Origin of the sequence: Rhodococcus sp. 105337 (assembly GCF_012844225.1) — a bacterium.
GTDB lineage: Bacteria > Actinomycetota > Actinomycetes > Mycobacteriales > Mycobacteriaceae > Rhodococcus.
The window spans coordinates 1-226,102 of the sequence record NZ_JABAGQ010000002.1 but is presented as its reverse complement, the minus strand read 5'-3'; the positions used below and the strand labels follow the sequence as shown (position 1 = coordinate 226,102).

Sequence of the window (226,102 nt, the reverse complement as noted above, 5' to 3'; positions counted from 1 at the left end):
CGGTCAGTTCTGGGCGTCGCGGTGGTGGTGCACCACCACATTCCGGCGGATCTCCAGTACCAGGCGTTCCCGCAGTCCCGCGGGCGCATGCTCTCCGCCACACTTGCGGCTCAGCAGGGACTTGATCTTCTCCTCGATGCCGTAGGCCTCGAGGCAGGCACCACAGTCGTCGAGGTGCCCCTGGAGTCTCGCTCGCGCATCTTCGTCACACTCGGAATCCAGCAACAGATACACGTCCGCAATGACCGCAGAGCAGTCCACCCGCTCGAAGTCTGTCGGCTCGCTCACTGCGAGACTCCCTTCCTGTTCTTGCTGTTCTCGCTGTTCCCGGACGGTTCACCCGCGCCCGGTTCCACATCCACTGCCGCATCGACTCCACCGCCGCGATTGAAGCCGCGTTCGCGAGCCACGTCGCCGAGCAGGCCACGCAGTTGCTTGCGGCCGCGGTGCAGGCGCGACATCACCGTCCCGATCGGGGTTCCCATGATCTCGGCGATGTCCTTGTACGGAAATCCCTCGACGTCGGCGTAATACACCGCCATGCGGAAGTCTTCGGGGAGTTCCTGCAACGCCGCCTTGATGTCGTCGTCGGGCAGCGCGTCGAGCGCCTCGACCTCCGCCGAACGGAGCCCCGTCGACGAGTGCTCCGCGGTCGCCGCGAGCTGCCAGTCGGTGATCTCGTCCGTCGGATACTGCGCGGGCTGCCGCTGCCGCTTCCGGTAGGAGTTGATGTAGGTGTTCGTGAGGATGCGGTACAGCCAGGCTTTGATGTTCGTGCCTTCACGGAAGGACGCGAACGCGGAAAACGCCTTGATATACGTCTCCTGGACGAGATCTTCGGCGTCGGCCGGGTTGCGGGTCATCCGCAACGCAGCACCGTAGAGCTGGTCGAGCAGCGGCAGTGCCTCACGCTCGAACCGTTCGGCCAATTGTTCGACAGACTCCTCGACCACACCGATCCCTTCACCGACGTTCTCCGTGAAGGCTACCGGTCCTGCCGTAGCCGGACGGGGCGGGCAAAGGATTGCCAACAGGGTCTCCGATCCTCGAGCAACAGCGGTCGCGCCGGCGGGCACGTCCGAAGGGGTCAACACACCGCATACCGGACTTGTTCCCGACGGGCGGCGACGCGGCGAAGACCGGATCTCGGCACTCGGCCGTCGGGTCTCCTGGCTACCCTTGCGCCGTGACGCTCCACATCCATCGCGCCGATTTCTCCGACCCCCGCCTGGCCGCATTCCTCCAGGCTCATCTGGACGAGCTCGCCCCGACGGCGCCCCCGGAGAGCAGGCACGCCCTGGACCTGTCCGGTCTCCGGCAGCCGGGCGTGCGGCTCTGGGTCGGCGAGTGGGGTGAGGCAATCGCAGCGACAGGTGCCCTCGCCGCACTCGGGCACGAGCACGAAGAGCTCAAGTCGATGCGCACGGACCCTCGCCGGAGAGGACACGGGGTGGGCCGGGAAATCCTGCGCCACCTGCTCGCCGACGCGGTCTCACGCGGTGTCCGGCAAATCTCGCTGGAGACGGGAAGCACGGAGTTCTTCGCTCCGGCGCGGGCACTGTATGCCGGCGCGGGCTTCGTCGTCTGTGGGCCCTTCGGTGATTACCGGGACGATCCCCACAGCGTCTACATGACGTTGACTCTGCCGCTTCGGCCGGTGGCGCCGAGTACGCGTCCTTTGCTTGCGAAGCGTGCGCCGAACCCCGAAGGGTGCGGCGCCCGCTCTCATCCGTCCTGAACGTCCGTCCTGAACGTCCGTCCTGATGTCTCGGTCTCCTCCGTGCGGAAGACCCGGCGTCAGCTGAAGGAGTTTCGTCCCTCGAGTGCCGACGCGACGAGATTGTCCTTGGGAAGGGCGGTGCCCGACGACACGGCGTCGGTCCACATCTCGGTGCTCGCGACCGCGGCGAAGTTGGAGTGGAACAGCGTCATCAGTGTGGTGTGAACCTGCTCGGCAGAAACCTTGCCCGCTGCGTTGGCGAGGTGGATCGCGCCGGTGGCGTCGGAGATGATCTCCGCGACGAGGCCGTGCACTTCGGCTTCTGCGGCAGTGGCCAGATCGCAGTTGTTGGTCATGTAACCGACGATCGTGATGGTGTCGACGTTCTGCTCACGCAGCCACTGCGCCACGTCGGTGTTGCCGAACACCGACCCGTAGTTCTTGGTGACCTGCTTCCAGTGCGGCTTGACCCGGGCGGCCACGTCCGGATGCAGCTGCCAGCCGTGCGACCCTTCCGCGTAGACAGGAGCCTCGGCCGGGAGTGTGTGCTGGACGACGGCGACGGGAAGCCCGGCGGCGTCGGCGTGGTCGAGGACCCGCGTGATGTTCGCAAGGGTCGCCTCGCGCGGAGGATATTGAATCTGCATGGGACCGTCGAAGTACTCGTTCTGCACGTCGACGACGAGCAGCGCGCGGCGGGGGGACGTCATGGTGTTCTCCTTCTCGAGACGACCGAGTGGTCGAGTGTGCGGATGCGCCGAGTTGTTCGATGCGTCCGTGTCGTACCGGGATTGTGCTTGTCAGAGTCCGGGCAGACCGTAGTGATCGGCCATGAGTTCCACTGTTCTGGCCTGGGCCTGCCGGGAGTGGCCCACCAGAACCAGCATCACCTCGTCGACGCCGGTGTGCTCGTGGAGTTGCTCGAGGCGGTGGGCCACGGTCGGCGCTGTGCCGTGCAGCGTGCGGTCCGTCCATTCGTCCAGGATCTGCCGCTCCTGGGCGGTGGCGGGATATGCCTCGACGTCTTCCGGACGAAGCAGGGGGTACGGCTCGCGCCGGAACATCCGCAACATGCCCATCGCGGTGGACGCGGATTGACGCCGGGCCTCCACGGGATCGTCGTCGGCAACGACTCCGACGCTGACCAGACCGTACGGCTCCGCGAGCACGGCGGACGGCCGGAAATGCTTGCGGTACAGCGCCATAGCGGTGACGACATCGGCGCTGCCGAATTGCAAGGCGAAGGCATAGGGCAGCCCTAGCTGCCCTGCCAACTGCGCGGAGTACGGCGAGGAACCCAGGATCCACACGCCGGGCCGGGTCGTGGCTCGGGGTACTTCGTTCTGCTCGGCCTGCCACGGACCGGGTACCGCGTGAACGTCGCGGTAAGGATGTCCCTGCGGAAACTCGTCGTCGAGAAACCCGAGCAGTTCCAGAACCTGCTGAGGAAAGTCGTCGCCGGCGCCACGATGCCGCCGCAGCGCTGCCGCGGTCGCGCCGTCCGTGCCGGGTGCCCGGCCGACGCCGAGATCGATCCGCCCGGGGGCCAGGGTGTCGAGCATGCCGAACTGTTCGGCAATCACCAGGGGCGCATGGTTGGGCAGCATGACCCCGCCCGCACCGAGCCGGATGCGTTCGGTTTCGCCGGTCAATCGCGCCACCATCAATTGGGGTGACGACGTGGCAGCGCCCGGCATCGCGTGGTGTTCGGACATCCAGAAACGTCGGTATCCCCGCCGGTCGGCCAGCTTCGCCAGCGCGATGATCTCCTGGAAGGTCTCCTGAACGGTGCTCCCGACGCCGGTATGTGCGTTGTCGAGCACGGAAAGGGAAAAAGGGGCGGTGCCGGACGTGCGCGGCTCGAGCATGAAGCGATCTCAACTCTCACGGAAACAGTTGCCATTCAACGTGAGGTTCACTGTACGGGGATCTCACGGAAAACCACAACGGTTACCATGAGAGGCATGGTGACGATTCCGCTCCCGCCGGCGCCCGGCGCCGAGACTCACTGGAGTCTGGCGCTGGTCAACAGCACCGTGAGCCTCCCCGGCGGACTCGAGGCAGACGAATTGAGCACGCCGACGGAGGCCACCGGATGGCTGATCGGTCACGGTCTCGCGCCTCGCGACACCGAACTTCTGGCCTACTGCCGGAGCCAACTCGTCGGATTGCGGACGGACCTGCGCACGGTGTTCGCCGCCCATGTGAACGGGAACGCTCCCGATCCGGCGGCACTGGAGGGCATCAACCGAGCACTCACCACCGTGCCCAGCGCGGTCGTCCTCAGGTACGAGGAGAAGACGGGATTACGCCGGACCTCGATCCATCCGACGACTCGGATCGTCGAGCACGCGATGATGCAGATCGCCGAGGACGCCGCCGCGTTGCTGACCGGCGAGAGCGCATCGCTCATATCCCGCTGCGGTGCGACCCCGTGCGATCGCTTCCTGCTGCGCACTCACGCACGCCGGTACTGGTGCTGCACTCGGTGCGGCGACCGGGTGCGGGCCGCGCGAGCCTATGCGCGCCGGTCGCCGCAGCGCGTTGCCACAGAATGAGGGAACGCTGTTGCCTAAGGTGAGCACATGGCATCCACGTCGACCCCCGCCACCACGCTTCTCACCCGCGAGAAGGTGCCCCACGTGGTCCACGAATACCCCCACGACCCTCGGTCCGGCTCTTTCGGATCCGAGGCGGTCGAGGCGCTCGCCGACCGCCTCGGCGTGGTGCCCGCCCAGATCTTCAAGACACTCGTGATCGCCCTGCCGTCCGGCAAGCTGGGCGTCGCCGTCGTCCCCGTCCCGGAGACGCTGTCGCTCAAGGCCGCGTCGGCGGCGCTCGGTGGCGGCAAGGCCACGATGGCCGAGCGCGCCGCCGCGGAACGCGCGACCGGCTACGTACTCGGTGGCATCTCCCCGCTCGGTCAGCGCAAACGCCTCCCGACGGTGATCGACGCGTCGGCGGGCCACTGGGACAAGGTGTTGTGCAGCGCGGGGCGGCGCGGCCTCGAAATCGAACTCGCCCCCGCGGACCTGATCCGCCTGACCGGAGCCGTGGTCGCCCCGGTCGCAGCAGGTCACTGACGGCGCAGCCGCTACAGCAGGTCACTGACGGCGCAGCCGCTACAGCAGCGCCATCTGGTCGCCGGCGCCGTCGTCGGGCACGAGCAGTTCCGGGCCGTTGTTGCGCACGCTGTTGACCTTGTCCGACACCCTGCGGATCCGAATCCGCGCCACGGCGTCTTCGCTCGGCACGATGAGGTCGGGGTGTCCGAGGCTGTCGGGATCGAGCCAGGCATCCCACCGCTCGGGCGGGAGCATCAGGGGCATCCGGTGGTGCATATTGCCCAGTTGCGCAACGGAATCCGCGGTGAGGATCGTGGTGCTCATGAGCGGTGACGCGTCGGGGGTACGCGGATCGCGCCACACCGCCCACAGACCCGCCATGTGGACGCGTGCACCGTCGGCGGGCGCCATGAAATACGGCACCTTGCGGGTCTTGCCGTCCGGCGCCGGTTCCACCTGCCACTCGTACCAGCCGTCCATCGGAACGAGGCACCGTCGGTAACGCAGCGAATGCGCGAACGACGGTTTGGTTGCCACCGACTCGGACCGCGCATTGAACAGCGGAGCGCCCGAAGACACCTCCTTCGCGAACGGAGGCACCAGTCCCCAGCGCATCCGCCGGATACGGCGCCGCGCCGGGCCGTCCGCATCGTCGCGGTCGTGCCGCGCCACCACGGTGAGCACCTGCGTGGTGGGCGCGACGTTGTAGTCGGGCCGCAGTTCCTCGTCGCCCGTCTCGTCGATCGCGTCGAGTTCCATCGCGAGAGTGGCCGGATCGGCCGTCGATGCATACCTGCCGCACATGCCCACGAGTGTGGCAGCGACCGCCGACACGGCACACACCGGTCGCGCGGACGGGTGGGAGTCGATGCCCGGGCGGACGATGGGCGAAGATGGACGGGTGAGCCTGTGGAAAGCACCCCGAGCCGTGTCCCCCGTCGACGCGTCCGTGACGCTGCCTGGATCCAAATCCATCACCAACCGTGCCCTCGTCCTGGCCGCCCTGGCGGTCGGCCCCTCGACGGTCACCGGAGCGCTGCGCAGCCGCGACACCGACCTCATGATCGCTGCGCTGCGATCCCTCGGCGCCGCGATCACCGAGCGCGACGGCGGCACCACCCTGGATGTGACGCCGGGACCCCTGCGAGCCGGCGCGGTGGACTGCGGCCTCGCGGGGACCGTGATGCGCTTCGTTCCGCCGGTGGCTGCCCTGGCCGACGGGGACGTCCGCTTCGACGGGGACGAGCAGGCACGATCCCGGCCGATGGGCACGGTGCTCGACGCACTCCGGGCACTCGGCGCGCACATCGACGGCGACACGCTGCCCTTCACGGTCCACGGTCGCGCCGGCGTGCGCGGCGGGTCCGTCACGATCGATGCGTCCGGGTCGTCGCAGTTCGTGTCCGGTCTGTTGCTCTCCGCCGCGAGGTTCGACGACGGTGTGACCGTGCACCACGACGGCAAGCCCGTCCCGTCCACCCCGCACATCGATATGACGGTCGACATGCTCCGTGACGCGGGCGTGCACGTCGACACCTCGGAGGCGAACACGTGGCGGGTTCTGCCCGGCCCGATCGCCGCCCACGACGTCGTCGTCGAACCGGACCTCTCGAATGCCACCCCGTTTCTCGCCGCCGCCGCGGTCACCGGAGGCACGGTGTCGGTCCCGTGCTGGCCGGAGAAGACCACGCAGGCCGGCGACGCCATCCGGGACATCCTCGAGCGCATGGGAGCGGCTGTGTCGCTGTCGGACGGGACGCTCACGGTGCGAGGGCCGGCCACGCTCACCGGCATCGACATCGACCTGCACGACGTCGGTGAACTGACGCCCACGGTGGCCGCGGTGGCCACGCTGGCATCGACCCCCTCGCGTCTTCGCGGTATCGCACACCTGCGGGGCCACGAGACCGACCGGCTCGCCGCGCTGGCAGCCGAGATCGGCCGGCTCGGCGGCATCGCCACGGAAACCGAGGACGGCCTCCTGATCGAACCGGCCACCCTGACAGGCGGTGTCTGGCACTCCTACGCCGACCACCGGATGGCGACTGCCGGCGCGATCCTCGGTCTCGTCGTCGACGGCGTCGAGGTCGAGGACATCGGCACGACCGCCAAGACCCTCCCCGGATTCGAAGGTCTGTGGGCGGCGATGTTGACGGGAGCACGCTCCTGAGCCGGCGGCAGTACGACGAGTCCGACGTCCGGGTCCGTCCGGGCAAGAGTTCGCGACCGCGTACCAAGGATCGGCCCGCCCACCTCGATGCGGTGGAGGGCATGGTGTTCTCGGTGGACCGTGGGCGCTGGGGGGTCGTCCTGGGTGGCGATCCGCAGCGACCCGTGGTGGCGATGCGCGCACGCGAACTGGGCCGTACACCGATCGTCGTCGGAGACAGGGTGGGGGTGGTCGGCGACCTTTCCGGCCGTCCCGACAGCCTGTCGCGCATCGTGCGGGTCGAGGAACGCACCACCGTGCTCCGCAGGACAGCCGACGACACGGACCCGTTCGAACGGATCGTGGTGGCGAACGCGTCGCAACTGCTCATCGTCGTCGCACTCGCCGATCCGCCGCCGCGCACCGGGCTCGTGGAGCGCGCGCTGGTCGCCGCGTACGCGGGCGGGCTCGCCCCGATGCTGGGGCTGACCAAGAGCGATCTCGCCGACCCGGAGGAATTCGCGTCGCAGTTCGCCGATCTGGACATCCCCGTGCTGGCCGTCGGCCAGGACAACGATCTTTCCGACCTCACCGAGCGTCTCACCGGCCGGGTCACCGCATTGGTCGGCCACTCCGGCGTCGGCAAATCGACCCTCGTCAATCGCCTCGTCCCCGACGCCGACCGCGCCACGGGTGTGGTCTCCGGTGTCGGGAAGGGCCGGCACACGTCGACCCAGTCCGTCGCACTTCCGCTTCCGTCCGGTGGCTGGGTGGTCGACACTCCGGGCATCCGGTCGTTCGGACTCGCGCACATCCAGCCCGACGACGTCGTCGCGGCCTTCACCGATCTCGCCGCGGCGGTCGCCGACTGCCCCCGCGGCTGTACGCATCTCGGGCCGCCCGCCGACCCCGAGTGCGCGCTCGACCGCCTCGAGGGCAAGTCGCTGCGCCGGGCGCAGGCCGTGCGCGAACTGCTCGCCTCGCTGGCGTCCAACGACTCCTGGTGATCGAATGCATCGAACCCCGGCACCAGTTCCGGTGCCGGGGTTCGATCAACGTTCGGGGCGTGCAGCACACGCTCGCGAACTCAGCGCATGCCGAGAATCCTGCGGACGAGACCGCGCTTGCGGGTCGTCTCGATCGTGGTGGCCAGACCGCGCCGGCGTCCGGTGACCGGATCGATCTCCGCCGGGCCACCGAAGCCCCGCTCCGATGCGGTCTCGGGGGCGGCGTCGCGGTCGTCCTTGAGGAACTTGTCGGGTAGCGAGAGCTTCGCGATGGTGCGCCAGGACTTCCAGTACTGCACGGCCAGCGGACCGGTGGTGTACGGCAGGTCGTACTTGTCGCACAACTGCCGCACGCGCACGGCGATCTCCGCGTACCGGTTGGACGGCAGGTCCGGGTAGATGTGGTGCTCGATCTGGTAGCTCAGGTTGCCGGTCATGAAGTCCATGATCTTGCCGCCGGAGATGTTGGCGGACCCGAGCATCTGCCGGAGGTACCACTCGGCGTGCGTCTCGTTCTCGACGTCCTGCTTCGTGAACTTCTCCGCACCGTCCGGGAAGTGCCCGCAGAAGATCACGGCGTTGGTCCACACGTTGCGGACGAAGTTCGCCGTGGCGTTCGCGGTGATCGTGGTCTTCCACGACTTGCCCGTGAGCGCCGGATAGACGACGTAGTCGCGCAGGTCCTGCTTCGCGATCTTCGCGAGCACCTCGGCGCCGTGCTTCTTGGTGATCTCGCGGTCGTCGCGACCCTGGATGACCTTGCCGAGTTCGAGCAACTGGATCGCGATGCCGTACTGGAACAGCGACGCCAGGATCGCGTTGTAGGCGATGTTGCCGAGGTAGAACGGCTTCCAACGCTGGTCGCGGGTGACGCGGAGCAACCCGTAGCCCACATCGTCGTCCATACCCAGGATGTTCGTGAACTTGTGGTGCAGGTGGTTGTGGGTGATCTTCCAGTGCGCCGACGGATCGACGTTGTCCCACTCCCAGTTGGCGGAGTGGACCTCTGGGTCGTTCATCCAGTCCCACTGCCCGTGCATCACGTTGTGCCCGAGCTCCATGTTCTCGATGATCTTCGACAACGAGAGCATTCCGGTGCCCAGCCACCACAGCGAGCGCTTCTTGGAACCGAACAGGACCAGACGTCCACCGACCTCGAGGCCGCGCTGCAACCGGATCGTGTTGCGGACGTATCGGGCGTCGCGCTCACCGCGCGACTCCTCGATATCGCGCCGGATGGCATCGAGCTCGCGGCCGATGGCCTCGACGTCCGCCTCCGTAAGGTGCGCGTATTCCTTGATGTCCGATATCGCCATGGCGGCTACCCTACCGTAGGTTACGGCTCCGTAGGTTAGGCGATTTCGGACGTGTGATCGGAATCACTTACGGGCGGGCGGCGTCGATTACTGCCGATTCCGGCGACGCGCACGTCGCATCGCCACCGTGTGCTCGGCATGCGAGCGCAGCGCGGTGAGCAACCCACGGCGACGTCCCGTGACGGGGTCCTCGGTGAGAGCCGGCAGTGCTGCGGCAGCACGGAGTCGCTCGAACTTACGCTCCGACGACGTCTCCGGCGCATCGTCGGACGTCGCCCGCAGAAGGGTGTCCGGCAACGCCAGTTTGTGGATGGTGCGCAGTGCCAGCATGTACTGCCGTCCGATCGGTCCGGTCGTGTACGGCAGGTCGTACTTGCCGCACAGCGCACGGACCCGGGCCGCGATCTCCCGGTAGCGATTGCTCGGCAGGTCCGGAAAGAGGTGGTGCTCGATCTGGTAGCTGAGGTTGCCGGTCATGAAGTCCATGACCCGGCCACCGGTGATGTTCGCGCTACCGAGCAACTGCCGCAGGTACCACTGACCGCGCGACTCGTCCTCGAACTGCTCGACCGTGAACTTTTCGGCGCCGTCCGGGAAGTGTCCGCAGAAAATCACCAGGTACGCCCAGATATTGCGCACGACATTGGCCGTCAGGTTCGCCGTGAGCGTGCTGCGCCATGCCGGTCCGGTCGCGGCGGGGAACAGCACCAGGTCCTTGAACACCTGGCGGCCGGCCTTCGCCACGAACTCGCGGTCGGGCCCGGACATCCTGGGCCGCGGACCGTCACCGAGTTGTTTCTCCCACGCGATCCGCTGCGCCGTCAGATCGTGCAGCGCGATACCCCACTCGAATGTCAGCGCGAGGACCACGTTCGCGACCGGCTGCAGCAGGTTGATCGGGCGCCACTTCTCGTCGCGGGTCATGCGCAGGATGCCGAATCCGACGTCCTCGTCCATCCCCACGATGTTCGTGTACGTGTGGTGCTCGTAGTTGTGGGCGCGCTTCCAATGAGCGGACGGGCCGGTCTGGTCCCATTCCCACGACGTGGAGTGGATTTCCGGATCGTTCATCCAGTCCCACTGCCCGTGCATCACGTTGTGCCCGAGCTCCATGTTCTCGATGATCTTCGCGAGCGACAACGCGGTCGTGCCGAGCAGCCAGCGTGAGCGCCGCCGCGAGCCGAGCAGCACGATCCGGCCGACGATCTCGAGCGTTCGCTGCAGCCGAATCGTGTTGTGGATGTACCGCGCGTCACGCGGCCCACGCGAATTCTCGACGTCGCGCCGGATGGCATCGAACTCTGTTGCCAAAGCGTCGATATCGGCGTCGGTCAGATGCGCGAACTCGCGGATGTCGGTGATGGCCAAGCGGGTCCCTCTCGTCGTTCATGGTTGTGCCCTCAGGGCATCGATTGTGCGGTCGAGGCCTCAGGCGTCGATGGTGCAGTCGCCTGCCGCAACGGAGATGCAGGTCTGGACTCGCTCGCCCTCTCCATGCTCCTCGCCCGACCGGAGATCTACCACATACCCCTTCTGGAGCGGCACCACACAAGTCTGACAGATTCCCATCCGGCAACCGAAGGGCATGAGCGCTCCTGCGCTCTCCCCCGCCTCGAGAACGGTGGTGGCACCGTCGGCGGTCACCGTCTTGCCGGATTTCGCGAACGTGATCGTTCCCCCGGCTCCGGAGGTATCGGCCCGTGTGACCGCGAAGCGCTCGAGATGCACGCGATCTTCGAGGCCCGCCTTCTCCCAGTGAGCGCTGATATCGGCGAGCATCTGCTGCGGTCCGCACGCCCAGGTCTGACGCTCCCGCCAGTCCGGACATACCTCGTCGAGCTGCGACAGGGCGAATTTGCCCTGTTCACGCGTGTATTGCAGGTGGCAGCGGTAGCGGTCGTGGTTGGCGTCGAACTGCTCGAGTTCGGACCGGAACATCACGTCCTCGGCGGTGGGCGCCGAGTGCACATGCACGACGTCGGCAATGTCGACGCCACGGTCGGCCGCACGCCGATCGAGGGTGCGGAGCATCGACATGATCGGTGTGACGCCGCTGCCGGCCGTCAGGAACAGGATCTTCTCGGGCGGCGGATCAGGAAGAACGAAGTCGCCCTGCGGAGCCGCGAGGCGCACGATTGTGCCTTCCGGCACACCACCGACGAGATGGCTCGACAGGAACCCCTCGGGCATCGCCTTCACCGCGATCGAGATGACCTTGTCGGTGCGGATCGGGGTGGAGGTCAGCGAGTACGACCGCCAATGCCACTTGCCGTCGATGTGCAGGCCGATGCCGATGTACTGACCGGGCGAGTACCCGAAGTCGAAGCCCCAGCCGGGCCTGATGACGATGGTTGCGGAGTCGGGGGTCTCGGAACGGACCTCGACGATGCGCCCACGAAGCTCACGCGCCGACCACAACGGGTTGATCAAGTGCAGATAATCATCGGGCAACAGTGGGGTCGTGAGTCGCGCGACCGCGCCTCGCACCACGTTGGACAGAGATCGCTCACCCGGTGCCACATGGGCCGCGGGCCTTTCGATCCATTCCTTGAAACCCATCGACCGATTCTCCTCACGCTGGAACTACGACCGCGAAGGTTATCAGAGGTTACGGTTCCGTAGGTTACGTGGAGACTCCACTCACAAGCATCCTCGTTCCGAGCGGTCAGAGCAATTCCAGCAGGAACTGCAACTCCTGCGCCGCGTACCACGCCAGTTCGTGATCCTCGGCGTCGCCGAGCACGAACTCGGCCTCCTCGTCGCCCAGATCGGCCGCGTCGACAACCTCCATCGCACGCGCGACGTCCGCTTCCGCGGCCTTCAGATCCACGTGCACGGACGCGACGGCGCTCATCGGGATCGGCCCGGCGAGGCGCACCACGGCGTCGTCGAGATCGGGGCGCGGGGTTGCGCCCTCGACATCCGCGGCGATCACGACACGCCGCGTCCCGAACTCCGGGGTCGCCCCGGTGTCCTCGGCGGCCAGCAGCCGCACCGAGGCACGCGCCGCCTCGGACATGGCCACCTCCGCGAGCTCGTCGTCGTCGCCGGAGGTGTAGGCCTCACGCAAGGTGGGCGTCACCGCGAACGCTGTACGCCCCACCGCGTCGAGCTCGTTCTCGGCCACGAGACGCTGCAGCATCCCGAGCGTCGCCGGTACATAGACACGCGTCACTTCTCACCTACTGGCATCCGACAACTCCTCGAGCGATTCGTGCAGCAGCGACGTCAGCACATGCACGTCGGGCATGGCATCGCGGTCCGCATTCAAACCGTAGTAGATCTTTCCGTCGTACGACGTCAGCGCGACACTCAGGGCCTGATTCTTGAGCAACGGCGAGACCGGATACATCCCGAGCAGTCGTGCCCCTCCCAGATACAGCGGATACTGCGGCCCCGGAGCGTTGGTGATCATGAGATTGAACACGCGCTGCGAGAAACCCGACGCGACGCGCACTCCGACCGCGTGCATGGTCGCCGGCGCGAACCCGGACAGCCGGATCATGGACTGCGCCGCGACCCGCCTGCGCTCCCGCGCGTACGCCTCCCCGGCGTGGGCGATGTGCGACAGCCGCACGACGGCGTTCGGCTCCCCGACCGGGAGGTCTACGAGGAACGACGACACCTCGCCCTGAGGATGCACCGTGGTCGTCCCGTCCGTACCCTCGCCGCCGGCGTCACGCACGTAGACCGACATGGGAACCATCGAGCGGACGACGGTGGCCTCGGTCAGCGGCTCGCCGCGGGAAAGCAGCCAGTACCGCAGTGCCCCGGCGATGACGGCGAGCACCACGTCGTTGACCGTGCAGCCGTATCGGGAACGAATCTTCCGGTACGGCTCGAGGTCGGACTCCACGACAGCGAAACGCCTGCTGCGGGAAATCGACGCGTTCAGCGGCGATTCGGGGGCGGACTGCGCCGCGGTGCGGGCGATACGGCTCACCGCGTCCACGGTTTCGGTGAGCGTGGACGCAAGGTTGCCCACCGCCGACCGCACCGCGGCCACGCCTTCACCGGGCCGCGCGACCAGTTCGGCGAGTGCTCCGACGAGCAACGCCGATTCCGACGGTTCCTGCTCCGGCATCCACAACTCTTCCGGCACCTCGCGCGGAATCGCGTCCCGGTCGAACAGCACCTGGCCGATCTCGAGCGACTGCTCGGCGTCGACCAGCGCCGAATGAGACTTGGTGAACACTGCGCAGCGGTCGCCGGCAAGCCCCTCGACGACGTACATCTCCCACAGCGGGCGGGTCCGGTCGAGGGGTCTCGAGATCAGCCGGGCGACGAGGTCGTGCAACTGATCGTCGGTGCCCGGACGCGGGACCGCGGATCTGCGGACGTGGTACGTGATGTCGAAGTCCCGGTCGTCGATCCACACCGGCCGGGAGAGCCCGAAGGCCACCTCACGCACTTTCTGGCGGTAACGCGGAACCTCCGCGAGCCGCTGCTCGACCAACTCGAGCACCCGGTCGTAGTGAACTCCCCCGTCGGGCGGCTCGAGAATCGCCAGCGAGCCGATGTGCATCGGCGTGTTGCTCGTCTCCAGGTAGTAGTACGACGCGTCCTGCGCCGTCATCCGACTCGTCATTGCCGAACGTCCCCCTCACTTCCGGGTTGCCCGGATCGTCCTGCGGCGATGCCGAAGAGAACAGCCAATTCGGCCATCACGGTGTGGGGACCATCATGGTGGACGCCGACCATCCCCGCAGCCACGGCGCCCCGCACGTTGCCCGCCAGGTCGTCGACGAAGACGCATTCGGAAGGTGCGAGCCCGAGGCGTTCGGCGACGAGCCGGAAGCTCTCGGCATCGGGCTTGGCGACCCCCACATCCCCCGACAGCACCACCTCGTCGACGAAGGTCCCGGCGAGATCCCGCAACCATTGCGCGTGCGGGCCACCGGGATCGTTGCTCAGGATCGCGGTGCGCACCCCGCGGCGGCGCAACTCGGCGACGACCGCCGCGAGTGCCTCGGGGTCCGTATCCGGGCCGGCGAGCACGCCACCGAAGTCGAGCACCAGTCCACGCAGCACGGCCTCACCCTAGATGTTTCGCCGTCATCGCGAAGGGATCATGCCTACGGTGGCGTCACGGCCCCTCACCCCGACCGAAATGTTCACCGGCGTCCACGACAACCAGCAGAGCGTATTCGTGGACGGCTGACGCAAAGTGCACATCGCACCCGGCCGCGTCGCGGTGGCGACATCACCCGGGTCGGCCGCGAGATGTACGGCGAGCGCGGACCCGCCGGATATGTCACGATATCGGCGGTCCGTCCTCTCCCGGACCTCATCGCGCCGCACAGGCGCGATCCCTGCACCGGCCGCCGAGCCGGCGCCGTCCACGCCCGGGAGACATGACATGACGGATCTGCACACCGGCCGCTACGTACGCCGCATCCCTCGCTTCGAGCCGCCACCACAGGAATCGCAGGCTCCCGGGCAGTGCGTCCGGTGCCGGCCCCACGCCGCGCCGCGCGCCACGCCGCACGACGGGCGATCCGGCCGTCCCGCCGGTTCGGCTCGCGCCCCGGTCGCGCACGCCGACGCAGTACCTCGGGTCGATGCCACCGCGCACAGGTTCGCGGAGGTGGCCCTGCGGCTTATCCTCGAGGTCGTCGACGGGCGACGCGCCGTCACCCAGCTCGCGGCGGTACTCGAACCGACGCTCGTCGAGGCGGTCACGGCGTCGCGCACCTCCCCGACCGGGGTTGCGGGAGCCGCGGTGCTGCTCCGGACCCGGGTGCACGCGGTCGACGCGGACACCGCGGAGGTGTTCGGCACCTACGCCCGGGGCGACCGCGTGTACGCGCTGGCGGGACGGATCGCGCGCCGGACGCCGAAGCCGAAGTCGCCTCACCCCTGGACGATCACGACCCTGTGGCTCGGATGAGCCACAGGGTCGTGAAGGAGTTCACCGACGGTCAGTGCCGGCGGCCGGACTTCGCGTCGCGTCGCGCGGCCGCACGACGTTCCTTGCGGGTGCCGGCATGCGCGGCCGGTGCGGCGCCGTCGCCACCACTGCGACGTGCGACGTGCGCACGACCGTCCTCGGCGGGGCCACTGTAGGTGAGACGACGTTCGCCCTCGTCCAGACCCTGTGCGCGCAGCACGGCGGGAGCGGGCGCGGGCGCCGGCTGGGCGGGTGCCCGAGACGGAACGGGCTGCCCGACCGGGGGTGCCGTCCGGGACGCAGCGGCAGCGGACGCCGGTGTCACCGACACCCCGTTGCCCGCGGCAGCCTGCGGCTGCGCCGCTTCGACCTTGAGGTTGAACAGGAAGCCGACCGACTCTTCCTTGAGGCCCTCGAGCATGGCGGTGAACATGTCGAAGCCCTCGCGCTGGTACTCGACGAGCGGGTCGCGCTGCGCCATCGCGCGCAGGCCGATGCCTTCCTTCAGGTAGTCCATCTCGTAGAGGTGCTCACGCCACTTGCGGTCCAGGACCGAGAGCAGGACCCGCCGCTCGAGTTCGCGCATCGCGTTCTCCCCGGCCAGCGCCTGGAGTTCCGCCTCCCGGCGCGCGTACGCGGCACGGGCGTCGTCGAGAAGCGCCTCACGCAGGTCGTTGCGGTCGAGATCCTCGTTCTCCGCGAGCAGCGTCTTGTAGTCGATGCCGACGGGGTAGAGAGTCTTGAGCGCGGTCCACAACTGCTCGAGATCCCAGTCCTCGACGTAACCGTCGGCGGTGGCGCCGTCGACGTAGGCCGAGACCACGTCGGTGAGCATGTGCTGCACCTGGCCCTCGAGATCCTCGCCACGAAGGATGCGGCGACGCTCCTCGTAGATGACGGTGCGCTGCTGGTTCATCACCTCGTCGTACTTGAGGACGTTCTTGCGGATCTCGTAGTTCTGCTGCTCGACCTGGGTCTGCGCGCTCTTGATGGCCTTGGAGACCATCTTCGCCTCGATCGGGACGTCGTCGGGCAGGTTGAGCCGGGTCATGATCGACTCCAGCGCAGCGCCGTTGAAGCGTCGCATCAGCTCGTCGCCGAGCGAGAGGTAGAAGCGCGACTCCCCCGGGTCGCCCTGACGGCCGGAGCGGCCACGCAGCTGATTGTCGATACGGCGCGACTCGTGACGCTCGGTGCCGAGCACATACAGGCCGCCGGCCTCGCGCACCCGGTCCGCGTCTTCCTTGACCTGCCGCTGCACCGCGGGAAGGGTCTCGTCCCACGCGGCCTCGTATTCCTCCGAGGTCTCGACCGGATCGAGTCCCCGCTTGCGCAGCAGGGTGTCGGTGATGATGTCGGGGTTGCCGCCGAGCACGACGTCGGTACCACGACCGGCCATGTTCGTCGCGACGGTGACCGCGCCGGTCCGCCCGGCCTCCGCGATGATCTGCGCTTCCTGCTCGTGGAACTTCGCATTGAGGACGTTGTGGGGAACGCCGCGCTTGGTGAACTGCTTCGACAGGTACTCCGAACGTTCGACGCTCGTGGTACCGATCAGGACCGGCTGGCCCTTCTCGTGGCGCTCGACCACGTCGTCGACGACGGCGGCGAACTTCGCTTCTTCCGTCTTGTAGATCAGGTCGCCCTGGTCCACCCGGACCATCGGACGGTTCGTCGGGATCGGGATGACGCCCAGGTCGTAGATCTGGTGCAGCTCGGCAGCCTCGGTCTCGGCGGTACCGGTCATGCCCGAAAGCTTGTCGTAGAGCCGGAAGTAGTTCTGCAGCGTGATCGTGGCGAGCGTCTGGTTCTCGGCCTTGATCTCGACGTGTTCCTTGGCCTCGATCGACTGGTGCATGCCCTCGTTGTAGCGGCGTCCCGACAGCACGCGGCCCGTGAACTCGTCGACGATGACGACCTCGCCGTTGCGGACGATGTAGTCCTTGTCCTTGGCGTAGAGCTCCTTGGCCTTGATGGCGTTGTTCAGGTAGCTCACGAGCGGCGAATTCGCCGCTTCGTACAGGTTGTCGATACCGAGCTGATCCTCGACGAATTCGACACCGGCCTCGTGCACACCGACCGTGCGCTTACGGATGTCGACCTCGTAGTGGACGTCTTTCTCGAGCAGCGGCGCGATGCGCGCGAACTCGGCGTACCACTTGCTCGACGCGTCGGCGGGGCCCGAGATGATGAGCGGGGTGCGCGCTTCGTCGATGAGGATCGAGTCGACCTCGTCGACGATCGCGTAGTTGTGGCCGCGCTGGACGAGGTCGTCGAGCGAGTGCGTCATGTTGTCGCGCAGGTAGTCGAAGCCGAACTCGTTGTTCGTGCCGTACGTGATGTCGGCGTTGTAGGCCGCACGGCGCTGCGCCGGAGTCATGCCGGACAGGATCACGTCGGTTTCGAGTCCGAGGAACCGGTGCACACGGCCCATCCACTCGGAGTCGCGCTTGGCGAGGTAGTCGTTGACGGTGACGACATGGACGCCGTCTCCCGAGATGGCGTTGAGGTATGCCGGCAACACGCAGGTCAGGGTCTTGCCCTCACCGGTCTTCATCTCGGCGATGTTGCCGAAGTGCAGGGCGGCGCCACCCATGATCTGAACGCCGTAGTGCTTCTGACCGAGGACGCGGAACGACGCCTCCCGGGCGGTCGCGAAGGCCTCGGGAAGCAACTCGTCGAGCGATTCCCCATCCTGGTAGCGGTGACGGAACTCGTCCGTCTTGGCCCGCAGTTCGGCGTCGGTCAGGGCTTCGAACTCCGGGGAGAGGGATTCGACATGCTCGGCGATCTGCTTGAGCCGCTTGACCATGCGACCTTCACCGATCCGGAGCAGCTTCGTCAGCGACAGCACTGGTGTGTTCGTCCTCAATCTCGGGTACCTGCACGGACAAGAAATCCGGCCGAGGCCTTGCGGACCCCGGCCGGATTCCATGGTAGGCGTTCTCCCGGAGTTACTGCGACGGCGTCACGCCGCAGCTGCTCCGGGCACTGCTCAGACGAGCTTGATGAGACCGTAGTCGAAAGCGTGGCGCCGATACACCACGGACGGCTTGTCGGTCTCCTTGTCGTGGAACAGATAGAAGTCGTGACCGACGAGTTCCATCTCGTAGAGGGCGTCGTCGACCGTCATCGGCTCGGCCTTGTGCTCCTTGACGCGGACGATCCTGCCGGGACCTTCGGGTTCCTGCTCCTGGCCGTCGAGCGGCAGATCCGGCGAGATCGCGAGTTCGTCGTCCTGAGCCAGCGCCGCGGTGGCTTCCGCGACGGAGACGGGGGTCTTCTCGCCGTACGACACCTTCCGGCGTTCCTTCGTCCGCCTCAGCCGGGATTCGAGCTTGGCGATCACCGATTCGAATGCCGCGTAGAAACTGTCGCCGGAAGCTTCCGCGCGAACGACCGGTCCCTTGCCTCGCGCCGTGATCTCGACTCGCTGGGCGCTCTTCCTCTGTCGGCGGTTGCGCTCGTGCTGCAACTCGACATCGAAGTGGAAAATCGTCGGATCGAATCGTTCGATTCGAGCAATTTTCTCGGACACGTAGATCCGGAAGTGATCCGGCACCTCTACGTTGCGGCCTTTCACGACGATCTCGGCCTGGGGGCCTTCCGTGGTGGCGTCTGCCTCGGCAACGGAAGCCTGGGTCTTCGAAGGGGTCGTCACAAGTACCTCCCGAGTACGGCCGGTGCCAACTGCGCACCGGCATGTTCGATGAGCGCGATAGCGCCCGCCCGGAACCGGAAGAATGGGCGTTACACCCTTCTACCTGTTCGTTTCCGGGTCTGAGGGCAACGGTAGTCGGTCTGCCGGACGCATGCCATCGTTGCGGTCCAATTCACTTTTTGGACACCCGCCGTTACCACAGCGGCCTCATGCGTGTGCTGTAACGAGCATTCCGACGGGGTCGAAACCGCCCCGGCGCAACACCCGCACGGACTCCGCAGCGGTGGCTCCCGTGGTGACGATGTCGTCCACCACGAGCACCTGCCGCGTCCGCGGAACACCTCCCTCCCGAAGCCGGATCCGGCCGGCGAGGTTGCGGCGGCGCTCGGCGGCGGACAAGCCCACCGAGTCCCGTACGCCCCGGGCCGAGACGAGGAGCGGATGCACGAACAGATGCGGGTCGTGGCTCGCCGCAACCTGCGCCGCGCGCGAGACAGGGTCGCCCCCGCGCGCTCGGGCGGCCCGCGCACGAGTGGGAGCCGGTACGACGGTCGTCGGCCCCGGGGGCAGTTCACCCCATCGGCGCAGGCGTGACACCGCCACCGCCCAGGCGAGTCCGAGGGGGTCGGCGAGATCCCGGCGGCCGCGCTCTTTCGCGGCGACCACCGCGCGCCTCCGAGGGCCGGCGTACGGGCCCAGACTCCACACCGGTACTCCCGGGTCGCCCCGAAGCGGGACCAGCGCCGGTGGATCGTTCAGCACCCGCGCACACGCGCGACACCATGCGGTCCCGCTCGCACCGCACCCACCGCACGCAAGGGGCAGCACGAGGTCGAAGAGGGACGACAGCATTCCGGCAGTGTGACGTCCACCACCGACAGGTTCGAGGGGCTGTGTCAGCCCGGCAACACCGGGATCGCAGTCAGCCCGGCAAGCCCCGGGACCTCGCGCCAATAGCGGTCGTCGGCGGGATCGCGGTTGTTGAGCTGGAACACCGCACGCGAGTCCGCGACGAATTCGGCGGTGGTGGACGCCTCGACGGCGATGACGGGCGGCGTCAGGTTCCGGCTGGGCAGCGCGTCCGTCCGGGACCCGTCGACCGCGATCTGCACGACCGGCATGTCGGACGCCGCACGCGAGACCACGACGGTATCGGGGGTACTCCAGTCGAGCGAGAGCGCCGGCCCTCCGAGGCCGAACCCGATCTCGCGGGGGTTGGTGAGGGAGAATTCGCCGTTCGGCGTCTGCACGACCGTCGCGACATATACGCGTCCGTCGATGATGAGCGCGGCTCGTACCCCGTCCCGCGACAGCCGGAGTTCGGTGATCCGTCCGCCTACCGCCCGGAGGGCGCCCGCCTCGACGCCCACGACGGTGACGCGGCCGGTGCCCGGCTCCCGCACGGCTCTCACCACCGCCATTCCGTTGACCACCGCCCAGACGGAGGTGTCGTCCGGCGACCAGGTCGGGCGCGTGATCGAATTACCGTCGACCGCCGGTTCGGCGACGTCGTCGCCGTACGCGCCGACGATCAGCTGCGTGGCGGGCTCGGGTGCGACGCCCCCGGTCTCCGCGACCGCTGCCACGAGTTCGCCGTCGCGCGAGAGCGCAATCGATTCCAGGTTGGCGGCGGAGCCGAAGAACCCGGGAACCGGGGTGACACCTGTCTCGGCCACCCCCACCAGGCCACCGCGCAGGAGCGCGTGCAGACCGATGGTGGCACTCGAGGTGGCCAGGGGGTTCATGGACGCGACATCGGCGGTCGTCCACCCGTTGGGGAACCGTTCGTCGAGTGGCTGGTGATCCGCCAGCAACACGTACGGACCCGAGATGTCGGCGTTGGCGAGCGTCCAGACCACCTGCGCGGCGAGCAGTTCCCGGTCTTCCTTGCTCATCGCCCCGATGCCCTGGAAGTCGACGCGGATGCCACCGAGCCCGACACCGACCTGCCCGGTGCGCCCGTCGGCCTTGGTGACGGCACCGACCACAGTGACGTCCTCGAGCAGGTTCCGCACGGCAGGTTCCAACGATGCCTTCGGCCCCTCGACGAGCAGGCCGATCAGCTGGGAGGCGGTCTGTTCCGGACTGCCGGTGATCCACCGCGGGTCGGGAACGACCGTCTCGCCCGCCGGTTCGACGAAGTACAGCGAACGTCGCTGATAGCTGTTGAGGAAGCGTGGCCGATCCATGATGACCCCGTCGGGCATCGCGTCGATCCGCCACTCACCGTCGGTCCGCACGAGCGTGAACTTCGCTTCGAATTCGCCGCCGGCCGCCCGGTAGACACCGCCTTCTTCCAGGTAGCCGACGATGTTCGCGCGGACGACGTACGTCGCCCGGTCACTGTTGCGGTTCTCGACGAGAACGTCGACCTTGTCCACGATCGTCGCACTCGCCGCGTCGTCCCAGCGTCCGGACATCTCCGGGGTGAGGAATTGCCGGGCCGCGACGTGCCGGTTCGTGGGTTCGGTGCTGGCCTGCAGGAAATCGCGGAGCAACAGATCCGGTTCGCGGCCGGGGACGGGTGCGCTGACCTCGGTGGTCGCGGGTGCGGGATCGATGGTGCCGATGGCCTGCGGAGACGACGAGTCGGGCAGGGTCGCGCACCCGGAGACGACCAGCGCCGCCACGCACATCACCACGGTGAGCGCGGTACGGATCCGTGCGGCGCGGGTCATGTCGGCGCTCCTTCCGAGGGTGACGGCGTCGAGTTGTCCACCCCACCGGCACCGTCGGCCGAGACCTCCGCGGAGGAACCACCGGCCGGTTCGTGTCCGGGAGACTGCGGCGGTTTGCCCTGCACCGCGTGGACGGCGCCCGGCACCAGGGGGACGGGGCTGCGTCCGACCTTCCGGCCGCGTTCGCGCGGCAACGTCAGCCGGAAGCTCGCGCCCCGGCCCGGTTCGCCCCACGCCTCGAGTTTTCCGTTGTGCAGGTTGGCGTCTTCGACGCTGATCGCGAGGCCGAGACCGGTACCACCGGAACGGCGCACCCGCGACGGGTCGGATCGCCAGAAGCGGTTGAACACCAGCTTCTCCTCACCCGGACGCAGGCCGATGCCCTGGTCGCGGACGACGAACGCCACCGCGTTGTCGTCGGCCCGCAGGCGGAGCAGAATCGGTTTTCCTTCACCGTGGTCGATCGCGTTGGCGAGAAGATTCCGCAGGATCCGTTCGACTCGACGTGGATCGACGTCGGCCTCGACGGGTTCGGAAGGCATGTCGACGATCAACTCCGTCGACGTTTCGCGGGCGAGGTGGCGCACCGTGGACACCGCGGCCCGGGCGCACATGCGGACGTCGAGCCGTTCGGAGGCGAGCTCGGCGACACCCGCGTCGTGGCGGCTGATCTCGAGGAGGTCGCCCAGCAAGCCCTCGAACCGGTCGAGTTCGGCGACGAGGAGTTCGGACGCGCGTTTGAGCGAGGGATCCAGCTCGTCGCTGCCGTCGTGGATCAGATCGGCGGCCATCCGCACCGTGGTGAGCGGGGTACGAAGCTCGTGGCTCACATCGGACGTGAACCGCTTCTGCAGGTTGCCGTACTCCTCGATCTGGGTGATCTGCCGCGACAGGCTCTCGGCCATCTCGTTGAACGACATGGCGAGTCGCGCCATGTCGTCCTCGCCCCGCACCGGCATGCGTTCCTTGAGGCGGCCGTCGGCGAACCGCACCGCGATGCGGGAGGCGGAGCGGATGGGCAGCACCACCTGGCGGGCGACGATCATCGAGATCGCGGCGAGCAGCACGAGCAGGACACCCGCGCCGACCACCAGCGTGCCCCGAACGAGCGCGAGGGTGCGTTCCTCACCGCCGAGGGGGAACACCAGATACAGCTCGAGCGTCGAGATGGCCGAGTCGGTGGGGCTGCCGATGATCAGTACCGGGCCGGTATAGCCGTTGGGGTTCGAGACTGTGGCGAATTGGTATGCGACCTGCCCGTTCTGGACGAAGGCGCGCAGATTCTGCGGGATCTGCTCGGCCGGCCCGCTCGCGGTGGGCGCGCGCGGACCGTCGCCCGGAACGATGAGAACCGGGTCGAACGTGCCGGCGACGCCGGTGTCCTGACCGCCGTCGCTACCGCGGCTGGTCAGGGTCGCGGCGGCGCCGTCGAGCCGGACCGCCAGCGAGCCGGAGTCGTCGGCTCCGGCGAGCTGTCCTTCGACCAGCGCGCGGGAGCGGTCCATCTCCTCGGTCGCGGCGTCGATCTTGACTTCCAGAAGCCGGTCGGTGATCTGGCTGATGAGCACCACGCCGAGCACGAGCATCACGATCAGCGACAGCGTGAGGGTCGAGACGACCACACGTAGCTGGAGCGATCGTCGCCAGGTGTGCGCGAGCCTGCTGCTCATGGCCCGCGACCACCTTACGAGCGGCAGCGTTCTCCGTGCGATCCGCCGCCGCAGAGGTTGACCACGGATCACGGCGGTCCGGCCTTGTAGCCGACCCCCCGCACCGTGAGCACCGCTTCCGGGTTCTCGGGATCCTTCTCGACCTTCGCCCGCAGGCGCTGGACGTGAACGTTCACCAGACGGGTGTCGGCTGCGTGCCGGTAACCCCAGACCTGTTCCAGGAGCACCTCACGGGTGAACACCTGACGCGGCTTGCGCGCGAGCGCCACCAGCAGGTCGAACTCCAGCGGGGTGAGCGAGATCAGTTCGTCGCCGCGGGTGACCTTGTGTGCCGGAACATCGATGGTGATATCGCCGATGGAGAGTACTTCGGCGGGTTCCTGCTCGGTGCGGCGCAACCGGGCGCGCACGCGCGCCACCAGTTCCTTCGGCTTGAAGGGCTTGACCATGTAGTCGTCGGCGCCCGACTCGAGTCCGAGAACCACATCGACGGTGTCGGACTTGGCAGTGAGCATCACGATGGGCACGCCGGAATCGGCGCGGAGCACGCGGCAGACGTCGATGCCGTTCATGCCCGGAAGCATGAGATCGAGCAGGACGAGGTCCGGGCGGATTTCGCGCACGGCACCGAGCGCCTGCGTCCCGTCGCCCACCACGAACGGCTCGAATCCTTCGCCGCGCAGCACGATTGTGAGCATTTCGGCGAGTGCTGCATCGTCGTCGACTACCAGAATCCTCGGCTTCATAAGCTCTATCGTGTCACCCCTTCACCTTCGTGAAGCAGATTTGAGATGCGAACGGCGAGTTGTTGCGTATCGGTCTCGGCGCCCGCCACGATCCACCGTGACATCCAGTGCCGCTGCGCCAAGCCGTCGTACACCTCTCCGGTCCGGTACTGGAGGTCGCCGTCGCGTTCGTACGCGTCGCGTTCCCGCGCGGCGTCCGACTCCGCGCGACTCCTGGCCCGTTCTGCGGCGAGCGCGACAGGGACACGCAGCAGCACTTGCAGATCGGGCACGGGAAGCGCGAAGCGTTCGTATTCGAGGTTCCGGATCCACTCGACCGACGGCCCTGCGGCATCCTCGTGGCGCCGGGCCGCGGTGTACGCCGCGTTGGACGCGACATAGCGGTCGAGAAGCACGATGTCGTTGGCAGCGAGGAGTTTCCGCAGTTCGTCGGCGGCGTCGCGCCGATCGAGTGCCCACAGCAACGCCATCGCTTCGACACTCGACGCGGTGTCGCCGTGCTGTCCCCGCAGCGCCTCGGCGCCCAGATCGGCGTGGATCGATCGGCCGTAGCGGGGAAACGCCAGTGTGGCCACGCGCGCCCCCGCGGCGCGCCACGCCTCGACGAGGCCGGCGGACAATGTCCGCTTTCCGGCCCCGTCGAGACCTTCGACGACAATCAGACCACCCATAACGCTGCGCTTCTCGCCGCCGATCTCGGAATCAGTAGCGGTAGTGCTCGGGCTTGTACGGGCCCTCGACGTCCACGCCGATGTACTCGGCCTGCTCCTTGGTCAGCTTCGTCAGCTTGCCGCCGAGCGCCTCGACGTGGATCTTGGCGACCTTCTCGTCGAGGTGCTTGGGCAGGCGGTAGACCTCGTTGTCGTACTCGTCCGGCTTCGTCCACAGTTCGATCTGCGCGATGACCTGGTTCGCGAACGAGTTGCTCATCACGAACGACGGGTGACCGGTCGCATTGCCGAGATTGAGCAGACGTCCCTCGGACAGCACGATGATCGAATGTCCGTCGGCGAAGGTGAACTCGTCGACCTGCGGCTTGATGTTGATCCGCGTGACGTCGGCGGACCGCTCGAGGCCGGCCATGTCGATCTCGTTGTCGAAGTGACCGATGTTGCCGAGGATCGCCTGGTGCTTCATCGCCTTCATGTGCTCGAAGGTGATGATGTCCTTGTTGCCCGTCGAGGTGATGACGATGTCGGCCTGGCCGATGAAGTCTTCGACCGTCACGACGTCGTAGCCGTCCATGAGGGCCTGCAGCGCGTTGATCGGATCGATCTCGGTGATCGACACACGTGCGCCCTGGCCGCGCAGCGCCTCGGCGCAGCCCTTGCCCACGTCGCCGTAACCGCACACCAGCGCGGTCTTGCCGCCGATGAGCACGTCGGTGCCGCGGTTGATGCCGTCGAGCAGCGAGTGCCGGGTGCCGTACTTGTTGTCGAACTTGCTCTTGGTGACCGAGTCGTTGACGTTGATCGCCGGGAACGTCAGTTCGCCGGCGGCCGCGAGCTGGTAGAGGCGCAGCACACCGGTGGTGGTCTCCTCGGTGACGCCCTGCACCGACGCGGCGATCGCCGACCACTTGCCGGCGTCGGCCTCGAGCGAGTTGCGCAGCAACTGCAGGAACACCTTGTACTCGGCGGAATCGTGCTCTTCGTCGACGGGCGGGACCACGCCGGCCTTCTCGAACTGCGCGCCCTTGAGCACGAGCATCGTGGCGTCGCCACCGTCGTCGAGAATCATGTTGGCGGGTTCACCGGGCCAGGTGAGCATCTGCTCGGCCGCCCACCAGTACTCCTCGAGGGACTCGCCCTTCCATGCGAACACCGGCACACCCTTGGGTTCTTCGGGCGTGCCGTGCGGGCCCACGACGATCGCGGCCGCAGCGTGGTCCTGGGTGGAGAAGATGTTGCACGAGGCCCATCGGACCTGTGCGCCCAGCGACACGAGGGTCTCGATCAGTACCGCGGTCTGCACGGTCATATGCAGCGAGCCCGAGATCCGTGCGCCCTTCAGCGGCTGCACCTCGGCGTATTCGCGACGCAGCGACATCAGTCCCGGCATCTCGTGTTCGGCCAGGCGGATCTCCTTGCGCCCGAATTCGGCGAGGGACAGATCGGCGACCTTGAAATCGAGACCGTTGATCCGGTCGGCGACGAGCGTGGTGTCAGACACGTGCAAATGCCTCTTCCTGTCGGCAGACAATTCTTCGAACAAAGCAGTTGCAACCAGGCTATACAACCTGCGGCGTCACGGTACGGCCGGTACGAACGGGCGGGTCGCGGTCAGCCGGGCACCGCGGCCTTCTCCACGAAGGGAACGAGCAGGTCGGCGAGGTCGGCGGCGACGTCGTTGCCCGAGACCGGCGGCATCGAGATGAAGCTCAGCGCGACCCGCACGATCGCGCGGGCCAGGATGCCGGCGTCGGTGCCGGACGCCGACACCCAGCTGTGCTCGAAGGTGTCGGCGAGCCGGACCGAGCCCCGCTCGAGGATCGGCGCGACATCGGTGGTGATCAGGCGCAGCAGATCGGGTTTGGCCTCGCCGTGGAGCAGCGACCGCACCAGCGGATCGGCCGCCGACGCCGTGAAGAACGACGTGAATCCTCCGACGAGGGCCGCACGCGCGTCGCCGACGTGCGCGTATACCGAGTCGGCCACGGCGTCGACGAATTCGTCGACCAGGCGCAGCGCGTAGCCCTGGGCAAGCCCCTGCCGCGACGAGAACTCCTTGTACAACGTCTGCCGGCTGATTCCCGCGGCGCGCGCGACGTCGCTCATGGTGACGGCCGACCAGTCGCGCTCGAGGAGCAGGTCCCGCATCGCGTCGAGAATCGTCGAGCGCAGGAGCACCCGGCTCGCCTCGTGGAACAGCACCCGCGCGGACGACGCACCGGCGGTGTCACCCGGCGAGGTGGTCACACCGTTGCCGTTCGGCGACACACCCCTGCCGTCGCTGCCGCCGCTACCCGGTTGCGCACTCGCCATGGCCGTGACGCTCTCACGGCTCCGCGTGCGCGTCAAAGCCGAACGAGATGTCCTGTCGACGGCTGTTCACCGCCGGACGATCTCGATCATCTCGAAGTCGGCCTTGGCCGCACCGCAGTCCGGGCACGACCAGTCGTCGTCGATGTCCTCCCAGCGCGTCCCCGGCTCGATCCCCTCGTCGGGCCAGCCGAGCTTCTCGTCGTACTCGAAGCCGCAGACCAGGCAGCGGAACAGCCGGAATTCGGTGCTCATCGCGCATACTCCTCGAAATCGATCTTCTCCCGGACCCCGCAGTCGGGGCAGCACCAGTCGTCGGGAAGGGCATCCCATGCGGTGCCGGCGGGAAATCCTTCGCGCGGGGCACCGAGCGCTTCGTCGTAGACGAAGTCGCACACCGGGCAGCGGTACGCAGTCATCCGAGGATCAGTTCCCTTCCTGTGCAGCGGCGCCGTAGCGGGCGAGGATCGCTTCGCGCTTGCTCGGCTGGATGTTGACCCGCGTGATGTCACCGTCGTAGTGATCGAGCACCCGGGGGTCCATGACCTTGCGCCACAGCGGCGGAATGTAGGCGAGCCCGATCATCGTGGCGTACCCGGCGGGCAGATTCGGCGACATCTCCATGCTCCGCAGCGTCTGGTAGCGGCGGGTGGGGTTGGCGTGATGGTCGCTGTGCCGCTGCAGGTGGTAGAGGAAGATGTTGGTCACGAGGTGATCGCTGTTCCAGCTGTGGGCGGGACTGCACCGTTCGTACCGGCCGTTGGCGGTGCGCTGCCGGAGCAGACCGTAGTGCTCGAGGTAGTTGACCGCTTCGAGCAGCGCGAAGCCGAAGACCGCCTGGATCACCAGATAGGGCGCGATCCCGATCCCGAAGACTGCGATGAGGCCGCCGAAGAGCACAGCCGAGAGTGCCCACGCGCTGAGCACGTCGTTGCGCAGGCTCCACACGGGCTTGCCGAGCCGCTCGAGGCGGGCCCGCTCGAGCCGCCACGCGGAGCGCACGCTGCCGACGACCGTGCGCGGCAGGAACGCCCAGAAGCTCTCGCCGAAGCGAGCGGATGCCGGGTCCTCCGGTGTCGCGACGCGGACGTGGTGTCCCCTGTTGTGCTCGATGTAGAAGTGGCCGTAGAACGATTGTGCGAGGGCGATCCTGGACAGTCGCCGTTCCAGCTCGACCTTCTTGTGGCCCAGTTCGTGCGCGGTGTTGATACCGATACCGGCGACGACACCGACGGAGAGCGCCAGGCCGATCTTCGACGCGATACCGAGGCCGCCGTCGATGCCGAGCCACGACAGGTTGTCGGCCGACCAGAGGTAGCAGGCGAACACGAGGCTGGCGAACTGGAACGGCAGGTAGATGTACGTGCAGTACCGGTAGTAGCGGTCGTTCTCGAGCGCTTCGACGAGTTCGTCCGGCGGGTTCTCACCGTCGGGCCCGACGAACAGGTCGAGCGTCGGGACCATCACGTAGACGAGCAGCGGCCCGATCCACCACAGCGCCGGGGTCACCGCCTGCCAGCCCAGTGCGTTTCCGGCCCAGATGAGCGCGGTGGCAAGGAAGAGCGCGGTGGGCGGGACGAGGCCGAGCAGCCACAGTTTCTTCTTGCGGTCACGCCATTGCACATCCGGCATGTCCAGCGGGCTCGCCGCCGAGTCCGTACTCATGTCTGTCTCCTCGTCACCCGTGTGGGTCACCCGGCCGGACATCCCGACGTCGTGACACACATCACTGTGATCTGGACTATAGGACGGATCGCGTCCGAGGTCTAGACATTCTTGAGGATTTGTAAACTGCCACACGCGCAGCGGGGCGGCAGAGGAGCCCCGTACAGGGAATGCCCGTCACCGCACGGTGACGGATCGACGGTCGTACCGGAAGAACCGTCAGTCGCGAGACAGTGCCGGGAGTTCACCGAGGCGCGCACGGAACACCTGTGCGCCGTCCGCGCGGCCCCGCACGACCGTCTCCGGGTCGGAATGCGACAGCCACACCGAATCACCCGAGTCCAGGTCCACGGTCGTTCCGGCGCACTCGACGCTCACCGCACCATGGGTGCACAGGAGGATCTGCGGGCCGCCGGGAGCGATCACGACTTCGTCGCCCGGTCCGGGTTCGACGCGAGAGAGCGCGAACTCCGGTGCCGGGGTCCGGTACCGCCACTCGAACGGTCCGATCTGCTCGGCATCGAGAATCGGCACCGCTGCAGAACCGAAATCGAGCACCCGCAGCAGTTCCGGCACGTCCACGTGCTTGGGCGTCAGACCGCCGCGCAGGACGTTGTCCGAGTTCGCCATGATCTCGACGCCCATGCCGTGCAGGTAGGCGTGCAGATTGCCGGCTGCCAGGTAGAGCCCCTCACCGGGCTCGAGGGTGATGCGGTTGAGCAACAGCGACGCCAGGACCCCGGCGTCGCCGGGATAGAACTCGGCGAGTTGCAGCGTGGTCCGTACTTCCTCGACAAACTCCCGCCCGTTCTCCGTTCCCGTGAGGTAGCCGACGCACCCGTCGAGCACACGAGGCAGCAAGGCCAGCAGCGCAGTGGGAGGCAGAGTGATCCACGTGGTGAACAGCGCCCGTAAGCCGTCGGAATCCGGTTGCCCGGCAAGCAGCCCCAGATACGGTTCGAGTTCGGGCACGTGCAGGGCCTCGAGCAGCGCAACGGTGCGATGCGCATCACGGAATCCGGCGAGCGCCTCGAACCGCGTCAACGCGACCACCAGTTCGGGTTTGTGGCTGGCGTCCTTGTAGTTGCGGATGGGCGAATCGATCGGCAATCCCAGTGCGTCCTCGCGGGCAAAACCCTCGGCCGCCTGCCGCGCACTCGGATGCGCCTGCAACGACAACGGTTCCTCCGCTGCGAGAAGCTTGAGCAAGAACGGCAGCCGCGTCCCGAACCGCTCGACAGTGTGCGGACCGAGATGCCCGTGCGGGTCGGCATCGAGGACCTCGAGCAGCGAAAGCTTCTCGTCGGTGGGAAGAATCACCCGCGCCGGGTCCGCGGGATGCGCCCCGAGCCACAGTTCGGCTTCCGGGTGGTCGGACGGCACCTTGCGGCCGCACAGCGTCGCGATCGCGGTGCGCGAGCCCCATGCGTACGACCGCACCGCCCCCTCGAGTGAGTGCACTATCGTCCCCCGGCCAGTCTCAGATAGGCCGCCGCCATGTCGATTCGCACCATCAATACCGCAATCTGCTCGAGCACGGGAGGGACCGTGTCGGATTCGAATTCCCCTACCACCGATACCAGCTCGGCGTCGGGGAGCGCAGCACCGCGGCGCTGCGCCGCGAGCCGGTCGGAATCCGTACTGAACACGAAGACGCGTGCCGGCGCGAGCGGGGCCGGACCGTCCAGTTCTTCGTCGTGGAACAAGGGGTCGTAACGCTCGCCGGCGGCCGTGAGGACCTCGATCAGTCGCTCACGAGCGGTCAGGACATCGGGCAGCGCCGCAGCGGACGCGACGACACCCGCGCCCTGGAGCAGCGACTCCGACGCGTGTCGTGCCAGCGCGACAGTCACCGGACGGTCCCCCGCGACGATGACCCGCCGCGACTGCATGCGTACCGCGAGGGATTTCGCCGGATTGTGGAACACCTCGTTCGAGGGGTGATCGCGGAGCGCCTCCTGATCGACCGCGTCCGCGAGCCGGGCGAGATCCACCCGGAGGGCGTCCCCCCGCAGCACGTCGCGCATGACCGCGAGGACGGCGTAGAACACGGCGACGTGCCGTGCCAGCGCGTAGCGAGCCGGCACCTGCACGCGCGGAGCCAGGAGCACCGCCCGTCCGGCTGCGACAGCCCGCACGGGGCCTTCGTCGGGGGCGTCGACGATCACTTCGGCGCTGCGCCTCAGGGCCGCATCGATCGATCGTGCGAGTTGCGGATCGCCGGGATCGTTTCCGGCCACCACCACGACGTCCAGCGCACCCACCCACGGCGGTGTCTCCGGGGCGTACACCAACGGGGCAGCGGCGTGCTCGGCGAACAACGACACGACCAGTTCGGCGGCGCGGCTCGACCGTGCGTCGGTGCCGACGAAGACCACGCTGCGCGGTCGCACATCGGCGAGGCCGTCCAGAAGCCGTTCGTCGACGGCGGTGGCGACCGCACGGATCTGCGCTCCGCCGAGAGCGGCGCTGCGCAGGACGCCGTCGACGTCTGCTGCGATCACTCCGTCCACGTCGTCGAAGTCGAACAGCGGCAAGGGTGCCGTCACGACCGCGTCACCTTCCTTCCGCCCGCCCTGGGGCCCCCACCCCGACGCCGAGCACCTCGATTATTCCCCGCGCGACTACCTACGTCACGCGCGCACAACAGCAAGAATCTCCTCGACCAGGGCATCGACCTCGTCCTGGGTCCGCGCCTCCACGTTGAGCCTGAGCAGCGGTTCGGTGTTCGAGGCGCGCAGATTGAACCACGCATGATCCGGAAGGTCCACGGTGACGCCGTCGAGGCGGTCGACGGACGTGGCGCGGTCGGAGAACGCGGCGATGACGGCCTCGGTGCGGTCGGCCGCATCGGCGACCGTGGAATTGATCTCGCCCGATGCCGCGTACCGGTCGTAGGACGACATGAGGTCGGACAGCGTGCCGTCGTGCGCTGCCAGAGCCGCGAGGACGTGCAGCGCTGCGAGCATGCCGGAGTCGGCGCCCCAGAAGTCGCGGAAGTAGTAGTGCGCGGAGTGCTCGCCGCCGAACACGGCGCCGGTCTCGGCCATCTGCTGCTTGATGAACGAGTGCCCCACCCGGGTGCGTAGCGGAACGCCGCCCTGCTCCAGGACGAGTTCGGGCACGACGCGGGAGGTGATCAGGTTGTGGATGATCGTCGCTCCCGGCTCCTTCGCGAGTTCCCGGTCTGCGACGAGGGCGGTGACCGCCGACGGGGTGACGGGTTCGCCGCGCTCGTCGACGACGAAGCACCGGTCCGCGTCGCCGTCGAAGGCAAGGCCCACGTCGGCGCCGGACTCCACGACGAGCCGCTGCAGGTCCACGAGATTGGCGGGATCGAGGGGGTTGGCCTCGTGGTTGGGGAACGTGCCGTCGAGTTCGAAGTACAGCGGCACCAGATCGATGGGCAGCGGACCGAAGACCGCGGGCACCGTGTGCCCGCCCATTCCGTTGCCCGCGTCGGCCGCAACCTTGAGCGGCCGCATCTGCGACAGATCCACCAGCCCGCGGAGGAACGACGCGTAGTCGGCGAGCACGTCGCGCTCGCTCACGACACCGGGCGTTCCGTCGTACTCGGGGACGCCGTCGACGAGTTCGGCGGAGATGATCGCGAGTCCCGTCTCCTGCCCGACCGGCTTCGCGCCCGCGCGGCACAGCTTGATGCCGTTGTAGGCCGCCGGATTGTGGCTCGCGGTGAACATCGCACCGGGCGCGTCGAGCAACCCGGATGCGAAATACAACTGGTCGGTGGAGGCCAGCCCGATCAGCACGACGTCGAGGCCCTGCGCGGTGACCCCGTCGGCGAATGCCTGCGACAGCTTCGGCGACGACTCACGCATGTCGTGCCCGACGACCACACGGTCGGAGGCGCCTTCACTCCGGATCAGACGCGCGAACGAGGCTCCGACCTCGCGGACGAAGTCCTCGTCGATCTGCTCCCCCACGACACCTCGGACGTCGTACGCCTTGATCACGGCTGACACCGACTCGGCAGATCTCGCCACTTGTTCCGCTCCTGCTACTCGACTCGAGCCGCGCCATCCTTCGTGACACGGCCCGTGGTCAGCCTAGTGCGAAGCCGTCAGGACGTGGGGTCGGGAAGGACCCGCAGATGACCGCGGCGTCCTGTACGCCCCGCGGGAGCGACTGCGACGCGCGGCGAACTCTCCGGTTGCGCAGCGTCGGTTTCACCACGGACACGCTCACCGAGTCCGGCTTCCCGCACGGCCTCGGCCAGCGCTGTCAGGTCGTCCTCGTCCGGCGTACCCGACGAGAAAGCACCCTCGTACCGCACCAGTTCCCACCCCTTGGGGGCGGTGATTCGCGAACCGTGCGTTTCGCACAGGTCCCACGAGTGAGGTTCGGCAACGGTGGCCAGTGGACCGACGACAGCGGTGGAATCCGAGTACACGTAGGTCAGCGTCGCAACAGCTGGGTTCTTGCACCCAGGCCGGCAGCATCGACGCAGTGTTCTCACGGGAGGGAGCGTAGCGCGCCGGAGCCCCCGGGACTATTCGGACACACCGTTTCGAGCCCACGGATTTTTCGTGTCGTAGTGTCCACTACATGGCCCGTGCACGTCGTTCCCGCCCGCTCTCGTCCCGATCCGTGACGCGGCGCGGCCGGGGAATTCGGGGGCCGGTGTTTCCGCACGAACTCCCCGTGTGGAAGTCGAGAGCCGAGAAGTTCGACCTTCTGGTGCTGACGGCGTTCGCCCCCATCGACTCGCGCTGGCACGCGCGCCTCACCAAACTCGACATCGCAGTCGACGAAGTGCCCAAGATCCGTGCTCGCGATCCCGATACGGTCAACTGGCCGGACGAGGTGGTTGCGGACGGACCGGTCCCGCTGTCGCGTCTCGTGCCCGCCGGCATCGATCGCCGAGGTGCCGCCACCCGCGCTCGCATCGTGCTCTTCCGCCGGCCGCTCGAACTCCGCGCGAAAGACCCGGAGGATCTTGCCGATCTGGTCCACGACGTGCTGGTGCACCAGGTCGCCACCTATCTCGGCATCGAACCGGAGGTCGTCGACCCCGGACTCGGAGGATTCGACGAGGAGGAGTGACCTCGGTTCCACCCCGTCGGCGCCGACGAACACGACGGCGACTCGGGAAGACCGACGCAGACAGACGAAAGCCGGGTTGCTCGACCCCCGTCGATCAACCCGGCCTTCGCCACGCGGCTTCCCTGGAATACCGGACCCGGGCCCGAACTCCCCGTACCGGACCCTGCGTCCCGTCAGATGATGCCGCGCTTGAGGCGCCGCCGTTCCCTTTCCGACAGTCCACCCCAGATACCGAACCGCTCGTCGTGAGCGAGGGCGTACTCGAGGCATTCGCCCCGAACTTCACACCCCAGGCAGATGCGCTTGGCCTCCCGTGTGGAACCACCCTTCTCGGGGAAGAATGCTTCCGGGTCGGTCTGCGCACAGAGTGCGCGCTCCTGCCACTGTTCGTCGCCCTCCATGAGGTCGTCGAATCCCGAAACGAGATTCAGGATCGGTGCCCCACTATCCGGCTCGTCACAGACACTCTCGACTGCAGTTCCGATCCGAACGATCTCGAATCCCTCGCGCTCGTCGGCCATAGGTCGCCTCCTCAACTGCAGCGCCGATCTTTGGACCGGGGATCTCCCCCGCGGCCACCCCTCGAACCTTCGTTCGAAAGCGGGTCCCCGCAATCGATCTCGATCCGAAAACTCGGAATGACACGTATGTGATTAGACACGTCGGGCGTGTCGCGGTCAAGCTGTGGGATAACCGTCGCTTACTATCGACGACTTTGCCACTTCCGGTTTCGGACGTCGCTGAACCGGGTACGGCGCGCACCGCCTAGGCTTGCCCCGTGAATGTGACTGTATTGGTCGGGGGTGTCGGTGGGGCGCGTTTTCTCACAGGTCTGCGCCAACTTCTCGGCATCTCGCCCGGCGCCGACACGAATCCGGACGCACCCCACCGGATCACCGCCATCGTCAACGTCGGTGACGACGTGTGGATGCACGGGCTGAGGATCTGCCCCGATCTCGACACCTGCATGTACACCCTCGGCGGCGGAATCGACGAGGAGCGCGGCTGGGGCCGTGTGGACGAAACCTGGAACGCGAAGGAAGAACTCGCCGCGTACGGTGCCGTTCCCGACTGGTTCGGTCTCGGCGACCGCGACATCGCGACCCACCTCATCCGCACCCAGATGCTGCGCACCGGATACCCGCTCTCGGCGGTCACCGAGGCACTGTGCGCCCGGTGGAAGCCCGGCGTCACCCTTCTGCCGGTGTCCGACGACCGCAGCGAAACCCACGTGGTCATCACCGATCCCGCCGACGGCCTCCAGCGCGCGATCCACTTCGAAGAGTGGTGGGTCCGCCACCGCGCTCGGGTCCCGACGCACAGTTTCGCGCATATCGGCGCCGACGAGGCGAAGCCCGCCCCCGGAGTCCTCGACGCCATCGAGAACGCCGACGCGGTAGTGCTGGCACCGTCCAACCCCGTGGTGAGCATCGGTGCGATCCTCGCGATCCCGGGTGTGCGCGGCGCGCTGCGCACGACGAACGCGAAAGTCGTCGGCCTCTCCCCCGTCGTCGGCGGCAAACCGCTGCGCGGCATGGCCGACGCGTGCCTCGACGTCATCGGCGTCGACACCACGGCCGAAGCGGTCGGCCGCTACTACGGCGGCCGCAACGGTACGGGCATCCTCGACGGCTGGCTCGTGCACGACACGGACAGCGCCGACGTTCCGGGCGTGGAGGTCCGCTCCGTCCCCCTGCTCATGACCGACCCCGACGCGACCGCCGATATGGCCCGCGCCGCTCTGGAACTCGCTGGAGTAACCCTGTGATGTCCCCCGACGCCGCGCCCCACGCCTCGGTGCGTGACCACGCCCCCGGCGGGCCCCTCGAAATCCTGCCCGTGCCCGGGCTCCCCGAATTCCGCCCCGGCGACGACCTCGCCGCCGCGATCGCCGCCGCGGCGCCCTGGCTGACGACCGGCGACGTCGTCGTCGTCACGAGCAAGGTGATCTCCAAGGTCGAAGGCCGGATCGTCTCCGCGCCCACCGATCCCGACGCCCGCGATGCCCTGCGGCGCCGCCTGGTCGACCAGGAGGCAGTACGTGTGCTCGCCCGCAAGGGCCGGACCCTCATCACCGAGAACCGGCTGGGCATCGTGCAGGCCGCGTCGGGGATCGACGGCTCCAACGTCGACGGCGCCGAACTCGCGCTCCTGCCCGAAGATCCCGACGCGAGCGCGGCCGCGCTGCGCGACCGTCTCTCCGCGTTGCTCGGCGTCACCGTCGCGGTCGTTGTCACCGACACCATGGGCCGCGCCTGGCGCAACGGCCAGACCGACGCCGCGATCGGTTCCGCCGGTCTGCCGGTACTGCACGAATACGCCGGCTCGCGCGACGCCCAGGGCAACGAACTGCTCGTGACGGCGGTGGCCGTCGCCGACGAGATCGCCGCGGCAGGCGATCTCGTCAAGGGCAAGCTCGGCGGCGTGCCCGTCGCGGTGGTCCGCGGACTCGATCTGCCCGACGACGGATCCGACGCACGCGCACTCATCCGCAGCGGCGACGAGGACCTGTTCTGGCTCGGCACCGCCGAAGCCCTCGAACGCGGACGCCGCGAAGCATTGCTGTTGCGTCGCTCGGTGCGCGAATTCGCCTCGGAACCTGTCGATCCCGAGGATCTTCGCGAAGCCGTCGCGGACGCGCTCACCGCACCCGCGCCTCACCACACTCGCCCGGTGCGATTCGTCTGGGTACGCACCGAGCAGGTCCGGCAACGCCTGCTCGACAGCATGCGTGAGCAGTGGGCCGCCGACCTCGAACGCGACGGTCTCGATCCGGTCGCGATCGAGCGCCGGCTCTCGCGGGGCTCGATCCTCTACGACGCCCCCGAAATCGTCGTCCCCTTCTGGGTTCCGGACGGCGCCCACCACTATCCCGACGCGGAACGCACCGCCGCCGAGGCGACGATGTTCACCGTCGCTGCGGGCGCCGCGGTGCAGGGCCTTCTCGTCGCCCTCGCGACCCGCGGGCTCGGCAGTTGCTGGATCGGTTCGACGATCTTCGCGCCCCAGGTCGTCCGCGACGAACTCGGGCTGCCGGCCGATTGGTCACCGCTCGGGGCTGTCGCCGTGGGATATCCCCTCGACGACCCGTCGCCCCGGGAGCCCGCCGATCCCGGACCCGCCTTCGTGGAGCTGTAGCGATGTCGTCACGTTCCCTGCACTGGTCCGCGGTCGATCGCCTCACCGCGTGGCATCCCGACTCCGCCGACGCGGATTCGTTGCGGCACACGATGCTCGCGTTTCTCGACTCCGCACCGGACGGATGCCTGCGTGCGCACGTGCCCGGGCACATCACCGCGTCGTCGCTGGTAATCGACGCCGACCACCGGAACGTGCTCCTCACACTGCATCCGCGGGTGGGCCGGTGGATCCAGCTCGGGGGGCACTGCGAGGAGTCCGACGAGACCGTGGTCGACGCAGCGCTGCGGGAAGCCACCGAGGAATCCGGGATCGCAGGTCTGACGATCGACCCCGAACTGCTCTCGGCGCACACGCATCCGATCACGTGCTCGCTCGGCGTTCCCACCCGCCACCTGGACCTGCGGTTCCTGGTGACGGCACCCGCCGGCGCCGAACCGGTACGCAGCCACGAGTCGACCGATCTGCGGTGGTGGCCCGTCGACGCACTTCCGCCCGGCGCCGAGCGCGACACGATCGACCACCTCGTGCGGCTCGCGTCCGCGCGACGCTGACGAACTCGCGGGTCAGACCCCGATCGGGGTGAGCGACGGGTACTTCGGCGTCACTCCGTCACCGGAAGAGAGCCCGCGCAGCCGGCGCCCCACCCAGGGGAACAGGAATTCTCGCATCCACCGGCGATCGTCGGCGCGCTGCGCCGTCGGCGTCAGAGGCACCGGCGCGTCGAGCCGGACGAGCGGCAGGCTGTGGGAGACGCCGAGGATATCGAGTACCCGGAGCGCCATGTTGTGATGGCCCGCCGGTGACAGATGCAACCGGTCGGGGTCCCACATCCGGAGATCGCGGTATTCGGAGAAGCGCCAGAAGTCGACGATGGTCGCGTCGTGCCGGTCGGCGATCTCCCGGATCAGTTCGTTGTACACGGCCCAGCGTCCGCGCAGCGCGCCGAACACCGGCGCCCAGCTGCCGTCGTACGCGGTCCACATCAGCACCCGGGCGCCGGTGGCGGCCAGTCGGCCGATCGCTTCGTCGTAATCGGCGGCGAGATCGTCGAAGTGGACCTTGGGCCGCATCAGATTGTTGCCACCGGCGTAGATGGTGACCAGATCGGGCTTCATCGCCACCGCGATGTCGACCTGCTCGTCGATGATCGGACGCAGCAACCGCCCCCGGATCGCGAGATTGGCGTAGGCGAAGTCGTCGCTCGCGAGCGCAAGCTGCTCCGCAACGAGATCGGCCCAGCCGCGTAACCCGTTGGGCCGGGACGCATCCGGGTCGCCTACACCCTCGGTGAACGAATCACCCAATGCCACATAACGTTCGAATCCCACTGAAACCTCTCACACATCCGTGCTGAACCGGATGCCCCCGTCCGGGAGCTGCACCCCCGGCCACACCCGCGCACCGCGCAACAATTCACACCGGGCTCCGATGTCGGCGCCGTCGCCGATCACGCCGTCCCGGATCAACGCCCGTGGACCCACGCGCACACCGAATCCGATGATGGTCCGCTCGATCACCGCCCCGGCCTCGATCCGGGCGCCGTCGAAGATCACCGCACCGTCGAGGCGCGCGCCGGCGCCGATCTCCGCTCCGCGCCCCACGACCGTGCCGCCGATCAGCAGCGCGCCCGGACCGACCGAGGCACTCGGGTGCACCAGCGACTCGCCGCGGGGCCCGTCCAGCGCGGGCGACGGCGCAATTCCACGGACCAGGTCGGCGGAACCGCGCACGAAGTCCTCCGGCGTCCCCATGTCGCGCCAGTAGGCGGCATCGACGTGGCCGTAGACGCGTTTGCCCTCGGTGAGCAAGGTCGGGAAGACCTCCCGCTCGACCGACACCGGCCGGCCCTCCGGGATCTGTTCGATGATCTCCCGCCGAAAGACGTAGCAGCCCGCGTTGATCTGGTCGGTCGGCGGATCCTGTGTCTTCTCGAGGAACGCCGTCACCCGTCCGTCGGCGTCTGTCGGCACGCACCCGAAGGCACGCGGATCGCCGACGCGCACCAGATGCATCGTCACGTCCGCTTCGTTGCGCACGTGGGTGTCGAGCACAGCGCCGAGATCGGTGCCTCCGAGCACGTCGCCGTTGAACACCATCACGTGGTCGCCGCGCAGCTTGGGCAGCACGTTGCGGATACCGCCTCCGGTACCGAGAGGCTCGGTTTCGGTCACGTACTCGATCTCGAGGCCGAAGTCCGAGCCGTCGGCGAAGTGCTCCTCGAAGACCTCTGCCTTGAACGACGTGCCGAGCACCACGTGCTTGATCCCCGCCTCGCGGATCCGTGCAAGAAGGTGGACCAGGAACGGCACCCCGGCGGTCGGCAGCATGGGCTTCGGTGCCGACAACGTCAGCGGTCGCAGCCGCGTGCCCTTGCCGCCCACCAGGATCACCGCATCGGTATGCGATGCTGCAGCACTGGTCATGGTCTCCCCTGTTTCGTGTCGTTGCCGGATTGAACGTCCGGCTCGGCGCTTGCCCTGGCGCGCTCACGCACCGCGGCCGCGACCGCAAGCTTCGATCGCACGAGCAGTCCGCCCCGCAGTGCCCATCTCAGCGGCGCCTGCCACCTGTGCGGATGACGGTCGGCCTGGAACCGGTACGCGCTCTCGTGGTGTGCGGGAAGCATGAGTTCGGGATGTCGCCCGGCGGCGTGGCCCTTGGCGTGGGTCACGTGCGCGGACGGAACGAACACGTTGAGCCACCCGGCGCGGCCCAGCCGGTCGCCCAGGTCGACGTCTTCCATGTACATGAAGTAGCGCGAGTCGAATCCGCCGATGGCGTCGAATGCGGATCGGCGCAGCAGCAGGCACGATCCGGACAGCCAGCCGACGGACCGTTCGCTGATCTCCTCGTTCTCCTGGCGGTACCGCTGGGTCCACGGATTCGCGGGCCACACCGTTCCGAGGAGCGCGTGCCCGGCACCGGATGCGAGGGTCGGGACCGAACGAGCGGACGGGTAGATGCTTCCGTCGGGCTCGTGGATCAGCGGGCCGAGCGAGCCGGCTCGCGGCCACCGGCCGGCCGCCTCGATCAGCGCGTCGAGCGACCCCGGTTCCCATCGCACGTCCGGGTTGGCGACCACCACGAACTCGACCGACGACTCGATCTCGGCAACGGCACGGTTGACCGCGCCGCCGTAACCGATGTTGCCGCCGGTGCGCAGGAGCTCCACGTTCGGATGCGCGACCGCAGCTGCCTCCGGCGTACCGTCGGTCGACCCGTTGTCGGCCATGATCACCCGCGTCGGGCGCTCGGTCGCTCCGGCGAGCGAAGTCAGAAAGTTCTCGAGGTGCTCGCCGGGCGAGTACGTCACCGTCACCACGGCCAGCGTCGAATCCACGCGGGCAACCATAGCGACCCTCTCGGTGTGCGGTGAAACACAGGCTGCGCACTCGCAGGTCATCTGCGCGTGTCCACCGATCCGATGGCCGCGTGCAGCGCGTCTCGCCACGGTCGCAAGGGCGTGAGACCGGCACGTGCCCACCCCCCGCCGTCGAGCACCGAATACGCCGGGCGCGGGGCGGGCCGCACGAACTCGTCGCTCCCGCACGGCTGCACCCGTACCGGATCTGCGCCGACCTCCGCGAACACGGCCTGCGCGAGGTCGAACCAGGTGGCGTCGCCGCCGTTGGTGGCATGCAGCACGCCGCCGGGCAGATCCGTCCGAGCGGCGAGCTCGAGCAGTCCGTCGGCGAGGTCGTGCGAATAGGTCGGCGATCCACGCTGGTCGTCGACGACCCGCACGGTGTCCCGCTCACGCTCGAGCCGCCGCATGGTGGCCACGAAATCCGTGCCGTCTCCCGTGTACACCCATGCGGTGCGCACGACATGCGCCGACGGCAACGTGCCCAGCACCGCGCGCTCGCCGGCCAGTTTCGTCCGTCCGTACGCGGTGCGCGGGCCGGTCGCGGCGTCCGTGCGGTACGGCTCGGTCGCGTCGCCCGCGAACACGTAATCGGTGGAAACGTGGATCAGGTGGGCACCTTTGTCCGCACAGGTCGCGGCGAGCACCCCGGGCCCCGTTCCGTTGACGGCTGCCGCGCGGGCCTCGTCGCTTTCCGCTGCGTCGACCGCGGTGTACGCGGCGCAATTGATCACCACCGCACCCGGCTCGATCGTCGCGGCGGTGGCTACCGGATCGGTGATGTCCATCTCTGTGGAACCGACGCCTCGAACGGGTATCCCGGATGCGGCAGCCCGGGCGAGGAGCGCACGGCCCAGCTGTCCGTGGGAACCGGTGACGAGGAGGGTGGACACGCTGTGAAGTCTGGCACGCCGGAGTGGTGCGTGCCCCTGGAGCACCCGCCCCAGTAGCCTTCAGGGGAAGTCCGGACACCCGACATCAGCCTGCCCAGCAGTGCTCGACACGACAGCAGTGCGCGATACAACAGCAGTGCGCGATACAACAGCAGTGCTCGACACGACAGAAGCGATCCACCCGACAGGAGGACCAGGTGCCGCCAGAGCCGCCCCGCCGCCGTACCGGCGGGCGACGCCCGACGGGCGGCCGCCGCTCTCGCGCGGCAGGAACACCGATCGCCGACGGTCCCGGGTCGGCCGCCGCCACGGGCAGACGACCGCGCCGGCCCCGCCGGAGCGACGATCCCGGTCGCCCCGCGGTCGCCGCGGCACCCCGCGTCTTCACCGGACGGCCCTTGCAGATGATCGCGGCGGTCGCCGCGGCTCTCGCACTCGTGGTCACCGGCATCGCCTGGCAGCGCATCGACTCGCTGCGGTCGTCGCTCGCATCGATCGGCGGTCTCGGCCTCGGCGGCGGGGAGGACGGTGCGGTCGACATTCTGCTGGTCGGCACCGACAGCCGCACCGATGCGCACGGCAACCCGCTGTCGCAGCGCGAACTCGACGCGTTGCGCGCCGGCGAAGAGGTCGCCAACAACACCGACACCATCATCATGATCCGGGTGCCGAACGACGGGCGTTCCGCGACCGCGCTGTCCATCCCGCGCGACACCTACGTCGATGTTCCCGGCATCGGCATGTCGAAGATCAACGCCGCCTACGGCGCAACGAAGGAAACGACACGGCTGGAACTGGTGGAGTCCGGCTCCGACGCCGCCGAGGCAGAGACCGAGTCGACGAAGGCGGGCCGGGAAGCGCTCATCGAGTCCGTGGGCGACCTGACCGGCGTCACCGTCGACCATTACGCCGAAGTCGGCTTGCTGGGCTTCGTGCTGTTGACCGACGCGGTGGGCGGTGTGGAGGTGTGCCTCAACGCTCCCGTCGACGAGCCTCTCTCCGGCGCACGGTTCGATGCCGGACAACAGACGCTCGAAGGCCCCGACGCGCTCAGCTTCGTGCGGCAACGACACGGTCTGCCCCGCGGGGATCTCGATCGGATCGTTCGCCAGCAGGTGTTCATGGCGTCGCTCGCGCAGAAGGTGCTCAGCGCCAAGACCCTGAGCAACCCGTCGAAGGTGAATCAGCTCACGGCAGCTGTGCAGCGGTCGGTCGTGCTCGACTCCGATTGGGACATCATGGATCTGGCGACCCAATTGCAAGGCCTCGCCGGAGGCGACGTGACGTTCTCGACGATCCCCGTGGAGGACATCAACGCGATGACCGACTACGGCGAATCCGTGGTGCAGGTCGACCCCGACGAGGTACGAGACTTCGTGGCGGGTCTGGTCGGACGCACCTCCGACGATCGGGCGCCCGACGACGACAGGACCACGTCCGCCACACCGGCACCGGACATCGAGCCGTCGACAGTGACCGTCGACGTCACGAACGCCGGCGACGTGGCCGGCCTCGCGTCGGTGGTCTCGGCCGAGCTCTCGTCCGAGGGGTACGTCGAGGGCGAGGTGGGCAACTACACCGGCTCGGCGGTCTCGTCGTCGACCGTGTACGGCGCCGACGAGGAGTCCGACGAGACGCGCGCGGTGGCCGCTGCGCTCGGAGGGCTCGACACGGCGACGGATCCGACGCTGCCCGAGGGAACGGTGCGAGTGGTGCTCGCCGGTGACTACAGCGGTCCCGGCACCTCGACCTTCGCCGGTTCGGAGTCGACCACCACCTCGAGTTCGTCCGGCCTGACCCCCGCGGACGGCACCGCCACACCTGCCCCGGCCGCGCCTCCGATCGACGCAGGGTCGGAGGGCCCGCGCTGCGTCAACTGACCGCACCGCCGGCCCCGCACCGCCCGCGATCGACACGCGAACCAACCACCGCCCGACGAACGAGGTAGATGTGACCACACTGACCGACACCCTGCTCGAACCGATCCTCACCACCGATCCGGCGGGTCCGCGGATCACCTGGTACGACGACGCGACCGGAGCCCGGATCGAACTGTCGGCGGTCACGCTGGCCAACTGGGCGGCGAAGACGGCGAACCTTCTGCGTGACGAGTTCGGTGTGCTGCCCGGCGCGCAGGTGGCGGTCCTGCTTCCGGCGCACTGGCAGACTGCCGCTGTGCTTCTCGGCACGTGGTGGGCGGGCGCCGAAGTCGTCCTCGAGCCTTCCGACGACGTGGAAGTGGCTCTCGTGACGCCCGATCGTCTCGCCGACGTCGAACAGGTTCCGGAGGTGGCCGCGCTCTCGCTGGACGCCTTCGGTGCGCCCGTCGCGGATCTGCCGCCCGGTGTCACCGACTACGCGACGAACGTCCGGGTGCACGGCGACCAGTTCCGCTCGGCGGGCGACGGTGGCTCGGTGCTCGACGGGCGCTCCGCCGGCGACGTACTCGCCGCCGCGCGCGACGCCGCACAGAGCGCGGGGATCACCGCCGCGGACCGGGTGCTCTCGTCACGGACCTGGGAGACGCCCGACGCGCTGATCGGCGGCCTGCTCGCCGTGCTGACGGCAGGCGCGTCGCTCGTGCAGGTCTCCCGTCCCGACCCGGCCGCCGAGGAACGGCGCGTCGTGAGCGAGAAGGTCACCGTGCGCCTGGACGGGTGATCTTCCGGTAGCCACCGTCCTCCAGCCCTGCTTCGATCTCGAACCGGTTGCGAGAACCTGGATTTCGGATCTCTTCCCACCAATACCGCACGGCGAACCCGAGACCGTATCGTGCCCACTGATCGGCGTGGACGGCCTCGTGACGCAGCAACCGCCGGGTCGGCTGGGCGCGGGTGAGAAACGCGCCGCCGACTGTCGTCCCTCCGCGCGCGAAGCCGCCCCGCATACCGGCGCACACGTAGATGCCGCACTCGTCGTCGAAGGTCACTGCGGCGCCCCACAACCTGGCCCAGAGCAATGCAGCCACGGTGGCGACACGCGCGGACGGCACACCGCGCGATGCGCGGACCGCTCGGCTCGGAACCCTGCGTTCGGGGGGCACGGTTCCGAGCCTAGCGATCCGGCGCCGCCGTCACGGACGACGGCGGCGCCGCGCAGAGACCGTCAGCCGGTCAGCGCCGCCACGGGGCTGGTCCGGCCCGCGCGGTACGCCGGGATCAGTGAGGCCACCACACCCGCGACACTTCCCGCCACGACGATTGCGACGAGCTGCGCCCACGGGACGGCGCCCGGCGTGACGTAGCCGGCGCCGATCACGGACGCGGTCCCGGCCGTGCCGAGCAGCAGGCCCAGAGCGACCCCGAGCACCGACGCGACGCCGGCGATGATCACGCCTTCCCGCACCAGCAGACTGCGCACCCCGGACCGGGACAGGCCCAGCGCGCGCAGCATCCCGGTCTCGCGACGCCGTTCGATCACGGACAGAGCCATCGTGTTTCCGACGCCGATCAGTGCGATGAGAATCGCGATCGACAGCAGACCCCCGACGACCAGCAACATCGTGTCGAGCACCTTCTCGAGCATCTGGCGGTTCGCCACCGCGCCCACCACCTCGCTGCCGGGTGAGATGTCGGCCGCCACCCGCGCGATGTCGTCCGAGACCGCGACGAGCCGGTCGTCGGTCAGACCGTCGTCCAGCCGCAACCAGACGGTGTCGGCAGTCTCGGAATCGATGGCCTGCAGGTCGGCGAGCGTGATCAGGTCGGGCGCACCGGGGCCCGCCGTCACGACCGTGAGTTCGCGCGACCCGGTGTCGCCACGCACGGTGACCGCCTCGCCCTCACGGACTCCCAGCGTCTCGGCCAGCGCCGGTTCGAGGGCGATCGTTCCCGGCTGCGGCAACCGAACGTCGTCCCGCAGTGTCTGTGCGGCAGAGTCCGGATCCACCCCGGTGACGAAGAATTCGGTCTCCCCGACCCCGACGGTCGTATTCGCGACCGCGGTTCCCGCGCGGAGACCGTCGAGTGCGGTGAACCGGTCCACGGCACCGTCGGATGCGTCCGGAACCGACATCACCGCGACGTCGACGGTAAAGTTCTCGTCGATCAAGGCGGGTGCGCCGGCCTTGAGCGTGCCGATGCCCACCACGATCGTGGAGGTCAGGGTCACGCCGATGAACAGCGCGGTCGCGGTCGACGCGGTACGACGGGGATTGCGGCGGGCATTGCCGGCGGCGAGCGCGGCCACGGGGCCACCGAACCGGGCCAGCACTTGTCCTACCGCCCCCACCAGGGCCGGCACGATCCGGCGGGACGCCAAGATGACGCCGACGAACAGCATCAGCCCACCGGGGCACGCCATCAGGACGTTGCCCACCGCCGCTCCGATCCCGAGCAGTGCCGCACCGCCGGCAATCGCCAGCAGTGCGCACACCCTGCGCACCCACGTGTCCCGCACCGGTTCCGGCTGGGTCTCGAGCGGATGCATCGCAGCCAGTGCGGACACGCGTGTCGCAGCCCTGGCCGGGCCGTTCGCGGCGATCACGGTGACCACGGTGCCCAGGAGCAGACCGAGGCCGATCGCGCCGGGGGTCACCGCGATCGAGGTGAGCGGGATCGGCACGTCCGCGGCGCGGGCGACCGCGACGACCGCGGCAGCGAGACCACATCCGGCGAGCACGCCGAAGACCGCCGAAACGAAGCCGACGATCACGGATTCGGCACGTACGCTGCGTCGCACCTGCGCGGATGTGACGCCCACACAGCGCATGAGCGCGAACTCGCGCGTCCGGGCCGCGAGCAGGACCGCGAAGGTGTTGGAGATGACCAATCCGGCGACCACGACCGCGATGGCAGCGAAACACAGCAGCACGTTGCGGAGTACCCCGATGTCGCCGACATAGCTTCCCGCTACCGCGGTCGCCCGGTCGGCACCTGTGGTGACCTGCGCGCCGGGAACTGCGGCGGCGAGTACGTCGGTGAGCGCGGACCCGCCCCGGCCCGCGACCCTGATCTCCCACTCGGTGTACTCCCCCGCCCAGGCCCGGACCTGCGCGACGTCGCCGAACACGAGGCGCGAATCCAGCGCGAGGGGTGACCCCGCAAGGTCGACCGTACCGACCACCGTGACGTCGCCGGCCGCAGGTTTCCCGTCGATATCGGTGATCGCCAGGGAATCACCGATCGCGTGGCGCGACGACGAGCCCACCGTCACCTCGCCGGGGCCGGACGGCCAGCGCCCGTCGGCGAGTCGCTGCCACCGCAACGACACGTCGCCCGACACCGTCGATGCGGTGCTGTACCCATCGGTTCCGGCGACCTTTATCGGGCCCGTCACATCGAGGGCGGAGGCTTCCACGCCCGGCACAGCCGAGATCGCGGTGAGAACCCCGTCGGGGTCGAGGTCGGAGTCGGACTCGGTGATGACGGCGGCGGCACCGTCGTACTGCGCCGCTGTCGACGTGGTGATCGCGGAGTCGACGGTGCTGCCGAGAACGAGCGTCGCGACGACGAAGGCGACCGCGACGACCACTGCGAGTGCCGACGCGACGTATCGGCCGCGGTGTGCCCGTGCCTGAGCGAGAACGAGATGTCTCATCCGACCGACACCGGGCCCGCGCTCAGATCGCGCATCGTTTCGAGCACGGAATCTGCTGTGGGCTCACGGATTTCGCCGGCGAGCCGGCCGTCCGACAGCAGGACGACCCGGTCGGAATACGATGCGGCGACCGGGTCGTGCGTGACCATGACGACGGTCTGACCGGTTTCGCGCACGCTGGACCGCAGCAGCGAGAGCACCTCGGCGCCGGAGTGCGAGTCGAGGTTGCCGGTGGGTTCGTCGGCGAAGATGACGTCCGGTCGCGCCAGCAGTGCGCGCGCGACCGCGACCCGCTGCTGTTGCCCACCCGACATCTCGTGCGGGAAGTGGTCCAGGCGCTCGGTGAGACCGAGCCGGCCGATCACTTCGTCGAACCACTCGGGGGCCGGACGCGTTCCGGCCAAACGCATCGGCAGCAGCACGTTGTCGCGGGCGGTGAGCACCGGCAGCAGATTGAACGCCTGGAACACGAACCCGATGCGGTCGCGTCGTAATCCGGTCAGGACCGCGTCGGACGCGGAGCTGATGTCGATGTCGCTCCGCCGCGCGTCTCCGTGCAGAACCACGCGGCCCGCGTCGATTCCGTCCAAGCCGGCGAGTGCGTGCATGAGCGTGGATTTTCCGGAGCCGGACGGCCCCATGATCGCGGTGAACCGGCCGCGTTCGAAGGCGACGGTCACCCCGTCGAGGGCGCGCACTTCGGCGTCGCCGCGACCGTAGACACGCACGACGTCGTGCGCCGAACACGCCGGCAGGAAAGAACCAGGTTTTGTCATGGTTCGACCGTAGAAATCCGGCGGCCGAGGCACATCGGAGCGCGGAGCGATCCTCGTGGGGCCGTGTCATCCCACGGTAGGACACATCGCCGTGTCCCGGTCCGACCGTGGGCCTACTCGCCCGCGCCGAGCAGTTCGTCGGGGCGCACCAGACCGGACCGGAACGCGAACAACACCGCCTGCACCCGGTCGCGGGAACCGGTCTTCGCCAGCACCCGGCCCACATGGGTTTTCACGGTCGCCTCCGACAACACGAACCGCTGCGCGATCTCGCCGTTGGTCAGCCCGTGCGCCATCGCCACCAGGACTTCGAGTTCACGCGGCGTCAACTCGGCGGGCACGTCCACCTGCGCGGCGGGCGGATGCGCGGACGCTCCGAGCATCGGTGAAATGTGCCGGAGCAGTCGCCGCGTCGCGCGCGGCGCCATGATCGCGTCTCCCCGGTACACCGTCCGTACCGCGTCGAGCAGATCCTCGGGCGGCGCATCCTTGAGAAGGAATCCGCTGGCTCCGGCGGCAATGGCCTGCACGACATACTCGTCGTTGTCGAAGGTCGTCAGCACCACGACCTTGGGCGCGTCCGGTTCCGCCAGCAGCATCCGGGTCGCGGATATCCCGTCGACCCGCGGCATCTGCACGTCCATCAGGACGACATCGGCGTGCACACGCGCGAGTTCGGCCACGGCCGCTGCTCCGTCGGACGCCTCCGCCACCACGTCGATGTCTGGCTGCGATTCGAGGACCATGCGGAAACCCGCGCGGACGAGTTGCTGGTCGTCGACGAGCGCGACGCGGATCGGAACTTCGGGATCGGACACGTCCGTCAGCCTAGGCAGGGACCGTGACGCGAACACGGTACCCACCGCCGTCTCGCGCGCGCGGCCCCGACACGGCGGTGCCGCCGTGCAACCGTGCCCGCTCGTCGATGCCGGTGAGGCCCTGGCCTCCCGGCCGCGCCTCCACCAGCGCGGCCGCACCCCGCCCGTCGTCGACGGTCTCCACGACGAGGCGGTCCGGGCGCCAGTCCAGGGTCACCTCGGCGTGTGCGCTCGGTCCGGCGTGCTTGAGAACGTTCGTCAGCGACTCCTGCACGATGCGGTACACGGACAGGCCGAGCCCGTCGGAGACCTCGCGGGGCGTTCCGGTCTCGGTGAACGTCACGTCGAGACCGCTGTCGCCCATCCGGTCGATCAGGGCGCCGAGATCGCCGAGGCCGGGTGTCGTGGTGAACTCCCGTGGCGAGTCCTCGCGCAACACCGACAGCAGCGACCGCATATCCGTCAGTGCGCCGCGGCCCGTCTCGGAAATGGTGGCGAGCACCTCCGTGGCTGTCTCCGGGTGCTGCGCGGCGGCATACCGTCCGCCGTCCGCCTGCGCGATGATCGCGGTGAGCGAATGCGCGACGATATCGTGCATCTCCCGCGCGATCCGGGTGCGTTCCTGGGTGGCGGCGAGTTCCGCTTCCTTGAGCCGTTCGAGTTCGAGCAGCCGGTTCCGTTCGGTCAGCGACGTCACCTCCCGCAACCGCAGGCCCCGAACTCGCCCGAACGCCCAGATCCCGCCGAGGAACACGGCGACCAGCACCGCCATGACCGCGACGTCGAACGGTCGGCTGCCCGGCGGGGACAGATACCGCGCCCCGGCACCCGCGCCTCCCGCCACCGCGGCGACGAGAGCGACGTTCGCGGCCCAGCGCGGGGCGTAGGCCGCAAGCGAGTACACCGCGACGGGAACCGCGATCGCGGTCCCGGGCCCGAGTTCCGGCAGGAACGCGAGATGCGCGTACGAGGCGACAGCGACGATTCCGCCCGCGGCCACCGGATACATGCGCCGCCAGACGAGCGGGACGGACAGAGCGAGAGCCACGACGACGACCGCCGGTGAGCTCTCGTCGACGGCAAGCGCAGCGGCCACCGCGAACAACACGATCGGTCCCGCGAGGACGGCGTCGACCGTTCCGACGTGCGCCCGGGACCACCGGTTCCATCGTTCCACCAGCGACGTCGTCTGCACGGCGGCGGTCTGTCAGCCGAGGAGCGTGCGCCGCAGCGCGTCGTCCTTCTCGAGCACCATCTTCTCGAGACCCGCTTGGAACCGCTCCATCTGCTCGCGCAGCGCCGGATCGGACGCGCCGAGGATCCGCGCCGCCAGCAGGCCCGCGTTGCGCGCGCCACCGATGGACACGGTTGCCACGGGCACTCCGGCGGGCATCTGGACGATGGACAGCAGCGAGTCCATGCCGTCGAGATACTTGAGCGGGACCGGCACACCGATCACCGGCAGCGGCGTCGCCGACGCGACCATGCCCGGCAGGTGCGCGGCGCCACCGGCTCCGGCGATGATCACCTTGATTCCCCGGCCCGCCGCGTTCGCGGCATAGTCGAGCATCCGTTGCGGTGTGCGGTGCGCGGAGATGACGCCCACCTCGAAGCGGATTCCGAACTCGGCGAGCGCCTCGGCGGCGGCCTCCATCGTCGGCCAGTCGGAGTCGCTGCCCATGATCAGGCCGACCTGCGCACCCTGCGACACGTCACTCACCGTTGTCTCCCGTGTGTTCGTTCCAACCATCGGTCCAGACCGCGTGCGAGAGCCAGTGCGCCGCGCGTTCGGCGCGCTCCCGCACCGCGGCGACGTATGCGGGGTCGTCGATCGACCCGCTCGGATCGCCGAGCACATTGACGTGCCCGATCTTCCGGTCCTTGCGCTCACCCTTCCCGTACAGGTGCACCCGCGCGTCGGGCATCCGGGCGAACAGGTGGTGCAGGCGCTCGTCCATGCTCATCTCGGGAGCTTCGGCAGCGCCGAGAACGTTCGCCATCACCGTCACCGGGGCGAGCGGAGTCGTGTCGCCGAGCGGGTAGTCGAGCACCGCGCGCAGGTGCTGTTCGAATTGGCCGGTGCGTGCGCCGTCCATACCCCAGTGGCCGGAGTTGTGCGGACGCATCGCGAGTTCGTTGACGATCAACTCGCCGGACCGGGTCTCGAAGAGCTCGACCGCCATGACTCCCACCACGCCCAGTTCACCGGCGATGCGCAGGGCGAGTTGTTCGGCTGCGGCCGCGACGTCGGCGGGGAGGTCCGGTGCGGGCGCGATGACGACGGCGCACTGCCCGTCGCGCTGGACGGTTTCCACCACGGGCCACGATGCGCCCTGCCCGAACGGGGAACGGGCGACCATCGCGGACAGCTCGCGCGTCCACTCGATCTTCTCTTCCGCGAGGAGCGGCACACCGGCGGCGAGTTGCTCGGCGACGACACGCTCGAGTTCGGCGCGGTCGTCGAGGATCCACACGCCGCGCCCGTCGTATCCGCCACGTGCCGCCTTGAGCACGTAGGGCCGGCCCAGGGTGTCGAGTGCGGCGATCGCATCGTCGACGGAGGTGATCTCGGCAAACTTCGGCATGGGTGCGCCGAGGGCGCCGAGCCGGTTCCGCATCGCGATCTTGTCCTGCGCGAAGATCAGTGCCTGGGGCGGCGGCAGGACGTTCACGCCTTCGCGCTGCAGCACCTCGAGGTGCTCGGTGGGCACGCCCTCGTGATCGAAGGTCAGTGCGTGTGCGCCGGTGGCGGCGCGGCGGAGCGCGTCGAGATCGTTGTGGCTCCCCAGCACGACATCCGGGCTGACCTGCGCCGCGGGGTCGTCCGCGCTGCCGGAGAGGACGCGCAGCGTCTGGCCGAGCGCGATTGCGGCCTGGTGGGTCATCCGGGCGAGCTGGCCCCCACCGATCATGGTGACGACCGGCATACCGCCGGTGAGCGCACGTGGGGTGTCGGATCGAGGAGACGAATCGGATCTGCCGGTCACGGGTAACCATGTTGTCACAGGCCGTCGCGGGTGCCTCGCAGCGGTGTCACCGCACGTCGCGGGCATCGTGCGGCGCTCGTGGAAGGGTGTGCGCCGCCCGGCCGTCGCGCACGATACGAACCTGTGGCGTGGCTGATAGTTTCTCGCAAGGTTCGTGAATTCACGCAAACGTTTCGTAGACTTCTCCGAGTGTCATTCGTTGATGAAACCCTGAACAGAGTTCCGCAGCCCCTTCGGGACTTGTTGGTTCGTCATCGCGAGCTCATCAAGTTCGCGATCGTGGGCGGCACCACGTTCGTCATCGACTCCACGATCTTCTACACCCTCAAGCTCACGGTTCTGTCGGAAAAGCCCGTCACGGCCAAGATCATCGCCGGTGTGATCGCGGTGCTCTGCTCGTACGTCCTCAACCGCGAATGGTCCTTCAAGAATCGCGGTGGCCGCGAGCGTGCGCACGAGGCGTTCCTGTTCTTCTTCGTGAGCGGGATCGGGGTGGTCCTGTCCTTCATCCCGCTGTACATCTCGAGTTACGTGTTCAACCTGCGGGTTCCCGAGGTGAGCCTCACGGTCGAGAACATCGCGGACTTCGTCAGCGCGTACATCATCGGCAACCTGCTGCAGATGATGTTCCGTTTCTACTGCTTCCGGCGGTTCGTCTTCCCCGAGGAGATGACCCCCGACAGCGTGCCCGGTGAACTCACCGACGAGCCGCGGAGCTGATCCGATCCAGAGCGCGGCAGGCCGGCCGGATCATCTCGGTTCCCGGAGTCGGCTCTCCGGCACTGCGTGATCTTTGCTCGCACCGAGGAACAACGCGAACAGAGCGGGTCTGCGACGTTGCAGTTCGAGACGCCCGCCGTCCGCTTCGACCAGCGCCCGTGCCAGTGCCAGACCCAGTCCGGTCGAGCCGCCACCGGAGAAGCCGCGGTCGAAGATATGCGGTACCAGGTCGTCGGACACTCCCTCGCCTTCGTCGCTGACCTCGACGCACACCGTCGAATCACCGCGCGTGGCGACGTAGCGCACCGAGACCGTGCACGTTCCGCCACCGTGGACGAGTGCGTTGTCGACGAGCACCGCGACCGCTTCACGCAACCGCGATCCCGTCACCGACGAGCGCAACGACGGATCGCCGCTCAGCACCAGTTCGCGGCCGGCCTCCTGGAACGGGCCCCGCCAATCCGCGATCACGCCGGTGAGGTCGCCCACCACCGAGACCTCGGTGCGGAGTTCGGCGGCGCTGTTACGGGACTGCCGGACCAGATCGGTGATCGCAGCGGTCAGCCGGTCCACCTGTGCCATCGCGGCCTCGGCCTCCTCGACGACCGCCGGGTCGTCGTGGGTGGACAGTTCGTCGAGACGCAGCCGGATCGCCGTCATGCGCGACCGCAACTGGTGGGAGACGTCGCCGACCAGGCCGTGCTCGCGCTGGAGGCGGTTGGAGATCTCGACGGCTGCGGCGTCCAGCACGTCGGACACGCGATCGAGTTCCGGAATTCCGTGCCGCCGCGGGACCGGCCGGAAATCACCTTCGGCCAACCGGGCCGCGCGACGTGCCGCGTCCCGAAGGGGGTCGGCGAGCCGTCGGGCGGTCGCCACCGCTACGAGTGCGCCGACGGCGACGGACAGCAGCACGAGCAATGTCACGGCCGCGAGCACCTGCTGCTGAAGGGTGCGCAGGCTCTCCGACGGAACCTCGATGCGCAGCGAACCCGAAGTGCCCATCGAGAGCGACTCCACGATCGGGGACTCCACGACGGGAGCCCCGATGTCGAGGCGCGCCGCAACGTTCTCCGGGGTGGGGTAGACCACCACGACCCGGCCGTCGGCGGGAACGAGAAGGCGCAGGGAACTGGTGTCGAGGCCGCCGACCACGAGGCCGCCGGTGCCCTCCTGCGCGATGATCTCGTCGGCCATCCGCCCGAGACGGTCCTGTAGGTCGCGCCGTGCGGTGTCCTCCACGAAGAGGTAGGCCGTATAGGCGAGCGGAACACCGAGCAGGAGGGCGACGAGCAGAACGGTGGCCATCACCGCATTGAGGATGCGACTACGCACGTGCGCGGGCCCGCTAGTCGGTATTCAAACGGAAACCGACGCCGCGCACCGTCGCGATGCGTCGTTCACCTGCGGGTCCCTCGTCGCCGATCTTGCGACGCAGCCACGACATATGCATGTCGAGGGTCTTGGACCCCCGGAGATCGGTGTCACCCCAGACCTCTTCGAGGATGATGTCGCGCGAGACCACCTGCCCCGCGTGTTCGAGCAGGACCCTCAGCAATTCGTATTCCTTGTTGGCGAGTGCGACCTCGGACCCGTCGACGAGGACCCGCCGGGCGGCTCGTTCGAGCCGGATCCCCGACACGTCGACGATATCGTCCTGCTCGCCCGAGCCCCGGCGCCGCAGCAATGCGCGGACCCGCGCCATCAGTTCGGCGAGCCGGAACGGCTTGCCGACGTAGTCGTCGGCGCCCGCGTCGAGCCCGACGACGAAGTCGACTTCGTCGGTCCGGGCGGTGAGCATGAGGACGGCCAGCTCGGACCGGTCCGCGCGGATCTGACGGCACACTTCCAGACCGTCCATACCGGGTAGGCCCAGATCGAGGATGAGGAGGTCGTAGTCGCCGGAGAGTGCGCGTTCGAGTGCCACCGGACCGCTGTGTTCGACTGTCACGTCGTAACCCTCGCGGCCGAGCGCGCGCGAAAGCGGTGCCGCGATGGCGTCGTCGTCTTCGGCGAGTAGTACGGCAGTCACGGAATTCAGCGTACGGATCGATGGCCCGGTTGTCGGGATTACCACGCTTTGCGGTGGGTGTCCTCTTCGTGCGGATGCCGCGCGGGGCGGTTTTCCGCCGCCGTGCGGTCGTGCGCGTCGAACGCCTGCTGGTAGAGCAGGGCGTGGACCTGCCGCACCTCGGGAATGTCGTCGAACTCGAGCGGATCGTCGGCAGCCGAGACCACCACGAGGGTTCCGGTGCGGAGCATCCGGTCGACGAGGCCGTGCCGGAACTGGACATTGCTGATCCGGCCCATGGGGATGTCGATTCCCGTGTGCGTGAGGACACCGGTGCGAACCAGCACGCGCCGGTCGGTGACGATGAAATGCGTGCTGAGCCAGCTCACGAGCGGAACGAGGGAGCGCCACACCACGACCGCGAGCCACAGCAGCACGACCGCCACGCTCAGGACGGTCGCTGCGGCACCGTCGAGCCGAGCCGCGACGACGCCCAGCAGGAAGCCGGCGAGCGGCGTCGCGACGAGGAGGATTGCGGCCGGAACGATCAACGCCTTCCAGTGCGGATGACGGTGGAGCAGCAGCTCTTCCCCTGGTGCCAGCGCGTCGTCGGGATATCCCATGGCGCCCACGATGGCACATGCCGGTGACCGACCGCCTCGTCGGCGTGGTTGTCAGGCGGGACGCAGGTGCGTGATGTCCCCCGCGGCCACGGCCACCGTGTCGCCGGCGCCGTCGGGCCGGATCACGAGACGACCCTGGTCGTCCACGTCCACGGCGAGGCCGCGTAGTTCGGTGTCGCCCGGGAGCACCGCCCGTACCTGCTGCCCGATCGTGCCGCAGCGCTCGCGATACGCAGCGGCGGGCCCCGCCGTGTTCCAGCCCGCGCGCGCCCACGCACGGATCCGGTCGGCGAACGCGGCCAGCAGCGTCTCCGCGAGCAGCGTCCGGTCGAGATCGCCGGCGTCCTCGAGCAACAACGACGTGGCGGTCGGAACGGGCAGTTCCTCCGCCGTGAGGGTCACGTTGACCCCGACGCCGACGACGGCCACCGGCTCGGGTGAGGTGGACGCGACCTCCACGAGGATCCCCGCGAGTTTCCGGCCGCCGACCAGCACGTCGTTCGGCCATTTGAGCTGTGCCGGGACCCCCCCGACCGAGCGCACGGCGTCGACGGTGGCGATCCCGGCGATCAGCGGCAGCCACCCGAGGTCGCGCAGGGGGCACCCGGGCAGGCGCAGGAGCACCGAGACGATGACCTGGGCTCCCGGCACACCGTTCCAGGTACGCGAGTGCCGGCCGCGTCCACCGCTCTGGAACTCCGCCAGCAGCGCGCGGCGGTCGGCGCCCGTTCCTGCCACGGCGAGCAGGTCCGCGTTGGTCGAGCCGGTCTCGTCCACGACGTCGAGCCGGGTGTAGAACGCGCCGCTCTCTGCCGAGGTGAGGGCGCTGCGCAGACGAGCCACGTCGAGGGGTGCGCGCAGGGAAGCGAGATCTGGCGTTTTGCGGTTTCCGGCCATGCGCCCAGCCTAGGGTGGGTCGAAATTCCCTACCCGCCGGTAGGTCCAGTTCAATAATTCAACACAACCGGGACCGGCGCGGCACAGGCATGTGACGCTCGCTAAGCTGACTGCCCATGACCACTGTCCAGGAGCCCTCCGCGTCCGAGGCGGCGAGTACGCCCGATATTCACACCACCGCCGGCAAGCTCGCCGACCTGCGCAATCGTCAGGCCACGGCTCAGGCTCCCGTCGGTGAGGCCGCCATCGAGAAGGTGCACGCCAAGGGCAAGCTGACCGCCCGCGAGCGCATCACCGCGTTGCTCGACGAAGGTTCGTTCGTCGAACTCGATGCTCTCGCCCGCCATCGCAGCACGAACTTCGGCCTGGCCGAGAACCGCCCCGTCGGCGACGGTGTCGTCACCGGCTACGGCACGATCGACGGCCGCGACGTCTGCGTCTTCTCTCAGGACGCCACGGTCTTCGGTGGCAGCCTCGGTGAGGTCTACGGCGAGAAGATCGTCAAGGTCATGGATCTCGCGGTCCGCACCGGTCGTCCCCTGGTCGGTATCAACGAAGGTGCCGGCGCGCGCATCCAGGAAGGTGTCGTCTCGCTCGGACTGTACGGCGAGATCTTCCACCGCAACGTGCAGGCCTCCGGCGTCATCCCGCAGATCTCCCTCATCATGGGCCCCGCCGCGGGCGGTCACGTGTACTCCCCCGCGCTGACGGACTTCGTCGTCATGGTCGACAAGACCAGCCAGATGTTCGTCACCGGCCCCGACGTCATCAAGACCGTCACGGGCGAAGACGTCACGATGGAAGACCTCGGCGGCGCACACACCCACATGGTCAAGTCGGGTGTCGCGCACTACGTCGCAGAGGGTGAGCAGGACGCGCTCGACTACGTCCGCGACCTGCTGTCGTACCTGCCGAGCAACAACCAGGCTGCTGCCCCGCGTAGCGCCCCGACCGATCCGATCGACGGCGCGATCGAGGATTCGCTCACCGACGAGGACCTCGAGCTCGACACGATCATCCCCGACTCGGCGAACCAGCCGTACGACATGCACGAGGTCATCCGCCGTCTCCTCGACGACGACGAGTTCCTCGAGGTCCAGGCGGAGCGCGCCCGGAACATCATCATCGGCTTCGGCCGCATCGACGGCCGCAGCGTCGGCATCGTCGCCAACCAGCCGACCCAGTTCGCAGGCTGCCTGGACATCGACGCCTCCGAGAAGGCCGCCCGCTTCGTGCGCACGTGCGACGCCTTCAACGTCCCGATCATCACGCTCGTGGACGTCCCCGGCTTCCTGCCCGGCACCGAGCAGGAGTTCAACGGCATTATTCGCCGCGGCGCGAAACTGCTGTACGCGTACGGCGAGGCGACGGTCGGCAAGATCACCGTCATCACCCGCAAGGCGTACGGCGGCGCGTACGACGTCATGGGCTCCAAGCACATGGGCGCCGACGTCAACCTCGCGTGGCCGACCGCGCAGATCGCCGTGATGGGCGCATCCGGAGCCGTGGGATTCGTCTACCGCAAGCAGCTCAAGGACGCCGCCGCAGCCGGCGAGGACGTCGATGCGTTGCGCCTGCAGTTGCAGAACGAATACGAGGACACCCTCGTCAACCCGTACATCGCGGCCGAGCGCGGATATGTCGACGCGGTCATCCCGCCGTCGCACACTCGCGGGCAGATCGTCTCCGCGCTGCGACTGCTCGAGCGGAAGATGGTTTCGCTCCCGCCGAAGAAGCACGGAAACATTCCCCTGTGACGGTTCGCGACGGAGTGCGTGCGCGTCCCGCCGGTGACACCGGCGGGACGCGGTCGCGCACCCGTCGCCACGACCCGAACGGCGTAGCACGCCGCAGGTGGCGTGCGATGACCTCAACGAGAGGACCCACATGACAGCGACCCAGTTCGCGGCAGCGCACGCGGGTGGCGCGCAGTGACCGCGACGGCAGAGGACAAGATCATCACCGACGCGGAGTTCGACGAAGCGACCGACGCCGCGCTCGGCGAAGCCACCGACGGGCAGGCTCCCGAACCGGCCGGCCGGCAGTCCCCGGCGGAAACGCCGGAGCCTGCCGCAGAACCGGCCGTCGCTCTGCGCATCGTCAAGGGCAACCCCTCCGACGAGGAGGTCGCGGCCCTGGTCTCCGTGCTCGCGGCGGCTGCGGCGTCCGTGGCTCCCGCAGGAGACACCACGCCGGCCGAGACATGGGGCGACCCGACGCGCATGCACCGCCAGCGGGCTCCGTTCTCCCCGTACTCGTACCCGAACCGGCTCTGACGTGCCGCGCTTGGTGCTGGCGTCGGCTTCCCCGGCCCGCCTGTCGGTGCTGCACGCGGCCGGAGTCAAGCCGCTCGTCCACGTCTCCGGTGTGGACGAGGACGCCGTCGTCTCGGCACTCGAGCCCGGTACGGCCCCGGCGGCCGTCGTCACAGCACTCGCTCGCGAGAAAGCCGCTGCGATCCTGCCGGTCCTCGAGGAAAGCGGACTCAAGGACGCGGTGGTCATCGGTTGCGACTCGATGCTCCTCGTCGACGGTGTGCTGCAAGGCAAGCCCGGTACAACCGATGTGGCGCGTGAACGCTGGCACATGATGGCGGGTCGCAGCGCGGAACTGCTCACGGGACACAGCGTGCTGCGGGTCCACGACGGTGAACTCGTTGCCGAGGCATCCGACCACAGCGGCACCGTTGTCCATTTCGGCACCCCGACCGAAGAGGAACTCGAGACCTACCTCGAGAGCGGAGAGCCGCTCGAGGTGGCGGGAGCGTTCACCCTCGACGGTCTCGGCGGCTGGTTCATCGACAGCATCGAAGGCGATCCGTCGTCTGTCGTCGGTATCGGACTGCCCCTCGTGCGCACGCTTCTTGCCCGGGTCGGCATCTCGGTTGCGCAGTTGTGGACCGAGAACGCGGCCATCCCGATCGAGGCTCTCGAAAACTGAGCGAATTTCCGGACCATCCCCATCACCGAATCCGAGGACGGTCATGAACGACATCGCGGGGTCCGCGACCCAAGAAAGCTTCGTCCTGCTGAGCCAGGATCCCTTCTTCGACGTGGTCGTCGATCTGGTGGCCGGGTACCTGGCCTCCGCGTTCGACGATCCGGCGGACCACGAAGTGTCCGGGTGGACGCTGACCTGCCTTCCGTCCGCGGGCAGAACCGCAGACCACCAGCGGCTGTTCACGCTCGCGATCGGCCCGATGGAAGTCCTGCACGTCGAGCGGTACACGGAAGACGGGGAGACCGTCGATTACCGCACGGTGCTCACGACGTCCACTTCCGCGTTGATCCAGCAGACCGGTTCCTCGCTGGACCAGTTGTCGATGCGGTATCCGCTGCTGAAGTTCCACGACTCGGACAACGCCGCCGCGCACGGCGACGCGGTGGTCGTCGACTGGTTTCTCAGCGACGACGGCGCCGACGAACAGTTCTTCGCACTTCCGCTCGACGAGACCACCATCGGCCCTCTGGCCGAGCGTCTGGCCGACCAAGGCGCGGGTCCGTATGAGGAGTATCACAATCGGTGGTTCGCGCAGCACGTCCTCGGCGTCATGACCGAAGAAGCCTGACGTGCCGATCCGGCTGCCCAAGGTGCTCGCCGGCCGGGACGACGCGCCGGCACTCGACGTGCTGGAGCGTTATTTCCGAGTGCCGCTGCGGAAGACCGGCCGGCTCCGGAGCGGCGCGCTCTGGGACGAGTGGGATTCGACCGGCACCCGGCAACGCGACGCCGACGTCTTCACCGCCGACGACCTCGTCGCCGTCACGTTTCTCTCGGTCGAGGTCTCGCCCGACGGCGCCGACATCGTGCTCCGGGAACGCCGCGACGAGTTCGCCGAGTTGCTGGCGGCGATCGGTCCGGACCGCGATCTCGCTGAGGAAGCAGACGAGATGACGCCCCGTTCCCCTGCGTGGCAACTGGAGACGGCGTTGTGGACGGTGCCGAGCATCGGACGCACGGTCGCGTCGAAGCTGATCGCCCGGAAGCGGCCCCGGCTCTACCCGATCTACGATCGCGTCGTGGGCGAGGTGCTCGACACCAAGCAGGCGCATCTCGAGCCGATCCGGCAAGCGTTGCGGCACAACGACGGTGAGCTACAGGCACGCCTCGTCGGGCTGCGGGAGCGGGCCGGATTGCCGGACGCGGTGCCGGCCCTGCGGGTGCTCGATGTGCTCGCGTGGATGCAACTGAAGGCGCCCGTCTCCCACTGAGCGGCGCTCATGCCCCGGCGCCGCCCTCGCGTTCCAGCCGGCGCTTCTCCTGCTCCCTGGCCACGCGGCGTTGCTGTTCTGCGCGTTCGCGGCAGCGCCGGAGGAACTCCTCGTCGGTTTCGGGCTGCTGCCCCGCCTGCCGCCCGGGCCGGTTGTATTCGGGGAACGTCGACGCAGGCCTTTGCGTCCGCGACCGGTCGACCCCGTCCGGCCGTCCGACGAGCAACCACAGCACCGAGCCGACCAGTGGCAGAAGGATCACGACCATCAGCCACAGCGGCTTGGGCAGGTGCCGCACCTCGTGCTCGTCGGCACGGATCAGGTCTATCAGGCACGCCACCCACACGATCATCACGATCAACCCGAAATACGGCATTCCCGCACACCCCTGTATGTCGCCGCCGGCCGCCCCGGATCGGTTCGTCTGTTAAGCACTACCGCGTCTGCTGGTCCCTGCCGTGTCTGCTCGTCACGGCGTCCGCGCGGATATTACGACATATCGACCTTCAGCGAGCGGGCGAGCGACCGTGCCATCGCCTCGGCTTTGATCTTGGCACGGTCGGCATTCGTCCCCGCGAACAGCGCGTCGACGTTCTCGATCCACAACGCGAGCCAGCGCTCGAACCGGGCGGATGTCAGGCCGTGGTGGCCGTGCAGCGCGCGGTGGACGGGGATGAACGCTCCGTCGTAACGCGTGGTGCGGAACAGGATCTGTTCCCAGAAGTCGCCGACGACGACGAGGTGTTCGTCGAGCCCGACGACGGCGAGAACGTCGAATACCGGCGCGAGCAGCGGATCGGCCGTCGCACGCTCGTAGAACCGCCGCACCAGTACGTCGATGTCGGCACGGCAGCCGAGATCGGCGTGGCGGGATCGACTGCGAGTCACGTGCTCGAACGCTACCGCCTAGAATCGACTGCGCACCTGCCACCACTGCCCCAGGAGCTCTTAGTGCCCGTCGCACCCGATAGCAACTCGTCGTTCGCCGCCTACGCGGATCCCGCTCGTCTCGTGTCGACCGAGTGGCTCTCGGCGCACCTCGGGCATCCCGAGATGAAGGTCGTCGAATCCGACGAAGACGTGCTGCTCTACGACGTCGGGCACATTCCGGGCGCCGTGAAGATCGACTGGCATCTCGACCTCAACGATCCGGTGACGCGCGACTACATCGACGGCGAGCAGTTCGCGGCGCTGATGGATCGCAAGGGCATCCGCCGCACCGACACCGTCGTGATCTACGGCGACAAGTCGAACTGGTGGGCCGCCTACGCACTGTGGGTGTTCACGCTCTTCGGTCACGAGGACGTCCGCCTGCTCGACGGTGGCCGCGACGCGTGGATCTCCGAGAACCGCGACACCACCCTCGAAATCCCGTCGGCCACGACGAGCGGCTACCCCGTCGTCGAACGCAACGACACCCCGATCCGCGCATTCAAGGACGACGTCCTCTCCCACCTCGGACGCGTTCCGCTCGTGGATGTCCGGTCGCCGCAGGAGTACACCGGCGAGCGCACCCACATGCCCGACTACCCGGAGGAAGGCGCCCTGCGCGGCGGTCACATCCCCACCGCGGTCTCCATTCCGTGGGCGAAGGCCGCTGCTCCGGACGGACGTTTCCGCTCCCGCGCCGAACTCGACGAGATCTACTCGGGTGTCGACAAGGACGCCGATGTCATCGCGTACTGCCGGATCGGCGAGCGGTCCAGCCACACCTGGTTCGTGCTCACGCACCTGCTCGGTTACCCGCATGTACGCAACTACGACGGTTCGTGGACGGAATGGGGCAACGCGGTGCGCGTGCCGATCGTCCAGGGCGACGAGCCGGGAACAGCGCCGGTCGCATGAGTATTCCCGCACCTCTCGCCGAGATCGTCGACGACTTCGCCGCCGTCGAGGGTCAGGACAAGCTACAGCTCCTGCTCGAGTTCAGCCGGGAACTGCCGCCGCTCCCACCGGAGCTCGAAGAGGCGGCGATGGAGCCTGTGCCCGAGTGCCAGTCGCCGCTGTTCCTCTCCGTCGACGCCGCGGACCCCTCCAGCGTGACACTGCATTTCAGTGCTCCCGCCGAGGCTCCGACCACGCGCGGATTCGCGTCGATCCTGCACCAGGGGCTGGACGGCCTCAGCGCGAAAGAGATCCTCGACGTGCCGGACGACTTCTACTCCGCGCTCGGCTTGGCCGCCGTCGTGAGCCCGTTGAGGTTGCGCGGCATGAGCGCCATGCTGTCGCGCATCAAACGTCACCTCCGCTCCTGAGTCCTGCGGAACCGCGAGTTCGATGCAATTCACCGAGTTGGCCGACTACCCGATCTCGGCGGGGGTCCTGACCGAATGGCTGCCGTGCGCAGAAGACGACGCCTGGCAGCAGGACTCGCGTCCGGCCTCCTACATCCACGAGGCGCACCTGCGGCGTTCGAGTGGCGCCCGTTACGGCGGGGGCCGGGAATCCTGGCTGGGCACCGCTTTCGAGATCGACGGTGAGATCGACACCGAGAAGTTCCGCCGCGCGCTGGAACGGTGGATCGACCGGCACGAGCCGTTGCGCAGCCATACCCGCCTGACCGGATCCGATCGTGCGGAGAGTCCGATCATCCGGCGTACCGCACCCCCGGGCAGGATCTCCCTCCGTTCCATCCGCCACGACCCCAGCGATCCCGACACCATCCGCGATCACCTCCACGGGTTGTTCGACGACTACACGACGCCTCATCTGTGGCCCGCGTACGTCTTCGCGACGCTCGAACGGCTCCCGGGCGACTCGTCCGGGTTCTCCGGCACTGCACCGTGTTTCACGGTTTTCTTCGGAGCCGACCACTCCATCATCGACGGGTATTCGATCGTGTTGGTGGCGCACGAGATCACCGCCCTGTACGAGGAGGAGCGGACGGGCCGCCCCGCCGAACTGTTCCCCGTCGGCAGCTACATCGATTTCGGCGCCGCCGAACGCGACGGTTCCGAGCGACTCGACGACAAGCACGAAGCCGTGCGCATCTGGCAGCACACCCTGAAAGTGTGCGGCGGGCACGCGCCGTCGTTCCCGCTCCCGATCGGCCCTCGCCCGCCGCACACCGTCGCGCAGCAGGGTGCGGTGGAACGCTGGTTCGACGACAAGCAGGCGTCCGTGTTCGCGGCGCGGTGTCAGGACTCGGGCGCGGGTTTCTTCGCGGGCGTACTCGCATGCCTCGGGCAGGCGACCCGAGAATTGGCGGGCGTCGACAATTTCCGTGTCGTCGCGCCCGCCCATACCCGGACGGGCCCGATGTGGGCGGGCGCACTCGGCTGGTTCGTCGGAGTAAGCCCGATCGACCTGGACCTTACGGGCACAACGGATTTCGACACGCTCACCGCCCGCGCCGCGCGCGAATTGCGCCGCACGCGCGCCAGCGCCCGCGTGCCGTTCGACCGCGTCGGCGAACTGCTCGGCGTGCCCATCCGCCCGCGGTTCGTCGTGTCCTACATGGATGTGCGCTTCGTTCCGATGGCCGCCCAGTGGCCGGAGTGGAACGCTCGCGCGCTGCGCAGCCGGAGCTTCGCCCACGACGTCTACATCTGGATCAACCGGACCCCCGAGGGCCTGAACATGTCCGCTCGCTTCCCCGACAATCCGGTCGCGGCCGCCAACGTTCTCCGCTTCCTGCACCGGACACGCGAACTGATGCACGACGTGGTGGCTTCCTCTGCACCGAGCTCCGGAGCCCCTGATCGGGACGTCCCACCTACCGGCGAGTAGCGTTGCACGCTCAGGTGGGCACCGTAATGTGTAGACGCCATCCGGTTACATCGTCTAGCGGATTGGTGCTTAGACTGCCGCTTGACGGAAATAACCTAACGATCGATAGCAGGAGGCTCCGTGCCCAGTCATGCCAGCGCGCAGATCACGAAGGTGCTCGTCGCGAACCGCGGCGAAATCGCTGTGCGGGTCATCCGCGCGGCGAAGGATGCGGGGTACGGCAGTGTCGCTGTCTACGCTGAGCCGGACGCCGATGCACAGTTCGTGAAGCTCGCAGACGAGGCGTTCGCGCTCGGTGGCACCACTTCGGCCGAGTCCTACCTGGTGTTCGACAAGATCCTCGACGCTGCGGCCAAGTCCGGCGCCGACGCGATCCACCCCGGCTACGGCTTCCTGTCGGAGAACGCCGACTTCGCCCAGGCTGTCATCGACGCGGGCCTGATCTGGATCGGCCCCTCCCCGCAGTCCATCCGCGACCTCGGCGACAAGGTCACCGCCCGGCACATCGCCGAGCGCGCGAAGGCCCCGATGGCGGCCGGCACCAAGGACCCCGTCAAGAACGCCGACGAGGTCGTCGAGTTCGCGAAGCAGTACGGCGTGCCCGTTGCGATCAAGGCAGCCTTCGGCGGCGGCGGTCGCGGCATGAAGGTCGCGCAGACCATCGAGGAAATCCCCGAACTGTTCGAGTCGGCTACCCGCGAGGCCATCGCAGCCTTCGGCCGCGGTGAGTGCTTCGTCGAGCAGTACCTCGACAAGGCCCGCCACGTCGAGGCCCAGGTCCTCGCCGATCAGCACGGCAACGTCATCGTCGCCGGCACCCGCGACTGCTCGCTGCAGCGTCGCTTCCAGAAGCTTGTCGAGGAGGCCCCCGCGCCGTTCCTCACCGACGACCAGCGTGCCCGCATCCACGCTTCGGCCAAGGCGATCTGCAAGGAGGCCGGTTACTACGGCGCCGGCACGGTCGAATACCTGGTGCAGGGCGACACCGTCTCCTTCCTCGAGGTCAACACCCGACTGCAGGTCGAGCACCCCGTCACCGAGGAAACCGCAGGCATCGACCTGGTGCGCCAGCAGTTCCGCATCGCCAACGGTGAGGAACTCGAGATCAAGGAAGATCCGACTCCGCGCGGCCACTCCTTCGAGTTCCGCATCAACGGCGAGGACGCCGGCCGTGGCTTCATGCCCGCCCCCGGCCCCATCACCGTCTACCGCGAGCCGACGGGCCCCGGCGTGCGCGTCGACTCCGGTGTCGTCCAGGGCGACGTCATCGGCGGCCAGTTCGACTCGATGCTCGCGAAGCTGATCGTCACCGGCGAGAACCGCGAGCAGGCGCTGCAGCGCGCGGCACGCGCGCTCGCCGAGTTCGAGGTCGACGGTCTGGCCACCGTCATCCCGTTCCACCGCCACATCGTCGAGAACCCCGCGTTCGTCGGCGACGGCGAGAAGTTCGACGTCTACACCAAGTGGATCGAGAACGACTGGGACAACACCATCGAGCCGTTCACCCCGGGTGGTGCGGTCGAGGACGAGGACGAGGTCCTGCCGCGTCAGAACGTCGTCGTCGAGGTCGGCGGACGTCGCGTCGAGGTGTCGCTTCCCGGCCAGTTCTCTCTCGGCAGCGGCGGTGGCGCCCCCGGCGTCGTCCGCAAGAAGCCGAAGGCCCGCAAGCGCGGCGGCGGCCAGGGTGGCAAGGCATCCGGCGACGCGGTCACCGCGCCGATGCAGGGCACCGTGGTCAAGGTTGCCGTGACCGAAGGACAGGAAGTCGCCGAGGGCGACCTCATCGCCGTCCTCGAAGCCATGAAGATGGAGAACCCCGTCACGGCGCACAAGGCCGGCGTCGTCACCGGCCTCACGGTCGAGCCGGGCTCCGCCATCACGCAGGGCACGGTCCTCGCCGAACTCAAGTAGCACCAGCACGTCTCGAGGGGCCCCCACACCGCATCGTCGGTGCGGGGGCCTCCGTCATATGCGCACGTGACCGGTTCCACACCTCGCCGTGGGACTTCGGACCTATCGGCGTGGGGCATTGTGACCTATTCTCTTCGAGACTGTCGGGGTCGTTGTCGCTGTCCAATCCATGCGCGGCACGCAGCCCCTGCATGCCGTGGAGGGGCCCGTGCCGCCCTCCGTCAAGGGGACGTATGTCGCACGAACTCCACCACTTCTCCATGGGAATGTGGCTCTTCGCTCTCGGCTGGTTCGCCTCAGCCGTCGGGTGTTACGCAGGTTTGACCTGCGCCCGCCACGCCACGCGGGTCGCCCGGTCCCGGGCACGCTGGACCTTCCTCGCGAGCGTCGCGATCGGCGGCGTCGGCATCTGGCTGATGCACTTCATCGGAATGATGGGCTTCTCGCTTCCGGGATCGCCGGTCAGGTACGCGTTGGCGCCGACCCTGCTCTCCGTCGCTCTGGCGATCGGCGCGACATGGTTCGGACTGTGGATCCTGCAGGCGGATGTGCGACGGTTGCGGTCGTGGTCGCCGGGTGAACGACTGGCCGTGGGAGGCGTGGTGATGGGCCTCGCGGTCGCGGCCATGCACTACGCCGGAATGTCGGCGGTGCGGGTACAGGGAGAACTCGAACAACAGAGTCCGTACATCGCTGGATCGGTGCTGATCGGGGTGGTCGCCTCACTCACCGCGCTGTGGCTGTCGGGTGCGGCGGAGAGTGCGGCGATGCGCGTCGTGGCGGCGGCCGTCATGGCCTCCGCGGTGGTCGCGCTGCACTACACCGGCATGGCCGGGGTGGCAGTGCACGTGCTGCCGGACGCGCCCGAACCCACCGGGATGACCGTGATGTCGCTGATGTTCCCGGGGTTCATCGCAGGTTTCGTCGTCCTCGGCGCGATCGTGCTGCTGCTGCTGGCGTCACCGAGCCACGATGATCTGCGCGCCGAGGCCGAGATCGCAGCCTGGGATTCGGGCACGCCCCGCACGTCCGATCTCCACTAGTCTGGACCCATGGGCGAGCGTCCCGAAGTACGTATCGGAACGGCCGAACGCGAAGAAGCCGTGCAGCTGCTCGGTGACCACTTCGCGGCCGGCCGGCTCACGCTCGACGAGTTCGACGAGCGTGTGACTCGCGCGACGGAAGCCCGGACCCGCGGCGACCTGGTTCCGCTGTTCCGCGACCTGCCGTCGGCGCCGGCAGCCCTGGTGCCCCCACCAGCCCGCGAGAATCTCTATCTGAACCTCGTGACGCTGGTCCCGCTGGTGCTCGTCGCGCTGCTGATCCTCGTCGCGATCCGGCACCCGATCGCGATTCTCCTCGCGCTCGTCGCCCTCTGGATGCTGGGGCGCAGGGCGTACCGCCTGGTCACGGAATGGCGAGCCTCGGACCGGCCGCCCGGCGGTGCCGACTAACGTTGGCGCCATGCCCCCTTTCGCCTGGCAGCGAGTGCTGCCACTCGTGGTTGCCGTCATCGCGGTCACGGTGATGCTTCTCCTGCCCGGCGACACCACTCCCTCGGGGCCACCGCATTCCGACAAGGTGACCCACGCGCTCATGTTCGCGGTGCTGGCGTACTGCTCCCGCTTCGCGCGCTTCTCCCCCGCGATCACGCTGGTGGGGCTGGCCGCGTACGGAGCTCTCACCGAGGTGTTGCAGGCGACCGTCGCCGTGCGGCGTTCGGGATCGGTCTGGGACTGGTGCGCCGACCTCTTCGGCATCCTTGTCGGCCTCGCCGTCGCCGAGGCGCTCCGCCGCCGCACCCGCGCAGCGCGCGCACGCTGAAACCGTTTGCGGCACCGGCCTGTTCGTCAGGTACCGCCTGCCCGGCGAACGCTCACTCCTGCGGGGCCACGAGGCGGTCGCGCAGAGCCTGCAGCGCGGTGTCGCTGAGACCGAGGCCGGCCGCGAAATACCCTTCGATGCTGCCGTACCGGGTCAGCGCCTCGTCGATTGCGGTTTCGAGGTACTCGCGCCGCACACCGAGAATCGGAACGAGGATGTCCGGGTCACCTCCCCGTTCGGCGAAGCGGGCGAACATCGTGTCGAAAGCGGGCAGCAGCATGTCGTTGGTACGCAGGTACTCGGCGAACACCGCATCCTCGTCGGCGCCGGCGAACAGGAGCAGGGACGCTGCGGCCCACCCCGTCCGGTCCTTCCCCGCGCTGCAGTGGACCAGCGCGGGAACGTCGCCCTGCGCCATACCTTCCGCGACAGCGCGATACGACGCGAGAGCGCTCGGCAACGTCACGAAGTCCCGGTAGCTCCCCCGCAGATATTCGACGGCGCGGCCGTCACCGAACGCCTGGGCGGCCAGTGCGGGATCGGCAACGATGTCGGGAAGTGCTGCCGCGATGGACCCGTTGTTCCGGTCGGCGAGGACGTCGAGGGCGAAGTGCCGGGCGTGCGCCGGAAGCTTGTCCGGACGCAGCTCCTGCTCGGCCGCGGTGCGGAGGTCGAAGACGTTCGCGATGTGCAGCGCCGTGAGTGTGTCGAGATCGGTCTCGGTGACCCGGCTCAGGTCGGTCGAGCGGTACACCACCCCGGTACGAACCACGCCACCGTAGGAACTCGCACACCCGCCGATGTCGCGGAAGTTCGCCAGTGACGGGATCGCGAAGGCGGTGTCCGCAGCGGCCTCGCTGCCCAGTGCATCGGTCATGTCGACAACCTACGGCGTTGCGCTCGGAACCGGAAAGCCCCGCACGGCTCAGGTGTGGCGCCCGAGGACCCGGTCCACGGCGGCGAGCGCCTCGTCGAGTTCGGCTGTCGTGACCGTCAGCGGGGGCCGGAATCGGATACCGCGGGTGCCGGTGCCGATCATGAGGACGTGCTCGTCGCGGTACAGGTCGCGCAGCACCGCGTCGCGCATGTCCGGTGACGGCAGGGTCAGCGCACACATCAGCCCGCGGCCCCTCGGCTCCGTCACCGCAGGACGGCGCGCGGCGAGTTGCTGCACTCCGGCCAGCAGATGCGCCCCACGGGTGCGGGCACGCTCGATCAGTCCGTCCCGTTCGATCACCTCGAGGATGCGGCGGGCACGCACCATGTCGGTGAGATTGCCACCCCAGGTGGAGTTGAGACGAGAGCTCACCGTGAAGACGTTGTCGGGCACTTCGTCGATCCGCCCGCCGGCCATGATCCCGCACACCTGCGTCTTCTTTCCGAATGCCACGAGGTCGGGAGCCACGCCGAACTGCTGATAGGCCCAGGTGGTGCCGGTGAGTCCGACACCGGTCTGCACCTCGTCGAACACGAACAGCGCGTCGTTGGCGCGGCACAGATCCGCCATGGCCCGGAAGAACTCCGGACGGAAGTGGTGGTCGCCGCCCTCCCCTTGGACGGGTTCGGCGATGAAGCACGCGATGTCGTGGGGGCGCTCGGCGAATGCGGCGCGCGCCTGGTCGAGCGCGCGATCCTCCGCCGCGGCGATGTCGCGGCCGTCGCACAGATAGGGCGCGTCGATTCGCGGCCAGTCGAACTTCGGGAAGCGTGCGGTCTTCACCGGATCGGTGTTGGTGAGCGACATCGTGTAGCCGCTCCGCCCGTGGAACGCCTCGGTCAGATGAAGTACCGAGCCTCCGAGGCCGGGGTCGAGTCCGCGGGACTCGTTGAGGCGGCTCTTCCAGTCGAACGCGGCCTTGAGAGCGTTCTCGACGGCGAGCGCACCGCCGTCGACGAAGAACAGGTGCGGCAGGGCCGGGTCCCCGAGGACCCGGGCGAAGGTGTCGACGAACCGGGCCATCGGCACCGTATAGATGTCGGAGTTGCTGGGCTTGTTCGGTGCGACAGTGCAGAACTCCTCTGCGGCACCGGGGTCGTCCGCGAGCGCAGGATGGTTCATGCCCAGCGCCGAGGACGCGAAAAACCCGAACATGTCGAGGTAGACAGTGCCGTCGCGCTGGTCGACCAGTCGTAGGCCGCGTGAGCGTTCGAGGTCGAGGACGAGGTCTGCTCCGTCCGTGAGCAGGTGCTGCCGCAGTACGTCGTGAACGCGGTCGGGAAGGAGGGATCCGTCACTGTCCGGGCGCCGGAGTGCAGTACTCATACCGGGAACGATACGTCAGAACATTCAGTAAAGGGTCTTCATTACAAGAAATTTACCGGCGTTTACCGTCACCGCTCGTAAAATGTTTGGAGAATGACGGTGCTCCGGGTTGCCACGTTCGCGGTCGCACGAATTTGCTGAAGCAGATGTTCGAGCGCGCGCGGCGAGGCGACACGCACGAGGAGGATGTAGCTTTCGTCCCCGGCGACCGAGTGACAGGATTCGATGGCGTCGATATGGCGCAATCGCGCCGGTGCATCGTCCGGCTGAGACGGATCAAGAGGGGTGATGGCGACGAACGCCGAGAGCGCGAGTCCGATCGCCTCGGGATCGATTCTGGCGCTGTACCCGCGAATGATGTCGCGCGACTCGAGGCGTCGTACCCGGGATTGGACGGCGGACACCGACAGGCCCGCCTTGTCGGCAAGCGCGGCCAAGGTGGCCCGCCCGTCGGCTTCCAATTCGCGCAACAGCAATCGATCGATCTCGTCCAGCGCGTCTTTAGGGGATTCCGGCACCCGCGCAGATTATCCGAGCACGAAGGGACCACACCGATGAATGCGACCTCCGACCTCCGCACCCGAGCAGAGGCGGCCCTGAGCCGTTGCGGAGTCGAACTTCCGCAGGACGGTGTCCTCGGCGTCACGAGCCCGGTCGACGGCACCGAACTCGCTCGACTTCCCCTCCACTCGGCCGAAGACGTCGATCTCGCCATTTCGACCGCCGCAAGCGCGTTCGAGCAATGGCGACACGTGCCCGCCCCGGTTCGCGGACAACTCGTCCGACGTCTCGGCGAACTCCTCGTCGAGCACAAGAGCGACCTGGCAGCACTCGTCACACTCGAGGTCGGGAAGATCCCGTCCGAGGCGGCCGGTGAGGTTCAGGAGATGATCGACGTCTGCGACTTCGCCGTCGGGCTGTCCCGCCAGTTGTACGGGCGGACCATGCCGTCCGAACGTCCGGGTCACCGCCTGATGGAGACATGGCATCCCCTCGGTGTGGTCGGTGTCATCTCGGCGTTCAACTTCCCGGTCGCGGTGTGGTCGTGGAACACCGCGATCGCGCTCGTGTGCGGCGACCCGGTGGTGTGGAAGCCGTCCGAGACCACGCCGCTCACCGCGCTCGCGTGTGACGCACTCCTGCGGCGCGCTGCCGCCGATGTGGGCGCGCCCGACGGCCTGCACCACGTGCTTCTCGGCGACTCCCGCGTCGGAGAAACCCTTTCCGACGATCCGCGGATCGCGCTCGTCAGCGCAACCGGGTCCGTGCGGATGGGGCGGGCGGTTGCTCCCCGCGTCGCCGCTCGATTCGGCCGGTGCCTGCTCGAACTCGGAGGCAACAACGCAGCGATCGTCACTCCGTCGGCCGACCTCGACCTCACGGTGCGCGGCGTCGTGTTCGCCGCCGCGGGTACCGCCGGGCAGCGGTGCACGACACTCCGGCGGCTCATCGTGCACCGGTCGATCGCCGACACGCTCGTCGAGCGGCTCGCAACCGCGTATTCCGGCTTGCGCGTGGGAAATCCGTTCGACGAGGGAGTCCTCGTGGGTCCGCTCGTCTCGGAGAAATCGTACGAGGCGATGCGCTCTGCTCTCGATCGCGCCGCTGCCGACGGCGGCGTTGTCGTCGCCGGCGGCGACCGTGTCGACGTGTCCGGGAAGGGGGTCTACGTCTCCCCCGCACTCGTCCGCATGCCGGGCCAGACCGAGGTCGTACGGGAGGAGACGTTCGCACCGATCCTGTACGTCCTCACCTACGACGACCTCGACGAGGCGATCACGCTGAACAACGCAGTCCCCCAGGGGCTGTCGTCGTCGATCTTCACCCTCGACCAACGGGAGGCCGAGCAGTTCCTCTCCCGCTCGGACTGCGGTATCGCGAACGTCAACATCGGTACCTCCGGGGCGGAGATCGGTGGTGCGTTCGGCGGTGAGAAGGAGACCGGCGGCGGCCGCGAATCGGGTTCGGATTCATGGAAGGCGTACATGCGCCGCGCCACCAACACGGTGAACTACTCGAACGAACTCCCGCTTGCCCAGGGTGTCGAATTCGGCTGAGCCCCAACGGCGGATCTCAACCGCGGTCCCGGCCCTTCCGCGGACGGATCCTCAGGAGTTCGGGCACGTCGACGGTCTCGTTTCCGGCCAGCGGGTCGTCCCCTCGGCGGGCGAGCACGCGCGAGACGGTCTCGACACCCGACAGTGCCGTGGCCGCTTCCCGCGCGACCGACTCGTCGTACACCTCGAACCACGGATACCCGCGCTCGGTGTACTCGCGCGCGGTGATCGGCTCGGTCGGCGGCGCTGTTCCCGTCAGGGTTTCCCACTGCACGCTGTTGACCAGCGCAACGTGCGCAGCCGAGCGACGGCCCGTGTCCCATACGCCGCGTTCTTCCACCGGCGTCGCGACGCGCTGGGTGATCGAACCGCCCGCGCCGAGTCCCATGCCGGGCGGCGGAGGCGGCGCGAAGGTCATCATGTGCTGCCGGTCGTCGGTTCGCGCGCGCCGCCGCTCGTACACGTCGGCCCTCATCGGGGACGCGGCGATCCGGATTCCCCCGGTGGCCGGCCCGCGACCGAGTTGTTCCTCGACGGTGTACCCCGCACCCAGCGGCATCGCCACGAACTGGCGGACCAGTCCGCCGTCCACACAGAACCCGTCGAGCCAGGGTTGTTCCGGGACCTCGAAATAGTCCTCGGCATCGAAATCGGGTTCCGGCGTCCAGGGCCCGCCCGTCACCGCGTCGACGTCGCCGGTTCCGACCTTGACGAGAAACGGATAACGAGTGTCGAACTTGATCCAGCAGGCTTCGGACTGCCATACGGGCAGGACGATGTGCTCGTCCAAAACACGTAGAGGAAAGGTGCCCAGGCTCGGTGGCAGCGGGTAGCGCTTCCCGTCGTCCGGCACCCGGACGGTGCGGTGGAACGAGACGGCCAGTTCGGCTTCCCCGTGTACTTCGGGGAACTCGAAGTACAGGGTGTCGCCGTCCACGCTCAATGCCATGCCTGCCCCTCTCGCGGGCCGGGGGTGGCCACGCGAGTCCAGGTTGCCTTCCCGTCAGTGGTTGCGCAACGCGTCCACGAGTTCGTTCTTGCGCATGCTCGAGTAACCGCTCAAGCCGAGTTCTTTCGCCCGCTTCTTCAGGTCGTCGACAGTCCAGTCGTCGTACGACCCGGACTTTCCGCCTCGCTTCCCGACCTTCGACTTGCCCTCGGCAGCGGCAGCGTTGGAGATCCGGGCAGCTTTCTCCTTCGACGCGCCGTCGTCCCGCAACTCTTCGTACATCTTTTCGTTCTTGATCGACGAGTTCGGCATCGTGCTCTCCTTTCGATGTGTGCGGGGTATACCCGTCCGTTCCCACCTACACACGTCCCGGCGCAATGCCCCGACGCGGAGCAACCGTGTGGCGTACGACACATCTTGTGGTAGACCGGGGACCATGTACCCAGGGAACTTCGTCGCGACCACCCCCGACAAGCCGGCCATCATCCGGCCCGCGACGGGCGAATCGCTCACCTACCGGGAACTGGACGAACTCTCTATCCGGCTGGCGAAGCATCTGCGCGCCGCCGGCCTGGCGCCCGGCGACCATCTTGCGTTGATATCCGACAACGACCTGCGCGTCATGGAGGTGTACTGGGCAGCACTGCGTTCCGGCCTGTACATCACCGTGGTCAATCGGCACCTCACTCCCGACGAAGCGGCCTACATCGTCGACGACTGCGACGCGCAAGCCCTGGTCGTCTCGGCACACGCCCTGTCGGCGGTCGATACGTCACCCGGGGCGTACCCGGGAGTGGCCCACCGCCTCGTCTTCGGCGGGTCGCTTCCCGGCTTCGACGACTACGAGGATGCGCTCGCCCGCCACGATCCGTCACCGCTCGACGACCAGCCTCGTGGCCGGGACATGCTGTATTCCTCCGGCACCACCGGGCGGCCGAAGGGAATCGAACCGGCTCTGTCCGTGGGCCAGGTGCAGGACGTCCCCGACCCGTACACCGCGGTGTTCGCGCCCATGTACGGGTTCGACGACACCACGGTCTACCTGTGCCCCGCCCCGCTGTATCACGCTGCGCCGCTCCGGTTCTGCGGCACCGTTCAGTCTGTCGGCGGCACCGTGATCCTGATGGACCGCTTCGACGCCGAAGAAGCGCTCGCCCTGATCGAGAAGTACTCGGTCACGGCCTCCCAGTGGGTGCCGACGATGTTCGTGCGGATGCTGAAACTGCCGGAGGAGACGCGGGCGAGATACGACGTCTCGAGCATGAAGGTCGCGATCCACGCGGCCGCACCGTGCCCACCGGAGATCAAGCGGGCGATGATCGAGTGGTGGGGCCCGGTGATCCACGAGTACTACGCGTCCACCGAAGGTGCGGGCGCGACCTTCATCGACTCCGGGCAGGCGCTCGCGCGGCCCGGGTCCGTGGGGCGCGACGGCGTCATGGGCATCGTCCACATCTGCGACGACGAGGGAAGCGAACTCCCCGCCGGCGCGATCGGGACAGTGTGGTGGGAACGCGACGAACACCCTTTCCGATACCACAACGACCCCGAGAAGACCGCAGCGGCAACACATCCCGACCACCCGACCTGGACGACGAGCGGGGATATCGGGTACCTCGACGACGACCGCTTCCTCTACCTGACCGACCGCGCCGCCTTCATGATCATCTCCGGCGGCGTCAACATCTACCCACAGGAGTCGGAGAACGTCCTCACCCTGCACCCGAAGGTCTACGACGTGGCGGTCATCGGCGTGCCGAACACGGAGATGGGCGAAGAGGTCAAGGCCGTCGTGCAACTCGCAGACGGGGTCACGCCGAGTCCCGAACTCGAGCAGGAACTGCTCGAGTACGTCCGCGACCGCGTGTCGCACTTCAAGGCACCGCGCAGTGTGGACTTCTCCGACGACCTGCCGCGCACACCCACCGGCAAGCTGGTCAAACACAAGTTGCGTGCCCGCTACGTCCCGGCGGCGGGGTGACGAGATGTCCACCGAACAGGAAACCGGACTGCCTGCGATGCCGCTGACCGAACTGGCCGCCGCGTTGCCGCAGGGCGCACTGGTCACCGACCCTGACATCCTCGCCGGATACCGCCACGACCGTGCGCAGGACCCGGACGCGGTTGTGCCCGCCGCCCTGGTGCGCGCCACGTCGACCACGGACGTGCAGGCCACGCTGCGGTGGGCGAACACCCATCGCGTCCCGGTGGTGCCCCGGGGAGCCGGCACGAGTCTGTCGGGCGGATCCGGCGGCATCGCCGGGGGCATCGTGCTGAGCACCGAGAAGATGCGTGCGCTCACGGTGGACACGACCACCCGAACCGCAGTTGCGCAGCCGGGGCTCCTCAATTCCGAGGTCAAGCGGGCAGCGGCCGAGCACGGTCTGTGGTACCCGACGGACCCGTCGTCGTTCGAGATCTGCACGATCGGCGGCAACGCCGCGACCAACGCCGGCGGCCTGTGCTGTGTGAAGTACGGGGTCACGTCCGATTACGTCCTCGGTCTCGAGGTCGTGCTGGCGGACGGTACCGCGGTGCGATTGGGCGGCCCGAGACTCAAGGACGTCGCCGGCCTGTCCTTGACGAAACTGTTCGTCGGCAGCGAAGGCACCCTCGGCGTCATCACGGAGGTGACGTTGCGACTGCTTCCGCCGCAACCACCGGCGTCGACGATGGTCGCCACGTTCGGGTCGGTCCAGGCCGCCGCCGACGCGGTCGTCGCGATCACCGGCATGCTGCGGCCCGCGATGCTCGAATTCATGGACCGGACCACGATCGGAGCGGTGGAGGACATGCTCCGGATGGGTCTGGACCGCTCCACGGAAGCGATGCTCATCGCGCGTTCCGACGTACCGGGCGCGGCCGCGGCCGCGGAGATCACGCTGATGGCGCAGGCATGTCGCGACGCCGTTGCCGACGAGGTGTTCACCACCGACGACGCCGCGGAGGGGGAAGCGTTTGCGGCCGCCCGCCGGATGGCGATCCCCGCGGTGGAGCGCACCGGCAGCCTGCTGCTCGAGGACGTCGGGGTTCCCCTGCCGGCTCTTCCCGCGCTTGTGGAGGGGATCGCCGCGCTCGCGGCGGAGCACGATGTGACGGTCGCGGTCATCGCTCACGCGGGGGACGGCAACACCCATCCCCTGATCGTCTACGACCCCGCCGACGACGAGATGGCCGTGCGAGCACAGGCGGTTTTCGGAAAGATCATGGATCTCGCGATCGAACTGGGCGGCACGATCACCGGGGAGCACGGCGTGGGCCGCTTGAAGAAGGCATGGCTTCCCGACCAGGTCGGCCCTGATGTCATGGCTCTGACCAGGCAAATCAAGAATGCGCTGGACCCTCGGTCGATCCTGAACCCGGGGGTGGTGCTGTGACCCGGACGCAGCCCCCCGGGCGTGGGAACGCGTCGATTCCGGCCTTGCACCCGGATCGGCCCGTGAACGGCCATAATCGTCGCGTGAACATGCCTTCGCCCGACTCCGTCTCCGAACTCCCCCTACGCGACACCAAGTACAGGGAGCTCGCGCGCTACCCCGAATTCGGCATCGTCACAGCATGGTTGCGCGATTACATCCGGTCGAGCGTGCCCAACGCACGGATGAGCGAGCGGGAGTACTGGTCGGTCGCGTGCCTGCCCGACAATTCGGTGTCGCCGACGGGCCGCCGACTCGTGAGCGTGTATGCCGGTGATCTCGAGGTGGCCGGCCTCCACCTCGACACCCCGGGACCGGGTCTGCGGAATGTCCAGGGCTGGATCACAGTGACGCGAGAAGGTCTGGAAGAGGCCTGCGGCGCGTCCCTCGACCGGATCGCTGCAACCTTCCCTGCGCTGAATGTGACGCACAGCGGTGCGATGGCCACGATCGCATGGACGGAAACACCCGAGAGCCGGGAGCAGTTCGACGCCCTGCCGTGGCGGGCGCCGGCCCGTGCCCTCGTCACCGAACTGGTCCGCACCGGGCGCAACCGGTGGGCCGACCTGCACTCGCCTCAGATCGCTCAATTCGCCTTCGAGGACTGAGCCTGTCGGCGGTCGGGTGCACGATAGACAGGTGAGCTCTGTCCTCGACCGATTCTCCGCACCGACCCGTGAATGGTTCGGCGGAGCTTTCGACGCCCCGACTCCCGCTCAGCTCGGTGCGTGGGAGTCGATCTCGTCCGGCGCGCACACCCTGGTCGTGGCACCCACCGGTTCCGGCAAGACGCTCTCCGCGTTCCTGTGGTCGCTCGACCGGCTCGCCGCCACCCCGGCCGACGAGACGGTCGCCCGCGAGCAGCGCACGCGGGTGCTCTACGTCTCGCCGCTCAAAGCTCTCGCGGTCGACGTCGAACGCAACCTGCGATCGCCGCTGGTCGGGATCACCCAGACCGCCAAACGGCTCGGCCTCACCCCACCGGACATCAGCGTCGGGGTCCGCTCCGGCGACACCTCGCAGGCCGACCGGCGCAAGCTCGCCCGCACCCCACCCGACATCCTGATCACCACTCCCGAGTCGCTGTTCCTCATGCTCACCTCGTCGGCGCGGGAGAACCTCGCCGGCGTGGAGACCGTGATCGTGGACGAGGTGCATGCCGTTGCCGGCACCAAACGGGGCAGCCATCTCGCGCTGTCGCTCGAACGGCTCGACCTGCTGCTGCGCGCGCCCGCGCAGCGCATCGGACTGTCCGCGACGGTACGGCCCCACGAGGAGGTCGGCCGGTTCCTCGCCGGTGGCGCGCCGATCCGGATCGTCGCACCCCCGGCGGCCAAGACGTGGGATCTCACGGTCCGGGTCCCGGTGGAGGACATGACGGAACTCGGTGTCGCCGAGCCGGACGAGGACTCTGCGTCGCCCACTCCCCAGGCGGGGTCGATCTGGCCGCACGTCGAGGAACAGATCGTCGACCTCATCACCGCACACAGGTCGACCATCGTGTTCGCGAACTCGCGACGGCTCTCCGAGCGGCTCACCGCCCGGCTCAACGAGATCTACGCCGAACGCACCGGCACCGAGGTCGACCGCGTGGGCAGACCCCCGGCCCAGATCGGGGCGCCCACCGAAGTCACGTACGGCGCCGAACCGGTGCTCGCACGCGCGCACCACGGCTCCGTCAGCAAGGATCAGCGCGCCCTCATCGAGGACGATCTCAAGACCGGGCGCCTGCGGTGCGTGGTGGCCACCTCGAGCCTCGAACTCGGCATCGACATGGGTGCGGTCGACCTGGTCATCCAGGTGGAGGCACCGCCGTCCGTCGCGAGCGGCCTGCAACGGGTGGGCCGCGCCGGGCACCAGGTGGGTGAGACGTCCCGCGGTGTGCTCTTCCCCAAGCACCGCACCGATCTCATCCATTGCGCCGTCACGGTGGAGCGCATGGTCGCCGGGCAGATCGAAGCGTTGCAGGTACCCGCCAATCCCCTCGACGTGCTGGCCCAGCAGACTGTCGCGGCGACCGCGCTCGAACCGCTCGACGTCGACGACTGGTTCGACACCGTGCGGCGCAGCGGATCGTTCGCGTCCCTGTCGCGACCCGTGTTCGAGTCGGTGCTCGACCTCATCGCGGGACGCTATCCGTCCGACGAGTTCGCCGAGCTACGGCCGCGTGTGGTGTGGGACCGCACCGAGGGCACGCTCACCGGGCGCCCGGGCGCGCAGCGACTCGCGGTCACCTCGGGCGGCACCATCCCCGACCGCGGATTGTTCACCGTGTTCATGGTGGGCGAGAAGAACACCCGTGTCGGAGAACTCGACGAGGAGATGGTCTACGAATCGAGGGTCGGCGATGTGTTCGCACTCGGTGCCACCAGTTGGAGGATCGAAGAGATCACGTTCGACCGGGTACTGGTCTCGCCCGCTTACGGTCGTCCCGGCCGCTTGCCGTTCTGGCACGGAGACAGCCAGGGCCGGCCCGCAGAACTCGGAGCCGCTCTGGGCGCGTTCATCCGCGAACTGGGCCACGCCGACGCCGAGGAAGCCGAAAAACGCTGTCGCAACGGCGGACTCGACGAGAACGCGACGACCAACCTGATCGCTCTGCTCACCGAGCAGCGCACCGCGACAGGACAGCTTCCCACCGACCGCACCCTGGTGGTCGAACGGTTCCGCGACGAACTCGGCGACTGGCGACTGGTGCTGCACTCCCCGTTCGGATTGCGGGTACACGCACCGTGGGCACTGGCGGTGGGCGCCCGATTGCTCGAGCGGTACGGCGTCGAATCCCACCCGACGGCCTCCGACGACGGCATCATCGTGCGACTGCCCGACGCCGACGACGCGCCACCGGGGTCGGAGATCTTCGTCTTCGACCCCGAGGACATCGACGAGATCGTCACCGAGCAGGTCGGTGGATCGGCGCTGTTCGCGTCGCGGTTCCGGGAGTGTGCAGCCCGCGCACTGCTGTTGCCGCGCCGCAACCCCGGCAAGCGGGCGCCGTTGTGGCAGCAGCGGCAACGCTCGGCCCAATTGCTCGATGTCGCGCGGCGCTACCCGACCTTTCCGATTCTGCTCGAGACCGTCCGGGAGTGCCTGCAGGACGTCTACGACCTGCCCGCCCTGCACGACCTCCTCGGTCGCGTCGCCCGCCGGCAGATCCGCCTCGTCGAGGTGGAAACGCCCACCGCCTCCCCGTTCGCCTCGTCACTGCTGTTCAACTACGTCGGCGAGTTCCTCTACGAGGGAGACAGCCCGCTCGCCGAGCGCCGCGCGGCCGCGTTGTCGCTCGATTCGACGTTGCTGGCCGAACTGCTCGGTCGCGTGGAGTTGCGCGAACTGCTCGACGCCGACGTCATCGCCGACGCCGAACACGAACTGCAGCGACTGACACCGGAGCGGCGCGCGCGCGATGCCGAGGGTGTCGCCGACCTGTTGCGACTGGTCGGGCCGCTCACCGATGCCGAGTTGCACGAACGCACCACCGACGATCCGACCGAGTGGGTCGCCGACCTCGCCCGCCGGCGACGCGCACTCCGCGTGTCGTACGCGGGTGAACAATGGTGGGCCGCCATCGAAGACGCGTCCCGGTTGCGCGATGCGCTCGGCGTGCCGTTGCCCATCGGGGTGCCCACCGCGTTCGTCGAGCCGGTCGCAGATCCGCTCGGTGATCTCGTGGGCCGGTATGCCCGCACCCACGGTCCGTTCACCGCGGCCGAGGTCGCGGCGCGGTTCGGGCTCGGCACGGCCGTCGTCGACTCCGTGTTGCGGCGGATGGCCGCGGACAGGCGCGTTACGTCGGGGGAATTCCGTCCGGGTGCCACCGGGTCCGAATGGTGCGATTCCGAGGTGCTGCGGCGGCTGCGACGGCGGTCGCTCGCAGCGGCCCGCCAGGATGTCGAACCGGTCAGCACGGCCACGCTCGGCCGGTTCCTTCCCGACTGGCACCATCTCGGGACGGGTGCGGGTGGCAGTGCTCTCTACGGGCTCGACGGCGTTCTCACGGTCGTGGAACAACTCGCCGGGGTTCCGCTTCCGGCAAGCGCACTCGAGCCACTGGTCCTCGCACCCCGGGTGCGCGACTACTCACCGACGATGCTCGACGAACTCACCGCGACAGGTGAGGTGGTGTGGTCGGGCGCCGGGTCGATCTCCGGCAAGGACGGCTGGGTCCTGCTCCACCCCGCCGACCTGGCACCGGTGACCCTCGCGCCCGCCGAGGAACTCGACATGTCCCCGATCCACCACGCGATCCTCGACTCGCTCGCCGGTGGTGGCGCGTTCTTCTTCCGTCAGCTCACCGATGCCGTGTCCGCCCGGGAACCGACCGCCACCGACACGAATGTCGCTGCAGCACTGTGGGACCTGGTCTGGGGCGGATACATCTCGGGAGACACGCTTGCGCCGCTGCGGGCCTTGATCGGCGATACCTCCCGCGCGACGCCCGCGCACCGGACCCCGCGGCGCGCGCCGCGGGCGCGGATGTACCGAGCCCGCCCGGCGATGCCGTCGCGCACCGGCCCGCCCACCGTCGCCGGTCGCTGGTCGTTGCTCCCCGAACGCGAGACCGACGCGACGATCCGTGCACACAGCATCGCGGAACTGTTGCTCGAACGGTACGGAGTCGTCACCCGGGGGGTCGTGGTGAGCGAGGGTGTACCCGGCGGGTTCGCCACGATGTACAAGGTCCTCAGCCGGTTCGAGGAGCGCGGTCGTTGCCGACGTGGGTATTTCGTCGACTCGCTGGGAGGGGCCCAGTTCTCCACACCCGCGGTCGTCGACCGCCTGCGCTCGTTCGCCGACTCGATCGAAGGCCGGCACGACGAAACCGCGGCGATCACCCTCGCAGCCTGCGACCCGGCCAACCCGTACGGCGCCGCACTCCCGTGGCCGAAGTCCTCGGCCCCCGACGACGCACCCCGCCACCGCCCGGGACGCAAGGCCGGTGGCCTGGTGGTTCTCGTCGACGGCGCCCTCGTGCTGTTCATCGAACGCGGTGGCCGCACGATGCTCACCTTCGACGACGATCCGGGACTGCTGCGCAGTGCGTGTGCTTCCCTCGCCGCGACCGTCAAGCGCGGGGGCGTCGACAAGATCGTCGTGGAGAAGGTCGACGGTGCCTCCATCCACGGGCACGCGTTCGCCGACATCCTGGGCGAGTCCGGTTTCTCGGCGACGCCGCGCGGATACCGGTTGAGGTTCTGACGATGCCCGAGGGCGATACGGTCCACCGCGCGGCGCGGCAACTGAACGCCGCTCTGGCGGGGAGAACGCTCACCGAAACCGATTTCCGCGTACCTCGTTTCGCCACAGCGGATTTCACGGGTTGTGTCGTCGACGAGGTGGTGTCGCGGGGCAAGCACATCTTGATCCGGTTACCCGGCCACACGATCCATTCGCATCTGAAGATGGAGGGCGAGTGGCACATCTACCAGCGCGGCGCGCGGTGGCGTAAACCCGGTTTCAAGGCTCGCGTGGTACTGGGTACGGAACAGACGCAGGCCGTCGGGTTCGAACTGGGAATCCTCGAAGTTCTCCCCCGTGACCGGGAAGAGGATGCGGTGGGCCACCTCGGGCCCGATCTGCTCGGAGCCGACTGGGACGCGGCGCGCGCCGCGGAGAATCTGTCGCGCGACCCGCTCCGCCCGATCGGGGTTGCCGTGCTCGATCAGCGGGTCATGGCGGGCGTGGGCAATGTGTACCGGTCCGAATTGTGCTTCCTGCGCGGCGTCGATCCGCGGGAGCCGGTGGGTACGGCAGGTGATCCTCGGGGCTGGGTGGACCTCGCACACCGCATCCTCACCGCGAACCGCGAGCGGGCGGTGCGGGTCACCACGGGTGATCGTCGTCGCGGCCGGAACCTCTGGGTGTACGGGCGGCGCGGCGATCCCTGCCGACGTTGCGGGACACCCATCGAATCCTGGGACCTGGGCACGGCCGCCGAACCGGAGCGGGTGGTGTACCGGTGCCCCCGCTGTCAGCCGGGCGGTACCGGACCGTAAGCCTCTCCGGCATGTTCGAGTAGCGAAACGCACTGTGCCACCAGCATTTCCCGGGACACCGTGACGTCGCCTTCGAGGTAGCCCATGAACATGCTGGTGAACGCTCCGACCAGTCCCACGGCCACCAGGTGCCGATACGCTCGATCCTCGATGCCGGTGAGCCGGCCCTCGACGAGCGCGACGAATGCCGGCGCGAGTTCGAGACCACGGCTGCTGAGCGCGGGCTCGCGCAGCGGGGCCAGGAGCAGCACGCGCCCCTTGGCCGGATCATCGACGGCGAGACCGACGAAGGCCCGCACCGCAGCCTCCGCGACACCCGTCGGCGGCGCCGAGGCAACCGCGGCCGCGAGCGCCTCGCGCGCCTGTTTCGCGACGTGTGCGTACACCTCGCGGACGAAGGTGTCCCGGTCGGTGAAGCTCTCGTAGAAGTACCGCTCGGTGAGTTCGGCCGCGCGGCACACGGCACGGACGTTCGCGATCGCACCGCCGGGCGCGCCGATCAGGTCGGTACCGGCGGTGAGGAGCCGTTCCCTGCGTACCCGTCGGCGTTCTTCGATGCCGACCCCCGCCCAACTGCGGCGCGTGGTGCCCACTGCTGTTTCCCGTCGTTGACTACGTGCCGGACAGATCCTACTCTGACAACATGCGTAGTCAGTATCCCGGCGGTCAGGGCGTCGACGAGCCGGCACCGGACGAGACGACGGCCCGTCCGGCTGCGGCACCGCCCGAGCCTCTCGGCCCCGACTCGCTGACCTGGAAGTACTTCGGCGGATGGCGCGGCATGCTGTTCGGGCCGTGGGCCGGGTCCATGCAGAACATGCATCCCGGCCTCGGTGCCGGAGTCGAGGAACACTCGGAGTTCTTCGACGAGCGCTGGGAGCGCCTCTACCGGTCGCTGTACCCGATCTACGGAGTCGTCTTCGACGGCCCGCGGGCACCGGAGACCGCCGCGCAGGTGCGGGGGTACCACAACACCATCAAGGGCGTCGACAAGAAGGGACGCAAGTACAACGCGCTGGACCCGGGCACGTTCTACTGGGCGCACGCGACGTTCTTCTACAGCCTCATGGTGTCGATCGAGTGGTTCGACGGCCCGCTCACCCTCGAAGAAAAGCATCGCCTCTTCGACGAGCACGTGCAGTGGTATCGCCTCTACGGCATGCCCATGCATTCGGTCCCCGAGTCGTGGGAGGCGTTTCTGGAGTACTGGGATCACATGTGCCGCAACGTGCTCGAAGACAACAAGGCGACCCGCGACGTCCTCGACCTGTCGAACCTCGATCGACCGCCGTTCCTGCGGTGGTTCCCCGAACCGGTCTGGAAAGCGCTGCGTCCGCCGGTCGTCGCCGGGTTCTCCTGGCTCACCGTCGGCCTCTACGACCCCCCGGTGCGCGACCTGCTCGGGTATCGCTGGAGTGCTCGCGACGAGAAGATCCACGCCTTCGTGGGCCGCGCCATCGGTCTGGGCGGCAAGGTCGTGCCGAAGCGCTTCCGCTATCACCCGCGCGCCCGAGCGGGCCTGGATCGCGCCGCCGGCCGCATCGCCCGGGACGCCCCGGTGCTGCACACCCCGGGCCGTAATCTGCCGCCCGTGGACCGCCGCGACTCGCCGGTGCATTACAGCCCGAAAGTCACATCACGGCACCGGCCCGGTGTGACACGCTGACGGGGTGTCCCCCACCCCGGCTCGCGACGCACCACGCCGGTCGGTTGCGTCCCGTCGTGTTCCGCTGTCACGCAATGCGGCGGCAAGCCGGATAAGTGCGTACGTCTACGGCAACGTGCTCGTCCTCGCAGCCCTGGTTCCGATCACGACCACCAGGCAGTACATCGGCATCGCGATCGTGCTGGGCACCGCGCTCTCGACGTTTCTGGCGCATGTGTTCGCGGAGTCGGTCTCGCAGAGCGTGCGGTCGGCGCGCCCACTCACCGGCGCCGAGCGCTGGGTGGAACTCCGCAACTCGGTCCCGATCCTGTCGTCCGCGTCGCTGCCGTGCCTCATTCTTCTCACGGCGTGGCTCGGATGGCTCGAACCTCGTACGGCACAAGTGCTCGCCGAGGTCGCGATTCTGATTCGCATCGGTTCGACGGTGTTCGTCGTCCAACGCCTGCAGGGCCGCCCCGCCGGGACCACGACCGTCTTCGCGGCGGTGGGATTGGCCCTGCTCGCGTCGGTGGTCGTGGTCGTCAAAATCGCACTCACGCACTGACGATCACGGACGTCCGGCGTGGCGGGCCCCTACTCACGTCACCTGGTGATCGGTACCGGCTCCAGGATCTCCCCGCGTGCTTCGGGGGCCGCCACCCGCAGGGCATCGGCCGACTCGTCGTCCGGCTGGGTCTGCGACAGGATTTCGGCTTCCACCCGGGCCCGGTAGATGTCGACCTCGCGATCGACCGTCTCCTCGTCCCACCCCAGGAGCGGTGCGACGAGCCGCGCCACCTGCTCCGCGCAGTGCACCCCGCGGTGGGAGTACTCGATCGCGATCCGGGTGCGCCGCGCCAGGATGTCCTCGAGATGCAGGGCGCCCTCCGCAGCGACCGCGTACACCGCTTCCACCTGAAGGTAACGCGGCGCATCGGTCAGCGGCTCGAGCAATTCGGGCCTGTTTTTCGCGTGCTCGAGGACCTGGTCGATCATCGAGCCGTACCGGTCGAGGAGGTGCTTGACCCGATAGGGATGCAACCCGTATTCCTCGGCGAGGGACATGGTCTGGTTGACCAGCGCGAAGTACCCGTCGGCGCCCACGAGCGGCACCTTGTGCGTGATGGAGGGGGCGATCCGTGTCGGGATGTCCTCGGCGGCGAGATCGACGGCGTCCTCCGCCATCACGCGGTAGGTGGTGTATTTGCCGCCCGCGATGGCGATGAGGCCGGGTGCAACCCGCGCGACCGCGTGTTCGCGCGACAGTTTCGAGGTCTCGTCGCTCTCCCCCGCCAGCAGCGGCCGTAGCCCGGCGTACACCCCGTCGATGTCGTCGTGGGTGAGTGGCACGACGAGCACGCGGTTGACGTGGTCGAGGATGTAGTCGATGTCCGCTTTCGTGGCCGCCGGGTGGGCGAGATCGAGGTTCCAGTCGGTGTCGGTGGTGCCGATGATCCAGTGATTGCCCCACGGGATGACGAACAGCACGGACTTCTCGGTGCGCAGGATGATCGCCGAGTCGCTCACGATGCGATCACGCGGAACGACGATGTGGACGCCTTTCGACGCCCGCACCCGGAATCTGCCCCGCTGGCGGGACAAAGCCTGGATCTCGTCGGTCCACACACCCGTCGCGTTGATGACCGCGCTTCCGCGCACGTCGATGACGGAGCCGTCCTCCGTGTCGCGCACACGGACTCCCGCGACTCCGTCGGCCTCCCGCAGGAATCCGACGACCTGCGTCGACGTCCGGACAACCGCCCCGTAGTGCGCGGCCGTCCTCGCGACCGTCATGGTGTGGCGCGCATCGTCGACCACGGTGTCGTAATACGAGATTCCGCCGGTGAGCGAGGAGCGCTTGAGACCGGGGACCATGCGCAACGCGCCCGCCCTCGTCAGGTGCTTCTGCGCCGGCACCGACTTCGCGCCACCCATCCGGTCGTACAGGAAGATCCCCGCACCGATGTACGGACGTTCCCATACCCGATGGGTAAGCGGAAAAAGGAACTTCAACGGCTTGACCAGGTGCGGAGCGAGGGTGGTCAGCGCAAGTTCACGTTCGCGCAGCGCTTCTCTCACCAGACCGAACTCGAGTTGTTCCAGGTATCGCAAGCCGCCGTGGAACATTTTCGACGACCGGCTCGACGTCCCCGATGCGTAATCGCGGGCCTCCACGAGCGCGACCCGCAGTCCTCGTGTCGCCGCGTCGAGCGCCGCACCGGCTCCGACGACACCCCCGCCGATGACGATGACGTCGAATTGTTCGGTGGCGAGTTGCCGCCATGCGTCGGCGCGCTGTTGCGGTCCGAGGGGTTGCACACCTGGTTGATTCACCGCACCGCTCCCGTGAGTCGCCGACGTATCCCCGACAAGGCTAGTAGTTTCGACCGCGCAGCGCGCAGTAGATGCTGCCCTGAGCCATCCCGTCCGCCCTATCGAGGATCATCCGTGAACCAGTACATCGCCGCGATCGACCAGGGCACCACCTCGAGCCGGTGCATCATCTTCGACCACGACGGCCGTATCGTGTCCGTCGCGCAGAAGGAACACCGGCAGTTCTTTCCGCGCGCCGGCTGGGTGGAGCACGACCCCGAGGAGCTGTGGCTCAACACACGCGAAGTGGCTGCCGTGGCACTGGCCAAGGCGGACGTGCGCAGGCAGGACATCGCCGCGATCGGCATCACGAATCAGCGCGAGACGACGGTCGTCTGGGACCGCACGACAGGCAAGGCGGTCTACAACGCGATCGTCTGGCAGGACACGCGAACCGACCGGCTCGTCGAAGAACTCGCGGATGACGCAGGCGTGGACCGCTACCGCGACGTCACGGGCCTTCCACTCTCGACCTACTTCGCGGGCCCCAAAGTGCGCTGGATACTCGACAACGTCGAGGGTGCCCAGGAGAGGGCAAACGCCGGGGAACTGGTGTTCGGCACCATCGACAGCTGGATCGTATGGAAACTGACGGGCGGTGCCGGTGAAGACGGGCACGGACCGGGAGTCCACATCACCGACGTCACCAACGCCTCCCGCACGATGCTGATGAATCTGGACACTTTGCAGTGGGATCCGGAGATCTGCGCGGATTTCGGGATACCGGTCTCGATGCTTCCCGAGATCCGGAGTTCGTCCGAGGTCTACGGGCACGCCCGCGAACGCGGACCCTACGCGGGCGTCCCCATCGCCGGGATCCTCGGCGACCAGCAGGCCGCGACGTTCGGTCAGGCCTGCCTGTCCCCCGGCGAAGCCAAGAACACCTACGGCACAGGGAACTTCCTGCTCCTCAATACGGGCACGACACCGGTCCGCAGCGAACACGGACTGCTCACCACCGTGTGTTACCGCATCGGGGACCGGCCCGCCGTCTACGCGCTCGAGGGCTCGGTCGCCGTCACGGGGTCGCTCGTCCAATGGCTGCGCGACAACCTGGGGATTCTGCGGTCCGCCGCCGAAGTCGAGCAACTCGCCGCATCCGTGCCGGACAACGGCGGGGCGTACATCGTGCCGGCCTTCTCGGGCTTGTTCGCGCCGCGTTGGCGCCCCGACGCGCGCGGCGTGATCACGGGCCTGACCAGGTTCGTCGACAAACGGCACCTCGCGCGGGCGGCACTCGAAGCCACCGCGTATCAGACCCGGGAGGTCATCGAGGCGATGCACGCCGATTCGGGCGTCGAACTCCACACGTTGAAGGTCGACGGCGGAATGGTCGTGAACGACCTGCTCATGCAGTTCCAGGCCGACATCCTCGGCGTGCCGGTCGTGCGGCCGGTGGTCGCCGAAACCACCGCTCTCGGTGCGGCATACGCGGCGGGACTGGCCGTGGGCTACTGGAACGGTGAGGACGACATCCGGCACAACTGGGAAGCCCAGAAGACGTGGGAGCCGACCATGCGCGCCGACGAGCGCGAACGTCTGTTCGCAGGATGGAACAAGGCGGTCGAGCGCACCTACGACTGGGCCTGACCACACCACGTCCTCGCGTGCGGTCAACCCCGCTCGGCGTCGCGCCAGAACTCGGGGAGTTTCACGGCCAGAAAGTCTTTCGCTTGCATAGGAAGCGAATGCGTGGTGTCGGGCACGATATCGACCGTCGCATCGGGGAGACGGCGGGCGCGCTCGGCGGCAGACCTGCCTCCGGCGAGCGAATCTCGTTCTGCGATAGCGACGTACGTGGGCATCACCAGCGAATTCAGCGCGGCGTCGTTCAAAGGTGACGGGGTCGGAAGTTGCGCCGAGAAGTGTTCCGAAGCGGCGGCGATCATCTTTGACATGTCGTCGTTCGGGTCGAACTCGGCGCCTCCCACCTTTCCGAGTGCGGTGTTGTGCCAGCTCTCGGGCAGGAACGGGACGGTCGAGATCATCGTCCAAGCGAGCATGCGCACCGGGGGGTAGGCAAAGGTGAACACGGGCTCGAGAAGCGTCAACGACCGGACGCGCTCGGGGAACCGGTGAGCGTAGGCCGCCGCGCTCGCGCCGCCGAACGAATGACCGACTACGTGAGCGCCCTCGGGTGCGAGTTCGCCGAGCACCTCGGAAATCCACAGTGCCTGCTGCTCGGTCGAGGACAGCGGAACACTCTGGATCGACAAACCGGCATCGCCGAGCGCGTCGAACGCGAGCACACGGCGGTGAGGCAGGAACGTGCCGAGGTTCTCCGCCCACATCGGAACACCCGAAGACATGCCTGGGATCAGGACGACCGGAACTGCACCATCCGCCCCGCCCGAGAACCATTCGTACACGCGTACCGATCCGAATCGGGTCGCGAGGTCGTGGGTCGCGGTCGGCGGGGGAAGAGCAGACATCGCCCGGTCGTAGGTCTCGACATAGATTTCGCGCCCCTCGGCGTCACGAAAGTGGCCGACGCCCGGAGCGCCGAAGAAGAACTGCCCGATCCCCACCACACCCACTGCGGACAGAACGACAGTCAGCGCCATGCCGGTGCGGCGCAGCCATCGGTGAGGGCCGCGGTCGCGTCCTGGAGCATCCGGCCGGACGTCCGCTCTGTTCGTGCGTTCGCTCATGAGGTATCCCGAGGCCGACGGTTCGAACTTTTACAGTATACGCATATTGTAAAGTTCTCGGTATGCCGAAGGTTGTCGATCACGCTCGACGTCGCAGGGAAATCGTGTGGGCTCTGTGGGCCGTCATTCACGAACGAGGCATCGACGGCGTGACCTTTCGGGCGGTCGCAGCCGAGGCGGGCGTCTCGATCGGCCGAATCCAGCACTACTTCGAGTCGAAAGAACACTTGATCCGGTGCGGTGCGGAGGAAATCGTCGCCGGCGCCGAGCAGTCCTACCGTGACGGCGACTCGCACACCGACCCTCGCGCAGCGCTCGACACCCTCCTGACGCAACCTGTTCCGACGACCGGCCCGTCCCTCATCGGCGCCTCGGTCTGGTACGCGTATCTGGCTCGGGCCGTGAGCGATCCGTGGATCCGGGGCTTCATCACGGACGCCTCACGAGGAACGGTCCGTGAGGCGGAGCGGCTCCTCGGAAGCGCCGGGCTCTCGGCAGAACACGCGCACGCCGCAGCGATGCGGTTGGTTGCTCTCAGCAACGGCGCCACGCAATCGGTACTCGTCGGCGCGATGGAGGCCGACGTCGCGAACCGCCTCATCACCAGGGAGATCGACCGGACGTTCGACGACACCGACGGTCCGATCGCGTCTCGGACCGAGGCGACCGAACGCACCTACGACCGAGCTCACCCCGGTCGATAGTCCTCGGGCACGGGATGCACGACGCGCGTGCGCATCTCGTCTTCGCCGACCACCGCTGGGTCGGTGAGGTAGTACTCACGCACAGGGCCTTCCACGGGCACACCGTCGTCGGCGAGACGCGCGAACAACACGTGATAGGCGACCGGTAACAGCGCCGGCGCGCCCGTGAAGTCCACGCCCGCAAAGACCCCGCCGGGCAGAGTGACGGTCTGCGCCTCGACTGCCTGGTCCAGCCGGGCGCCGCAGCCGATTTCCAGACCCACCCCGAACGAGACCTCGCCGTCGAGCGCGGCGGGGTATCGGCCGACGACTGACGCCGACTCGTCCAGACCATACCGCCGGGCATGCGCGAGCAGGGTGCCGATCGCCTCCGAGGCGGACTCGTCGAGCGTCTCCGCCGCGGCACAGGATTCTCTCCACAACACCGTTGCCGCGTCGATGTGGTGAACGGCAACGGGAAGATCCGCGTCCACCGCGCTCCCCAGAGAATCGACGAGAGCGAACGACCGGGCCGCGCGCGCCGCGTCCCGTTCGATGCGGGCACGCTCGGCCGCGAGCACCTCGCTCCCCTGCGCCGGATCGCTCAGGAACACCCGGATCGCCGCGACCGACACATCCGCACGGCGAAGCAATCCGATCCGCAGCGCCGTCGCCAGTTGTGACGGCGCGTAGAAACGGTAGCCGGTGCCGGGGTCCACGCGGTCCGGGGTGAGCAGCCCCTCGCGGTCGTAATACCGCAGTGCCTTCACCGTCAGTCGTGCGGCGCGCGCGAACTCACCGATGCTCATCCAGCGCGCCTCTGTCATTGCGGCCCGCCGGAGACCGCGGCGCTCTCGGCGAGGTCGCCGGCGTACGGGATCACGGTGATCACGTCCACGAGCAACCCGTCGGGGTCGGTCGTCATGAAGTGCCGCTGCCCGAAATCCTCGTCCCGGAGCGACAACACGATCGGAAGTTCCGCAGCGATCGCCGCGGCGTGCACGCGGTCGACGTCCTCGACCTCGACGGACACGAGCACACCCGCCGGCGCCGCCCGGAATCCCTCGGGGACGGTGTGGTGTCCTCGTTCGACGAGTCCCAGTTGCACGGACTCGCTACCGGGGGCTTGCAACTGCACGTACCACCCGCTGTCGAATACGACGGCGAGGTCGAGCAGTCCGGTGTAGAAGTCGCGGCTGCGGGCCACGTCGGCGGCCGGGACCACGGGAAAGATGCTGTTGATCGTCATACACCCACCCTCGTTCCTCCCCTGAGGGGAGAGTCAAGCCCCGGCGCGCCACGCGGTCTCGCAGCGTCGTGCGGGGTCAGTCCAGGTCGTCGTGACGCATCAGCTGGCGGGCTGCCTCGGTCACCGAGCCGCTGAGCGACGGGTAGACCGCGAACGTCTGCGCCAGGTCCGCCACGCTGAGATTGTTCTGCACCGCGAGTGCGATCGGCAGGATCAACTCGGATGCGGTGGGTGCGACGACCACGCCGCCGATCACGACGCCCGTCGCGGGCCGGCAGAAGATCTTCACGAAACCGCGACGCACTCCCGACATCTTGGCGCGGGGGTTGGTGTTGAGCGGCAGCATGACCGTCCGGGCGGGAACCTCACCGGCGTCGATGGTGGCCTGGCTCACGCCGACCGCCGCGATCTCGGGACGGGTGAACACCGCCGCCGCAACGGTCTTGAGCTTGATCGGGCTCACGCCCTCGCCGAGCGCGTGGTACATCGCGATGCGGCCCTGCATGGCGGCGACCGATGCCAGCGGCAGCAGTCCCGAGCAGTCACCTGCGGCGTAGATCCCGGGAACCGCGGTGCGCGAGACCCGGTCGACGGGCAGGAATCCACCACGGTCGAGTTCGAGCCCGACCTTGTCGAGCCCGAGTCCCTGCGTGTTCGGGACGGAACCGACGGTCATGAGCGCGTGGCTGCCCTCGACGATCCTGCCGTCGGCGAGCAGCACCCGGACACCGTTCTCGGTGCGCTCGACGGCGTCGGCACGGGCGTGCTTGACGAGGGTCACGCCCCGCTCGGCCAGGACGTCTTCGAGTACGAGCGCTGCGTCCTCGTCCTCGTGCGGCAACACGCGGTCGCGGCTCGAGACGAGGGTGACGTGCACCCCGACCTCGGTGTACGCGGATACGAACTCGGCGCCGGTGACACCGGAACCCACGACGACCAGCTCCTCGGGCAGGGTGTCGAGGTCGTACAGCTGGCGCCACGTGAGGATGCGTTCGCCGTCCGGCTCTGCACCCGGCAGGATCCGGGGACTCGCGCCGGTGGCGATCAGGACCACGTCGGCGTCGAACACCTTCTCCTCGCCGGTGTGGAGGTTGGCGCGGACCTTGTGCGCGGCCATACCCGGCTGGCTGTCGATGAGTTCGCCGCGCCCGGAGTACAGCTTCACCCCGGCCGCCTCGAGCTTGGTGCGGATGTCGGACGACTGCGCGCGGGCGAGACTCTTGACGCGGGAGTGCACCTGCGGCAGGGCGACGGTCGCGCCCTCGAGCTCGATGCCCAGGTCCCCGGCACGCCGCATGTCCGTACGTACCCCGGTGGACGCGATGAACGTCTTGGACGGGACGCAGTCGAACAGGACACACGCACCGCCGATTCCGTCCGAATCGATCAGTGACACCGATGCGCCGTATTGTGATGCGACCAGCGCGGCCTCGTATCCCGCGGGGCCGCCGCCGATGATGACAATCCGGGTCATGGTTCTCCTCTGTATCGATTCCGAAGGGTGCCGGGGGACGAGCGCAACGCACGCGGGGGTGTGCGGGCGTCCCCGACAACGCTATGCCACGGGCATGCCCACTCGCATACGGACCTGGCAACACAGGCGACGAGCGCCCCTGATCTTGCGGCGGGCGGCGACCCGTTAGCCTTATGCCGTGCCGATCTACGCCGCCTACGGGTCCAACATGCATCCCGAGCAGATGCTGAAGCGCTGCCCGCACTCCCCGATGGCGGGGACGGGCTGGCTGCACGGGTGGCGGCTGACATTCGCGGGCGCCGATATCGGCTGGGAAGGCGCTCTCGCCACAGTGGTCGAGGATCCGGCGGCGAAGGTCTTCATCGTCCTCTACGACGTCACCGAAGACGACGAGCGCAGCCTCGACAGCTGGGAAGGTGCCGAACTCGGGTTCCATCGCAAGATCCGCGTGCGCGTCGACACCGCCGACGGACCCGTGCTGGCGTGGCTGTATGTGGTCGACGGCTACGAGGGCGGTCTCCCGTCCGCGCGCTACCTGGGTGTGATGGCCGACGCCGCCGAGATCGCCGGAGCGCCCGCCGAGTACGTGCGGGATCTGCGCACTCGTAACAGCCGCAACGTGGGCCCGGGGCGTCCCGACAGCTTCTAGACCCGGCCCCCGGGCGAACTACCCGACGCCCAGCGCCAGATTCGTCATCACCCGGACACCGACGGCAAGGGCTCTCTCGTCGAGATCGAAGCCCGGCTGGTGGATGTCGAGCTGCGGCCCGCTGCCCGACCACACGCCGAGGCGGCCCATCGCGCCCGGCACATGCTCGAGATACCACGAGAAGTCTTCTCCGCCACCGGATTGCGGAGTGTCGGACAACGCGTCCGGTCCGACCGGACGGATCGCGTCCTCGAACATGCGGGCCGACTCCGTGTCGTTGACGACAGGTGGCACGCCACGCAGATAGTTCAGTTGATACCGCACACCCGTCGGTGCCAGGAGTCCGTGCACGATTTCCCGCACCATCGGCTCGAGCAGTTGCCAGGTCGCGTGGTCACCGGTGCGTACGGTGCCGGCGAGCATGCCGGTGCGGGGAATAGCGTTGGGCGCCTTGCCCGCACTGACAGCGCCCCACACCATGACGGTTCCGGTGCGGGGGTCGATGCGCCGGCTCAGCAGTCCCGGCAAGCCGGTGATCACCGCACCCAGCCCGTACACGAGGTCGCCGGTGAGGTGCGGGCGCGAGGTGTGACCGCCCGGAGAGTCCAGGACCAGTTCGACGGTATCTGCCGCGGACGTGATCGCGCCGGTCCGCATCCCGACCTTGCCCGCCTCGAGCCGCGGGTCGCAGTGCAGCGCGAAGATCCGCGACACCCCGTCCAGGCCACCGGCGGCGACCACGTCGAGAGCGCCGCCCGGCATCACTTCCTCGGCGGGCTGGAACACCAGCCGCACACCGACCGGCAACTCGGGCATCGACGCGAGCGCGAGACCCGTACCGAGCAGCACCGTGGTGTGTGCGTCGTGGCCGCAGGCGTGAGAGACACCCGGCACAGTCGACGAAAACGGCAGACCGGTCATCTCCTGGAGCGGCAGCGCGTCCATGTCGGCACGTAGCGCGATACGCGGACCGCCGGTGGGGCCCAGGTCGCAGATGAGGCCTGTTCCGCGAGGCAGCACCTTCGGAGCGAGTCCCGCGGCGGTCAGGTGCCGCGCGACGAACTCCGTGGTGGCGTACTCCTGACGTGCGAGTTCCGGATTGGCATGCAGGTGCCGGCGCCAGGCACTGAGATCTTCGGTGTGCGCGCCGAGCCACTTCTCCACGTACGGATTCATCGGCGCTCGACTCCCTCGAGCAACCGGGCGCGCTGGACGGGATCGGCGGCAGCGCGCGCAGCGGTCGCTGCGAGAGCGCGCGCGCCGTCGAGAACTGCGCGGTCGGCCGAGTCGGTGACGCATGCCGCGGCGAACGCTTCCTGATGCGTCACGGCACCACCGGAGTCCAATCCGATGACCGGATGAATTCCTGGCACCACGTTCGTCACGTTTCCCATGTCGGTGCTGCCCAGCGGGCGCGATCCTTCCTCTTCGGCGGGCAACGGCGCGCGGCCGAGCCCGATGATCTCCTCACGATATGCCTGCACCAGCCACGGGTCGGGTGTGAGCTCCGTGTAGGGCGGCGACACCGTCCTGATCCGGTGTGTGCAGCCCGTCGCGATCGCGCCGGCTGCGAAACAGCCCTCCGCACGCCGGCCGAGGTCGTCGAGCAGTTCGGCCGAGGTCGCGCGCAGGTAGTAGAGAAGCTCGGTGTGGCCGGGCACGATGTTGGGGGCGGCGCCGCCGTAGCCGACGATGCCGTGGATCTGCTGGCCCGGGTGCAGGTGCTGCCGCAGCAGGCCGACGGCGACCTGCGCGACGGTGGCGGCGTCCGCGGCGTTGCGCCCGTGTTCCGGGGCCGCGGAGGCGTGGGCCTCGCGGCCCAGATAATCGACGGCGATGTCGGAGAGTGCGAGCGAGGTCGCACCGGTGATGTCGATCGGTCCGGGATGCACCATCATCGCCGCGCCGACGTCGTCGAATACTCCGCGTTCGAGCATGAGGACCTTGCCGCCACCGGTTTCCTCGGCGGGCGTACCGATCACGCGGACGGTGACGCCGAGTTCGTCCGCGAGCGCGGCCAGACCGATGCCCGCGCCGACCGCGGCCGCAGCAATGATGTTGTGCCCGCACGCGTGTCCGATGCCGGGCAGCGCGTCGTACTCGGCGCAGAACGCGAGCACCAGGTCACCGCTGCCGAACCGGGCATCGAAGGCGGTCGGCAGGTCGGCGATGCCGGTGCGCACCTCGAAACCGCAGCCGCGCAGCACGTCGATGATCTTCGCGGCGCTGCGGTACTCCTCGAAGGCGAGTTCCGGTTCGGCGTGAATCGAATGCGACAGCGCGATCAAGGTGTCTGAAGCAGCCTCGATCGCGCTGTCGGCAAGTGTCGTCACGCTGTCCAGTCTGTCATGCCGGACCGACCCGACGGATCGGGCGGCAGCGTCAGCCGAGCACGAAGTTCGACGCGTCCGTCCGTATCTCGAGAGCAGCGATCAGAGGGGCGTGCAGACCACGCTTGATGGTCGTGAGGTTCTTGCCCCGGGTGCCGGTGAGCGCGGCGGCGCGTTCGACGGCCGCGGCGAGTACCGCGTCACCGTCGACGGTCTGCTCGACGATGCCGGACGCCACGGCGTCGGTGCCCCCGTAACGGCGACCGGTCGTGATGGCCTCCACCGCGGTCTGGATCGGCAGCCGGGACCGCACGAGCGCCGACATCCCCACCGTGAACGGCATGTTCAGCTGCACCTCGGGCAGGCACCAGAATCCCCGGTCCGCTCGCATGACACGGAAATCATGGGCCAGCGCAAGCATGGCTCCGGCACCGAACGCGTGGCCCTGCACGGCAGCGACCGTGGCGGCGGGGAAGGTCAGTATCCGCACGTAGAGGTCGTGCACGGTATCGAGGTACCCGGGCAGTTCCGTCAGGTTCGCGAACACCCAGTCGGTGTCGAGTCCGTTGCTCCAGAACTTGCCCGTCGCTGCGGTGACGAGGGCCGCGGGGCCGTCGTGCGCTTCGACCTCGTCGAGCAGCGCGCCGATCGCCGCGAGCCGATCCGGGTGGAAACGGTTGTCCGTCGCTTCCGCGTCGCGGTCGCCGAGGTGCAGTACGAAGACGTCGCCGTCGCGTTCGAGATAGGGCATGCGAGCCAGGATAACGCCCGTGGTTACTCGCAAGTAACCACGGCCGGGACGTTAGGGTCCGTGTCATGGGACACCCGGACGTCATTCTCGATCCCGCAGCCGAAGCGATCGCTGCCGCCGCCGTCATCGCCGAACGTTCGTCGGTGCCTGCGCACGGCGTCGCCGTCGTCCTGGGCTCGGGGTGGCGCGCGGCCGTCGAGAGGTTCGGCACGCCCGTCGCCACCGTGCCGATGAGCGAACTCCCCGGCTTTGCACCGCCCACCGCAGCCGGACATCCCGGCACCGTGCACTCGGTGCGGGCAGGCGACAACGCGGTTCTCGTTCTGGCGGGCCGCAGCCACGCCTACGAAGGTCACGACCTCACCCGTGTGGTCCATCCCGTCCGCACGGCCGTCGCTGCGGGCGCGCACACCGTGATCCTCACCAACGCCGCCGGCGGTATCGATCCCGATTTCGCGGTAGGTCAGCCGGTTCTGATCTCCGACCACCTCAATCTCACCGGCCGGTCGCCGTTGCGAGGTGCCCAGTTCGTGGACCTCGTCGACGCGTATTCCGCAGATCTACGTGCACTGGCCCGCGAGATCGACCCCAGCCTCGCCGAGGGCGTCTACGCGGGACTGCCCGGCCCCCACTACGAGACGCCCGCGGAGATCCGGATGCTGCGCACCCTCGGCGCGGATCTCGTGGGCATGTCCACCGTGCACGAGACGATCGCCGCGCGCGCCGCCGGTGCGCGGGTGCTCGGCGTCTCCCTCGTCACCAACGCCGCCGCCGGCATCACCGGCGCGCACCTCGACCACGCGGAAGTCCTCGCGGCGGGTCGCGACGCAGCCACCCGGATGGGCGATCTGCTCCGCGACCTGGCAGCGCGGCTGTGACGCTGCGTTTCGGCACCGCCGGGCTGCGCGGCCCGGTGGGCGACGGGCCCGACCGGATGAACGTGCCCGTGGTCGTTCGTGCCACGGCGGGCCTCGCACGCTGGCTCACCGACCGTGGCCACGGCGGCGGCACCGTCGTCGTCGGGCGCGACGCCCGGACCGGCTCGGCGGACTTCTTCGCCGCAGCGGCGGAAGTTCTCGCGGCGGCCGGGTTCGACGTGGTGGCACTGCCCCGCCCGCTTCCCACTCCCGTCACCGCGTTCGCGGTACGCGACCTCGGAGCCGTTGCGGGAGTTCAGATCACGGCGTCGCACAACCCCGCCGGCGACAACGGCTACAAGGTGTATCTCTCGGGCGGCGCACAGTTGGTCGCACCCGCCGACCGCGAGATCGAAGCCGCGATCGATGCAGCACCGGACGCGGCACAGATTCCGCGCACCACCGTCGTCACCTCGGGTGACGAACTTCTCGAGCGGTATCTCGCACGAGTGGCGACGTTGCCGCGCTCATCCCGGCGTGATGTGCGGATCGCCCTGACCCCGCTGCACGGTGTCGGCGGGGAGACCGCCGTCGCTGCGCTGCGCGCCGCGGGGTTCGACGACGTGCATGTCGTCGCGTCCCAGTTCGCCCCCGACCCCGCCTTTCCCACGGTCGCCTTCCCCAACCCCGAGGAGCCCGGTGCGTCCGACGCGCTGCTGGCACTCGCCTCCGCCGTCGGTGCCGACGTGGCCCTCGCCCTCGATCCCGACGCCGACCGCTGTGCGGTCGGAGTACCCACCGCGGACGGGTGGCGGATGCTGCGCGGTGACGAGACCGGGGTGCTGCTCGGCGAGCGCATCCTGGGCTCGGCGCCGCCCGACCCGCTCGTCGCCACGACCATCGTGTCCTCGACGCTGCTGGGCAAGCTCGCCGCGGCGCGCGGCGCCCGGTTCGCCCAGACCCTGACCGGCTTCAAGTGGCTCGCCCGCGCCGGAGACGGATTGGTCTACGCATACGAGGAGGCGATCGGTCACTGCGTCGACCCCGACGCGGTGCGCGACAAGGACGGCATCGCCACCGCCGTCGTGGTCGCGGACTTCGTTGCGGCTCTGAAAGCGTCGGGGCGCACGCTTCTCGATACCCTCGACGACCTGTACCGCGAGTTCGGTATCCACGTGGGCGACCAGGTCTCGCTGCGCGTCGACGATCTGAGCCGCATCGACGAGATCATGGCGCATCTGAGGTCGTCGCCACCGCGCACGCTCGCGGGCGAGGCGGTGACGGTCACCGACCTGGCTGCGGCCGACGGACCGCTGAACACCGACGCTCTCGTGTTCGAGGGCCCGACCGTGCGCGTGGTGGTGCGGCCGTCCGGCACCGAACCGAAGCTGAAGTTCTACCTCGAGGTCGTCACCGACATCGACCGCTCCACCGCGGAGACAACTCTCGGAGCCCTCCGCGAGTGGGCCTCCGCGCTCGGCGACTCGGTGCTCTGACCGACCGGCTCGGGATGCGACTTCCCCGGACTACCGGGGACCGTACTGGCGATCTCCGGCATCGCCGAGACCCGGCACGATGTACTTGTTGTCGTTGAGACCCTCGTCGACCGACGCGGTCACCAGGCGGACCGGATGACCGGACGCTGCCAGCGCCTCGACCCCCTGCGGTGCCGCGACGACACACACCGCGGTGATGTCGGTGGCGCCGCGCGCCACGAGCAGGTCGAGGGTGTGCACCATCGAACCTCCCGTCGCGAGCATCGGATCGAGCACGAACACGGGCAACCCGGACAGGTTCTCGGGCAGCGACTCGAGATACGGCACCGGCTCGAAGGTTTTCTCGTCGCGGGCGAGACCCACGAATCCCACCCGAGCCTGAGGGATCAGGGCGTGGGCCTGGTCGACCATGCCGAGTCCGGCGCGCAGGACGGGGACGAGCAACGGCGGCTGTTGCAACCGCACGCCCTCGGTGACCGCCACCGGCGACTTGACCTCGAACTTCTCGACCGGCGCGTCGCGCACCGCCTCGTAGACGAGCATCTGGGTGAGCCGGCTCAACGCGTCTCGGAATGCAGCGTTGTCGCTGCGTTCGTCGCGAAGAATGGTGAGGAGAGAAGCAGCGAGCGGGTGGTCGACAACGAGCATGTCCATGCAGAAAAGGATAGAGCGCTCACGACACGTGCAGGTACGAGGGAACCGGACCCGTCCGCTATGCGTCGAACCCCGATGAGGAATGTCCACCTCGCGCCGCACTCGACGTGACGGTGGACACCGCAATCGACCACGGGGGGACGAGTGTCGGAAGAACTCGACAGGGACCGGCAATTCGGCGGCGGACCGCACGAAGGAACCGTGGTGGCGGTCCGCGCCGACACCGCGACGATCGCGGCGTTCGGGCACCGGGCTGCCGCACTGGCCGAACGCATGCACAGTGCGGCAGCACACACCCGGGACGGTGACCCCGCCCTGCTCGGTCCGGTGCTCGGCCCCGTGGGTGCGACGTTCTTCGCCGCGCTCGTTGCGACGCACGACGCCCACGGACGCGACCTCGATCGCCTCGGCGGCGCCCTCGCCGGGATGAGTGCGGCAGCAACGGCGTCGGCGGCGGCATACGAGCGTTCGGTCGACGCGGTGGCGCGTCGACTGCTGGCCGTGCAGGACGACGCGTGATCGCGGCCGTCGGCGGCGACCTGCTGACAGCGCCCCTGAGGGAGTTGCTCGACGCCTTCGGTTCCGCTTCTGCCCCGGCACCGGATCCGGGCGCCCTCCTACGGGTAGGAGCACAACTCGCGGAGGAGGTTCATGCGGCCGGGCGGGACGCCGTCGCCGAGCTTGCGTGGGCGTGGACAGGGCCCGCCGCGGAGAATGCCGTCGCCGGCGCCGAACGGGTGGTGTCCGATGTCCTGGTGGCCGCCGACCGTGGACTCGGCATCGCGGCCGTCGCGCTGGAGGCGACGGTCACCGTCGCGACCGGCACCGCCGAACTCCAACGGCTCGTCGACTCGTTCCTCGCGTTCGCGAATCGGGCGGCACCCGTGGCGGGTCTGCCGCACGGTCAGCTGATGCTGCTCACCGTCGCGGTCGAGCACATCGCCGAGGGTCTGCGGGTGCTCACCCGGGTCGTGTCGACCCTCGCGGATCTCACCGACCGGCTGACCGCGCTGCTCCCCGAGCACACCCCGGTGGACGCGCCGTCCGCGGCCGACCCCGCCGCGCACGCGATGGTGGGAAGCCGATCCGGGGACACCGGAACCGAGGTGGTCCTTCCCGACGGCAGCGTCAGCACCGCCCCCAATGCCGCCGCGGCGACGGCCGTCCGCCGCGCGCTCGAGCAGCAGGGCACGCCGTACCTGTGGGGCGGCACGTCGCCCGGCAGCGGACTGGACTGCAGCGGTTTGACGCAGTACGCCTACGCCGAAGCGGGCGTGGAGATCCCACGCTTGGCGCAGGAGCAGGACGTCGGGCAACGCGTCGATCCGGGATCGGTCCTGCCGGGCGACCTCGCGGTCTGGGACGGGCACGTCGCGATGGTGGTCGGCAACGGAATGATGGTGGAAGCAGGCGATCCCGTCGCGGTCACCCCGATCCGCACCGGCAACGGCGGCATGGCGTTCCAGGGGTTCTACCGGCCGACGACTGCGTGAACGGTGTACGCCGGCCGACCGGAATCGTCCGGGCCGGGAACCACCCGGGCAGTCCCTGCGTCCAACCGGATATGGATCTCACGACTCCCGTTCCGCCGACCGCCCCGATCACCGCGATCGCCCACAATCGCGCGGGCACGATCTCGGTGCGGACCACCGACGACGGCCTCCCGGTCGAGCTGCGCATCGATCCCCGCGAACTTCGCTACGGCGCGGGTGCGCTCGCCGACGAGATCCTCGCCCTGAATCGCGTCGCCGCACAGGAAGCCGCGACGCTCCGTCACCGAGAACTGCACGAACAGGGCGTCCCACGCGAAGTGCTCGACCGGATGCGGCATTTTTCGTACGGCGACGCGCGGGCCGCCCACCGGTCGTGACCGAGCCGGAAGCCGCACGCCCGAATCCGACGAGAACAAGGGGGACCACCGATGAGTGAACAGCAGGTGACGGCGATCGTCGATCGCGTCCGCACGAAACTCGACGCTCTCGAGAGCACCTTGGAAGGGATACACGGCATCCGGGCGACCGCGCAGAGTCCGGACGGCCGGATCGCCGCGCGCGTCGACGGGACGGGCGCCCTCGCGGATCTTCGGCTGGAGGAAGCAGCATGCCGCATGGACGCGCGAGAGCTCGCGGCATCGATCCTCACGACAGTCCATGCGGCGGCCGAGGCAGCCGCCGCACAGCGGGTCGCACTCGTCGACGACCTTCGGGGTGCGCTTCGATGACGTGCTGCTTGCCACCCCGGCTATATTCTCGGCGGCGACATGGCTAGGCTTCGCGCCATGGCTGGAGACATCGTCCCGATAGAGCTCGGTCTCACCGACGGCGACCTCGTGACCCTGTGGGCACCGCGCTGGCGTGAGGGCGACGACGAATGGGAGGCGTTTCTCGGCCACGGCGACGACCTGTACGGATTCCCGAGCGTGGCCGCGATGGTGGCGTTCGTCCGCTCCGGTGGCGACAACGATCTCGTGGAGCATCCCGCGTGGCCCGTGGTCGCCAAGCTCGCCGCTGTCGAGTTCGAACCCGACGACGCGCACTCGTACGACCTGATCGGCGTACCGGAACTCGCGGCCGCCGATCCCGACGCCGAGTCGATCTCCGAACTGCAGGACACGTTCGACATCGTCAGCATCCTCGGCGACGTGTGCGAACTCGATGTCGTCACCAAGTTCTTCGAGCGGACCGAAGTCGATACCCTGCTCCGCCACGGCGCGTCGGCCGTCGCGGGCCGCGAGGGACACGAGCTGTGGAACAGCATCGGCACCGCGATCGCCGAAGACTGGGACGCGGTGATCGACGCACTCGACGCCGTGGTGACCACGCCCGCGGTGGACGAGGCGGTCGTGGCCGAGATCGAGTCGGAACTGGTGGCCTCGGACGAGAACGAACTGGAAGCCGACGACACGGTCCAGGACGAGGTCGACAACGACGAGTACGAGTTCCTCGACGACGACGAAGACGACTTCTGGGCCTCCGTCGGCATCGACCCCATCAAGATCATCACGTCGGACGGTACGTGGTTCACCCTGCGTTGCTACCTCGACGACGACGCGGTGTTCCTCGGGCAGGAGGGACGGATCTTCGTCTTCCCGTCCGAGCGCGTTCTCGCGCGGTATCTCGCCGACAACCACGACCACGACATGTCCCAGCTCGAAACGTACGAGGAGATCCGGATCGCTGCGGTCGACGGGTCGCTCGAGGTCGCTGTCATCGACGACAACGTCTACGTGCTCACGGGCATCGCCGACGACATCGCCGAGGGCATCGCCGCCGTCGACCCGGAACAACTCGAGCTCGCCGTCGAGTTGTTCACCGACGCCGCCGGTTACGCGAACGACGACAGCACCGAAGCGGCCCTCGCGGCATCCACGGAGCTGGGATGGTTCGTCAACTACGTTCTCGAACCCGACCCGGGCCGCCTCGCTCCGAGCGCACCGTTCGACGCCGAAGCTCTCGCGTGGCGTGAACTCGAGCGCGAGTTCGAAGCACGGCTGAACAAGAACTGACGCGTTCGCACCGCTTCGGCCCGCTCAGCCGATCAGGACGGCGTAACCCGGTTTGATGACGTCGTCGATCAGGGCGAGCCGCTGATCGAACGGCAGGAACGCCGACTTCATCGCGTTGATCGTGAAACGCTCGAGGTCGGCCCAGCCGTACCCGAACGTGTCGGCGAGCTGCACCATCTCCTTGGTCATGGTGGTGTCGCTCATCAACCGATTGTCGGTGTTGACGGTGACGCGGAAACGCAACCGCGCGAGCAGGTCGAACGGATGTTCCGCGAGTGTCAGCACGGCCCCGGTCTGCACGTTGGAACTCGGGCACAGCTCGAGCGGGATGCGCTTGTCGCGGACGTAGCTCGCCAGCAGCCCGAGCCGTGGCTCGCCGTTCTCGCCCAGCACGATGTCGTCGAGGATGCGGACGCCGTGACCGAGCCGGTCGGCACCGCAGAAAGCTACGGCCTCGTGGATGGACGGCAGACCGAATGCCTCGCCCGCATGAATAGTGAAGTGCGCGTTGGCTGCTCGCGTGTATTCGAAGGCATCGAGGTGGCGGCTGGGCGGATTACCGGCCTCCGCGCCGGCGATGTCGAAACCCACCACTCCCCGGTCACGGAACCGGACCGCGAGTTCTGCGATCTCCCGGGATCGCGCGGCATGGCGCATCGCCGTGAGCAGACACCCGACGATGATGGGGCGCCCGGCGGCACGCGCCTCCGACTCGCCGGCGCGGAAGCCTTCGAGGACATGCTCGACCACCTCGTCGAGCGTCAGTCCGCGCTCGAGGTGTTGTTCGGGCGCGAACCTGACCTCGGCGTACACGACCCCGTCGTCCGCCAGGTCCATCACGCATTCCCGTGCCACCCGCTCGAGACCTTCCGGCGTCTGCATCACCGCGACGGTGTGCTCGAACGTCTCGAGGTACCGGACGAGGGTGCCGCTGTCGGCCGACTCCCGGAACCAGCGGGCAAGGTCGTCTTCGGTGTCGGCGGGAAGCGACCAGCCGCACGCGTCGGCGAGTTCGAGAACCGTCCCGGGACGCAGCCCGCCGTCCAGGTGGTCGTGCAGGAGCACTTTCGGCGCGAGCTTCACCGACTCGGCCCTGCCGTCGAACATTCCGGGAACCACCGACTCGTCACTCATGTTTCGGGACGGTAGTCCGCTACGGCGTGATCCGCTCGACGATCAGCGGGCGCGGCGGCGGCGCCGTCTCGGAGACGCTGAGCCCGCCACGCAACGCACCCAGCGCGGCGGGAAACCGCCCGGGCGTGTCGGTGTGGAGCGTCGCGACGGGTTGTCCCTTGCGGACGGTGTCGCCGACGACGGCGTGCAGTTCGACTCCCGCGCCCGGCTGCACGGCCTGGCCCTGGTGTTCTCGTCCGGCGCCGAGCCGCCACGCCGCCTTCCCGACGGCGAGAGCGTCGAGCTCGGCGAGCACACCGTCTGCGTCGGCATACAGCGTCTCGGTGTGCGTCGCGGTCGGCAAGGGTGCGTCCGGATCGCCGCCTTGCGCCGCGATCATCGACCGCCACCGGTCCATCGCGCTGCCGTCGCGCAACCGCTCGGCCGGGTCCACATCGTCGATCCCTGCGGCTGCCAGCATCTCCCGAGCCAGGGCGAGGGTGAGTTCCACGACGTCGCCGGGCCCTCCCCCGGCGAGTACCTCGACCGCCTCGCGCACTTCGAGGGCGTTGCCCGCGGTACGTCCGAGCGGAGTGTCCATCCGGGTGATCAACGCGGTGGTCGGGAGATCGGCGTCGCTACCGAGCTCGACCATGATCCGTGCGAGTTCGCGTGCCTCGCCGAGTTCGGTCATGAAGGCACCGGTGCCGACCTTGACGTCGAGCACGAGGGCGCCGGCGCCTTCCGCGATCTTCTTGCTCATGATCGAACTGGCGATGAGCGGGATCGATTCGACCGTCCCGGTGACGTCGCGCAGCGCGTAGAGCTTGCGGTCGGCGGGAGCGAGGTCGGCGCCCGCGGCGCACACGACCGCTCCGACGGCGGGGTCGGTCAGTATCTCGGCCATCTCGACGGTGCTCAGATCGGCGCGCCACCCCGGAATCGCCTCGAGCTTGTCGAGGGTGCCGCCGGTGTGGCCGAGACCCCGGCCGGACAGCTGCGGAACGGCGACGCCGCACGCGGCGACAAGCGGAGCGAGCGGCAAGGTGATCTTGTCGCCGACCCCGCCGGTCGAATGCTTGTCGACGGTGCGCAGGCCGAGTCCGGTGAAGTCGAGCCGACGTCCGGAGTCGGTCATCGCGGTGGTCCACCCGGCGATCTCCGCGCGGGTCATCCCGCGGAACCAGATCGCCATCGCGAGCGCGGACATCTGCGCGTCCTCGACGATGCCGTGGGTGAACGCTTCGATCACCCAGTCGATCTCGGTGCCGGAAAGCTCGTGTCCGTCACGCTTGCGGTGGATGATGCCGATGATGTCAGGCATCGCGGCCTCGCTCGACCCGCACGGCCGCGAGTTGCTCGGGACCGAAGGCATCGGGAAGCAATTCGGACATGGTCCGCGGATGCGGAGCGGAGTCGACGACGAGACCGGGTCCGCCGTGTTCGAGGAGGAGTTGGCGACAGCGTCCGCACGGCGCCAGAATTTCGCCTCGCGCGTCGCACACGGTCACGGCGAGAAGACGCCCGCCACCTTCGGAAAACAAGTTACCGACGAGTACAGTTTCGGCACAAAGTCCCAGCCCATGTGAGACATTTTCCACATTGCACCCGGTGACTATGCGACCATCGACCGTAAGGCCCGCCGCCCCGACGGGAAAGTTCGAATAGGGCGCATAGGCACGGGTCATAACGTCATGTGCTTTGGCGCGCAACATTTTCCAGTCGATGTCCGGCATGGTTGATCATCCTGTCACGGTGGTACAGGCAACGTTGCGGTACCCCCACCGGTCGCCGTCACAGTTGGAAAGGCATACCTAACTTGTTATTTGGGGGCCGTACGAATCGGGGATGAGATTAGTTCCCGGGTTTGCGTTGGGTTTAGAGTCGAACCAAGTCGGTTCCGGTTCGTCGAGCCCGTGCTGCGGTATTCCCCGACAGTAATGAACGGCTCGACGCGTCCACCATTGACGTTGGAGGCACAGCACTCGATGAGCAGCACGACTGAAGCCGCCCCCGCACAGGCGGGGCGCACACGGTCGCTTTACCGGGGGGACCCCGGCATGTGGTCCTGGGTTCTACACCGGATCACCGGCGTGGCGACCTTCTTCTTCCTATTCGTCCACGTCCTGGACACGGCACTCGTCCGGGTCAATCCCGAGACCTATGACAGCGTCATCGAGACCTACAAGAACCCCATCGTCGGTCTCATGGAACTCGGTCTCGTCGCGATGGTGCTCTACCACGCGCTGAACGGTCTGCGGGTCATGCTCATCGACTTCTGGTCCAAGGGCCCGAAGTACCAGCGAGTGATGCTCTGGACCATTCTCGCGATCTGGTTCGTGGTGATGATCCCCGCGGCCGGACGCATCTTCTACAACATGTTTGCGGGGCACTGACATGACCGAAGCAAAGACCCTGGGCACCTCGCACGACCGCCCCGCGAGCCTGGACAATCCGCGCTCGCCGCGTCGCGTCTCGAACAACAACTTCGAGCTCTACGCGTGGCTGTTCATGCGCCTCTCCGGCCTCGCCCTGATCATTCTGGTGCTCGGTCACCTGTTCATCATGCTGATGCTCGACGACGGCGTGCACCGCATCAACTTCGCGTTCGTCGCGGGTCGCTGGTCCAGCCCGTTCTGGCAGATCTGGGATCTGTCGATGCTCTGGCTTGCGCAGTTGCACGGCGGTAACGGCCTGCGCACCGTCATCGCGGACTACGCACGCAAGGACTCCACCCGTTTCTGGCTCAACACGATTCTGCTCGTGTCGATGATCCTGATCATGGGCCTGGGTACCTACGTGATCTTCACCTTCGACCCCAACATCACCGCGAGCTAGGGGAGCTAGAACTCCATGCAGGAACATCGTTACGACGTAGTCATCGTCGGCGCCGGCGGCGCCGGCATGCGCGCGGCCATCGAAGCCGGTCCCCGCGCCCGCACCGCGGTACTCACCAAGCTCTACCCGACGCGCAGCCACACCGGCGCAGCCCAGGGCGGCATGTGCGCAGCCCTCGCGAACGTCGAGGAAGACAACTGGGAATGGCACACCTTCGACACCGTCAAGGGCGGCGACTACCTCGCCGACCAGGACGCGGTCGAGATCATGGCGAAGGAAGCCATCGACGCGGTGCTCGACCTGGAAAAGATGGGTCTGCCCTTCAACCGCACCCCCGAAGGCAAGATCGACCAGCGCCGGTTCGGTGGCCACACGCGCGATCACGGCAAGGCTCCGGTTCGCCGCGCCTGCTACGCCGCCGACCGCACCGGCCACATGATCCTCCAGACGCTCTACCAGAACTGCGTCAAGCACGACGTCGAGTTCTACAACGAGTTCTACGCGCTCGACATCGCCCTCACGGAGACACCGGACGGCCCCGTCGCGACCGGCGTGATCGCGTACGAGATGTCCACCGGCGAGATCCACGTTTTCCACGCCAAGTCGATCGTGTTCGCCACGGGCGGCTCGGGCCGGATGTACAAGACGACCTCCAACGCGCACACCCTCACCGGTGACGGCATGGGCATCATCTTCCGCAAGGGCCTGCCGCTCGAGGACATGGAGTTCCACCAGTTCCATCCGACGGGCCTCGCGGGCCTGGGCATCCTTATCTCGGAAGCAGTCCGAGGCGAGGGCGGCATCCTCCGCAACGCCGACGGTGAGCGGTTCATGGAGCGCTACGCGCCCACCATCAAGGACCTCGCGCCCCGCGACATCGTCGCCCGGTCGATGGTCCTCGAGGTGCTCGAGGGTCGCGGTGCCGGACCGAACAAGGATTACGTCTACATCGACGTGACCCACCTCGGTGAGGACGTTCTCGAGGAGAAGCTCCCCGACATCACCGAGTTCGCGCGGACCTACCTCGGCGTCGACCCGGTCACCGAACTGGTCCCCGTGTACCCGACGTGCCACTACGTGATGGGCGGCATCCCCACCAACGTCGACGGTGAGGTTCTGCGCAACAGCACCGACGTCGTCAAGGGCCTCTACGCCGCCGGCGAATGCGCCTGCGTGTCCGTCCACGGCGCCAACCGTCTCGGCACCAACTCCCTGCTCGACATCAACGTGTTCGGCCGTCGCGCCGGTATCGCAGCTGCCGAGTACGCGAACAGCCACGAGTTCGCCGAGCTGCCCGAGGCCCCGACGAAGTACGTCGACGAGTGGCTCGACCGGATCCTGCACGCCGGCGGCAAGGAACGCGTCGTCGACATCCGCAGCGACCTGCAGCAGACGATGGACAACAACGCGTCGGTGTTCCGCACCGAGGAAACCCTCACGCGGGCGCTCGACGACATCCACGAGCTGAAGAAGCGCTACAAGGAAATCACCGTCCACGACAAGGGCAAGCGCTACAACAGCGACCTGCTCGAGGCGGTCGAACTCGGCTTCCTTCTGGAAATGGCCGAGGTCACCGTGGTGGGTGCTCTCAACCGCAAGGAGTCCCGCGGCGGTCACGCTCGCGAGGACTACCCGAACCGCGACGACGCCAATTACATGAAGCACACGATGGCGTACAAAGTAGGTGAGGACCTTATCTCCGATATCCGCCTGGACTACAAGCCAGTGGTCCAGACACGGTACGAGCCGATGGAGCGGAAGTACTGATGACAACTGTCGAAAGAATCAACGACACCGCCGCCGCGGATCTGCCTCCCGTTCCCGAGGGCGCCGTGATGGTCACGCTCAAGATCGCACGGTTCAACCCGGAGGACGACAAGGGCCAGCACTGGGATTCGTTCCAGGTGCCTGCGCTCCCCACGGACCGGATGCTCAACCTGCTGCTGTACGTGAAGGGCTACCTCGACGGCACCCTGACGTTCCGTCGTAGCTGCGCACACGGCGTCTGCGGCTCCGACGCGATGCGGATCAACGGCGTCAACCGCCTGGCGTGCAAGATCCTGATGAAGGACATGCTCCCCAAGGACGGCAAGCCGGTCACCATCACCGTCGAGCCCATCCGCGGCCTGCCGGTCGAGAAGGATCTCATCGTCGACATGGAACCCTTCTTCGACGCGTTCCGCGCCGTGAAGCCGTTCCTCATCACGACGGGCAACGAGCCGACCCGCGAGCGCATCCAGTCGCAGGCCGACCGTGCGCGGTTCGACGACACCACCAAGTGCATCCTCTGCGCCTGCTGCACCACGTCGTGCCCGGTGTACTGGAGCGACGGCAGCTACTTCGGTCCCGCTGCCATCGTCAACGCTCACCGCTTCATCTTCGACTCGCGTGACGAAGGTGCTGCCGAGCGTCTGGACATCCTCAACGACAAGGAAGGCGTGTGGCGTTGCCGCACCACCTTCAACTGCACCGACGCCTGCCCTCGTGGCATCCAGGTGACGAAGGCGATCCAGGAAGTCAAGCGCGCGCTGATGTTCGCTCGCTGACACGCACACACCGCGCAGCGCGGGTCCGGCCCCTCGGGGACGGGCCCGCGCTGTCGTCTGCCCATGTGTCACAGACGCGCCCGCACCCTCACGTGCGACGCACGCGCGTCTACGGGATCACTTGCGGCGCAGGCGCGCCGCCGCGAGAACACCACCGAGGACGCCGGCTCCGAAGATCGCCACACCGCGTCGCGCATCGAGCCCCTCGCGGACCTCGAGTCGCGGCGAGATGAATGCGGACTCGGGCGGGGGACGGTGTGCCAGCGCGAGATTCGCGCGCGACGATGCCGCGAGGGCCGTACAGAACAACACCAGCCGCGCGGTGAGGTTGGCGAACACGAGCAGACCGAGGATGGGGCCGAACGCGACGCCCGCCGGCCCGACCAGCACCCTCTCGAGATACAGCGAACCGGCCTGCTTGAGAATCTCGAATCCGATTCCGGCGAGGGTTCCGGCGAAGATCGCGCTGCGGAAGGCAACGGGTTCGCGCGGGAGCCGCGCGATCACCCAGGTGAACACGGCGGCGGTCGCGGCGATCGAGAAGAGCAGCGCCGCGATGCGCAGCGCCACTCCGATACCGACGATGTTCTGCAGGTTGAGCACCTCGACCACCCGGCGCATGATCGGGCCGCTGCTGACCGCGGACAAGCCCAGCGACACCACCATCGCCAGGGCCAGACCGAGAAGCGCCGCACCGTCCTTGAGCTTGACGATCACGAAGTTCGGTTTGTCCCGCGCGTAGTCCCACATCGCGGTCAGCGCGTCCCGGAGGTTCGCCATCCAGGCGAGACCGGCGTACACCGCGGTGAGCGAACCGATCACGCCCACCGTGCCGCGCGCGTTGATCGCCGAGTCGATCAGATTCTGGACTGTGTCGCCGAGTTCCCCCGGGATGTTCTGAGCGATGATGTCGCGAACGTCGTCGAGCAACTCGGGACGCCCGGCGAGCACGAAACCGACGAGAGAGAACCCGACCATGATGATCGGGACGATCGCGAGCACCGTGAAGTACGTCAGTCCGGCGGCGTAGTAGTCGCCCTTCTGGCTCTGATAACGGTCGGCTGCCCGCATCAGCCGGTCGAACGAAGGATGTGCGGCGCGCTGGCGCTCGAGAAAACTCGGCTTGTTGTCGCCGTCCGGCTCGCCGGCCATCAGGGCACTCCTTCATCTACTTTCGGGGCAAGAATCCCACCCTGTCATAGACCTGAGCCAGCGTGCGGGACGCAACCTCGCGCGCACGATCCGCGCCGTGATCGAGGATGCGGAGCAGTTCCGCCTCGTCGCTCAGGTACTCGTCCACGCGCGCGCGAATGGGAGTGACGAACTCGGTGAGCACCTCGGCGGTGTCGGCCTTGAGATCGCCGTAACCCTTGCCCTCGTAACCCGCGACGAGGTCGTCGATGCTCCGCCCGGACAGGGCCGATTGGATCGTGAGCAGGTTCGAGACGCCCGGCTTGGTCTCACGATCGAACCGGATTTCGCGCTCGTTGTCGGTCACCGCCGAGCGGATCTTCTTCGCGGACACCTTCGGATCGTCGAGAAGATTGATCAGGCCGGCGTCGGTCGCGGCGGACTTGCTCATCTTCGAGGTCGGGTCCTGCAGGTCGTAGATCTTGGCGGTTTCCTTGACGATCATCGGCTCGGGTACGACGAAGGTCTTGCCGAAACGGGAGTTGAACCGCTGAGCGAGGTCGCGGGTGAGTTCGAGGTGCTGGCGCTGATCCTCGCCCACCGGAACGTGGCTGGCGCGGTAGAGCAGGATGTCGGCGGCCATCAGGATCGGGTACGTGAACAACCCGACGCCCGCGTGGTCGGTGCCCTGCTTGGCAGCCTTGTCCTTGAACTGCGTCATTCGCGAGGCTTCACCGAACCCGGTGATACAGCTCAGAACCCACGACAGTTCGGCGTGCTCGGGCACCTGGCTCTGCACGAACAGCACGGACTTCTCCGGGTCGATCCCGATGGCGAGCAACTGTGCGGCGGAGACGAGGACGCGCTTGCGGAGAAGCTTGGGTTCGTAGGGAACGGTGATCGCGTGCAGATCCGGGATGAAGTAGAACGCGTCGTTCTCGTCCTGCGCGGGAACCCACTGCGCCAGCGCACCGAGAAAGTTCCCGAGGTGGAACGAATCCGAGGTGGGCTGGATGCCGGACAGCACGCGCGGGCGTGCCTTCGGCTTCGTGGTGTTCGAAACTGCGGTGCTGGACATGTCTCGATAATTTCACGAATCGGTTTCGGTGATGCCACCGAGGTCCGCCTGCGCTTCTGCGATGCGTCAGGGGTGCGTCAGCCGAGCGTCGAGGGTTCGTCGGAGAGCGTCAGGAGAAGGTCACCGTCACGGGTGCGTGATCCGACCAGCGGTCGGCGTATGTTGCGGCACGTTCCACTCGGGCATCGGTCACGCGCGCGGCCAGGGCCGCGGTCACGAGGTGATAGTCGATCCGCCACCCCGCGTCGGTGTCGAAGGCTTTACCGCGGTACGACCACCACGAATACGGCCCGGGCACGTCGCCGTGCACGTCGCGGACCACATCCCGCCACCCGGCATCGAGCAGCTCGGCCACCCAGGCTCGCTCGCCCGGAAGGAAGCCCGATTTCTTGACGTTGCCCTTCCAGTTCTTGATGTCGCGCTCCGTGGGGGCGATGTTCCAGTCGCCGCACACGACCATGTCCCTGCCCTGGGCCGTCACCGCAGCCGACCGCTCCGCCAGGTACGCCCCGAAGCCCTTCATGAAGCGCTCCTTGTCGTCCTGCTTGGGTGTCTGCGCCTCCCCGGTGGGCAGGTAGAGGCTGCCCACGGTCACGGCACCGAAATCCGCTTCGATGTACCTGCCCGCCGCCGAGAACTCCTCGGCGTCGAACCCCACGCGCACCGCGTCGGCGGGGATGCGGGACAGAATCGCCACACCCGCGCGTCCCTTGGCCGACGATTCGGCTCCGACACAGTGCCAGCCGGATTCCAGCGCGGGCGCGATCGCGGCGTGGAACTGCTGCTCGGTGGCGCGCACCTCCTGCAGGCACACGACGTCGGCTACCGTCCCGGAAAGCCAGTCCAGCAGGCCTTTGCCGGCGGCAGCGCGGACGCCGTTGACATTCACGGTGGTGATGATGAGCGACACGGCGGTCACCGTATCCGACATGTCGGACGAGTCCGACGCACGGCGTCCTCGTTCGTGGCTCCCGCCACGCCCCGACGAACCCTACGACCCGAACACACGGGCGGCAGGAACAGCCTGCCCGACACGAAACGGGACGCCCCGAAGGGCGTCCCGTGTCTGTGCTGCCTAACCGGAGAGCAGGGTCAGGCGCGAGCCTTCTGCAGGTTCTCGTCGAGCGCGCCGAGGAACTCCTCGGTGGTGAGCCACGCCTGCTCGGGGCCGACCAGCAGAGCGAGGTCCTTGGTCATCTGGCCGTTCTCGACGGTCTTGATGACGACGTCCTCGAGCTGCTGTGCGAACTCGATCACCTCGGGGGTGTTGTCGAGCTTGCCACGGTGCTCGAGACCGCGGGTCCAAGCGAAGATCGACGCGATCGGGTTGGTCGACGTCGGCTTGCCCTGCTGATGCTGGCGGAAGTGGCGGGTCACGGTGCCGTGTGCGGCCTCCGCCTCGACGGTCTTGCCGTCCGGGGTCATCAGGACCGACGTCATCAGGCCGAGCGAGCCGTAGCCCTGCGCGACGGTGTCGGACTGGACGTCGCCGTCGTAGTTCTTGCAGGCCCAGACGTACCCACCCTCCCACTTGAGCGAGGAGGCGACCATGTCGTCGATGAGGCGGTGCTCGTAGGTCAGGCCCGCGGCGTCGAACTCTGCCTTGAACTCTTCCTCGTAGATGCGCTGGAACTCGTCCTTGAACATGCCGTCGTAGGCCTTGAGGATCGTGTTCTTCGTCGACAGGTACACGGGGTAGTTGCGCTGCAGACCATACGACAGTGATGCGCGCGCGAAGTCCTGGATGGACTTCTTGTAGTTGTACATACCCATGACGACGCCGCCGTCGTCGGGGATCTGGCACACCTCGTGCTGGATCGGCTCGCTGCCGTCCTCCGGGGTGAAGGTGATCGTCACGGTGCCCGGACGGTCGACCTTGAAGTCGGTGGCGCGGTACTGATCACCGAATGCGTGGCGGCCGACGATGACGGGCTTGGTCCAGCCCGGCACCAGGCGCGGCACGTTCGAGATGATGATCGGCGCGCGGAAAATGGTGCCGCCGAGGATGTTACGGATGGTGCCGTTGGGCGAACGCCACATCTTCTTCAGGCCGAATTCTTCGACCCGCGCCTCGTCCGGCGTGATCGTCGCGCACTTGACGCCGACGTTGTGCTTCTTGATGGCGTTGGCCGCGTCGATGGTCACCTGATCGTCGGTGGCATCGCGGTGCTCCACACCGAGGTCGTAATATTCGAGATCCACGTCCAGGTACGGATGGATCAGCTTGTCTTTGATGAACTGCCAGATAATGCGGGTCATCTCGTCGCCGTCGAGTTCGACGACTTTACCCTCAACTTTGATCTTGGACATGTGCGCTTCTTGTCCTCCTAGGACGTTTACTTGGTCCCCAATCGACTGTGCTTTGTGAGCGCAGTCGCCATCGGCTCGGTACGAGCGAGCATGGCCCTGTCCCGCGTACTGACAGCGACCAAACAAGACAAGCGTACTGCTATCCGACGCGTCCGCAAAGCGGCAATACCGCCCTCGACTACTACCGACCGGTAACCTTGCCGCTGGTCACAGCCGCTGCGGGACCCCATGCCCCTTCGCGCGCGAGAGTCGCTAGACTTTCGGCGAGGTCATGAGTGCCAGCGCGAAGCCCCGGCTTGCTGGCCGGCAACCCTCCAGCCAGGGTGGGGTGCTCCGGGTGAGGACACGGTCGTCGGAAGGCCGACGGCAAGCCGGTTTCGGGAGGGTGAGATGACGAGCGAACAGCTCCTGCTCCGCGCCCTCCCCCAGGGTTCGAAGGACATGATGAGCGACACCCAGTACATCTTCCCCCCGAGCGGCCGGGCCGTCGAGTCGATCACGCTTGCCCGTGGCGCCTCGTTCTCTCCCCACGCCGAGGCGGTCACGCCTTGACCACAGACACGGACACGCAGCCGGCGCACGTCGAACTGCCGCCCGCCGACGGACGCCTGCAAAAGATCCGCATCGGCTCCCTGAAGCTCGAGAGCGGCGAGTCGCTTCCGGACGTCACGATCGCGGTTCAGCGATGGGGTGCGCTCTCTGCTGCCCGCGACAATGTCGTTCTCATCGAGCACGCCCTGACAGGTGATTCGCATGTGACCGGCCAGGCCGGTCCGGATCATCCGTCGCCGGGCTGGTGGTCGGGAATGGTCGGTCCCGGAGCCCCGCTCGACACCGATCGGTGGTGCGTGATCTCCACCAACGTGCTCGGCGGCTGCCGCGGCACCACCGGCCCGGGAAGCCTCGCACCCGACGGCACGGCCTGGGGTTCACGGTTCCCCCAGATCACCGTGCGCGATCAGGTCGCCGCCGAAGCCGCACTGCTCGACGCGCTCGGCATCGACACTCTCGCCGCTGTGACCGGCGGCTCCATGGGCGGTATGCGCACACTCGAGTGGATCGTCACCCACCCCGACCGGGTACGCGCTGCGCTCGTGCTCGCGACCGGCGCACGCGCGACCGCCGACCAGATCGGCATGCAGAGCACGCAGATCGCCGCGATCACCGCGGATCCGGACTGGCAGGGAGGCGACTACTACGGCACCGGCCGCATCCCCGCGACCGGTCTCGGCATCGCCCGCCGGATCGCGCACCTGACCTACCGCACCGAACTCGAACTCGATGCCCGGTTCGCGAACCACCCGCAGGACGGCGAGGACCCGTGGCGCGGGGGGCGGTACTCGGTGGAGGGGTACCTCGAGCATCAGGCCGACAAGCTCGTGGCACGGTTCGATCCGGGCACCTACGTCGTGCTGTCCGAAGTGATGAACCGGCACGACGTAGGCCGCGGCCGCGGTGGAGTCGACGCTGCGCTTGCTTCCACTCCCGTGAAGACCATCGTCGCCGGCGTCGACTCGGACCGCCTGTATCCGCTGCGGTTACAGCAGGAGATCGCGGACGGGCTCCCGGGAGCCGACAGGCTGCGCGTTCTCGTCTCCCGCAACGGCCACGACGGCTTCCTCACCGAAGCGGAAGCCGTGGCGAAACTGCTCGACGAATTGATGGTGCTGGCGCAGGGCTGACCGCGGCCCTACCGGGCGGACGGCAGGAACGCCGTCGAACCCGACAGATCGCCCGGCCGATCCTCGCGCGGCGCCACCAGGCCGCGTCGCTCGAGGATCGGCCGCACACCCTCACCGAACCGATATGCCTCTTCGAGGTGGGGATACCCGGAGAACACGAAGTGGTCGAGCCCGACCGCCGCGTACTCGGCGATCCGATCGGCGACCTCCTCGTGTGAGCCGACCAGCGCCGTGCCCGCGCCACCCCGAACCAAGCCGACACCGGTCCACAGGTTCGGCGACACCTCGAGACTGCGCGCGTCGCGGCCCGCGGAGTAGGCGGCCCCTCCCCCGTGCAGTTCCACCATCCGCCGTTGCCCTTCCGATCCCGAGCGGGCCAGACTCTGCTGCGCCTTCTCGATCGTCGCGGGATCGAGTTGCGAGAGCAGCCGGTCGGCCTCCGCCCACGCCTGTTCCGACGTGTCCCGGCTGATGACGTGCAGCCGGATGCCGTAGTCGAGGGTGCGTCCCTGGATGTCGGCCAGCCCACGGATCCAGGCGATCTTGTCGGCGACCGCGCTCGGCGGCTCACCCCAGGTGAGGTAGGTGTCGCAGTACCTCGACGCGACGGTTCCCGCGGCGGGAGAAGACCCGCCGAAGAACAACGGCGGTGCCGGGTCGGGAATGCGCTGAAGCTGTGCGTTCTCGACCTTGATGTAGTCGCCGTCGAAGTCGACCGGTCCGTTGCCCGCCCACAGCCGGCGGAGAACGTCGAGATACTCGCCGCACCGCGCATAGCGCTGGTTCTTGTCGAGAAAGTCGCCGAAGGTGCGCTGCTCGTGATCTTCACCGCCGGTGACCACGTTGAGGAGCAGCCGGCCCTGTGATTGCCATTGGAAAGTCGCGGCCATCTGGGCGGCGAGGGTCGGGGAGATGAGCCCGGGACGTAACGCGACGAGGAACTTGAGAGTGTCCGTGGTGTCGATCATCATCGCCGTGGTCAGCCACGCGTCTTCGCACCACGCTCCGGTCGGCGTGAGCACCGATTCGAACCCGCTGGACTCGGCAGCGGCTCCGATCTGGTTCAGATAGCGCAGGGTTGCGGGACGATCTCCCGCCATCGAGCTTCCGTGACCTCCTGCCATGAGATTCCGGGAGTCCCCGTAGGTGGGCAGAAACCAGTGCAGATGCAAAGACACGCGACATCCTCGGGTCGACGGCAGGCATGAAACGGAGCTCAGTACATCAGGGCTCCGCGGTGTGGAGCGACAGTTGGAATCAGCGTGAGCAGAACCGGTGCGGTGCAGTTCCGGTGGTGGTTAGCGTCGCCGGGTTGCAGACCTCTACAGACGGATCGAGCCCATGACCACGCTGTCCCAGCCCACTCCCGCGCCCGGGATCGAATCGGATCCGGAGCGCCGCAAACGCCTGCGCACCGTCGTCGCGGCCAGTCTGCTCGGCACCACCGTGGAGTGGTACGACTTCTTCCTCTACGCCACCGCCGCGAGCCTGGTGTTCAACCAGCTTTTCTTCCCCGACCAGAGTTCCTTCGTCGGAACGATGCTCGCGTTCGCCACCTTCGCGGTGGGCTTCCTGGTGCGACCGATCGGCGGCGTCGTCTTCGGCCATATCGGCGACCGCATCGGCCGCAAGAAGACACTCGCGCTCACGATGTTCATCATGGGCATCGCCACGGCCCTGATGGGAATTCTGCCGACCCACGAGCAGGTGGGAGTTCTCGCACCGGTCCTGCTGCTGGTGCTGCGCATCCTGCAGGGCTTCGCCCTGGGCGGCGAATGGGCCGGCGCGGTGCTGCTCGCCGTGGAGCACAGTCCGGAAAAGAAGCGGGGCCTGTTCGGGAGCATTCCGCAGGTCGGTCTGGCCCTGGGTCTCGCACTGGGCACCGGGGTCTTCGCAGCACTACAGGTGATCTTCGACGACGAGCAGTTCCTGGCGTACGGATGGCGCATCGCCTTCCTTCTCAGTCTTGTTCTCGTCGTCGTGGGGTTCGTCGTCCGGCTCGAGGTCGACGAGACCCCCGCGTTCCGTGAGGTCCAAGACCTCGCGAAGAGGTCGGCGGCGCCACTGTTGGACGTCTTCCGGCCGGCGGTCCGCCGCGGCACGGTTCTGGGTCTGCTCTCGAGATGGGGCGAAGGTGCCGCCTTCAACACGTGGGGCGTGTTCGCGATCGCCTACGCCACCAAGGATCTGAACTTCGAGAAGGTGCCGGTGCTGCTGGTGGTCACCGTGGCCGCGCTCGTGATGGCTGCGCTGCTGCCGCTGTCGGGCCTGCTGGTGGACAGGTTCGGCGCGAAACGGATCTACCTCATCGGCATCGCGGCCTACGGCGTCGCCGTGTTCCCCGCGTTCGGGCTTTTCGGAACGAACAGCCTCGTCTGGTTCGCGGTCGCCATGGTCGTGGTCTTCGGCATCGTCCACGCCCTCTTCTACGGCGCGCAGGGAACTCTGTATGCGAGCCTGTACCCCGCGGAAATCCGGTACACGGGATTGTCGGTGGTCTACCAGTTCTCCGGCATCTACGCGTCGGGCGTCACCCCCATGATCCTGACCGCGCTCATCGCCGTCGGCGGCGGCAGCCCCTGGATCGCATGCGCCTACCTCGTCGGGACAGCCGCGGTCAGCGTCATCGCGACCGCCCTGATCCGTAAGCAGGATCTGCACCTCTGAACCGGGGGCTGCGGGCGGGATACCGCCCGGCCCACCCGCAGCCGGCTATCCGGTGCCGAGCGGATCGATGGACGCCGCGAGCGCGACGATGACCCCTCCGACGACGAGGAGCGCCCCCACGTCGAAGCCCTTGCTGCGCACCGCGAGTACACCGACCCGACTGTCGTCGAGAACCCACCGCAGCAGCCCCGCAAGGATCGTGGCACCCCCGAAGACGAACGCGCCGCGCCGCCACCGGTCCGCGAGAACGAGCGCCACCGCGATCGCGATCACCAGAGTGACGGCAATGAGCGGCAGATTCAGACGTGCGAACCGCAAGGCCCGGCCCATGACTGTGTGCCCGTGCCCGGTCAGCGCGCCGCGAGTTGCTCTGCCCGCTCCACCACGTTGGTGAGCAGGAAGGCGCGGGTGAGCGGTCCGACGCCGCCGGGGTTCGGGGAGACGAAACCCGCGACCTCGCGCACATCGTCGGCGACGTCGCCGCGCAGCCCGTCCGGAGTGCGCGAGACGCCCACATCCAGGACTGCCGCGCCCGGCTTGACCATGTCGGCGGTGACGAGTCCGGGTACGCCGGCCGCCGCAATCACGATGTCGGCCCGGCGCACCTCCGCGGCGAGGTCCCGGGTGCCGGTGTGGCACAGCGTGACGGTGGCGTTCTCGCTGCGGCGCGTGAACAGCAGCCCGATCGGGCGGCCGACGGTGACACCGCGGCCCACGACCGTCACGTGCGATCCCGCGATCGGCACGTCGTAGCGCCGCAGGAGGTGCAGGATTCCTCGCGGCGTGCAGGGCAGTGCCGCCTCTTTGCCGAGCACCAGACGACCGAGATTGATCGGATGCAGCCCGTCGGCGTCCTTGTCTGCGTCGATCCGCTCGAGGGCAGCGTTCTCGTCGAGGTGCCGGGGCAACGGCAACTGCACGATGTATCCGGTGCAGGCCGGATCCGCATTGAGCTCGTCGATCGCCTGCTCGAGCTGTTCCTGGGTGATGTCGGCGGGCAGGTCCTTGCGGATCGACGTGATGCCGACCTTCGCGCAGTCGTTGTGCTTGCCCCGCACGTACGCTGCCGATCCCGGGTCGTCGCCCACGAGGATGGTGCCGAGGCCGGGCGTGATGCCCTGCTCCCTCAGCACGGCCACTCGTGCCTTCAGGTCCTCGAAAATCTCGTCGCGGGTTGCTTTGCCGTCCAGGATCGTCGCAGTCACGGTTCCATTGTTCCAGGCGACTGCGCGTCGCGGATCGTCAGCCCGCGTGCGCGGGTCGCGGTCTGCCGATTCCGGTTGCCGTCCGCCGTGTAGGGCCCGGGGCGGGGTCATGTCATGAGCGGTGCCCGGCTTACCTAGTGTTGCCGCCTCGGGGCTGTTGCAGCGTGAGCAGGCCCGGCAGAACTCGGGCCGGATACTCCCGGGCGACTCCATTCCGGAACATCCACCGGCACCACCGCGGTGTCACTTGTCAGCGTGCGCGCCAAGGGGTTGTTGCGCTGCCGACACGGATCGGAACGAAACCGCAAGATGTTGCTTTCGCACAACAACATTCGATGACGGAGCGTGCGCGAAATGGACACGACCTGCCCACCACTCCCCGACACAGCTCGACAGTCTGTCTTCGAACCCTTTGACGTAGAAGAACTTTCACGACCTTGCCGCGGCATCGAGACCGCCGGGACACATCTGCCGTCGCGAACCTCGCCGCACCCGATACACAATCAGTAACGGATTGTCGTGTGCGCGCGACAATCCCGTTGACACACAACCGAAAACAGGAGGCACACCATGGGCTCGGTCGAAATCTTGCAATGGATCGGCGACGGGTACGTCGCAGGAGAGCCGATACAGTCCGCGCTCTTCACCGCTATTGCTTTCCTCGGGATGCCGTTCGCGGTGATCCACCTCCTGCTGGGGGGATCCTTCTAGTCGGTAGCGCATGTGCTCGCCGTCCGGAAACATCCGTCTTCTGCGGGCGACTCGGAGCCGGTCGCGCCCCGGCCACCATCGGGGCGCGACCTCCCAGGCCCAGGGCGTTTACCGTCGTGGTGCTATCTTTCTCTGGTTATGTTCAGAGTGATGTTCCACGAACCACGCATTCCGCCCAACACCGGCAACGCCATTCGGATGGTTGCCGCGACGGGTGCCGAACTGCACCTCGTGGAACCACTCGGGTTCGACCTCTCGGAGCCGAAACTGCGCCGGGCGGGTCTCGACTACCACGACCTCGCGTCGGTCACGGTTCACGCCGACCTTGCTGCCGCGTGGGAGGCTCTGCGCCCCGAGCGCGTGTACGCCTTCACCGCTCACGGCACCACCGGTTACGCAGAGATCGAGTACCGGCCGGGCGACGTGCTACTGTTCGGACCGGAGCCGACAGGGCTCTCGGAAGAGGTCTTGTCCGACCCGCACGTCACCGCGCAGGTCCGCATCCCGATGCTGCCGGGCCGGCGCTCGCTGAATCTGTCGAACGCCGCCGCGGTGGTCAGCTACGAAGCCTGGCGCCAGAACGGCTTCGAGGGCGCCGTCTGATTCGCTTCCCTCTCGAATCGGGATGTTCGGTACCTGCTGCACGCACAAGGATTTCGACGTCGACTACCGCGAATTCTGCGGCGGTCACGACAACGTTCAACGGCGCGACGGGTTGGTCGCGGGAGCCGCAGCACTGCTCGGCACCGCTGCCGCTCACTGAGTGCTGCGGCCCCGCGGCCGCTGCCGCTTACTCGCCGCTCTCGGTGGGCCTGCCCGAACGCGCCCACCCGTCGGTGCCCGCGGCGACGGACACCGCGTCGATTCCCCGGCCCGCGAGATAGTTGGCGGCCTGGAGGCTGCGTCCGCCGACGGCGCAGATCACGTACACGGTCCCGGTCGTGGGAATCTCGTCGATGCGGGCGACGAACTCACTGAGCGGGATGTTGGTGACGCCGGGCACCCGCACCTGGGCGTATTCGTCGCGTTCGCGTACATCGATGACGGGTGCTCCGTCGGCGAGTGCGGTCTCGAAGGCAACCAGGTCGACCTCACGCATCGGTGTGGGTCCTCTCGATCAAGGGTTTCGTCGGGTACTCCGGACGAGCATCGCAGGCGCATGACGAGCCACGCGACCAGGTTGACGATTCCGGGGGCACACGATCGGGAACGTCCCACGGTAGCGCGACCCCGCACGCCACCATCCAGGCACCCGATGCAGACCACCGACAGTCGCGGGTATCAGTGAAAGTCGCGCGACTTGCCCGGCATCCGCAGGTCCAGAGGTTCCAGGTGGTCGGCGAGCAGCGTCACCACCCCGTCGGCGTTCTGGAGCCGTCCCCGGACGAGTAACGCCGAGGCGGTGTGCGCGAGGGTGCGGTACCGCGCCCACAGCCCGACCGAACACACCACGTTCACCATGCCGGTTTCGTCCTCCAGGTTGAGGAAGGTGACGCCTGCGGCCGTTGCGGGTCGCTGCCGGTGCGTCACCGCCCCTCCGACGAGCACCCTCGTTCCGTCCGGCACGTCGAGCAGTCGCGACGCCGGAACCACGCCGAGCGCGTCGAGCCGTGCACGCAGGAACTGCGTCGGGTAACTGTCCGGGGACACCCCCGTGGCCCAGACATCGGCGGCGGCCAGCTCGAGGGCGCTCATGCCCGGCAGTGCCGGCGCCACGGCGGTCGCCCCCACACCGGGCAGTCGCCCCGGGCGCTGAGTGGCAGCGGGGGCAGCAGCCCACAGCGCCTCACGCCGGGTGACGCCGAACCCGCCGAGCGCTCCGGCGGTCGCGAGTGCCTCGGCCTGCGCAGTGGTGAATTCGATACGCGCGGTGAGGTCCAGGAACGAGGTGTACGGGCCGTGTTCCTGCCGTTCGGTGACGATCCGTTCGGCAAGGTCCTCGCCGATGTGCCGCACCGACGCAAGACCGAGCCGCACTTCCTTCCCCGCGTTCTCCACCGTCGCCTGCGCGAGGCTCGCACCGATGTCGGGACCGTGCACGATCACCCCGTGCCGGCGTGCGTCGGCGACGAGCGACTGCGGAGAGTAGAAGCCCATCGGCTGCGCCCGGAGCAGACCCGCACAGAATGCGGCGGGATGATGCAGTTTGAACCAGGCGGAATAGAAGACGAGCGACGCGAAACTCTGCGAATGGCTTTCGGGGAAACCGAAATTCGCGAACGCATGCAGTTTCTCGTAGATGCCGTCGGCGACGGCGCCGGTGATGCCGTGCAACTCGCGCATCCCGTCGTAGAGGCGGTCGCGCAGGCGCTCCATCTTCTCGGGCGATCGCTTCGATCCCATCGCCCGTCGCAACTGATCGGCCTCGGCTGCGCTGAACCCGGCGGCATCGACTGCCATCTGCATCAACTGTTCCTGGAACAGCGGGACACCGAGGGTGCGTTCGAGCGACTTCTCGAGACACGGATGGTCGTAGGTGACCGGTTCGAGTCCGTTGCGACGGCGGATGTACGGATGCACGGACCCGCCCTGGATGGGTCCGGGCCGGATGAGCGCCACTTCGATGACGAGGTCGTAGAAGTTCCGGGGTTTCAGACGCGGCAAGGTTGCCATCTGCGCGCGCGACTCCACCTGGAACACACCCACCGAGTCGGCGCGGCGCAGCATCTCGTACACGCCGTCCTCGGTCAGGTCGAGTTGCGCGAGATCGACCCGGACACCTTCATGTTCGGCAACGAGATCGATCATGTAATGCAGCGCGGAGAGCATTCCCAGTCCGAGTAGGTCGAATTTCACGAGTCCCGCGGCGGCACAATCGTCCTTGTCCCATTGCAGGACGGTGCGGCCCGGCATTCGCGCCCATTCGACAGGGCACACATCGGAGACGGGCCGGTCGCAGATCACCATGCCGCCCGAATGGATTCCGAGATGTCGTGGCAGGCCTTCGATCTGCTCGGCGAGATCGAGAACCGCAGTGGGGATGTCTGCGTCGGTTTCGACGCTCACTCCTCCCCATCTGCTGATCTGTTTGCTCCACGCATCCTGCTGCCCCTGCGAGTAACCGAGCGCGCGTGCCATGTCGCGAACCGCCGACCTCCCGCGGTAGGTGATGACGTTGGCGACCTGCGCGGCGTGGGTCCGGCCGTATTTCGCATAGACGTGCTGGATTGCTTCTTCGCGCCGATCGGATTCGATGTCGAGGTCGATATCGGGAGGTCCGTCGCGCTCCGGTGACAGGAACCGTTCGAACAGCAGCCGGTTGCGCACGGGGTCGACGTTGGTGATGCCGATGGCGTAGCAGACAGCAGAGTTGGCAGCCGAACCTCTTCCCTGGCAGAGGATGTCGTTGCTCCTGCAGAACTCGACGATGTCGTGAACGACCAGGAAGTAACCGGGAAAGCCGAGACTGCCGATGATGCCGAGTTCGTGTTCGATCTGCCGGTACGCATCCCGGTTGTGCTCGACCGGTCCGTACCGTCGGAGTGCGCCCGCGTAGGTGAGGGCGCGCAGCCACGTGAACTCCGTGTGCCCGTCGGGCACGTCGAACGGAGGCAACTTCGGGGCGATGAGCCGCAGGTCGAAAGCACATTCGCGGCCGAGTTCCGCCGCGGTGTGCACGGCGCCGGGAAAGGCCGTGAACAACCGGGCCATCTCGGCTCCGGAGCGGAGATGACCGCCACCGGCGGGAGGGAGGCGACTCGCCGCGTCGTCGAGGCTCTGCCGATCGGAGATGGCCGCCATGGCCATGGCGAGTCGCCGGCGCTCCGGCCGGGCGAAGTGTGCGGCGGTACCGGCGACAGACGAAATTCCGTGGCGCTCCGCGAGCCCGAACAGTGCGACATTGCGTTCGTAGTCGTCCGGAGTTCCCTGCCACGTGAGCTCAACGGTGACGCGGTCGGACCCGAACCGGTCGACGAGATCGAGCAGAGCCGCTTCGGCGGCTCCCGGACCCCCGCTGTCGAGGGCACGGCGCACGTGTCCGTTACGGCACCCGGTGAGGATCTGCCAGTGGCCGCCCGCCGCATCGGTGAGCGCGTCGTAGTCGTAACGAGGTTCGTTCTTCTCCCCTCCGACCAGGTGTGCATCGGCGATCTGCCGAGACAACCGGCGGTACCCTTCCTGTCCGCGGGCGAGCACCAGCAGATGTGCATCGTCGAGCGTCAACTCCGCACCGAACACCGTCCGCATATCGAGTCCCCGCGCGGCTTCGGCGAAACGCACGGCGCCGTACAGGCCGTCGTGGTCGGTGATCGCGAGAGCCTCGAGGCCGAGACACACCGCTTCTTCGACGAGTTCCTCCGGGGTCGAGGCACCGTCGAGGAAGCTGAACGCCGAGTGCGTGTGCAGCTCGGCATACGGCACCACCGGGCCGTCGGGTGGCCGGGCCCGACTTTCGTACTCGCCTCGGGTGCGGCTCCACGCCGGGCTGTCGTTGCCGTCGCCGGGGTGGACGGGATCGCGGCGGGATGCGCCGGACGGAGGCCTGCCGGACAGGACACGTTCCATCTCCGACCAGGTCGGCGGGCCGTTTCCCCATCCCATTCCACACCTCCAACTGCCCGTATTCACCACAATTATCGCACGTATGTTCGATACTTGTGCAACCCCGTGCGTGGTTCAGGTGCTGTTCGTGCCTACGTGTCGGTAGCGGGCGGCCTCGTCGTGGGTATCGAGATGGCCGGTGCGGACCTTCGAGCCGTAGGCGGCCTCGGTACCCAGCATCGGTGCGGGCACCATGATTCCGCCCGCGACGAACCGGCCGCCGCGGCGAACCACCCATTCGGCCGCCGAGGCTGTGTTGCCCGGGGTGTCGGAGATGAGATTGACGAGGGTGCGACCGCTCAGGTCGTCCACCGGTTCGAGGATGTCGTACATCGCTCGGTAGTCGGTCAGGCTGAGGATGATCAACTCCGAAGCAGCGACCGCGTCGTCCGGGTCGGCGGCGCGTGTCGCTCCCGCCGCGACCAGCGTGTCTGCACGTCCGGGCGTCCGGTTCCAGACCGTGACCGGATGACCGGCGCCGAGAAGGATGCGCGCCATCGCCTGGCCCATCGGCCCCATGCCGATCACGGTGAGCGAAATGTTGTCGGCTGCACTCATCGCATGTCCTTTCCCGTAGGTCATTCGGGGTGAAGGTCGACTCCTGTCATGCTCCGCTCGTACCGTGAACCCATCAAGTACCGACCGCCCGGTCGATGTCCGGACTCACCCCCCGACCATCGCCCGACCCGAACCTCAAGCCGAATATTTTGGTGGCGGCCCGGACGAACACAACGCCGAGCCGCTCACCCTCCGACTACCGGCGTGTCGTCACTCGTCGAGTGACGCCAGGTATTCCGCGTTTCCGTGCACAGCCGCCTCGTAACGTTTCATCTCGGCTGAGTCCACCCGGTCCGCGATGAGCGATAGCGCCTCTGCCAAAGCAGCATTCGGACGACCGGCTGCGTGAAGTGAAATGATCTGGAACACCCGAAGCGAGTCGGATTCCGGGTACTGTTGTCGAGCGTCGGCGAACACGGTCAGGGATTCCTCGAACCGCCCCAGGTTTCGCAATGTGCTGCCGTACTGGAGCAACGCTCTCCGGTGTCGATCCCCGGAGAGCCCTGCATCGAAGGCCTCCAGGTAGTACTTCTCGGCTGTACCCTCTTGCCCCGCAGTGTCGTACGCCCCGGCGAGTTCGTACAGTACTGCCGCATTTCCGGGGTTGGCTTCGAGAAGTGCCGCGAAATACTCGATCGTCGGGCCCATGTTCGCGCGGTCTCGTGCGTCGAAGCCGGCAGCGATGGCCGCCTCCAGCTCGGGGGAGTTCTCGAGATTCGGCATCGCCCGATTATGGCAGTGATCGGTGCCTCGGCGCCCACTCGGACGGGCGCAGACTCAAATTGAAGGGTTCGGCGAGGTCCTTACCGCCCACGTGGGTGACCACCGCAAGCTCCGGACTGAACGCTTCGACGTGCTCGGATTCTCGCTCGAGGTAGGACTGCGGAATCAGCAACGGCAGATAGACAGTTCTCGGCATCGGCAGCCTTGATCCTCGCGTCCACTGCGGACTGCATGTGCTCCCACAGGGCATACGCATACGGCCGGATCACCATCGTCCCGCGAACCGGCCCGTTGTCGGCCATTTCGGCCTTGTTCAGAACGTCCTGATACCAGCGCGGGAAATCCTCGTCCTGCGAGGTCAGCACGGCAGCTTTCTTCGATCCGGCCACCCGGCGATACTATCCAGCCGCCCCGCAGAAAGGCGCCGGGTCGAGCGGGCAATTCCTCAATCGATACGGTGCGAGCCCACCGTCGAAGCCCAGAATTACGGCCGTAGCCCCTATCGGTCCGGAGAACATCAGGGCCAGAATGGGGGGGGGAAGCACCGGGATATCGATTTCGCCTGTGGTCCTCGCTGGAGTCGCGGGTCAGTGGTCCTCGTGCGCTGAGGTAAACCGGAAAGAAGGTCCGAACAATGAGAAAGCACCTCCTCGTCGTCGCCGCCACGCTCGTTGCACTTCTACCCCTCACAGCCTGCGCAAACACTCGGTCCGAGTCATCCGCACCGGCCCAGTCCTCCCCCTCGATCGAAGATCGCGCCGACCGGAAGCCCCTCCCCGACTCCGGCGTTCCGACCGTATCGATCGGGGGCACTGTCACGGTCTCCCAAGAGATGAACGGACCCACCGAAGGGGTCACGGGCACCGCAGGGGTCACCGTGTCCAACTTCGCAGCCCTCCCATACCCCCGAATAGAGAAATATCCGGCAACGCCCGTGCCCCTCCACGGCGCCGGCTACACCGTGTGGGTCGAGATCGATACTCGATCGGGCGAGTTCTCCTACAGCACCGTGTACTTCTCGGTTCGGACCCCTGGGGGAGACATCTACGTTGCCTCCACCGTGGGACTCGAGGACGATCTCGGCTCAGGGACCCTGTCCTCGGGCGAGAGACGCCACGGAAGTCTCCTCTTCGAGATCCCCTCCGGCACGAACCTCACCGAAATCGTGCTCGTCGGCACCGACGCCTCCACTCCCCTCGCCGTCTGGACTCTGGACTGAAGCCGACCGCGCTGAGCGACGTGCACGCCGGGGTGACGCACTTCGTGTTCAACTGCCGAATACCGGTCCGCCACCGAACACGGCGCGATGTGAATCCGGTTGGTTTCCTTCGATATCCACGACCCCGTACTCCAGCGCCACCTCTGCGGTGATGAGGGTCGATCCACTCCGGCCGTTCACCTCGCGATCGCCCGCCAGGGCGACGACGACACGGCCGATGAATTCGGGTGTCTCGGCGTTGGCCAACGGGAAGCCTTGAAAGTTGTCGAGCCCGCGCGCCTGCATGGCCTCGTTCTCGACCAGGCCCGGCCAGAGCGACAGCGTGGTGACCCCGGTGCCGTGCAGTTCCACGGCCATGTCGGCGGCCATCTTGTCGAGGCCGGCTTTCGACATGCCGTACAGCACCGAATGCAGGTGAGCACGAGTGCCGAACGACGAGATGTTGACGATCATGCCGCTGCTGCGCGGCACCATCATCCGGGCGGCCTCCACCGTAGCAACGTAGTGCGCGCGCAGACCCACACCGATCAGGCTGTCCCAGTCGTCGATGGGTCGCTTCCAGAACGGCTCGGTGAAACCTGCGAAGCCTTTCGGAGCCGCCCACACATTGTTCACGAGCGCGTCGAGCCTGCCGTTCTGCTCGTCCGTGATGCGGGTGAAGAGGTCGTGGATCTGCCCGTCGTCACGGTGATCGCACTGCACCGCGATGCCGCGACCGCCGCGCTCGGTGACGATGTCGGCCGTGTGATCGAGCGGTCCACCGGCACCGACAGGCCCACGACCGGTGACATAGACGGTCCACCCGTCGGAACCGAGTGCGCAGGCGATCCCCTTACCGACGCTGCGACTCCCGCCGGTGACAAGGGCTACTTTCCGCTCCGGTGCGCTTTCGGTCATGTCACACAATCACTTTCACGTCGTCGGCGAGGGTGCGTTCGATGGACCACAGGACGCGCACATGACATTTCGCGATCTTCCACTCGGCGTCCTCGACCACATAGCCGTCGTCGTAGTCCAGCGCGGTGACCCGCTCGGTCCGGGCCTGCACGTCCACCTGCCGGAATCGCAGTGTCCAGGCGCCGGTCGCCGCGCCCGGGCCGATGAGTCGGATGCTGGGGTGCATCCCGTGATGCATATCGAGGATGACGTAGCGATCGTCGACGCGCCGAAGCGCGATCCGGGAATACGCGTCCACCAGTCCGTCCGCGTCGTCGAACCTCCCGAGCGCGGGCCCGTAGTAGATGTCGGCGCCGTCGGCGACGAAACAGGCACGCATCGCCACCGGATCCTTCGCATCACTCGCGCGGAAGTAGCGGTGCTTCAGCATCCGGATCTCTTCGAGGGCTTCGAGTCTCGCTAAGCGCTCTTCGATGGTCGGCATGCGATGATCCCTCCCATGCAGGATTGCGGTGGCATTGGTGGGGCCATCCTGGCATAGAAAGTGTGCGGATCGAAAAGACCGATCCCACCGGACAACTGGGCCAGGTTTCGCGAAGTTACGCGACTGCCGCTCCCGTCGACAATCCCGCGCGCACGGTTCAGCGCAGGTCGATTTGTACGGAATGCGACCGGACGCCTCGCATATTCGATAGGAATGGCGTGTTCTGTTTCCTGCGATCGAACGGAGTATGTACATGGCCGAACGAACATTTCGCCGCGTGGGTGCGGCGGCAGTCATGGCAGCGGGGTTGGGTGTTGCGATGACTGTCGGAAACGTCGGGGCAGCACACGCCGCGCCGACTTCCACCACCATGACGTGCGGAAGCGCCAACCCGCTATTTTGGGCGCCGCCGTTCACCTGGACCGTCACCGCCTCGTCGGGGGCGTCCCGTCCCGGCGGCGAGGGCGAGTTCTTGCCATCTCTCCTGCTCAGCGGCAACAACGACTTGCCCACTCCTCCTGGTGGTCTCATCCCGAGTATCGGACCGAATTGGTACGGCACGCAGGTGCTGGTCGACTGGCACAACACCAGCACCGGTCAGTCCGGACGGAGCGTCAGCGATCAGGAAGCGTGGAAACAGAAGCCGAGCGTCCCGGTGAACCGCACCCTCACCGGGTCCGGAACGATCAACTTCACTGTCACGCTCCAGACCGGCGCGGGGTGGTGGTTCATCAATCCACAGAACGCCGTGTGCCAGGGCACCATCGACGTACTTCCCCCGTCCTGAACTGGGTGCGTCGGCTCAACTGCAACCAAGGGGTTGCCGATAGACGATCGGGGTGCAACCATGGGGTTGCACCCCGATCGCATCGAACGAGGAGACGTCATGACCGACGAACTCGACCGCATCGAACGACAGATCGCCATCGAAGCACCGGCCGCACGGGTCTGGGAACTCGTAGCCGAACCCGGGTGGTACATCAACGACCACACGATCACCGAACACCGACTCGAACGCGACGGCGACCTCACCGTCGTCCACGATCCCGTCCACGGCGCCTTCCTGTTCCGCACGGTGGCGCTGGATAAACCGCACTACGCAGCGTTCCGCTGGTTGGCCGACAGCACCGACCCCGACAGCCCGTCCACGCTCGTCGAATTCCGGGTCGATGCCGTCTCCGACTCCTCCACCGTCCTGCATGTGACGGAAACCGGCTTCGAGTCGCTTCCCGGAGACGCCGCCGAGCGTCGCGCGAAGTACGAGGGGAACGTCGAAGGGTGGACCATCGAACTCGATCTCGCACGACAGCACCTGGAGGGCAGGAAAATCGTTGCCGCACAGTAAAACGGGAACGTTCGACGACGGCGGCTCCGACGCGGGCACAGTAACCGACCCGACTCGCGTATTCGCGGCACTCGCGGACGACACGAGGTGGCAACTGCTGCAACGACTCGCCCGATCCCCGGCGTCCGCGTCGGGTCTGGCGGGGGAATTCACGGTCTCGCGTCAAGCGATCGCCAAGCATTTGTCGATACTGGAAGACTGCGGGCTGGTGACGTCCGAACGTGTCGGCCGCGAACTCCGTTTCTCCGCAGCCGGTTCCAGGCTGAGCGCGGTGGGCAGGGCGCTGGAAGCGGTGGGCTCGGGATGGGACCGACGGCTCGACGCCATCAAGAAGGCTGCGGAACGCTCCGTGTGAGAACGGAATGCTGTCAGACCGTCGAAGACCTGCGCGACACGAGAGCTCAGTAGCCTGCCGACGGATCGACGCGCGCGACGAGGTCCTCCCCCGCGATGAACCGCCGCACATTCTCACGGAGCGTCGGCGCAAAGGTGGCGGTCAGACCGCTCCGAGTGTTCGCGACGTGCGGGGTGATCACGCAATTGTCGAGTGCCCACAGCGGATGCCCGTCCGGCAGCGGTTCGGGTTCGGTCACGTCGAGCACCGCCCCGGCGATCGTGCCCGCGCGCAATGCATCGACCAGCGCATCGGTGTCGACCAGGTTGCCGCGCGCCACATTCACCAGCCACGCCGTATCCGGCATGGCATCGAACGCCGCAGCGCCGACCAGCCGGTCGGTGTCGGCGGTCGCGGGCGCCGCAACGACGAAGTGGTCGGCCATCGTCCACACCTCCGAGGTGCGGTGTGCCGGCAACGTCACCGACGCTCCGTCGACCGGACGTCCGGAACGGGTGACCGCGACGGCCTCCACCCCGAAGGCACGGAGTCTCGGAATCATCGCCCGGCCGATTCCCCCGCATCCCACGATCGCCACGATCGATCCGTGCAGCGGGCGGACGAGGGGATCGATGTGATCTTTGCTCCACCGGTTCGCCGCGACGGCGGTGTGGAATTGCCGTAGGCCGACCAGCAGGGCTCCGACCGCGTACTCGGCCACGTTGTCGGCATAGACCCCGGACGCGTTCGTCCACACCCTGGTGCGGTCTACCAGGCCGGCACGGCAGAACGGTTCGATGCCCGCGTAGGCGAGTTGCACCCAGCGCACCCGTTCGGGCAGGGCGGGGAAGTCCTCCGCACTGCCGTACCAGACGACGGCGTCGGCGTCCTCGAGCGACGACACCGTGGCGCCACCGTCGGTGATCGCCGCAGCGAGGTAGTCGTCGTGGTCCGGGCCGAGATGAATTCGCATGACGAAAACCCTAGTGCCGCCGCGGGAAAACGGACGGCTGCGCCTGCGCAGCGGGTGATCTTCGGGGTTCTCCCCGAGGGCAAGATCGGGTATCACACCGGAGGTACCGCGTCGTGCCGCGGACGAGCATGGTGAGTATGAAACTTCTGGTGCGGCTGGTCGTGGCGGCACTCGCCCTCGTCCTGGTGGCGGCTGCGACCGGCGCCTCCGTGGTGGCCTACACGTGGACGACGGCCGACGTGGACACGCTCGGCCGGGTCGACTTCGACCGGCCACTGCAGATCCCTCCGCTGGAGACCGGCACCGTGACCGCCGACGGCACCCGCGTATTCGATCTGACGCTGCAGGGTGGCACGAGCGATTTCGGCCACGGCCCGGCGACTCGGACGTGGGGCTTCGACGGCTCCTATCTCGGCCCGACCCTCCGCGCCGCGCGCGGCGACAAGGTTCGCGTCGATGTCACCAATCAGCTCGGCGAAACCAGCACCGTGCACTGGCACGGCATGCGTCTTCCCGCGGCGATGGACGGTGGCCCCCATCAGGTTGTGGACGCCGGCGACACGTGGTCCCCGACGTGGACCATCGACCAGCCCGCTGCCTCGCTCTGGTATCACCCGCACCTCCACGGCGCCACCGCGCAACACGTGTACCGAGGCCTCGCGGGGATGTTCCTGGTGGATGATCCGGCCGACCCGACCACCCCCGGCGCTCGGGCCCTGCCCCAGACGTATGGGGTCGACGACATTCCGCTGATCGTCCAGGACAAGAAGTTCGACGGTGACCAGCTCGACGAGAACCCCGGCGTTTTCGGGATCTCCGGGACGGTCGGAGACGAGATCCTGGTCAACGGCACGCCCGGGCCGTTTCTCGATGTCACGACCGAAGTAGTGCGGTTGCGACTGCTCAATGCGTCGAACGCACGGGTTTTCGACTTCTCGTTCGAGTCCGGTCAGGAGTTCGCTCTCGTAGGCACCGACGGCGGCCTGCTCGAACGTCCCACCCCCGTACGCAACGTTCAGCTCTCTCCCGGCGAGCGCGCCGAGATCGTCGTGCGTCCTGTGCCCGGGTCTCGGGATGTCCTTCGCAGCACCCCGCCGGCGCTCGGTTCCGATTTCTTCCAGAGCCGCTTCTCCGGCGGCGACGACAGCTTCGACATTCTGGAACTACGCACGGCCACCGTCCTCGAAAGCTCCGCAGCGCTGCCGGAACGCCTCATCACGTTCGAGGATCTCGGTGAGCCGAGCACCACCCGCCGCATCGATCTGAACGGGACGAACATGATCAACGGCAGGACCGTGGACATGACCCGCATCGACGACGTGGTTCCCGCCGGCGCCACCGAGATGTGGGAGGTCCGCAACGCGTCGTCCACCCACCACAACTTCCATATTCACGACGTTCAATTCAAGGTTGTCGATGCGACGGGCACCCGAAACGACCGTCCCCTCCTCGCCGGACGCAAGGACACGGTGTTCGTACCCCCGAACTCGACGGTGCGCCTTCTCGTGCGGTTCGGTGAGCACAGCGACCCCGCGATGCCCTACATGTATCACTGCCACCTGTTGTGGCACGAGGACAGCGGGATGATGGGACAGTTCGTCGTCGTGGGTCCGGACGATGCGGCCCGGGTGGACGGCGTCACCGATCACTCATCCACCGGTGGGCACGGCGCGCACGGCTGATGACCAGCGGAATTATCCGGGGAATACATCCCGGGGTGGCCGTGTTGGAACCGCATGGATCGGCGCGTCAGTACGCCCCGGAGCCAGTATGAACGGCCTTCGTGGAATACCGTCCGGCTGGAGCCACGTTGCGCGAGACGCCGTGAGGCATCGGGCGCGTCGGTCCGCCTCTCTCTTCGCCCTCCCGTGCTGTGACTGCCGGGTGGATTGCGCTCCCGTTTCCGTTATGACCGGTATCGCTGTGGCGCTCGATTCTCCCGCCAGTACAGTTGCCGTTCGGTAACCGAGGCAACCGAAACGGGAGTGTGCATGAACCGCTGGGCCGACATCGTGGTGACCAGAAGTCGGTGGGTTCTCGCCGCGGTCCTGTTGGTGGTCCTGGCTGCCGGAATCTGGGGAGTGGGGGTGTTCGGAAAACTCTCCGGCACCGGCTACTACGTGGCGGGCAGCGAATCCGTGCAGGCCCAGAAGATCATCTACGACACCTTCGGTCCGCAGACGGCAGACATCATCGCGATGTACACCGCTCCCGAAGGCCAGACCATCGACGACATCCGAGACGACGTCGAGCAAACCCTCGGGAAGTTCTCCGACGAGGTGACGGTCACGTCCATTTCGACCTACTGGACGGCACCGCCGCCGATGAACCAGCTGCTGGTCTCCACAGACCAGCGCAGTGTCGCGGCCTCGATCATCCTCGGAGAGGAATCGGGGGTCACGAACGCTACTTTCCCGGCGGTCCTCGAGATGCTCGAGGTTCCCGGAGTCGATTCGCAGTTCGCCGGCGGGACCGTCGTCGGAGTGGAGTTCACCGGAACCCTCGAACACGACCTGATCGTCTCGGAGGCGATCGCGATTCCGGTGACACTCCTCCTGCTGGTGTTCATCTTCGGTGGGGTCGTCGCCGCAGCGGTGCCGGTGTTCGTCGGTGTCCTTGCGATCTTCTCCTCGCTCGCGACGCTGCGATTCCTCACGATGTTCACCGACGTGTCCTCGTACGCGCTGAACATCACCTCGTTGATCGGGCTCGGCCTGGCGATCGACTACGGCCTGTTCATCGTCAGTAGGTTCCGCGAAGAACTCAACGCCGGAGCCGAGGTCATCGCCGCCACGAAACGCACCATGTTCACTGCGGGGCGCACGGTGATGTTCTCCGCGGCCCTGCTGATCTGCGCATTCGCGGGCATGCTCGTCTTCCCGCAGTCGGTGCTGCGGTCGCTCGGCCTGGGCGCGATGGCGTCCGTGTTCAGCGCTGCCCTGCTGTCCCTGACCGCCGTGCCGGCCGTGCTCGCACTGCTCGGTCACCGAATCAACGCCTGGACCTGGGACAGGGAGGCGTCCGCTCGCAGCGAGGCCCGCGCCGTGCGCTTCTGGGGTCGTGTGGTGCGGAACGTGATGCGGCGACCCGCGACCATCGCGATCGTCATCACCGCTGGGTTGCTCGTGCTTGCCACACCGGTCTTCAAGGCCGGTTTCGGCGAGATCGAGTACACGGCACTCCCGGAAGACAGTCCCGCACGGGCCGCAACGCAGAAACTTCTCGACGACTTCTCCAGCAGCGGGAACGGCGCCACCCTGGTGGTGCGCGGCGACAACGGACAGACCCCGTCGGCCGAGGCAGTTCGTGAGGTGTCGCGCGCGGCGACCGCCCTCGACGGCATCGAGCAGACCGTCACCGTCGGTTCCCAGGGCGACGTCGCAGTGTTGCAAGCGCTGTACGGGCAGGGGGTCGACGGCACACCCCGGGCGAGTGCCATCACCGACGAACTGCGTGCCGTGCCCGAACCCGCCGGAACGGAGGTGCTCGTCGGTGGCGGACGCGCGCTCGTCGACGACGCCAATGCCGCGATCGCCGACGCTCTGCCGTGGATGATCGCGATCATGGTGGCCTCGACGCTGGTGCTGTTGTTCCTCGCGTTCGGCTCCGTGGTGCTGCCGATCAAGGCGGTCCTGATGGCCGGATTGAGCCTGGCAGCCACGTTCGGCGTGCTGACTTGGGTGTTCCAGCTCGGGCACGGCGCATCGTGGATCGGTGTCGTACCCAGTGCGCTCGAGCCGACATTCGTCGTCCTGATCCTGGCGGTCGTGTTCGGCCTCTCCACGGACTACGAGGTGTTCCTCATGTCCCGGATGGTCGAGGCCCGCGCAGCGGGCGCCACCACGGTCGAAGCCGTGGAATACGGCACCGCGCGGACCGGCCGGGTCGTCACTGCGGCTGCCCTGCTGCTGATCGTGGTGACCGGTGCGTTCACGATCTCCGGTCTGTCGATCATGCGGTTCCTGGGCATCGGCATGATCATCGCGCTCATCATCGACGCGACGATCATCCGGATGCTTCTGGTGCCGTCGCTGGTGAAGCTGATGGGTGAGGCGAACTGGTGGGCGCCGGCATGGATGAAGCGAATTCACGAGAAGGTCGGGCTGGGCCACTAGGGCGCGACCCCGATTTCCGGCCCGCGATACTTACCTCAGAGTAAGTTCTCGGGCATGGCAACCTACCTGGTCACGGGTGGAACAGGATTTCTCGGTCGGCAGGTCCTCGCACGACTGCTCGCCACCCGGCCCGACGCCGAAGTGCATGTGCTGGTGCGGCGGGGCTCGTCACCAAGCTCGAGGCGCTCGCCGACTCCCTGCCGGGTGGCGCGCGGCTGCACGCCCTGATCGGAGACCTGACGGCAAGCGAGCTCGCCTCGAACCGGGGACGATCCCGCAGGCCGAGCACATTCTGCACCTCGGCGCCATCTACGACCTGACCGCCGGTGACGAGCAGACCGCCACCAATATCGACGGCACCCACGCCGTCATCGCGCTGGCACGGCAACTCAACGCGACGTTGCACCACGTCTCGTCGATCGCGGTCGCCGGCGACCACCGCGGGACCTTCACCGAGAACGATTTCGACCTCGGGCAGCACTTCCCGACGCCATACCACCGCACCAAGTTCGAGGCCGAGAAGGCGGTGCGCCGAAGCGACATCCGCTGGCGAACCTACCGCCCGTCCGCGATCGTCGGCGATTCCGTCACCGGTGCCATCGACAAGATCGACGGGCCGTACTTCTTCTTCCCCGCGGTGGCGCGCCTCGGAGCGCTGCCCTCCGGGTTGCCCCTCGTCGTACCCGATCTGGGCGACACCAACCTGGTGCCCGTGGACTATGTCGCCGCTGCGATCGTCGAACTCGTGCACCGCCCGCACCTCGACGGCCGGGTCTTCCACCTCGTCGCTCCCCGGCCCCAACCGCTGCGTGAAGTCTTCGCCGCGTTCGCTTCCGCGGCGGGAGCCCCGCTTCCGGTCGCCACCGTTCCCGGCGGTTTCGTGCGCACGCTCTTGTCGTCGACAGCTTTGCCCGGGCTCGACGCTGTTCGCCGTTTCGCACTGCACCGTCTCGGAATCCCACCGGTGATGCTCGACCATCTCGCCCTGCCGACCGTGTTCGACGACGCGCGAACCCGGGAAGTGTTGCGCGACAGCGGTATCACGGTTCCGGATCTCTCGACGTACGCACCGGCGCTCTGGCGGTACTGGGAAGAGAATCTGGATCCGAACCGCGCGCGACGCGGGGACGGGCCCGGACCGCTTGCCGGCCGGAATGTAGTCATCACCGGCGCCTCGTCGGGGATCGGCCGAGCCGCCGCACTCGCAGTGGCACAGGAGGGGGCGCGGGTGATTCTCCTGGCTCGCCGCGACGAGGAACTCGCCGCCGTCGTCGCGCAGATCTGTGCCGGAGGCGGGCGGGGCCACGCCTACCCCTGCGATCTCACCGACCCCGACTCCGTCGAACACACCGTCGCGGCCATCCTCACGGACCACGGGCACGTGGACATGCTCGTCAACAATGCCGGTCGATCGATCCGTCGCGGGCTGTACGACTCGACGGACCGGATGCACGATTTCGAACGAACCATGGCGGTCAACTATTTCGGCGCAGTGCGTCTGGTGCTCGCGCTCCTTCCGCAGATGCGCCGGCGACGCTTCGGGCACATCGTGAACATCACCAGCGCGGGTGTGCCCGCCCGCACGCCTCGGTTCGCGGCCTACCTGGCCTCCAAATCAGCCCTCGAAGCATTCGCGGAGGTCGCCGCAGGAGAAACCCTGAGCGACGGAATCACCTTCACCACAGTCCGGATGCCGCTCGTGCGCACACCGATGATCGCACCCACCGACGAGTACACCGACGCACCGGCAGCCAGCCCGGAGGCTGCGGCGGCGATGATCGTGCGCGCCCTGATCGAAAGACCCACGCGCATCGACGTCCCGGTCTCGACCCTCGCCGAGTTCGGTAGCCTCTTCGCCCCGTCGATCGCGAATCTCGTCCGATCCCGGTTGCATCACGCGTCATCGGATTCCGGTACACCCGTTGGTGAGACCGAAGAACGGAAACCGACTCCACCCGCGCCTTTCGGCGTGCTTCCGGCACTGACCGGAGGCGCAACCTTGCGGCGGATCGGACGACTGCTGCCGGGCGTGCACTGGTAGAGACGAGCGGCCGACGAGCCCACCGCGCCTCCCGCCGACACTCCTCCGTGCGTTATCGCGTCTGTTCCTCGAAGTACTCGCGCTGAGCGGGGAAGTAGTCGTCGAAGGACCGCAACGGTGCCCCGGAGACCGACGCCACAAGTTGGTCCAGGTAGTACTCCCAGCCAGGACCGACATCACCGACTTCTGCCGCCGCGACGCGGTGGTGCACGAAGCGGATCTCGGATCGCTCCCCGTCTTCGGACAGTTCGAACGAGACGTCCCACGCGCCCTGCTCGGAGATCGTCCGGAGGCCGAGTCGATGTGGGGCATCGCATTCGGTGATCTCGACGTCCTCCCAGGGCGCACCTTCCTCGAAACCCATCTGCACCCTGATCGTTTCGCCGACGGCGCCGGTACCTTCCCATCGTCCGACCCACCGCGCGGTGCGCTCGGGTTCGGTGATGCTTGCCCAGGCGTCGTAGACAGAGCCGGGCAGTGTGCGCGTCACTACGAGGTCGAGCCCTTCGGAACCGTTCACGAGCTTTCCGGTCGGTTTCGGAGTCGTCATGCTCTCTTCCTTCCGTTCTCGAACTTCGGCATGTTCGATGCCGCCTTTCGTTCACGCCGGGTTCTCGCAACCTCGGTGTCCAAGGCATCGAACCGTTGCGGCAGAGCAGGCCCGATGAGCCTGTCGAGATAGTCGGCAACTTCCACCAGCGGCTCCGTACGCAGTGTGTAGATGCGCCGGCGACCGTCGACGGTCACCTCGACCACGCCACACTCGATCAGGACCCGGAGGTGTTTGCTGACGGCGGGCCGGCTGATCGCAAAGCGCTGCGCGATCCCCCCGGCCGACAGCGGTGCAGCGCGAAGCAACTCGAGAATCTCCCGGCGTACCGGGTCCGCTATCGCTCGCGCTCCCTCCACACCGAAAAGCGTAACCGATTGGCTACGCATTCGCGTGAGTTCGATAGATGCCGGCGCGGACTGCACGTTCTCGCCCGCGTGGCCGGGATCAGCTCCGGTCGAACCCTCCAACGATCGGCGTCACCCGGGTTGCCACCACCGGATACACCGGTTTGGGTGCGGCACCGCAGCTCGCCGGCCGCGGCGGTAGGTCGCGTTTGTCCATCTCGACTCGCCATGCCCGGCCGTCGCGGTGACGCACGACCGGGACAGCGGCCTCATCGACGGTGAAGTCGTCGAGTTCGTCGGCGCCGGTGAGCGCGCGCACCACGATCTCTGCAACCTGGCCCGACGCATCCCACGTGCTGCGTCCACGAAGACCCGGGAGATATACCCGGCCGGCTGTCGCGGCGCGCACTGCGTCTGCGCTCTGTGCGGCATCGAGGCGCCCATAGGTGTAACCGGTCGGCAGGAGAATCATCGACGGGGCGAAGCGATGTCCTCCGGTGTGAGAGCACTCCCACACCGCGTCACCGAATTCGGCGGCGAGCGCCGCAGCGACCGGACGGCCCAGCACCGCGCAGCATTGGTCCCGCTTGCCGTGGGCGCAGACGAGCACGACCGGTTCGCCGACCGGGGTGCCGAGACCGAGGGCGGGCCCGGCCACCACCTGCGGCACGATGTCGAGCAGTTCTGCCGGGTGTGTGATCTCGAGGCGCTCGCACCACGTAGCGCCCGGTTCGGTGCGTGCGAGCAGAACCGTCCGGGTCGCACGCACCACGTCGCGCCCCGGGCGGCGGATGAACATGAACCGGACCCCCGCCGCATCTGCGCGGGCCGAGAGTTCGGCAGCGAGTTCCGGGCCGAGTGCCGTGCCGTCGAGAACGTCCCGCCCCCAGCCCGAGGGGAACTCCAGGCACACGTACCCGGGCGCCGTTGCGGCGGTGCCGGGCAACGGCTCGTCGAGAGCGGACAGCGCGGAGCAGGTTGTCGCAGCGATCGTCACCGGTTCATTGTCGCCGCTCGGATCATTCACGGAATCGGCGCCCTCGCGAGTTTCCCCGGTCAGCGCCGTTTTCCTCGTATCCGCCGCAGTCCGGCTCTCCCCCACACCCGTAGGAAACCTTGCGTCAGGTAGCCCAAGCAACCGAGGGCCAGCACCCATTTGGTGAGGCTGATCGTCGTCGCGGCACGAACGGTCGTGTCGTCGATGCGACTGCGATGGTCGAGCAGGTACAGCCCGGTGATGTTCTCTGCGTAATCCCCGGCCGCAGCGATCACAGGCGCGGCAGCGAGAAGCCTGCGCGTGCGGGGTGTCAGCGGGCGGTGGTGGTCGAGGGCCCGGGCACCGTCCCGGAGCGCGATGGCGAACGTCAACGGATGCACCATGTCCCAGTAGTAGTGCTGCCGGTACCGGCTGATCTCGTCCGGACCCAGGTTGTCGAGGATCTTCCGATACTTGTCCGCCGAAAAGGTGGCCTGAATCGTGCCGACGGTAAGCGCGGTGGGGCCGAGGACGCGGCCCATGTTTGCCTGGGACGCCAGGAACAACAGCGACGATCCGATGAGCCGACGATCCGATTCGGTCAGTGCCATGCCCATGATGGTAGCGCCCACTTCCCGGGTGTCGGATTTGTGCGTTATGGTGTCCGCGCTACCGAACGTCTGGGGGGACGATGGCGGATACGATCAGGGCCGATATCGACGAATTATTCTCTTTGTCAACGGCTTTCCGTGGAATTGCAGGGCGTATCGCCCGTATCGACACCCGCGCGATCTCGGCGGGGTCCGTCGAGGGATTTTCCGGCGGTGCTGCGATCGTCGAGGCACTTGCAGCAGTCGAGTCCGCGTCGCGACGCTCGGTCTCACTCCTCGCCGACCGTGCCTGGTCGACGTCCGACACCATCGACCTGGTCGCCGCGGACTACGAGAACACCGACGAGTACTTCGCCGCCGGATTGGCGCGGGCAGTTCCCGAGTGATCCCCACGATCACCGATGTTCGCAACTGGAAGCCCGCCGTCCTCCACGACAGAGCACAAGCCGTCGACACGGTTGCCGCACACCTCGACAGCGAGCGCGGCGCTCTGACGGACACCGCACTCACGCTGTGGCAGTCCTGGCATGGACGTGCAGCAGACGCGGCGGAGAAACACCTGGACAGGGAACGTCGCTCCGTCGTGGCGGTCGTCGAGCATCTGCGACATGTCGGGGACCAACTCCGCCGCGCCGATACCGCGCTCACCTGGTCGGTTCTGGCGGTGCGCAATGCAATCGCGAACGCCGAACGGGCAGGTTTCACTGTCGACGACAGCGGCGTGAAACCCCGCCGCCACGCGGACGACTCGGCCGCTGCAACCCAGGACGCTGCCGCCGAGCACGCCGAGTCGATCCGACGCGCACTGGCCACTCTCGGAGAACTGGACGATCACTACGCACACATCCTCCGGGAGATCGTTGCGGATCTCGCAGCGAGCACTCCGAAACCTGCGCCGCTCTCCCCTGACGAGGCGGTCCGCGACCGTTCCATACTCGACGACGGAAAACTCGACCGCGACGAGGTCGGGCGATTGCTGGCCAACCTGACCGCTGCCGGCCTCGACACCAACTCCCTCGCCGATCTCGCGGCGGGCAGACAGGTCACACACCTGCCCGCCGGGGCCATCCGATACCTCGAAGAGTTGTATCACCGGGGCGGAGTCGGACAATTCCTTCGCTTACAGAACGCGCTCGATGAGGACGGCAGCCCGCAGGCTGTTGCAGCGGGGCGGGCGCTGAGCGCCGGGATCCTCACCCTGTCGAACGAGAGCATCGTCGACGACGGCGGACACAGCGGCGGCTGGGACAGACTTCCGCCGGACGTGCGCGCCCTCGTGCAGTTGAATCCGGCCGACTCCGCACCGGCGACTCTCGACGACTACCTGCGCTCCCTCTCGCCGTTCGAGCGATCCCGGCTGGAAACCGATCCGGGCGCGGCCGCCCGCGCGCACGCCGAGATGCTGCGGGATCCGGGCAGCCACTACGCCCAGCGCCTCGGCGTCCAAAACGAGTTCTGGGGACGCGTAGCCGACTCCGACGGTATCCCCGGCACTCGACTCGGAATCGAACTCGTCGAATCCGCAGCGACACAGGTGGGCCTCTCCGACTCCACCGGCCGTTCCGCAATCGCCTCCGCGTCGTACGCGTTCCCGAACGGGCTCGGCGAAGCCATGCTCGACGTCGGCACCCGGAACAACGAAACCAACGCGCGGATCCTCACCGGCGACCTCGACGGCGACGGCAGTCCCGAGACACGACGCGACGCCGTCCTCACCCCGTTGTTCGTGCACGAGTGGGAGGACGACGGCGCGTCGCTCGGCCGGTTGACATCGTGGATGACGGAGGAGAGCCTCGCCGTGCAGGGACCCGGTGATGCCGGCTCTCTCGACACCGGCCGCGACCGCGCGGATCGAGCGGCTCTCGGCCTCGTGCAATACCTTTCGCACGGAGAGAACTACTCACGTTTCATGGACATGAGCGGGCCCGACACCTCGAGCCTCGGCGAGGTGAATCCTGCGCTGCTGCATGCGACGAGCCAGGGCCTCGTCGGGTACATCCCGCATCTCGCAGGCGTCGACACCGATAGCCGCGAGTGGGGTTACCGCGCAGCAGAATCCAGTGACGCCGGCGACAAGCGTTTCGCCCATGCTCAGCGTGTGTTCGCCCTCATGTCGACGGGAACCGACGCGAACACCACGTTCATGGGAGGTGCCCTCGCGTTCCACGAGACCTACGATCGCGCGTTCGTCCGCAGCCTCGTCGAGCCCGACAAGTGGGGTGAGATATCCCCCGACACGGCGGCCGCCGGAAATGCGGCCCACATCCAGGCTCTGGTCGATACCGGCATCTACGGCGCGGCCGTCGAACAGTCGCGGGACCAGGAGAACATCGCGAACACGGTTGCCGAACGCCGCAACCAGGCTTACGACACCGACTACACGATGATGCGCAACGCGGTCGCGTCGTTCGTTCCCGCCAACTTCACGGTCGGCATGACCATGGACATGCTCAACCCGAGTGTTCGCGACACCTTCACGATTCCGGAATCACCGGCGGAAAATTTCGCGTTCACCATGAACGAGTCGCAGATAACCGCAGAAAACGATGTTCGGATCGCACGGTTGCTGGTCGGCACGGGATGGACGCCCCAGAGTCCCAGCGCGACAGATGATCTGACAGCGGCGGGCGTGCTGGCAGAAAACAGTACGCTCTCACCCGAACCCGATCCGCTGTCGAACCGAAGCCCTCAGAGCGTGCACGAACTCGTAAGGAATGCCGTGAAGACCGAGTTCGGATCTGACCGTTTGTATGGCTACACCGACGAATACCGACGGAGTTATCACGACGTCGCCCCTACCGTTCACTTCACTTCGACGAACTGAGAAGATGCGCCCAGCACTAGCAATACTCGCCGCGACCATGCTGGTTCTCTCGGCAGGGTGCGGCACACAGCAGACAGAACACGTCGATAACACGCCCGTGACCGAAACGCCACCACCCCACGAGTGGGTCGCAGTCGACGACGTGTCCGTCCGTTGGACCGCAGTTCCTGGCATCGACCTCGACGCTCCCGAACTCCTCGTCGCTCGAGCGTTCGGAGAATCCGAACTGTTCTACGAAATCACCGGCCGATTCGAATCAACCTACGAAGGCTTCGCCGAGGCAGTGCCGTATCCCATTGCCGATAATTGGCGAACCTATCCCCGCACAGGGACGGTGAACAACCACGTCATCGAGGCGCGCGCACTCCCGGATAAACTTGGCCGCCCGTCCTACCGGGTCATCTACTGCGCCGACGAGTCCGGTACGGCGGTGCCCATCGGCGACACTTGGAAAACGAGCAACTACACGAGCAGCCGTCCCCGCGTTCTGGCCATTACCCGCACCGGTTGGAATGTTCCGGCTCCTCAGGTGAACCTCGCGGTCCGCACTGTGCACCCGCCCTGGAATGTCTTCGAGGGCTGGGAGTTACGTCTCAGTACGAGCAAGGACAATGACTTCTTCTCCGCTAGTCGACCCGAGGATCGCGCGCTTCTCGATTACTGTCATCGCGGGTACCCACCCAGCAACGGAAACTTCCGCTACGGCGATATTCTCGACGCTCCTCCCGTTGCCCAGCCTTCCGTTCCCGGATGGCCACAGCGCGTCGATGGTCCCTGACAAGCAAAGCCCACAACGGGGCCCCACCAGTCATTTCACTCTTCGGACTGAGACGATGGGTCAGACGACAGCGATACTCGCCGCCGTTCGGTGCTTGTCGCCGGTCGGCTGGAGTTGAACGAGGATCATCCAGTTGCCCCCGGTTTCGATGTAGGTTGCCCGGACTCGGTAAAGCCCTGGATCGAGGGCGATGTGGAGCCTGTTGTCGAGTTCTATCTCAGTTCCCGCCCAGGCCGAGTCGAATAGCAAAACAGGCTCACGTATTTCCCAGACGAGGTCTTCGTCTGGCTCCCATGTGATGTGTTCTTGTAACGCTTGCCGCGCTGCGGCGACGAGTTCGTCTTCGGAGTCTGCGGCTAAGCATCGCAGGAACGTCCGCTCGGCGGGGAGATACGTCGTGCGAGCCGGTTCGTCTGCAAGGACCAATGCCTGCTGGGAGCCGATTGTGACCAGGCCGATGGATCGCTCAACCGAGCAGGCTCGGCCGTAGTCGCCCCATGTCTCTACGGGTCCCTCCATGTCGTCGTCTACGCCGCCCCAGTGACCAAGTTCTGATTCGGGGGCGACCAGAAAGGGGCCTCCAGCGGACCTGACCCATGTGTAAAGCATGACGGCTCACTTTCTTCGTTTGCCTATCGGTGATCACTGCTCTTCATTTGCTTCTTCGAACCGAGACGATGCGGCGGACAACAGCGACAATCGCCGCGACCCCAAGTACTTTCGGCAGGGTACGGCACCACGCCGACAAAACACTTCGACAGCGCGTCTGTGGTCGAGCCACCCCACCCCACCCTACGAATGGATGGCAACCGAGGACGTTCCGGTCCTGTGGACGACGTTCCTGGCATCGCCTGGAGGCCCAGAACTTCTCGTTGTACGGGCGTTCGGAGAATCCCAACTGTTCCGTGAATTCACCTTCGCCGAGGCAGCGCCATATCTCCTCGCCATCCGTCCACCAACGACGATTTCCGCTACGGCGATATTCTCGACGCTCCTCCCGCTGTCCAGCTTTCCGCTCCCGGCTGGCCTCAGCGCGTCGATGGTCCGTGAAACGGATTGATAGATCAGATGTCGTAATCCACGACGACCGGTGCGTGATCACTCATCCGTCGATCCTCCGCGGGTTCCCGATCGGTGCCCGCAGCGACGGCGGTTCGGGCGAGGCCCGGGGTCGCAAGGTGGTAGTCGATCCGCCACCCGACGTCGCGCGTGAACGATCCGGGGATCCACGACCACCACGAGTACGGTCCGTCGACACCCGGGTAGTGCCGGCGGACGACGTCGACGAGGGTGCGCGGCGAGAGTAGTGAATCGAGCCATTCACGTTCCTCGGGGAGGAACCCCTCGGCCTGATTGCTGCGCCGCCAGTTCCGGACGTCGTAGCGGGTGTGTGCGATGTTGAGGTCGCCCATCAGCAGCAGTTCTCTGCCCTGCGCGCGTGCCGCGCGACGCGACCTCCCCAGTTGTCGTGCGAATGCGTCCAGAAAACGCATCTTGCGCGCGTACCGGAGCCCGCCGTCGGGTTCGTCTCGCATGCGGCCAGGCTTCTGCAGGTGCGCCGGGACGCCACCTTTCGGCAGATACAGCGACGCGACAGTGATCGGCGCATCTGCGAGATCGACTTCGATATAGCGGCCTTCGTCTGCGAATTCTTTCAGTCCGCGCGCCAACGGCACTCGCTCGAGTTCGATCGGCTCGCTGTGATCTTCACCGGGTGCCCGCACCAAAGCCCTACCGCTCCATGTGCGCACCGCCGCGGGAGGATGCATCGTCAGGATCCCCACACCGTTGCGGCCCGGGAGCACACCCTCTTCGTAACTGAAGTGGTACTTGCCGAATACTCCGGGCGGAACCGCCGCGGCAGGAGCACGCACCTCTTGCAGTGCAACCACGTCGGGCTGGCGCTCACGTAGCCACTCTTCGAATCCGCGTCGCTGCGCCGCACGGATTCCGTTGATGTTGAAGGTCGCGATACGCACGGAGTACCAGTGTAGGGACCGAAGGTCAGTCCATGAGGAACGGCAGGACCGCGGCCGCGAAATCTCCGGCGCGATCGCGGTGGATGCTGTGGCCGCACCCGATCTCCTGCACCGTTCCGTCCGGTAGCGACGACAGCGCCGCAGCGAGCAGCGTCGGGTCGACCATACTGCCGCGGCGGACGCCACGCAGCAACAGGGTCGACGACCGGACGTGTGAAAGTTGTTCCCACCACAAAGGATTCGGGGTATGGAATTGGCTCACCACGGTCTCGGTCATGGACCGATCGAAAGTGAAGAGGGCGCGCGGATTGAGGATCATGCTGCTGGTGGCATGCCACAGTTCGGCGGGCGTCGGACGGCCGGCCGGAATCTGCGGAACCGGATCACCCGCTCTCGAGGGCAACGGGGCTTCCTCGAGTACCAGCCGCCGGATGAGCTCCGGGTGCCGCTGTGCGATCAACGAGCCGGTGTGCCCCCCGAGTGAGTGGCCGACCAGATCGATCGTGTCGAATCCCAGGTGGGTACACACACCCGCGACATCTGCGGCGAAATCGTCGAACCGATACGACTGGGCGCGACCACTACGGCCGTGGCCGCGCAGGTCGACGGCGACGACACGTCGCCCCGCCTTTGCCAGAATCCGGGAGAAACGCGCCCACGTGCGACCGTCACCGCCGAGTCCGTGCACCAGCACGACCGGCACCGGGTGCGCGCGACCGGTCGGCGCGGTCTCGCGATACGAGACCACGACACCGTTCGGTTCGGCCGTACGCACGAGACTGTCCACGACCGCCGAGCCTACTCAGTCGTAGACGCCCTCCACCCGCCAGCCGTCCGCGCCGTAGATGACGAGCAGTGCACGCGAGCCGTCGAGCAGCACCTGGAGCCTGGCGACGTGCCGAGCCGACGCCGGATCCCACCAGTACTCGTCCACCGGCCACGGGCCCGCCCATCCGATCACCGTCCAGCTGCGACTTCCCCATCGCAACCGGACCGGCCGCCCGTCGAGCACACCCCGCTCCGTGACGGTCACCGGCGCACCGGACTCGTCGTCCAGTGCCACGACGGGCGGTTCGTGCAGGACCATGGCGGGCGCGGGCGGGGGGAGCCGACCGGGCCAGGGAGCGTTCGGGTCGGACGCCGGCACCGCTTCGTCCCCCACGGGCACGAGGACGACGCGTTCGCCCGGTCCGCGACCGCCGCTGAGCACTCCCACCTGCACCGCATCGCCGCCGAGAAGCCCTTGGACGCGGACCAGCGCTCGTCTGGCCCGTTCGTCCTCGTCTCCTACCCCACCCCACAATCCCAATTGCAACGCACCCGAGGCCACCACTTCCACCGGTTCCAGACGCAGCATCACGATCCCCGCGGTGGGGCGGGAAACGCTGCGGCCGGTGAGCCATCCGTCGAGTTGCCAGCGCACCCGATCGGCGGTCCCGTCCGGAGTCAACGGTTCGGCGCAGCGCCAGGTCCGGGAGTGCTCCTCGCCGTTTCCGGTGCGCGCGGCGACAAGCAATCGCGTGCATGCCACCCCCGCCGCGGCAAGGCGGACATGCAGTAGCCCGGCCAGCGTGCGACCGGCGAACGCGGCCGCGTCCACCCGATCGATCGGCGGATCGCACGGATATTCCACCACCAGGTCGGGAGGGATCGCCCGGCCCGACGGTGGGCGTTCCGGCAAGCCTCGCGCACTCCGGTGCGCGGCGACCGCATCGGAACCGAACCTGGAGGCCACTTCGGCCGGGGTCAGTGCGGCGAACGTTCCGATCGTGCGCATTCCCAGCCGACGCAGCAGGTCCACCGTTTCCGTACGCTCGGGAGCTGCCAGTGCCGGTTCCACCGCCAGTTCCGAAATGGGCAGGGGCGCCAGGAATCCGGCACCGGCACCGACGGGAACGAGGGTGCCGCGCCGGGCCGCGAGCACCGCGGTGGACAACTCGTCGGCGATGCCGACCTGGCACTCGACTCCGACTGCGGCAACGGCGTCGACCAAGCTTTCCGCTGCCGTCTCCTCCGAGCCGAACCATCGGACGACACCGCGAGCAGCCAGCGCCACCAGACCGGAGCGCAGCACCTCCACCCCCGGAGCGACCGCATCGATCGCGGACACCACCGACTCGAACCGGATTGCATCACGGTCGGGGTCCGACTGTGCCACATACAGTTCCGGGCATCGTGCTTGTGCTTCCCGACGGCGCAGGCCGCGTCGTACCCCCGCGGCGCGTGCGGTAGCAGAACATGCAATCACCCGATTGGCAGCGACCACCGCGATCGGGGTGGTCGCGGGCAGTTCTGCGGACGCCGCGGCCGCCACCGCCGGCCAGTCCGGGCACCACACCGCGACCACCCGAGCCGGAGCTTGCGCGGGCACGTTCATTGCGCCACCCGCCCGGCACCGCCACCGATGCGACGGGGTCCACCGGGCTCCCACAGCACTCTGCTGCGCTCGGCACACACATCGATCTGGGTGGTGCGTGGAGGAAAAGCCCGCCCGTGCGCCCGTACCGACAGTCGCGTTCCGCACAGCCTCCCGAGGCCGGGCCCGTCCACTCCGTCATAACCACTGACCTGCGCCTCGAGCCGGACCTGTGCCCCCTCCCATCTCCCGTCGGTGACGATCAGGACAGCCCCTTTGCTCCGGGCCCTGGCCGCGACAGCACGTGCCCGGGTCGGCGGGACGGAGGCACCGCCCAGTCCGAGGACGACGAGATCCATCCCATCGAGAAGCACCGCCGCAACCTCGACGGGATCGGGCCCGGGATCCGGAACCATCGCGAGACGTTGCAGATGCGCTCCCATTTCCGCCGCAGCGAGCAATCCCAGCCGCCGCTGACCGATCACCGCGGCGTGCCCCCCGGAGGAGGTCACGGAGGCCAGCACCCCCAGCAACAGGGAGGCCGCACCGGAAACCGAGACGACAGTGCCGCGGACGAGACCACCGTGCGGCAGCAACTCGGCGAGCGGCCCGGGTACCGGAAGCACTCCACGGGACGGGACCTCGGCAGGCTCCGCCACCGGTGTCGGGCGGGAAACCTCACCGCGCGAGGGGACAGCGGCGATCCGTCGTCGCAGCGCCTCTATCTGCTGCGCCCGCTCCAGGCCTGCTTCTTCGTCACCGATCGGAAATTCGGCTACCTCGCCCACCTTGCACCCCTGTCATCCGCCCGCCGCGTTGCACACGACCGGCCGACCACGGGGAAGACGTGGCCCAGCGCGAATTCGTATTCGAACATTCATTCGAACCATTTCAGTAGACCCGATGCGCTCGCTCGCCGTCAAGTGAGCGACCGGCCACACCTCGCAGTCTCGCCTCCGGCGGCCCCGACCCCATCGATTACCCTTGGCAAGGTGGTCGATCAGGACAGAGCAGGACGAGTCGTCGGCCCGGACCACTTGGTGGCCGGGCGGTATCGACTCGATTCCAAGCTCGGCGGTGGCGGCATGGGAGCCGTCTGGCTCGCCCGCGACACCAGACTCGGCCGCAACGTAGCTGTCAAGCAGGTGATCTCCACCGCCGACCTCGACCACGCCGAAGCCGAGGAGATCCGCCGCCGGGCACTACGCGAAGGCCGGGTCGCGGCCCAGCTCACGCACGAACATGCCATCTCCATGTACGACGTCGCTCTGCATTACGGTGAGCCGTGGCTCGTCATGGAGCATCTGCCCTCTCGGAGCCTGGCGCAGGTGATGAACGCCGTCGACACGCTGCCGCCGTACATCGTGGCCCAGATCGGGGCGAACGTCGCCGACGCTCTCACCGCCGCACATGCTGCCGGCATCGTTCACCGCGACGTCAAACCCGGCAACATCCTGATCGCCGAGCGGGGCGAGATCTCCGGCGTCGTGAAGATCAGCGACTTCGGCATCGCGCGGGTCAAGGGCGACAACGACCCGGCAGGCGTGATCATCGGAACGCCCGCGTATTTTGCCCCAGAGGTCGCACGCGGCAACGACCCGACCGAGGCCAGCGACGTCTTCTCACTCGGCGCGACTCTCTACACCGCCATCGAGGGGCAGCCGCCGTTCGGTTTCGAGGCCGACTCGATCGCTCTGCTGCACCGGGTTGCCCGCGCCGAGATCATCATGCCCACGAACACGGGCCCCCTCACCGACATCCTCCTGTCGATGCTCGAGCCGGACCCTGCCCGTCGGCCGACGATGGCCCAGGCCCGCGACCTGCTCGCCGCGGTCACGCTCGGTCCCGGGGGCACGGCCGCACAACTCCGCGGACGACCCATCGTGTCGGAGGACGGGACCGTTCCCTCCTGGGCGCAGCGCGCGACCCCTCTCGCGGAGCCTCTCCGCGGTCGGGGGTCGTTCGTCGACCGGCCGCTCGGCGAGATACCGCCCGGGCACAAGACGCAGGGACCGTCGCCGAGCAGGAGAAGTTCGCCTCCTTCCGGGCTGCTGGACCGCCTCCTTCCGAACGGCCCGGTACCCGACTCACTGCAGGACAAGGTTGTCGCCTACGCACCGCTGGCGATGGCAGCCATGGTCGCGCTGCTGGTCGCAGCGCTCGTGGCCGCCCTCGTCATCAGCTTTCTCGTGACCTGACCTTTCCCGATTCCGCGTAGGCGAAATCTGCGGTCCGCCCGGCAATGTCGGACGGGTATGTGACGATCCGGCTCCCACCCCACAGCAGAGGGAGCAGACCGTGAGCACTCCACCAGCGGATCCGACCATGACAGCGATCACCGACGCCGTGACTCTGGCTCGCGCGGGACGCGCCTCCGACGCTCGTGTTGCGCTCGAAGAACTGTGGGCCGGGATCGGCCCCGGAGGCGACCCGCTCCATCGCTGCACCCTCGCCCACTATCTGGCCGACCTGTACGACGACGCGGCAGCCTCACTGGAATGGGACATCAGGGCACTGGCCGCCGCCGACGATATGGACGACCGACGCGTCCGAGAACACCACGAGTCCCTCCGCATCCGCGGCTTCTACCCGTCGCTGCACCTCAACCTCGCCGACGACTACCGGCGCCTCGGCGACTTCGACTCGGCCGCCGGTCATCTCGCGGCCGCCCGGGACTGCGCCGATGCCCTCGCCGACGACGGCTACGGAGCGGGTGTCCTAGGCGGAATCGACAACGTGGCCGCAGCGATCGCCGCGAGGACTACGGAGCGCCTGGCGACACACTGAGGGCCGGTCAATCGATGCGGCGCCGGTGTGCCCATCGCGTCAGCGCATTGCGATTGGACTGCTGGGTCTTGCGAAGCACGTTCGACGCGTGGGTTTCGACCGTCTTCACCGAGATCACCAGTTCTTCGGCGATCTCGCGGTAGGTGTAACCGCGGGCGAGCAATCGCAGTACTTCGAGTTCCCGCGGCGTCAGGGAGTCCAACTCGGGATCGAGCGGGGGTTCCGGCGCGGAAGACCTGCCGGTGAACGAGTCGAGCACGAAACCCGCAAGCCGCGGGCTGAATACCGCGTCTCCCCCTGCCACCCGGCGTACCGCGTCGGCAAGGTCGGGTCCCGAGATGGTCTTGGTGACGTATCCGCGCGCGCCGGCACGGATGACGGCGATGACATCTTCGGCTGCGTCCGACACGCTCAGCGCGAGACACACCGGACCGTCGGTGATGCGGTTGAGCACGGCCACTCCGCCACCGTCGGGCATGTGCACGTCGAGGAGCACGACGTCGGGCCGCGAAGTCTCGATACCGGCGACGGCCTCACCGACACCGCCGGCCTCCCCCACGATGTCCATGTCGTGTTCGCGCCCCAGCTCGGTGCGGACACCCGACCGGAACACCGCGTGGTCGTCGACCAGGAAGACGCGGAAACGGCGGACGTGCTCGGAAACCTCGGACGCTGTCACCGGGGTCGAAATCACTGCGTCTGCTCCTCGGGGTGGGGGTCGGTCACCTCCCACTCTAAGGTCGTCTCCTCGCTCTGCTCGCGTCCGGCGCGCGGCATGTGGATGCGAATTTCGGTGCCTTTGCCCGGATTCGACTTCACCACCGTCCGTCCGCCGCGGCGTTCGATACGGGTGCGGATCGAACGAGCAAGTCCCTGGCGATCTCCGGGCACCGCATCGGGATCGAATCCCACGCCGCGGTCGCGGACGAACACACTGATCTGGTCCGGTTCGACTTCCGCGAACAGATCGACGTTGTCGACCTGCGCGTGCTTGGCAGCGTTGACGAGTGCTTCGCGCGTGGCGCCGAGAACGGCGGTGACAGCTTCGGGCGACATGTCGTCGTCCGGTGCCACGTCGCCGACGATGACGGGCACGACCGACACTCCGTGCTGATCCTCGACCTCGCCCGCGATCGTCCGCAGTGCTTCTGCGAGGGAAGTCCGCGGCGACTCGTCCCCACCGAACAGCCAGCGTCGTAGTTCGCGTTCCTGGCTGCGCGCGAGCCGAAGGACTTCTTGCTGATCGGCAGCCTGCTTCTGGATGAGGGCGAGGGTCTGCAATACGGAATCGTGCAGGTGGGACGCAATTTCTTCGCGCTCCTCGTTCCGGACGCGCGCAGCACGCTCGGATTCGAGCGCCCGCCACATCCGGATCCACAACGGTACGGACAGCAACGCGGCACCGATCAGGGTCACCACCACCGCCAGGAGCGAGGACCGCAATGCCGCCACGTCGACCTGGGCGAGGACTATCACTCCCAGTCCCGTGACCACGAGCGTGAGACCACCGAGGACGCGGGCCCACGTGAGCACCGTCGGCCTGGCCGGCAGACCGAAGACCGATCTCGGTCCTTCCGCGTCGAATTCTCGCCACACCAGGGCCGCGCCCACCGCGACCACCAGAACCGGCGTGATGACCGAGGCCGCTCCCCCGCTGAAAAGCCACGACAGGCCCACAGCGAGGGCAATTCCCATGACCGCCAGCCCCACCGCGCGGCGACGTTCCCCCGGCTCGGGGCGGGTACTGTCCGATCCCGGCGGCACGAACATCCACAACAATCCGTATGCGACGATGCCGACGCCGCCGAGGGCGGCCAGGATCGTGAACGCGACCCGCACCTTCGTGACGTCGATTCCGAGGTGATCCGCCAGTCCACCGGCGACGCCGCCCACGACACGTCCGCCCACCCGTCGCTCGAGGCGCGGGACGGGGAGGGGTGATCCGGCTACAGGCTGCACATATCGATACTGACACGGTTGCACCCGGTACGGCATCGGGGACGGACCCTGATGTCAGGGTGTTCCGCGGCGCCGGAAATCAGGGTTTCTCCCCGATGTGCCCGATGCTGCTTCACGACAGGATGGTGCCATGACCACGAGGAGCTTCCCCGAGCAACTGTCGGATATGTGGCGCACCCGCCCGGTGCGCCTGCCGGAACAGGGACATGTCGCCGGTGTGTGCACGGGGATCGGAATGCGCTACGGCGTCGACCCGGTGCTCATCCGCGTCGCCTTCACCGTATCGGCGATCTTCGGTGGCGCCGGAATCGTGCTGTACCTGGCAGCGTGGGTGTTGTTCACGCGCCGCGGCGATCAGGTGTCGCCACTCGAATCCCTGATGGGACGGGGGAACAGTTCGGATTCGTCCACCAAGGTGATCGTCATCCTGGTGGCCCTCGCGATCGCGGCGAGCGCTGTAGGCCCGGTCGGAGCCGGCTTCGGAGGTTCCGGATTCATCGGTGCGTTCCTGATGCTCGGCGGCTGGTGGTTGCTGTACCAGCGCCAGCCGGAACCTCCGGTGGGATTCCTCCCGCCGGAAGGAGGATTCACCGCTGACCCGTCCGCATCTCCGGAGCAGCCCTTCCAGCAGGGCATCTTCTCGCACGGAATGTTCATGCACCAGATGTTCACGCGGAACGCGTTCGGGCAGACGACCACCTCGACTCCGCCCCCCAGCGGATTGGCCCCCGGCGACCCGGGCTATCTGACAGGCACGCCGGAGGCGACGGCCGGCACGACGCAGGAGGGAACCACGCCGATGAGCACGCCGTCCGGCACGCCGAACCTTCGTAAGGAACCGGACCCCGGAGCGCCGACGAAGGACTCCTCGCCGGCTGCGCCGGGTCCGCCGGCATGGGATCCCCTCGGCGTCGCGCCGTTCGCGTGGGATCTTCCCGCACCGGCACCTGCCCGTGATCTCGTTCCCACCGGAAAGAGGCGCTCGCGCCTGACCACCACCGTTCTCGGACTTGCGGTGCTCGCTGCGGCAGCCGCAGGAGCGGTCGCCGTGGCCGGCGATGTCGCGTGGATGACACCGGCCCGGGTCGGCGCGATCGCACTCGCGGTCATCGGCGCCGGCATGATCGTGGGTGCGTTCCTGCATCGCGGGCACGGACTGCTGGTCGTCACCGGACCGCTGCTCGGCTTCGTGGTCCTGGCCTCGATCATCGGTCCGATGGATCATTCGAATTGGGGCAATCGCCACTGGGCGCCGACCTCGGCGGCAGAACTCCAGCCCGCCTACGCGTCCCATTTCGGTGAGATGACACTCGATCTGCGAAACCTCGAGCTCACCGAGGACTACACGGTCGACGTCGACGGCAGCTTCGGCAACGTCGAGGTGCTGCTGCCCGAGAATCTCGATGTCCGCACGACGTGTTCGGTCGACGCCGGCGAGATCACGCAATGCCCCGAGCCCGGCCTCGACGGAGGGCGTGACGGCGAAAAGGGGCCGGTCCTGACCTTGGACGCGGCTGTCGACTTCGGAAACCTGGAGGTGCATCGTGGCTGAGTACGACACCGCATTCGATACCGGATCCGCGCAGGAAGGCCGGTGCCGGCGCGGCCCCTCGATCCTGCTCCTGCTCTCCGGCGTCGTCGCGCTTCTGGTCAGCGCGTGGGCACTCGTCGGACCGTTCTCCGTGGATTTCCTCACCACGTTCGACGGGGGATGGATTCTGGTCGGGGTAGCCGTCGTGATCGGTGCCGTGCTGGTGTTCCTGCCGAACAGGCGCTCCAAGTAGACGCGGCACCGACACCGACGCATCCCGGTCTCAGGCTCGAGACCGGGATGCGTCGTCCGGGTCGGAGTGCCGGGGGCGAGTCAGGCGCAGGCGCGCGATGCGGCGACCGTCGAGTTCGGTGACGGTCAACCGGTTTCCGTCGAGAGCGAGGCTTTCGCCCACCTGCGGCAGGTGCTCCAGCCGGTAGAGGACAAAGCCGGCGACCGTGTCGTACGGGCCCTCGGGTAGCGCGATACCGGTCCGCCGAGCGAAGTCCTCGACGTGCAGTAATCCGTCGATGTCTTCGCGCAACGCCGGGCGTCCCGTGCCCGACGCGTCCGGACCGGGCGCACCGTCGACGGGATCGAACTCGTCACCGATCTCGCCGACGATCTCCTCCACGATGTCCTCGACCGTGACGATGCCTGCGGTGCCGCCGTATTCGTCGACGACCAACGCGATCTGCGCATTGCCCCGTCGCATCACCGTCAGAGCGGCAAGAGCCGGCTTCGATCCCGGCAACGCCACAATCGGCCGGCACAGGTCCGCGACCGTGCCGTCGGGCCGATCGATCAGCAACAGATCGCGCAGGTGCACGAACCCGATCACATGATCGGCAGTGTCCGCGATGACCGGATATCTCGTATGACCCAGCCCGAGAGCGAGGGCGCGAGCGTCGGGAATCGTGGTGTCGGCCCGCAGGAAATCGACTTCCGTGCGGGGCCGCATCACCTCCCCCAAATGCCGGGAACCTACGTCGAACACCTCGGTGAACACGCTGCGTTCGTCCTCGGACAGCGCCTCGAGACCGACGAGCATGTCGCGCAGTTCCTCGTGCGTGATCTGCTCGTTCTTGAGTGACGGGTCGGAACCGAGAAGGCGCACCAGCGCATCGGTCGAGACCGAGAGCAACCGGATGACCGGCCGCATGACGGTGGCGAACCGGTCGAGGGCCGGTGCCGTGGCCAGCGCCATCCCCGTCGACCGCTGCAGCGCGATGCGCTTGGGTACCAGTTCGCCGAGAACCAGTGACAGGTAGGCGATCACCAGGGTGGTGCCGATCAGGGCGACAGCATCGGCTGCGGCAGGCCCGAGACCCCATCCCCGCAGTACCGGTGCCAGATCGGGCGCGAGGGTCGACGCTCCGAAGGCGGCAGAGAAGAACCCGGCGACCGTAACGCCGATCTGGACGGCCGACAGAAACCGGTTCGGGTCACGCGCGAGTGCGGCAGTGCGGCGACCCCGGCCCCCACGCCGCGCCAACTCCCGAATCTGGCTCTCACGCAACGACACCAGAGCCATTTCGGTAGCGGCGAACACCCCGCCCACCAGAACGAAAACGAGGACCGCCACCACGTTGACGAGCGTGCCGCCGGTCACGTCGGCAACCTGCTGCCGGTGCGGCGGGACTGAGAGCTCAGGCCGTGGTCCATGTTCCGCGCTCCTCGCCGGTGACCTCTCAGTCTAGGCGGAGGGGGCGGCGTCCCGGAGCAGGTCGAGGGTGCTCGACCTGCCCGGGGCGTCCTACGAGTTCGGGGAACTCACTCCCATTCGATGGTTCCCGGCGGCTTGCTCGTCACGTCGAGCACGACGCGGTTCACCTCGGGGACCTCGTTCGTGATGCGCGTGGAGATGCGCTCGAGCGTCTCGTACGGCAGTCGCGTCCAGTCCGCGGTCATGGCATCTTCGCTCGAGACCGGGCGCAGGACGATGGGGTGGCCGTAGGTGCGGCCGTCACCCTGCACGCCCACGCTCCGCACGTCGGCGAGCAGCACGACCGGGCACTGCCAGATCTGGCCGTCGAGCCCGGCAGAGGTGAGTTCCTCGCGCGCGATGGAGTCGGCACGACGAAGAATCTCGAGTCGCTCGCGGGTGACCTCGCCGATGATGCGGATACCGAGGCCCGGGCCGGGGAACGGCTGGCGGCCGACGATCTCCTCGGGCAGTCCGAGCTGACGTCCCACGGCGCGCACTTCGTCCTTGAACAGCAGGCGCAGCGGTTCGACGAGTGCGAACTGCAGATCTTCCGGGAGACCACCGACGTTGTGGTGGCTCTTGATGTTGGCGGTGCCGGAGCCGCCACCCGACTCGACCACATCGGGATACAGCGTGCCCTGCACGAGGAACTCGACGGTCTCGCCCTTCTCGGCGCCCTCGCCGAGCACCTCGGACACCGCGCCTTCGAAACTGCGGATGAATTCGCGGCCGATGATCTTGCGCTTGGTCTCGGGGTCGGTGACACCGGAGAGCTCCCGGAGGAAAGTGTCCGAGGCGTCCACGGTGACGAGGCGGGCGCCGGTGGCGGCGACGAAGTCCTTCTCCACCTGCTGACGCTCACCCTCCCGCATCAGGCCGTGGTCGACGAAAACGCAGGTGAGGCGGTCACCGATCGCGCGCTGCACGAGCGCCGCCGCGACTGCCGAGTCCACGCCACCGGACAGCCCGCAGATCGCGCGTCCGTCTCCGACCTGTGCCCGAACCTGCTCGATGAGGGATTCGGCGATGTTGGCTGCCGTCCAGCTGCCGGGAATGCCCGCGATGTCGTGCAGGAAGCGGCTCAGGACCTGCTGGCCGTGCGGTGAGTGCAGGACCTCGGGGTGGTACTGGACGCCCGCAAGTCGCCGGGCGCGATCCTCGAAGGCGGCAACCGGGGCACCCGCGCTCGTCGCGGTGACCTCGAAGCCCTCGGGAGCTGCGGTGACGCCGTCCCCGTGGCTCATCCATACCGGCTGCGTCGCGGGCAGACCGTCGTGCAGAACTCCGCCGGAGACCTCGAGTTCGGTGCGGCCGTATTCACGGGCACCGGTGTGCCCGACGGTGCCGCCGAGTGCCTGGGCCATCGCCTGGAAGCCGTAGCAGATGCCGAACACCGGGACGCCGAGATCGAACAGCTTCGGGTCGAGTGTGGGCGCGCCGTCTTCGTAGACGCTGGAGGGACCACCGGAGAGCACCACTGCGAGCGGATCCTTCGCTGCGATCTCGTCTACGGCGGTGGTGTGAGGCACGACCTCCGAGTACACGTTCGCCTCACGGACGCGCCGTGCGATCAGCTGCGCGTACTGGGCTCCGAAGTCGACGACGAGGACCGGCCTGGACTGCTGGGTTTGCGACACCAGAACAGTCTAAGCGGCCGCGCCGGGTGCCCCCGACGCGGCCGGACCGGTGGAGGATCAGGCGGCCCCGGTCGAGCCTGTGATCTCGACGATGGGCAGGTGCAGCGCCCCGGGGGCACCCTCGGGGACCACGGGGTTCTTCGGTGCGATCGGCTGCAGCCTGCGGTAGGCCTCGCCCTGGGCAGGCCGCTGGTCCTGCTCGCCCTTGTTGGGCCAGAGCGCCGCGGCACGTTCGGCCTGCGCTGCGATGGTGAGCGAGGGGTTCACCCCGAGGTTCGCCGATACTGCCGCTCCGTCCGCGACACTGAGGGTGGGGTAGCCGTGCACCCGCTGGTACGGGTCGATCACGCCGTGTTCGGGATCGGTTCCGATGACTGCGCCGCCGAGGAAGTGTGCGGTGAGCGGAATGTTGAAGATCTCACCCCACGTACCTCCGGCGACGCCGTCGATCTTCTCCGCGATGCGACGGGTCGCCTCGTTTCCGGCGGGGATCCACGTGGGGTTGGGCTGGCCGTGGCCCTGCTTGCTGGTGACCTTCCGGCTGCCGAAGAGACCCTTCTTCGTGTAGGTGGTGATCGAGTTGTCGAGGTTCTGCATGACGAGGGCGATGATCGTCCGCTCGCTCCAGTTCCGCACCGACAGCATCCGCAGCATCTTGCGCGGATTCTTCGCCACCTGACCGAGGAACTTGATCCAGCGCGGGGTGGGTCCGTCGCCGTCGGTCATCAGGGTCTGCAGCAGCCCCATCGCGTTCGAGCCCTTGCCGTAACGCACGGGCTCGATGTGGGTGTCGGGCGTCGGATGGAACGACGACGTGATCGCGACGCCCTGCGTGATGTCCAGATCGGGATGCACCTCGTACATGCCCGCGCCGACGATCGATTCGGAGTTGGTGCGGGTCAGTTCGCCCACGCGATCGGAGAGCGCGGGCAGCGCACCGGTGTCCTTGAGGTGGTGCAGCAGGTGCTGGGTGCCCCACGTACCGGCGGCGAGCACGACGTGCGAGGCCGTGTAGGTACGGCGGCCCTTGCGCAGCCACGCGCCGGTGCGCTCGGTGATCACGTCCCATGTGCCGTCGCCGGCCTCACGGAGATCGGTGACGGTGGTCAGCGGAATGATCTCGGCTCCTGCGGTTTCCGCGAGCCCGAGATAGTTCTTGACGAGGGTGTTCTTCGCGCCGTGACGGCAACCCGTCATGCACTCGCCACATTCGATGCAGCCGGCGCGATCGGGTCCGGCACCGCCGAAGTACGGGTCGGGCACGGTGCGCCCCGCTTCACCGAAGTACACCCCCACCGGAGTCTTGACGAACGTCTCACCGACGCCCATCTCGTCCGCGACCTCCTTGACGACCTTGTCCGCCGCGGTCATCCGGCTGTACTGCACGACACCGAGCATCCGCTGTGCCTGCTCGTAGAAGGGGCTCAGCTCGTCGTGCCAATCGGTGATGCCGGCCCACTGTGCGTCCTCGAAGAACGGAGCCGGGGGCTTGTACAAGGTGTTCGCGTAGTTGAGCGATCCGCCGCCCACCCCGGCGCCCGCGAGAATCAGGCAGTCACGCAGCAAGTGGACGCGCTGGATACCGAAGCATCCGAGCTTGGGTGCCCACAGGAAACGCCGGAGGTCCCAGCTGGTCTTCGCGAAGTCGGCGTCGGCAAAACGACGTCCTGCTTCGAGGATTCCGACCTTGTAGCCCTTCTCCACCAGGCGGAGCGCGGTGACGCTTCCACCGAACCCGGATCCGACGATCAGAACGTCGTAGTCCGTAACCCGCTGCTGCTGACCCATGGCACCTCCACCGAACGGCATTTGTTACCGGTCAGTATGCACACCGAAGATGTGATTACCGGCACGAGGCAACCCTAACCGTTACCGGGAGTTGCACCAAGACCCCGAACAGCGAATACGGCTGTGGCCGAATGCCGCCTTCACGCCGCCGAAGCGACGCGGGGAGCATTCGGCCACAGCCGAGCAGATTCGTGCGGTGCTGCGTCAGGCGCGCACCGACAAGCCCACCTTCTGGAATTCCTTGAGATCCGAGTACCCGGCCTTGGCCATCGAACGGCGCAGACCGCCGACGAGGTTGAGCGAACCGTACGGATCGTCGGACGGCCCGTTCAGGACGCGCGCCAGACTGGGCCGCTCGTCGTACGCGACCTGGAGCACCGCACCGCGAGGCATCGACGGGTGCGCGGCCACCGAGGGCCAGTACCAGCCGTGTCCGGCGGCCTCTGCCGCCACCGCGAGCGGGGCGCCGAGCACCGCGGCGTCGGCGCCGCAGGCAATCGCCTTCGCCAGATCACCGGCGGTCTCGATATCTCCGTCCGCGATCACGTGGACGTACCGGCCACCGGTCTCGTCGAGGTAGTCGCGGCGAGCGGCAGCCGCATCCGCGATCGCCGTCGCCATCGGGATTCCGATCCCGAGCGAAGGACTCGTGGTGGTCGCCTCCGCAGTCGATCCGAAACCGACGATGACGCCCGCGGCACCCGTGCGCATCAGGTGCAGGGCCGTCCGATGGTCGCTCACGCCGCCGGCAACCACCGGCACGTCGAGCTCGGAGATGAACGTCTTCAGGTTGAGCGGCTCGTCCTCGCCGTGCGCGACGTGCTCGGCGGAGATGATGGTGCCCTGCACGACGAGCAGGTCGATGCCGGCCTTCACGAGCGCGGGAGTGAGGGCGCGCGCGTTCTGCGGACTCACGCGCACCGCGGTGGTGACACCCTCGTCACGCACCTGTGCGACCGCGGCGGCCAGCAGGTCGGGCTTCAGCGGGGCCGCATGCAGCTCCTGCAGGTACCGGATCGCGGCACTGGGGTCCGGATCGGAGTCGGCGATCTCGGCGAGCCGGGTGATCACCGCGTCGACGTCGGCGTGACGACCCCACAGGCCCTCACCGTTGATGACGCCGAGGCCACCGGCCTTACCCAGCTCCACCGCGAACGACGGCGACACCAGGGCGTCGGTGGGGTGCGCGAGGACGGGAATGTCGAAGCGGTACGCATCGAGCTGCCACGCCGTCGACACCTCCTTCGACGAACGCGTCCGCCGGGACGGAACGATATCGACGTCGTCCAGTTCGTAGGTGCGGCGAGCCGTGCGGCCCATGCCGATTTCAACGAGGTCGCGCACGCGCGCCCCTTTCTCCTGTATTGACGGTGCTCCCGTCACACCTGAGACGGGGCATGCTGCGGACTCGTGGCCCTACCGGGCAGCGTAGTTCGGTGCCTCCGCGGTGATCGTGATGTCGTGCGGATGGCTCTCTTTCAGACCTGCCGCGGTGATCTGGACGAACTGCGCGTTCTGCAGTTCCTCGATCGTCGACGCCCCCGTGTAGCCCATGGCCGCCCGAAGGCCACCGATGAGCTGGTGCGTGACCTGCTGCAGAGGTCCGCGGAACGGAACACGTCCCTCGATCCCCTCCGGCACGAGCTTGTCCTCGGACAGCACGTCGTCCTGGAAGTAGCGATCCTTCGAGTACGACTTGGCTTCGCCCCGGCTCTGCATCGCGCCGAGCGAACCCATGCCGCGGTAGCTCTTGAACTGCTTGCCGTTGACGAGGATCAGCTGGCCGGGCGACTCGGTCGTGCCGGCGAGAAGCGAACCGAGCATCGCAGTGGACGCGCCGGCCGCCAGGGCCTTCGCCACGTCTCCGGAGAACTGCATGCCACCGTCGGCGATCACCGGCACACCGTGTGCCCGTGCCACCGTCGACGCTTCGAGAATCGCGGTGATCTGAGGCGCACCCACACCGGCGACGACACGCGTCGTGCAGATCGAGCCGGGACCGATACCGACCTTGACGGCGTCGACGCCCGCTTCGATGAGCGCCGCCGTTCCCTGCCGGGTCGCGACGTTGCCGCCGATGATCTGCACGCGCTCGCCCACCTCGGCCTTGAGCTTGGCGATCATCGACAACACGTTCGACGAGTGACCGTGCGCGCTGTCCACGACGAAGACGTCGACACCGGCGTCCGCCAGCGTCATGGCACGAGTCCACGCGTCGTCACCGACGCCGACGGCCGCGCCGACGAGCAGACGGCCGTCGCGGTCCTTGGTGGCGTTGGGATGCTGTTCGGTCTTGACGAAGTCCTTGACGGTGATCAGCCCGGTGAGCTTGCCCTGACCGTCGACGATCGGCAGCTTCTCGATCTTGTGACGGCGCAGGAGCCCGAGTGCGGCCTCGGCGGTGACGCCTTCGCGCGCGGTGACGAGAGGCGACTTGGTCATCACCTCGTAGACCGGCCGGTTCTGATCCACCTCGAACCGCATATCGCGGTTCGTGATGATGCCGACGAGCTGGCCTTCGTCGTCGGTGACGGGAAGACCCGAGATGCGGAAGCGCGCACACTTCGCGTCGACCTCGGCGAGCGTGTCGGTCGGCTTGCAGGTCACGGGATCGGTGACCATGCCCGCCTCGGACCGCTTCACGGTCTCGACCTGAGCGGCCTGCACGTCCGCAGGCATATTGCGGTGCAGCACGCCCATACCGCCGACACGGGCCATCGCGATGGCCATGCGCGACTCGGTGACCGTGTCCATGGCGGAACTCACCAGCGGTGTACGCAGGCGGATGTCGCGGGTCAGCTGACTCGAGGTGTCGACCTTGCTCGGGACGACGTCGGACGCCGCCGGCAGCAGCAGCACGTCGTCGAAGGTCAGTCCCAACATGGCGACCTTCTCGGGGTCGTCACCGCCGGTGTGCACATGCCCTCCGGTACTACTCATGCGGTTCGGACCCTCCGTTGACGATCGATGGGTGCGGACGGCAACCGTCCGGCATCGGAAAATTGTGGTGTGCAGCGATGCCGACCTGCAGAACCGCCGCCTGCGCTTCCCGTTCCGGCACCGCCGGAGCCGGGACTACGCGCACATGTCCATGATATCCGTTGGCCGGAACTGTCCTCGCTCAACCCTGGCACCGTGGCCGTTCCGGTGCGGATTCGACACGGGATGCGGCCGGGTTGCGGCGTGTCCGGGCCGTTCCGCTGGCGCAGAACCCCTCGGGCTGCGTACCGTGGAGTCGTGCGTGATCAGTTGCCCCCCGGGCTTCCCCCGGACCCGTTCGCAGGAGATCCCGACGATCCGTCCGCAGCTTTGGACGCGATCGAGCCGGGTCAGCCACTCGATCCTGCCGAACGCCTCGCGGTGGAAGAAGACCTCGCCGACCTCGCGGTCTACGAGGCATTGCTGGCTCCACGTGGAGTCCGCGGTCTCGTTGTGTGCTGCGAGGATTGCCACCAGGACCACTACCACGACTGGGACATGCTCCGGGCGAACCTGCTGCAGTTGCTTGTCGACGGCACCGTCCGTCCGCACGAGCCTGCGTTCGATCCCGCGCCCGATGCCTACGTGACGTGGGACTACTGCCGCGGATACGCCGACGCCTCGATGAACGACGCGTTGCCGGTGGACCCGTACGGACGAGAGCCCTGACTCCCCCACACTCGACGACAACGAGGGCCCAGCAGCGTCGCTGCTGGGCCCTCGTTTCTGTGAGCAGGTCGAGACCGTCCCCCTAGGGAGTACCCGGTTCCGAATTCGCCGTCGTCTGCGAATGCGACGCAGACGCAGGCGAGGTGGGCGGTAGCGGCGACGTATCCCCCGGTGTCCCGCTCGACGGTTCCGTCGTCCCGGGCTGGGTCGGTGACGGCGTCGGAGTCGGCGAAGGAGTGTCGGACGCCGGCGGCGCATCGAGAATGGTGGGGTCGATCGGCGGCGGGGACGGTGACGGTACCGGTTGCGACGGCTCGACGGGACCGGGCGTCGTCGGAAGCGGCCCCGGCTCCACGGGAAGGAGGGTGTCCGACGGAATCTGCCCGACGTCGGGCGCGGGCACCACCGCAGTGTCCGAGGGCGGCGGCAGTGGCAGTGGTGACGGCGCGGGCGCCAGTTTGTCGATTTCGGCCGACAACCTTTGTAGCCAGTCTCCGAGGGCATCGCGGTCGCCCTGGTCGGTGACCCGCGCCGACCGCGCTTCGGCGGACTGCAACAATTGCTCCGCTTCGTCGGTCTTTCCGTCGGCGATCAATTGCTCGGCGCGTTCGAGCGTCGACGTGGTATCGATGCGGGCTTCTGTCGATTGCGCCTGCTCGCTGAACACGACCTGCTTCACGCTCCACAGCGGGTCGCCGGGCTCTGCGCTGTAGGACACCGCAGTGGCGCCGCCGAGAGCAATCATCACCAGCGCGGCAGCCCCGGCAATCGGGCGGATCACGCGAAGTTGGCTCTTCGACCGCGCACGCCGTGAGGCGAGGGCGTCACGAGCACCGAGTTCCCTGTGGACGGCGGCGACGACCTGATCGAGGTCCGGCTCCGCGGGTACCGGGTCGGACAGGATCTCGGCTCGCCAGCCGGCCAGCAGAGTGGCGAGTTCGTATTCCTCGGTCGATTCCGTCTCGACGGGACCGTTTCCCGAGATCGCGTCGATGAGGGCGTCGTCTCGCCGGACTGCAGAGATGTCCACGGTAGCGTCGCCGTCGGGCAGATCCTCGGAGAAGCTGCCGCCCGAGTTGCGCCTCCTACCCATTCCTTTCACCTGCTCTCGTGACTTCTTTCTTGAGTCTGGCGATGGCTCGGTGCTGAGCCACTCGTATCGCTCCCGCTGTGCTTCCGACTGCCACGGCCGTTTCCTCGGCCGACAACCCCATCACCAGACGCAAGATCAAGACCTCGCGTTGTTTCTCCGGAAGAATCTCCAAAAGCTTCTTCATCTCCCGGCCGGCTTCCGAGTTGAGCGCAAATTCCTCCGGGCTGTCGTCGAGCGACATCACTTCCGGCACATCCGCAACGGGTTCGGCGCGATTACGCGCCGCGCTGCGGTGTGCGTCGGCGACCTTGTGGGCCGCAATGCCGTAGACGAACGCCATGAAGGGGCGTCCCTGGTCCTGATATCTCGGCAACGCAGTCATCACAGCCAGGCACACCTCCTGCGCTACGTCGTCTGCAGAGAGCTGGCCGCGCTCTGCGGATCCCACTCGTGCGCGGCAGTACCGCACGACGAGCGGTCGAACACCTTCGAGAACTCGGGAGAGAGCAGCACGATCACCCTGCGCAGCCGCAACAACGGCGGCGTCCCACTCCTCACCCATAACAGTCATCGATTGCGCAAGTCCTGGCGTTACAGAGACACGATCCCCCACCCGGGCGTGCTTCCACGGAGACGTGGAACCCACCTAGCGTAGCGATAGTGGCCGACAATTCGGGTACGGCAGTACCGGTCAGACGCCCATCGGGACAAATCGCCCACCGCGGCGGACGATCGTTGCGGCGCATGCGTTCACCGCTCCTACCGCCTCGGGGGAGCCACCGACGCCCGCGAGCATCATCGCTGCCGCCCACCGAAGCGGGATCAAGCCGTGTTCCGCGCAACAGTCGAACACTTCTCTCGCGAGCTCACGCGCCGGCTCCGAATCGGCATCGCCGGTCAGCGACGCGGCCCTGATCAGGTCGGATTTGATCGTGTGCCGCACCGATCCGTACCGCGACGCGAGGGCGGCAGCACGATCCGCGAACACGCGAGCGGTGGAGAAGTCCCCTCCGGCCAGAGCCGTTTCGGCACTCACCCATGCGAGGCGTATCCGCTGGCGCAGAAAGGGTGCGTCGCCGTCGGCGTCCTCGGCCTCGTCCAGCACCGCGGTGCACCGTGTCAGCAGGTCCCGGGAAGCCGCGAGCCCCCCGGTCCCCAGCGAGTCGGCGGCGAGACCGGTCAGTGCGTCGCATCGAGCTCGGACACAACGGATGCGATTCTCCGGATCCCCGTGCGAGGCAGCCTCCGTCCCTACTGCCGCCAGCGCCCGGCCGTCCGACGCCGCAGCCACCCGATGGCCTCCGAGTTGGCGGAGCAGCGATGCCTCGGTACTTGCGACGAGTGACGCCCAGGCCCCTGTCGGTCCAACCTCCCGGCGGAGCCGCGAGAGTTCGGCTCGCGCCGCGGCATAGCGCCCCTGGCCGCCCAGGGCCACGGCGCGGTGCCACCGCTGTTCCACATCGTGCGCTGCCGGGAGCGGATGCATGCCCGGGGCGGCGCCGAATGCCGCAGCGGCCAGCGCGGCCGCCGCACCGGGCGAACTCGGCGGCAACGAACGCTGCGGACCCGCCGATTCGATGTCATCCTTCATGGGGCCTTTGGCGAACATCGGACAATCATCGCACCGACGTTCGGCCCGCCCGATCCGGGCCGAATGTTTCAAGAAATACGCACCGCGCGCGCAAATAGTCTTGAAGAGTGGAATAGGACGAACGTCCAGGGAACCGAATTCGAACATTTCCTTTAACGTAGCGTTAAGAACATACAATTTGTATGCCCAACGAAGGCGGCGCACAAGAGGCTCCGCGACGAGGGCGAAACCCCCGTACACCGGCACACCGCTGCCTTTGCACTGGTTAGGGCGATGAGCGAACCCAGCCATGTCCGCAACGCCGGATTTCGAAAGACATTCGGCTGCCGGGTTGCATCATGACCCGGTCACAATGTAAATATTTCAGGGGTTAATTCTTGACGTTGTTGTTATGGACTTCGCCACTGATCGAAACCCTTGACGGTGAATCGATAACGCTTTTACGGTGAGTTCGCTCGAAACAAAGATTCGCTCGGCTGCATGGGGGTACCCCATCACCGAACTACGGTCCGCTCGTCCTTGATGCGAGCAACGCTGCGAAGGAGTGCCACATGCCTGCACCGAATCACCTGCCCGGGCCCAACGCGGACCTGTGGGATTGGCAGATGGACGGCAAGTGTCGCGGAGTGGACTCCTCGATGTTCTTCCATCCGGACGGGGAACGGGGACGTGCGCGCGCCCAGCGCGAGAGCCGTGCGAAGGATCTGTGCCGTAGTTGCCCCGTGCTCGAGCAGTGCCGCGAGCACGCACTCACCGTTGCCGAGCCGTACGGCATCTGGGGCGGAATGTCGGAGACCGAACGTGAGATGTACGCCCGTCATCGCCGACGCAAGGTCGCCGTGTGATGCGGCCCCGGTGCGGATGACCCCGCCCTACAGGCTGCACGTCCGAGCGTCGTCCGCCGAGCGCCCGACGGCCCGAGCCGGCACCGCTCTCCGACACGACGAAGCCCCGCGCATGGAACTCTGCGCGGGGCTTCGAGTTTCGTGTCTCGGTTCGCTCCTAGTGAGCGTGCCCGTGACCGTGGTTGTCGTCCGCAGCCTCTTCGGGCTTCTCGACGATGGCACTCTCGGTGGTGAGGATCATCCGCGCGACCGAGGCCGCGTTGACAACCGCCGAGCGCGTCACCTTCACCGGATCGACGACACCGTCGGCGAGCAGGTCGCCGTAGGTGAGGGTCGCGGCGTTGAAGCCGTGGCCTTTCTCCGCTTCGGTCACCTTATTCACCACGACGGCTCCGTCCAGGCCGGCGTTGGAGGCGATCCAGTACAACGGCGCGGTCAGCGCGGTACGCAGGACCGCGACACCGAGCGCCTCGTCGCCCGAGAGCGAGTCTTCGAGTTCACGCAGCGAGAGCGACGCCTGGACCAGAGCCGAACCGCCACCGGGGACGATGCCCTCTTCGACGGCGGCCTTGGCCGCGTTCACGGCGTCCTCGACCCGGAACTTGCGTTCCTTGAGATCGGTTTCGGTGGCCGCGCCGACCTTGATGACCGCCACGCCGCCCGCGAGCTTCGCCAGACGCTCTTCGAGCTTCTCGCGGTCCCAGTCGGACTCGGTCGCCTCGATCTCACGCCGCAACTGCGCCGCGCGTGCTTCGATCTCGTCGGCCGTGCCTGCGCCGTCGACGATCGTGGTGCTGTCCTTCGTGACGACGACACGACGTGCCTTGCCGAGCAGGTCGAGTCCGGCCTCCTTCAGGGACAGGCCCAGATCGGAGTTGATGACCGTACCCGCGGTGACGACCGCGAGGTCGTCGAGGAACGCCTTGCGGCGATCGCCGAAGTACGGCGCCTTGACCGCGACAGCCTTGAGGGTTTTGCGGATCGCGTTGACCACGAGGGTCGACAGCGGTTCGCCTTCGATGTCCTCGGCGATGAGCAGAACGGGCTTACCCGATTCAGCGATCTTCTCGAGGAGCGGGAGGAAGTCGGGAAGCGAGGTGATCTTCTCGCGGTAGAGCAGGATCAGCGCGTCCTCGAGGACGGCTTCCTGGGTGTCTACGTCGGTGATGAAGTACGGGGACAGGAAGCCCTTGTCGAACTGGACACCCTCGGTGACGACGAGTTCGGTGTGCATGGTCGAGGATTCCTCGATCGTGACGACACCGTTTTCGCCGACCCGCGTGAGGGCCTCGCCGACCATCTCGCCGATTTCCGCGTCACGGCACGAGACCGTGGCGACCTGCGCGATGGCGTTCTTGCCCTCGACCGGGGTGGCGGCCGCGAGCAGAGCTTCGCAGACGCGGTCGGCACCCTTGGAGATGCCCGAACCCATGGCCATCGGGTTTGCTCCCGCGGCGATGTTTCTCAGGCCGGCCTTGACGAGCGCCTGCGCGAGAACCGTCGCGGTGGTGGTGCCGTCACCCGCGACGTCGTTGGTCTTGGTGGCAACGCTCTTGACGAGCTGAGCGCCGAGATTCTCGAACGGGTCTGCCAGTTCGATCTCCCGGGCGATGCTGACACCGTCATTGGTGACGGTGGGGCCACCGAAAGCCTTGGCGAGCACGACGTGCCGCCCACGCGGGCCGAGGGTGACCTTGACGGCGTCGGCGAGCTGGTCGACACCGCGTTCGAGTGCTCGGCGCGCGGTCTCGTTGAACTCGATTTGTTTGGACATGTTCTCCGGCTACTCCTGGACTCGGGTGATCCGCAACGGATTCCGCCCCGGGTCCATGACGGAACTCCGGGGCGGAATGTGTGCGGCCTACTTGGCGACGACAGCCAGGACGTCGCGCGCAGACAGGATCAGGTACTCCTCGCCGGCGTACTTGATCTCGGTTCCGCCGTACTTGCTGTAGATGACGACGTCGCCTTCCTTGACGTCGAGCGGGATGCGCTTGTCGCCATCTTCGTCCCAGCGGCCGGGGCCTACAGCGACGACGGTGCCCTCCTGGGGCTTCTCCTTCGCCGTATCCGGGATGACGAGGCCGGAGGCAGTCGTCGTCTCGGCCTCATTGGCCTGGACGAGGATCTTGTCCTCGAGCGGCTTGATGTTCACGCTCGCCACGATGAGCCCTCCACTTTCAGGGGTTTTTGGGTCCGAAGCTCTCGATGTCCTCGGACGCGGGGTTGTTCAGTCACCACGGGTGACGCCGTACGCAGACCCGTCGTCGCGGGTGCCGGATCAACGCTCGGTGTCACTAGCACTCTATACATGAGAGTGCCAGCCACTCAAGAGGGGCCGGGGCCGACGCGCCGAGCCGAGTCACCACATACAGAATTATGTTACGGTTGCATAACGAAATCGAGAGCGTGACCATACGGTGACCCCAGAGAGGGAAAAGAACCCCGCCCGAGCACCGGTCATGCACGAGAGGTGAACTTATGCCCACGTCGCTAGGCATCTCCGTGGGAACGTCAGGTGTCGGTTCGGCCCTACGGGTCGACACGGAGACCGGATCCACCACCGAGTACCGCCGACTGGCTGCCGATTCCGACCGAAGCCGTGAACTCGGTGATCTTGTGTTCGACGCCGTCTCCCTGATGTGCGCGCACCTGGCGGATCGTCCTGTTGTCAACGTCGCCTACCGCACCGACGAACAAGCCGAGACCGTACGTCTCGCTGCCGAACGCGAGGGACGACACGTACGACTCGTCCCCGAAACCGCTGCGACGCTCGCATTCCTCCGCACCGTGGGCCTTCGCTCCGAAGCGGGAACGGTCGCGATCGCCGATCTCGGTGCCACGGGCACCACGGTGTCCGTCCTGGACCAGTCCACCGGCACCGTCCTTCGCTCTGCACGCACCGAAGAAGTCAGCGGCAACGCGCTCGGAACACGGATCTACGAACGGGTCCTCCGCTCCACGAGCACGATGCGCACCCGCCGCCGGATCGACTCCGAGTTGCTCGCCGCCCGGTGCCAGGGCGCCCAGGAGGTACTCACCACCGCCGACGTCGCGCGGATCGACATCGCGGAAGCGGGACCCGACGCGTCCGTCACCCTCACCCGCGCCGACCTCCACGAACTGAGCGCCGACCTCGCCGACACGGCTGCCGCATTCACGCGGCGCATCTGCACCGGATCGACACCGCACCCACGGACACTCGCACTGGTCGGTGGCGCGGCCGGCGTTCCCGCCCTGGCCGACGCAATTGCGGGCGCGTTCGACGGCGACACCATGCGCGTGGCCGAGCCTGCATCCGCTGCGGCTCAGGGCGCCGCCCTGATCGGCGAGTCGGCCGAGGCAGCGGCCTATCCCTTGGTCGGGTCGTCGAGGACGCGTCGCGGCAAAACGAGCGGACGACTCTCGGGCACGCTTGCCGGTGTACTCGTGCTGAGCGCGATCCTCGCGGGTTTCGCCACCGAGCATTTCGCCGGCCGCGACACCGCCGGCGGGCCGGTCTCGCCGTTGATGACGAGCGGAGCGGTACCCCCGGCGAACGAGGACGCACCCCGGGCGCCCACCGAGACCGCGATCCCGTCCCAGGACCCGGATTCCCTGCCGATCTCGACTCTCACCTCGGACGCACAGTTCCCGCCCGCACCGACCGCCGACATGCTCCCTCCGGCCATCCTCGACACGGACATCCCCGGATCGAGCACGTCGAATCCCCGGTCCGGTGGAACCACGGTGACCCCCACCCCGATCGACCAGGTGCCCACCCCCGAGGTCTCGCCCGACGAGACCTTCCCCGATCGCGACACCACCACTGCGCCGCCGTCGAGCACCACACCGGACCCGTCGACCACACCGGGGCCCGACGACACCACACTTCCGGACACCACGAGTCCGATTCCGGTGTCACCGGAACCGAGCGATCAACCGGGTACGGAACCGTCCGACCCGGGGATCGCTCCGTCGCCGGCGCCTACGACGACAGAGGGCGCACCGGCCGTCGCGCCCGGGACGCCGCTCTCGGGCGAGACCGGCACCGTTGTCATCCCTCCGGAGAACGCCGACACCGGCGGCTGACGCCGCGCGGGGACGGTCAGGCGGAGACCTGCGACACGGATACCGGCAGGCCGGGATCGGTGGCCGCACCCAGCGAGGACGGTGCCGCACCGCCGGCGATCAAGTGCGCGCCGAGCGCTGCGATCATCACACCGTTGTCCGTGCAGAGTTTCGGCCGGGGCACCCGCAGCGTCATACCTGCTGCCGCGCAACGCTCTTCGGCCAGTTCCCGCAGTCGGCTGTTCGCTGTCGCCCCGCCACCGAGCACGAGGGTGTCGACACCGAGATCCTTCGCGGCCCGGACGGCCTTCATGGTGAGCACATCGGCCACCGCCTCCTGGAAACCCGCGGCGACGTCGGCGACCGGAACAGGTTCACCCGCACGCTGTTTCGCCTCGACGAAGCGCGCGACGGCCGTCTTCAGCCCGGAGAACGAGAAGTCGTGGCGGGAGTCGCGTGACCCGGTCATCCCGCGGGGGAACACCACCGCCGTGCGATCACCTTCTCTGGCGAGCCGATCCACTTCGGGTCCGCCGGGATAACCGAGACCGAGCAACCGGGCCACCTTGTCGAACGCTTCACCTGCTGCGTCGTCTACAGTCGTGCCGAGTTCCACGATGGGCTTGCCGATGTCCTCGACATGGAGCAGGTGCGTGTGCCCGCCCGAGACGAGCAGAGCAATGCACGGCGGCATCGGTCCGTGCTCGAGGGTGTCCACCGCGACGTGGCCACCGAGATGGTTGATCGCGTAGAAGGGCACGTCCCACGCTGCCGCGTATGCCTTGGCGGCGGCCACTCCGACGAGCAGCGCACCGGCGAGACCAGGTCCGATGGTGACGCACACCGCGTCGGGCCTGTCGATCCCGGCCGCGGCGAGCGCACGTCGCATCGTCGGCACCATCGCTTCGAGATGCGCCCTGGACGCGATCTCCGGAACCACTCCCCCGAACCGGGCATGCTCGTCCACGCTCGAGGCGACTTCGTCGGCGAGAAGTTCGAGGGTGCCGTCACCGGTCCACCGCACGATTCCGACACCGGTCTCGTCGCACGAACTCTCGATACCCATCACGATGGGATTCTTCGGCAGTGCGCTCACCGTGGTCACGGTTGTCGCTCCTCTCGCGGATCCGGACGCTTCATGGTGTACGCGTCGGCGCCGCTCGGCTGGTAGTAGTTCTTTCGGGTTCCGACGATCTCGAAGCCCTCACGCCGGTACAGGGCGATCGCGGCGTCGTTGTCGGTACGCACTTCGAGGAACACCGGGCCGCCCCACCGATCGGCGGCCGCGAGCAGGTTCGCGAGCAGTGCGCCGCCGATGCCCTGCCGGCGCGCAGCGGGATCCACGCCGATGGTGTGGACTTCGGATTCGGGGAAGACGGCCGGACCCAGGCGGGCGAGTCCGGCATACCCCAGGACCCGTCCGTCGGCGTCCCGAGCGGCGACGTAATGATTGTTCGGCGACGCCAGTGCGGACCGGAACGCGGCCGCACTCCACGGACCGTCACCGGGAAACAAGATCGTTTCGAGTTCCGCACAACGGTCGGCGTCCTCGGGCCGCAATGCGTCGGTCGTCGTGCGAGTCAATGCTCGCCGGTCCGCAGTCTCCACCGCGTCGGGACGGCGCAGATACATCGGCACCAGCGGATCGGGGGTCGCGCCGGAGCCGATCGCCTCCGCGGCCACTGCCACCAGACCGGCCGGGGACGGTGTCTGCACGTCCACCGTGGGCACGTCGAACAGCGCGGCGTGCGGCGCCGAACCGGCGACTCGCACCGACGGCTCCGGGGTGACCTCGGCCGGTTTACGAACTTCGGGGCCCTCGACACGCTGATCCTGCTTGTACCGCGCCCAATAGATCTCCCGGCGACGGGCGTCGGTGACGACGAGCAGGTCTCCGCCGTCGACGTCACCGTCGAGACGACGGACATCGGCGGCGATCGCGTCGAGTGTGCACACTCCGTACACGGGAATGCCCAGGGCGTCGCCGAACGCGGCGGCTGTCACCATGCCGACGCGCAGCCCGGTGAACGGGCCGGGCCCGACGCCGACGACGATCGCGTCGAGTTCTGCCGGTGTGTGTCCCGCGTCGGCGAGGCATTCGAGAATCTGGGGAGTGAGTACCTCCGCGTGCGCGCGAGGGTTGTCCGTGACGCGCGACGCCAGAGTCTCGGGACGGGCGCCGCCGCCGAGACGGACGAGTCCGGAGGTCACGGCGGGGGTTGCGGTATCGACGGCGAGCACGAGCACGATGTACCAGCGTACCCGCCGTTCGAGTCCGTCAGCCCACCCAGGCCCACTCCGCCCGGCGGACATCGCTGTCGGGATCCCTGCGCAGACGCACACGCAGATGCCGGTCGGTGAGCTTCTCGACGAGTCCCTCGCCCCATTCCACGACCACCACCGCATCCGCCAGATCGGTGTCCAGGTCGAGCGCATCGAGTTCGTCGAGTGCCCCGGGACCGTTGCCGAGCCGGTACGCGTCGACGTGCACCAGGCCGACCGGCGGCCGGCCGTCGGCGCTGCCGGGGCGGTGTTCGCGGGCGATCACGAAGGTCGGCGACGTCACGCGTCCCTGAACCCCGAGACCGGCGGCGATTCCGCGGGTGAGCGCGGTCTTCCCCGCGCCGAGAGGGCCGTCGAGGACCACGAGATCCCCGGCGTGCAGGTCGGCAGCGAGCCGCCTGCCGAACGCTTCCGTGTCCTCCACGGTCTCGAGTTCGATGCTTCGTGACCCGGTCTCCCGGGTCTGGTCGTCAGACAATTGCGGACCGCCTGGTCGATACGTCGTGCGCGAGACCGCGCTGGATGAGGCGGTCCACCGCCCGGTTGACAACTTCGGGGAATTCGAGCTGTACGAGGTGGCCCGCACCGCGTACCCGCTTGAGTTCGACGTCGGGCAGCGCCTCGGCGAGATCCTCGGAACTCGCATAGGGAATCACCATGTCGGCGTCCCCCGACAACACCAGGACCGGCACGGTGCCGAGCACCGGTAGCGCTGCGGATTCGTCGTGCAGTTCGAGTGTCCGGAGAAAGTTCACGATGGTGAGGACGGGCGTCTCGTCGAGCATCCGATCGGAGAACCTCACCAGACGCGGGCTGACCACGGTGCCGTACGAGGCGGCCCGCAGGATCGGCGACACGATCGCCCGCGCCATGCCTCGCGCCTGCTGCACGAAACCCGGCGCCGTGCGTGCGGCGTACCGGAAGGCGTCGATGACCGGGTTGTCGAGGTTGCGCCCGATCCCGGTCTTGTTGAGCCCGGCTGCGGTGGTGGCGAGCAATCCCACTGCCACGACGCGCGGCCCGAACAGTTCGGGGCGCTGCGCCGCCAGCGCGATGGTGGTCATCCCACCCATCGAATGTCCCACCACGACCACGGGCCCGGTCGGGGCTGTGGCGTCGATGACGCGTCCGAGGTCGCGGCCCAGTTGAGCGATGGTGCATGCCTTCGCCCCCGACGCACCCGACTCGCCGTGCCCCCGTTGGTCGACGAAGACCATCCGCACGTCGCGGCCCCAGCGCTCGGCGATGTGCCGGTACTGCAAGTGCCACGACTGCATGCGCAGGCAGTAGCCGTGCACGAAAACCACGGTGAGCGGCGCGAACGGCGATCCGGCCTCCCGGACGACGAGCGAGACGTCGTCTTCGGTGTGGATCACCCGTTTCGGCAACCGCAGGATCGCGTCGAAATCTTCGTCCTCGTAGAGTTCGTGGGCGGGCATTCCCGCGGTACGTACCGCGTAGAGGCCGGCCGAGGAGGCGAGCGTGATCAGGCTGGACCCGAGCATACCCATTCGCCCCAAGACCGTCATGGCGTCACGCTCCCTTCGCCCCCGACGTAGGTTCGCACGGTGCGACCGCCGATGCCCGTGACGATCTCGTAGTTGATCGTGTCGAGCTTCTCTGCCCAATCCTGGGCTCCGGGCTCACCGTGACGACCGTCTCCGAAGAACAACGCCTCGTCGCCTTCGTTTACTCCGGCACCGTCCGGGCCGAGGTCGACGACGACCTGGTCCATGCAGATCCGGCCGATCTGCGGCCGCCGCCGGCCGCCGAGCTGCACCTCGATCCGCCCGCTGAGATTGCGGCGGATGCCGTCGGCGTATCCCATCGGCAGAAGTGCCACCGTCGTGTCGGTGGGAGCGATCCAGCTGTGCCCGTACGACACGCCCGTCCCTGCTCGAACCTTCTTCACCAGAATCACCTTCGTCCGTACTGTCATCACCGGACGGAACCCGAAGTCGCCGCGTTCCGGAATGGGTGTCAGACCGTACATCGCAATTCCGGGCCGAACCATATCGAATCGCAGGTCAGGGCGGGTGAGCGTGGCAGCGGAGTTCGCCAGGTGCACTACCTCCGGAGACAACGACCGGCGTCGCAGATCTGCGACCGCCTCCTTCAGACGGTCACGCTGCTCGTCGTTGACGCGGTGCTCGGGTTCGTCCCCGTGCGCGAGGTGGGAGAACACACCGCGCAGCCGCACCGACCCCTCGGCCTGGGCGCGCGCAAGATCGTCGACGAACACGTCCCACTCGTCGGGGGCGACGCCGTTGCGGTTGAGTCCGGTGTCGACCTTCACCGCGATCGACGCCGTCGTCCCGGTGGAATGCGCCGCTGCGACGATCGACTCGAGGTGGCGGGGCGAGGAGACGCCGAGTTCGACGTTCGCCACGATGGCGGGTGCGAAGTCCGCGTCGGAGGCGTGGAGCCAGGACAGCACCGGCGCCTCGATTCCGGCGGCACGCAGTTCGATGGCTTCACCGAGTGTGGTGACCCCGAGTTCACGGGCGCCGGCGGCGAGCGCAGCCTTCGCGACGGGCACGGCTCCGTGGTTGTAGGCGTCGGCCTTGACCACCGCCATGACGGCAGCGTCCCCGGCGAACTCCCGGAGCCGCCGAACGTTCTCGGCGACCGCGTCCAGATCGATGACCGCCTCGGCTTGAGGGCGGGCGTTTCGGGCTGAAGGCAGGGTGTGCTGGGTCGTGGTCACGTCTCTCGATCCTGCCACTGCCCGTTTTTGTACGGACGCCGTGGTCCGGCGCGTCCGGTCACGATTCGGGCATATAGGTACGGAGCAACCGCACGGCGTCGTGCAGCGAGGCGAGGATCGCACTCGCCGACACCGGCGCCGCCGACGCTGCTTGCAGGCCTTCCCCGGGCGTGCCGCCGGAAGCAGCGAGGTTGGCGGCCAACGCATGTGCCCGAGCACCGGCGGCAGCGGCGAGATCGACGGGCATCCCCGACGACAGCAGCGCGCCGATCGTTCCGGACAGCACGTCGCCGGCGCCCGCCGTCGAGGCCCAGGACCCTCCGGCGTCGTTGACGAACACCAGGCCGTCGGGCCGTGCGATCAGTGTCACGTGCCCCTTGAGCAGGACATGGACGCCCCACTCCGCGGCGAGTGTGCGTACCGCTGCGACCCGGTCCGGTTCGGGTCGTGCCCCGGTGAGCCGTGCGAACTCACCCGCGTGAGGAGTGAGCAGGGTCGGGGCGGCACGTCCCCGAACCAGGTCCGGGTTGCGCGCGAGCACGGTCAGACCGTCGGCGTCGACCAGGACCGGCAGATCGGTGGCCAGAATTGCCCGGAGGGTCTCGGCGGCCTCGGTGCCCGTGCCGCCGCCCGGGCCCACGACCCAGGCCTGCACGCGACCGGCCTCCGCGACCGAGGGTGCGGCCACCACTTCGGGGCGATGGGCAAGAACTTCGGCCGACGCGGAACCGGCGTAGCGGACCATGCCGGAGGTCGCGGCGACGGCTGCCCCCGCACACAGGACCGCTGCCCCGGGGTACTTCGCGCTGCCCGCGGAGACACCGACTACGCCCTGGCTGTACTTGTCGTCGTCCGGGCCCGGTACCGGCCAGATGGCTCCCACCTCGGCGGCCTCGGCAGCGATCAGGCGGGATTCGGGGAGTTCGAGTCCGATGTCGACGAGTTCGACCCGGCCGCACCGGGGTGACGCGAGTGCGTGGACCGGTTTGAGGGCCCCGAACGCGACGGTCACGGTTGCGCTCACCGCCGGGCCGTCCACGGCGCCGGTGTCGGGGTCGACGCCGCTCGGCGTGTCCACCGCGACGATCGGCGCGGTGATCGCGTCGACGATGTCGGCGGCGGCGGGACGCAGTGGGCCGCGACCGGAGATTCCGACGATGCCGTCGAGCACCAGGTCGGGGTCACCGAGATGCTCGGGCCGGGCCGGCACGGCACGACCCCCGGCGGCCTTCAGTGCGGCGAGACCGGCGGGGTGCGCACGGTCCGGATCGAGGAGCAGTGCGGTCACCGCGCAGCCACGCCGGCGGAGGAACGACCCGGCCCACAGGGCGTCCCCGCCGTTGTCGCCGGACCCGACGAGCAGAACAACCCGTCTCCCGGCGACTCCCCCGGTGACGGCACGCAGTTCCGCCGCGGCGACGGTCGCCAGACCGTGCGCCGCCCGGCGCATCAGCGTGCCCTCCGGCAGCGAGGCCAGCAGCGGCGCCTCCGCGGCTCGCACCGCCTCGCACGGGTAGTAGCTGCGCATCGCCCCTCCTGGGAGCCTCGTGCCGCCCGGCGGCGTGGTCCGGGTTATTCGACCGTGACGGATTTCGCGAGGTTACGGGGCTTGTCGACGTCGTACCCGCGTGCCTGCGCGACCTCGGCCGCGAACACCTGCAACGGCACCGTCGACAACAACGGCTGCAGCAACGACGGCGCCGACGGGATCTCGACGAGATGGTCGGCGAACGGGCGCACGGTCTCGTCGCCCTCCTCCGCGATCACCACGGTCACCGCGCCACGCGCCTGGATCTCCCGGATGTTGCTGAGCAACTTGCTGTGCAGCACCGCGCGGCCCTTCGGCGACGGCATCACCACGATCACGGGCAGACCGTCCTCGATCAGCGCGATCGGACCGTGCTTGAGTTCACCGGCCGCGAACCCCTCGGCGTGCATGTACGCCAGTTCCTTGAGTTTGAGAGCGCCTTCGAGCGCCACCGGATACCCGACGTGCCGGCCCAGGAACAGCACCGCCGGCGAGGCCGACAGGTCCCGCGCGAGTTGCCGGACCGAATCCATACCCTCGAGCACCTGTGCGATCTTCTCCGGCATCGCCGCCAGATCCTCGTACTCGCGTGCCACCTCGTCGGGATACTTCGTGCCCCGGGCCTGCGCCAAAGCCAAGCCGACCAGGTAGTTCGCGGCCATCTGCGCCAGGAACGCCTTCGTCGACGCCACCCCGATCTCCGGACCGGTACGGGTGTACAACACCGCGTCGGCCTCACGCGGGATCTGCGCGCCGTTGGTGTTGCACACCGCGAGCACACGAGCCTTCTGGTCCTTGGCGTGCCGCACCGCTTCGAGGGTGTCGGCGGTCTCCCCGGACTGCGAAATGGCGACCACCAGCGTCGAACGGTCCAGCACCGGGTCGCGGTACCGGAACTCGGAAGCCAGTTCCACCTCGACGGGCAGGCGGGTCCAGTGCTCGATCGCATACTTCGCGACGAGACCGGAATGGTAGGAACTGCCGCACGCGACGACGAACACCTTGTCGATGTCGCGCAGTTCCTGATCGGAGAGCCGCTGCTCGTCGAGCACGATGCGGTTGTCGACGAAGTGCCCGCGCAGGGTGTCGGCCACCGCGCCGGGCTGTTCCTCGATCTCCTTGAGCATGAAGTAGTCGTGGCCGCCCTTCTCGGCGGCGGCGAGATCCCAGTCGATGGTGAACGGCTGGGTGCGTACACCGGTGTTGCCGTCGAAGTCGGTGACCTCGTACGAGTCCGCGGTGATGACGACGACCTGGTCCTGGCCCAGTTCGACGGCGTCGCGGGTGAACTCGATGAACGCGGCGACATCGGAGGCGACGAACATCTCGCCGTCCCCGACGCCGACGACCAGCGGTGTCGAGCGTCGAGCGGCGACGATCGTGCCGGGATGGTCGGCATGGGTGAAGACGAGTGTGAACGCACCTTCGAGGCGGCGCAGCACGCTGCGCGCACTTTCCACGAAGTCCCCGGCGGTCGGGCCTTCGGCGTAGGCACGGGCCACGAGGTGCACGGTGACCTCGGTGTCGGTGTCGCTGGCCAGCTCCACGCCGTCCTTCTCGAGTTCTTCGCGCAGCGGTGCGAAGTTCTCGATGATGCCGTTGTGCACGACGGCGACCTTGCCGGTCACGTCCCGGTGCGGGTGCGCGTTGCGGTCGGTGGGGCGGCCGTGTGTCGCCCATCGGGTGTGGCCCATTCCGGCGGTGCCTGCGAAGTGGTCCTCCCCGATCTCGGCGAGTTCGGCCTCGAGGTTGGCCAGACGCCCGGCCTTTCTCTCCACTGCCAATCCGCCTCGACCGTCGAGAATGGCGATTCCGGCCGAGTCGTAACCCCGGTACTCCATCCGCCGCAGCGCTTCGACTACGACGTCGAGAGCACGACGGTGCCCGACATACCCCACGATTCCGCACATGGTTAGCAGGGTACTGGTCGCGGGCTGGACGACCGCAACTCATCGGGAACTCGGCCGCCCGCGGGCAGCTACCCGGGCACGACGCGCACCGACTTCGCGCGACACGCACGTCACGGGCACACCGGACCCGCCTCCGCGGCGTATCCGCTAACGTTCACGCCGTGGCGGCGAACCCGAAATCCCTGGCTAAGGAACTGTCCAAGCGCGGTCCGCACTCGGTGCTGCGCGGCGACCTGGCGCTCGCGGGACAACCCGGCGTGGTCTATACCCCCGCCGAAGGGTTCAACCTTCCGGCAGTGGCGTTCGGGCACGGCTGGCTCACGAATGTAGGCAAGTACACAGCACTGTTCGAGCATCTCGCGTCGTGGGGCATCGTCGTCGGGGCTCCCAGCACCGAACGCGGCCCGGTCCCGTCGGCTGTGGGGCTCGCCACCGACCTGCACACCACACTCGACATCTGCCTCGGCGTGCGACTCGGCACGGGACGCATCAGCGTCCATCCGGACCGTCTCGCGTTCGTCGGCCACGGGTTCGGTGCGGGCGCCGCAGTGCTGGCTGCCGCGCGCCGCGAGGTGGCTGCGGTCGCATCGCTCTACCCGGCACCGACCTCACCGCGTGCGTCGGACGCCGCGGCGCAGGTCACCGCTCCCGGTCTGGTCCTCGTCGGCGAGAAGAGCGTCGGGTCGATGACCAGCGACGCGGCAGCGGTGGCCGCATCGTGGGGCGGCGACGTGCAACTGCGCGTCGTGGAGAAGTCCGACGACAACGGTCTCGCCGAGGGCCGTCGCATGCTCGCCGCTCTCGGCATCGGTGGGAACGAGCGACGCACACAGCAGCACACCCGCTCGCTGCTCACCGGTTTCCTGCTCCACCGGCTGAACGGGGACAAGACCTACGCGGCCTTCTCCGACCCGACCGCCGAGATTCCGGGCTCCATCGCGCTCACCGACCCCAACTCCATCGACCGCGAACTCGGCAGCCAGATCAATCTTCTTCTCGGACGCTGATCCTGCTCGACGCGCGATCGCCCACGGCGACTGCGCCTTTCCCCGGGTGTCAGAGCGGCCCGGCTTCGGCAAGTACCACCCCACCGTGGGGGTCACCGGGTTGCCGGCTCGCCCGATCCGTCTCGGCAACGGCCGGCGCAGGGGGAGATGTCGAGGTGTCGCGGCGGCCGGACGCGCGCGGAACGGCCACCGGGGGGATGCCACTTGCGGGCGTCCCGGATGGATGGATCTCGTCACCCACCGGCTCCGGTGGCGAACTGCCCACAGGTGTGGCGACCGCGCTCGGGTTCTCGGTCGGCAATCGATCGGGGGGCCTGTCCACCACTGGTTCCACCGGCACCAGGTTCGACGCCGACGGTTCCTCGGATTTGCCGGACGGCTCTGTTTCCCCGTCGGATCGGGTCGTCGGCGTTGCTGAGCCTGGCGCGGACGGCTCCGCATCGGGAGGCGCGGCGGGGGGTGTGGCGCCGGGCGACATCGCGGCATCCGTGGCGGCGTCGAGCATCGCGGTCGCGGCCCGCACTCCCGATCCGGCCAGGTCGAGTACGGCACCGGCGAGACCCGCTGCCGCGACGACGAGATCTACTCCTGCTCGTACCGGGTCGCTCCCGTCATCCCCCGACGGCGGCACGTTCGGAGCGAAGCCCGATCGGATACTGCCCGGCACCGACCCGCCGAACGCGGCTCCCACCCCACCGAGGTCTTCGATACTGGCGAATGATGCTGCCAGAGAGTCGAATACAGATCTGATCGTTCGATCGGTGTCGTCACAGACTCGCAGCACACCGTCGATCGCAGCGCCGAACTCCGGGGTGAACGTCTCGCGTAGCCATCGCGAGCATTGCTCCGCCGTGGCAGCCGGGTTGCCGGACCCGTGATCGGCGGGAGGAAACCAGCCCGCCACCTGATCCGGAGTGGGACCGCCGGATCCACCCGACGCGCCGGCAACAATCACCCGGACTTCGTCGGCAGTACGTCCGCCGACGAGGCGTCCCTCGAACGCGCCGACGACGCGCGCCTTGTCGCCGACGATCACAGCGATGTCCGCCGCAGCGGTGGCGAGAGCACGCGAGAGCGCGTCCACCCCGCTCTGCAGTGCCCACCCCTGGGCGACAACGGCGTCCAGGCGCGACCGGGCGGTGTCGGCGGCACGTCCCTGCCAGACTTCCGGCAGGCCACGCACGTGACCGCTCTGATCCTCGACATGCCCGCCGAGCAGACAGGCGAGCCGAGCAAGATCCGAGGCGTCGGCGACGAGCGTGGCGAGATCGAGGCCGCGCTGTTCGTCGTACCTCTCCCGCAGCGACTCGGCCGTGACGGAAGACGCGATGCCCAGCTGATGCGCACAGGGGAGGTAGTCGGCGAAGAACGTCAGACCGCCGGCGCCCGTCTCGAGGATGCGGGCCGGGTCGGGTGCCGCCGTCATCGTGACCAGCGGCCGGGATCGCCCCGGAGGGTATCCGGGCCCGGCACACGGGCCAGATCGTCCGCTGTCGCCGCATCGCGCTCGGTGTAATGGTCGGCTGCGGTGCGCAGCGCATCCACGTGTGCGTTCACCGTCGCCACCCACTCGTCACAGGCCCGGCGCACTCGCCGGTATCCGTCGTCGACGACGGCGCCACAATTGCGGTAGTGCTCGCCGGCTGTACGTGGACCGAACTCGAGGTTTCCCAGCACATGACGGCATTCGTGATCGGTGTCGTCCGCGGATCTCGCCAATCGACCCGCTATCGACGTGACGCCCTGCTCGTCGAATCGCACACGATCCCGTGGTGCTGCCATGTCCCGCCCCTCCCCCGCACTGCGTTCGCAGGGTTGGACGCAGCGACGCCCCCTCCGGTTCCCTCATCGTGGAGGGGTCGGGAGGGGGCGTGGTGCCGATACGGTCCCAGCGGGGACCGGATGAGGGGCTGTCCTGGCGTCAGACGCCCGCCACGACTCCGGCCAGCCGGTCGGCGAGAGCGCGGGCATGGCTGTCGTCGGCGGCCTCGACCATGACGCGGACGAGTTGCTCTGTCCCGGAGGGCCGCAGCAGCACGCGTCCGGTCTCGCCGAGTTCACGCTCCACTTCGGCGACGGCGCTCGCGACAGCAGGATCGTTCGCCACCGCCGCCTTGTCGCTCACCCGGACGTTGACGAGCACCTGCGGGAGGATGGTCATCACCGACGCCAGCTCGGTGAGCGAGCGTCCGGTCGCGGCGATCCGTTCCATGAGCCGCAGTCCCGTCAGCACGCCGTCGCCGGTCGTGCCGTGTGCGGGGAGAACGATGTGCCCGGACTGTTCGCCACCGAGGCTGAATCCCCCGCGGCGCAGTTCCTCGAGCACGTAGCGGTCCCCGACCCCGACGGTCCGGACGGCAATTCCGGCGTCCTTCATCGCGAGGTGGAGGCCGAGGTTGCTCATCACCGTCGTGACCAGCGTGCCGTCGCGCAGTTCACCCGACTCGTGCATGCTCAGCGCCAGGATCGCCATGATGGCGTCGCCGTCGACGACGGCACCGGACGCGTCCACCGCGAGGCAACGGTCGGCATCCCCGTCGTGAGCGAGACCCAGATCCGCGCCGTGTTCCAGCACAGCTTTCTGCAAGCCTTCGAGATGTGTCGAGCCGCAATCGAGATTGATGTTGAGCCCGTCGGGCTCCGCACCGATTGCGATCACCGTCGCGCCGGCGGCCTCGTAGGCTTCGGGGCCGACGCGTGACGCCGCACCGTGCGCACAGTCGACGACAACCGTCAGACCCGTGAGGGGATGATGCATCGTCGACGCGAGGTGCGCGAGATAACGGTCCACGGCGTCTTCGGCGACCCGGACGCGTCCGATCCCTGCTCCGGTGGGGCGTGCCGGTGATCCGTTCTCGCCCTGGAGTACCGCTTCGATGCGGTCTTCGACCGAGTCCTCGAGCTTGTGCCCACCCGCCGCGAAGATCTTGATGCCGTTGTCCGGCATGGGATTGTGCGACGCGGAGATCATCACTCCGAGGTCGGCGCCGTACGCGGCGGTGAGGTACGCGACTGCGGGAGTAGGCTGCACGCCCACCGACAGCACATCGACGCCGGCTGCGGTGAGCCCGGCGGTGACGGCGGCCTCGAGCATCTCACCGCTCGCGCGTGGGTCCCGGCCCACGACGGCCACCGGCCGTCGTCGGCCGGAATCCACCGGCGCCAGCACCGCGGCAGCACCACCGGCCAGACGCAATGCCAACTCCACCGTCAGCTCGGCATTTGCCAAGCCTCGAACTCCGTCGGTGCCGAACAACCGACCCATAGACACGCCCCTCACCATTCACTGCGGTCACTACCGCGCAATGCTCCCCTGTTCCGCGGCACGGCGTACCCGGCCCCGGAATCTGACGGAAGACAGAATGCACGAAAGCAGGCGCCGGTAGCGAATCTCTACCGACGCCTGCTCTCGTGGTCGAACAAGTGCCGAGACTGACCAGGTCAGCGTCGGCGACACATCAGCGCTTGGAGTACTGAGATGCCTTACGGGCCTTCTTCAGGCCGTACTTCTTACGCTCGACGGCACGCGGGTCACGCGTGAGGAAGCCGGCGCGCTTGAGCGCGGGGCGATCCTCGGGAGTGACCTCGATGAGTGCACGTGCGATGGCGAGACGCAGCGCGCCGGCCTGGCCGGACGGGCCGCCACCATGCAGGCGAGCGTGGATGTCGAAGCCCTCGGGGCGCTCGACGGTCACCAGCGGCGACTTCACGAGCTGCTGGTGCACCTTGTTCGGGAAGTAATCCTCGATGGTGCGACCGTTGAGGACGAAGTTGCCGGAGCCGGGCACCAGACGCACGCGGACCACGGCCTCCTTACGGCGACCGACGGTCTGGATCGGACGGTCGAGCACGATCGGAGCCACGGGCTCCGCAACAGCCTCTTCGGCCACGTACTCGTCTGCAGCGACCTCGACGTTGTCGGCGAACTCTTCGACGTTCGTCACGTTCTCGTTCTGTTCCTCGGGTGTCGTCACTGTGCCACCTGCTTGATCTCGAACGGCACCGGCTGCTGCGCGGCGTGGGGATGGTTCGGGCCCGCGTAGACCTTCAGCTTCTTGGCGATGGCGCGGCCGAGCTTGTTCTTCGGGAGCATGCCGGTGACGGCCTTCTCCACGAGACGATCGGGGTTCTTGTCGAGAACCTCGCCGACCGAACGACCCCGCAGGCCACCCGGGTAACCGGAGTGGTGGTACAGGAACTTGTCGGTCCGCTTGTTGCCGGAGATGGCGACCTTGTCGGCGTTGATGATGACGACGAAATCACCGCCGTCCATGTGCGGAGCAAAGGTGGGCTTGTGCTTGCCACGGAGCAGGTTCGCCGCCTGCACCGCGAGGCGGCCGAGGACCACGTCGGTGGCGTCGATGACGTGCCACTCGTGGGTCAGCTCGCTGGCCTTCGGTGTGTACGTAGACACAGAATTTCCTCGTCTATCGTTTTCGCTGCTGGCCCGCGTGCCGCCGATGGTCACACCCGGCGGCCAGTTGAGACCCGGGATGAGATGTTCGCCGCGCACAAGGCAACGACGACGGACGACACGCCGAGGAACCACTTTACCGGCGTAGCGGCCGGTAGGTCAAAACGCGTCCGGACGGCACAACGTCCCGGCGGCCTCTCCACCACCGGGACGCAGTGCCGTGGGTTCTCCCCCTGCACCCACCGGACGCACCGGGTATCACCCCGGGAAGCGTGCCTGGTTCCTCCGTTCGGTTGCCAGCATGTCGTCGTTGCCGCTCGACACGATCCGGCCGATGTCCTGCAGCACCTGGATCAGGCCCGCTTCGGCCCGGTTCCACCGCTGCTGCGTCGCGACGTAGTCGGCCTGCGCCTCACCACTCCACGTGGCCACCAGCGGCGCTACCTGCGATTCGATCCGGTCGAGCGTGTCCCTGATCGCCTTCTCGCCCGAGACGAGACGCGCGTGCAGATCTGCGACGCCCGCGAAATTCTGGAAGATCTCGGATCCACCGTCGACTGTCACTGTTCGTTCTCCTTCAGCTGGATTCGGGACCGGGGATCAGAACGAACCGCGGAGAAGGGAACCGGCACCGGGGTCGACGGCACCGAGCGCCCGTGCGTTCTCCTGTTCGGTCGCGTCGTAGGACCGGCCGCTGGTCCGCACCGCTTCCGCGAGTTCGTCGAGCGCGGCGGTCAGGTTGGTATTGTTGACATTCCAGCGCTCCATGATTCCGGCGAAGCGCGTGGCGGACACACCTCGCCACACGGACGGTGCGGACTGCACGACGTCGCCGAGCACTCGGAGAATCCCCACGAGTTCGTTGCGAGAATCCTGAAGTTGCCCCGCGACCACCTCCATGGTTGCGACATCTGTGCTCAAGCCATTCGAGTGGCCGGACCCTGCTCCGGCCGACGGTTCGGTCACGAGTGCTCCTTCGATCGTTCCGCGCACCGGCTGTCTCAGCCCCCCAGTTGGTCTGAGCCGGATTGCGCCTACACAAGGTTGGACGCCGCAACCGGCCGAGCGGTTCCCTCGGATCCGGAATTCGTTTTCCAGCGTGTCTTCACCCGGTCCGGAGGGTGTGCACCGCCTGCTCGCACTCGCGCCGGATCCCTGCCCACTCACCGTCGAGGAACTGGCAACCCACCGCGACCTGCAACCCCGGGAAGACCACGACCGACCACCGGACCTCGGAGAAGTCGTCGGGCACTTCGGTGTAGGCGATCACACTCCGGTCCGCGAATGTGGTGTCGGCGTCCATATTTCGAATCACCCGGCCGCGTTCCTCCGCCCGTGTCCCGAGCACCGCGGCCACGGCATGCTCGTCCATGCCGTCGGCCAGGACGCTGTGCACGATCACGATTCTCCGGTCGGTGCCCGACGCCGGGACGAGTTCCGCACGCCCCGAGTCCGCCGATTCCGGCGTTCGCAGGCGCCAGGAACCGGGCAGGTCGAGGCGCACCGGCCCGATCTCGAAGCGAGCCGGCCGACCCGTGCCGGGCTGTGAGAGATCCGGGTCTGCGGCCGAGGCCGGGCTGTCGGTGGCACCGGCGCCGTCGCCGGTCGTCCCGGCACCCGCCACGGATCCGGAGGGCGCGGGGGCGCCGACCCACAGGGATACCGCGGCGAGCAGACCGACGCTCACCACCGCGAGGATCACTTTGGCGGTTCGCCCGTTGCGGGTGGCAGGAGTTCCCGGTGTCCGTACCTCGTGTAGCCACGGCACCGTCGAGGCGGTCTCGGCGGGGGCGGTCTCCTGGACGCGGCGGCCGGACACTGCCGCCACCATCTCCGCGGCAGCCACCGGCACGGTCGGGACGGTGCCGGCGATCCGGTTCGCTATCTGCTCGCACGCCGGCCCTCCCGCCGGTTCGCCCGGTGCACCGGTCACGACCAGGACACAGGAGTCTTCCCGGCCGTCGTTCACCGCTGCGATCAGCGACCTGACCGCCCCTTCCGCAGACACGGTGTCTCCTGCATCCGCCGCCACGAGGTCGTCGACCAGGATCTCCGGATTCCGGGCGACCCGGTCGACCGCCGGACCGTCATCGCGCGACCCCGGCGTGACCGAGACAGCGGTGACGCCTCGCTCGGCGAACTCGAGCACGACGTACCGCTCGGCATCGCCTTGGTGCGCGGCACGACATGCCGCAACGGAAACCGGAACCAGCAGCACGTTGTGCGCGACCTGACGCGCGGCCGTGTCCAGTAGGCGGCGGCGACGCTCGTTCCACCAGGTCGGGTGCACCACGACGGCTGTCGCGACCATCGATGGCGCACCCACGGCCGCGGCGGCATAGCGCACGAGTCCGGTCAGCACGGGTCCTGGCTCGTGGCCGTCCGTTCGCGGCGAGCCAACCGCAGCGGGGTCGTCGACCCTGTCGGTGACGTCGATCGCGTCCGGAGAGTCGAGAGCCGAGTCGCCGAACACCCAGCCGCCGCCGAACCGAGCCGCGACCGCGGGTACCGATCGTGACGTCTCGCCCCATTTCCCCCGCACCCACCCCGGCAGCACGGCCAGGATCAGCACTTCCGGCGACGTCACGGCAGCGGTGACCATGCGGTCTGCACGAGCGACGCGCCGTCGCGGCGCACGAGCAGTCCTCTTCCGGCCGGCATGGGCGACGGGCGGGCCGAGCCCACCAGCGCGCCTTCGTCCCGATTGCCGCTCATCACCAGCCCGGGACTGGAGAGTTCGCGCAATCGGGCCAGCACCGGTTCGAACAGTGCCCTGCCCGCGCCTCCGGCTCGGCGCGCCACCACGAGGTGCAGACCCAGGTCCTTGGCTTGCGGCAGATACTCGAGCAGCGGGGCCAACGGATTCTGGCCGCTCGCCGCAACCATGTCGTAGTCGTCGACGATCACGAAGACCTCCGGCCCGGACCACCACGAACGGTCGCGCAATTGCTGTTGAGTCGTCCCCGGCCCGGGCAGTCGCCGCTCGAAGATCCCGGCGAGTTCCTGGGCCATCGTGGCCAGCACACTCGCGGCCGGTGCGTAGCCGCCGAGGTGGTCGCCCTCGACCACGCCGAGCAGGGTGCGGCGGTAGTCGCCGACGATGATGCGCACCTGGTCGGAGGTGTTCGACTCCATCAATCCTCGGCAGATCCCACGCAGAACGGCTGTCTTCCCGCAGCCGGAATCACCGAATACGAGGAGATGCGGGCTGTCGGTGAAGTCCACGGCGACCGGCGCGAGTTCCGCCTCGTCGATGCCGATCGGGATCGTCAGACGCACCGCGGGCGGCGCATCCGGGCCACTCGGCCATCCGCGGGGCAGCGCCGCGAGCAGATCGGCGCGATCGATGGTGTCGGGCAGCATCCGGACCCTCGGTGCGCGTCCGCCGGGCGTCGCGGCGGCGATCGCGGCGACCGCTGCCGACACTCCGGCGCCGAGATCGGTGGTGTCCGTGACACCGTCCACGCGCGGCAGCGCCACGAGGATGTGCAGCCCGTCGCGGTCGATCCCACGGCCCGGTCTCCCCTCCGGCACCGTCGCCGCCTTCTTCCGTCCGTACTCCGAATCGGACGGATCCCCGAGGCGCAGTTCGAGTCGCGTGCCGAACTGATCCCGCATCGCCGGACGGACATCCCCCCAGCGGGGCGCACTGAGCACCACGTGGATACCGTACGAAAGCCCCTGGGACGCCAAAACACTCACGACCTGCTCGAGAGCCTCGAAGTCCTGCCGGATACTCGGCCATCCGTCGATCACGAGGAAGACATCGCCGAACGGATCGGTGGACGTGCCGGGTGCGCCGCCGGCCCGGCGGCGGCGAAACTCCGCCATCGACTCGATACCCTGCTCGGCGAACAGTCGCTCTCGGCTCCGCAACAACGACACGAGTTCCGCCACGGTACGCCGCACCCGATCGGCATCGAGACGGGTTGCGACCGATCCGACGTGAGGCAGCGCTGCCAGACCTGCGAGCGCACCGCCTCCGAAGTCGAGACAGTAGAACTGCACCTGCTCCGCGGTATGCGTCAGGGCCGTCGACACGACGAGAGTGCGCAGCAGCGTCGACTTTCCCGCCTGGGGACCGCCCACGATCACGACGTTGCCGGCCGCACCCGCAAGATCCACCACGAGAAGGTCGCGGCGTTGATCGAACGGCCGGTCGACGATGCCGACAGGAGTCCGCAGGGGGGCGAGCTGGGGTACCTCGCCCGTGAGGACCGAGCGCGGCACCAGCGCATCGAGAGTCGGAGACTCCTCGAGGGGAGGAAGCCACACTTCGTGCGCGGGTGTTCCGTGTCCGCGGATCCGGTCCACGACGAGGTCGAGGAGGCTACGGCCTCCTGCGGCCGCCGTGTCGTCCGTAATGTCCGGTGCCGGGACCGCCTGCGGAACAGGATCGTCGAGCGGAACGGCGCGCGCGGTGAACACCCGGGGCCGCAGTGCACCGGTGACTCCGTGCACCGCAGTCCGCCGGGACGGGCGTCCGGACACCGAGGGCCCGGAAACGTACGCCGCGGCGAACCGGACGATCTCCGCCGAATCCGACTTGAGGTAACCCGCACCCGGCGCCGACGGCAGATGGTACGCATCGGGAACGCCGAGGACGCTGCGCGATTCGTTCGCAGAGAACGTCTTGAGGCCGATGCGGTAGGACAGGTGACTGTCGAGCCCTCGCAGTCGTCCCTCGTCGAGTCGCTGGCTGGCGAGCAGAAGATGCATGTGCAGCGAGCGCCCCAGCCGTCCGATCGCCGCGAACAGGTCGGCGAATTCCGGTTGCTGCGAGAGAAGTTCGGAGAACTCGTCCACGACGATGAACAGCGCCGGGAGCGGATCCAGGGGAGCGCCCGCCGCACGTGCCTTTTCGTAGTCTCCGACGTTGGCGAAGTTTCCGGACGCCCGGAGCAACTCCTGCCTCCGGTTCATTTCACCCTCGAGTGCGTCCTTCATCCGGTCGACCATTGCGAGTTCATCCGCGAGATTGGTAATGATCGCCGCTACATGGGGAAGGCCTTCGAGCCCCAGAAAGGTTGCACCGCCTTTGAAGTCGACCAGGACGAGATTGAGATCGTCGGGCGAATGAGTGGCGACGAGCCCGAGGACAAGTGTGCGCAGTAACTCCGACTTCCCTGATCCCGTCGCTCCGATGCACAGACCGTGTGGGCCCATCCCGTTCTCGGCGGCTTCCTTCAGGTCGATCTCCACAGGTCTGCCGTCGGGATCGACACCGATGGGAACCCGCAGACGGTCGCGTCCCCGGCGTGGAACCCATGCTCGGCCGGGATCGAAGCGCAGCACGTCGCCGACCCCCACAAGGTCCTGCCAGGTGGCCGGACTGTCGTCGAAGTTGTCGCCTGCCGAAGCCTGCGCGACCACGCGATACGGAGCCAGACGGCGCGCGACCGTCTGAGCCCGTGGCGCGCTGACGGAATCGGCGTCGGCGAACGATTCGACCTCCACGCCGGATCGTGCGCCGACAGAGCCGTCCTCCACCACGAGTTGGAGACCGCGAGCCGACGCGAGTCGCGGCGCGAAACCCGACAGGTCGAGGATCGTCAGCGAATCCAGCCCGTCCTCGAGCAGTCCCGACCCGGACCCCGACACACCACCGTCGACCACGACGACGAGCTGCGGAACTCCCTCGAAGGCCGGGGCATTGCGTGTGAAGCGTCCTCGGGTCGAGAGGACCGGAGCGAGGTCCGTCTCCAGTTCGAGGACCGAGCCGAAGACCATTCGCGCGCTCCCCGCACCGTCGCGGGCGTCGGGGTGCTGAACATGCGGGAGCCATTTGGCCCACTCCCATTCCGCGGCGGTGTCCGGTCCGCAGACGACCGCTACCCGAAGGACGTCCGGCCCGTGAAAGGTGCACAACTGAATGAGCATCGCGCGCACCAGAGACCGGGCGGCCTGCCTGTCTCCGGCGAGTCCGATCGCCGCAAAGCCTCGCAGTGCGACCGCCGTGGGCAGCGCGGGTACCACCGAGTGGGCGCGCACAAATCGCCGGAGGGAGACCGCCGCGACCGGCTCGAGATCTTCGAGCGGACCGGTGTCCGGTGCGACGAGGCGGGTGGCGAGTCGCTGCCCGCCCCGTCCGACCCGCACGTGGCAGAAATCCGCGTCGGTGCACCGCCGTTCCCACATCCGCGCGGTGCCGACGAGAGTCCAGAGCAGGGCGGGGTCGGGGTGTGCCCATTCGAGCGACTTGCGCTGTTCGCCACTGGTTTCGGTGACCTCGCGCCGGACCTGGTCGAGATACCGGAGATAGTCTTTGCGGTCTTCGTCCACCTCGGAGGTCTTCGTTCCTCCGCGCCCGCCGTTCGCGAGCATGCCGACCATCGAGACGACCATCATGATCGGGAAGATCATCGCCATCGGACTCCGGGCCATGCCGGAGGTGAACATCAGCGCCATCATGCCGATCATGGCCGCCACCATCACGAGCGGCAGTAACCTCACCAGCAGATTCCCTGGCGTCGGACGCGGAATATCGGGCGGCGCTTGCACACTCAACTCGCCGCTCGGAGCCCGCGGAGCCTCCTTGCGCGCTGCGCGCACGAAGCGCTCGGTACTCAACGTTCGCCACCCCCGGAACACCGCATCCCACAACCGTCCCCCGACGGCCGACCCCCACGGTCCGAGGAAGGGTAGCGCACGACGCAGACATACAGGGCACCTCGTGATCGGGTCCTGCCGGCGACTCCGTCACGAGACACCGACCGGCGCGTGTCGTATGGTCTGCGTCGTCCCGGTCGGCGCGGTGCACATCCGAGGGGAGCCGCGCGCAGCGGCCGGCGACCGAGTGAACGACGGGGGAAGAAGAGCGATGACGTCCGCGCAGACCGGATCCGAGCATCACGGCGCTGTCCAGGCTCCGGACCTGTGCCGGATCACGGTGCTCGCGCAGCACACCGAGGTGGATCTCGCTCTTCCCCTCGGAGTTCCTGTGGCGCTGCTGATTCCCGGCATCGTGGACCTCGTCGCATCGCACCGGGCTGCGAACCGGTTCGATCTCACGCCCGAGCAGGTGGAGCCGGGGGCGTGGACGCTCGCCCGGATCGGTCATGCGCCGCTTGCGGGTGCGCTGAGCCTCGACGAACACGGGGTACGCGACGGCGAGTTGCTCGTCCTGGCCGATGCCGGATCTCCTGCACCTCCCCCGCTGTTCGACGACGTGATGTATGCGGTGGCGGTGGAGGGCAAGGACAGCTTGCGCCGGTGGGGTGCCGCTCCCGCGGGTGTGCTGGCAACGGTGCTCGCTCCGGCGGCGCTCGCTGCGGGCTGTTTTTCCCTGCTGCAACTGCCGGCGGGTCCTCACCGACTCGTGGCGGGCGCGATCGCGGCGGTGCTGGGCGTTCTGCTCCTGGTCGCGGCAGCGGTCGTCTCACGCGGCTACGGCGACCCGCGGACAGGGCTCCTGCCCGCCGTCTGCGCGGTACCGCCGGTGTTCGCCGCGGGAGTGCTGCTCGTGCCGGGCAATGTGGGGCCTCCACAACTACTGCTCGGGGCAGTGCTGGTCGGTGCGGCCGCGGTGATCGCCTTACGAACGGCCATGGTCGGTACTGCGACGTTCACCGGTGTCGCCGCCGCTGCGGCAGGTGCGGCGGTCGCACTGGTCCTTGCGTCGACGGCCGGTGCGGGGCCGCACGCGGTCGGGGCGGGCACGGTGATCGCAGCCTTGCTTCTCGTGGCTTCCGCGCCACGTCTCGCAGCGGTTCTCGGCCGCCTGCCCGTACCTCCGGTACCCGTACCCGGAACGTCACTCGACCCGGTATCGCCCGATCCGGAGGCAGCCGCTCCGCTCCCGTCGTTCGGGGAACTCGAGGCGCGGATAGGACGCGCCCGCGCGCATCTGACGGGGCTGGTCTACGCCGCGGCCGCCCTGGCTGTCGGCGGCGCGTGGTGCGCGGCCTATCCGGTGGCCGGGGCGGTGTCGTGGCCGGGGGTCGGTCTGGCCGTCACCACCGCGGTCGTGCTGATGTTCCGGGGCCGCTCCTACACGTCCGTGACCGAAGCGGTGCCGCTGGTGGTGGGCGGCGCGACCATCCTGATCGGGCTGATCACCGGAGCGGCGGTACTCGCCCCGGTTCCGCCGTGGTTCGTCTCCGCCGCTGCCCTGGCAATGTTCGCCGGCGCGATCGTGTTCGGTGTGGTGGCGCCCCGCCGTCAGTTCACGCCGGTGCAGCGCCGGATCGCGGAACTGACCGAATACACCGTGATCACGCTCATCGTTCCGCTCGCGTGCTGGGTCGCGGGCTTGTACTCCGCGGTGCGGGGGCTGTGAAGGGATGCGACGGCCTGCGGCGTCCGCCTGCGTTGTCGTCATCGCGGCTGTGATCGCAGGCGGCGGCAGTCCGGCAGCGGCGAGACCACCCGTTCCGGATCCCGCCCTTCTGCCGTCCGGTGGCACTCCGGCGCCGCCGGACGCCACGGAACAACGCATCGTGTGCTCCGAACCGGAGGAGGCACCGGACGGGCCCCAGATGCCCGTTGCCCAGCGGATTCTCGATTTCGAGTCCGTCTGGCCGCTCACCCGGGGCGCGGGGCAAGTCGTCGCGGTCATCGACACCGGGGTGCAACCCCATCCCCGGCTACCCGCACTGCAACCGGGTGGCGATTACGTGTCGACAGGGGACGGCACGGACGACTGCGACGCACACGGCACACTCGTCGCAGGTCTCATCGCGGCTGCCCAGGTTCCCGGATCCGGGTTCGCCGGTGGTGCGCCCGATGTCCAGCTGATCACGATTCGCCAGTCGAGCGGACGGTACTCTGATCGGGCACGCGCAGACGACGACACCGCCCGCAATGCCACCGGTTACGGCGACGTGCGCACACTCGCCCTCGCGCTCCGTCGAGCGGTGGATCTGGGTGCGACCGTCGTGAACATCTCGGAGGTGGCATGCCGGACCACTGCCGAAGGGCTGTTCGACGGCCCCTTGGGTGCGGCGGTGCAGTACGCCACCGATGTCGAAGACGTCGTCGTGGTCGTGGCGGCCGGGAACACCGATACCTGCCGCCCCGGCAATCCTGGATCGCTCGATCCTGCTGCGCCCGAGGACGATCCGTGGAATTCTGTAACGACTCTGGCGTCGCCGGCTTGGTACGACGACTACGTGCTCGCCGTCGGCGCTGTCGAACCCGACGGCACCCCGTCCGAATACAGCCTGCCCGGCCCGTGGGTGGATGTCGCGGCACCGGGCAGCGGACTGGTCTCCTTGAATCCCGGCACGGCGGGTCTCGTGGACCAGGTCTGGGGATCGAACGGGCCGCAATCGATTTCCGGTACCAGTTTCGCAGCGCCACTGGTCGCGGCGACTGCGGCTCTCGTGCGTGCCCGGCACCCGCACCTGACCGCACGTGAGGTGATGGCCCGGATCGAGGCGACCGCGCACGCCCCTGCCGAGGGCTGGAATCCGCGGGTCGGCCACGGGATCGTGGATCCGTACGCAGCCGTCACTGCCCCACTGTCGGCGAACCGTTCATATCCGGTAGAGGCGCGTCCACCCGAACCGCACCCGCTCGCTGCCCCCGCAGACACTCCCCCGCCGGACAACCGGTCGCGCACCATCGCGCTGATCGCTGCGGCCGCTGTGTGTATCGCGCTGGTGCCCGTCGTGTTGCTGTCGATCCCGCGGCGCCGTCTCGGCGCGCGGACCTGAGCTGTCAGCCTCCCGCGCGTAGGGGTGCGGGGCTCGGGTCCGGTGCAACACCGTCGTGTGCGAGCAGCGCCTCTGCCCTGCCGAGGGCGGGACCGGGTGCGAGGAGTTCCACCATCGGCCACGGAGCGCGGACCGGGTCCGACAGACCCAGGGCTGCCGCGGATTCACCGTCCACGATGCCGTACCGGACCCCGGTGTCCGCGACATAGAACAACGGGCCGGCGCGATCGCTACCGGGTGTCACGGCCGTCGTGCCGAGGTACACGCCCCGCCCCGGCGGAACGTACACGGCGTCGGCGTTCGGGCCGGCGCCGTCCGCTTGCGCCGGTACCACCGGGACGGCGTCCTCGGCGAGGGGGAGCCCGGTGCCGGCCGACAACCCCAGCGTGGAGCGGTTCCGGTCGTCCCCGGGTCCCGTCGGGTCCCAGGTCAGACACGCCACGGGAGCGTCAGCCGGCTCCACGATGTCGGGAATCACGGCGGGGAAGGTCGCCACCGCAAGCTCCCGCACGGCGGGCGCATCCTTGAGGACGTCCGGCGGTACGACCGGGATCTCCGCCGCCCCCTGGGAATCCGACGCGTGCAGGATCTGCGCGGTCGCGCGCGACACCTCTTGAACGCCGTCACGCAGCACGACATGGAAACTCTGCCCATCGGGTTCGGTCAGCGCCACCACAGATCCGACGGGCAACCCGCGAACGTGCACGCTCGGAGCACCGCCCGCACCGGGAATCACCGGAGCGGCGAGAGCAGGCACTTCGGGAATCGCGCCCAGGAGGCCGGGACTCACCGGACGAGCCCGCGTCACATCGAGACCGAGCACGCGCGTCAACGCACGGTCGTCCGGATCGATCTCGGCTCGAACCCCGTGGTACACCAAGTAGAAACGATCGTCGGACGAGACGAGAAACGCTTCGTCGTCGCGCAGGGGTGTATTTCTGCCACTCTCCGGCTCGCCGACGACGACGGCGGTCGTCACGGCGAGCATTCCGTGAGGTTCGACGGTGTCGCACACGGTCCACGGCCGATCGTCCGCACCGTGTGCCAGCGACGACGGCGCCCCCGGGATCCCCACAAGAGGGCCACGGGGGCGATCCGCCAGCTGGTCGTCGGCCACAACGACCGGTTCGACAGGCGAGCCGAGCACGAGGCGTGCGGACGCGAGGTTGAGGGCGGGGTGGAAGGTCCCGTCGATGGCGACATACAGCGCGCCGGACTCGCGTCCGACGACGACGGTGGCATCCCCGATCCGGTCCTGAGGCCGGAACAGCGCCAGCGCGGCGCAGCCGGCGAGTCCGAGGCAGGCCACGACCGTTCCCACGGCGAGCGCGCGGGATTGGGAGCGAAGCGGGTCGTGGATCATCCGCACATCGCGTCGCACCAATGCGTGTCCCATGCGCCGCATGAGAAATCTGTATCCGCTGACCTGCCATCGCGTGGTCGGCTGTGCTGCCATGCATCTCCCCCTGTGCGGCACGCTCTCTGCCGCAACACAGTACAGTTCCGCCGGGAAGTCCGGTGGAGCGCAGGGGGCGCGGCCGGGCGGGATCGGGGGGAGACATGGCTGGGGCTTCGGCGGCGGCGGGACGGACGAAATCCGTTGCCGTCACTCGTCTGGTGATCGCACAGATCTCTGCGGTGGCGGTGTGGGCCGCAGTGCACGGTGCCACCGGGCGGATGTGGCCGGCGGTAGCGGCGGGCGCGCTCGTCGCGGCGGCCCTGATCATCCCCGTTCGCGGAGTCGATGCGATCACGTTCGCCTCCACACTGGTGCGCTACCGGTTCGGACGACGCGGACACGAAGCGGTCCTGCGCGACTTCCCGCAGCCGGCCGGGCGCCCGATCGGTCTGAGCTGGGACGCTCCATACGTGACGGCGGTCGTCGAAGTCGTGTCGCGGCCCGGGCAGGTCATGCGACTGGGGCGCGACAGCGTCGAGGCCGAGGTCACGCTGCCGCTCGACGCGATCGCATCGTGCCTGCGCCGGCACGACGTCACCCTCGACGGGATCGATGTGGTGACGCACGGATGGCGGGTACGCGATTCGAGCCCGGCAGGGCAGGTCTACGCACACCTGCTGGGTCCGCTGCCCGCTGCAGCCGAGCGAACGGTCTGGCTCGCTCTCCGTCTCGACGTGTCGACCTGTGGTGAGGCGATCGCCCGGCGCGGCGGCGGAGCGGAAGGGGCGGCACGCACCGTCGCGGCGGCGGCGCGGCGCGTCGTGCGAGTGCTCGACGAAGGAGGTTGTGCGGGAATCATTCTCAGCGCCTCCGACATCGAGAACGCGTCGCGTCGCGTCGCGCACGGTGTCGCGCCCGCCGAATTCGCGCGGCACCCACATCACGTCCCCCTCCCGATGGGCTTCAACAGCGGTGGCTACTTCGACCCCCGCCGATTCGGTCGGCGAGCAGCGACCAGCGTGTGGACCTATCCCGCCCTCTCCTCGACACTCGTGGTCCGGCTGCGGCCGGGAGATCATGGCGCCGTCCGGGTCGCGGGATCGGCTCGGTTCACCACGAGATCACCTGTCGTTCCCGCGCTGCCCGGACTCCGCTGCCCGTACGGGCTCGACCGGGAGTCGTTGACCGCCGCCTTGCCGGTCGCGGCTCCGCGGCTCGAGCACGTGGCGCCGTTGCGTGATGTGAGTGCCGGCGAACTGGATGGGCTCGCACTGCCACCGGGCGGTTGCGGTCAGCTCATCGGTTCGGACGATGCCGGGCGTGCGGTCACCGTGCGACTCTTCGGCCCCGGGATCCGCTCTGTGCATGTCGCGGGTGAGTTGTACCTGGCACAGCAGGTCGTGTTCAGAGCGGTGGCCGTGGGAGCGCGGGTTCTCCTGTACACCGACCGGGTCGGTGCGTGGCGACCACTGCTCGACGGTGCTGCCGGACCGGATCGGCTTCGCGTGGCAGGTGAGTACGCCGACGACCGGAAGTTCGACACCGTGGTCTACGACGGCGTGCGGCCCACGACGGTTCCGCCCCAGGTCAGCGCGATTCACGTGCAGATGCACCCGGACAGCCTGCCCGGAGAACGCCCCACGGTCTTGCTTCACCAACCGGGCGCATCGGGAGACCGGATCCTGCTCACGACAGCCGGCACCCGCGTGCGCCTCACGCTCGTGACCATTGCCGCCGAGACCACCCACATCGGACGGCCGCGGAGTCCCGAACCTGTTCCGGTGTCCTGACTGCCCCGCTCAGCCGGGATATTCCGTGCGAGCCTGCCCCGCCCGCACAGTCCGCGCCCACCAATCGATCTGGTCGAGCATGCGCTCCGCCGCATCGATCGCCGCCCCGTCGGTGGTGGTGCCGTCCTGCGCGAACGCGTGCTTGACGCGGTGGAAGCTCACCGATTCGCGGACCGGTACCATGTGCACCTCGACGACGACCTGCCGGAGTTGCTCGACGGCGCGCAGACCGCCGGACAGCCCGCCGTAGGAGACGAATCCGATCGGTTTGGTGCGCCATTCGTGTTTCACGGTGTCGATCGCGGTCTTGAGCGCGGCCGGATAACCGTGGTTGTACTCCGAGGTGACCACGACGAACGCTTCGGCCGCGCCCACCCGGCGGGTGAACGCGTCGGCTTCGGGCCCTCCCGACAGATCCTGCGGTAAGGGAGTGTCCGCGAGGTCGATGATTCCCACATCGAATTCTGCTCGGCGCCGAGCGGTCTCGGCGAACCAGTGGGCGACCACCGGTGCGACGCGTCCGGCGCGCACGCTGGCCACGACGATCTCGAGGCGGACCGGCCCGGTCCCGATCTGTGGGTCCATGCCTGCGATCCTAGGCTCGGTCAGGTGGTGAGACCGTGCGTCAGGAGCGCCGCCAGTTCGCGGTAGGCCTGGGCGTCGGCCAGTCCCGTCGCCTCGGCGACCTGCCGTTGCTGGATTCGAACCATGACGGACGCGACGACGTCGGCGACGAAGGCCGCGTGCACGTCGCGGAGATCGCCCGCGTCGACACCCTCGGAGATCAGCGTGCGCACCCGATCTGCCGCCATCCGGGTGTTGCGCTCGTACACCTCGCGGGCGACGGGAGTTCGGGCGATGTCCTCCATGAAGCGCGCGGATGCCGGTTCGAGTTGCCGTCCGACCGCCTCGAGGTAGGTGCGGATCCGCGCTTCCGCTCCTGTACTGCGTGCGAGTTCTGCTTCGACGCGCTCGGTGGCACCCCGGAAGAAGTGCACCGTGACGGCGTAGACGAGCCGGTCCTTGTTCTCCGCGAGCGCGTAGAGCGTGGACTTCGAGCAGTGGAGGCGGGCGGCTATGTCGTCGAGGGTGAGGTGCGTGAAGCCCTCGGCCAGAAACATCGCGACGAGCTGGTCGAACAGTTGGGCCCGGCGCGCTGTCGTCCGGCGCGTCTCCGCTCTTGTCATACTTACGACAGTACTGCAGTATCGTTCTCAGTACTGTTTTCTGAGGGAGGAATCCTGTGGCTGTCGAGCGTCTTCTGCCCACCCAAGAGGCCTACGACCTGATCGAGCTGACCCGCGACGTCGCCGACAAGGTCTTGGCCCCGCGCGTCGACGAGCACGAGCGCGCCGAGACGTTCCCGGAGGGTGTGTTCCCGGCACTCGGTGCGGCCGGACTGCTGAGCCTGCCGTACCCCGAAGAGTTCGGCGGCGGCGACCAGCCGTACGAGGTCTACCTCCAGGTCCTCGAAGAACTCGGAGCCCGGTGGGCTGCGGTCGCGGTCGCGGTGAGTGTGCACGGCCTCTCCTGTTTCGCTCTGGCCACCCACGGCACCGACGAACAGAAGAACGCGTGGCTTCCGGACATGCTCGGTGGCAACACCATCGGCGCATACAGCCTGTCCGAGCCGCAGGCCGGATCGGATGCCGCCGCCCTCGCGTGCCGGGCGACCGCGGTCGACGGTGGATACCGCATCACCGGATCGAAGGCGTGGATCACCAACGGTGGCAAGGCCGATTTCTACACGCTGTTCGCTCGTACCGCGGACACCGGTTCGAAGGGCATCTCGTGTTTCCTCGTGCCCGACGGAACCGAGGGCCTGAGCTTCGGCAAGCCCGAGGAGAAGATGGGCCTGCACGCGATTCCCACCACCGCAGCACATTACGACGACGCGTTCGTCCCCGCCGACCGCCGTATCGGCGCCGAAGGCCAGGGGTTGCCCATCGCGTTCAGCGCGCTGGATTCGGGCCGCCTCGGCATCGCCGCCGTTGCCACCGGTATCGCACAGGCAGCGCTCGACGAGGCCACCGCCTACGCCAAGGAACGCAAGGCGTTCGGCAAGCGCATCATCGACCACCAGGGTCTCGGATTCGTCCTCGCCGACATGGCGGCGGCAGTGGACTCCGCCCGCGCCACCTACCTCGACGCCGCGCGCCGCAAGGACGCGGGTCTCCCCTACTCGCGCCAGGCCTCGGTTGCGAAACTCGTCGCGACGGACGCCGCCATGAAGGTCACCACCGATGCCGTGCAGGTGCTCGGCGGCTACGGGTACACGCGCGACTTCCCCGTCGAACGGTTCATGCGCGACGCCAAGATCACGCAGATCTTCGAGGGCACCAATCAGATTCAGCGTCTGGTGATCGCACGGTCCCTCGCCGGCTGAGCCGACCGGCGGTCTCCGGCACCGGGCGAGTCTCCGTCTAGTCGTGCGCGCCGATCAGCGCGCGGAGCGCGGCGATCTCCGCGTCGAGCGCGGCGCGACCGGACGGGGTGATCGTGACCCAGGTACGTGTGCGTCCTTTGCCTTCTTCACGCGTGCTCTCGAGCAGTCCCGCGTCGACGAGCACTTTGAGATGACGGTTCAGATTTCCGTCCGTCAGGCGCAGCGTTTCTCGGAGCACCCCGAATTGCATCGACGCACCGTCTCGGAGAAGCGAGAGAATTCCGAGGCGGGTGCGTTGGTGGACGACGTCGTCGAGGCCGAGCGTCGGATGCTCGTCCGGAGAAGACGTGTCAGGCATGTGCACGTCCCGGATCCGCCTGCGCGAGTTCGACCATGGCCGCCGCGACCGCTCCCGTTCCGACGACGAGCGTCATGATCACCCCTACGTTCCCCCAGCCACCGAGCGCGACGACCACGATCGCCACCGCGGTCGCTGCGGCGAAGAAACCGGTCGGCGCCGATCGCCACATCAGAGCGAATATCCCGAAACCGCAGGCGATCACGAGCCAGGGCAGGAAGTCTGCGCTGTCCCCGGCGAACCACAGCAGGAAGCCGGCGACGACGAGGAGCATCACGACGCCGGTTGCGAACACGATCGTGCCGCGCATCATCGGTAACTGCACGCGACGGGTGGCGAAGTACCACCCCGTGACCACCGCGGAAAGCGGAGCCACGACAGCCCAGTAACCCGTCGCGTTGCCGCCGAGCAGAAGCGCGGCCGGTAGTGCCGCAAACACCGCGACGGACACGACGAGAAGTGGGAACCACGCGGGCGACGACAGCCTTCTCCCCTGCCGCGACCACTGGTCGATGTCGGTGATGAGATCCCGCGCCTGGTCGGCGTCGCGTTCACTGTGCGAGGGAGGGTTCATGCCGTTCACTTTGCAACGCAAAGTGAGCAGTGTCAATGGGTCGGCGCCGACAATCCGGTAACGCTGCAGCAGAAGACGGCAGGACTCCCGCTGCGCCGGCCGGCGCGACAGGACATGGGACGGGACGAGACCGTCAGCAGCAACCCGGCACGATGGGCCCGCGGACTTCGCGGGTCGCGACGTTGCGTGCGGCGAGTTCGTCGTCCGCCGGATAATCGACGCGCACGAGCGAGAGTCCGTGCGCGGGCGCGACGGCCACCGATGCGGCGCGCTCGCGCTCCTGCAGCAACGCGGTCATCCATTCGACGCTGCGCCGGCCCTCACCGACGGCGAGGGCAGCACCGACGAGGCTTCGCACCATCGACCAGCAGAACGCGTCGGCGCTGACATAGGCGGTGAGAATGTCACCGTCCCGCGACCAGTCGTAGCGCTGGAGTTCACGGACCGTCGTGGCACCGTCGCGGCGTTTGCAGAACGCGGCGAAATCGTGCAATCCGAGAAGCGATCGGGATGCGCGCTGCATCGCCTCGAGGTCGACGGTCTTCGGCCACGCCACGGTGTCGCGCGCACGCAACGGCTCCGCACCGTACGGCGCCGTCGTCAATCGGTATTCGTAGTGGCGGCGGATCGCGGAGAACCGCGCATCGAAATGCTCCGGCGCCACGGAGATTCCGGTCACCCGGATATCGCGCGGAAGGAACCGTGCCAGTCGCCGGATCCAGCGCGAAGGGTCATCGGGCAGTGCCGCGGTGGGAACGTCGACGTGCGCGACCTGACCGGAGGCGTGCACCCCGGCGTCGGTCCGGCCCGCGACGGTGAGCAGCACAGGGGTACGCACGATCGCGCCGAGTTTCTCCTCGATCTCGCCGCACACGGTGCGGCGGCCGGGCTGTCGTGCCCATCCGGAGAAGTCGGTGCCGTCGTACGCGATGTCGAGCCGGAGCCGGGTGAGCTCGGGCCCGTCCGCAACAGCGGGGTCGTGGGAAGCGACGAGCCCGCCGCCCTCGGAAGGGTCGGCGGGCTCGTGTGCTTCAGCAGATGCCGAAACCAAGGGAACTAGTCCTTCTTGGCCTCGTCGGCATCGGCGGCCGTAGCGGTGTCGTCCTCGATCGACTCGATGACGGCATCCGCGTTCTCGACCTGGGCATCGGTGGCGTCGGCCTCGACGGCCTCCACCACGTTGTCCTCGGCAGCCGGAGCAGACTGCGACGCGGCGACGCGGCGAGCGCGATCCGCCTCGTTGCTGACCGTCTTCTCACGGACGAGCTCGATGACCGCCATGGGGGCGTTGTCGCCCTTGCGCGGCATCGTCTTGATGATGCGGGTGTAGCCACCGTTGCGATCCTCGAAGGAAGGACCGATCTCCGCGAACAGCGTGTGGACGACGTCCTTGTTGCGGAGGACCTTCAGCACCTCACGACGCGAAGCCAACGTGTTGGCCTTTGCGTGCGTGACGAGCTTCTCGGCATACGGGCGCAGGGCCTTGGCCTTGGACTCGGTGGTGGTGATGCGGCCGTGCTCGAAGAGCGCGGTGGCCAGGTTGGCGAAGATCGCCTTCTGGTGCGAGGCCGACCCGCCGAAGCGGGCGCCCTTCTTGGGCTTGGGCATGATTTTCTCCTAGTAACGGACCGTGAGCTGCTACAGCTGCTCGGTCTCGGCGTAGTCCTCGTTGCCGTCGGGCTCACTGAAGGAGCCGGGCTCGGTATCGCTCCAGGTACCGGTCGCGGCGTCGTAGCCGGCGACGGTGCTGGGGTCGAACGAAGCGGGGCTGTCCTTGAGCGACAGGCCGAGCGAGTGCAGCTTGACCTTGACCTCATCGATGGACTTCTGACCGAAGTTGCGGATGTCGAGCAGATCGGACTCCGTGCGTGCCACGAGCTCACCGACGGTGTGAACGCCTTCGCGCTTGAGGCAGTTGTAGGACCGGACCGTGAGGTCGAGGTCCTCGATCGGAAGTCCGAAGGAGGCGATGTGGTCGGCCTCGGCGGGCGAGGGACCGATCTCGATACCTTCTGCTTCGACATTCAGCTCACGAGCCAGACCGAAGAGCTCCACGAGGGTCTTGCCCGCCGAAGCGAGCGCGTCCCGCGCCGTGATGGAGTTCTTGGTCTCCACGTCGAGAATCAGCCGATCGAAGTCGGTGCGCTGCTCGACGCGGGTCGCTTCCACCTTGTACGTCACCTTGAGCACCGGCGAGTAGATCGAGTCGACCGGGATACGGCCGATCTCGGCGCCGGACGCCTTGTTCTGGACGGCGGGGACGTAGCCGCGACCGCGCTCGACGACGAGCTCGATCTCCAGCTTTCCCTTGTCGTTCAGGGTGGCGATGTGCAGGTCCGGGTTATGGATGGTGACACCGGCCGGGGGGACGATGTCGCCGGCCGTAACGGTGCCGGGACCCTGCTTGCGGACGTACATGGTGACCGGCTCGTCCTCTTCCGAGCCGACCACGAGGCCCTTGAGGTTCAGGATGATGTCGGTGACATCCTCCTTCACCCCCGGAACCGTGGTGAACTCGTGGAGCACGCCGTCGATGCGAATGCTGGTGACGGCTGCGCCCGGGATCGAGGAGAGCAGGGTGCGACGAAGCGAGTTGCCGAGTGTGTACCCGAAGCCAGGCTCGAGGGGTTCGATGACGAACTTCGAACGGTTGTCAGCGATGACCTCTTCGGTCAGGGTGGGTCGCTGCGAAATGAGCATCTGTTGCCTCCTTGTGGGCGTCCGCTATTTGACGCCCTGGTGGATGGGTGTGTGTTTCTCCGGCCCGAAGGACCGGAGAAACACACGGCACGAAGTGCCTTACTTCGAGTAGTACTCGACGATGAGCTGTTCCTGCAGCGGGACGTCGATCTGTGCGCGCTCGGGCAGCTGGTGAACCAGCACCCGCAGACGCGAACCGACGACCTGCAGCCAACCCGGGATCGGGCGATCGCCCTGGGTCTCACGGGCCACCTGGAAGGGCAGCGTGCTCAGCGACTTCTCGCGGACATCGATGATGTCGTACTGCGAGACGCGGTAGCTGGGAACGTCGACCTTCTTGCCGTTGACCAGGAAGTGGCCGTGGCTGACGAGCTGACGAGCCTGACGACGCGTGCGGGCGAGGCCGGCACGGTAGACGACGTTGTCCAGACGCGACTCGAGGATGGTCAGCAGCACCTCACCGGTCTTACCGGGACGGCTGGCGGCTTCCTCGTAGTAACGACGGAACTGCTTCTCCATGATTCCGTAGGAGAAGCGAGCCTTCTGCTTCTCCTGCAGCTGGAGCAGGTACTCGCTCTCCTTGATCCGCGCGCGGCCGTGCTGGCCGGGCGGGTAGGGGCGGCGCTCGAAGGCCTGATCGCCTCCGACCAGGTCGACGCGGAGACGACGCGACTTACGTGTAACGGGACCGGTATAACGTGCCATGACTTAGAACCTTTTCCTTTCCCGTATTAGACGCGACGCCGCTTGGGCGGACGGCAACCATTGTGCGGCTGGGGCGTGACGTCGGAGATGGTGCCGACCTCGAGGCCTGCGGCCTGGAGGGAGCGGATCGCGGTTTCGCGGCCCGAACCGGGGCCCTTCACGAAAACGTCGACCTTCTTGACACCGTGCTCCTGCGCCTTGCGGGCAGCGCTCTCGGCGGCGAGCTGGGCGGCGAACGGGGTCGACTTGCGCGAACCCTTGAAGCCGACGTGGCCCGACGACGCCCAGGAGATCACGTTGCCCTGGGGATCGGTGATGGACACGATGGTGTTGTTGAAGGTGCTCTTGATGTGAGCGGCGCCGTGCGGAACATTCTTCTTGTCCCTGCGCCGTGCCTTCTGGGTCTTCTTCGGACCGGCGGTGCGTGACTTGGGAGGCATTACTTCTTCTTTCCTGCGACGGTGCGCTTCGGACCCTTGCGGGTACGGGCGTTGGTCTTGGTGCGCTGTCCACGCACGGGCAGACCACGACGATGCCGCAGGCCCTGGTAGCAGCCGATCTCGATCTTGCGGCGGATATCCGCCTGGACCTCGCGGCGGAGGTCACCCTCGACCTTGTAGCTTTCCTCGATGTGCTCGCGGAGCTTGGCGAGATCCTCGTCGGACAGATCCTTGCTGCGCAGATCCGGGTTCACGCCGGTCGCCGCAAGGATTTCCTGGGAGCGCGTACGGCCGATGCCGTAGATGTAAGTGAGTGCGATCTCCATCCGCTTTTCACGGGGTAGATCGACACCTGCGAGACGTGCCATGTGGCATTCCTATTCGGTGTGCGGAGGTCTTCTCCCAGCCCGTCCCCTGCGTCGAAAAACTGTGTAAGTCGATAAACACAGTGGGGCCCCGGCCTCCGAACCGGGGGTTGATCGCACAGCTCCTCGACTGATCGAGGATCGTAACCGTGCGACTGGTGCTGGAAGGTCTTCTTTGCTTGTTGCCAAGCAGATCTTCGAGACGAAGGTCCGATCTAGCCCTGACGCTGCTTGTGACGCAGGTTCTCGCAGATCACCATGACCCGTCCGTTACGACGGATCACCTTGCACTTCTCGCAGATCTTCTTGACGCTAGGCTGAACCTTCACGTGCGTCCGATCTCCTGTATGTGCGCCCCCGGACACGGCTGACCGCGACCGAAGACAGGGTTCCCCCCGACCGTATAGCCGGGGAAGCTTCTACTTGTACCGGTAGACGATGCGTCCACGCGTCAAGTCGTAGGGCGAAAGCTCCACGACCACGCGGTCCTCGGGAAGGATACGAATGTAGTGCTGGCGCATCTTGCCGCTGATATGGGCCAGAACTTTATGACCGTTCTCCAGCTCGATGCGGAACATCGCATTGGGCAGTGGTTCGACAACCCGGCCCTCGACCTCGATTGCCCCGTCTTTCTTAGCCATATCCTCCGCGATCCGTCGTTCGATGTGTGGTTGCATCGGCATCCGATACCGTGACGCTCGGCCTCCGGAAGTCGCGCGAATCGAGATTCGACACGTACCGACCCGGAGCGCAGCGCGCACCACCGGTCAATGCTACGGGAGTTTTCCCACCAGGCCAAATGGAGACGGACGAGGAGGACACGAGTTGCGGGCGCTGATTCAGCGGGTGACGACCGCGTCGGTTGCGGTGGAGGGCGACGAGGTTGCCCGGATCACTCCCCCACCCGGCGGGCACGGTCTGCTCGTGCTCGTGGGGGTGACCCACGACGACGACGCGGCGACAGCGGCGACACTCGCCCGCAAGGTGTGGACGATGCGCATCCTCGACGACGAGAGATCTGCGTCCGATGTGGGCGCTCCGGTGCTGGTCGTCAGCCAGTTCACGCTGATGGCCGACACCCGGAAGAGCCGGCGGCCGTCCTGGTCGGCGGCGGCGCCGCGCAGTGTGGCGGAACCTCTCGTCGAGGAGTTCACGTCCGCGTTGCGTGCGCTCGGCGCACACGTCGAAACGGGAGTGTTCGGCGCACACATGGAGGTGAGCCTCGTCAACGACGGGCCGGTGACCCTGATCGTCGAGGTGTGACGAACGCCGCTACTCGGGGCGCAGCGTGAGGATGCGCGGGCCCGACTCGGTGACCGCGACGGTGTGCTCCCAATGCGCGGCGCGGCTGCCGTCCGACGTGACCACGGTCCAGTCGTCTTCGAGCACCTCGGTCTCGTACGTGCCGAGAGTGAGCATGGGCTCGATCGCGAGCACCGATCCGACCACCAGTTGCGGTCCCTTGCCAGGCGCGCCTTCGTTCGCCAGGAAGGGCTCCATGTGCATTTCGCGGCCGATGCCGTGGCCGCCGTAGCCGTCCACGATCCCGAAGGAACGGCCGAACAGCTTCTCGGCGGCGTGCGTGCCGTTCTCGATCGCGTGCGAGACGTCGGTGAGACGGTTGCCCGGAAGCATCGCCGCGATACCGGCTTCCATCGACAGCCGCGTCGCCTCGCTCAGATCGGCGTCGTCCTGTGCGAGTTCACCGACCCCGAATGTCCATGCCGAGTCGCCGTGCCAGCCGTCGAGGATCGCGCCGCAGTCGATGGAGACCAGATCGCCTTCGGCGAGGATGTCGTCCGCCGACGGGATGCCGTGGACCACGCGGTCGTTGACCGACGAGCAGATCGACCCGGTGAAACCGTGGTATCCCAGGAAGGACGGAACGGCGCCCGCATCACGGATCACCGCTTCCGCCACCCGGTCGAGTTCCAGGGTGCTCACGCCCGGCTTCGCCGCATCCCTCACCGCAACGAGTGCGGCACCGACGATCGCGCCGGCAGCCGCCATCGCGTCGAGTTCACCGGCCGTCCGGAACGGAACCACCTTGCGCTTGCGCCCGAAACCCATGTCGAAACTTCCTACGTGTTACTTGCCGAGCGCTGCGAGCGCCCGGGCGTTGATCTCCTCGACGTCACCGATGGCGTCGACCGTGATGATCGCGTCGCGGTAGTAGTCGAGCAGCGGAGCTGTCTCCTCGCGGTAGACCCGGAGGCGATTGCGGATGACGTCCTCGGTGTCGTCGGCGCGGCCGCGGGCGAGCATGCGCCCGACGACGACGTCCTCGTCGATGACGAAGGACAGCACGCCGTCGAGGGCCACGCCCAGGTCCTGCAGGATGTTCTCGAGTTCCTTGGCCTGCTCGACGCTGCGCGGGAAGCCGTCGAGAAGGAAGCCGTGTGCCGCGTCGGGCTCGCCGAGACGGTCACGCACCATGTTGTTCGTGATCTCCGCGGGTACGAGGTCTCCCGCGTCGATGTACTTCTTGGCCTCGACGCCGAGCGGCGTTCCCTGCCCGATGTTGGCGCGGAACAGATCGCCGGTCGAGATCGCGGGGACACCGAGCTTGTCGGACAGGATCGCGGCCTGCGTGCCCTTTCCGGCACCGGGAGGACCGAGGAGTACAAGTCTCACTTGAGGAACCCTTCGTAGTTACGCTGCATCAATTGACTTTCGATCTGCTTGACGGTGTCCAGCGCGACACTGACAAGAATGAGCACCGCGGCGCCACCGAAAATGCTCGAGGCGGTCTGGCCCCCGGACAAGAAGAAGTTCGGCAGGGTTGCGATGAGACCGAGGTAGATCGAGCCCGGGACCGTGATGCGGTTGAGCACGAAGCTGAGGTACTCGGCGGTGGGCCGGCCCGGACGGATGCCCGGAATGAAGCCGCCGTACTTCTTCATCTCGTCGGCGCGTTCCTCCGGGTTGAAGGTGATCGCGACGTAGAAGAACACGAAGAAGACGATCAACGCGAAGTAGATCGAGATGTAGACGGGGTTGCTCGGATCGATCAGGTACGTGTTGACGATGCGCTGCCACCAGTTCGGCTCGACCGCCGATGTCGCGCCGGTGAGCTGCCCGATGAGGTTCGGCAGGTACAGCAGCGACGACGCGAAGATGACCGGGATGATGCCGGCCTGGTTGACCTTGAGCGGCAGGTACGTCGACGAACCGCCGTACATGCGCCGGCCCACCATGCGCTTGGCGTACTGGACCGGGATACGGCGCTGGCCCTGCTCGACGAACACGACGCCGGTGATGATGACCAGGGCCACCACGCAGACGATCGCGAAGACGAGACCGCCGCGCGACTCGAGGATGGTGCGACCCTCGGTCGGGAGCGCCGCAGCGATACCCGAGAAGATCAGCAGCGACATACCGTTGCCGACACCGCGCTCGGTGATGAGTTCGCCGAACCACATGACGACGGCGGCACCGGCGGTCATGACCAGGACGATGATGACCATCGCGAAGATGCTGTCATCGGCGAGGATCGGCTCGGAACAGCCCTGGAGCAGCTGCCCACGGGCGGCGAGGGCCACGATGCCGGTGGCTTGGAGAACAGCGAGTGCGACGGCCAGATAACGCGTGTACTGCGTCATCTTGGCCTGGCCGGACTGGCCTTCCTTGCGCAACTCCTCGAAGCGAGGGATGACGACGGTGAGCAACTGGACGATGATGCTCGCGGTAATGAACGGCATGATGCCGATCGCGAACACCGACAGCTGCAGCAGCGCACCACCGGAGAAGAGATTGATCAACGAGTAGATGCCGGCTTGATCGCCACCGGCAAGCTGATCGACACAGGCCTGGACGTTGCCGTAGTCGACGCCCGGGGACGGCACGGTCGCACCGAGGCGATACAGGGCCACGAGACCGAGGGCGATGAGAATCTTCCGCCTCAGGTCCGGTGTCCTGAGGGCCGAAACGAAGGCGGAAAGCAAAGATCCTCCTGGCAGGCCGATCGGGGACGGCGGGTCGACTTCGGACCCGTCGGAAAAGTAGACAACTCTAAAACTCTAACAGTGTGCCCTCAGCGGGCGAGTACGCCGGTAGCGTACTTCAACTCGGTGAAAGCACGAACGGCCGCGATGCAGGGTTCTGCAACGCGGCCGTTCGCGAGCCTTGGCTCACATGATCGAACAGGTCAGACCAGTTCGGTCGTGGTGCCGCCGGCAGCGGCGATCTTTTCCTTGGCGGAGCCCGAGAACTTGTTGGCGGTGACCTGCACGGCCACCGACAGCTCGCCCTCGCCGAGCACCTTCACGAGCTGGTTCTTGCGGACCAGTCCGTTCGAGACGAGCTCGTCGATGCCGATCTGGCCACCCTCGGGGAACACCCGTGCGATGTCGCCGACATTGACGATCTGGTACTCGGTGCGGAATGCGTTCTTGAAGCCCTTGAGCTTCGGGAGACGCATGTGAATCGGCATCTGGCCACCTTCGAAGGCTGCCGACACGTTCTTACGTGCCTTCGTACCCTTCGTACCGCGACCAGCGGTCTTGCCCTTGGAACCCTCGCCACGTCCGACGCGGGTCTTTTCGGTCTTCGCGCCCGGAGCCGGGCGCAGGTGATGCAGCTTGATGGTCATTTTCAGACCTCCTCAACGGTCACGAGGTGACGCACCACGTTGATCAAGCCACGGTTCTGCGCATTGTCCTCGCGGACGACGGACTGACGGATCTTCCGCAGACCGAGGGTGCGCAGGCTGTCCCGCTGATTCGACTTGGCGCCGATGGTGCTCTTGATCTGGGTGATCTTCAGCTCTGCCATTACTTCACGCTCCCAGCAGCCTGTGCACGGGCGCGAAGCATGCCGGCGGGGGCAACTTCCTCGAGGGAGAGACCACGGCGAGCCGCAACCTCTTCCGGACGCTGCAGGCTCTTGAGAGCCGCAACCGTCGCGTGCACCACATTGATGGCGTTGTCGGAGCCCAGGGACTTCGACAGGATGTCGGAGATGCCCGCGCACTCCAGCACGGCACGCACCGCGCCACCGGCGATAACACCGGTACCCGGCGAAGCCGGACGCAGCATGACGATGCCTGCTGCGGCCTCACCCTGAACCGGGTGAGTGATGGTGGTGGCGATCATCGGCACGCGGAAGAAGCCCTTGCGAGCCTCTTCGACGCCCTTCTGGATGGCCGCGGGAACTTCCTTGGCCTTGCCGTAGCCGACGCCGACCAAGCCGTTACCGTCGCCCACGATCACCAGAGCGGTGAAGCTGAAGCGACGGCCGCCCTTGACGACCTTCGACACACGGTTGATCGAGACGACACGCTCGATGTAGTTCGACTTCTCGGCAGCGTTGCCGCCACGCGAGTCGCGGTCACGGCGGTCACGACCGCCGCGGTTGTCACCGCTGCTGCTGCTGTTGGGGTTCTGGCCGGCAGGGCCGCTGCCGCCGTCACGCCGCTGACGTCCCGGCATCAGGCGTTCCTTCCGTTCGAAAAAGTCATCATCAGAACTTCAACCCGCTTTCGCGAGCCGCGTCCGCGAGGGCCGCGATGCGGCCGCTGTAGGTGTGGCCACCGCGGTCGAAGACCACGGCCTCCACGCCGGCAGCCTTGGCGCGCTCGGCGATCAGCTGACCGACCTTCGCGCCACGAGCCTTCTTGTCGCCCTCGACAGCACGCACATCGGGTTCGATGGTCGAAGCTGCGGCGAGGGTCGTACCCGTCAGGTCGTCGATCAACTGCACATGCATGTGACGCGACGACCGGTTCACGACGAGACGCGGACGCTCGGTGGTGCCGGAGATCTTCTTGCGGAGGCGGAAGTGACGACGCGTCTTCGAGAGGCGACGCGTGGTGGACACGTCCTTGCCGCGCGGAATGCGCTTTGCCTTCTGGTTCTCGGTCTGGCTCATGATCACTTACCCGTCTTTCCGACCTTGCGACGGACCTGTTCACCCTCGTAGCGGATGCCCTTGCCCTTGTACGGGTCGGACTTGCGCAGCCGGCGGATGTTGGCAGCGATCTGGCCGACCTTCTGCTTGTCGATCCCCGTGATCGAGAACTTCGTCGGGGTCTCGACGGCAAACGTGATGCCCTCGGGCGCTTCGATCAGCACCGGGTGGCTGTAGCCCAGGGAGAACTCGAGGTCCTTACCCTTGAGGGCCACGCGGTAGCCGACACCGAAGATTTCCATCTTCGTGGTGTAGCCCTCGGTCACGCCGACGATGAGGTTCTGCACCAGGGTCCGGGACAGACCGTGCAGCGCACGGCTGCGACGCTCGTCGTTCGGACGCGTGACGTTGATTGCTCCGTCATCACCCTTGGTGACGACGATGGGCTCGGCGACCGTCAGCGAGAGGTTGCCCTTGGGGCCCTTCACTGCGACGGCCTGGCCATCGATGTTCACCTCGACACCCGAGGGGACGACTACGGGGAGTTTTCCGATTCGCGACATTGTGGTGGCCTCCCTTACCAGACGTAGGCGAGGACTTCCCCGCCCACCTTCTGCTTGGCCGCCTGGCGATCGGTGAGCAGGCCGGAAGACGTGGAGATAATCGCCACGCCGAGGCCGCCCAGGACCTTGGGCAGGTTGGTGGATTTCGCGTACACGCGCAGGCCGGGCTTCGACACGCGGCGCACGCCTGCAAGGCTGCGCTCACGGGAAGGGCCGTACTTGAGGTCGACGATGAGGGTCGTGCCCACCTCGGCGTCCTCGGTGCGGTAGTCGGAGATGTAGCCCTCGCGCTTGAGGATCTCGGCGATGTTCACCTTGATCTTCGAGGACGGGAGCTTGACCTCGTCGTGGTACGCCGTATTGGCGTTACGCAGACGCGTCAAGAAGTCTGCGATGGGGTCGGTCATGGTCATGGCTGACCTGTACACCTTTCTCGGTGCGGTTCCCATGCAACACCGGGATATCCCGGCCGTGGGCCTACATCGAACTCGGTTTCGATGCGGGTTCGCGGCGGTGCCGCGAACCCATGACAGCGTGGCGGTGGGCGGAGGCCGTCGGCGCTCCGCCCACCGTTCACGTCACCAGGAGCTCTTGTGAACTCCCGGAAGCTCACCGCGGTGTGCCATCTCGCGAAGGCAGATGCGGCAGAGTCCGAACTTGCGGAAGACCGAGTGCGGGCGCCCGCAGCGCTGGCAGCGGGTGTAGGCGCGCACCGCGAACTTCGGCTTCTTGTTGGCCTTGTTGACCAGTGCCTTCTTAGCCATGGGCTCAGTTCTCCTTGAACGGGAAGCCGAGGTGCTTGAGCAGGGCACGGCCTTCTTCGTTGTTGGTGGCGGTCGTGACGACGGTGATGTCCATGCCGCGCGGGCGATCGATCTTGTCCACGTCGATCTCGTGGAACATCGACTGCTCGTTCAGGCCGAACGTGTAGTTGCCGTTTCCGTCGAACTGGTTGCCGTTGAGGCCGCGGAAGTCCCGGATACGGGGCAGCGCGATGGACACGAGACGGTCCAGGAACTCCCACATGCGGTCGCCACGAAGCGTGACGCGGGCACCGATCGGCATGCCTTCGCGCAGCTTGAACTGTGCGATGGACTTACGTGCCTTGCGGATCTCGGGCTTCTGGCCGGTGATCAGTGCGAGGTCGTTGACCGCGCCGTTGATCAGCTTCGCGTCGCGGGCGGCGTCGCCGACACCCATGTTGACGACGACCTTCACGACGCCGGGGATCTGCATGACGTTCGCGTAGCCGTATTCCGACTGCAGCGCGTCGCGGATCTCCTCGCGGTACCGCACCTTCAGGCGCGGCATGGTCTTGGTCTCAGTGGTGGTCATGTCAGATGTCCTTCCCGTTCTTCCGGGAAATCCGAACGCGCTTGCCGGTCTCCTCGTCGACGCGGTAGCCCACGCGCGTGGCGTTGCCGTCCGAGTCGATGACCGCAACGTTGGAAACGTGGATCGGGGCCTCTTGCGTGACGATGCCGCCGGTGGAGGCACCACGCTCGTTGGCCGAGACTGCGGTGTGCTTCTTGATGCGGTTCACGCCCTCGACGAGGACACGGTTCTGCTTCGGGTAGGCCTCGATGACCTTGCCCTTGGCGCCCTTGTCCTTACCCGAGATGACGAGAACGGTGTCGCCCTTGTGCACCTTCATCACAGCACCTCCGGAGCAAGCGAGACGATCTTCATGAAGCGCTTGTCGCGAAGCTCGCGACCGACGGGTCCGAAGATGCGGGTTCCGCGAGGATCGTTGTCGCCCTTGATGAGGACGGCAGCGTTCTCGTCGAACTTGATGTACGAGCCGTCCGGCCGGCGGCGCTCCTTGGTGGTGCGCACGATAACGGCCTTGACGACCTCACCACGCTTGACGTTGCCGCCGGGGATCGCCTCCTTGACGGTGCCGACGATGATGTCACCGATACCGGCGTAGCGACGGGACGAGCCACCGAGAACGCGGATGCAGAGAATCTCCTTGGCACCCGTGTTGTCGGCGACGCGCAGTCGCGACTCCTGCTGGATCACTTACTTCTCCTTGACCTGGATTGGTATGTACGTCAGATTTCCGACCTGGACGTACGCGGTCGTCGTTTGCTCGCGGCGCACATACGCTGGGCGCACGGGTCCCGTGAGCAACCCGTCCAGAGTAGGCCATATACCGTACCCAGGGCAAATTAGCGAACCGTGTGCTCGGTCCCATGCCCCGGGTCCGGCTGTGCCGGCCCGTTCCGTACGTCACTACGGCGAAGAACAGCACCCCCACCACCCGAGTGATCGGGTGCCGGGGGTGCTGTCGAGGTACTTCACCGACGATGCCGGAAGCCTACTTGGCCTTCTCGAGCACCTCGACCAGACGCCACCGCTTCGACGCGGACAGCGGACGGGTCTCCATCAGCTGCACGCGGTCGCCGACGCCGGCGAGGCTGTTCTCGTCGTGTGCCTTCACCCGGGTGGTACGGCGGATGATCTTGCCGTACAGCGGGTGCTTCACACGATCCTCGAGCTCGACAACGATGGTCTTTTCCATCTTGTCCGAGACGACATAGCCGATGCGAACCTTGCGGCTCGCGCGGTCTTCGTTTGTGCTCACTGTCTTTTCCTCACTCATGCCACATCACCCGTGTTCGGGCCGGTGGCCAGTCCGAGCTCACGCTCGCGCAGCACCGTGTAGATACGTGCGATCTCGTTGCGAACGACACGCAGCCGACGGTTGTTGTCCAACTGTCCGGTGGCCATCTGGAAGCGCAGGTTGAACAGCTCTTCCTTGAACTCACGGACCTTGTCGGCCAGCTCTGCGTCGCTCAGCTCGCGGAGTTCCGCGGCGGGGGTACCGGTAGCCATCAGAACTGCTCCTCCCTCGTCACGATGCGGCACTTGCAGGGGAGCTTGTGCATCGCGCGACGCAGGGCCTCGCGAGCAATCTCCTCGTTCGGGTAGCTCATCTCGAACAGGACCCGACCGGGCTTGACGTTCGCGACCCACCACTCGGGGGAACCCTTACCGGAACCCATGCGGGTTTCGGCCGGCTTCTTCGTGAGGGGGCGATCCGGGAAGATGTTGATCCAGATCTTGCCGCCACGCTTGATGTGCCGGGTCATGGCGATACGAGCGGACTCGATCTGCCGGTTGGTGATGTAGGCCGGCTCGAGAGCCTGGATGCCCCACTCACCGAAGGTCACCTGGGTTCCGCCCTTGGCGGCACCCGTACGGCTCGGATGGTGCTGCTTGCGGTGTTTGACCCGCCGTGGGATCAACATGCGTCAGCCCTCCTTGTTCTCAGTCGAAGCGGGGGCGTCGGCCGAGGCTGCGCGGCCGGCGTCGGTGCTCGTCGCCGTGGTGCCCGACGCGCCGGAACGACGCGGGCGGCTGGGACGCTCACGACGCGGACGGTCGGCGGGAGCAGCTGCAGCAGCAGCGAGCTCACGACGGCCACCAACGATGTCGCCCTTGTAGATCCAGACCTTCACGCCGATACGACCGAAGGTGGTCTTGGCCTCGTACAGGCCGTAGTCGATGTCCGCACGCAGCGTGTGCAGCGGAACCCGACCCTCACGGTAGAACTCCGAGCGCGACATCTCGGCGCCACCGAGGCGGCCCGAGCACTGCACGCGGATGCCCTTGACGTTGGGCTGACGCATGGCCGACTGAATGGCCTTGCGCATCGCCCGACGGAAGGCAACACGGTTCGAGAGCTGCTCGGCGACGCCCTGCGCCACCAGCTGAGCCTCGGACTCCGAGTTCTTGACCTCGAGGATGTTCAGCTGAACCTGCTTACCGGTCAGCTTCTCGAGCTCGGCGCGAATGCGATCGGCCTCGGCGCCGCGGCGACCGATGACGATGCCCGGGCGTGCGGTGTGGATGTCCACACGCACACGGTCACGGGTGCGCTCGATTTCGACCTTCGCGATGCCTGCACGCTCGAGGCCGGAGGCCAGGAACTTACGGATCGCGACGTCTTCCTTGACGTATTCCGCGTACTGCTTGTCTGCGTACCAACGCGACTTCCAGTCGGTGGTGATGCCCAGACGGAAGCCGTGCGGGTTGATCTTCTGGCCCACTACTGAGCTCCCTTCCGGCGGTTGCGAGTCGAACCCGACCGAGATGCGACGCTTTCCACGATCACGGTGATGTGGCTCGACCGCTTGCGGATTCGGAACGCACGGCCCTGGGCACGCGGCTGGAACCGCTTCAGGGTCGCACCCTCGTCCACATACGCCGTCGCGACGACGAGCGTGCTGGGGTCGAGGTTGTAATTGTTCTGCGCGTTCGCAGCAGCAGAGGCGATCACCTTGGCGACCGGCTCGGCCGCGGCCTGCGGCGCGAACTTGAGGATTGCGAGGGCTTCCTCGACGGACTTACCGCGAACGATGTCGACGACGCGGCGCGCCTTCATCGGGGTTACGCGCACGTGGCGCGCAACAGCCCGAGCGCTGTTGGTTGTGGTTTCAGTGCTCATCGACGCTTGCTCTTCCGGTCGTCCTTGATGTGGCCCTTGAACGTACGGGTCGGTGCGAATTCACCGAGCTTGTGGCCGACCATCGAATCCGAGATGAACACCGGCACGTGCTTGCGTCCGTCATGGACGGCAAACGTGTGACCGATGAAGTCCGGCAGAATCGTGGAACGGCGCGACCAGGTCTTGATGACCTGCTTGGTGCCCTTCTCGTTCTGGACGTCGACCTTCGCCAGGAGGTGGTCGTCGACGAACGGGCCCTTCTTGAGGCTGCGTGGCATTCTCTAACTCCCTCCTTGACTAGCGCTTTTTACCGGTACGGCGGCGACGGACGATGAGCTTGTCGGACGCCTTGTTCTTGCGGGTACGGCCTTCCGGCTTACCCCAGGGGCTGACCGGGTGGCGACCACCCGAGGTCTTGCCCTCGCCACCACCGTGCGGGTGGTCGACCGGGTTCATCACGACACCACGGACGGTCGGGCGCTTGCCCTTCCACCGCATACGGCCGGCCTTACCCCAGTTGATGTTCGACTGCTCGGCGTTGCCGACCTCGCCGACGGTGGCGCGGCAGCGCACGTCGACGCGACGGATTTCACCGGACGGCATACGCAGCGTGGCGTAGGTGCCTTCCTTACCGAGGAGCTGGATGCTCGCGCCGGCGGAACGTGCCATCTTGGCGCCGCCACCCGGACGCAGCTCGACTGCGTGGATGGTGGTACCGGTCGGGATGTTGCGCAGCGGCAGGTTGTTACCCGGCTTGATGTCGGCCGTGGGGCCGGACTCGACCGGAGCACCCTGCATCAGGCCCTTGGGGGCGATGATGTAGCGCTTCTCGCCGTCCACGTAGTGGAGCAGCGCGATGCGAGCGGTGCGGTTGGGGTCGTACTCGATGTGAGCGACCTTCGCCGGGATTCCGTCCTTGTCGTTGCGACGGAAATCGATCAGGCGGTAGGCGCGCTTGTGGCCGCCACCCTTGTGCCGGGTGGTGATGCGACCGTGCGCATTACGTCCACCACGACCGTGAAGCGGGCGAACCAGCGACTTTTCGGGCGTCGACCGAGTGATCTCGGCGAAGTCCGACACGCTGGCGCCACGACGGCCCGGCGTAGTCGGCTTGTACTTACGGATTGCCATGAGTCTTCTCGTCCTCTATCTCTCGAGAGTTCCGATCGCTACGCGACCGGGCCTCCGAAGATCTCGATGGGCTTGCTGTCGGCGGCCAGGGTCACGAGCGCGCGCTTGGTGTCCTTGCGCTTGCCGTAACCGGAGCGGGTCCGCTTGCGCTTGCCCTGACGGTTCGCGGTGTTGACGCTGGTCACCTTGACGCCGAAGACCTTCTCGACGGCAATCTTGATCTGCGTCTTGTTCGAGTCCGGGTGAACCAGGAAGGTGTACGTGCCGTCTTCCATCAGTCCATAGGACTTCTCGGAGATGACGGGAGCCAGCAGGATGTCGCGCGGATCGGCGATCGTGCTCACTTGGTCTCCTCCTTGAATTCCTGGCCGGACTCTGCCGGGCCGTGGATGAACGCGTTCAGCGCTTCGACGCTGAACACGACGTCGTCGCTGTAGAGCACGTCGTAGGTGTTCAGCTGATCCGGCGCGAGCGCGTGGACGTTCGGAAGGTTCTGCACCGACTTCCACGCCGCCACGTCTTCACGGCCGACGACGAGCAGGACCTTCTTGCGGTCGCTGATTTCGCCGAGGAACGTGCGAGCACTCTTCGTCGACGGGGTCTGACCCGCGACGAGTTCGGTGATCACGTGGATGCGCTCGTTGCGTGCCCGGTCGGAGAGGGCACCGCGGAGAGCGGCAGCCTTCATCTTCTTGGGGGTGCGCTGCGAGTAGTCGCGCGGCTGCGGGCCGTGGACGACGCCGCCACCGACGAACTGCGGTGCACGGGTCGAACCCTGGCGGGCGCGGCCGGTGCCCTTCTGGCGGTACGGCTTCTTGCCGCCGCCGCGGACCTCGCCACGAGTCTTCGTGGAGTGCGTGCCCTGGCGAGCCGCCGCAAGCTGTGCGACGACGACCTGGTGCAGCAACGCGATGTTCGCGGGAGCGTCGAAGATCTCCGAGGGGAGATCGACGGTGCCGTTGGACTGGCCACCGGGCGCCTTGACGTCCAGTGTCAGCTTGGTTGCGGTCTCGGTGCTCATGCCCGTGCACCACCCTTCACTGCAGTCTTGACGATCACGAGGCCGCCCTTACGGCCGGGGATCGCGCCCTTGATCAGGAGCAGACCGTTCTCGGCATCCACCTTGTGGACCGAGAGGTTCTGCGTCGTGATGCGGTCGGAGCCCATCCGGCCGGACATGCGCGTGCCCTTGAACACGCGGCCCGGGGTGGCGCAGCCACCGATGGAACCCGGACGACGGTGCACAGCCTGCGCACCGTGCGAGGCACCCTGGCCCGCGAAGCCGTGACGCTTCATGGTGCCGGCGAAGCCCTTGCCCTTGGAGGTGCCGGTGACGTCGACGAATGCGCCGTCCTCGAAAACCTCTGCGGTGAGCTCCTGGCCGACCTCGTAGTCCGAGGTGTCCTCGACGCGAAGCTCGACGAGGTGGCGGCGCGGGGTCACGCCGGCCTTGTCGAACTGGCCGCGGACGGGCTTGTTGACCTTGCGAGGCGCGATGGCACCGAACGCGAGCTGCACGGCGTTGTAACCGTCGCGCTCCTCGGTGCGAACCTGCGTGACCACGTTCGGTCCGGCCTTGACGACGGTCACCGGAACGACCCGGTTGTTCTCGTCGAAGACCTGGGTCATGCCGAGCTTGGTGCCCAGGATTCCCTTGATCTGGTTAGTCATGTGTTATCTCCGCTGCGTCTTCCGAAGCTCACTGAATGTTGACATCGACGCTCGCCGGAAGGTCGATGCGCATGAGCGCGTCGACAGTCTTCGGCGTCGGGTCGAGGATGTCGATCAGCCGCTTGTGGGTACGCATCTCGAAGTGCTCGCGCGAGTCCTTGTACTTGTGCGGCGAACGAATGACGCAGTACACGTTCTTTTCTGTAGGCAACGGCACCGGGCCGACCACGCGGGCACCCGTACGGGTGACCGTCTCGACGATCTTGCGCGCAGATGCGTCGATCGCCTCGTGGTCATAGGCCTTGAGCCTGATGCGGATCTTCTGTCCCGCCACGCTTAGTGTCCTTTTCTTGCCGCGTTTCGTAGCACCCGATCAAGCCGGGAACCACCTCGTCTGCACAGTTCCCCAGGGGAACGGCGACAGAGAACAGCACTGGAATACACATTGCGAGCCGGGGTCACCCGATCCGCTGCCGCTGTTCATCTGTCATTGTTCTCCGGTCCACGCGGTCGGGCGTGTCGCCCAGTCGCTCATTCCCCGGCGACGAAGCTCTGGGCTTCGACACCGCAAAGAACGGGACCGAATGCACTCATACGAGCGCACGCTGGTACTGCTTCCGTCTTGCATTGTGGCCGCAACCAACCCTCGGGCCGATCAGCGACTGTCACGATTTCCCGATCCGAGCCGCGAAACAACCCATGGCCCGGTCAAGGCAACCCGACCAGTATGCAGGAGTCCACGCGAGAGTTCAACTCGGCGCCCTTCGTGGTCTCGCTCACCCGGCAACCGGTGCCGGCTACCCCACCGGATTCATCGCGGGCGTGCGCAACGGCGCCGCCGCGCCGACGGTGTTGGTGGGATCGGGCCCTCGCCCCGGCTGCACCCTCCCCACCTCGGGAACACGAGCGATCGCCGGTACGAGTACCGGTTCGTCACGCCAAACCGGCAGTGCTGCTTGCACTTCCAGGCCGAGCGCGATGAGTTCGGCATCCTGCCAGGGGCGCGCGCCGAGTTGCACCCCCACCGGCATCCCCGTGTCCCCCGACCGCCCCGCCGGAAGCGTCACCACGGGCGCGCCCGCGTAGTTCGCCCACCGCACGTCGCCCACCACACCCGCCGTGACGCTGACGCCGAGGAACTCGTCGCGACGCGCACCGTCGACCGCCGACCCCGCCACCGCAATGGCATCGAGATCCTGATCGGCGAACATCCGGTTGTACTCCGATTGGTAGCGAAGCCGGTCGCGTTCGAACTGGAAGTAGTCACCGACGGGCACCCCCAGCGACGCGACGGCCGCGGACACCAGCACCGCCTTGTCCGGCCGGTACAGCCCGAGCCGATCTGCGAACTGCTGATGGTAGGAGCCCATCTCCACCTGATCGCCCGTCGCGAGCGACGACGGCAGAGGCGGCATGGTCACCGGCACGGTCACAGCGCCGAGCGAACGTACGACGTCGAGGAATCCGTCGACGACCCGCTGCACCGCGGCCACGGGTGCGGGACGGGAATCGACCGGTACCCCGATCCTGATTCCGGAGAGAGGCGCCGCTCCGCCGCGAGCAGCGAGCGGGTATCCGCCCTCCGGAACCGGGCGCCCGAGGGACGTGATCGGATCGTCGGCGTCCGATCCCGCGAGCACGGACATGAGCAGGGCCGCGTCTCCGAGACTGCGCGCCATCGGCCCGACATGGTCTCGGGTCCAGGTGAGCGGGATCATGCCGTACGACGTGATCGCCCCGTAGGTGGGTTTGATCGACGAGACTCCGCAGGCACTGGCGGGCAGTCGTGCCGAGCCTCCGGTGTCACTGCCCAGAGCGAGGGGCACGAAGCGCGCCGCGAGAGCGGCTGCACTGCCTCCCGAAGAGCCCCCGGGCGAGAATCTCGTGTTCCAGGGGTTGCCGACCTGTGGGGTCGTGACCCCCATCGCGAACTCGTCGGTGTGCGTGTGACCCATGAGTACCGCGCCGGCCGCGTCGAGCCTCCGCCACACCCCCGAGTGACCGGCTGCGATGTTGCCCTCGAGCACCCGGCTCGACGCGGTCAACGGCAGACCGGATACCGCGAAGATGTCCTTGAGCGCGATCGGCAGCCCGCACAACGGGGAGATGTGCGTCTGCTCGCGTCGCGCGCGGGCGAGACGCTCCCCCGCCGCATCGGCCGCCTCGTACGCGAGTTCGGGATAGAGCCGCACCCAGGCACCGACGTCACCGTCGAAGGCGCGGGTGCGGCTGAGGCACGACTCGAGCAACTCGCGGGGATGCAACAGGCCGGCGCGCAGAAGTGCAGCGGCGTCCACGGCGCTCATCAGCGCCGGATCGCCGGCGGTGACCGTCTCCGGCTCCGGCAGTCTGTGCCGAGCTGCCCGAGAGGTAGCGGCCGAGACCGAACCCCAGGCGACCAGTCCGCCCGCCGCTCCCCCGATCAACTGCCGACGCGTTACTGGGACTGCCACGCCCCCAGAAGACCACGGATCGGCCGGATTCGCCGGTCGGGGGTGTCCCGTTGTGATCTTGTCTCGAAAACGGCGCGGCGGCTCGATTCCTCCCACCATCCGTTGCCAGAGGCCCGCCGATACACCATTGGACCCGCCTCGTTGCAGTGACGCCGGTAACATCGCCTCTCGACGGCAGCGCATCCGTCATGGTCGGCGGCACCGCCGCCGGCGGGAAGACGAAGTCCCGATGCAGGGCGGGACCGAGTTCGACGGTGGAGTGTGATGCTGAACAGTCATGATCAGGCAGTCCTCGTGGAGGACGTGCACAAGTCTTTCGGCGATGTCGAGGCCCTCGACGGGATCGGTTTCACTGCCGCTGCGGGGCGTGTCCTCGCCATTCTGGGACCCAACGGAGCCGGAAAGACCACGATGGTCAAGGTCCTGTCGACGTTGTTGCGCCCCACTTCCGGGCGAGCGGTCGTTGCGGGACACGACGTCGTCACCGACGCTGCGGCGGTGCGCCGATCCATCATGATGACCGGCCAGTTCGCGGCGCTCGACGACACGCTCACGGGCCGGGAGAACCTCGTGCTCTTCGGCCGGCTGATGGGTCTCGACAACGCATCGGCGAAGCGGCGCGCCGACGACCTCCTCCGCCAGTTCGATCTGGTCGAAGCCGCTCGCCGCCCGGTGAAAGGCTACTCCGGCGGCATGCGACGCCGCGTCGACATCGCCTGCGGACTGGTGGTCCGCCCGGAGGTGGTCTTTCTCGACGAGCCGACCACGGGACTCGATCCGCGGAGCCGGCAGGGCGTGTGGGCGCTGGTGTCGGCGCTCAAGGACCAGGGGATCACGGTGCTCCTGACGACCCAGTACCTCGAAGAGGCGGATGTACTGAGCGACAACATCATCGTGATCGACAAGGGCACCGTCATCGCCGAGGGCACAGCCAACCAGCTCAAGGCATCGGCAGGAGGCAGCTTCTGCGAGATCGTGCCGGTCGAGCCCCGCGCCCTCCCGGCCATCGCGCAGGCGCTCGGTGACATGGTGCCGCCGGACGCTCGCGCGGCGTTCCCCCTCGGGACCGAAGGAGACGAGGACAGGATCTCGATCCCGGCACCCGACGGCGCCGCGACCCTCACCGAGGCTCTTCGGCGCCTCGAACCGCTCGACGTGGACCTCGCAGATATCGGGCTTCGGAGGCCGTCGCTCGACGATGTGTTCCTGCGTCTCACCGGACACACCGCGACGCCCGTACCGGGTGAGTCGCCGGCGGACCCGTCCGCCGGAGAACGACCGGAGGCGGCGGTGGCGGGGGAACTACCGTGACGACACGCACCGATCGGGCGCCGCTCCCCGACCCTCCGTCGACCGGCTCGTCCACTCCGGGTTCGGGCGACAGCCCCGGAGGAGACCATCGCCGGATCGCGCCCGCCGCCTCGAAGCAATGGTGGGTGCTGACCACGCGCGCGCTGCGGACGATGGCGCGCAACGGCGAACTCGTGGTCGCGGTGATAGCGCCGGTCGTCTTCGGACTCGGGTTCTACCTACCTCTCAAGTTCGTGATGCAGCTCCAGGGCATCGACTACGCGCAGTTCCTGATGCCGATCATCGTGTTGCAGTCCATGGCGTTCACCGCGATCTCCGCGGCTCAGCTTGCTGCGTCGGAGGCATCGACCGGACTGACGACACGAATGCAGACGATGCCGGTGGTGGCTGGGATACCGATGCTGGCCAGATTGGCGGCCGGGACGGTCCGGTCGATCGTGTCGCTGATTGCGGCCATCGGATTCGGCTATGCGATCGGTTTCCGGTTCTCGGCGGGATTCGGCCAGGCGGCCTTGTTCTGCGCGACCGCACTCGCCATCAGTGTTCTGCTGTGCCTGGGCGCCGACGCGATCGGAAGCCTGTCCAAGAGCCCGGAGGCGACGTCTCAGGCGCTGACACTCCCACAACTGATCCTCGGGATGCTCTCGTGCGGATTCGTGCCCGAGAGCGGCTTTCCCGAATGGATCAGGCCGTTCGTCCGCAACCAGCCCATCTCGCAGTTCTCCTTCGCGATGCGCGACATGGCGCAGGACGGCGTGACATGGGAAGTCTTCAGGCCGAGTGCGTTCTGGATGATCGGGCTCGCTGTGGTCTGTCTTCCGGCAGCTCTCTGGGCCACGACGAGGAGGGGGTGAGCGGATGAGCGACACCGTCGAATCACGCCCGAACGGCACGGTTGTGTACCCGGCAGCCGACCATGCGCGGGACGAGAACTCTCTCCCCGCGTTGTGGGAGCACAGCCGGTTGCAGTGCGGGCGCCTCCTGCTGCGGTGGGCGCGCGATCCGGTAACTCTGATCCAGGCGTTGATCTACCCGGCGCTGACGCTGGTGATGTTCCGGATCGTGCTCGGGGACAGCATCACCGCCGCGACCGGGCAATCGTCGATCTTCGGTACCGTTCCCATGATCGTGCTGGTGGGCGCGATGTTCGGGTCGGTGGTGAGCGCGGTCGGGCTGCGCGCCGAGCGCGACTCCGGACTGCTGGGACGCTTCTACACCCTGCCGATCCATCGTTCGGCCGGCCTCGTGGGCCGCCTCATGGCAGAGACGATACGAGTCTTCGTGACCTCGCTCGTGATCGTCGCCGCGGGGATGGTGATGGGTTTCCGGTTCACCCAGGGCCTCGGCGCTTCCGTCCTGCTTTTCGTGGTGCCGCTGATCTTCGGTATCGGCTTCGCGATGATGGTGACGGTGCTGGCAACCGTTCCCGGACGAATTCCCCTGGTGGAACTGGTGTCGATCGTCTGCACGATGCTCATGTTCTTCAACTCGGGATTCGTGCCGGTGATGGCATACCCGACCTGGCTCCAGCCGATCGTGGCCAACCAGCCGATGTCGTGCGCAATCGACACGATGCGCGCGCTGGCGATCGGCGGGCCGGTGGCCGAACCGTTCGTGAAAACGCTTGCGTGGTCGCTCGGAACCGTGGCGGTGTTCCTCGTTCCGGCGATCAGAGGGTACCGGCGCGCGGCGCAGAACGGCTGACGAACCGGGCAGTCCAGGCGGCAGAAAGCAGTGAAGCCTCTCCCACAGGTGGGAGAGGCTTCACGCGTTCACAGCCGATGTCAGATGCCGAGGGCCTTCTGCAGCACAGGCCACGAATCCTTCAGGTCGTCCTGCCAGTACTTCCACGAATGAGTGCCGGAGTCACGGAAGTTGTAGGTCGCGGGGATGTCCAGCTCGTCGAGCCGGTCGCGAAGATTGTGAGTGCAGTAATTCGTCGCGGCTTCGATGACACCGCCCACGACCACCTGATTGGCGAGAATCTCCACCTTGCCGTCGATCTCCGGGCCGTAGAGGGTGTCGTACTGTCCGGGCAGTCCGTTGCCGTTGGAGATATAGAGCTCGAGACCCCGAAGTTTCTCGGCGTTGACGTACGGGTCCTTCTCCACCCAGGTCGGATCGTCGGTTTCACCCCACATATTGCGAGTGTCGCCCCCGCCCCACACCTCGGTGGTGATCTTGACGAACTCCTGCCCGATCGGATCGGAGGTCTGCGCACATCCGCTGTAGGCGGCCACACCCTTGTAGAGACCCCCGCCCGCGATCGCGAGCTGGAGCACCGAGGTACCCGATGAGGACAAACCGGCGATCGCGTTCACACCGTTGGTTCCCAGCGCCGCATCGATCAGCGGAGGAACCTCCTTGGTCAGGAAGGTCTCCCATTTGTTCACGCCGAGGGCCGGGTCCTCCTGATTCCAGTCGGTGTAGTAGCTCCACTTACCACCGACCGGCGAGACGACGTTGAGATTCTTGTCCTTGAAGAAGTCGATGGCGTCGGTACGGTAACGCCACGTCGCGCTGTCTTCTCCGCCACCGGCACCGTTGAGCAGGTACAGCGTGGGGCGCGGTTCACTGATGTCTGCCGGACGCCATACGTCGAGCAGGATTTCCTTGTCCATCGAGGCCGAGTAAACGTAGACCAGCAACTGCTGCTCGTCGTACTTTTCGATGCGGCTGATGTGCGATCCGTTCTCGCTCGTCACCGACTCGAGCGGCTGCAGGGTGTCCGCGACCGGATCAGCCGCTGCCGGGGAGACCAGCAGAGCGGAAGAGAACAACGCGCATGCTGCGCCTGCAGTCAGGACGCGAAGTCGTCCGGATCCTCGTCTCGGATGCTTCATACGGTTCTTTCACCTTTTTCGGGTTGGACAGCGTGGTCGACATCAACGGCGCCTCGTCCGAGGCGAGTACGAACGGAACGTACCCGATCGCAGCCTACGTACAGTTACATGCGTCGCATTCCAGCGGCAACTTGTTACACCACATTCCGTTTGAGGTAGTGGTCGAGCACGGGGCCGATCTCCGCGAGCGCCTCCGTCGAGGTCATGTCGTCGTGGCTGAAGTCGATCGGTACATCGGTGACATGTCCGGTCACGAGGTGAGCCCACCGCTTCGCCGCTCCGTGCCGGGCGGGCGGATGGTTGGCTGCACTGAAATACAGGATGTCACCGTCGAACGTTCCCGGGAGATGCGATGCGATCAGTTGTCCCGATCGGACGGCGCTTCGGTACAAGTTGCGGAAACGCTCGAGGGTGAGCGCGCTGAGCGCAGTCACGTCCTGTGCCATCGTGTCCCAGAGTCTTCGGATGTGTTCGTCGGACAGGGCAGCCACATCGTCCGAGTCCTCGAGCATCACGCCGATCTGTGCGAGGTTGGCGCGAATGGCACGGCGGAACTCCGCTGCCTCGAGATCCCAGTGGCTGTCCAGCATCACGAGGCTTTCCACGAACTCGCCCTGCTTCTGCAACTTCACGGCGACTTCGTGTGCCACCACTCCTCCGAGCGACCATCCCATCAGGTTGTACGGTCCCTCGGGCTGCGCCGTCCTGATCTCCCGGAGATAGTCGTCCGCCATCTCCGCGATGGTTCCGGGAAGGTAGTCGTTGTCCGACAGTGCGCGCGTCTGTATCCCGTACAGGGGCCGATCGTCCACGAATCCGGTCAGGCCCGAGTAGGTCCACGCGAGTCCGTACATCGAATGGATGCAGAACAACGGGTTTCCGGAACCGTGCGTACGGAACGGCAGCAGAACCTGTACGGCGCCGTCCGTGAGCGGATCGAAGTCCTCCTCGCTCCCGGCATCGGTTTCGATGCGGTGCGCGAGTGCAGCTACCGAGGAGTCGGTGAACAACCACTGGACCCGAACTTCGACCCCCGTCTCCTTCTGCAGCCGGCTGGCGACCTGCGTCGCGACCAGGGAGTTGCCACCGAGCTCGAAGAAGTTGTCGTCGAGACCGACCCGCTCGAGACCCAACACATCCGCAAACGTCGACGCCACACTCTGTTCGACGGTTGTCTGCGGCGCCCGGAACTCGCGAGCTTCGAAGGTAGGGGAAGGCAACGCCTTGCGGTCCAACTTGCCCGACGAACCCACCGGCAACTCATCGAGCACCATCAAGACCGACGGCACCATATACGCGGGCAACAACCCCGAGACGAACCCCGCCAACTCGTCACGATCCACAGTCTCGCCCGCAACAGGAACCACATAACCCACCAGCTGATCCCCGAGATCAGAGGCCGACACCACCACCGCAGCCTGGCTGATCGACTCGTGCGACACCAACGCCGCCTCGATCTCACCGAGCTCGATCCGCAACCCCCGCAACTTCACCTGAAAATCGGTACGACCGATGTACTCCAACTCCCCATCAGCAGACCACCGCACCAGATCACCCGTGCGATACAACCGCTCACCCACACCGAACGGCGACGCCACAAAACGCTCCGCCGACAAATCCGGCCGCCCCACATACCCACGAGCCAACTGCACACCCGACAGATACAACTCACCCGCCACACCCACCGGCACCGGCGCCAGTCGGCTGTCGAGCACAAACACCTGCGTATTCCACACCGGCGCACCGATCGGAACCGACACGGTATCGGCCGAGGTCACCTCGTGGAACGTCACATCCACCGCGGCCTCGGTCGGACCATACAAATTGTGCACCGCAGCATTCGGAAGCATCGCACGCGTCCGCGCCGCCAACGACGGCGACAACGCCTCACCCGAAGCAAACACGTAGCGCAGACCCGACAGATCCGAGACCCCGGCCTCGGTTACGAACACCGCCAACATCGACGGCACAAAATGCGCCACCGA

234 protein-coding genes, 1 pseudogene and 1 riboswitch are annotated in these 226,102 nt (G+C 67.6%); of the genes and pseudogenes, 80 read left to right on the top strand and 155 right to left on the bottom strand.

Translation table 11 applies throughout. The features are described 5' to 3' along the window. Nucleotides 1-3: 3 nt before the first annotated feature. Complete coding sequence (rsrA, locus tag HF886_RS04785; protein ID WP_169619759.1) at nt 4-288, bottom strand: mycothiol system anti-sigma-R factor; 285 nt, start codon at nt 286-288, stop codon at nt 4-6. Further along, nucleotides 285-959 carry a sigma-70 family RNA polymerase sigma factor gene (locus tag HF886_RS04780; protein WP_296550025.1) on the bottom strand — a complete coding sequence of 225 codons (675 nt, stop codon included), beginning with the start codon at nt 957-959 and terminating at the stop codon, nt 285-287. The genes rsrA and HF886_RS04780 overlap by 4 nt, the downstream gene beginning before the upstream one ends. Nucleotides 960-1,186: 227 nt before the next feature. On the opposite strand from HF886_RS04780, the gene HF886_RS04775 reads away from it, so the two are divergent. Further along, nucleotides 1,187-1,738 carry a GNAT family N-acetyltransferase gene (locus HF886_RS04775; RefSeq protein ID WP_169651690.1) on the top strand — a complete coding sequence of 184 codons (552 nt, stop codon included), beginning with the start codon at nt 1,187-1,189 and terminating at the stop codon, nt 1,736-1,738. Between the two features lie 59 nt (nt 1,739-1,797). Here the strand turns inward: HF886_RS04775 and HF886_RS04770 are convergent, their stop codons facing one another. Together HF886_RS04770 and HF886_RS04765 are read right to left on the bottom strand one after the other, a co-directional pair. Further along, a complete protein-coding gene (locus HF886_RS04770; protein WP_169651689.1) occupies nt 1,798-2,430 on the bottom strand; it encodes an isochorismatase family protein in 633 nt (210 codons plus the stop codon). 90 nt (nt 2,431-2,520) lie between these two features. Continuing rightward, on the bottom strand, nt 2,521-3,588 hold the full coding sequence (locus tag HF886_RS04765; RefSeq protein WP_169651688.1) for an LLM class flavin-dependent oxidoreductase: 1,068 nt from the start codon (nt 3,586-3,588) through the stop codon (nt 2,521-2,523). A 96-nt stretch (nt 3,589-3,684) separates the two neighbouring features. Between HF886_RS04765 and HF886_RS04760 the strand changes: the two genes are divergently transcribed. Then, nucleotides 3,685-4,278, top strand: coding sequence for an ABATE domain-containing protein (locus HF886_RS04760; RefSeq protein ID WP_169619782.1), 594 nt, complete (start codon nt 3,685-3,687; stop codon nt 4,276-4,278). A 27-nt stretch (nt 4,279-4,305) separates the two neighbouring features. Next, the gene (gene ybaK / locus HF886_RS04755) at nt 4,306-4,803 is read left to right on the top strand and encodes a Cys-tRNA(Pro) deacylase (RefSeq protein WP_169619783.1); all 498 of its coding nucleotides are present in this window, start codon (nt 4,306-4,308) and stop codon (nt 4,801-4,803) included. Nucleotides 4,804-4,842: 39 nt separating this feature from the next. On the opposite strand, the gene HF886_RS04750 is transcribed toward ybaK, so the two are convergent. Beyond that, nucleotides 4,843-5,589: an SOS response-associated peptidase gene (locus tag HF886_RS04750; protein WP_169651687.1), complete on the bottom strand. Its 747-nt coding sequence runs from the start codon at nt 5,587-5,589 to the stop codon at nt 4,843-4,845. 79 nt (nt 5,590-5,668) lie between these two features. On the opposite strand from HF886_RS04750, the gene aroA reads away from it, so the two are divergent. Further along, nucleotides 5,669-6,955 (top strand): 3-phosphoshikimate 1-carboxyvinyltransferase, encoded by a 1,287-nt coding sequence (gene aroA, locus HF886_RS04745; protein ID WP_169651822.1) that lies wholly within the window; start codon nt 5,669-5,671, stop codon nt 6,953-6,955. Next, on the top strand, nt 6,922-7,941 hold the full coding sequence (gene rsgA, locus HF886_RS04740; protein ID WP_169651686.1) for a ribosome small subunit-dependent GTPase A: 1,020 nt from the start codon (nt 6,922-6,924) through the stop codon (nt 7,939-7,941). Before aroA ends, rsgA begins: the two co-directional genes overlap by 34 nt. 80 nt (nt 7,942-8,021) lie before the next feature. On the opposite strand, the gene HF886_RS04735 is transcribed toward rsgA, so the two are convergent. The 6 genes from HF886_RS04735 to HF886_RS04710 form a co-directional block, all read right to left on the bottom strand. Beyond that, nucleotides 8,022-9,257 (bottom strand): fatty acid desaturase, encoded by a 1,236-nt coding sequence (locus HF886_RS04735; protein ID WP_169651685.1) that lies wholly within the window; start codon nt 9,255-9,257, stop codon nt 8,022-8,024. 87 nt (nt 9,258-9,344) lie between these two features. Beyond that, a complete protein-coding gene (locus HF886_RS04730) occupies nt 9,345-10,625 on the bottom strand; it encodes an acyl-CoA desaturase (RefSeq protein ID WP_169619787.1) in 1,281 nt (426 codons plus the stop codon). 60 nt (nt 10,626-10,685) lie between these two features. After that, entirely contained in the window at nt 10,686-11,816 is a 1,131-nt protein-coding gene (locus HF886_RS04725) for a ferredoxin reductase (RefSeq protein ID WP_169619788.1), read from the bottom strand. Between the two features lie 106 nt (nt 11,817-11,922). Beyond that, nucleotides 11,923-12,432, bottom strand: a complete 510-nt coding sequence (locus HF886_RS04720) for a hypothetical protein (RefSeq protein ID WP_169619789.1) — start codon at nt 12,430-12,432, stop codon at nt 11,923-11,925. 3 nt (nt 12,433-12,435) lie between these two features. Continuing rightward, nucleotides 12,436-13,845 (bottom strand): wax ester/triacylglycerol synthase family O-acyltransferase, encoded by a 1,410-nt coding sequence (locus HF886_RS04715; RefSeq protein WP_169619790.1) that lies wholly within the window; start codon nt 13,843-13,845, stop codon nt 12,436-12,438. Further along, entirely contained in the window at nt 13,842-14,285 is a 444-nt protein-coding gene (locus HF886_RS04710) for an HAD family phosphatase (protein ID WP_169619997.1), read from the bottom strand. Before HF886_RS04710 ends, HF886_RS04715 begins: the two co-directional genes overlap by 4 nt. Before the next feature lie 331 nt (nt 14,286-14,616). Here HF886_RS04710 and HF886_RS04705 point away from each other — a divergent pair, with 331 nt between their 5' ends. Then, the gene (locus HF886_RS04705; protein ID WP_169651684.1) at nt 14,617-15,147 is read left to right on the top strand and encodes an Rv3235 family protein; all 531 of its coding nucleotides are present in this window, start codon (nt 14,617-14,619) and stop codon (nt 15,145-15,147) included. A gap of 31 nt (nt 15,148-15,178) precedes the next feature. On the opposite strand, the gene secA is transcribed toward HF886_RS04705, so the two are convergent. The 16 genes from secA to HF886_RS04625 all read right to left on the bottom strand — a co-directional run bounded on the left by secA (nt 15,179) and on the right by HF886_RS04625 (nt 33,025). Continuing rightward, on the bottom strand, nt 15,179-18,001 hold the full coding sequence (gene secA, locus HF886_RS04700) for a preprotein translocase subunit SecA (RefSeq protein WP_169619792.1): 2,823 nt from the start codon (nt 17,999-18,001) through the stop codon (nt 15,179-15,181). A 141-nt stretch (nt 18,002-18,142) separates the two neighbouring features. Next, a complete protein-coding gene (gene raiA, locus HF886_RS04695) occupies nt 18,143-18,808 on the bottom strand; it encodes a ribosome-associated translation inhibitor RaiA (RefSeq protein WP_169619793.1) in 666 nt (221 codons plus the stop codon). A gap of 207 nt (nt 18,809-19,015) precedes the next feature. After that, on the bottom strand, nt 19,016-19,660 hold the full coding sequence (locus HF886_RS04690) for a ComF family protein (RefSeq protein WP_169619794.1): 645 nt from the start codon (nt 19,658-19,660) through the stop codon (nt 19,016-19,018). A 44-nt stretch (nt 19,661-19,704) separates the two neighbouring features. Beyond that, nucleotides 19,705-21,486, bottom strand: coding sequence for an MtrAB system accessory lipoprotein LpqB (lpqB, locus tag HF886_RS04685; RefSeq protein ID WP_169619795.1), 1,782 nt, complete (start codon nt 21,484-21,486; stop codon nt 19,705-19,707). After that, complete coding sequence (mtrB, locus tag HF886_RS04680; protein ID WP_240954890.1) at nt 21,483-23,156, bottom strand: MtrAB system histidine kinase MtrB; 1,674 nt, start codon at nt 23,154-23,156, stop codon at nt 21,483-21,485. The genes lpqB and mtrB overlap by 4 nt, the downstream gene beginning before the upstream one ends. 68 nt (nt 23,157-23,224) lie before the next feature. Further along, nucleotides 23,225-23,911, bottom strand: coding sequence for an MtrAB system response regulator MtrA (gene mtrA, locus HF886_RS04675; protein ID WP_296551245.1), 687 nt, complete (start codon nt 23,909-23,911; stop codon nt 23,225-23,227). After that, complete coding sequence (locus HF886_RS04670; protein WP_169651682.1) at nt 23,908-24,573, bottom strand: dTMP kinase; 666 nt, start codon at nt 24,571-24,573, stop codon at nt 23,908-23,910. Before HF886_RS04670 ends, mtrA begins: the two co-directional genes overlap by 4 nt. 31 nt (nt 24,574-24,604) lie before the next feature. Then, a complete protein-coding gene (gene ahcY, locus HF886_RS04665; RefSeq protein ID WP_169619798.1) occupies nt 24,605-26,074 on the bottom strand; it encodes an adenosylhomocysteinase in 1,470 nt (489 codons plus the stop codon). A gap of 110 nt (nt 26,075-26,184) precedes the next feature. Next, a complete protein-coding gene (locus tag HF886_RS04660) occupies nt 26,185-26,886 on the bottom strand; it encodes a TetR family transcriptional regulator (protein ID WP_169619799.1) in 702 nt (233 codons plus the stop codon). A gap of 66 nt (nt 26,887-26,952) precedes the next feature. Then, nucleotides 26,953-27,138 (bottom strand): rubredoxin, encoded by a 186-nt coding sequence (locus HF886_RS04655; protein ID WP_169619800.1) that lies wholly within the window; start codon nt 27,136-27,138, stop codon nt 26,953-26,955. Further along, the gene (locus HF886_RS04650) at nt 27,135-27,302 is read right to left on the bottom strand and encodes a rubredoxin (protein ID WP_169619801.1); all 168 of its coding nucleotides are present in this window, start codon (nt 27,300-27,302) and stop codon (nt 27,135-27,137) included. The genes HF886_RS04655 and HF886_RS04650 overlap by 4 nt, the downstream gene beginning before the upstream one ends. Before the next feature lie 7 nt (nt 27,303-27,309). Next, on the bottom strand, nt 27,310-28,548 hold the full coding sequence (locus HF886_RS04645) for an alkane 1-monooxygenase (RefSeq protein WP_169651681.1): 1,239 nt from the start codon (nt 28,546-28,548) through the stop codon (nt 27,310-27,312). Nucleotides 28,549-28,767: 219 nt separating this feature from the next. Beyond that, entirely contained in the window at nt 28,768-30,009 is a 1,242-nt protein-coding gene (gene manA / locus HF886_RS04640; RefSeq protein WP_169619803.1) for a mannose-6-phosphate isomerase, class I, read from the bottom strand. Then, complete coding sequence (locus tag HF886_RS04635) at nt 30,009-31,097, bottom strand: tobH protein (protein ID WP_169651680.1); 1,089 nt, start codon at nt 31,095-31,097, stop codon at nt 30,009-30,011. The genes manA and HF886_RS04635 overlap by 1 nt, the downstream gene beginning before the upstream one ends. An 84-nt stretch (nt 31,098-31,181) precedes the next feature. Next, the gene (locus HF886_RS04630) at nt 31,182-32,552 is read right to left on the bottom strand and encodes a phosphomannomutase/phosphoglucomutase (RefSeq protein WP_169619805.1); all 1,371 of its coding nucleotides are present in this window, start codon (nt 32,550-32,552) and stop codon (nt 31,182-31,184) included. A gap of 77 nt (nt 32,553-32,629) precedes the next feature. Next, entirely contained in the window at nt 32,630-33,025 is a 396-nt protein-coding gene (locus tag HF886_RS04625; RefSeq protein ID WP_169619806.1) for a DUF3499 domain-containing protein, read from the bottom strand. Between the two features lie 89 nt (nt 33,026-33,114). On the opposite strand from HF886_RS04625, the gene HF886_RS04620 reads away from it, so the two are divergent. Next, on the top strand, nt 33,115-33,612 hold the full coding sequence (locus tag HF886_RS04620; RefSeq protein WP_169619807.1) for a metallopeptidase family protein: 498 nt from the start codon (nt 33,115-33,117) through the stop codon (nt 33,610-33,612). A 173-nt stretch (nt 33,613-33,785) separates the two neighbouring features. Here the strand turns inward: HF886_RS04620 and HF886_RS04615 are convergent, their stop codons facing one another. Further along, nucleotides 33,786-34,013, bottom strand: a complete 228-nt coding sequence (locus HF886_RS04615; RefSeq protein WP_169619998.1) for a WhiB family transcriptional regulator — start codon at nt 34,011-34,013, stop codon at nt 33,786-33,788. Between the two features lie 377 nt (nt 34,014-34,390). Here HF886_RS04615 and cofD point away from each other — a divergent pair, with 377 nt between their 5' ends. The 3 genes from cofD to HF886_RS04600 are packed head-to-tail and all read left to right on the top strand — an operon-like array spanning nt 34,391 to nt 37,304. Further along, entirely contained in the window at nt 34,391-35,380 is a 990-nt protein-coding gene (cofD, locus tag HF886_RS04610; protein WP_169651679.1) for a 2-phospho-L-lactate transferase, read from the top strand. Next, nucleotides 35,380-36,750, top strand: coding sequence for a coenzyme F420-0:L-glutamate ligase (locus HF886_RS04605; RefSeq protein ID WP_169651821.1), 1,371 nt, complete (start codon nt 35,380-35,382; stop codon nt 36,748-36,750). Before cofD ends, HF886_RS04605 begins: the two co-directional genes overlap by 1 nt. A gap of 2 nt (nt 36,751-36,752) precedes the next feature. Further along, nucleotides 36,753-37,304, top strand: coding sequence for an NUDIX domain-containing protein (locus HF886_RS04600; protein WP_169651678.1), 552 nt, complete (start codon nt 36,753-36,755; stop codon nt 37,302-37,304). Nucleotides 37,305-37,316: 12 nt separating this feature from the next. Here the strand turns inward: HF886_RS04600 and HF886_RS04595 are convergent, their stop codons facing one another. From HF886_RS04595 to rfbD, 4 genes are read right to left on the bottom strand one after another with little or no spacing between them, the layout of a single operon-like run. After that, complete coding sequence (locus HF886_RS04595) at nt 37,317-38,081, bottom strand: SGNH/GDSL hydrolase family protein (RefSeq protein ID WP_169651677.1); 765 nt, start codon at nt 38,079-38,081, stop codon at nt 37,317-37,319. A gap of 9 nt (nt 38,082-38,090) precedes the next feature. Next, nucleotides 38,091-39,176 carry an NDP-sugar synthase gene (locus tag HF886_RS04590; protein ID WP_169619811.1) on the bottom strand — a complete coding sequence of 362 codons (1,086 nt, stop codon included), beginning with the start codon at nt 39,174-39,176 and terminating at the stop codon, nt 38,091-38,093. Then, nucleotides 39,173-40,093, bottom strand: a complete 921-nt coding sequence (locus HF886_RS04585) for a glycosyltransferase family 2 protein (RefSeq protein WP_169619812.1) — start codon at nt 40,091-40,093, stop codon at nt 39,173-39,175. Before HF886_RS04585 ends, HF886_RS04590 begins: the two co-directional genes overlap by 4 nt. A 59-nt stretch (nt 40,094-40,152) precedes the next feature. Next, nucleotides 40,153-41,010 (bottom strand): dTDP-4-dehydrorhamnose reductase, encoded by an 858-nt coding sequence (rfbD, locus tag HF886_RS04580; protein ID WP_169619813.1) that lies wholly within the window; start codon nt 41,008-41,010, stop codon nt 40,153-40,155. Between the two features lie 404 nt (nt 41,011-41,414). On the opposite strand from rfbD, the gene HF886_RS04575 reads away from it, so the two are divergent. Together HF886_RS04575 and HF886_RS04570 are read left to right on the top strand one after the other, a co-directional pair. Continuing rightward, nucleotides 41,415-42,890: an LCP family protein gene (locus HF886_RS04575; protein ID WP_169651820.1), complete on the top strand. Its 1,476-nt coding sequence runs from the start codon at nt 41,415-41,417 to the stop codon at nt 42,888-42,890. A 70-nt stretch (nt 42,891-42,960) separates the two neighbouring features. Continuing rightward, nucleotides 42,961-43,671 (top strand): TIGR03089 family protein, encoded by a 711-nt coding sequence (locus HF886_RS04570; protein WP_169619814.1) that lies wholly within the window; start codon nt 42,961-42,963, stop codon nt 43,669-43,671. On the opposite strand, the gene HF886_RS04565 is transcribed toward HF886_RS04570, so the two are convergent. The 7 genes from HF886_RS04565 to HF886_RS04535 all read right to left on the bottom strand — a co-directional run bounded on the left by HF886_RS04565 (nt 43,649) and on the right by HF886_RS04535 (nt 51,129). Next, nucleotides 43,649-44,053, bottom strand: a complete 405-nt coding sequence (locus HF886_RS04565) for a hypothetical protein (protein WP_169619815.1) — start codon at nt 44,051-44,053, stop codon at nt 43,649-43,651. The genes HF886_RS04570 and HF886_RS04565 overlap by 23 nt on opposite strands. 62 nt (nt 44,054-44,115) lie before the next feature. After that, nucleotides 44,116-46,548, bottom strand: a complete 2,433-nt coding sequence (locus HF886_RS04560) for an ABC transporter permease (RefSeq protein WP_169651676.1) — start codon at nt 46,546-46,548, stop codon at nt 44,116-44,118. Beyond that, the gene (locus HF886_RS04555) at nt 46,545-47,324 is read right to left on the bottom strand and encodes an ABC transporter ATP-binding protein (RefSeq protein ID WP_169651675.1); all 780 of its coding nucleotides are present in this window, start codon (nt 47,322-47,324) and stop codon (nt 46,545-46,547) included. The genes HF886_RS04560 and HF886_RS04555 overlap by 4 nt, the downstream gene beginning before the upstream one ends. 113 nt (nt 47,325-47,437) lie before the next feature. Continuing rightward, a complete protein-coding gene (locus HF886_RS04550; protein ID WP_169619818.1) occupies nt 47,438-48,142 on the bottom strand; it encodes a response regulator transcription factor in 705 nt (234 codons plus the stop codon). A gap of 10 nt (nt 48,143-48,152) precedes the next feature. Further along, nucleotides 48,153-49,337, bottom strand: coding sequence for a sensor histidine kinase (locus HF886_RS04545; RefSeq protein WP_169619819.1), 1,185 nt, complete (start codon nt 49,335-49,337; stop codon nt 48,153-48,155). A 12-nt stretch (nt 49,338-49,349) separates the two neighbouring features. Continuing rightward, a complete protein-coding gene (gene purE, locus HF886_RS04540; RefSeq protein ID WP_072699464.1) occupies nt 49,350-49,892 on the bottom strand; it encodes a 5-(carboxyamino)imidazole ribonucleotide mutase in 543 nt (180 codons plus the stop codon). Beyond that, nucleotides 49,855-51,129, bottom strand: a complete 1,275-nt coding sequence (locus HF886_RS04535) for a 5-(carboxyamino)imidazole ribonucleotide synthase (RefSeq protein WP_169651674.1) — start codon at nt 51,127-51,129, stop codon at nt 49,855-49,857. The genes purE and HF886_RS04535 overlap by 38 nt, the downstream gene beginning before the upstream one ends. 189 nt (nt 51,130-51,318) lie before the next feature. Here HF886_RS04535 and HF886_RS04530 point away from each other — a divergent pair, with 189 nt between their 5' ends. Continuing rightward, nucleotides 51,319-51,849 (top strand): GtrA family protein, encoded by a 531-nt coding sequence (locus HF886_RS04530; protein WP_169619821.1) that lies wholly within the window; start codon nt 51,319-51,321, stop codon nt 51,847-51,849. A gap of 30 nt (nt 51,850-51,879) precedes the next feature. Here the strand turns inward: HF886_RS04530 and HF886_RS04525 are convergent, their stop codons facing one another. From HF886_RS04525 to HF886_RS04510, 4 genes are read right to left on the bottom strand one after another with little or no spacing between them, the layout of a single operon-like run. Next, nucleotides 51,880-53,184 (bottom strand): HAMP domain-containing sensor histidine kinase, encoded by a 1,305-nt coding sequence (locus tag HF886_RS04525; protein ID WP_169619822.1) that lies wholly within the window; start codon nt 53,182-53,184, stop codon nt 51,880-51,882. A gap of 13 nt (nt 53,185-53,197) precedes the next feature. Further along, nucleotides 53,198-53,881, bottom strand: coding sequence for a response regulator transcription factor (locus tag HF886_RS04520; RefSeq protein ID WP_169619823.1), 684 nt, complete (start codon nt 53,879-53,881; stop codon nt 53,198-53,200). Between the two features lie 38 nt (nt 53,882-53,919). Continuing rightward, nucleotides 53,920-54,483 carry a PH domain-containing protein gene (locus HF886_RS04515; protein ID WP_169619824.1) on the bottom strand — a complete coding sequence of 188 codons (564 nt, stop codon included), beginning with the start codon at nt 54,481-54,483 and terminating at the stop codon, nt 53,920-53,922. Nucleotides 54,484-54,534: 51 nt separating this feature from the next. After that, nucleotides 54,535-55,380, bottom strand: coding sequence for a biotin--[acetyl-CoA-carboxylase] ligase (locus HF886_RS04510; RefSeq protein WP_169651673.1), 846 nt, complete (start codon nt 55,378-55,380; stop codon nt 54,535-54,537). 116 nt (nt 55,381-55,496) lie between these two features. On the opposite strand from HF886_RS04510, the gene HF886_RS04505 reads away from it, so the two are divergent. From HF886_RS04505 to HF886_RS04485, 5 genes are all read left to right on the top strand, one after another. Beyond that, nucleotides 55,497-57,137 (top strand): acyl-CoA carboxylase subunit beta, encoded by a 1,641-nt coding sequence (locus HF886_RS04505; protein WP_169619826.1) that lies wholly within the window; start codon nt 55,497-55,499, stop codon nt 57,135-57,137. Nucleotides 57,138-57,311: 174 nt separating this feature from the next. Further along, a complete protein-coding gene (locus HF886_RS21370) occupies nt 57,312-57,656 on the top strand; it encodes an acyl-CoA carboxylase epsilon subunit (RefSeq protein WP_169619827.1) in 345 nt (114 codons plus the stop codon). A gap of 1 nt (nt 57,657) precedes the next feature. Continuing rightward, a complete protein-coding gene (locus HF886_RS04495) occupies nt 57,658-58,320 on the top strand; it encodes a Maf family nucleotide pyrophosphatase (RefSeq protein WP_169619828.1) in 663 nt (220 codons plus the stop codon). A 43-nt stretch (nt 58,321-58,363) separates the two neighbouring features. Continuing rightward, nucleotides 58,364-58,948: a hypothetical protein gene (locus HF886_RS04490; protein WP_169619829.1), complete on the top strand. Its 585-nt coding sequence runs from the start codon at nt 58,364-58,366 to the stop codon at nt 58,946-58,948. 1 nt (nt 58,949) lies between these two features. Continuing rightward, complete coding sequence (locus HF886_RS04485; protein ID WP_169619830.1) at nt 58,950-59,591, top strand: DUF6308 family protein; 642 nt, start codon at nt 58,950-58,952, stop codon at nt 59,589-59,591. A gap of 7 nt (nt 59,592-59,598) precedes the next feature. Here the strand turns inward: HF886_RS04485 and HF886_RS04480 are convergent, their stop codons facing one another. Then, nucleotides 59,599-59,967, bottom strand: a complete 369-nt coding sequence (locus tag HF886_RS04480) for a PLD nuclease N-terminal domain-containing protein (RefSeq protein ID WP_169619831.1) — start codon at nt 59,965-59,967, stop codon at nt 59,599-59,601. A gap of 113 nt (nt 59,968-60,080) precedes the next feature. Then, the gene (locus HF886_RS04475; protein ID WP_169619832.1) at nt 60,081-60,479 is read right to left on the bottom strand and encodes a group III truncated hemoglobin; all 399 of its coding nucleotides are present in this window, start codon (nt 60,477-60,479) and stop codon (nt 60,081-60,083) included. Between the two features lie 63 nt (nt 60,480-60,542). On the opposite strand from HF886_RS04475, the gene HF886_RS04470 reads away from it, so the two are divergent. The 7 genes from HF886_RS04470 (at nt 60,543) to HF886_RS04440 (ending at nt 67,055) form a co-directional block, all read left to right on the top strand. After that, nucleotides 60,543-61,436 carry a sulfurtransferase gene (locus HF886_RS04470; RefSeq protein ID WP_169619833.1) on the top strand — a complete coding sequence of 298 codons (894 nt, stop codon included), beginning with the start codon at nt 60,543-60,545 and terminating at the stop codon, nt 61,434-61,436. Further along, nucleotides 61,433-61,846, top strand: a complete 414-nt coding sequence (locus tag HF886_RS04465) for a SufE family protein (RefSeq protein ID WP_169619834.1) — start codon at nt 61,433-61,435, stop codon at nt 61,844-61,846. The genes HF886_RS04470 and HF886_RS04465 overlap by 4 nt, the downstream gene beginning before the upstream one ends. A 22-nt stretch (nt 61,847-61,868) precedes the next feature. After that, nucleotides 61,869-63,320: a condensation domain-containing protein gene (locus HF886_RS04460; protein WP_169619835.1), complete on the top strand. Its 1,452-nt coding sequence runs from the start codon at nt 61,869-61,871 to the stop codon at nt 63,318-63,320. A gap of 120 nt (nt 63,321-63,440) precedes the next feature. Then, on the top strand, nt 63,441-65,231 hold the full coding sequence (locus tag HF886_RS04455) for an acetyl/propionyl/methylcrotonyl-CoA carboxylase subunit alpha (RefSeq protein WP_169619836.1): 1,791 nt from the start codon (nt 63,441-63,443) through the stop codon (nt 65,229-65,231). Between the two features lie 233 nt (nt 65,232-65,464). Beyond that, nucleotides 65,465-66,274, top strand: a complete 810-nt coding sequence (locus HF886_RS04450; protein WP_169619837.1) for an MHYT domain-containing protein — start codon at nt 65,465-65,467, stop codon at nt 66,272-66,274. 9 nt (nt 66,275-66,283) lie between these two features. Continuing rightward, on the top strand, nt 66,284-66,685 hold the full coding sequence (locus tag HF886_RS04445; protein WP_169619838.1) for a DUF1707 domain-containing protein: 402 nt from the start codon (nt 66,284-66,286) through the stop codon (nt 66,683-66,685). A 10-nt stretch (nt 66,686-66,695) separates the two neighbouring features. Next, nucleotides 66,696-67,055, top strand: a complete 360-nt coding sequence (locus HF886_RS04440) for a VanZ family protein (protein WP_169619839.1) — start codon at nt 66,696-66,698, stop codon at nt 67,053-67,055. Between the two features lie 52 nt (nt 67,056-67,107). Here HF886_RS04440 and HF886_RS04435 read toward each other — a convergent pair whose 3' ends face one another. The 3 genes from HF886_RS04435 to HF886_RS04425 all read right to left on the bottom strand — a co-directional run bounded on the left by HF886_RS04435 (nt 67,108) and on the right by HF886_RS04425 (nt 69,836). Further along, nucleotides 67,108-67,932: a tyrosine-protein phosphatase gene (locus tag HF886_RS04435; protein ID WP_169619840.1), complete on the bottom strand. Its 825-nt coding sequence runs from the start codon at nt 67,930-67,932 to the stop codon at nt 67,108-67,110. A 48-nt stretch (nt 67,933-67,980) separates the two neighbouring features. Then, nucleotides 67,981-69,318, bottom strand: a complete 1,338-nt coding sequence (gene lat / locus HF886_RS04430; RefSeq protein ID WP_169651672.1) for an L-lysine 6-transaminase — start codon at nt 69,316-69,318, stop codon at nt 67,981-67,983. A gap of 68 nt (nt 69,319-69,386) precedes the next feature. Then, entirely contained in the window at nt 69,387-69,836 is a 450-nt protein-coding gene (locus HF886_RS04425; RefSeq protein ID WP_169619842.1) for an Lrp/AsnC family transcriptional regulator, read from the bottom strand. A 36-nt stretch (nt 69,837-69,872) separates the two neighbouring features. On the opposite strand from HF886_RS04425, the gene HF886_RS04420 reads away from it, so the two are divergent. Beyond that, a complete protein-coding gene (locus tag HF886_RS04420; RefSeq protein WP_169619843.1) occupies nt 69,873-71,375 on the top strand; it encodes an aldehyde dehydrogenase family protein in 1,503 nt (500 codons plus the stop codon). Nucleotides 71,376-71,391: 16 nt separating this feature from the next. Here the strand turns inward: HF886_RS04420 and HF886_RS04415 are convergent, their stop codons facing one another. Both HF886_RS04415 and HF886_RS04410 read right to left on the bottom strand, forming a co-directional pair. Then, nucleotides 71,392-72,324, bottom strand: coding sequence for a hypothetical protein (locus HF886_RS04415; protein ID WP_169619844.1), 933 nt, complete (start codon nt 72,322-72,324; stop codon nt 71,392-71,394). Nucleotides 72,325-72,378: 54 nt separating this feature from the next. Beyond that, entirely contained in the window at nt 72,379-72,636 is a 258-nt protein-coding gene (locus HF886_RS04410) for a Rho termination factor N-terminal domain-containing protein (protein ID WP_169619845.1), read from the bottom strand. A gap of 124 nt (nt 72,637-72,760) precedes the next feature. On the opposite strand from HF886_RS04410, the gene HF886_RS04405 reads away from it, so the two are divergent. From HF886_RS04405 to HF886_RS04385, 5 genes are all read left to right on the top strand, one after another. Next, complete coding sequence (locus tag HF886_RS04405; RefSeq protein ID WP_169651671.1) at nt 72,761-74,305, top strand: AMP-binding protein; 1,545 nt, start codon at nt 72,761-72,763, stop codon at nt 74,303-74,305. 37 nt (nt 74,306-74,342) lie between these two features. Further along, a complete protein-coding gene (locus tag HF886_RS04400) occupies nt 74,343-75,701 on the top strand; it encodes an FAD-linked oxidase C-terminal domain-containing protein (protein WP_169651819.1) in 1,359 nt (452 codons plus the stop codon). 89 nt (nt 75,702-75,790) lie between these two features. After that, on the top strand, nt 75,791-76,348 hold the full coding sequence (locus HF886_RS04395) for a hypothetical protein (protein WP_206038565.1): 558 nt from the start codon (nt 75,791-75,793) through the stop codon (nt 76,346-76,348). A 31-nt stretch (nt 76,349-76,379) separates the two neighbouring features. Beyond that, the gene (locus HF886_RS04390) at nt 76,380-80,939 is read left to right on the top strand and encodes an ATP-dependent helicase (protein WP_169651669.1); all 4,560 of its coding nucleotides are present in this window, start codon (nt 76,380-76,382) and stop codon (nt 80,937-80,939) included. Nucleotides 80,940-80,941: 2 nt separating this feature from the next. Beyond that, nucleotides 80,942-81,736 carry an Fpg/Nei family DNA glycosylase gene (locus HF886_RS04385; RefSeq protein ID WP_169651668.1) on the top strand — a complete coding sequence of 265 codons (795 nt, stop codon included), beginning with the start codon at nt 80,942-80,944 and terminating at the stop codon, nt 81,734-81,736. Here the strand turns inward: HF886_RS04385 and HF886_RS04380 are convergent. Then, nucleotides 81,712-82,329, bottom strand: coding sequence for a TetR/AcrR family transcriptional regulator (locus HF886_RS04380; RefSeq protein WP_169651667.1), 618 nt, complete (start codon nt 82,327-82,329; stop codon nt 81,712-81,714). The two genes, HF886_RS04385 and HF886_RS04380, sit on opposite strands and share 25 nt — an antisense overlap. Before the next feature lie 50 nt (nt 82,330-82,379). Between HF886_RS04380 and HF886_RS04375 the strand changes: the two genes are divergently transcribed. Together HF886_RS04375 and HF886_RS04370 are read left to right on the top strand one after the other, a co-directional pair. Further along, nucleotides 82,380-83,402: an oxygenase MpaB family protein gene (locus HF886_RS04375; protein WP_169651666.1), complete on the top strand. Its 1,023-nt coding sequence runs from the start codon at nt 82,380-82,382 to the stop codon at nt 83,400-83,402. 4 nt (nt 83,403-83,406) lie between these two features. Further along, entirely contained in the window at nt 83,407-83,946 is a 540-nt protein-coding gene (locus HF886_RS04370) for a hypothetical protein (protein ID WP_169651665.1), read from the top strand. A gap of 38 nt (nt 83,947-83,984) precedes the next feature. Here the strand turns inward: HF886_RS04370 and glpD are convergent, their stop codons facing one another. Then, nucleotides 83,985-85,700 (bottom strand): glycerol-3-phosphate dehydrogenase, encoded by a 1,716-nt coding sequence (gene glpD / locus HF886_RS04365; protein ID WP_169620002.1) that lies wholly within the window; start codon nt 85,698-85,700, stop codon nt 83,985-83,987. A 129-nt stretch (nt 85,701-85,829) separates the two neighbouring features. On the opposite strand from glpD, the gene glpK reads away from it, so the two are divergent. Beyond that, a complete protein-coding gene (gene glpK, locus HF886_RS04360; protein ID WP_169651664.1) occupies nt 85,830-87,344 on the top strand; it encodes a glycerol kinase GlpK in 1,515 nt (504 codons plus the stop codon). A gap of 23 nt (nt 87,345-87,367) precedes the next feature. Here the strand turns inward: glpK and HF886_RS04355 are convergent, their stop codons facing one another. Further along, the gene (locus tag HF886_RS04355) at nt 87,368-88,405 is read right to left on the bottom strand and encodes an alpha/beta hydrolase (RefSeq protein ID WP_240954889.1); all 1,038 of its coding nucleotides are present in this window, start codon (nt 88,403-88,405) and stop codon (nt 87,368-87,370) included. A 62-nt stretch (nt 88,406-88,467) separates the two neighbouring features. Between HF886_RS04355 and HF886_RS04350 the strand changes: the two genes are divergently transcribed. After that, nucleotides 88,468-89,109 (top strand): TetR/AcrR family transcriptional regulator, encoded by a 642-nt coding sequence (locus HF886_RS04350; protein ID WP_169651663.1) that lies wholly within the window; start codon nt 88,468-88,470, stop codon nt 89,107-89,109. Here HF886_RS04350 and HF886_RS04345 read toward each other — a convergent pair. The 3 genes from HF886_RS04345 to HF886_RS04335 all read right to left on the bottom strand — a co-directional run bounded on the left by HF886_RS04345 (nt 89,094) and on the right by HF886_RS04335 (nt 91,811). Further along, a complete protein-coding gene (locus tag HF886_RS04345) occupies nt 89,094-89,897 on the bottom strand; it encodes a MerR family transcriptional regulator (protein ID WP_240954888.1) in 804 nt (267 codons plus the stop codon). The two genes, HF886_RS04350 and HF886_RS04345, sit on opposite strands and share 16 nt — an antisense overlap. A gap of 14 nt (nt 89,898-89,911) precedes the next feature. Continuing rightward, nucleotides 89,912-90,337 (bottom strand): VOC family protein, encoded by a 426-nt coding sequence (locus HF886_RS04340; RefSeq protein WP_169619859.1) that lies wholly within the window; start codon nt 90,335-90,337, stop codon nt 89,912-89,914. 76 nt (nt 90,338-90,413) lie between these two features. Next, complete coding sequence (locus HF886_RS04335) at nt 90,414-91,811, bottom strand: NAD(P)H-quinone dehydrogenase (protein WP_169619860.1); 1,398 nt, start codon at nt 91,809-91,811, stop codon at nt 90,414-90,416. 178 nt (nt 91,812-91,989) lie between these two features. Here HF886_RS04335 and HF886_RS04330 point away from each other — a divergent pair, with 178 nt between their 5' ends. Continuing rightward, complete coding sequence (locus HF886_RS04330; RefSeq protein ID WP_169619861.1) at nt 91,990-92,460, top strand: gamma-glutamylcyclotransferase; 471 nt, start codon at nt 91,990-91,992, stop codon at nt 92,458-92,460. Nucleotides 92,461-92,478: 18 nt separating this feature from the next. On the opposite strand, the gene HF886_RS04325 is transcribed toward HF886_RS04330, so the two are convergent. The 3 genes from HF886_RS04325 to HF886_RS04315 are packed head-to-tail and all read right to left on the bottom strand — an operon-like array spanning nt 92,479 to nt 95,541. Beyond that, complete coding sequence (locus tag HF886_RS04325; RefSeq protein WP_169651661.1) at nt 92,479-93,636, bottom strand: M20 family metallopeptidase; 1,158 nt, start codon at nt 93,634-93,636, stop codon at nt 92,479-92,481. Next, nucleotides 93,633-94,793, bottom strand: a complete 1,161-nt coding sequence (locus tag HF886_RS04320; protein ID WP_169651660.1) for a M20 family metallopeptidase — start codon at nt 94,791-94,793, stop codon at nt 93,633-93,635. The genes HF886_RS04325 and HF886_RS04320 overlap by 4 nt, the downstream gene beginning before the upstream one ends. A gap of 49 nt (nt 94,794-94,842) precedes the next feature. Beyond that, nucleotides 94,843-95,541 carry an enoyl-CoA hydratase/isomerase family protein gene (locus HF886_RS04315; RefSeq protein WP_169619864.1) on the bottom strand — a complete coding sequence of 233 codons (699 nt, stop codon included), beginning with the start codon at nt 95,539-95,541 and terminating at the stop codon, nt 94,843-94,845. 65 nt (nt 95,542-95,606) lie between these two features. Between HF886_RS04315 and HF886_RS04310 the strand changes: the two genes are divergently transcribed. Continuing rightward, complete coding sequence (locus HF886_RS04310) at nt 95,607-96,419, top strand: purine-nucleoside phosphorylase (RefSeq protein ID WP_169619865.1); 813 nt, start codon at nt 95,607-95,609, stop codon at nt 96,417-96,419. Beyond that, on the top strand, nt 96,416-97,894 hold the full coding sequence (locus HF886_RS04305; RefSeq protein ID WP_169651659.1) for a phospho-sugar mutase: 1,479 nt from the start codon (nt 96,416-96,418) through the stop codon (nt 97,892-97,894). The genes HF886_RS04310 and HF886_RS04305 overlap by 4 nt, the downstream gene beginning before the upstream one ends. Before the next feature lie 30 nt (nt 97,895-97,924). On the opposite strand, the gene upp is transcribed toward HF886_RS04305, so the two are convergent. Further along, a complete protein-coding gene (gene upp / locus HF886_RS04300) occupies nt 97,925-98,548 on the bottom strand; it encodes a uracil phosphoribosyltransferase (protein WP_169651658.1) in 624 nt (207 codons plus the stop codon). Between the two features lie 144 nt (nt 98,549-98,692). On the opposite strand from upp, the gene HF886_RS04295 reads away from it, so the two are divergent. From HF886_RS04295 to HF886_RS04275, 5 genes are all read left to right on the top strand, one after another. Next, nucleotides 98,693-99,067, top strand: coding sequence for a type VII secretion target (locus HF886_RS04295; RefSeq protein ID WP_296548988.1), 375 nt, complete (start codon nt 98,693-98,695; stop codon nt 99,065-99,067). After that, nucleotides 99,064-100,041 carry a C40 family peptidase gene (locus HF886_RS04290; RefSeq protein WP_169619868.1) on the top strand — a complete coding sequence of 326 codons (978 nt, stop codon included), beginning with the start codon at nt 99,064-99,066 and terminating at the stop codon, nt 100,039-100,041. Before HF886_RS04295 ends, HF886_RS04290 begins: the two co-directional genes overlap by 4 nt. Before the next feature lie 71 nt (nt 100,042-100,112). Then, nucleotides 100,113-100,418 carry a hypothetical protein gene (locus tag HF886_RS04285; RefSeq protein ID WP_169619869.1) on the top strand — a complete coding sequence of 102 codons (306 nt, stop codon included), beginning with the start codon at nt 100,113-100,115 and terminating at the stop codon, nt 100,416-100,418. Between the two features lie 51 nt (nt 100,419-100,469). After that, the gene (locus HF886_RS04280; RefSeq protein WP_169619870.1) at nt 100,470-100,769 is read left to right on the top strand and encodes a YbaB/EbfC family nucleoid-associated protein; all 300 of its coding nucleotides are present in this window, start codon (nt 100,470-100,472) and stop codon (nt 100,767-100,769) included. Between the two features lie 57 nt (nt 100,770-100,826). Next, a complete protein-coding gene (locus tag HF886_RS04275) occupies nt 100,827-102,053 on the top strand; it encodes a primosomal protein (RefSeq protein WP_169651657.1) in 1,227 nt (408 codons plus the stop codon). A gap of 24 nt (nt 102,054-102,077) precedes the next feature. Here the strand turns inward: HF886_RS04275 and HF886_RS04270 are convergent, their stop codons facing one another. The 3 genes from HF886_RS04270 to HF886_RS04260 are packed head-to-tail and all read right to left on the bottom strand — an operon-like array spanning nt 102,078 to nt 104,902. Then, nucleotides 102,078-103,160, bottom strand: coding sequence for an adenosine deaminase (locus HF886_RS04270; RefSeq protein WP_169620005.1), 1,083 nt, complete (start codon nt 103,158-103,160; stop codon nt 102,078-102,080). A 46-nt stretch (nt 103,161-103,206) separates the two neighbouring features. After that, on the bottom strand, nt 103,207-104,490 hold the full coding sequence (locus HF886_RS04265; protein WP_169651656.1) for a thymidine phosphorylase: 1,284 nt from the start codon (nt 104,488-104,490) through the stop codon (nt 103,207-103,209). Further along, entirely contained in the window at nt 104,483-104,902 is a 420-nt protein-coding gene (locus HF886_RS04260) for a cytidine deaminase (protein ID WP_169619873.1), read from the bottom strand. The genes HF886_RS04265 and HF886_RS04260 overlap by 8 nt, the downstream gene beginning before the upstream one ends. A gap of 252 nt (nt 104,903-105,154) precedes the next feature. On the opposite strand from HF886_RS04260, the gene sdhC reads away from it, so the two are divergent. Genes sdhC through HF886_RS04240 form a run of 4 tightly spaced genes read left to right on the top strand, consistent with a single transcriptional unit; the run spans nt 105,155 to nt 108,550 of the window. Then, on the top strand, nt 105,155-105,562 hold the full coding sequence (gene sdhC / locus HF886_RS04255; protein WP_169619874.1) for a succinate dehydrogenase, cytochrome b556 subunit: 408 nt from the start codon (nt 105,155-105,157) through the stop codon (nt 105,560-105,562). Nucleotide 105,563: 1 nt separating this feature from the next. Next, complete coding sequence (locus HF886_RS04250; RefSeq protein WP_169619875.1) at nt 105,564-106,004, top strand: succinate dehydrogenase hydrophobic membrane anchor subunit; 441 nt, start codon at nt 105,564-105,566, stop codon at nt 106,002-106,004. Nucleotides 106,005-106,019: 15 nt separating this feature from the next. Next, entirely contained in the window at nt 106,020-107,771 is a 1,752-nt protein-coding gene (gene sdhA / locus HF886_RS04245) for a succinate dehydrogenase flavoprotein subunit (protein WP_169619876.1), read from the top strand. Beyond that, the gene (locus tag HF886_RS04240; RefSeq protein ID WP_169619877.1) at nt 107,771-108,550 is read left to right on the top strand and encodes a succinate dehydrogenase iron-sulfur subunit; all 780 of its coding nucleotides are present in this window, start codon (nt 107,771-107,773) and stop codon (nt 108,548-108,550) included. Before sdhA ends, HF886_RS04240 begins: the two co-directional genes overlap by 1 nt. Nucleotides 108,551-108,667: 117 nt before the next feature. Here the strand turns inward: HF886_RS04240 and yhjD are convergent, their stop codons facing one another. From yhjD to HF886_RS04220, 4 genes are all read right to left on the bottom strand, one after another. Next, nucleotides 108,668-109,702, bottom strand: coding sequence for an inner membrane protein YhjD (gene yhjD, locus HF886_RS04235; protein WP_169651655.1), 1,035 nt, complete (start codon nt 109,700-109,702; stop codon nt 108,668-108,670). Between the two features lie 16 nt (nt 109,703-109,718). After that, a complete protein-coding gene (gene trpS / locus HF886_RS04230) occupies nt 109,719-110,759 on the bottom strand; it encodes a tryptophan--tRNA ligase (protein WP_169619879.1) in 1,041 nt (346 codons plus the stop codon). 109 nt (nt 110,760-110,868) lie between these two features. Next, complete coding sequence (locus tag HF886_RS04225) at nt 110,869-111,678, bottom strand: exodeoxyribonuclease III (RefSeq protein WP_346765059.1); 810 nt, start codon at nt 111,676-111,678, stop codon at nt 110,869-110,871. Between the two features lie 173 nt (nt 111,679-111,851). Further along, nucleotides 111,852-113,069, bottom strand: coding sequence for an NADP-dependent isocitrate dehydrogenase (locus HF886_RS04220; RefSeq protein WP_169619881.1), 1,218 nt, complete (start codon nt 113,067-113,069; stop codon nt 111,852-111,854). 267 nt (nt 113,070-113,336) lie between these two features. Then, nucleotides 113,337-113,448, top strand: a riboswitch (SAM riboswitch). Nucleotides 113,449-113,459: 11 nt separating this feature from the next. On the opposite strand from HF886_RS04220, the gene HF886_RS04215 reads away from it, so the two are divergent. Continuing rightward, complete coding sequence (locus HF886_RS04215; protein WP_169619882.1) at nt 113,460-113,621, top strand: hypothetical protein; 162 nt, start codon at nt 113,460-113,462, stop codon at nt 113,619-113,621. Next, a complete protein-coding gene (locus HF886_RS04210) occupies nt 113,618-114,751 on the top strand; it encodes a homoserine O-acetyltransferase (RefSeq protein WP_240951970.1) in 1,134 nt (377 codons plus the stop codon). Before HF886_RS04215 ends, HF886_RS04210 begins: the two co-directional genes overlap by 4 nt. Nucleotides 114,752-114,759: 8 nt before the next feature. Here the strand turns inward: HF886_RS04210 and HF886_RS04205 are convergent, their stop codons facing one another. Next, entirely contained in the window at nt 114,760-115,929 is a 1,170-nt protein-coding gene (locus HF886_RS04205; protein WP_169651654.1) for an LLM class flavin-dependent oxidoreductase, read from the bottom strand. A gap of 163 nt (nt 115,930-116,092) precedes the next feature. Between HF886_RS04205 and HF886_RS04200 the strand changes: the two genes are divergently transcribed. Continuing rightward, nucleotides 116,093-117,418: an MFS transporter gene (locus tag HF886_RS04200; protein WP_169651653.1), complete on the top strand. Its 1,326-nt coding sequence runs from the start codon at nt 116,093-116,095 to the stop codon at nt 117,416-117,418. A gap of 45 nt (nt 117,419-117,463) precedes the next feature. Here the strand turns inward: HF886_RS04200 and HF886_RS04195 are convergent, their stop codons facing one another. After that, on the bottom strand, nt 117,464-117,748 hold the full coding sequence (locus HF886_RS04195) for a DUF3017 domain-containing protein (RefSeq protein ID WP_169619885.1): 285 nt from the start codon (nt 117,746-117,748) through the stop codon (nt 117,464-117,466). Between the two features lie 20 nt (nt 117,749-117,768). After that, on the bottom strand, nt 117,769-118,623 hold the full coding sequence (locus tag HF886_RS04190) for a bifunctional methylenetetrahydrofolate dehydrogenase/methenyltetrahydrofolate cyclohydrolase (protein WP_169619886.1): 855 nt from the start codon (nt 118,621-118,623) through the stop codon (nt 117,769-117,771). A gap of 570 nt (nt 118,624-119,193) precedes the next feature. Here HF886_RS04190 and HF886_RS04185 point away from each other — a divergent pair. The 3 genes from HF886_RS04185 (at nt 119,194) to HF886_RS04175 (ending at nt 120,097) form a co-directional block, all read left to right on the top strand. Continuing rightward, on the top strand, nt 119,194-119,334 hold the full coding sequence (locus tag HF886_RS04185; RefSeq protein ID WP_169619887.1) for a hypothetical protein: 141 nt from the start codon (nt 119,194-119,196) through the stop codon (nt 119,332-119,334). A 138-nt stretch (nt 119,335-119,472) separates the two neighbouring features. Beyond that, nucleotides 119,473-119,937, top strand: a complete 465-nt coding sequence (locus tag HF886_RS04180) for a tRNA (cytidine(34)-2'-O)-methyltransferase (protein WP_169651652.1) — start codon at nt 119,473-119,475, stop codon at nt 119,935-119,937. Between the two features lie 22 nt (nt 119,938-119,959). Beyond that, the gene (locus HF886_RS04175) at nt 119,960-120,097 is read left to right on the top strand and encodes a hypothetical protein (protein WP_169651615.1); all 138 of its coding nucleotides are present in this window, start codon (nt 119,960-119,962) and stop codon (nt 120,095-120,097) included. Nucleotides 120,098-120,124: 27 nt separating this feature from the next. Here HF886_RS04175 and HF886_RS04170 read toward each other — a convergent pair whose 3' ends face one another. The 5 genes from HF886_RS04170 to HF886_RS20880 form a co-directional block, all read right to left on the bottom strand. Further along, the gene (locus HF886_RS04170; RefSeq protein WP_169619890.1) at nt 120,125-120,433 is read right to left on the bottom strand and encodes a rhodanese-like domain-containing protein; all 309 of its coding nucleotides are present in this window, start codon (nt 120,431-120,433) and stop codon (nt 120,125-120,127) included. A gap of 182 nt (nt 120,434-120,615) precedes the next feature. Next, on the bottom strand, nt 120,616-123,876 hold the full coding sequence (locus HF886_RS04165) for an error-prone DNA polymerase (RefSeq protein ID WP_169651651.1): 3,261 nt from the start codon (nt 123,874-123,876) through the stop codon (nt 120,616-120,618). A 75-nt stretch (nt 123,877-123,951) separates the two neighbouring features. After that, entirely contained in the window at nt 123,952-124,434 is a 483-nt protein-coding gene (locus HF886_RS04160; protein ID WP_169651650.1) for an NAD(P)-binding domain-containing protein, read from the bottom strand. 210 nt (nt 124,435-124,644) lie between these two features. Next, complete coding sequence (locus HF886_RS04155; protein ID WP_169651649.1) at nt 124,645-125,157, bottom strand: tetratricopeptide repeat protein; 513 nt, start codon at nt 125,155-125,157, stop codon at nt 124,645-124,647. A gap of 7 nt (nt 125,158-125,164) precedes the next feature. After that, nucleotides 125,165-125,353: a hypothetical protein gene (locus HF886_RS20880; protein ID WP_206036547.1), complete on the bottom strand. Its 189-nt coding sequence runs from the start codon at nt 125,351-125,353 to the stop codon at nt 125,165-125,167. Between the two features lie 636 nt (nt 125,354-125,989). Here HF886_RS20880 and HF886_RS04145 point away from each other — a divergent pair. Continuing rightward, nucleotides 125,990-126,376 carry a hypothetical protein gene (locus tag HF886_RS04145; protein WP_169619894.1) on the top strand — a complete coding sequence of 129 codons (387 nt, stop codon included), beginning with the start codon at nt 125,990-125,992 and terminating at the stop codon, nt 126,374-126,376. A 48-nt stretch (nt 126,377-126,424) separates the two neighbouring features. On the opposite strand, the gene HF886_RS04140 is transcribed toward HF886_RS04145, so the two are convergent. Together HF886_RS04140 and HF886_RS04135 are read right to left on the bottom strand one after the other, a co-directional pair. Further along, nucleotides 126,425-127,273 carry an SDR family NAD(P)-dependent oxidoreductase gene (locus HF886_RS04140; RefSeq protein WP_169651648.1) on the bottom strand — a complete coding sequence of 283 codons (849 nt, stop codon included), beginning with the start codon at nt 127,271-127,273 and terminating at the stop codon, nt 126,425-126,427. Nucleotide 127,274: 1 nt separating this feature from the next. Further along, nucleotides 127,275-127,757, bottom strand: a complete 483-nt coding sequence (locus tag HF886_RS04135; RefSeq protein WP_169619896.1) for a nuclear transport factor 2 family protein — start codon at nt 127,755-127,757, stop codon at nt 127,275-127,277. 253 nt (nt 127,758-128,010) lie between these two features. On the opposite strand from HF886_RS04135, the gene HF886_RS04130 reads away from it, so the two are divergent. From HF886_RS04130 to HF886_RS04120, 3 genes are all read left to right on the top strand, one after another. After that, a complete protein-coding gene (locus HF886_RS04130; protein ID WP_169651647.1) occupies nt 128,011-128,544 on the top strand; it encodes a hypothetical protein in 534 nt (177 codons plus the stop codon). 99 nt (nt 128,545-128,643) lie between these two features. Continuing rightward, nucleotides 128,644-129,102 carry an ATPase gene (locus HF886_RS04125; RefSeq protein ID WP_169619898.1) on the top strand — a complete coding sequence of 153 codons (459 nt, stop codon included), beginning with the start codon at nt 128,644-128,646 and terminating at the stop codon, nt 129,100-129,102. Then, nucleotides 129,089-129,457: a metalloregulator ArsR/SmtB family transcription factor gene (locus HF886_RS04120; RefSeq protein WP_169651646.1), complete on the top strand. Its 369-nt coding sequence runs from the start codon at nt 129,089-129,091 to the stop codon at nt 129,455-129,457. The genes HF886_RS04125 and HF886_RS04120 overlap by 14 nt, the downstream gene beginning before the upstream one ends. Nucleotides 129,458-129,503: 46 nt before the next feature. Here the strand turns inward: HF886_RS04120 and HF886_RS04115 are convergent, their stop codons facing one another. Beyond that, the gene (locus HF886_RS04115) at nt 129,504-130,409 is read right to left on the bottom strand and encodes a D-isomer specific 2-hydroxyacid dehydrogenase family protein (protein ID WP_169651645.1); all 906 of its coding nucleotides are present in this window, start codon (nt 130,407-130,409) and stop codon (nt 129,504-129,506) included. Between the two features lie 128 nt (nt 130,410-130,537). On the opposite strand from HF886_RS04115, the gene HF886_RS04110 reads away from it, so the two are divergent. From HF886_RS04110 to HF886_RS04100, 3 genes and pseudogenes are all read left to right on the top strand, one after another. Beyond that, complete coding sequence (locus HF886_RS04110) at nt 130,538-132,091, top strand: multicopper oxidase domain-containing protein (RefSeq protein ID WP_169651817.1); 1,554 nt, start codon at nt 130,538-130,540, stop codon at nt 132,089-132,091. A gap of 309 nt (nt 132,092-132,400) precedes the next feature. Further along, nucleotides 132,401-134,524 (top strand): MMPL family transporter, encoded by a 2,124-nt coding sequence (locus HF886_RS04105; protein ID WP_169619901.1) that lies wholly within the window; start codon nt 132,401-132,403, stop codon nt 134,522-134,524. Nucleotides 134,525-134,578: 54 nt separating this feature from the next. Next, a pseudogene (locus HF886_RS04100) lies at nt 134,579-136,565 on the top strand (SDR family oxidoreductase). Nucleotides 136,566-136,617: 52 nt separating this feature from the next. Here HF886_RS04100 and HF886_RS04095 read toward each other — a convergent pair. From HF886_RS04095 to HF886_RS04080, 4 genes are all read right to left on the bottom strand, one after another. Further along, a complete protein-coding gene (locus HF886_RS04095; RefSeq protein ID WP_169619903.1) occupies nt 136,618-137,115 on the bottom strand; it encodes an SRPBCC family protein in 498 nt (165 codons plus the stop codon). Continuing rightward, nucleotides 137,112-137,474, bottom strand: a complete 363-nt coding sequence (locus tag HF886_RS04090) for a metalloregulator ArsR/SmtB family transcription factor (RefSeq protein ID WP_346765292.1) — start codon at nt 137,472-137,474, stop codon at nt 137,112-137,114. The genes HF886_RS04095 and HF886_RS04090 overlap by 4 nt, the downstream gene beginning before the upstream one ends. Nucleotides 137,475-137,562: 88 nt before the next feature. Then, nucleotides 137,563-138,459 carry a sucrase ferredoxin gene (locus HF886_RS04085; RefSeq protein ID WP_346765056.1) on the bottom strand — a complete coding sequence of 299 codons (897 nt, stop codon included), beginning with the start codon at nt 138,457-138,459 and terminating at the stop codon, nt 137,563-137,565. Between the two features lie 59 nt (nt 138,460-138,518). After that, nucleotides 138,519-139,049, bottom strand: coding sequence for a hypothetical protein (locus tag HF886_RS04080; protein ID WP_169619906.1), 531 nt, complete (start codon nt 139,047-139,049; stop codon nt 138,519-138,521). 122 nt (nt 139,050-139,171) lie between these two features. Here HF886_RS04080 and HF886_RS04075 point away from each other — a divergent pair, with 122 nt between their 5' ends. From HF886_RS04075 to HF886_RS04065, 3 genes are read left to right on the top strand one after another with little or no spacing between them, the layout of a single operon-like run. Then, the gene (locus HF886_RS04075) at nt 139,172-139,435 is read left to right on the top strand and encodes a hypothetical protein (protein ID WP_169619907.1); all 264 of its coding nucleotides are present in this window, start codon (nt 139,172-139,174) and stop codon (nt 139,433-139,435) included. Further along, nucleotides 139,432-141,873 (top strand): hypothetical protein, encoded by a 2,442-nt coding sequence (locus HF886_RS04070; protein ID WP_169651643.1) that lies wholly within the window; start codon nt 139,432-139,434, stop codon nt 141,871-141,873. The genes HF886_RS04075 and HF886_RS04070 overlap by 4 nt, the downstream gene beginning before the upstream one ends. Further along, nucleotides 141,800-142,651: a hypothetical protein gene (locus tag HF886_RS04065; RefSeq protein WP_169651642.1), complete on the top strand. Its 852-nt coding sequence runs from the start codon at nt 141,800-141,802 to the stop codon at nt 142,649-142,651. The genes HF886_RS04070 and HF886_RS04065 overlap by 74 nt, the downstream gene beginning before the upstream one ends. Before the next feature lie 60 nt (nt 142,652-142,711). On the opposite strand, the gene HF886_RS04060 is transcribed toward HF886_RS04065, so the two are convergent. After that, nucleotides 142,712-143,260, bottom strand: coding sequence for an Imm21 family immunity protein (locus HF886_RS04060; RefSeq protein WP_169619910.1), 549 nt, complete (start codon nt 143,258-143,260; stop codon nt 142,712-142,714). Nucleotides 143,261-143,453: 193 nt separating this feature from the next. Here HF886_RS04060 and HF886_RS04055 point away from each other — a divergent pair, with 193 nt between their 5' ends. Further along, on the top strand, nt 143,454-143,711 hold the full coding sequence (locus HF886_RS04055; protein ID WP_169651641.1) for a hypothetical protein: 258 nt from the start codon (nt 143,454-143,456) through the stop codon (nt 143,709-143,711). A 4-nt stretch (nt 143,712-143,715) separates the two neighbouring features. Here the strand turns inward: HF886_RS04055 and HF886_RS04050 are convergent, their stop codons facing one another. Genes HF886_RS04050 through HF886_RS04035 form a run of 4 tightly spaced genes read right to left on the bottom strand, consistent with a single transcriptional unit; the run spans nt 143,716 to nt 147,774 of the window. Further along, the gene (locus HF886_RS04050; protein WP_169651640.1) at nt 143,716-144,630 is read right to left on the bottom strand and encodes an exodeoxyribonuclease III; all 915 of its coding nucleotides are present in this window, start codon (nt 144,628-144,630) and stop codon (nt 143,716-143,718) included. Between the two features lie 25 nt (nt 144,631-144,655). Further along, nucleotides 144,656-145,417, bottom strand: a complete 762-nt coding sequence (locus HF886_RS04045; protein ID WP_169619912.1) for an alpha/beta fold hydrolase — start codon at nt 145,415-145,417, stop codon at nt 144,656-144,658. Nucleotides 145,418-145,432: 15 nt separating this feature from the next. Continuing rightward, nucleotides 145,433-147,007 (bottom strand): DNA polymerase Y family protein, encoded by a 1,575-nt coding sequence (locus HF886_RS04040; protein WP_169651639.1) that lies wholly within the window; start codon nt 147,005-147,007, stop codon nt 145,433-145,435. Beyond that, nucleotides 147,004-147,774 carry a hypothetical protein gene (locus HF886_RS04035; RefSeq protein WP_169651638.1) on the bottom strand — a complete coding sequence of 257 codons (771 nt, stop codon included), beginning with the start codon at nt 147,772-147,774 and terminating at the stop codon, nt 147,004-147,006. The genes HF886_RS04040 and HF886_RS04035 overlap by 4 nt, the downstream gene beginning before the upstream one ends. Nucleotides 147,775-147,978: 204 nt before the next feature. On the opposite strand from HF886_RS04035, the gene HF886_RS04030 reads away from it, so the two are divergent. Together HF886_RS04030 and HF886_RS04025 are read left to right on the top strand one after the other, a co-directional pair. Then, nucleotides 147,979-149,184, top strand: coding sequence for a serine/threonine-protein kinase (locus HF886_RS04030; protein WP_169619915.1), 1,206 nt, complete (start codon nt 147,979-147,981; stop codon nt 149,182-149,184). A gap of 100 nt (nt 149,185-149,284) precedes the next feature. Beyond that, a complete protein-coding gene (locus HF886_RS04025; RefSeq protein WP_296551773.1) occupies nt 149,285-149,773 on the top strand; it encodes a hypothetical protein in 489 nt (162 codons plus the stop codon). Nucleotides 149,774-149,780: 7 nt separating this feature from the next. Here the strand turns inward: HF886_RS04025 and HF886_RS04020 are convergent, their stop codons facing one another. Next, on the bottom strand, nt 149,781-150,467 hold the full coding sequence (locus HF886_RS04020; RefSeq protein ID WP_169619916.1) for a response regulator transcription factor: 687 nt from the start codon (nt 150,465-150,467) through the stop codon (nt 149,781-149,783). Continuing rightward, nucleotides 150,464-151,732 (bottom strand): ATP-binding protein, encoded by a 1,269-nt coding sequence (locus HF886_RS04015; RefSeq protein ID WP_296551772.1) that lies wholly within the window; start codon nt 151,730-151,732, stop codon nt 150,464-150,466. Before HF886_RS04015 ends, HF886_RS04020 begins: the two co-directional genes overlap by 4 nt. Nucleotides 151,733-151,862: 130 nt before the next feature. Between HF886_RS04015 and HF886_RS04010 the strand changes: the two genes are divergently transcribed. Both HF886_RS04010 and HF886_RS04005 read left to right on the top strand, forming a co-directional pair. Further along, nucleotides 151,863-153,284: a PspC domain-containing protein gene (locus HF886_RS04010; RefSeq protein WP_169619918.1), complete on the top strand. Its 1,422-nt coding sequence runs from the start codon at nt 151,863-151,865 to the stop codon at nt 153,282-153,284. Next, a complete protein-coding gene (locus HF886_RS04005) occupies nt 153,277-153,516 on the top strand; it encodes a hypothetical protein (RefSeq protein WP_169619919.1) in 240 nt (79 codons plus the stop codon). The genes HF886_RS04010 and HF886_RS04005 overlap by 8 nt, the downstream gene beginning before the upstream one ends. A 30-nt stretch (nt 153,517-153,546) precedes the next feature. Here HF886_RS04005 and HF886_RS04000 read toward each other — a convergent pair whose 3' ends face one another. The 5 genes from HF886_RS04000 to guaB form a co-directional block, all read right to left on the bottom strand. Further along, on the bottom strand, nt 153,547-154,875 hold the full coding sequence (locus tag HF886_RS04000; protein ID WP_169651637.1) for a hemolysin family protein: 1,329 nt from the start codon (nt 154,873-154,875) through the stop codon (nt 153,547-153,549). 161 nt (nt 154,876-155,036) lie between these two features. After that, a complete protein-coding gene (gene guaA / locus HF886_RS03995; protein WP_169651636.1) occupies nt 155,037-156,608 on the bottom strand; it encodes a glutamine-hydrolyzing GMP synthase in 1,572 nt (523 codons plus the stop codon). Between the two features lie 57 nt (nt 156,609-156,665). Next, nucleotides 156,666-158,396, bottom strand: a complete 1,731-nt coding sequence (locus HF886_RS03990) for a GMC family oxidoreductase (RefSeq protein ID WP_169651635.1) — start codon at nt 158,394-158,396, stop codon at nt 156,666-156,668. A 204-nt stretch (nt 158,397-158,600) separates the two neighbouring features. Further along, nucleotides 158,601-159,740, bottom strand: a complete 1,140-nt coding sequence (locus HF886_RS03985; protein ID WP_169651634.1) for a GuaB3 family IMP dehydrogenase-related protein — start codon at nt 159,738-159,740, stop codon at nt 158,601-158,603. A gap of 72 nt (nt 159,741-159,812) precedes the next feature. Continuing rightward, nucleotides 159,813-161,336 carry an IMP dehydrogenase gene (gene guaB, locus HF886_RS03980; protein WP_169619924.1) on the bottom strand — a complete coding sequence of 508 codons (1,524 nt, stop codon included), beginning with the start codon at nt 161,334-161,336 and terminating at the stop codon, nt 159,813-159,815. A gap of 297 nt (nt 161,337-161,633) precedes the next feature. Here guaB and HF886_RS03975 point away from each other — a divergent pair, with 297 nt between their 5' ends. Further along, complete coding sequence (locus tag HF886_RS03975; RefSeq protein ID WP_169619925.1) at nt 161,634-162,044, top strand: DUF5319 domain-containing protein; 411 nt, start codon at nt 161,634-161,636, stop codon at nt 162,042-162,044. 82 nt (nt 162,045-162,126) lie between these two features. Here HF886_RS03975 and HF886_RS03970 read toward each other — a convergent pair whose 3' ends face one another. The 3 genes from HF886_RS03970 to HF886_RS03960 form a co-directional block, all read right to left on the bottom strand. Next, the gene (locus HF886_RS03970) at nt 162,127-163,137 is read right to left on the bottom strand and encodes an anti-sigma-D factor RsdA (protein WP_169651633.1); all 1,011 of its coding nucleotides are present in this window, start codon (nt 163,135-163,137) and stop codon (nt 162,127-162,129) included. Beyond that, nucleotides 163,130-163,708 carry a sigma-70 family RNA polymerase sigma factor gene (locus HF886_RS03965; RefSeq protein WP_169651632.1) on the bottom strand — a complete coding sequence of 193 codons (579 nt, stop codon included), beginning with the start codon at nt 163,706-163,708 and terminating at the stop codon, nt 163,130-163,132. The genes HF886_RS03970 and HF886_RS03965 overlap by 8 nt, the downstream gene beginning before the upstream one ends. 120 nt (nt 163,709-163,828) lie before the next feature. Further along, entirely contained in the window at nt 163,829-164,746 is a 918-nt protein-coding gene (locus HF886_RS03960; protein ID WP_240954887.1) for a hypothetical protein, read from the bottom strand. Between the two features lie 533 nt (nt 164,747-165,279). On the opposite strand from HF886_RS03960, the gene HF886_RS03955 reads away from it, so the two are divergent. After that, nucleotides 165,280-165,573, top strand: a complete 294-nt coding sequence (locus tag HF886_RS03955; protein WP_072699558.1) for a WhiB family transcriptional regulator — start codon at nt 165,280-165,282, stop codon at nt 165,571-165,573. A 157-nt stretch (nt 165,574-165,730) separates the two neighbouring features. On the opposite strand, the gene groL is transcribed toward HF886_RS03955, so the two are convergent. Both groL and groES read right to left on the bottom strand, forming a co-directional pair. After that, a complete protein-coding gene (gene groL, locus HF886_RS03950; RefSeq protein WP_169619928.1) occupies nt 165,731-167,347 on the bottom strand; it encodes a chaperonin GroEL in 1,617 nt (538 codons plus the stop codon). A gap of 87 nt (nt 167,348-167,434) precedes the next feature. Then, nucleotides 167,435-167,737, bottom strand: a complete 303-nt coding sequence (gene groES, locus HF886_RS03945; protein ID WP_006550071.1) for a co-chaperone GroES — start codon at nt 167,735-167,737, stop codon at nt 167,435-167,437. 317 nt (nt 167,738-168,054) lie between these two features. Between groES and HF886_RS03940 the strand changes: the two genes are divergently transcribed. Next, entirely contained in the window at nt 168,055-169,644 is a 1,590-nt protein-coding gene (locus HF886_RS03940; protein ID WP_169651631.1) for an Hsp70 family protein, read from the top strand. A gap of 16 nt (nt 169,645-169,660) precedes the next feature. On the opposite strand, the gene tsaD is transcribed toward HF886_RS03940, so the two are convergent. Genes tsaD through glmS form a run of 7 tightly spaced genes read right to left on the bottom strand, consistent with a single transcriptional unit; the run spans nt 169,661 to nt 178,051 of the window. Further along, entirely contained in the window at nt 169,661-170,689 is a 1,029-nt protein-coding gene (gene tsaD, locus HF886_RS03935; RefSeq protein WP_169620011.1) for a tRNA (adenosine(37)-N6)-threonylcarbamoyltransferase complex transferase subunit TsaD, read from the bottom strand. Between the two features lie 35 nt (nt 170,690-170,724). Next, nucleotides 170,725-171,873 (bottom strand): tRNA (adenosine(37)-N6)-threonylcarbamoyltransferase complex dimerization subunit type 1 TsaB, encoded by a 1,149-nt coding sequence (gene tsaB / locus HF886_RS03930; RefSeq protein WP_346765301.1) that lies wholly within the window; start codon nt 171,871-171,873, stop codon nt 170,725-170,727. A 28-nt stretch (nt 171,874-171,901) separates the two neighbouring features. Next, the gene (gene tsaE / locus HF886_RS03925) at nt 171,902-172,384 is read right to left on the bottom strand and encodes a tRNA (adenosine(37)-N6)-threonylcarbamoyltransferase complex ATPase subunit type 1 TsaE (protein ID WP_169651629.1); all 483 of its coding nucleotides are present in this window, start codon (nt 172,382-172,384) and stop codon (nt 171,902-171,904) included. Then, nucleotides 172,377-173,435 carry an alpha/beta hydrolase gene (locus tag HF886_RS03920; protein WP_169651628.1) on the bottom strand — a complete coding sequence of 353 codons (1,059 nt, stop codon included), beginning with the start codon at nt 173,433-173,435 and terminating at the stop codon, nt 172,377-172,379. The genes tsaE and HF886_RS03920 overlap by 8 nt, the downstream gene beginning before the upstream one ends. After that, complete coding sequence (gene alr, locus HF886_RS03915; RefSeq protein ID WP_169651627.1) at nt 173,432-174,613, bottom strand: alanine racemase; 1,182 nt, start codon at nt 174,611-174,613, stop codon at nt 173,432-173,434. Before alr ends, HF886_RS03920 begins: the two co-directional genes overlap by 4 nt. Nucleotides 174,614-174,671: 58 nt before the next feature. After that, nucleotides 174,672-176,141, bottom strand: coding sequence for a bifunctional ADP-dependent NAD(P)H-hydrate dehydratase/NAD(P)H-hydrate epimerase (locus tag HF886_RS03910; RefSeq protein ID WP_169619935.1), 1,470 nt, complete (start codon nt 176,139-176,141; stop codon nt 174,672-174,674). 44 nt (nt 176,142-176,185) lie between these two features. Beyond that, the gene (glmS, locus tag HF886_RS03905; protein ID WP_169619936.1) at nt 176,186-178,051 is read right to left on the bottom strand and encodes a glutamine--fructose-6-phosphate transaminase (isomerizing); all 1,866 of its coding nucleotides are present in this window, start codon (nt 178,049-178,051) and stop codon (nt 176,186-176,188) included. Nucleotides 178,052-178,212: 161 nt separating this feature from the next. Here glmS and HF886_RS03900 point away from each other — a divergent pair, with 161 nt between their 5' ends. Further along, nucleotides 178,213-179,058 (top strand): dienelactone hydrolase family protein, encoded by an 846-nt coding sequence (locus tag HF886_RS03900; protein ID WP_169619937.1) that lies wholly within the window; start codon nt 178,213-178,215, stop codon nt 179,056-179,058. 49 nt (nt 179,059-179,107) lie between these two features. Here HF886_RS03900 and HF886_RS03895 read toward each other — a convergent pair whose 3' ends face one another. From HF886_RS03895 to eccCa, 9 genes are all read right to left on the bottom strand, one after another. Beyond that, nucleotides 179,108-180,484, bottom strand: a complete 1,377-nt coding sequence (locus tag HF886_RS03895; protein ID WP_169651626.1) for a hypothetical protein — start codon at nt 180,482-180,484, stop codon at nt 179,108-179,110. Continuing rightward, nucleotides 180,481-180,840 carry a hypothetical protein gene (locus tag HF886_RS03890; RefSeq protein ID WP_169651625.1) on the bottom strand — a complete coding sequence of 120 codons (360 nt, stop codon included), beginning with the start codon at nt 180,838-180,840 and terminating at the stop codon, nt 180,481-180,483. The genes HF886_RS03895 and HF886_RS03890 overlap by 4 nt, the downstream gene beginning before the upstream one ends. 139 nt (nt 180,841-180,979) lie before the next feature. Continuing rightward, nucleotides 180,980-182,323, bottom strand: coding sequence for a phosphoglucosamine mutase (glmM, locus tag HF886_RS03885; RefSeq protein ID WP_169651624.1), 1,344 nt, complete (start codon nt 182,321-182,323; stop codon nt 180,980-180,982). Between the two features lie 193 nt (nt 182,324-182,516). Beyond that, nucleotides 182,517-183,032 carry a 30S ribosomal protein S9 gene (rpsI, locus tag HF886_RS21005; RefSeq protein WP_169619941.1) on the bottom strand — a complete coding sequence of 172 codons (516 nt, stop codon included), beginning with the start codon at nt 183,030-183,032 and terminating at the stop codon, nt 182,517-182,519. Continuing rightward, nucleotides 183,029-183,472 (bottom strand): 50S ribosomal protein L13, encoded by a 444-nt coding sequence (gene rplM / locus HF886_RS03875; RefSeq protein WP_169619942.1) that lies wholly within the window; start codon nt 183,470-183,472, stop codon nt 183,029-183,031. Before rplM ends, rpsI begins: the two co-directional genes overlap by 4 nt. Nucleotides 183,473-183,730: 258 nt before the next feature. Further along, nucleotides 183,731-184,036: a WXG100 family type VII secretion target gene (locus tag HF886_RS03870; protein WP_169619943.1), complete on the bottom strand. Its 306-nt coding sequence runs from the start codon at nt 184,034-184,036 to the stop codon at nt 183,731-183,733. Between the two features lie 36 nt (nt 184,037-184,072). After that, entirely contained in the window at nt 184,073-184,438 is a 366-nt protein-coding gene (locus tag HF886_RS03865) for a WXG100 family type VII secretion target (protein WP_296551762.1), read from the bottom strand. A 139-nt stretch (nt 184,439-184,577) separates the two neighbouring features. Continuing rightward, nucleotides 184,578-186,059, bottom strand: a complete 1,482-nt coding sequence (locus tag HF886_RS21365) for a type VII secretion-associated protein (RefSeq protein ID WP_169651623.1) — start codon at nt 186,057-186,059, stop codon at nt 184,578-184,580. After that, the gene (eccCa, locus tag HF886_RS03855) at nt 186,056-190,042 is read right to left on the bottom strand and encodes a type VII secretion protein EccCa (protein ID WP_169651622.1); all 3,987 of its coding nucleotides are present in this window, start codon (nt 190,040-190,042) and stop codon (nt 186,056-186,058) included. The genes HF886_RS21365 and eccCa overlap by 4 nt, the downstream gene beginning before the upstream one ends. Nucleotides 190,043-190,292: 250 nt before the next feature. On the opposite strand from eccCa, the gene eccD reads away from it, so the two are divergent. After that, nucleotides 190,293-191,750, top strand: a complete 1,458-nt coding sequence (eccD, locus tag HF886_RS03850; protein ID WP_169651621.1) for a type VII secretion integral membrane protein EccD — start codon at nt 190,293-190,295, stop codon at nt 191,748-191,750. 4 nt (nt 191,751-191,754) lie between these two features. Continuing rightward, nucleotides 191,755-193,128, top strand: coding sequence for a type VII secretion-associated serine protease mycosin (mycP, locus tag HF886_RS03845; RefSeq protein WP_169619947.1), 1,374 nt, complete (start codon nt 191,755-191,757; stop codon nt 193,126-193,128). 4 nt (nt 193,129-193,132) lie between these two features. On the opposite strand, the gene eccB is transcribed toward mycP, so the two are convergent. After that, entirely contained in the window at nt 193,133-194,584 is a 1,452-nt protein-coding gene (gene eccB / locus HF886_RS03840; RefSeq protein WP_169651620.1) for a type VII secretion protein EccB, read from the bottom strand. A gap of 104 nt (nt 194,585-194,688) precedes the next feature. Between eccB and eccE the strand changes: the two genes are divergently transcribed. Further along, nucleotides 194,689-196,317: a type VII secretion protein EccE gene (gene eccE / locus HF886_RS03835; protein WP_169619949.1), complete on the top strand. Its 1,629-nt coding sequence runs from the start codon at nt 194,689-194,691 to the stop codon at nt 196,315-196,317. Between the two features lie 9 nt (nt 196,318-196,326). On the opposite strand, the gene HF886_RS03830 is transcribed toward eccE, so the two are convergent. Continuing rightward, on the bottom strand, nt 196,327-196,902 hold the full coding sequence (locus HF886_RS03830; RefSeq protein WP_169619950.1) for an NAD(P)H-dependent oxidoreductase: 576 nt from the start codon (nt 196,900-196,902) through the stop codon (nt 196,327-196,329). 20 nt (nt 196,903-196,922) lie between these two features. Next, nucleotides 196,923-197,504 (bottom strand): TetR/AcrR family transcriptional regulator, encoded by a 582-nt coding sequence (locus HF886_RS03825; RefSeq protein ID WP_169619951.1) that lies wholly within the window; start codon nt 197,502-197,504, stop codon nt 196,923-196,925. A gap of 56 nt (nt 197,505-197,560) precedes the next feature. Here HF886_RS03825 and HF886_RS03820 point away from each other — a divergent pair, with 56 nt between their 5' ends. Then, a complete protein-coding gene (locus HF886_RS03820) occupies nt 197,561-198,703 on the top strand; it encodes an acyl-CoA dehydrogenase family protein (RefSeq protein ID WP_169651619.1) in 1,143 nt (380 codons plus the stop codon). Nucleotides 198,704-198,740: 37 nt separating this feature from the next. Here the strand turns inward: HF886_RS03820 and HF886_RS03815 are convergent, their stop codons facing one another. The 10 genes from HF886_RS03815 to infA all read right to left on the bottom strand — a co-directional run bounded on the left by HF886_RS03815 (nt 198,741) and on the right by infA (nt 204,486). After that, complete coding sequence (locus tag HF886_RS03815; RefSeq protein WP_169651618.1) at nt 198,741-199,061, bottom strand: transcriptional regulator; 321 nt, start codon at nt 199,059-199,061, stop codon at nt 198,741-198,743. Next, on the bottom strand, nt 199,054-199,635 hold the full coding sequence (locus HF886_RS03810) for a hypothetical protein (protein WP_169619954.1): 582 nt from the start codon (nt 199,633-199,635) through the stop codon (nt 199,054-199,056). Before HF886_RS03810 ends, HF886_RS03815 begins: the two co-directional genes overlap by 8 nt. Nucleotides 199,636-199,768: 133 nt before the next feature. Beyond that, a complete protein-coding gene (truA, locus tag HF886_RS03805) occupies nt 199,769-200,686 on the bottom strand; it encodes a tRNA pseudouridine(38-40) synthase TruA (RefSeq protein ID WP_169619955.1) in 918 nt (305 codons plus the stop codon). A 5-nt stretch (nt 200,687-200,691) separates the two neighbouring features. After that, a complete protein-coding gene (gene rplQ, locus HF886_RS03800) occupies nt 200,692-201,243 on the bottom strand; it encodes a 50S ribosomal protein L17 (protein WP_169619956.1) in 552 nt (183 codons plus the stop codon). A gap of 30 nt (nt 201,244-201,273) precedes the next feature. Further along, nucleotides 201,274-202,335 (bottom strand): DNA-directed RNA polymerase subunit alpha, encoded by a 1,062-nt coding sequence (locus HF886_RS03795; RefSeq protein ID WP_169619957.1) that lies wholly within the window; start codon nt 202,333-202,335, stop codon nt 201,274-201,276. A 99-nt stretch (nt 202,336-202,434) separates the two neighbouring features. Further along, the gene (rpsD, locus tag HF886_RS03790) at nt 202,435-203,040 is read right to left on the bottom strand and encodes a 30S ribosomal protein S4 (RefSeq protein WP_169619958.1); all 606 of its coding nucleotides are present in this window, start codon (nt 203,038-203,040) and stop codon (nt 202,435-202,437) included. Nucleotides 203,041-203,066: 26 nt separating this feature from the next. Further along, nucleotides 203,067-203,480: a 30S ribosomal protein S11 gene (rpsK, locus tag HF886_RS03785; protein WP_072699591.1), complete on the bottom strand. Its 414-nt coding sequence runs from the start codon at nt 203,478-203,480 to the stop codon at nt 203,067-203,069. Continuing rightward, complete coding sequence (gene rpsM / locus HF886_RS03780) at nt 203,480-203,848, bottom strand: 30S ribosomal protein S13 (RefSeq protein ID WP_072699592.1); 369 nt, start codon at nt 203,846-203,848, stop codon at nt 203,480-203,482. Before rpsM ends, rpsK begins: the two co-directional genes overlap by 1 nt. Nucleotides 203,849-204,060: 212 nt before the next feature. Further along, a complete protein-coding gene (gene rpmJ / locus HF886_RS03775; protein WP_003938068.1) occupies nt 204,061-204,174 on the bottom strand; it encodes a 50S ribosomal protein L36 in 114 nt (37 codons plus the stop codon). Nucleotides 204,175-204,264: 90 nt separating this feature from the next. Then, nucleotides 204,265-204,486: a translation initiation factor IF-1 gene (gene infA, locus HF886_RS03770; protein ID WP_005140011.1), complete on the bottom strand. Its 222-nt coding sequence runs from the start codon at nt 204,484-204,486 to the stop codon at nt 204,265-204,267. A gap of 184 nt (nt 204,487-204,670) precedes the next feature. Between infA and dtd the strand changes: the two genes are divergently transcribed. Continuing rightward, nucleotides 204,671-205,108, top strand: a complete 438-nt coding sequence (gene dtd, locus HF886_RS03765; RefSeq protein ID WP_169651617.1) for a D-aminoacyl-tRNA deacylase — start codon at nt 204,671-204,673, stop codon at nt 205,106-205,108. 9 nt (nt 205,109-205,117) lie between these two features. On the opposite strand, the gene map is transcribed toward dtd, so the two are convergent. The 25 genes from map to HF886_RS03640 all read right to left on the bottom strand — a co-directional run bounded on the left by map (nt 205,118) and on the right by HF886_RS03640 (nt 219,963). Then, nucleotides 205,118-205,915, bottom strand: coding sequence for a type I methionyl aminopeptidase (gene map, locus HF886_RS03760; RefSeq protein WP_169619960.1), 798 nt, complete (start codon nt 205,913-205,915; stop codon nt 205,118-205,120). Between the two features lie 18 nt (nt 205,916-205,933). After that, nucleotides 205,934-206,479, bottom strand: a complete 546-nt coding sequence (locus tag HF886_RS03755; RefSeq protein WP_169619961.1) for an adenylate kinase — start codon at nt 206,477-206,479, stop codon at nt 205,934-205,936. Continuing rightward, the gene (gene secY / locus HF886_RS03750) at nt 206,476-207,789 is read right to left on the bottom strand and encodes a preprotein translocase subunit SecY (RefSeq protein WP_169619962.1); all 1,314 of its coding nucleotides are present in this window, start codon (nt 207,787-207,789) and stop codon (nt 206,476-206,478) included. The genes HF886_RS03755 and secY overlap by 4 nt, the downstream gene beginning before the upstream one ends. Before the next feature lie 203 nt (nt 207,790-207,992). Next, nucleotides 207,993-208,436: a 50S ribosomal protein L15 gene (rplO, locus tag HF886_RS03745; RefSeq protein WP_169619963.1), complete on the bottom strand. Its 444-nt coding sequence runs from the start codon at nt 208,434-208,436 to the stop codon at nt 207,993-207,995. A gap of 2 nt (nt 208,437-208,438) precedes the next feature. Beyond that, nucleotides 208,439-208,618 (bottom strand): 50S ribosomal protein L30, encoded by a 180-nt coding sequence (gene rpmD / locus HF886_RS03740; protein WP_006554593.1) that lies wholly within the window; start codon nt 208,616-208,618, stop codon nt 208,439-208,441. Beyond that, nucleotides 208,618-209,274: a 30S ribosomal protein S5 gene (rpsE, locus tag HF886_RS03735; RefSeq protein WP_169619964.1), complete on the bottom strand. Its 657-nt coding sequence runs from the start codon at nt 209,272-209,274 to the stop codon at nt 208,618-208,620. The genes rpmD and rpsE overlap by 1 nt, the downstream gene beginning before the upstream one ends. Nucleotides 209,275-209,305: 31 nt before the next feature. After that, entirely contained in the window at nt 209,306-209,713 is a 408-nt protein-coding gene (gene rplR, locus HF886_RS03730; RefSeq protein WP_169619965.1) for a 50S ribosomal protein L18, read from the bottom strand. 2 nt (nt 209,714-209,715) lie between these two features. Then, the gene (gene rplF / locus HF886_RS03725) at nt 209,716-210,255 is read right to left on the bottom strand and encodes a 50S ribosomal protein L6 (RefSeq protein ID WP_169619966.1); all 540 of its coding nucleotides are present in this window, start codon (nt 210,253-210,255) and stop codon (nt 209,716-209,718) included. Nucleotides 210,256-210,269: 14 nt separating this feature from the next. Next, complete coding sequence (gene rpsH / locus HF886_RS03720; protein WP_169619967.1) at nt 210,270-210,668, bottom strand: 30S ribosomal protein S8; 399 nt, start codon at nt 210,666-210,668, stop codon at nt 210,270-210,272. Nucleotides 210,669-210,833: 165 nt separating this feature from the next. Further along, nucleotides 210,834-211,019 (bottom strand): type Z 30S ribosomal protein S14, encoded by a 186-nt coding sequence (locus tag HF886_RS03715; RefSeq protein ID WP_006554598.1) that lies wholly within the window; start codon nt 211,017-211,019, stop codon nt 210,834-210,836. A gap of 4 nt (nt 211,020-211,023) precedes the next feature. After that, the gene (gene rplE, locus HF886_RS03710) at nt 211,024-211,590 is read right to left on the bottom strand and encodes a 50S ribosomal protein L5 (RefSeq protein ID WP_169619968.1); all 567 of its coding nucleotides are present in this window, start codon (nt 211,588-211,590) and stop codon (nt 211,024-211,026) included. A gap of 1 nt (nt 211,591) precedes the next feature. Next, nucleotides 211,592-211,909 (bottom strand): 50S ribosomal protein L24, encoded by a 318-nt coding sequence (gene rplX / locus HF886_RS03705; protein WP_072699603.1) that lies wholly within the window; start codon nt 211,907-211,909, stop codon nt 211,592-211,594. Further along, nucleotides 211,909-212,277: a 50S ribosomal protein L14 gene (rplN, locus tag HF886_RS03700; protein WP_072699604.1), complete on the bottom strand. Its 369-nt coding sequence runs from the start codon at nt 212,275-212,277 to the stop codon at nt 211,909-211,911. Before rplN ends, rplX begins: the two co-directional genes overlap by 1 nt. Nucleotides 212,278-212,575: 298 nt before the next feature. Beyond that, nucleotides 212,576-212,860: a 30S ribosomal protein S17 gene (gene rpsQ / locus HF886_RS03695; protein WP_169619969.1), complete on the bottom strand. Its 285-nt coding sequence runs from the start codon at nt 212,858-212,860 to the stop codon at nt 212,576-212,578. Beyond that, a complete protein-coding gene (gene rpmC / locus HF886_RS03690; protein ID WP_072699606.1) occupies nt 212,857-213,093 on the bottom strand; it encodes a 50S ribosomal protein L29 in 237 nt (78 codons plus the stop codon). Before rpmC ends, rpsQ begins: the two co-directional genes overlap by 4 nt. Continuing rightward, on the bottom strand, nt 213,093-213,509 hold the full coding sequence (gene rplP / locus HF886_RS03685) for a 50S ribosomal protein L16 (RefSeq protein WP_072699607.1): 417 nt from the start codon (nt 213,507-213,509) through the stop codon (nt 213,093-213,095). The genes rpmC and rplP overlap by 1 nt, the downstream gene beginning before the upstream one ends. 3 nt (nt 213,510-213,512) lie before the next feature. Then, nucleotides 213,513-214,310: a 30S ribosomal protein S3 gene (gene rpsC / locus HF886_RS03680; RefSeq protein ID WP_072699608.1), complete on the bottom strand. Its 798-nt coding sequence runs from the start codon at nt 214,308-214,310 to the stop codon at nt 213,513-213,515. Beyond that, nucleotides 214,310-214,708 carry a 50S ribosomal protein L22 gene (gene rplV / locus HF886_RS03675; RefSeq protein WP_169619970.1) on the bottom strand — a complete coding sequence of 133 codons (399 nt, stop codon included), beginning with the start codon at nt 214,706-214,708 and terminating at the stop codon, nt 214,310-214,312. Before rplV ends, rpsC begins: the two co-directional genes overlap by 1 nt. Next, nucleotides 214,705-214,986 (bottom strand): 30S ribosomal protein S19, encoded by a 282-nt coding sequence (gene rpsS / locus HF886_RS03670; RefSeq protein ID WP_072699610.1) that lies wholly within the window; start codon nt 214,984-214,986, stop codon nt 214,705-214,707. The genes rplV and rpsS overlap by 4 nt, the downstream gene beginning before the upstream one ends. Nucleotides 214,987-215,005: 19 nt before the next feature. Further along, the gene (gene rplB / locus HF886_RS03665) at nt 215,006-215,839 is read right to left on the bottom strand and encodes a 50S ribosomal protein L2 (RefSeq protein ID WP_169619971.1); all 834 of its coding nucleotides are present in this window, start codon (nt 215,837-215,839) and stop codon (nt 215,006-215,008) included. Between the two features lie 38 nt (nt 215,840-215,877). Further along, nucleotides 215,878-216,183, bottom strand: coding sequence for a 50S ribosomal protein L23 (gene rplW, locus HF886_RS03660; protein ID WP_072813738.1), 306 nt, complete (start codon nt 216,181-216,183; stop codon nt 215,878-215,880). Next, nucleotides 216,180-216,860, bottom strand: a complete 681-nt coding sequence (gene rplD, locus HF886_RS03655; protein ID WP_169619972.1) for a 50S ribosomal protein L4 — start codon at nt 216,858-216,860, stop codon at nt 216,180-216,182. The genes rplW and rplD overlap by 4 nt, the downstream gene beginning before the upstream one ends. Then, nucleotides 216,857-217,510 (bottom strand): 50S ribosomal protein L3, encoded by a 654-nt coding sequence (gene rplC / locus HF886_RS03650; protein ID WP_169619973.1) that lies wholly within the window; start codon nt 217,508-217,510, stop codon nt 216,857-216,859. The genes rplD and rplC overlap by 4 nt, the downstream gene beginning before the upstream one ends. Nucleotides 217,511-217,538: 28 nt before the next feature. Beyond that, on the bottom strand, nt 217,539-217,844 hold the full coding sequence (gene rpsJ / locus HF886_RS03645) for a 30S ribosomal protein S10 (RefSeq protein WP_003938093.1): 306 nt from the start codon (nt 217,842-217,844) through the stop codon (nt 217,539-217,541). Nucleotides 217,845-218,307: 463 nt separating this feature from the next. Further along, the gene (locus HF886_RS03640; protein ID WP_346765058.1) at nt 218,308-219,963 is read right to left on the bottom strand and encodes an amidase; all 1,656 of its coding nucleotides are present in this window, start codon (nt 219,961-219,963) and stop codon (nt 218,308-218,310) included. Nucleotides 219,964-220,227: 264 nt separating this feature from the next. Between HF886_RS03640 and HF886_RS03635 the strand changes: the two genes are divergently transcribed. From HF886_RS03635 to HF886_RS03625, 3 genes are all read left to right on the top strand, one after another. Continuing rightward, the gene (locus HF886_RS03635) at nt 220,228-221,274 is read left to right on the top strand and encodes an ATP-binding cassette domain-containing protein (RefSeq protein WP_169619974.1); all 1,047 of its coding nucleotides are present in this window, start codon (nt 220,228-220,230) and stop codon (nt 221,272-221,274) included. Between the two features lie 95 nt (nt 221,275-221,369). Beyond that, the gene (locus HF886_RS03630; RefSeq protein WP_296551777.1) at nt 221,370-222,128 is read left to right on the top strand and encodes an ABC transporter permease; all 759 of its coding nucleotides are present in this window, start codon (nt 221,370-221,372) and stop codon (nt 222,126-222,128) included. A gap of 4 nt (nt 222,129-222,132) precedes the next feature. After that, on the top strand, nt 222,133-222,978 hold the full coding sequence (locus tag HF886_RS03625; RefSeq protein ID WP_169619976.1) for an ABC transporter permease: 846 nt from the start codon (nt 222,133-222,135) through the stop codon (nt 222,976-222,978). 80 nt (nt 222,979-223,058) lie between these two features. Here the strand turns inward: HF886_RS03625 and HF886_RS03620 are convergent, their stop codons facing one another. After that, nucleotides 223,059-224,117, bottom strand: coding sequence for an alpha/beta hydrolase family protein (locus tag HF886_RS03620; protein WP_169619977.1), 1,059 nt, complete (start codon nt 224,115-224,117; stop codon nt 223,059-223,061). 134 nt (nt 224,118-224,251) lie between these two features. Further along, nucleotides 224,252-226,102: thioesterase domain-containing protein (locus HF886_RS03615; RefSeq protein WP_169651616.1), on the bottom strand; the 1,851-nt coding region annotated here is incomplete at its 5' end.

What these genes read in the sequence shown, in the direction of transcription:
- HF886_RS04400 (WP_169651819.1), top strand. Translation starts at nt 74,343, where the DNA reads ATGCCGCTGACCGAACTGGCCGCCGCGTTGCCGCAGGGCGCACTGGTC.
- HF886_RS04505 (WP_169619826.1), top strand. Translation starts at nt 55,497, where the DNA reads ATGACCACTGTCCAGGAGCCCTCCGCGTCCGAGGCGGCGAGTACGCCC.
- rpsS (WP_072699610.1), bottom strand. Translation starts at nt 214,986, where the DNA reads ATGCCACGCAGCCTCAAGAAGGGCCCGTTCGTCGACGACCACCTCCTG.
- HF886_RS04480 (WP_169619831.1), bottom strand. Translation starts at nt 59,967, where the DNA reads ATGCCGTATTTCGGGTTGATCGTGATGATCGTGTGGGTGGCGTGCCTG.
- HF886_RS04135 (WP_169619896.1), bottom strand. Translation starts at nt 127,757, where the DNA reads ATGCCGACCATCGAAGAGCGCTTAGCGAGACTCGAAGCCCTCGAAGAG.
- HF886_RS04280 (WP_169619870.1), top strand. Translation starts at nt 100,470, where the DNA reads ATGAGTGAACAGCAGGTGACGGCGATCGTCGATCGCGTCCGCACGAAA.
- HF886_RS04080 (WP_169619906.1), bottom strand. Translation starts at nt 139,049, where the DNA reads ATGGCACTGACCGAATCGGATCGTCGGCTCATCGGATCGTCGCTGTTG.
- rplP (WP_072699607.1), bottom strand. Translation starts at nt 213,509, where the DNA reads ATGTTGATCCCACGGCGGGTCAAACACCGCAAGCAGCACCATCCGAGC.
- lpqB (WP_169619795.1), bottom strand. Translation starts at nt 21,486, where the DNA reads ATGACCCGCGCCGCACGGATCCGTACCGCGCTCACCGTGGTGATGTGC.
- rplR (WP_169619965.1), bottom strand. Translation starts at nt 209,713, where the DNA reads ATGAGCCAGACCGAGAACCAGAAGGCAAAGCGCATTCCGCGCGGCAAG.
- glmM (WP_169651624.1), bottom strand. Translation starts at nt 182,323, where the DNA reads ATGGGTCGGTTGTTCGGCACCGACGGAGTTCGAGGCTTGGCAAATGCC.
- HF886_RS20880 (WP_206036547.1), bottom strand. Translation starts at nt 125,353, where the DNA reads ATGCCGAGAACTGTCTATCTGCCGTTGCTGATTCCGCAGTCCTACCTC.
- rplD (WP_169619972.1), bottom strand. Translation starts at nt 216,860, where the DNA reads ATGAGCACCGAGACCGCAACCAAGCTGACACTGGACGTCAAGGCGCCC.
- rpsM (WP_072699592.1), bottom strand. Translation starts at nt 203,848, where the DNA reads ATGGCACGTCTCGCAGGTGTCGATCTACCCCGTGAAAAGCGGATGGAG.
- HF886_RS04215 (WP_169619882.1), top strand. Translation starts at nt 113,460, where the DNA reads ATGACGAGCGAACAGCTCCTGCTCCGCGCCCTCCCCCAGGGTTCGAAG.
- HF886_RS04160 (WP_169651650.1), bottom strand. Translation starts at nt 124,434, where the DNA reads ATGAGTGCAGCCGACAACATTTCGCTCACCGTGATCGGCATGGGGCCG.
- mycP (WP_169619947.1), top strand. Translation starts at nt 191,755, where the DNA reads ATGCGACGGCCTGCGGCGTCCGCCTGCGTTGTCGTCATCGCGGCTGTG.
- HF886_RS04460 (WP_169619835.1), top strand. Translation starts at nt 61,869, where the DNA reads ATGCAATTCACCGAGTTGGCCGACTACCCGATCTCGGCGGGGGTCCTG.
- HF886_RS03810 (WP_169619954.1), bottom strand. Translation starts at nt 199,635, where the DNA reads ATGAACCCTCCCTCGCACAGTGAACGCGACGCCGACCAGGCGCGGGAT.
- HF886_RS04335 (WP_169619860.1), bottom strand. Translation starts at nt 91,811, where the DNA reads ATGACCCGGATTGTCATCATCGGCGGCGGCCCCGCGGGATACGAGGCC.
- groL (WP_169619928.1), bottom strand. Translation starts at nt 167,347, where the DNA reads ATGTCCAAACAAATCGAGTTCAACGAGACCGCGCGCCGAGCACTCGAA.
- HF886_RS04465 (WP_169619834.1), top strand. Translation starts at nt 61,433, where the DNA reads ATGAGTATTCCCGCACCTCTCGCCGAGATCGTCGACGACTTCGCCGCC.
- HF886_RS04055 (WP_169651641.1), top strand. Translation starts at nt 143,454, where the DNA reads ATGGCAACCGAGGACGTTCCGGTCCTGTGGACGACGTTCCTGGCATCG.
- aroA (WP_169651822.1), top strand. Translation starts at nt 5,669, where the DNA reads ATGGGCGAAGATGGACGGGTGAGCCTGTGGAAAGCACCCCGAGCCGTG.
- HF886_RS03890 (WP_169651625.1), bottom strand. Translation starts at nt 180,840, where the DNA reads ATGGCAGCACCACGGGATCGTGTGCGATTCGACGAGCAGGGCGTCACG.
- rplV (WP_169619970.1), bottom strand. Translation starts at nt 214,708, where the DNA reads ATGAGCACTGAAACCACAACCAACAGCGCTCGGGCTGTTGCGCGCCAC.
- HF886_RS04515 (WP_169619824.1), bottom strand. Translation starts at nt 54,483, where the DNA reads ATGGGATATCCCGACGACGCGCTGGCACCAGGGGAAGAGCTGCTGCTC.
- HF886_RS04145 (WP_169619894.1), top strand. Translation starts at nt 125,990, where the DNA reads ATGAACGGACCCACCGAAGGGGTCACGGGCACCGCAGGGGTCACCGTG.
- HF886_RS04180 (WP_169651652.1), top strand. Translation starts at nt 119,473, where the DNA reads ATGTTCAGAGTGATGTTCCACGAACCACGCATTCCGCCCAACACCGGC.
- rpsK (WP_072699591.1), bottom strand. Translation starts at nt 203,480, where the DNA reads ATGCCTCCCAAGTCACGCACCGCCGGTCCGAAGAAGACCCAGAAGGCA.
- HF886_RS04340 (WP_169619859.1), bottom strand. Translation starts at nt 90,337, where the DNA reads ATGACGATCAACAGCATCTTTCCCGTGGTCCCGGCCGCCGACGTGGCC.
- HF886_RS04140 (WP_169651648.1), bottom strand. Translation starts at nt 127,273, where the DNA reads ATGACCGAAAGCGCACCGGAGCGGAAAGTAGCCCTTGTCACCGGCGGG.
- HF886_RS03825 (WP_169619951.1), bottom strand. Translation starts at nt 197,504, where the DNA reads ATGACAAGAGCGGAGACGCGCCGGACGACAGCGCGCCGGGCCCAACTG.
- eccB (WP_169651620.1), bottom strand. Translation starts at nt 194,584, where the DNA reads ATGGCAGCACAGCCGACCACGCGATGGCAGGTCAGCGGATACAGATTT.
- HF886_RS04615 (WP_169619998.1), bottom strand. Translation starts at nt 34,013, where the DNA reads ATGGAGGGCGACGAACAGTGGCAGGAGCGCGCACTCTGTGCGCAGACC.
- HF886_RS04645 (WP_169651681.1), bottom strand. Translation starts at nt 28,548, where the DNA reads ATGAGTACGGACTCGGCGGCGAGCCCGCTGGACATGCCGGATGTGCAA.
- HF886_RS04410 (WP_169619845.1), bottom strand. Translation starts at nt 72,636, where the DNA reads ATGCCGAACTCGTCGATCAAGAACGAAAAGATGTACGAAGAGTTGCGG.
- HF886_RS04590 (WP_169619811.1), bottom strand. Translation starts at nt 39,176, where the DNA reads ATGACCAGTGCTGCAGCATCGCATACCGATGCGGTGATCCTGGTGGGC.
- HF886_RS03965 (WP_169651632.1), bottom strand. Translation starts at nt 163,708, where the DNA reads ATGACTGTTATGGGTGAGGAGTGGGACGCCGCCGTTGTTGCGGCTGCG.
- HF886_RS04315 (WP_169619864.1), bottom strand. Translation starts at nt 95,541, where the DNA reads ATGCCCTATCTCGAACGCGACGGCGACGTCTTCGTACTGCACCTCGGC.
- rpsD (WP_169619958.1), bottom strand. Translation starts at nt 203,040, where the DNA reads ATGGCACGTTATACCGGTCCCGTTACACGTAAGTCGCGTCGTCTCCGC.
- rplO (WP_169619963.1), bottom strand. Translation starts at nt 208,436, where the DNA reads ATGACCATCAAGCTGCATCACCTGCGCCCGGCTCCGGGCGCGAAGACC.
- HF886_RS03795 (WP_169619957.1), bottom strand. Translation starts at nt 202,335, where the DNA reads ATGCTCATTTCGCAGCGACCCACCCTGACCGAAGAGGTCATCGCTGAC.
- purE (WP_072699464.1), bottom strand. Translation starts at nt 49,892, where the DNA reads ATGGTTGGAACGAACACACGGGAGACAACGGTGAGTGACGTGTCGCAG.
- HF886_RS04200 (WP_169651653.1), top strand. Translation starts at nt 116,093, where the DNA reads ATGACCACGCTGTCCCAGCCCACTCCCGCGCCCGGGATCGAATCGGAT.
- infA (WP_005140011.1), bottom strand. Translation starts at nt 204,486, where the DNA reads ATGGCTAAGAAAGACGGGGCAATCGAGGTCGAGGGCCGGGTTGTCGAA.
- HF886_RS04750 (WP_169651687.1), bottom strand. Translation starts at nt 5,589, where the DNA reads ATGTGCGGCAGGTATGCATCGACGGCCGATCCGGCCACTCTCGCGATG.
- HF886_RS04115 (WP_169651645.1), bottom strand. Translation starts at nt 130,409, where the DNA reads ATGCGAATTCATCTCGGCCCGGACCACGACGACTACCTCGCTGCGGCG.
- HF886_RS03715 (WP_006554598.1), bottom strand. Translation starts at nt 211,019, where the DNA reads ATGGCTAAGAAGGCACTGGTCAACAAGGCCAACAAGAAGCCGAAGTTC.
- rplE (WP_169619968.1), bottom strand. Translation starts at nt 211,590, where the DNA reads ATGACCACCACTGAGACCAAGACCATGCCGCGCCTGAAGGTGCGGTAC.
- rpsQ (WP_169619969.1), bottom strand. Translation starts at nt 212,860, where the DNA reads ATGAGTGAGGAAAAGACAGTGAGCACAAACGAAGACCGCGCGAGCCGC.
- HF886_RS04770 (WP_169651689.1), bottom strand. Translation starts at nt 2,430, where the DNA reads ATGACGTCCCCCCGCCGCGCGCTGCTCGTCGTCGACGTGCAGAACGAG.
- HF886_RS04420 (WP_169619843.1), top strand. Translation starts at nt 69,873, where the DNA reads ATGAATGCGACCTCCGACCTCCGCACCCGAGCAGAGGCGGCCCTGAGC.
- guaB (WP_169619924.1), bottom strand. Translation starts at nt 161,336, where the DNA reads ATGAGTAGTACCGGAGGGCATGTGCACACCGGCGGTGACGACCCCGAG.
- HF886_RS04275 (WP_169651657.1), top strand. Translation starts at nt 100,827, where the DNA reads ATGGCTGGAGACATCGTCCCGATAGAGCTCGGTCTCACCGACGGCGAC.
- HF886_RS04010 (WP_169619918.1), top strand. Translation starts at nt 151,863, where the DNA reads ATGACCACGAGGAGCTTCCCCGAGCAACTGTCGGATATGTGGCGCACC.
- HF886_RS04165 (WP_169651651.1), bottom strand. Translation starts at nt 123,876, where the DNA reads ATGGGATGGGGAAACGGCCCGCCGACCTGGTCGGAGATGGAACGTGTC.
- HF886_RS03970 (WP_169651633.1), bottom strand. Translation starts at nt 163,137, where the DNA reads ATGGGTAGGAGGCGCAACTCGGGCGGCAGCTTCTCCGAGGATCTGCCC.
- eccE (WP_169619949.1), top strand. Translation starts at nt 194,689, where the DNA reads ATGGCTGGGGCTTCGGCGGCGGCGGGACGGACGAAATCCGTTGCCGTC.
- HF886_RS04285 (WP_169619869.1), top strand. Translation starts at nt 100,113, where the DNA reads ATGGATCTCACGACTCCCGTTCCGCCGACCGCCCCGATCACCGCGATC.
- rplQ (WP_169619956.1), bottom strand. Translation starts at nt 201,243, where the DNA reads ATGCCCAAGCCCAAGAAGGGCGCCCGCTTCGGCGGGTCGGCCTCGCAC.
- HF886_RS04105 (WP_169619901.1), top strand. Translation starts at nt 132,401, where the DNA reads ATGAACCGCTGGGCCGACATCGTGGTGACCAGAAGTCGGTGGGTTCTC.
- HF886_RS04310 (WP_169619865.1), top strand. Translation starts at nt 95,607, where the DNA reads ATGGGACACCCGGACGTCATTCTCGATCCCGCAGCCGAAGCGATCGCT.
- HF886_RS04450 (WP_169619837.1), top strand. Translation starts at nt 65,465, where the DNA reads ATGTCGCACGAACTCCACCACTTCTCCATGGGAATGTGGCTCTTCGCT.
- HF886_RS04110 (WP_169651817.1), top strand. Translation starts at nt 130,538, where the DNA reads ATGGTGAGTATGAAACTTCTGGTGCGGCTGGTCGTGGCGGCACTCGCC.
- sdhC (WP_169619874.1), top strand. Translation starts at nt 105,155, where the DNA reads ATGAGCAGCACGACTGAAGCCGCCCCCGCACAGGCGGGGCGCACACGG.
- rplX (WP_072699603.1), bottom strand. Translation starts at nt 211,909, where the DNA reads ATGAAGGTGCACAAGGGCGACACCGTTCTCGTCATCTCGGGTAAGGAC.
- HF886_RS04605 (WP_169651821.1), top strand. Translation starts at nt 35,380, where the DNA reads ATGTCCCCCGACGCCGCGCCCCACGCCTCGGTGCGTGACCACGCCCCC.
- HF886_RS04670 (WP_169651682.1), bottom strand. Translation starts at nt 24,573, where the DNA reads ATGGGTGGTCTGATTGTCGTCGAAGGTCTCGACGGGGCCGGAAAGCGG.
- tsaD (WP_169620011.1), bottom strand. Translation starts at nt 170,689, where the DNA reads ATGGGTATCGAGAGTTCGTGCGACGAGACCGGTGTCGGAATCGTGCGG.
- glmS (WP_169619936.1), bottom strand. Translation starts at nt 178,051, where the DNA reads ATGTGCGGAATCGTGGGGTATGTCGGGCACCGTCGTGCTCTCGACGTC.
- HF886_RS04040 (WP_169651639.1), bottom strand. Translation starts at nt 147,007, where the DNA reads ATGAACGTGCCCGCGCAAGCTCCGGCTCGGGTGGTCGCGGTGTGGTGC.
- HF886_RS04060 (WP_169619910.1), bottom strand. Translation starts at nt 143,260, where the DNA reads ATGCTTTACACATGGGTCAGGTCCGCTGGAGGCCCCTTTCTGGTCGCC.
- HF886_RS04405 (WP_169651671.1), top strand. Translation starts at nt 72,761, where the DNA reads ATGTACCCAGGGAACTTCGTCGCGACCACCCCCGACAAGCCGGCCATC.
- HF886_RS04435 (WP_169619840.1), bottom strand. Translation starts at nt 67,932, where the DNA reads ATGACCGATGCACTGGGCAGCGAGGCCGCTGCGGACACCGCCTTCGCG.
- HF886_RS04195 (WP_169619885.1), bottom strand. Translation starts at nt 117,748, where the DNA reads ATGGGCCGGGCCTTGCGGTTCGCACGTCTGAATCTGCCGCTCATTGCC.
- HF886_RS04345 (WP_240954888.1), bottom strand. Translation starts at nt 89,897, where the DNA reads ATGAGCATCGGTGAGTTCGCGCGCGCCGCACGACTGACGGTGAAGGCA.
- rplB (WP_169619971.1), bottom strand. Translation starts at nt 215,839, where the DNA reads ATGGCAATCCGTAAGTACAAGCCGACTACGCCGGGCCGTCGTGGCGCC.
- HF886_RS04250 (WP_169619875.1), top strand. Translation starts at nt 105,564, where the DNA reads ATGACCGAAGCAAAGACCCTGGGCACCTCGCACGACCGCCCCGCGAGC.
- HF886_RS04760 (WP_169619782.1), top strand. Translation starts at nt 3,685, where the DNA reads ATGGTGACGATTCCGCTCCCGCCGGCGCCCGGCGCCGAGACTCACTGG.
- HF886_RS04260 (WP_169619873.1), bottom strand. Translation starts at nt 104,902, where the DNA reads ATGCCGGACATCGACTGGAAAATGTTGCGCGCCAAAGCACATGACGTT.
- HF886_RS04395 (WP_206038565.1), top strand. Translation starts at nt 75,791, where the DNA reads ATGCCTTCGCCCGACTCCGTCTCCGAACTCCCCCTACGCGACACCAAG.
- rpmD (WP_006554593.1), bottom strand. Translation starts at nt 208,618, where the DNA reads ATGGCAGAGCTGAAGATCACCCAGATCAAGAGCACCATCGGCGCCAAG.
- upp (WP_169651658.1), bottom strand. Translation starts at nt 98,548, where the DNA reads ATGGACATGCTCGTTGTCGACCACCCGCTCGCTGCTTCTCTCCTCACC.
- map (WP_169619960.1), bottom strand. Translation starts at nt 205,915, where the DNA reads ATGGGTTTCGGGCGCAAGCGCAAGGTGGTTCCGTTCCGGACGGCCGGT.
- rpsE (WP_169619964.1), bottom strand. Translation starts at nt 209,274, where the DNA reads ATGCCGGGACGTCAGCGGCGTGACGGCGGCAGCGGCCCTGCCGGCCAG.
- HF886_RS04375 (WP_169651666.1), top strand. Translation starts at nt 82,380, where the DNA reads ATGCGTAGTCAGTATCCCGGCGGTCAGGGCGTCGACGAGCCGGCACCG.
- HF886_RS03625 (WP_169619976.1), top strand. Translation starts at nt 222,133, where the DNA reads ATGAGCGACACCGTCGAATCACGCCCGAACGGCACGGTTGTGTACCCG.
- HF886_RS04715 (WP_169619790.1), bottom strand. Translation starts at nt 13,845, where the DNA reads ATGACGAGTCGGATGACGGCGCAGGACGCGTCGTACTACTACCTGGAG.
- sdhA (WP_169619876.1), top strand. Translation starts at nt 106,020, where the DNA reads ATGCAGGAACATCGTTACGACGTAGTCATCGTCGGCGCCGGCGGCGCC.
- HF886_RS04125 (WP_169619898.1), top strand. Translation starts at nt 128,644, where the DNA reads ATGACCGACGAACTCGACCGCATCGAACGACAGATCGCCATCGAAGCA.
- HF886_RS04575 (WP_169651820.1), top strand. Translation starts at nt 41,415, where the DNA reads ATGATCGCGGCGGTCGCCGCGGCTCTCGCACTCGTGGTCACCGGCATC.
- HF886_RS03960 (WP_240954887.1), bottom strand. Translation starts at nt 164,746, where the DNA reads ATGTTCGCCAAAGGCCCCATGAAGGATGACATCGAATCGGCGGGTCCG.
- HF886_RS04130 (WP_169651647.1), top strand. Translation starts at nt 128,011, where the DNA reads ATGGCCGAACGAACATTTCGCCGCGTGGGTGCGGCGGCAGTCATGGCA.
- HF886_RS03910 (WP_169619935.1), bottom strand. Translation starts at nt 176,141, where the DNA reads ATGCGCAGCTACTACCCGTGCGAGGCGGTGCGAGCCGCGGAGGCGCCG.
- HF886_RS04270 (WP_169620005.1), bottom strand. Translation starts at nt 103,160, where the DNA reads ATGTTCGACGGCAGGGCCGAGTCGGTGAAGCTCGCGCCGAAAGTGCTC.
- mtrB (WP_240954890.1), bottom strand. Translation starts at nt 23,156, where the DNA reads ATGAGCAGCAGGCTCGCGCACACCTGGCGACGATCGCTCCAGCTACGT.
- HF886_RS04735 (WP_169651685.1), bottom strand. Translation starts at nt 9,257, where the DNA reads ATGGCGATATCGGACATCAAGGAATACGCGCACCTTACGGAGGCGGAC.
- HF886_RS04175 (WP_169651615.1), top strand. Translation starts at nt 119,960, where the DNA reads ATGTTCGGTACCTGCTGCACGCACAAGGATTTCGACGTCGACTACCGC.
- HF886_RS03620 (WP_169619977.1), bottom strand. Translation starts at nt 224,117, where the DNA reads ATGAAGCATCCGAGACGAGGATCCGGACGACTTCGCGTCCTGACTGCA.
- HF886_RS04690 (WP_169619794.1), bottom strand. Translation starts at nt 19,660, where the DNA reads ATGCTGTCGTCCCTCTTCGACCTCGTGCTGCCCCTTGCGTGCGGTGGG.
- HF886_RS04095 (WP_169619903.1), bottom strand. Translation starts at nt 137,115, where the DNA reads ATGACGACTCCGAAACCGACCGGAAAGCTCGTGAACGGTTCCGAAGGG.
- HF886_RS04650 (WP_169619801.1), bottom strand. Translation starts at nt 27,302, where the DNA reads ATGACTGCGTACCGCTGCCCGGTGTGCGACTTCGTCTACGACGAAGCG.
- HF886_RS03955 (WP_072699558.1), top strand. Translation starts at nt 165,280, where the DNA reads ATGCCTGCACCGAATCACCTGCCCGGGCCCAACGCGGACCTGTGGGAT.
- ybaK (WP_169619783.1), top strand. Translation starts at nt 4,306, where the DNA reads ATGGCATCCACGTCGACCCCCGCCACCACGCTTCTCACCCGCGAGAAG.
- HF886_RS04170 (WP_169619890.1), bottom strand. Translation starts at nt 120,433, where the DNA reads ATGCGTGAGGTCGACCTGGTTGCCTTCGAGACCGCACTCGCCGACGGA.
- HF886_RS04220 (WP_169619881.1), bottom strand. Translation starts at nt 113,069, where the DNA reads ATGTCCAAGATCAAAGTTGAGGGTAAAGTCGTCGAACTCGACGGCGAC.
- HF886_RS04065 (WP_169651642.1), top strand. Translation starts at nt 141,800, where the DNA reads ATGGCTACACCGACGAATACCGACGGAGTTATCACGACGTCGCCCCTA.
- rpsH (WP_169619967.1), bottom strand. Translation starts at nt 210,668, where the DNA reads ATGACCATGACCGACCCCATCGCAGACTTCTTGACGCGTCTGCGTAAC.
- HF886_RS04385 (WP_169651668.1), top strand. Translation starts at nt 80,942, where the DNA reads ATGCCCGAGGGCGATACGGTCCACCGCGCGGCGCGGCAACTGAACGCC.
- HF886_RS04725 (WP_169619788.1), bottom strand. Translation starts at nt 11,816, where the DNA reads ATGGGTTTCAAGGAATGGATCGAAAGGCCCGCGGCCCATGTGGCACCG.
- rplC (WP_169619973.1), bottom strand. Translation starts at nt 217,510, where the DNA reads ATGACTAACCAGATCAAGGGAATCCTGGGCACCAAGCTCGGCATGACC.
- HF886_RS03895 (WP_169651626.1), bottom strand. Translation starts at nt 180,484, where the DNA reads ATGACGGCGGCACCCGACCCGGCCCGCATCCTCGAGACGGGCGCCGGC.
- HF886_RS03830 (WP_169619950.1), bottom strand. Translation starts at nt 196,902, where the DNA reads ATGGACCCACAGATCGGGACCGGGCCGGTCCGCCTCGAGATCGTCGTG.
- HF886_RS04620 (WP_169619807.1), top strand. Translation starts at nt 33,115, where the DNA reads ATGGCCCGTGCACGTCGTTCCCGCCCGCTCTCGTCCCGATCCGTGACG.
- HF886_RS04185 (WP_169619887.1), top strand. Translation starts at nt 119,194, where the DNA reads ATGGGCTCGGTCGAAATCTTGCAATGGATCGGCGACGGGTACGTCGCA.
- HF886_RS04440 (WP_169619839.1), top strand. Translation starts at nt 66,696, where the DNA reads ATGCCCCCTTTCGCCTGGCAGCGAGTGCTGCCACTCGTGGTTGCCGTC.
- rplF (WP_169619966.1), bottom strand. Translation starts at nt 210,255, where the DNA reads ATGTCGCGAATCGGAAAACTCCCCGTAGTCGTCCCCTCGGGTGTCGAG.
- HF886_RS04510 (WP_169651673.1), bottom strand. Translation starts at nt 55,380, where the DNA reads ATGGCCGGAAACCGCAAAACGCCAGATCTCGCTTCCCTGCGCGCACCC.
- HF886_RS04600 (WP_169651678.1), top strand. Translation starts at nt 36,753, where the DNA reads ATGTCGTCACGTTCCCTGCACTGGTCCGCGGTCGATCGCCTCACCGCG.
- HF886_RS04355 (WP_240954889.1), bottom strand. Translation starts at nt 88,405, where the DNA reads ATGAGCGAACGCACGAACAGAGCGGACGTCCGGCCGGATGCTCCAGGA.
- HF886_RS04490 (WP_169619829.1), top strand. Translation starts at nt 58,364, where the DNA reads ATGAACGACATCGCGGGGTCCGCGACCCAAGAAAGCTTCGTCCTGCTG.
- HF886_RS03990 (WP_169651635.1), bottom strand. Translation starts at nt 158,396, where the DNA reads ATGGGTCAGCAGCAGCGGGTTACGGACTACGACGTTCTGATCGTCGGA.
- HF886_RS04655 (WP_169619800.1), bottom strand. Translation starts at nt 27,138, where the DNA reads ATGAGCACCGAATTCCGGCTGTTCCGCTGCCTGGTCTGCGGCTTCGAG.
- trpS (WP_169619879.1), bottom strand. Translation starts at nt 110,759, where the DNA reads ATGTCCAGCACCGCAGTTTCGAACACCACGAAGCCGAAGGCACGCCCG.
- HF886_RS04415 (WP_169619844.1), bottom strand. Translation starts at nt 72,324, where the DNA reads ATGGCATTGAGCGTGGACGGCGACACCCTGTACTTCGAGTTCCCCGAA.
- rpmC (WP_072699606.1), bottom strand. Translation starts at nt 213,093, where the DNA reads ATGGCTACCGGTACCCCCGCCGCGGAACTCCGCGAGCTGAGCGACGCA.
- HF886_RS04560 (WP_169651676.1), bottom strand. Translation starts at nt 46,548, where the DNA reads ATGAGACATCTCGTTCTCGCTCAGGCACGGGCACACCGCGGCCGATAC.
- HF886_RS04765 (WP_169651688.1), bottom strand. Translation starts at nt 3,588, where the DNA reads ATGCTCGAGCCGCGCACGTCCGGCACCGCCCCTTTTTCCCTTTCCGTG.
- HF886_RS04350 (WP_169651663.1), top strand. Translation starts at nt 88,468, where the DNA reads ATGCCGAAGGTTGTCGATCACGCTCGACGTCGCAGGGAAATCGTGTGG.
- HF886_RS03815 (WP_169651618.1), bottom strand. Translation starts at nt 199,061, where the DNA reads ATGCCTGACACGTCTTCTCCGGACGAGCATCCGACGCTCGGCCTCGAC.
- HF886_RS04445 (WP_169619838.1), top strand. Translation starts at nt 66,284, where the DNA reads ATGGGCGAGCGTCCCGAAGTACGTATCGGAACGGCCGAACGCGAAGAA.
- HF886_RS04660 (WP_169619799.1), bottom strand. Translation starts at nt 26,886, where the DNA reads ATGGCGAGTGCGCAACCGGGTAGCGGCGGCAGCGACGGCAGGGGTGTG.
- eccD (WP_169651621.1), top strand. Translation starts at nt 190,293, where the DNA reads ATGACGTCCGCGCAGACCGGATCCGAGCATCACGGCGCTGTCCAGGCT.
- HF886_RS03635 (WP_169619974.1), top strand. Translation starts at nt 220,228, where the DNA reads ATGCTGAACAGTCATGATCAGGCAGTCCTCGTGGAGGACGTGCACAAG.
- HF886_RS04705 (WP_169651684.1), top strand. Translation starts at nt 14,617, where the DNA reads ATGACGGATCTGCACACCGGCCGCTACGTACGCCGCATCCCTCGCTTC.
- HF886_RS04555 (WP_169651675.1), bottom strand. Translation starts at nt 47,324, where the DNA reads ATGACAAAACCTGGTTCTTTCCTGCCGGCGTGTTCGGCGCACGACGTC.
- HF886_RS04265 (WP_169651656.1), bottom strand. Translation starts at nt 104,490, where the DNA reads ATGCCTGACATCATCGGCATCATCCACCGCAAGCGTGACGGACACGAG.
- HF886_RS04325 (WP_169651661.1), bottom strand. Translation starts at nt 93,636, where the DNA reads ATGAATCCGTACGTGGAGAAGTGGCTCGGCGCGCACACCGAAGATCTC.
- HF886_RS04155 (WP_169651649.1), bottom strand. Translation starts at nt 125,157, where the DNA reads ATGCCGAATCTCGAGAACTCCCCCGAGCTGGAGGCGGCCATCGCTGCC.
- lat (WP_169651672.1), bottom strand. Translation starts at nt 69,318, where the DNA reads ATGAGTACTGCACTCCGGCGCCCGGACAGTGACGGATCCCTCCTTCCC.
- HF886_RS04240 (WP_169619877.1), top strand. Translation starts at nt 107,771, where the DNA reads ATGACAACTGTCGAAAGAATCAACGACACCGCCGCCGCGGATCTGCCT.
- yhjD (WP_169651655.1), bottom strand. Translation starts at nt 109,702, where the DNA reads ATGGCCGGCGAGCCGGACGGCGACAACAAGCCGAGTTTTCTCGAGCGC.
- HF886_RS03920 (WP_169651628.1), bottom strand. Translation starts at nt 173,435, where the DNA reads ATGACGGTCTTGGGGCGAATGGGTATGCTCGGGTCCAGCCTGATCACG.
- HF886_RS03940 (WP_169651631.1), top strand. Translation starts at nt 168,055, where the DNA reads ATGCCCACGTCGCTAGGCATCTCCGTGGGAACGTCAGGTGTCGGTTCG.